The 226249-nt window shown below is 71.6% G+C and carries 210 protein-coding genes, 1 tRNA gene, 3 rRNA genes, 4 pseudogenes and 1 riboswitch (2 of these 219 running past the window's edge); of the genes and pseudogenes, 89 read left to right on the top strand and 129 right to left on the bottom strand.

The genetic code is table 11. From position 1 onward, the window contains the following. The 7 genes from AGRA3207_RS27290 to AGRA3207_RS27260 form a co-directional block, all read left to right on the top strand. Positions 1–1542: the 3' portion of an ABC-F family ATP-binding cassette domain-containing protein gene (locus AGRA3207_RS27290; protein ID WP_231329859.1), read on the top strand. It extends 102 nt beyond the left edge of the window; the window shows 1542 of its 1644 coding nt (coding positions 103–1644); the start codon falls outside the window, past its left edge; it ends in the stop codon at positions 1540–1542. Positions 1543–1654: 112 nt separating this feature from the next. After that, positions 1655–2572: an NAD-dependent epimerase/dehydratase family protein gene (locus tag AGRA3207_RS27285; protein ID WP_231329858.1), complete on the top strand. Its 918-nt coding sequence runs from the start codon at positions 1655–1657 to the stop codon at positions 2570–2572. Continuing rightward, positions 2569–3858: a glycosyltransferase family 4 protein gene (locus AGRA3207_RS27280; RefSeq protein ID WP_273699947.1), complete on the top strand. Its 1290-nt coding sequence runs from the start codon at positions 2569–2571 to the stop codon at positions 3856–3858. The genes AGRA3207_RS27285 and AGRA3207_RS27280 overlap by 4 nt, the downstream gene beginning before the upstream one ends. Before the next feature lie 11 nt (positions 3859–3869). Beyond that, entirely contained in the window at positions 3870–4607 is a 738-nt protein-coding gene (locus tag AGRA3207_RS27275; protein WP_231329857.1) for a hypothetical protein, read from the top strand. Further along, the gene (locus tag AGRA3207_RS27270; protein ID WP_231329856.1) at positions 4604–4963 is read left to right on the top strand and encodes a hypothetical protein; all 360 of its coding nucleotides are present in this window, start codon (positions 4604–4606) and stop codon (positions 4961–4963) included. Before AGRA3207_RS27275 ends, AGRA3207_RS27270 begins: the two co-directional genes overlap by 4 nt. Further along, positions 4963–6099 (top strand): glycosyltransferase family 4 protein, encoded by a 1137-nt coding sequence (locus tag AGRA3207_RS27265; protein WP_231329855.1) that lies wholly within the window; start codon positions 4963–4965, stop codon positions 6097–6099. The genes AGRA3207_RS27270 and AGRA3207_RS27265 overlap by 1 nt, the downstream gene beginning before the upstream one ends. Further along, positions 6096–6881, top strand: a complete 786-nt coding sequence (locus AGRA3207_RS27260; RefSeq protein WP_231329854.1) for a hypothetical protein — start codon at positions 6096–6098, stop codon at positions 6879–6881. Before AGRA3207_RS27265 ends, AGRA3207_RS27260 begins: the two co-directional genes overlap by 4 nt. On the opposite strand, the gene AGRA3207_RS27255 is transcribed toward AGRA3207_RS27260, so the two are convergent. The 3 genes from AGRA3207_RS27255 to AGRA3207_RS27245 all read right to left on the bottom strand — a co-directional run bounded on the left by AGRA3207_RS27255 (position 6878) and on the right by AGRA3207_RS27245 (position 9373). After that, positions 6878–7447, bottom strand: coding sequence for a YceI family protein (locus AGRA3207_RS27255; protein ID WP_231329853.1), 570 nt, complete (start codon positions 7445–7447; stop codon positions 6878–6880). The two genes, AGRA3207_RS27260 and AGRA3207_RS27255, sit on opposite strands and share 4 nt — an antisense overlap. Positions 7448–7503: 56 nt before the next feature. Beyond that, on the bottom strand, positions 7504–7725 hold the full coding sequence (locus AGRA3207_RS27250; RefSeq protein WP_231329852.1) for a DUF6158 family protein: 222 nt from the start codon (positions 7723–7725) through the stop codon (positions 7504–7506). A 67-nt stretch (positions 7726–7792) separates the two neighbouring features. Continuing rightward, entirely contained in the window at positions 7793–9373 is a 1581-nt protein-coding gene (locus AGRA3207_RS27245) for a bifunctional phosphatase PAP2/diacylglycerol kinase family protein (protein WP_231329851.1), read from the bottom strand. Positions 9374–9525: 152 nt separating this feature from the next. Between AGRA3207_RS27245 and AGRA3207_RS27240 the strand changes: the two genes are divergently transcribed. The 3 genes from AGRA3207_RS27240 (at position 9526) to AGRA3207_RS27230 (ending at position 11883) form a co-directional block, all read left to right on the top strand. Then, positions 9526–10497: an ABC transporter permease gene (locus AGRA3207_RS27240; RefSeq protein ID WP_231329850.1), complete on the top strand. Its 972-nt coding sequence runs from the start codon at positions 9526–9528 to the stop codon at positions 10495–10497. After that, positions 10490–11293 (top strand): ABC transporter ATP-binding protein, encoded by an 804-nt coding sequence (locus AGRA3207_RS27235; RefSeq protein ID WP_231329849.1) that lies wholly within the window; start codon positions 10490–10492, stop codon positions 11291–11293. The genes AGRA3207_RS27240 and AGRA3207_RS27235 overlap by 8 nt, the downstream gene beginning before the upstream one ends. 68 nt (positions 11294–11361) lie before the next feature. Further along, entirely contained in the window at positions 11362–11883 is a 522-nt protein-coding gene (locus AGRA3207_RS27230; protein WP_231329848.1) for a YbhB/YbcL family Raf kinase inhibitor-like protein, read from the top strand. Positions 11884–11968: 85 nt separating this feature from the next. Here AGRA3207_RS27230 and AGRA3207_RS27225 read toward each other — a convergent pair whose 3' ends face one another. Continuing rightward, positions 11969–12298 carry an SCO4225 family membrane protein gene (locus AGRA3207_RS27225; protein ID WP_231329847.1) on the bottom strand — a complete coding sequence of 110 codons (330 nt, stop codon included), beginning with the start codon at positions 12296–12298 and terminating at the stop codon, positions 11969–11971. A gap of 102 nt (positions 12299–12400) precedes the next feature. On the opposite strand from AGRA3207_RS27225, the gene AGRA3207_RS27220 reads away from it, so the two are divergent. Further along, positions 12401–12928, top strand: a complete 528-nt coding sequence (locus tag AGRA3207_RS27220; RefSeq protein ID WP_231329846.1) for an SUKH-4 family immunity protein — start codon at positions 12401–12403, stop codon at positions 12926–12928. 91 nt (positions 12929–13019) lie between these two features. Here AGRA3207_RS27220 and AGRA3207_RS27215 read toward each other — a convergent pair whose 3' ends face one another. Then, positions 13020–14336 carry a KamA family radical SAM protein gene (locus AGRA3207_RS27215; protein ID WP_231329845.1) on the bottom strand — a complete coding sequence of 439 codons (1317 nt, stop codon included), beginning with the start codon at positions 14334–14336 and terminating at the stop codon, positions 13020–13022. 343 nt (positions 14337–14679) lie between these two features. Between AGRA3207_RS27215 and AGRA3207_RS27210 the strand changes: the two genes are divergently transcribed. The 6 genes and pseudogenes from AGRA3207_RS27210 (at position 14680) to argS (ending at position 20365) form a co-directional block, all read left to right on the top strand. Beyond that, a complete protein-coding gene (locus AGRA3207_RS27210; protein ID WP_231329844.1) occupies positions 14680–15411 on the top strand; it encodes a DUF998 domain-containing protein in 732 nt (243 codons plus the stop codon). Next, positions 15408–16322, top strand: coding sequence for an alpha/beta fold hydrolase (locus tag AGRA3207_RS27205; RefSeq protein ID WP_231329843.1), 915 nt, complete (start codon positions 15408–15410; stop codon positions 16320–16322). The genes AGRA3207_RS27210 and AGRA3207_RS27205 overlap by 4 nt, the downstream gene beginning before the upstream one ends. Beyond that, on the top strand, positions 16319–16675 hold the full coding sequence (locus tag AGRA3207_RS27200) for a hypothetical protein (RefSeq protein ID WP_231329842.1): 357 nt from the start codon (positions 16319–16321) through the stop codon (positions 16673–16675). The genes AGRA3207_RS27205 and AGRA3207_RS27200 overlap by 4 nt, the downstream gene beginning before the upstream one ends. Before the next feature lie 111 nt (positions 16676–16786). Beyond that, on the top strand, positions 16787–17185 hold the full coding sequence (locus tag AGRA3207_RS27195; RefSeq protein ID WP_231329841.1) for a hypothetical protein: 399 nt from the start codon (positions 16787–16789) through the stop codon (positions 17183–17185). 133 nt (positions 17186–17318) lie between these two features. Beyond that, positions 17319–18395 (top strand): annotated as a pseudogene (gene plsX / locus AGRA3207_RS27190) (phosphate acyltransferase PlsX); the annotation flags it as partial. Between the two features lie 224 nt (positions 18396–18619). Beyond that, positions 18620–20365, top strand: coding sequence for an arginine--tRNA ligase (gene argS, locus AGRA3207_RS27185; protein WP_231329840.1), 1746 nt, complete (start codon positions 18620–18622; stop codon positions 20363–20365). 392 nt (positions 20366–20757) lie between these two features. On the opposite strand, the gene AGRA3207_RS27180 is transcribed toward argS, so the two are convergent. Continuing rightward, positions 20758–21717, bottom strand: a complete 960-nt coding sequence (locus AGRA3207_RS27180; RefSeq protein WP_231329839.1) for an LLM class flavin-dependent oxidoreductase — start codon at positions 21715–21717, stop codon at positions 20758–20760. Then, positions 21714–21959 (bottom strand): DUF2630 family protein, encoded by a 246-nt coding sequence (locus AGRA3207_RS27175; RefSeq protein WP_231329838.1) that lies wholly within the window; start codon positions 21957–21959, stop codon positions 21714–21716. Before AGRA3207_RS27175 ends, AGRA3207_RS27180 begins: the two co-directional genes overlap by 4 nt. Before the next feature lie 15 nt (positions 21960–21974). On the opposite strand from AGRA3207_RS27175, the gene AGRA3207_RS27170 reads away from it, so the two are divergent. After that, on the top strand, positions 21975–23357 hold the full coding sequence (locus AGRA3207_RS27170) for a hypothetical protein (protein WP_231329837.1): 1383 nt from the start codon (positions 21975–21977) through the stop codon (positions 23355–23357). Here AGRA3207_RS27170 and AGRA3207_RS27165 read toward each other — a convergent pair. From AGRA3207_RS27165 to AGRA3207_RS27150, 4 genes are all read right to left on the bottom strand, one after another. Next, entirely contained in the window at positions 23248–24123 is an 876-nt protein-coding gene (locus tag AGRA3207_RS27165; protein WP_420830784.1) for an aldehyde dehydrogenase family protein, read from the bottom strand. The two genes, AGRA3207_RS27170 and AGRA3207_RS27165, sit on opposite strands and share 110 nt — an antisense overlap. Beyond that, positions 24095–25525 carry an aldehyde dehydrogenase family protein gene (locus tag AGRA3207_RS27160; protein ID WP_231329835.1) on the bottom strand — a complete coding sequence of 477 codons (1431 nt, stop codon included), beginning with the start codon at positions 25523–25525 and terminating at the stop codon, positions 24095–24097. Before AGRA3207_RS27160 ends, AGRA3207_RS27165 begins: the two co-directional genes overlap by 29 nt. A gap of 2 nt (positions 25526–25527) precedes the next feature. Beyond that, positions 25528–26457 (bottom strand): deoxyribose-phosphate aldolase, encoded by a 930-nt coding sequence (deoC, locus tag AGRA3207_RS27155; RefSeq protein ID WP_231329834.1) that lies wholly within the window; start codon positions 26455–26457, stop codon positions 25528–25530. Between the two features lie 97 nt (positions 26458–26554). After that, the gene (locus AGRA3207_RS27150) at positions 26555–27118 is read right to left on the bottom strand and encodes a helix-turn-helix domain-containing protein (RefSeq protein ID WP_231329833.1); all 564 of its coding nucleotides are present in this window, start codon (positions 27116–27118) and stop codon (positions 26555–26557) included. Between the two features lie 77 nt (positions 27119–27195). On the opposite strand from AGRA3207_RS27150, the gene AGRA3207_RS27145 reads away from it, so the two are divergent. The 4 genes from AGRA3207_RS27145 to AGRA3207_RS39925 all read left to right on the top strand — a co-directional run bounded on the left by AGRA3207_RS27145 (position 27196) and on the right by AGRA3207_RS39925 (position 32554). Next, positions 27196–27588, top strand: coding sequence for a GntR family transcriptional regulator (locus AGRA3207_RS27145; protein WP_231329832.1), 393 nt, complete (start codon positions 27196–27198; stop codon positions 27586–27588). Then, on the top strand, positions 27585–28469 hold the full coding sequence (locus AGRA3207_RS27140; protein WP_231329831.1) for an ABC transporter ATP-binding protein: 885 nt from the start codon (positions 27585–27587) through the stop codon (positions 28467–28469). Before AGRA3207_RS27145 ends, AGRA3207_RS27140 begins: the two co-directional genes overlap by 4 nt. Continuing rightward, complete coding sequence (locus AGRA3207_RS27135) at positions 28466–29494, top strand: ABC transporter permease subunit (protein WP_231329830.1); 1029 nt, start codon at positions 28466–28468, stop codon at positions 29492–29494. Before AGRA3207_RS27140 ends, AGRA3207_RS27135 begins: the two co-directional genes overlap by 4 nt. A 90-nt stretch (positions 29495–29584) precedes the next feature. Further along, entirely contained in the window at positions 29585–32554 is a 2970-nt protein-coding gene (locus AGRA3207_RS39925; RefSeq protein ID WP_273699946.1) for a helix-turn-helix transcriptional regulator, read from the top strand. Between the two features lie 28 nt (positions 32555–32582). On the opposite strand, the gene AGRA3207_RS27120 is transcribed toward AGRA3207_RS39925, so the two are convergent. Next, positions 32583–33302: an IclR family transcriptional regulator gene (locus AGRA3207_RS27120; RefSeq protein WP_231329829.1), complete on the bottom strand. Its 720-nt coding sequence runs from the start codon at positions 33300–33302 to the stop codon at positions 32583–32585. A gap of 176 nt (positions 33303–33478) precedes the next feature. Next, complete coding sequence (locus tag AGRA3207_RS27115; RefSeq protein ID WP_231329828.1) at positions 33479–33673, bottom strand: hypothetical protein; 195 nt, start codon at positions 33671–33673, stop codon at positions 33479–33481. Between the two features lie 81 nt (positions 33674–33754). Here AGRA3207_RS27115 and AGRA3207_RS27110 point away from each other — a divergent pair, with 81 nt between their 5' ends. The 3 genes from AGRA3207_RS27110 (at position 33755) to AGRA3207_RS27100 (ending at position 37487) form a co-directional block, all read left to right on the top strand. Beyond that, entirely contained in the window at positions 33755–35497 is a 1743-nt protein-coding gene (locus AGRA3207_RS27110) for an acyl-CoA dehydrogenase family protein (protein WP_231329827.1), read from the top strand. 171 nt (positions 35498–35668) lie between these two features. Further along, entirely contained in the window at positions 35669–36529 is an 861-nt protein-coding gene (locus AGRA3207_RS27105; protein ID WP_231329826.1) for a lipoate--protein ligase family protein, read from the top strand. A gap of 139 nt (positions 36530–36668) precedes the next feature. Continuing rightward, positions 36669–37487 carry a class I SAM-dependent methyltransferase gene (locus AGRA3207_RS27100; protein ID WP_231329825.1) on the top strand — a complete coding sequence of 273 codons (819 nt, stop codon included), beginning with the start codon at positions 36669–36671 and terminating at the stop codon, positions 37485–37487. Positions 37488–37851: 364 nt separating this feature from the next. On the opposite strand, the gene AGRA3207_RS27095 is transcribed toward AGRA3207_RS27100, so the two are convergent. Further along, the gene (locus AGRA3207_RS27095) at positions 37852–39000 is read right to left on the bottom strand and encodes an acetyl-CoA C-acetyltransferase (protein ID WP_231336405.1); all 1149 of its coding nucleotides are present in this window, start codon (positions 38998–39000) and stop codon (positions 37852–37854) included. Between the two features lie 117 nt (positions 39001–39117). Beyond that, positions 39118–41154 (bottom strand): MFS transporter, encoded by a 2037-nt coding sequence (locus AGRA3207_RS27090; protein WP_231329824.1) that lies wholly within the window; start codon positions 41152–41154, stop codon positions 39118–39120. A gap of 142 nt (positions 41155–41296) precedes the next feature. Here AGRA3207_RS27090 and AGRA3207_RS27085 point away from each other — a divergent pair, with 142 nt between their 5' ends. Together AGRA3207_RS27085 and AGRA3207_RS27080 are read left to right on the top strand one after the other, a co-directional pair. Then, positions 41297–41458, top strand: a complete 162-nt coding sequence (locus tag AGRA3207_RS27085) for a hypothetical protein (protein ID WP_231329823.1) — start codon at positions 41297–41299, stop codon at positions 41456–41458. A gap of 153 nt (positions 41459–41611) precedes the next feature. After that, on the top strand, positions 41612–42475 hold the full coding sequence (locus tag AGRA3207_RS27080) for a class I SAM-dependent methyltransferase (protein WP_231329822.1): 864 nt from the start codon (positions 41612–41614) through the stop codon (positions 42473–42475). A 15-nt stretch (positions 42476–42490) separates the two neighbouring features. Here AGRA3207_RS27080 and AGRA3207_RS27075 read toward each other — a convergent pair whose 3' ends face one another. From AGRA3207_RS27075 to AGRA3207_RS27065, 3 genes are all read right to left on the bottom strand, one after another. Beyond that, on the bottom strand, positions 42491–43486 hold the full coding sequence (locus tag AGRA3207_RS27075; RefSeq protein WP_231329821.1) for a zinc-dependent alcohol dehydrogenase family protein: 996 nt from the start codon (positions 43484–43486) through the stop codon (positions 42491–42493). A 2-nt stretch (positions 43487–43488) separates the two neighbouring features. Next, positions 43489–45822: an ATP-binding SpoIIE family protein phosphatase gene (locus tag AGRA3207_RS27070; RefSeq protein WP_231329820.1), complete on the bottom strand. Its 2334-nt coding sequence runs from the start codon at positions 45820–45822 to the stop codon at positions 43489–43491. Between the two features lie 234 nt (positions 45823–46056). Next, positions 46057–46758: an iron-dependent transcriptional repressor DtxR gene (locus AGRA3207_RS27065; RefSeq protein WP_273699945.1), complete on the bottom strand. Its 702-nt coding sequence runs from the start codon at positions 46756–46758 to the stop codon at positions 46057–46059. 100 nt (positions 46759–46858) lie between these two features. Between AGRA3207_RS27065 and AGRA3207_RS27060 the strand changes: the two genes are divergently transcribed. After that, positions 46859–47614: a UdgX family uracil-DNA binding protein gene (locus tag AGRA3207_RS27060; RefSeq protein ID WP_231329819.1), complete on the top strand. Its 756-nt coding sequence runs from the start codon at positions 46859–46861 to the stop codon at positions 47612–47614. 30 nt (positions 47615–47644) lie between these two features. Here AGRA3207_RS27060 and AGRA3207_RS27055 read toward each other — a convergent pair whose 3' ends face one another. Together AGRA3207_RS27055 and pdxH are read right to left on the bottom strand one after the other, a co-directional pair. Beyond that, positions 47645–49078, bottom strand: coding sequence for an MFS transporter (locus tag AGRA3207_RS27055; RefSeq protein ID WP_231329818.1), 1434 nt, complete (start codon positions 49076–49078; stop codon positions 47645–47647). After that, positions 49075–49794 (bottom strand): pyridoxamine 5'-phosphate oxidase, encoded by a 720-nt coding sequence (gene pdxH, locus AGRA3207_RS27050; protein ID WP_420830783.1) that lies wholly within the window; start codon positions 49792–49794, stop codon positions 49075–49077. Before pdxH ends, AGRA3207_RS27055 begins: the two co-directional genes overlap by 4 nt. A gap of 92 nt (positions 49795–49886) precedes the next feature. On the opposite strand from pdxH, the gene AGRA3207_RS27045 reads away from it, so the two are divergent. Beyond that, positions 49887–50999: a citrate synthase 2 gene (locus AGRA3207_RS27045; RefSeq protein WP_231329816.1), complete on the top strand. Its 1113-nt coding sequence runs from the start codon at positions 49887–49889 to the stop codon at positions 50997–50999. A 117-nt stretch (positions 51000–51116) separates the two neighbouring features. Here AGRA3207_RS27045 and AGRA3207_RS27040 read toward each other — a convergent pair whose 3' ends face one another. After that, the gene (locus AGRA3207_RS27040) at positions 51117–53987 is read right to left on the bottom strand and encodes an ABC transporter substrate-binding protein (RefSeq protein WP_231329815.1); all 2871 of its coding nucleotides are present in this window, start codon (positions 53985–53987) and stop codon (positions 51117–51119) included. 339 nt (positions 53988–54326) lie between these two features. On the opposite strand from AGRA3207_RS27040, the gene serC reads away from it, so the two are divergent. The 3 genes from serC to AGRA3207_RS27025 all read left to right on the top strand — a co-directional run bounded on the left by serC (position 54327) and on the right by AGRA3207_RS27025 (position 59206). Then, complete coding sequence (gene serC / locus AGRA3207_RS27035) at positions 54327–55463, top strand: phosphoserine transaminase (RefSeq protein WP_231329814.1); 1137 nt, start codon at positions 54327–54329, stop codon at positions 55461–55463. 384 nt (positions 55464–55847) lie between these two features. After that, entirely contained in the window at positions 55848–56972 is a 1125-nt protein-coding gene (locus AGRA3207_RS27030) for a hypothetical protein (RefSeq protein WP_231329813.1), read from the top strand. A gap of 86 nt (positions 56973–57058) precedes the next feature. Then, positions 57059–59206 (top strand): hypothetical protein, encoded by a 2148-nt coding sequence (locus AGRA3207_RS27025; RefSeq protein WP_231329812.1) that lies wholly within the window; start codon positions 57059–57061, stop codon positions 59204–59206. Here the strand turns inward: AGRA3207_RS27025 and thpR are convergent. The 3 genes from thpR to AGRA3207_RS27010 all read right to left on the bottom strand — a co-directional run bounded on the left by thpR (position 59143) and on the right by AGRA3207_RS27010 (position 61885). Further along, complete coding sequence (thpR, locus tag AGRA3207_RS27020; RefSeq protein ID WP_231329811.1) at positions 59143–59874, bottom strand: RNA 2',3'-cyclic phosphodiesterase; 732 nt, start codon at positions 59872–59874, stop codon at positions 59143–59145. The genes AGRA3207_RS27025 and thpR overlap by 64 nt on opposite strands. A gap of 52 nt (positions 59875–59926) precedes the next feature. Beyond that, positions 59927–61159 (bottom strand): MFS transporter, encoded by a 1233-nt coding sequence (locus tag AGRA3207_RS27015; RefSeq protein WP_231336403.1) that lies wholly within the window; start codon positions 61157–61159, stop codon positions 59927–59929. A gap of 258 nt (positions 61160–61417) precedes the next feature. Then, the gene (locus AGRA3207_RS27010) at positions 61418–61885 is read right to left on the bottom strand and encodes a MarR family transcriptional regulator (protein WP_231336402.1); all 468 of its coding nucleotides are present in this window, start codon (positions 61883–61885) and stop codon (positions 61418–61420) included. A gap of 94 nt (positions 61886–61979) precedes the next feature. Here AGRA3207_RS27010 and AGRA3207_RS27005 point away from each other — a divergent pair, with 94 nt between their 5' ends. After that, a complete protein-coding gene (locus AGRA3207_RS27005; protein WP_231329810.1) occupies positions 61980–62570 on the top strand; it encodes a TetR/AcrR family transcriptional regulator in 591 nt (196 codons plus the stop codon). A gap of 9 nt (positions 62571–62579) precedes the next feature. Continuing rightward, on the top strand, positions 62580–62888 hold the full coding sequence (locus AGRA3207_RS27000; protein WP_231329809.1) for a DUF2530 domain-containing protein: 309 nt from the start codon (positions 62580–62582) through the stop codon (positions 62886–62888). On the opposite strand, the gene AGRA3207_RS26995 is transcribed toward AGRA3207_RS27000, so the two are convergent. Then, positions 62885–65950: a sacsin N-terminal ATP-binding-like domain-containing protein gene (locus tag AGRA3207_RS26995; protein WP_231329808.1), complete on the bottom strand. Its 3066-nt coding sequence runs from the start codon at positions 65948–65950 to the stop codon at positions 62885–62887. The genes AGRA3207_RS27000 and AGRA3207_RS26995 overlap by 4 nt on opposite strands. A gap of 85 nt (positions 65951–66035) precedes the next feature. Continuing rightward, complete coding sequence (locus tag AGRA3207_RS26990) at positions 66036–66911, bottom strand: DUF3027 domain-containing protein (RefSeq protein WP_338028224.1); 876 nt, start codon at positions 66909–66911, stop codon at positions 66036–66038. A gap of 235 nt (positions 66912–67146) precedes the next feature. Between AGRA3207_RS26990 and AGRA3207_RS26985 the strand changes: the two genes are divergently transcribed. Beyond that, positions 67147–68562: an MFS transporter gene (locus AGRA3207_RS26985; protein WP_231329807.1), complete on the top strand. Its 1416-nt coding sequence runs from the start codon at positions 67147–67149 to the stop codon at positions 68560–68562. Positions 68563–68663: 101 nt separating this feature from the next. Here the strand turns inward: AGRA3207_RS26985 and AGRA3207_RS26980 are convergent, their stop codons facing one another. From AGRA3207_RS26980 to AGRA3207_RS26970, 3 genes are all read right to left on the bottom strand, one after another. Then, positions 68664–69059 (bottom strand): cold-shock protein, encoded by a 396-nt coding sequence (locus AGRA3207_RS26980; RefSeq protein WP_231329806.1) that lies wholly within the window; start codon positions 69057–69059, stop codon positions 68664–68666. Between the two features lie 87 nt (positions 69060–69146). After that, positions 69147–69803 (bottom strand): HAD family hydrolase, encoded by a 657-nt coding sequence (locus AGRA3207_RS26975; protein WP_231329805.1) that lies wholly within the window; start codon positions 69801–69803, stop codon positions 69147–69149. Between the two features lie 590 nt (positions 69804–70393). After that, positions 70394–70882 (bottom strand): GNAT family N-acetyltransferase, encoded by a 489-nt coding sequence (locus AGRA3207_RS26970; protein WP_231329804.1) that lies wholly within the window; start codon positions 70880–70882, stop codon positions 70394–70396. Positions 70883–71052: 170 nt separating this feature from the next. On the opposite strand from AGRA3207_RS26970, the gene AGRA3207_RS26965 reads away from it, so the two are divergent. The 4 genes from AGRA3207_RS26965 to AGRA3207_RS26950 all read left to right on the top strand — a co-directional run bounded on the left by AGRA3207_RS26965 (position 71053) and on the right by AGRA3207_RS26950 (position 76928). Continuing rightward, the gene (locus tag AGRA3207_RS26965) at positions 71053–71670 is read left to right on the top strand and encodes a TetR/AcrR family transcriptional regulator (RefSeq protein ID WP_231329803.1); all 618 of its coding nucleotides are present in this window, start codon (positions 71053–71055) and stop codon (positions 71668–71670) included. 135 nt (positions 71671–71805) lie between these two features. Further along, on the top strand, positions 71806–74262 hold the full coding sequence (locus AGRA3207_RS26960) for a helicase-associated domain-containing protein (RefSeq protein ID WP_231329802.1): 2457 nt from the start codon (positions 71806–71808) through the stop codon (positions 74260–74262). Between the two features lie 126 nt (positions 74263–74388). Continuing rightward, positions 74389–74823, top strand: coding sequence for a hypothetical protein (locus tag AGRA3207_RS26955; RefSeq protein WP_231329801.1), 435 nt, complete (start codon positions 74389–74391; stop codon positions 74821–74823). A 452-nt stretch (positions 74824–75275) separates the two neighbouring features. Then, a complete protein-coding gene (locus AGRA3207_RS26950) occupies positions 75276–76928 on the top strand; it encodes a DNA repair helicase XPB (RefSeq protein WP_231329800.1) in 1653 nt (550 codons plus the stop codon). A gap of 73 nt (positions 76929–77001) precedes the next feature. Here AGRA3207_RS26950 and rrf read toward each other — a convergent pair. From rrf to AGRA3207_RS26890, 12 genes are all read right to left on the bottom strand, one after another. Then, positions 77002–77118: ribosomal RNA gene (gene rrf, locus AGRA3207_RS26945) — 5S ribosomal RNA — on the bottom strand. A gap of 177 nt (positions 77119–77295) precedes the next feature. Beyond that, positions 77296–80419, bottom strand: a 23S ribosomal RNA gene (locus tag AGRA3207_RS26940). Between the two features lie 449 nt (positions 80420–80868). Next, a 16S ribosomal RNA gene (locus AGRA3207_RS26935) occupies positions 80869–82384 on the bottom strand. The 16S, 23S and 5S rRNA genes sit together here, the layout of an rRNA operon. Before the next feature lie 732 nt (positions 82385–83116). Continuing rightward, positions 83117–83464 (bottom strand): hypothetical protein, encoded by a 348-nt coding sequence (locus AGRA3207_RS26930; RefSeq protein ID WP_231329799.1) that lies wholly within the window; start codon positions 83462–83464, stop codon positions 83117–83119. A gap of 84 nt (positions 83465–83548) precedes the next feature. After that, positions 83549–84139: a phospholipid scramblase-related protein gene (locus AGRA3207_RS26925; RefSeq protein WP_231329798.1), complete on the bottom strand. Its 591-nt coding sequence runs from the start codon at positions 84137–84139 to the stop codon at positions 83549–83551. Positions 84140–86140: 2001 nt separating this feature from the next. Then, positions 86141–87769, bottom strand: coding sequence for a chaperonin GroEL (gene groL / locus AGRA3207_RS26920; RefSeq protein WP_231329797.1), 1629 nt, complete (start codon positions 87767–87769; stop codon positions 86141–86143). 486 nt (positions 87770–88255) lie between these two features. Continuing rightward, positions 88256–88471 carry an RICIN domain-containing protein gene (locus AGRA3207_RS26915; protein ID WP_231329796.1) on the bottom strand — a complete coding sequence of 72 codons (216 nt, stop codon included), beginning with the start codon at positions 88469–88471 and terminating at the stop codon, positions 88256–88258. A 147-nt stretch (positions 88472–88618) separates the two neighbouring features. Next, positions 88619–88819 carry a cold-shock protein gene (locus tag AGRA3207_RS26910; RefSeq protein WP_231329795.1) on the bottom strand — a complete coding sequence of 67 codons (201 nt, stop codon included), beginning with the start codon at positions 88817–88819 and terminating at the stop codon, positions 88619–88621. A gap of 145 nt (positions 88820–88964) precedes the next feature. Then, positions 88965–89570 (bottom strand): nucleotidyltransferase domain-containing protein, encoded by a 606-nt coding sequence (locus tag AGRA3207_RS26905; RefSeq protein WP_231329794.1) that lies wholly within the window; start codon positions 89568–89570, stop codon positions 88965–88967. Positions 89571–89603: 33 nt separating this feature from the next. Beyond that, positions 89604–89882, bottom strand: coding sequence for a MoaD/ThiS family protein (locus tag AGRA3207_RS26900; protein WP_231329793.1), 279 nt, complete (start codon positions 89880–89882; stop codon positions 89604–89606). 18 nt (positions 89883–89900) lie between these two features. Beyond that, the gene (gene thrC, locus AGRA3207_RS26895; protein WP_231329792.1) at positions 89901–91145 is read right to left on the bottom strand and encodes a threonine synthase; all 1245 of its coding nucleotides are present in this window, start codon (positions 91143–91145) and stop codon (positions 89901–89903) included. 16 nt (positions 91146–91161) lie between these two features. Continuing rightward, positions 91162–91303, bottom strand: a riboswitch (SAM riboswitch). Between the two features lie 110 nt (positions 91304–91413). Beyond that, on the bottom strand, positions 91414–92436 hold the full coding sequence (locus AGRA3207_RS26890) for a cation diffusion facilitator family transporter (protein ID WP_231329791.1): 1023 nt from the start codon (positions 92434–92436) through the stop codon (positions 91414–91416). A gap of 121 nt (positions 92437–92557) precedes the next feature. Between AGRA3207_RS26890 and AGRA3207_RS26885 the strand changes: the two genes are divergently transcribed. After that, positions 92558–94099: an alpha,alpha-trehalose-phosphate synthase (UDP-forming) gene (locus AGRA3207_RS26885; protein ID WP_231329790.1), complete on the top strand. Its 1542-nt coding sequence runs from the start codon at positions 92558–92560 to the stop codon at positions 94097–94099. An 84-nt stretch (positions 94100–94183) separates the two neighbouring features. Here the strand turns inward: AGRA3207_RS26885 and AGRA3207_RS26880 are convergent, their stop codons facing one another. Further along, complete coding sequence (locus AGRA3207_RS26880; RefSeq protein ID WP_231329789.1) at positions 94184–95326, bottom strand: sulfotransferase family protein; 1143 nt, start codon at positions 95324–95326, stop codon at positions 94184–94186. A gap of 187 nt (positions 95327–95513) precedes the next feature. Next, positions 95514–96065, bottom strand: coding sequence for an RNA polymerase sigma factor (locus AGRA3207_RS26875; RefSeq protein WP_231329788.1), 552 nt, complete (start codon positions 96063–96065; stop codon positions 95514–95516). Positions 96066–96190: 125 nt separating this feature from the next. Between AGRA3207_RS26875 and AGRA3207_RS39920 the strand changes: the two genes are divergently transcribed. After that, positions 96191–98485, top strand: coding sequence for a serine/threonine-protein kinase (locus AGRA3207_RS39920; protein ID WP_273699944.1), 2295 nt, complete (start codon positions 96191–96193; stop codon positions 98483–98485). Between the two features lie 183 nt (positions 98486–98668). Next, entirely contained in the window at positions 98669–99250 is a 582-nt protein-coding gene (locus AGRA3207_RS26865) for a PadR family transcriptional regulator (RefSeq protein WP_231329787.1), read from the top strand. 63 nt (positions 99251–99313) lie between these two features. Here AGRA3207_RS26865 and AGRA3207_RS26860 read toward each other — a convergent pair whose 3' ends face one another. The 3 genes from AGRA3207_RS26860 to AGRA3207_RS26850 all read right to left on the bottom strand — a co-directional run bounded on the left by AGRA3207_RS26860 (position 99314) and on the right by AGRA3207_RS26850 (position 101440). Next, a complete protein-coding gene (locus tag AGRA3207_RS26860) occupies positions 99314–99946 on the bottom strand; it encodes a hypothetical protein (RefSeq protein WP_231329786.1) in 633 nt (210 codons plus the stop codon). 337 nt (positions 99947–100283) lie between these two features. Continuing rightward, positions 100284–101102: a trehalose-phosphatase gene (gene otsB / locus AGRA3207_RS26855; RefSeq protein WP_231329785.1), complete on the bottom strand. Its 819-nt coding sequence runs from the start codon at positions 101100–101102 to the stop codon at positions 100284–100286. Positions 101103–101122: 20 nt separating this feature from the next. Continuing rightward, positions 101123–101440 carry a DUF3263 domain-containing protein gene (locus tag AGRA3207_RS26850; protein ID WP_231329784.1) on the bottom strand — a complete coding sequence of 106 codons (318 nt, stop codon included), beginning with the start codon at positions 101438–101440 and terminating at the stop codon, positions 101123–101125. Between the two features lie 342 nt (positions 101441–101782). On the opposite strand from AGRA3207_RS26850, the gene AGRA3207_RS26845 reads away from it, so the two are divergent. Continuing rightward, positions 101783–102403, top strand: a complete 621-nt coding sequence (locus AGRA3207_RS26845) for a MarR family winged helix-turn-helix transcriptional regulator (RefSeq protein WP_231329783.1) — start codon at positions 101783–101785, stop codon at positions 102401–102403. 63 nt (positions 102404–102466) lie between these two features. Here the strand turns inward: AGRA3207_RS26845 and AGRA3207_RS26840 are convergent, their stop codons facing one another. The 13 genes from AGRA3207_RS26840 to paaZ all read right to left on the bottom strand — a co-directional run bounded on the left by AGRA3207_RS26840 (position 102467) and on the right by paaZ (position 115971). Next, on the bottom strand, positions 102467–102772 hold the full coding sequence (locus AGRA3207_RS26840) for an SHOCT domain-containing protein (protein ID WP_231329782.1): 306 nt from the start codon (positions 102770–102772) through the stop codon (positions 102467–102469). Positions 102773–102891: 119 nt separating this feature from the next. Next, the gene (locus AGRA3207_RS26835; RefSeq protein WP_231329781.1) at positions 102892–105195 is read right to left on the bottom strand and encodes a S8 family serine peptidase; all 2304 of its coding nucleotides are present in this window, start codon (positions 105193–105195) and stop codon (positions 102892–102894) included. Between the two features lie 169 nt (positions 105196–105364). Beyond that, positions 105365–107029: a solute symporter family protein gene (locus AGRA3207_RS26830; protein ID WP_231329780.1), complete on the bottom strand. Its 1665-nt coding sequence runs from the start codon at positions 107027–107029 to the stop codon at positions 105365–105367. Then, entirely contained in the window at positions 107029–107511 is a 483-nt protein-coding gene (locus tag AGRA3207_RS26825) for a DUF485 domain-containing protein (protein ID WP_231329779.1), read from the bottom strand. Before AGRA3207_RS26825 ends, AGRA3207_RS26830 begins: the two co-directional genes overlap by 1 nt. Positions 107512–107638: 127 nt before the next feature. Further along, positions 107639–109015: a hypothetical protein gene (locus AGRA3207_RS26820; protein ID WP_231329778.1), complete on the bottom strand. Its 1377-nt coding sequence runs from the start codon at positions 109013–109015 to the stop codon at positions 107639–107641. 144 nt (positions 109016–109159) lie between these two features. Continuing rightward, entirely contained in the window at positions 109160–109717 is a 558-nt protein-coding gene (locus AGRA3207_RS26815; RefSeq protein ID WP_231329777.1) for a TerD family protein, read from the bottom strand. A gap of 99 nt (positions 109718–109816) precedes the next feature. After that, complete coding sequence (locus AGRA3207_RS26810) at positions 109817–110095, bottom strand: GlsB/YeaQ/YmgE family stress response membrane protein (RefSeq protein ID WP_231329776.1); 279 nt, start codon at positions 110093–110095, stop codon at positions 109817–109819. A 69-nt stretch (positions 110096–110164) separates the two neighbouring features. Continuing rightward, a complete protein-coding gene (gene paaE / locus AGRA3207_RS26805) occupies positions 110165–111262 on the bottom strand; it encodes a 1,2-phenylacetyl-CoA epoxidase subunit PaaE (RefSeq protein ID WP_231329775.1) in 1098 nt (365 codons plus the stop codon). After that, on the bottom strand, positions 111263–111775 hold the full coding sequence (gene paaD / locus AGRA3207_RS26800) for a 1,2-phenylacetyl-CoA epoxidase subunit PaaD (protein WP_420830782.1): 513 nt from the start codon (positions 111773–111775) through the stop codon (positions 111263–111265). Next, positions 111769–112641 (bottom strand): 1,2-phenylacetyl-CoA epoxidase subunit PaaC, encoded by an 873-nt coding sequence (gene paaC / locus AGRA3207_RS26795; RefSeq protein WP_231329773.1) that lies wholly within the window; start codon positions 112639–112641, stop codon positions 111769–111771. Before paaC ends, paaD begins: the two co-directional genes overlap by 7 nt. A gap of 6 nt (positions 112642–112647) precedes the next feature. Further along, positions 112648–112953: a 1,2-phenylacetyl-CoA epoxidase subunit PaaB gene (paaB, locus tag AGRA3207_RS26790; protein WP_231329772.1), complete on the bottom strand. Its 306-nt coding sequence runs from the start codon at positions 112951–112953 to the stop codon at positions 112648–112650. After that, positions 112953–113930 (bottom strand): 1,2-phenylacetyl-CoA epoxidase subunit PaaA, encoded by a 978-nt coding sequence (gene paaA, locus AGRA3207_RS26785; RefSeq protein WP_231329771.1) that lies wholly within the window; start codon positions 113928–113930, stop codon positions 112953–112955. Before paaA ends, paaB begins: the two co-directional genes overlap by 1 nt. Before the next feature lies 1 nt (position 113931). Continuing rightward, positions 113932–115971: a phenylacetic acid degradation bifunctional protein PaaZ gene (paaZ, locus tag AGRA3207_RS26780; protein ID WP_231329770.1), complete on the bottom strand. Its 2040-nt coding sequence runs from the start codon at positions 115969–115971 to the stop codon at positions 113932–113934. A 119-nt stretch (positions 115972–116090) separates the two neighbouring features. Here paaZ and AGRA3207_RS26775 point away from each other — a divergent pair, with 119 nt between their 5' ends. Further along, complete coding sequence (locus tag AGRA3207_RS26775; protein WP_420830781.1) at positions 116091–116774, top strand: TetR/AcrR family transcriptional regulator; 684 nt, start codon at positions 116091–116093, stop codon at positions 116772–116774. Here the strand turns inward: AGRA3207_RS26775 and AGRA3207_RS26770 are convergent. From AGRA3207_RS26770 to pdhA, 3 genes are read right to left on the bottom strand one after another with little or no spacing between them, the layout of a single operon-like run. Further along, positions 116761–118074 (bottom strand): dihydrolipoamide acetyltransferase family protein, encoded by a 1314-nt coding sequence (locus AGRA3207_RS26770; RefSeq protein WP_231329769.1) that lies wholly within the window; start codon positions 118072–118074, stop codon positions 116761–116763. The genes AGRA3207_RS26775 and AGRA3207_RS26770 overlap by 14 nt on opposite strands. Continuing rightward, on the bottom strand, positions 118071–119081 hold the full coding sequence (locus AGRA3207_RS26765; protein ID WP_231329768.1) for an alpha-ketoacid dehydrogenase subunit beta: 1011 nt from the start codon (positions 119079–119081) through the stop codon (positions 118071–118073). The genes AGRA3207_RS26770 and AGRA3207_RS26765 overlap by 4 nt, the downstream gene beginning before the upstream one ends. After that, complete coding sequence (gene pdhA, locus AGRA3207_RS26760) at positions 119078–120178, bottom strand: pyruvate dehydrogenase (acetyl-transferring) E1 component subunit alpha (protein ID WP_231329767.1); 1101 nt, start codon at positions 120176–120178, stop codon at positions 119078–119080. The genes AGRA3207_RS26765 and pdhA overlap by 4 nt, the downstream gene beginning before the upstream one ends. Positions 120179–120287: 109 nt before the next feature. Here pdhA and AGRA3207_RS26755 point away from each other — a divergent pair, with 109 nt between their 5' ends. Then, positions 120288–120785: an Lrp/AsnC family transcriptional regulator gene (locus tag AGRA3207_RS26755; protein ID WP_231329766.1), complete on the top strand. Its 498-nt coding sequence runs from the start codon at positions 120288–120290 to the stop codon at positions 120783–120785. 589 nt (positions 120786–121374) lie between these two features. Then, positions 121375–121773 carry a hypothetical protein gene (locus tag AGRA3207_RS26750; protein WP_231329765.1) on the top strand — a complete coding sequence of 133 codons (399 nt, stop codon included), beginning with the start codon at positions 121375–121377 and terminating at the stop codon, positions 121771–121773. On the opposite strand, the gene AGRA3207_RS26745 is transcribed toward AGRA3207_RS26750, so the two are convergent. Continuing rightward, positions 121770–122390 carry a histidine phosphatase family protein gene (locus tag AGRA3207_RS26745; RefSeq protein WP_231329764.1) on the bottom strand — a complete coding sequence of 207 codons (621 nt, stop codon included), beginning with the start codon at positions 122388–122390 and terminating at the stop codon, positions 121770–121772. The genes AGRA3207_RS26750 and AGRA3207_RS26745 overlap by 4 nt on opposite strands. Positions 122391–122502: 112 nt before the next feature. On the opposite strand from AGRA3207_RS26745, the gene AGRA3207_RS26740 reads away from it, so the two are divergent. From AGRA3207_RS26740 to AGRA3207_RS26730, 3 genes are all read left to right on the top strand, one after another. Then, positions 122503–122913 carry an NUDIX hydrolase gene (locus AGRA3207_RS26740; protein WP_231329763.1) on the top strand — a complete coding sequence of 137 codons (411 nt, stop codon included), beginning with the start codon at positions 122503–122505 and terminating at the stop codon, positions 122911–122913. 138 nt (positions 122914–123051) lie between these two features. Then, complete coding sequence (locus AGRA3207_RS26735) at positions 123052–123759, top strand: integrase (RefSeq protein WP_231329762.1); 708 nt, start codon at positions 123052–123054, stop codon at positions 123757–123759. A gap of 204 nt (positions 123760–123963) precedes the next feature. Continuing rightward, positions 123964–124320, top strand: a complete 357-nt coding sequence (locus tag AGRA3207_RS26730) for an SH3 domain-containing protein (protein ID WP_231329761.1) — start codon at positions 123964–123966, stop codon at positions 124318–124320. A 474-nt stretch (positions 124321–124794) separates the two neighbouring features. Here AGRA3207_RS26730 and AGRA3207_RS26725 read toward each other — a convergent pair whose 3' ends face one another. From AGRA3207_RS26725 to AGRA3207_RS40355, 4 genes are all read right to left on the bottom strand, one after another. Then, entirely contained in the window at positions 124795–125802 is a 1008-nt protein-coding gene (locus AGRA3207_RS26725; RefSeq protein WP_231329760.1) for an HNH endonuclease, read from the bottom strand. 72 nt (positions 125803–125874) lie between these two features. Further along, complete coding sequence (locus AGRA3207_RS26720; protein WP_231329759.1) at positions 125875–126483, bottom strand: class I SAM-dependent methyltransferase; 609 nt, start codon at positions 126481–126483, stop codon at positions 125875–125877. Positions 126484–126737: 254 nt separating this feature from the next. Then, positions 126738–127172 (bottom strand): transposase family protein, encoded by a 435-nt coding sequence (locus tag AGRA3207_RS26715; protein WP_231329758.1) that lies wholly within the window; start codon positions 127170–127172, stop codon positions 126738–126740. Further along, entirely contained in the window at positions 127169–127249 is an 81-nt protein-coding gene (locus tag AGRA3207_RS40355) for a hypothetical protein (protein ID WP_420830920.1), read from the bottom strand. The genes AGRA3207_RS26715 and AGRA3207_RS40355 overlap by 4 nt, the downstream gene beginning before the upstream one ends. 198 nt (positions 127250–127447) lie before the next feature. Between AGRA3207_RS40355 and AGRA3207_RS26710 the strand changes: the two genes are divergently transcribed. Further along, positions 127448–128344 (top strand): TolB family protein, encoded by an 897-nt coding sequence (locus AGRA3207_RS26710; RefSeq protein WP_231329757.1) that lies wholly within the window; start codon positions 127448–127450, stop codon positions 128342–128344. Positions 128345–128359: 15 nt separating this feature from the next. Here AGRA3207_RS26710 and AGRA3207_RS26705 read toward each other — a convergent pair whose 3' ends face one another. The 6 genes from AGRA3207_RS26705 to AGRA3207_RS26680 form a co-directional block, all read right to left on the bottom strand. Then, on the bottom strand, positions 128360–129217 hold the full coding sequence (locus tag AGRA3207_RS26705; protein ID WP_231329756.1) for a hypothetical protein: 858 nt from the start codon (positions 129215–129217) through the stop codon (positions 128360–128362). Positions 129218–129219: 2 nt separating this feature from the next. Then, positions 129220–129600 carry a hypothetical protein gene (locus AGRA3207_RS26700; RefSeq protein ID WP_231329755.1) on the bottom strand — a complete coding sequence of 127 codons (381 nt, stop codon included), beginning with the start codon at positions 129598–129600 and terminating at the stop codon, positions 129220–129222. 785 nt (positions 129601–130385) lie between these two features. After that, entirely contained in the window at positions 130386–132776 is a 2391-nt protein-coding gene (gene fxsT, locus AGRA3207_RS26695; RefSeq protein WP_231329754.1) for an FxSxx-COOH system tetratricopeptide repeat protein, read from the bottom strand. Then, complete coding sequence (locus AGRA3207_RS26690) at positions 132773–133192, bottom strand: hypothetical protein (RefSeq protein WP_231329753.1); 420 nt, start codon at positions 133190–133192, stop codon at positions 132773–132775. Before AGRA3207_RS26690 ends, fxsT begins: the two co-directional genes overlap by 4 nt. A gap of 406 nt (positions 133193–133598) precedes the next feature. Beyond that, positions 133599–134954: an NsdA family TPR-like regulatory protein gene (locus AGRA3207_RS26685; RefSeq protein WP_231329752.1), complete on the bottom strand. Its 1356-nt coding sequence runs from the start codon at positions 134952–134954 to the stop codon at positions 133599–133601. A gap of 23 nt (positions 134955–134977) precedes the next feature. Next, a complete protein-coding gene (locus tag AGRA3207_RS26680) occupies positions 134978–135454 on the bottom strand; it encodes a DNA-processing protein DprA (RefSeq protein WP_273699943.1) in 477 nt (158 codons plus the stop codon). A 51-nt stretch (positions 135455–135505) separates the two neighbouring features. Between AGRA3207_RS26680 and AGRA3207_RS26675 the strand changes: the two genes are divergently transcribed. From AGRA3207_RS26675 to AGRA3207_RS26660, 4 genes are all read left to right on the top strand, one after another. Further along, positions 135506–135751, top strand: a complete 246-nt coding sequence (locus tag AGRA3207_RS26675; protein WP_231329750.1) for a hypothetical protein — start codon at positions 135506–135508, stop codon at positions 135749–135751. Beyond that, a complete protein-coding gene (locus AGRA3207_RS26670; protein WP_231329749.1) occupies positions 135748–136050 on the top strand; it encodes a hypothetical protein in 303 nt (100 codons plus the stop codon). Before AGRA3207_RS26675 ends, AGRA3207_RS26670 begins: the two co-directional genes overlap by 4 nt. A 250-nt stretch (positions 136051–136300) precedes the next feature. Then, positions 136301–136507 (top strand): hypothetical protein, encoded by a 207-nt coding sequence (locus AGRA3207_RS26665; protein ID WP_231329748.1) that lies wholly within the window; start codon positions 136301–136303, stop codon positions 136505–136507. A gap of 370 nt (positions 136508–136877) precedes the next feature. After that, positions 136878–137069 (top strand): hypothetical protein, encoded by a 192-nt coding sequence (locus tag AGRA3207_RS26660; protein WP_231329747.1) that lies wholly within the window; start codon positions 136878–136880, stop codon positions 137067–137069. A 912-nt stretch (positions 137070–137981) separates the two neighbouring features. Here the strand turns inward: AGRA3207_RS26660 and AGRA3207_RS26655 are convergent. From AGRA3207_RS26655 to AGRA3207_RS26645, 3 genes are all read right to left on the bottom strand, one after another. Beyond that, the gene (locus AGRA3207_RS26655) at positions 137982–138635 is read right to left on the bottom strand and encodes a hypothetical protein (RefSeq protein WP_231329746.1); all 654 of its coding nucleotides are present in this window, start codon (positions 138633–138635) and stop codon (positions 137982–137984) included. 63 nt (positions 138636–138698) lie between these two features. After that, entirely contained in the window at positions 138699–139349 is a 651-nt protein-coding gene (locus AGRA3207_RS26650; protein WP_231329745.1) for a hypothetical protein, read from the bottom strand. Positions 139350–140387: 1038 nt separating this feature from the next. Then, positions 140388–142409 (bottom strand): NACHT domain-containing protein, encoded by a 2022-nt coding sequence (locus tag AGRA3207_RS26645; protein ID WP_231329744.1) that lies wholly within the window; start codon positions 142407–142409, stop codon positions 140388–140390. Between the two features lie 80 nt (positions 142410–142489). On the opposite strand from AGRA3207_RS26645, the gene AGRA3207_RS26640 reads away from it, so the two are divergent. Then, positions 142490–143341 carry a hypothetical protein gene (locus AGRA3207_RS26640; RefSeq protein WP_231329743.1) on the top strand — a complete coding sequence of 284 codons (852 nt, stop codon included), beginning with the start codon at positions 142490–142492 and terminating at the stop codon, positions 143339–143341. 1171 nt (positions 143342–144512) lie between these two features. Here the strand turns inward: AGRA3207_RS26640 and AGRA3207_RS26635 are convergent. After that, positions 144513–144872 (bottom strand): DUF4145 domain-containing protein, encoded by a 360-nt coding sequence (locus AGRA3207_RS26635; RefSeq protein ID WP_231329742.1) that lies wholly within the window; start codon positions 144870–144872, stop codon positions 144513–144515. Between the two features lie 527 nt (positions 144873–145399). Here AGRA3207_RS26635 and AGRA3207_RS26630 point away from each other — a divergent pair. After that, positions 145400–146930 (top strand): annotated as a pseudogene (locus AGRA3207_RS26630) (ISL3 family transposase). Positions 146931–147250: 320 nt separating this feature from the next. On the opposite strand, the pseudogene AGRA3207_RS40350 reads toward AGRA3207_RS26630, so the two are convergent. Further along, positions 147251–147472, bottom strand: a pseudogene (locus AGRA3207_RS40350) (integrase core domain-containing protein); the annotation flags it as partial. Here AGRA3207_RS40350 and AGRA3207_RS26620 point away from each other — a divergent pair. The 3 genes and pseudogenes from AGRA3207_RS26620 to AGRA3207_RS26610 all read left to right on the top strand — a co-directional run bounded on the left by AGRA3207_RS26620 (position 147435) and on the right by AGRA3207_RS26610 (position 148870). After that, positions 147435–147812, top strand: coding sequence for a hypothetical protein (locus AGRA3207_RS26620; protein ID WP_231329740.1), 378 nt, complete (start codon positions 147435–147437; stop codon positions 147810–147812). The pseudogene AGRA3207_RS40350 and the gene AGRA3207_RS26620 overlap by 38 nt on opposite strands. Positions 147813–147944: 132 nt before the next feature. Beyond that, positions 147945–148001: pseudogene (locus AGRA3207_RS40345) on the top strand (hypothetical protein); the annotation flags it as partial. A 113-nt stretch (positions 148002–148114) separates the two neighbouring features. Then, positions 148115–148870 (top strand): tyrosine-type recombinase/integrase, encoded by a 756-nt coding sequence (locus tag AGRA3207_RS26610; RefSeq protein WP_420830780.1) that lies wholly within the window; start codon positions 148115–148117, stop codon positions 148868–148870. Between the two features lie 125 nt (positions 148871–148995). Here AGRA3207_RS26610 and AGRA3207_RS26605 read toward each other — a convergent pair. Beyond that, a tRNA-Thr gene (locus tag AGRA3207_RS26605) sits at positions 148996–149071 on the bottom strand. A gap of 163 nt (positions 149072–149234) precedes the next feature. On the opposite strand from AGRA3207_RS26605, the gene AGRA3207_RS26600 reads away from it, so the two are divergent. Continuing rightward, complete coding sequence (locus AGRA3207_RS26600) at positions 149235–149582, top strand: YciI family protein (protein WP_231329738.1); 348 nt, start codon at positions 149235–149237, stop codon at positions 149580–149582. Further along, positions 149583–150800 (top strand): RNA polymerase sigma factor, encoded by a 1218-nt coding sequence (locus tag AGRA3207_RS26595; RefSeq protein ID WP_231329737.1) that lies wholly within the window; start codon positions 149583–149585, stop codon positions 150798–150800. Here the strand turns inward: AGRA3207_RS26595 and AGRA3207_RS26590 are convergent. The 7 genes from AGRA3207_RS26590 to AGRA3207_RS26555 all read right to left on the bottom strand — a co-directional run bounded on the left by AGRA3207_RS26590 (position 150756) and on the right by AGRA3207_RS26555 (position 159062). Next, the gene (locus AGRA3207_RS26590) at positions 150756–151640 is read right to left on the bottom strand and encodes an EamA family transporter (RefSeq protein WP_231329736.1); all 885 of its coding nucleotides are present in this window, start codon (positions 151638–151640) and stop codon (positions 150756–150758) included. The two genes, AGRA3207_RS26595 and AGRA3207_RS26590, sit on opposite strands and share 45 nt — an antisense overlap. A 129-nt stretch (positions 151641–151769) precedes the next feature. Beyond that, complete coding sequence (gene rlmB / locus AGRA3207_RS26585) at positions 151770–152684, bottom strand: 23S rRNA (guanosine(2251)-2'-O)-methyltransferase RlmB (protein ID WP_231329735.1); 915 nt, start codon at positions 152682–152684, stop codon at positions 151770–151772. A 152-nt stretch (positions 152685–152836) separates the two neighbouring features. After that, positions 152837–154234 (bottom strand): cysteine--tRNA ligase, encoded by a 1398-nt coding sequence (gene cysS, locus AGRA3207_RS26580; protein WP_231329734.1) that lies wholly within the window; start codon positions 154232–154234, stop codon positions 152837–152839. Between the two features lie 42 nt (positions 154235–154276). Next, positions 154277–156400 carry an alpha/beta fold hydrolase gene (locus tag AGRA3207_RS40490; protein ID WP_338028223.1) on the bottom strand — a complete coding sequence of 708 codons (2124 nt, stop codon included), beginning with the start codon at positions 156398–156400 and terminating at the stop codon, positions 154277–154279. Then, on the bottom strand, positions 156397–156753 hold the full coding sequence (locus tag AGRA3207_RS26565) for a YciI family protein (protein WP_231336398.1): 357 nt from the start codon (positions 156751–156753) through the stop codon (positions 156397–156399). Before AGRA3207_RS26565 ends, AGRA3207_RS40490 begins: the two co-directional genes overlap by 4 nt. 102 nt (positions 156754–156855) lie before the next feature. Then, a complete protein-coding gene (locus tag AGRA3207_RS26560; RefSeq protein WP_231329733.1) occupies positions 156856–157851 on the bottom strand; it encodes a DUF6585 family protein in 996 nt (331 codons plus the stop codon). 26 nt (positions 157852–157877) lie between these two features. Then, on the bottom strand, positions 157878–159062 hold the full coding sequence (locus AGRA3207_RS26555) for a homogentisate 1,2-dioxygenase (protein ID WP_231329732.1): 1185 nt from the start codon (positions 159060–159062) through the stop codon (positions 157878–157880). Positions 159063–159266: 204 nt separating this feature from the next. Between AGRA3207_RS26555 and AGRA3207_RS26550 the strand changes: the two genes are divergently transcribed. Next, positions 159267–160403 (top strand): hypothetical protein, encoded by a 1137-nt coding sequence (locus AGRA3207_RS26550; protein WP_231329731.1) that lies wholly within the window; start codon positions 159267–159269, stop codon positions 160401–160403. A gap of 101 nt (positions 160404–160504) precedes the next feature. On the opposite strand, the gene ispF is transcribed toward AGRA3207_RS26550, so the two are convergent. Both ispF and AGRA3207_RS26540 read right to left on the bottom strand, forming a co-directional pair. Then, on the bottom strand, positions 160505–161014 hold the full coding sequence (gene ispF, locus AGRA3207_RS26545; RefSeq protein ID WP_231329730.1) for a 2-C-methyl-D-erythritol 2,4-cyclodiphosphate synthase: 510 nt from the start codon (positions 161012–161014) through the stop codon (positions 160505–160507). Between the two features lie 22 nt (positions 161015–161036). Next, positions 161037–161519 (bottom strand): CarD family transcriptional regulator, encoded by a 483-nt coding sequence (locus AGRA3207_RS26540; RefSeq protein WP_067459337.1) that lies wholly within the window; start codon positions 161517–161519, stop codon positions 161037–161039. A 342-nt stretch (positions 161520–161861) separates the two neighbouring features. Between AGRA3207_RS26540 and AGRA3207_RS26535 the strand changes: the two genes are divergently transcribed. After that, on the top strand, positions 161862–162731 hold the full coding sequence (locus AGRA3207_RS26535; protein WP_231329729.1) for a hypothetical protein: 870 nt from the start codon (positions 161862–161864) through the stop codon (positions 162729–162731). A gap of 135 nt (positions 162732–162866) precedes the next feature. Continuing rightward, positions 162867–163922 carry a hypothetical protein gene (locus tag AGRA3207_RS26530; protein ID WP_231329728.1) on the top strand — a complete coding sequence of 352 codons (1056 nt, stop codon included), beginning with the start codon at positions 162867–162869 and terminating at the stop codon, positions 163920–163922. A gap of 136 nt (positions 163923–164058) precedes the next feature. Here AGRA3207_RS26530 and AGRA3207_RS26525 read toward each other — a convergent pair whose 3' ends face one another. Both AGRA3207_RS26525 and AGRA3207_RS26520 read right to left on the bottom strand, forming a co-directional pair. Beyond that, the gene (locus AGRA3207_RS26525) at positions 164059–164730 is read right to left on the bottom strand and encodes a winged helix-turn-helix domain-containing protein (RefSeq protein WP_476692273.1); all 672 of its coding nucleotides are present in this window, start codon (positions 164728–164730) and stop codon (positions 164059–164061) included. A 109-nt stretch (positions 164731–164839) separates the two neighbouring features. After that, positions 164840–166093, bottom strand: a complete 1254-nt coding sequence (locus AGRA3207_RS26520; protein ID WP_231329726.1) for a sensor histidine kinase — start codon at positions 166091–166093, stop codon at positions 164840–164842. A gap of 211 nt (positions 166094–166304) precedes the next feature. Here AGRA3207_RS26520 and phoU point away from each other — a divergent pair, with 211 nt between their 5' ends. Further along, positions 166305–166967, top strand: a complete 663-nt coding sequence (phoU, locus tag AGRA3207_RS26515; protein ID WP_231329725.1) for a phosphate signaling complex protein PhoU — start codon at positions 166305–166307, stop codon at positions 166965–166967. 84 nt (positions 166968–167051) lie between these two features. Here phoU and AGRA3207_RS26510 read toward each other — a convergent pair whose 3' ends face one another. Continuing rightward, entirely contained in the window at positions 167052–167912 is an 861-nt protein-coding gene (locus AGRA3207_RS26510) for a helix-turn-helix domain-containing protein (protein ID WP_231329724.1), read from the bottom strand. Between the two features lie 177 nt (positions 167913–168089). Further along, the gene (locus tag AGRA3207_RS26505) at positions 168090–170054 is read right to left on the bottom strand and encodes a BTAD domain-containing putative transcriptional regulator (RefSeq protein ID WP_231329723.1); all 1965 of its coding nucleotides are present in this window, start codon (positions 170052–170054) and stop codon (positions 168090–168092) included. A gap of 70 nt (positions 170055–170124) precedes the next feature. Here AGRA3207_RS26505 and AGRA3207_RS26500 point away from each other — a divergent pair, with 70 nt between their 5' ends. Beyond that, entirely contained in the window at positions 170125–171003 is an 879-nt protein-coding gene (locus AGRA3207_RS26500) for an alpha/beta fold hydrolase (protein ID WP_231329722.1), read from the top strand. Between the two features lie 42 nt (positions 171004–171045). On the opposite strand, the gene AGRA3207_RS26495 is transcribed toward AGRA3207_RS26500, so the two are convergent. The 3 genes from AGRA3207_RS26495 to mshA are packed head-to-tail and all read right to left on the bottom strand — an operon-like array spanning position 171046 to position 173665. Next, entirely contained in the window at positions 171046–171801 is a 756-nt protein-coding gene (locus tag AGRA3207_RS26495; RefSeq protein WP_231329721.1) for a phosphoglyceromutase, read from the bottom strand. An 11-nt stretch (positions 171802–171812) separates the two neighbouring features. Next, complete coding sequence (locus AGRA3207_RS26490; protein WP_231329720.1) at positions 171813–172322, bottom strand: type III secretion system chaperone family protein; 510 nt, start codon at positions 172320–172322, stop codon at positions 171813–171815. Further along, entirely contained in the window at positions 172319–173665 is a 1347-nt protein-coding gene (gene mshA / locus AGRA3207_RS26485) for a D-inositol-3-phosphate glycosyltransferase (protein WP_231329719.1), read from the bottom strand. The genes AGRA3207_RS26490 and mshA overlap by 4 nt, the downstream gene beginning before the upstream one ends. A gap of 149 nt (positions 173666–173814) precedes the next feature. Here mshA and AGRA3207_RS26480 point away from each other — a divergent pair, with 149 nt between their 5' ends. Then, positions 173815–174576, top strand: coding sequence for an SDR family NAD(P)-dependent oxidoreductase (locus tag AGRA3207_RS26480; RefSeq protein ID WP_231329718.1), 762 nt, complete (start codon positions 173815–173817; stop codon positions 174574–174576). A 16-nt stretch (positions 174577–174592) separates the two neighbouring features. On the opposite strand, the gene AGRA3207_RS26475 is transcribed toward AGRA3207_RS26480, so the two are convergent. Beyond that, complete coding sequence (locus AGRA3207_RS26475) at positions 174593–175417, bottom strand: class I SAM-dependent methyltransferase (RefSeq protein ID WP_231329717.1); 825 nt, start codon at positions 175415–175417, stop codon at positions 174593–174595. Between the two features lie 86 nt (positions 175418–175503). Between AGRA3207_RS26475 and AGRA3207_RS26470 the strand changes: the two genes are divergently transcribed. Next, complete coding sequence (locus AGRA3207_RS26470) at positions 175504–175968, top strand: universal stress protein (protein WP_231329716.1); 465 nt, start codon at positions 175504–175506, stop codon at positions 175966–175968. Positions 175969–176040: 72 nt separating this feature from the next. Here AGRA3207_RS26470 and AGRA3207_RS26465 read toward each other — a convergent pair whose 3' ends face one another. Then, positions 176041–176553, bottom strand: coding sequence for an O-acetyl-ADP-ribose deacetylase (locus AGRA3207_RS26465; RefSeq protein WP_231329715.1), 513 nt, complete (start codon positions 176551–176553; stop codon positions 176041–176043). A 261-nt stretch (positions 176554–176814) separates the two neighbouring features. On the opposite strand from AGRA3207_RS26465, the gene AGRA3207_RS26460 reads away from it, so the two are divergent. Next, positions 176815–177648, top strand: a complete 834-nt coding sequence (locus AGRA3207_RS26460; protein WP_231329714.1) for an NAD-dependent epimerase/dehydratase family protein — start codon at positions 176815–176817, stop codon at positions 177646–177648. 40 nt (positions 177649–177688) lie between these two features. On the opposite strand, the gene AGRA3207_RS26455 is transcribed toward AGRA3207_RS26460, so the two are convergent. After that, positions 177689–178450, bottom strand: a complete 762-nt coding sequence (locus AGRA3207_RS26455) for a dioxygenase family protein (protein ID WP_338028222.1) — start codon at positions 178448–178450, stop codon at positions 177689–177691. A gap of 83 nt (positions 178451–178533) precedes the next feature. On the opposite strand from AGRA3207_RS26455, the gene AGRA3207_RS26450 reads away from it, so the two are divergent. After that, the gene (locus AGRA3207_RS26450; protein ID WP_231329713.1) at positions 178534–179022 is read left to right on the top strand and encodes a MarR family winged helix-turn-helix transcriptional regulator; all 489 of its coding nucleotides are present in this window, start codon (positions 178534–178536) and stop codon (positions 179020–179022) included. Positions 179023–179041: 19 nt separating this feature from the next. Here the strand turns inward: AGRA3207_RS26450 and AGRA3207_RS26445 are convergent, their stop codons facing one another. Further along, entirely contained in the window at positions 179042–180163 is a 1122-nt protein-coding gene (locus AGRA3207_RS26445) for a winged helix DNA-binding domain-containing protein (protein ID WP_231329712.1), read from the bottom strand. Continuing rightward, positions 180153–180791 (bottom strand): TetR/AcrR family transcriptional regulator, encoded by a 639-nt coding sequence (locus tag AGRA3207_RS26440; protein ID WP_231329711.1) that lies wholly within the window; start codon positions 180789–180791, stop codon positions 180153–180155. The genes AGRA3207_RS26445 and AGRA3207_RS26440 overlap by 11 nt, the downstream gene beginning before the upstream one ends. A 93-nt stretch (positions 180792–180884) precedes the next feature. Between AGRA3207_RS26440 and AGRA3207_RS26435 the strand changes: the two genes are divergently transcribed. Then, positions 180885–181403 carry a MarR family winged helix-turn-helix transcriptional regulator gene (locus AGRA3207_RS26435; protein WP_231329710.1) on the top strand — a complete coding sequence of 173 codons (519 nt, stop codon included), beginning with the start codon at positions 180885–180887 and terminating at the stop codon, positions 181401–181403. 62 nt (positions 181404–181465) lie between these two features. Here AGRA3207_RS26435 and trpS read toward each other — a convergent pair whose 3' ends face one another. Then, positions 181466–182527: a tryptophan--tRNA ligase gene (trpS, locus tag AGRA3207_RS26430; RefSeq protein ID WP_231329709.1), complete on the bottom strand. Its 1062-nt coding sequence runs from the start codon at positions 182525–182527 to the stop codon at positions 181466–181468. Positions 182528–182748: 221 nt separating this feature from the next. Between trpS and AGRA3207_RS26425 the strand changes: the two genes are divergently transcribed. Together AGRA3207_RS26425 and AGRA3207_RS26420 are read left to right on the top strand one after the other, a co-directional pair. Further along, complete coding sequence (locus AGRA3207_RS26425) at positions 182749–183237, top strand: MarR family winged helix-turn-helix transcriptional regulator (protein WP_231329708.1); 489 nt, start codon at positions 182749–182751, stop codon at positions 183235–183237. 72 nt (positions 183238–183309) lie between these two features. Continuing rightward, entirely contained in the window at positions 183310–184851 is a 1542-nt protein-coding gene (locus AGRA3207_RS26420) for an MFS transporter (protein WP_231329707.1), read from the top strand. A 33-nt stretch (positions 184852–184884) separates the two neighbouring features. Here AGRA3207_RS26420 and AGRA3207_RS26415 read toward each other — a convergent pair whose 3' ends face one another. Together AGRA3207_RS26415 and AGRA3207_RS26410 are read right to left on the bottom strand one after the other, a co-directional pair. Next, a complete protein-coding gene (locus AGRA3207_RS26415) occupies positions 184885–185793 on the bottom strand; it encodes a M56 family metallopeptidase (RefSeq protein WP_231329706.1) in 909 nt (302 codons plus the stop codon). Further along, positions 185790–186173 carry a BlaI/MecI/CopY family transcriptional regulator gene (locus tag AGRA3207_RS26410; RefSeq protein ID WP_273699942.1) on the bottom strand — a complete coding sequence of 128 codons (384 nt, stop codon included), beginning with the start codon at positions 186171–186173 and terminating at the stop codon, positions 185790–185792. The genes AGRA3207_RS26415 and AGRA3207_RS26410 overlap by 4 nt, the downstream gene beginning before the upstream one ends. Positions 186174–186265: 92 nt before the next feature. Here AGRA3207_RS26410 and AGRA3207_RS26405 point away from each other — a divergent pair, with 92 nt between their 5' ends. Both AGRA3207_RS26405 and AGRA3207_RS26400 read left to right on the top strand, forming a co-directional pair. After that, positions 186266–187624, top strand: coding sequence for a cytochrome ubiquinol oxidase subunit I (locus AGRA3207_RS26405; protein ID WP_231329705.1), 1359 nt, complete (start codon positions 186266–186268; stop codon positions 187622–187624). Then, on the top strand, positions 187621–188529 hold the full coding sequence (locus AGRA3207_RS26400; protein WP_231329704.1) for a cytochrome d ubiquinol oxidase subunit II: 909 nt from the start codon (positions 187621–187623) through the stop codon (positions 188527–188529). The genes AGRA3207_RS26405 and AGRA3207_RS26400 overlap by 4 nt, the downstream gene beginning before the upstream one ends. A 70-nt stretch (positions 188530–188599) precedes the next feature. On the opposite strand, the gene AGRA3207_RS26395 is transcribed toward AGRA3207_RS26400, so the two are convergent. The 4 genes from AGRA3207_RS26395 to AGRA3207_RS26380 form a co-directional block, all read right to left on the bottom strand. Continuing rightward, positions 188600–188965 carry a DUF2516 family protein gene (locus tag AGRA3207_RS26395; RefSeq protein ID WP_231329703.1) on the bottom strand — a complete coding sequence of 122 codons (366 nt, stop codon included), beginning with the start codon at positions 188963–188965 and terminating at the stop codon, positions 188600–188602. A gap of 227 nt (positions 188966–189192) precedes the next feature. After that, on the bottom strand, positions 189193–189627 hold the full coding sequence (locus AGRA3207_RS26390; RefSeq protein ID WP_231329702.1) for a hypothetical protein: 435 nt from the start codon (positions 189625–189627) through the stop codon (positions 189193–189195). After that, positions 189624–190058 (bottom strand): helix-turn-helix domain-containing protein, encoded by a 435-nt coding sequence (locus AGRA3207_RS26385; RefSeq protein WP_231329701.1) that lies wholly within the window; start codon positions 190056–190058, stop codon positions 189624–189626. The genes AGRA3207_RS26390 and AGRA3207_RS26385 overlap by 4 nt, the downstream gene beginning before the upstream one ends. Before the next feature lie 95 nt (positions 190059–190153). Continuing rightward, positions 190154–191098, bottom strand: coding sequence for a neutral zinc metallopeptidase (locus AGRA3207_RS26380; protein ID WP_231329700.1), 945 nt, complete (start codon positions 191096–191098; stop codon positions 190154–190156). Between the two features lie 42 nt (positions 191099–191140). Between AGRA3207_RS26380 and AGRA3207_RS26375 the strand changes: the two genes are divergently transcribed. The 5 genes from AGRA3207_RS26375 (at position 191141) to AGRA3207_RS26355 (ending at position 196124) form a co-directional block, all read left to right on the top strand. After that, positions 191141–192907 (top strand): DUF2207 domain-containing protein, encoded by a 1767-nt coding sequence (locus AGRA3207_RS26375; RefSeq protein WP_231329699.1) that lies wholly within the window; start codon positions 191141–191143, stop codon positions 192905–192907. Positions 192908–192989: 82 nt separating this feature from the next. Beyond that, on the top strand, positions 192990–193394 hold the full coding sequence (locus tag AGRA3207_RS26370) for a hypothetical protein (RefSeq protein WP_231329698.1): 405 nt from the start codon (positions 192990–192992) through the stop codon (positions 193392–193394). A gap of 291 nt (positions 193395–193685) precedes the next feature. Further along, the gene (locus AGRA3207_RS26365) at positions 193686–194471 is read left to right on the top strand and encodes a FadR/GntR family transcriptional regulator (RefSeq protein ID WP_273699941.1); all 786 of its coding nucleotides are present in this window, start codon (positions 193686–193688) and stop codon (positions 194469–194471) included. Further along, positions 194468–195718: a CynX/NimT family MFS transporter gene (locus AGRA3207_RS26360; RefSeq protein WP_231329696.1), complete on the top strand. Its 1251-nt coding sequence runs from the start codon at positions 194468–194470 to the stop codon at positions 195716–195718. Before AGRA3207_RS26365 ends, AGRA3207_RS26360 begins: the two co-directional genes overlap by 4 nt. Positions 195719–195842: 124 nt before the next feature. Then, positions 195843–196124, top strand: a complete 282-nt coding sequence (locus AGRA3207_RS26355; RefSeq protein WP_231329695.1) for a hypothetical protein — start codon at positions 195843–195845, stop codon at positions 196122–196124. A 788-nt stretch (positions 196125–196912) separates the two neighbouring features. Here AGRA3207_RS26355 and AGRA3207_RS26350 read toward each other — a convergent pair. Both AGRA3207_RS26350 and AGRA3207_RS26345 read right to left on the bottom strand, forming a co-directional pair. Next, positions 196913–197890, bottom strand: a complete 978-nt coding sequence (locus AGRA3207_RS26350) for an asparaginase (RefSeq protein ID WP_231329694.1) — start codon at positions 197888–197890, stop codon at positions 196913–196915. 93 nt (positions 197891–197983) lie between these two features. Continuing rightward, the gene (locus AGRA3207_RS26345; protein WP_231329693.1) at positions 197984–198811 is read right to left on the bottom strand and encodes a beta-keto acid cleavage family enzyme; all 828 of its coding nucleotides are present in this window, start codon (positions 198809–198811) and stop codon (positions 197984–197986) included. 19 nt (positions 198812–198830) lie between these two features. Between AGRA3207_RS26345 and dtd the strand changes: the two genes are divergently transcribed. Continuing rightward, positions 198831–199256: a D-aminoacyl-tRNA deacylase gene (dtd, locus tag AGRA3207_RS26340; protein WP_231329692.1), complete on the top strand. Its 426-nt coding sequence runs from the start codon at positions 198831–198833 to the stop codon at positions 199254–199256. A 1-nt stretch (position 199257) separates the two neighbouring features. On the opposite strand, the gene AGRA3207_RS26335 is transcribed toward dtd, so the two are convergent. The 4 genes from AGRA3207_RS26335 to AGRA3207_RS26320 form a co-directional block, all read right to left on the bottom strand. After that, positions 199258–199746 (bottom strand): hypothetical protein, encoded by a 489-nt coding sequence (locus tag AGRA3207_RS26335; protein ID WP_231329691.1) that lies wholly within the window; start codon positions 199744–199746, stop codon positions 199258–199260. Between the two features lie 136 nt (positions 199747–199882). Beyond that, positions 199883–200866, bottom strand: coding sequence for a CAF17-like 4Fe-4S cluster assembly/insertion protein YgfZ (gene ygfZ / locus AGRA3207_RS26330; RefSeq protein WP_231329690.1), 984 nt, complete (start codon positions 200864–200866; stop codon positions 199883–199885). A gap of 10 nt (positions 200867–200876) precedes the next feature. Further along, positions 200877–201293: a Fur family transcriptional regulator gene (locus AGRA3207_RS26325; protein WP_231329689.1), complete on the bottom strand. Its 417-nt coding sequence runs from the start codon at positions 201291–201293 to the stop codon at positions 200877–200879. Positions 201294–201641: 348 nt separating this feature from the next. After that, entirely contained in the window at positions 201642–202127 is a 486-nt protein-coding gene (locus tag AGRA3207_RS26320; RefSeq protein ID WP_231329688.1) for a heme-binding beta-barrel domain-containing protein, read from the bottom strand. A 205-nt stretch (positions 202128–202332) separates the two neighbouring features. Between AGRA3207_RS26320 and AGRA3207_RS26315 the strand changes: the two genes are divergently transcribed. The 3 genes from AGRA3207_RS26315 (at position 202333) to AGRA3207_RS26305 (ending at position 204316) form a co-directional block, all read left to right on the top strand. Continuing rightward, complete coding sequence (locus tag AGRA3207_RS26315; RefSeq protein WP_231329687.1) at positions 202333–202695, top strand: DsrE family protein; 363 nt, start codon at positions 202333–202335, stop codon at positions 202693–202695. Positions 202696–202831: 136 nt separating this feature from the next. Then, the gene (locus AGRA3207_RS26310) at positions 202832–203851 is read left to right on the top strand and encodes a TerC family protein (RefSeq protein ID WP_231329686.1); all 1020 of its coding nucleotides are present in this window, start codon (positions 202832–202834) and stop codon (positions 203849–203851) included. Between the two features lie 135 nt (positions 203852–203986). Then, the gene (locus AGRA3207_RS26305; protein ID WP_231329685.1) at positions 203987–204316 is read left to right on the top strand and encodes a hypothetical protein; all 330 of its coding nucleotides are present in this window, start codon (positions 203987–203989) and stop codon (positions 204314–204316) included. A 19-nt stretch (positions 204317–204335) separates the two neighbouring features. Here the strand turns inward: AGRA3207_RS26305 and AGRA3207_RS26300 are convergent, their stop codons facing one another. The 3 genes from AGRA3207_RS26300 to AGRA3207_RS26290 form a co-directional block, all read right to left on the bottom strand. Beyond that, complete coding sequence (locus AGRA3207_RS26300; protein ID WP_231336395.1) at positions 204336–204908, bottom strand: YdeI/OmpD-associated family protein; 573 nt, start codon at positions 204906–204908, stop codon at positions 204336–204338. Beyond that, positions 204908–205315, bottom strand: a complete 408-nt coding sequence (locus AGRA3207_RS26295) for a VOC family protein (protein ID WP_231329684.1) — start codon at positions 205313–205315, stop codon at positions 204908–204910. Before AGRA3207_RS26295 ends, AGRA3207_RS26300 begins: the two co-directional genes overlap by 1 nt. 90 nt (positions 205316–205405) lie before the next feature. After that, a complete protein-coding gene (locus tag AGRA3207_RS26290) occupies positions 205406–206827 on the bottom strand; it encodes a serine/threonine-protein kinase (RefSeq protein WP_231329683.1) in 1422 nt (473 codons plus the stop codon). A gap of 297 nt (positions 206828–207124) precedes the next feature. Here AGRA3207_RS26290 and AGRA3207_RS26285 point away from each other — a divergent pair, with 297 nt between their 5' ends. Further along, complete coding sequence (locus tag AGRA3207_RS26285; protein ID WP_231329682.1) at positions 207125–209068, top strand: ATP-binding protein; 1944 nt, start codon at positions 207125–207127, stop codon at positions 209066–209068. Between the two features lie 251 nt (positions 209069–209319). Here the strand turns inward: AGRA3207_RS26285 and AGRA3207_RS26280 are convergent, their stop codons facing one another. The 6 genes from AGRA3207_RS26280 to AGRA3207_RS26255 all read right to left on the bottom strand — a co-directional run bounded on the left by AGRA3207_RS26280 (position 209320) and on the right by AGRA3207_RS26255 (position 211159). Beyond that, entirely contained in the window at positions 209320–209427 is a 108-nt protein-coding gene (locus tag AGRA3207_RS26280) for a DUF397 domain-containing protein (RefSeq protein ID WP_338028221.1), read from the bottom strand. Between the two features lie 97 nt (positions 209428–209524). Next, entirely contained in the window at positions 209525–209704 is a 180-nt protein-coding gene (locus AGRA3207_RS26275) for a DUF397 domain-containing protein (RefSeq protein ID WP_231329681.1), read from the bottom strand. A 30-nt stretch (positions 209705–209734) separates the two neighbouring features. After that, a complete protein-coding gene (locus AGRA3207_RS26270) occupies positions 209735–209920 on the bottom strand; it encodes a DUF397 domain-containing protein (protein ID WP_231329680.1) in 186 nt (61 codons plus the stop codon). Between the two features lie 25 nt (positions 209921–209945). Continuing rightward, positions 209946–210131, bottom strand: a complete 186-nt coding sequence (locus AGRA3207_RS26265; RefSeq protein ID WP_231329679.1) for a DUF397 domain-containing protein — start codon at positions 210129–210131, stop codon at positions 209946–209948. 9 nt (positions 210132–210140) lie between these two features. Further along, positions 210141–210338 (bottom strand): DUF397 domain-containing protein, encoded by a 198-nt coding sequence (locus AGRA3207_RS26260; RefSeq protein WP_231329678.1) that lies wholly within the window; start codon positions 210336–210338, stop codon positions 210141–210143. Continuing rightward, on the bottom strand, positions 210329–211159 hold the full coding sequence (locus AGRA3207_RS26255) for a helix-turn-helix domain-containing protein (RefSeq protein WP_231329677.1): 831 nt from the start codon (positions 211157–211159) through the stop codon (positions 210329–210331). Before AGRA3207_RS26255 ends, AGRA3207_RS26260 begins: the two co-directional genes overlap by 10 nt. 145 nt (positions 211160–211304) lie before the next feature. On the opposite strand from AGRA3207_RS26255, the gene AGRA3207_RS40140 reads away from it, so the two are divergent. Together AGRA3207_RS40140 and AGRA3207_RS26245 are read left to right on the top strand one after the other, a co-directional pair. Next, entirely contained in the window at positions 211305–211703 is a 399-nt protein-coding gene (locus AGRA3207_RS40140) for an ATP-binding protein (protein WP_338028220.1), read from the top strand. Then, entirely contained in the window at positions 211682–212065 is a 384-nt protein-coding gene (locus tag AGRA3207_RS26245; RefSeq protein ID WP_231329675.1) for a hypothetical protein, read from the top strand. The genes AGRA3207_RS40140 and AGRA3207_RS26245 overlap by 22 nt, the downstream gene beginning before the upstream one ends. A gap of 60 nt (positions 212066–212125) precedes the next feature. Here the strand turns inward: AGRA3207_RS26245 and AGRA3207_RS26240 are convergent, their stop codons facing one another. The 3 genes from AGRA3207_RS26240 to AGRA3207_RS26230 all read right to left on the bottom strand — a co-directional run bounded on the left by AGRA3207_RS26240 (position 212126) and on the right by AGRA3207_RS26230 (position 214387). Beyond that, the gene (locus AGRA3207_RS26240; RefSeq protein ID WP_231329674.1) at positions 212126–212299 is read right to left on the bottom strand and encodes a DUF5670 family protein; all 174 of its coding nucleotides are present in this window, start codon (positions 212297–212299) and stop codon (positions 212126–212128) included. 131 nt (positions 212300–212430) lie between these two features. Beyond that, complete coding sequence (locus AGRA3207_RS26235; protein WP_231329673.1) at positions 212431–213147, bottom strand: type 1 glutamine amidotransferase; 717 nt, start codon at positions 213145–213147, stop codon at positions 212431–212433. After that, positions 213137–214387 carry a Mur ligase family protein gene (locus AGRA3207_RS26230; RefSeq protein WP_231329672.1) on the bottom strand — a complete coding sequence of 417 codons (1251 nt, stop codon included), beginning with the start codon at positions 214385–214387 and terminating at the stop codon, positions 213137–213139. Before AGRA3207_RS26230 ends, AGRA3207_RS26235 begins: the two co-directional genes overlap by 11 nt. Positions 214388–214864: 477 nt before the next feature. On the opposite strand from AGRA3207_RS26230, the gene AGRA3207_RS26225 reads away from it, so the two are divergent. Both AGRA3207_RS26225 and AGRA3207_RS26220 read left to right on the top strand, forming a co-directional pair. Then, positions 214865–216343 carry a hypothetical protein gene (locus tag AGRA3207_RS26225; protein ID WP_231329671.1) on the top strand — a complete coding sequence of 493 codons (1479 nt, stop codon included), beginning with the start codon at positions 214865–214867 and terminating at the stop codon, positions 216341–216343. Positions 216344–216979: 636 nt separating this feature from the next. Continuing rightward, positions 216980–217648 (top strand): hypothetical protein, encoded by a 669-nt coding sequence (locus tag AGRA3207_RS26220; RefSeq protein WP_231329670.1) that lies wholly within the window; start codon positions 216980–216982, stop codon positions 217646–217648. 55 nt (positions 217649–217703) lie between these two features. Here the strand turns inward: AGRA3207_RS26220 and AGRA3207_RS26215 are convergent, their stop codons facing one another. The 4 genes from AGRA3207_RS26215 to AGRA3207_RS26200 form a co-directional block, all read right to left on the bottom strand. Further along, positions 217704–220688, bottom strand: coding sequence for an ATP-binding protein (locus AGRA3207_RS26215; RefSeq protein WP_231329669.1), 2985 nt, complete (start codon positions 220686–220688; stop codon positions 217704–217706). A gap of 263 nt (positions 220689–220951) precedes the next feature. Further along, entirely contained in the window at positions 220952–222979 is a 2028-nt protein-coding gene (locus tag AGRA3207_RS26210; RefSeq protein WP_231329668.1) for a coiled-coil domain-containing protein, read from the bottom strand. Between the two features lie 255 nt (positions 222980–223234). After that, positions 223235–225100: a class I SAM-dependent methyltransferase gene (locus AGRA3207_RS26205; protein ID WP_231329667.1), complete on the bottom strand. Its 1866-nt coding sequence runs from the start codon at positions 225098–225100 to the stop codon at positions 223235–223237. Next, positions 225090–226249: the 3' portion of an HAD family hydrolase gene (locus AGRA3207_RS26200; RefSeq protein ID WP_231329666.1), read on the bottom strand. The gene runs 1516 nt beyond the window's last position; the window shows 1160 of its 2676 coding nt (coding positions 1517–2676); its start codon lies off the right edge, out of view; it ends in the stop codon at positions 225090–225092. The genes AGRA3207_RS26205 and AGRA3207_RS26200 overlap by 11 nt, the downstream gene beginning before the upstream one ends.

The following is a 226249-nucleotide window of genomic DNA, read 5'->3' as shown; positions in this document are numbered from 1 at the left end:
CTCATCGGCCCGAACGGCGCCGGGAAGACCACCCTCCTCAAGCTCATCGCCGGTGACCTCGCCCCCCAGGACGGGACGGTCGCGCACAGCGGCGGCCTCGGCGTGATGCGGCAGTTCGTGGGGAACGTCCGGGACGGGTCGTCCGTGCACGACCTGCTGCTGTCCACGGCGCCGCCGCGCGTGCGGGAGGCCGCCGCGGCCGTGGAGGCGGCGGAGCTGGTGATGATGGAGCGCGACGACGAACCGGCCCAGCTGCGGTACGCCACGGCCCTCGGCGCGTGGGGCGACGCGGGCGGCTACGACATCGAGGTGCTCTGGGACGCCTGCTGCGTCGCGGCGCTCGGCGTCCCCTACGACGGGTGCCGGTGGCGGGAGGTCGGGACGCTGTCGGGCGGCGAGCAGAAGCGGCTCGTCCTGGAGGCCCTGCTCCGCGGCCCGGACGAGGTCCTCCTGCTCGACGAGCCCGACAACTACCTGGACGTGCCCGGCAAGCGGTGGCTGGAGGAGCGGCTGCGCGAGACGCCCAAGACCGTCTTGCTGGTGTCGCACGACCGGGAGCTGCTGGACCGGGCCGCCGACCGGATCGTGACCGTCGAGGCGGGCAAGGTGTGGGTGCACGGCGGGCGGTTCGCGACCTACGCCGACGCGCGCCGCGACCGCAACGAGCGGCTTGAGGAGCTGCGCCGCCGCTGGGACGAGGAGCACGCCAAGCTCAAGCAGCTCGTCCTCATGCTCAAGAACAAGGCGACGTTCAACGACGGGCTCGCGTCGCGCTACCACGCCGCGCAGACCCGGCTCCGCAAGTTCGAGGAGGCCGGGCCGCCGGAGATCCCGCCCCGCGACCAGAGCATCGCGATGCGGCTGCGCGGCGGACGCACGGGCAAACGCGCGGTGATCTGCGAGGACCTGGAGCTGACCGGGCTCATGAGCCCGTTCGGCACCGAGGTCTGGTACGGCGAGCGCGTCGCCGTCCTCGGGTCCAACGGCTCGGGCAAGTCGCACTTCCTGCGGCTGCTGGCCGCCGTGGCGGAGACACTGCCGCGCGGCGCGACCCCGGTCGAGGCCGTCGCGCACACCGGCACGTGCCGACTCGGCGCCCGCGTCGTCCCGGGGCTGTTCGCGCAGACGCACGCGCGCCCCGACCTGGCCGGGCGCACGCCCTGCGAGATCGTCATGACCGAGCACGCGCGGCAGCGCAACGACGCGATGAGCGCCCTCGCCCGGTACGAGCTCCAGTTCTGCGCCGAGCAGCCGTTCGAGACGCTGTCGGGCGGGCAGCAGGCGCGCCTCCAGATCCTCCTGCTGGAGCTGGGCGGCGCCACGCTGCTGCTCCTGGACGAGCCGACCGACAACCTGGACCTGGCCAGCGCCGAGGCGCTCCAGGAGGGCCTGGAGTCCTACGAGGGTACGGTCCTGGCCGTCACCCACGACCGCTGGTTCGCCCGCTCCTTCGACCGTTTCCTGGTGTTCGGATCGGACGGTTCGGTCTACGAGTCGCCCGAACCGGTCTGGGACGAGACGCGCGTCGCCCGCCCACGCTGAGATCTCCAGGGGTTTGAGCTGATCAGCGGGCTACCCAACGGTTGCGAGGGATGGGTAGAGTGCCCGGGTGCGGGTGGTGGTGACGGGGGCGGCTGGGTTTGTCGGGAGCCATGTGGCGGACGCGTTCGCGCTCGCCGGGCATGAGGTGGTCGCCGTCGACGCCCCGGCGCGCTCGCTGGCCCCGGACGTCGCGCGGCGGACGTTCGACGAGGTGGCGGCGCGTCCCGGGGTCCGGGCCGTGCCCGCCGATCTGGCGATGGACGACCTGTCCGCGGTCGCGGCGGCCGACGTCGTCGTCCACCTGGCGGGACGGCCGGGCGTGCGCAGCTCGTGGGGGGCGGGGCGCGCGGCGGCCGAGCGCGACAACGTCCTCGCGACCAGGCGGCTGCTCGCGGCGTGCGCGGCGCGGCCCGCGCGGCTGCGGCCGCTGGTGATCATCGCGTCCAGCTCGTCGGTGTACGGGTCGGCCGGGCACCGCCCCAACCGGGAGGACGACCCGCTGAACCCGGCCAGCCCGTACGCGGCCAGCAAGGTGGAGGTCGAGCGGCTCGCGGCGCTGGCGGCGCGGGACGGGCTGCGGACCGTCCTGCTCCGGTACTTCTCGGTCTACGGCCCCCGGCAGCGGCCCGACATGGCGTTCCACCGGTTCGTGGAGGCGGCGCTGGACGGGCGGCCGCTGCCGGTGTTCGGGGACGGCCGCCGCTCCCGCTCGTTCACGCACGTCCGGGACGTGGTGGCGGCGACGCTGGCGGCGGCGGGCGCGGACCTGCCGGCCGGTATCGCCGTCAACGTCGGGCACCACGAGCCCGTGGCGGTGCGGTCGGCGATCGGGCTGCTGACGGGCGTGCTCGGCGTGCGGCCGGAGATCCAGCGGGAGGCGCCCGTGGCCGGTGACGCGGCGCGGACCTGGGCCGACACCGGCCGGGCCGCGCGGCTGCTCGGCTGGACGGCCCGCACCGGCCTGGCCGAGGGCCTCGCCGACCAGATCGCCTGGCACCGGGCGCTGCGGGCGCAGGAGGTGCCGGCATGACAGGAGGCGCCGGGGCGGGACACCGGGCGGCCTACTTCGCGTTCGACAGGTTCCCGTCGAGCAAGGGGTCGGCGGTGCACATCGCGCAGATGGCCGACGAGCTGTTCGCCTCCTTCGGCGGCGGGCTGCTCGGCGTGCTCGGCGGCGGTGGCCTGCCCCGCTACCAGCGGGAGGGGGACCGGGAGATCGCGCGGTTCGACGCGCAGATCCCGAACCTCATCGACCGTGCCGAGGCGTTCTCCGGCTGGGTCGCCGACCACCTGGAGCCGCACCGGGAGACCCTGGAGGTCTGCCACGTCCGGGACCCGTGGAGCGCGCTGCCCGTGGTCGCCCTGCCCGGGCGGCGCCGGGTGGTGTACGAGGTCAACGGGCTGCCGTCGATCGAGATGGCGCACACGTGGCCGTGGGCGTCGAAGGCGGCGCTCGGCAAGATCCGCGAGCTGGAGCGGTTCTGCCTGGAGCGCAGCGACGCCGTCGTGGTGCCGTCGCGGGTCATCGGCGCGGCCGTGCGCGGGCTGGGCGTCCCCGAGGAGCGGATCCGGCTCGTGCCCAACGGCGCCGACGTCCGCGAGCGCCCGGAACGCCCGTCCGGCGCGCCGGAACGGTACCTCGTCTACGTGGGCGCGTTGCAGCCGTGGCAGGGCCTGGACGTGCTGATGCGCGCGTTCGCGCGGCTCGCCGACCTGGAGGGGCTGCGGCTGGTGGTCTGCGCGTCCGTCCCGGAGCGGCGGGCGAAGCCGGTGCGGCGGATGGCGGAGCGGCTCGGCGTCGCCGGGCGGGTCGACTGGCGGTTCGCGCTGCCGCACCACGAGGTCGCGGCGTGGCTGGCGCACGCGGAGGTGTCGGTGGCGCCGCTGACGGGCTGCGCGCGCAACCTCGACCAGGGCTGCGCGCCGCTGAAGGTGATCGAGTCGATGGCGGCGGGCGTCCCCGTGGTCGCCTCGGACCTGCCGGCGGTGCGCGAGCTGATGGCCGACGGGGAGCACGGACGGCTCGTCCCCGCCGACCGTCCGGCGGAGCTGGCGCGGGCCGTGCGGATCCTCCTGGAGTACCCGGAGGAGGCCGCGGCGATGGGCGAGCGGGCCCGGCGCCGCATCGCGGACGGGCTGACCTGGGCGCACTCACGCGCCGAGCTGGCCTCGGTCTACCGCGCGGTCATGGCGGGCGGACGGGACGCCCGGAGCGCACGGGACGTCCCGGACACGCCGGGAGCAGGACGGGACGTGCCCGGGGCACGGGACGCGCGGAACGCGGGCGCCGGCGCGGCGCACCGAGCAGAACGGTAGGTGGTGTCGTCATGTTCTGGCGCAAGCAGCGCGCGGCGATCGAGCGGTTCCACCCGCTGCACAGGGCGCTCGTCCTGGAGCGCGGCTTCACCGTGTCGCTGTACCGGGACGACTGGGAGCCGGTGATCCAGAGCCTCGCCGGGCACGACCAGCACGTGCGCCGCCGCAAGTGGGCGCCGCCGGAGCGCGCCGCAGGGGTCGTGGTGCCGCTGCTGCGGGTGCTGGCCGCGGACATGCGCCCAGAGGGGGTGCTGTCGGTCGCCGCCGACCTGCGCGGCACGGACGTCGCTGAGAAGAACGGGCCCGCCCACGAGCTGCCCGTCCAGCGGCCGGTGCTGTCGGTGAAGCAGTGGTACGCCGTGGATCCGTGGCTGCGGGTGCGGGCGGAGCTGCGCGACGGCAGCGTCCTGGAACTGGCGGTCACCGAGCGGCTGCGCAAGCGGCAGATCCGCAAGCGCAACCCCCGGGGCAAGATCAAGGTCAAGGGGAAGTCGAAGTCGGTGCACCTGGTCCGGGTGACGCGGCGGCTGCCGAAGGGCGCGGCGATCAGCCGTCCCGGCGCGCCGCCGCCGGAATGGATCAAAGTGCAGGTCAGGCAGGGGAACCGGATGGTGATCCGCACGAACGCCAAGATCAACGGGTCGCGGCCCGACGCGCAGCTCACCGAGGGCATCCTGCTGGTGTCGGCGGAGCCGTTCCGGTGGACGCCACCGGGGACCGCCGCGCCGGGCGCGAGGAGGACGACATGACCCCCTGCATCGTGACCACCGGGTTCTTCGTGCTCGGCCGCTGCGGGAGACAGGCCGTCACGTCCTGCCCGCAGTGCGGGCGCGCCGTCTGCGCGCAGCACGCCGCGCCCCAGAGCGGGCACTGCCCCGAGTGCATGGCCGCCCACGGGTACGGGTCGCAGAACCCGTTCGACCCGTCCTGGACGGGCGGGTACAGGCGGCGCTTCTACGAGCGGAGCTCGCAGACCTACAGCGACACCTACTGGTACTCCTCGTTCGACGAGTTCGACCGCGGCGCGTTCAACCCCGGGGACGACTACTCCTACGGCGAGGGCGACTTCGGCCCGGACGACGGCACCGGGTTCGTGGACAGCTGATGGCGCCGGAACGTCCTTCGGTCCTGTGGGTCACCGAGCACTATCCGCCGAGCCAGGGCGGCATGGCCCAGTCGTGCGACCGGATCGTCCGGGGGTTGCGCTCCGCGGGCGCCGAGGTGGACATCGCCCATCTGACGCGGCGGGACCGGCCGTGGGCCGTGACCCGCGAGCACGGCGGGCGGCTGCTGACCGCGCCGCTCGGCGACGACCCCGAGCACGCGCTGCGCCGCCTCTGGACGACCCTGACCGCCGAGCCGCCCCCCACCGCCTACACCCACGTCGTCGCGTTCGGCGGCGTCTACCCGCTGCTGGCCTCGCCCGTCCTGGCGCGGCTGCTGGGCGCGCGGCTGATCACGCTGCTGCGCGGGAACGACATCGACGTCGGCGCGTTCTCGCTGCGGCGCCGGGGCGTGCTGACCGACGCGCTGCGGGCCTCCGCCCGCGTGTGCGTCGTCGCCCGCTCGCACGGGCCGCTGGTGTCGGCGCTCGCCCCGGACGCCCCTGTCACGTTCGTCGCGAACAGCGTCGACACGGCCCAGTGGCGCATCCTGCCGTCCGAACGGGCGCGCGGCGAAGCGTGGCGGGCCGGGAACGTCGCACCCGGCCGCCGGACGATCGGCGTCATCGGCCAGCTCAAGAACAAGAAGGGCGTCGGGTTCCTCCTGGACGCCCTGATCGCGTCCGGCCGCGCGGACGCGTTCCACCTGCTGCTCGTCGGCGAGGTCGAGGAGGGCGTCACGCGATGGCTGGCGGAGCGGGCGGAGACCGTGCCGCACTCGTTCCTGCCGTTCCTGGAGCGCTACGACCTGCCCGCCGTGTACGCGGGCTGCGACCTGGTGGCGCTGCCGTCCTTCTACGACGGCATGCCGAACGTGGCGCTGGAGGCGGCGGCGCTCGGCGTCCCGCTGCTCGCCTCGGACGCGGGCGGCCTCGCCGACGTCGCCGACGACAAGATCGGCTTCACCTTCCCCGCCGGGGACGCCGAGGCGTGCCGCGACGCCATCGGCCGGGCCGCGCGGGCGGACGCGCAACGGCTGGCCGCGCTCGGCGCCGCGGGCGCCGAGCGGATCCGGCAGGACTTCACCCCGGCCGCCGAGACCGCCGGGTACCTCGCCGTCCTCGACGAGACCCGTTGATCGTCTGCTACGCGCACGGCGACGGGCTCGGGCACCTGACGCGGCTGCGGGCCGTCCGGCACACCCTGGCCTGGGACGACGAGGTCACCGTGGTCACCCGCTCGCCGCACGCCCGCGACCCCCGGATCGCGGGCGGCTGGCGGATCGCCGCGTCGCTGGACGGCCTGGCCGCGGACGACCTCGTCGTCGACGCGTTCCCCGCCGGTCTCCAGGGCGAGCTGCGGCGCCTCCCGGACGGCGTCCGCGTCACGCACCTCGCCCGGCGGCTCCGCTGGGACGCCTACCGCCCGCTGCTCCCCGCCGCCCCGCCGCGCTTCGGCCGGACGTACGTCCTGGAGCCCCTCGAACCCGCGCACGAGGAGTACCTCCGCGCGGTGTCGGACGAGGTCGCGCCGCTGCGCCTGGCCGATCCCCCCGCGGAGCCGCTGGACGTGGACGGCTGGCTCATCGTCCACGGCGGGCCCGCCGCCGAGATCCTCGAACTGGTCGCCTACGCGCGGGACATGGCCGCCCTGGAGGGCGTCCGGCCGCCGATGGCCCTCGTCTCACCACGCCGTCCGGACGGTCTGCCCGCCGACGTCGCGCACCTGGACGCCTACCCGGCGTGCCCGCCCGGCCCGCGCGTGGAACGCATCGTCACGGCCGCCGGGTTCAACGCCGTCCGGCAGTTCGCGCCCTGGCGGGACCGGCACCGGATGCTGCCGTTCCCGCGCAGCCTGGACGACCAGTTCGCACGCGCCGCCCACGCCGCCCGCACCAAGGGCACCCCGCCGTCGCCCTAAGCACCGCCTGCCGGGAAACCGAGATCGAACGCGACCTCCACGTCGTCGGCGAGGCGGAGCGCGCCGAAGAACGCCGAGTACGGCTTGATCCCCCAGCGGCTCTGCCGGACGGCCGCGCCGCCGCGCACCCGGCCGCCGTCGAACACGGCCTGGACGCGCACCGGCTTCACCACGCCGAGGATCGCCAGATCGCCCTCCACGTCGTGCTCCCCGCCCGCGGCACGCCCGCCCCCGCCCACGGCGACCGCCGTCGAGCGGAACGTGATCCTGGGGTGCCGCCGGGCGTCCAGCACGGTGCGCAGGTTCCGGACGATGTCGGCGCGGTCCTGGTCGGTGAGCGGCTTCACGCCCCCGGTGCCCTCCCGCACCTCCAGGCCGTCGACCTCGACGTCCACCTCGACCGACGACTCCTCCGGCGGCTCGCGGACCGTGACCGCCGCCGTCCACCGGGTGGCCTCGATGGTCAGGTCGTGGCCCGCCCTCCGGCCGAGCCCGCTGCGGCCCGTCCTGATCAGCAGCCGCCCGTCGTCCGGGCCCAGCTCGTAGGTTCCCTCCGGTACTGCCATGCCCTCAGACTGCCATGCCGCCTGGACCGGCCCGCTTCCGCCGTCCGGCGGGCGGCTCAGCGCGTGCGCGCGCCCTCGCGCAGCCGCTCGGGATCGATCTCGCGGCCCGGCCACCGGCGCAGGTACTCGGCCTCAAGCTGGTTCATGCGCCGGGTGTGCTCCCCGAACGCCTGGTCGGAGGCGTGCCGGAGGGCGTCCAGCCGCGTCTCGTACAGGTGTCCCAGCTCGCGGAACAGATCGTCGTCGCTGAGCTCGCCGGGGTCGATTCCCGTCTCCATGTAATGGTTCCCTCCAGCAGCGCGGCTCTGGCCCGTGTCGGCGGCTCCGGTCGAAGCCGCCCCTTCCCTACCCGGTCGCCTCCGGGCAAACCGCGAAGACGCGCAGGGCCGTCGCGTGCTTGGCGAACCGGACGGCGGCGGGCAGGGAGGTGACCTCGCCGTCACGCGCCAGCCGCAGCCCGCCGTCCGGGCCGGTCAGCTCCAGGCCGCCCGTGCGCCACGCGCGGTAGCCGGGGATGATGCGCAGGTGCCCCGCCATGACCGCCGCGACGGCCCGGACGCGCGGGACGCGGCGCCCGGTCATGACCATGCGGACGTCCAGCCGCCCGTCGTCCATGCGCCTGCGCCAGGTCGGCGCGGGGCCGCGCGAGCCGTAGACGCAGTTGCCGACGAACGCCAGCCAGACGCGGCGCGGCCGTCCGTCCACGGTGACCTTCACGGGCTCGGAGTGCCGCAGGGTGCGGACGGCGGCGACGGCGAGCGCGGGCCACTTGCCGAGCCGCCGCTCCAGCCGCTCGCGGCGGTCGACCAGCTCGGTGTAGGCGCCGAAGCTGGCGGTGTTGAGGAAGAGGTGCTCCTCCTCCTGGCCGGGGGCACCGGAGACGGGGGCCACGTAGGCGACGTCGACACGCCCGAGGCACCCGCGGCGGTACGCGGTGATCGCCTGCATAGCGGTCTCCAAGCCGAGCGCCCTGGCGAAGTGGTCGAACGTGCCTCCGGGGACGACGAGGAGGGGGACGTCATGCTTGAGCGCAGCGCGCGCGCCCGCGTTCACGGTGCCGTCCCCGCCGATGACGGCGAGGACGTCCGCGCGTTCGGCCGCCTCCTCGAAGACCTTGTCGAGGTCCTGGTCGGGCTCCAGCTCGATGATCTCGGCCGCCGGCAGCTCCTGGCGGATCAGGCCGACCGCCAGTTCCGCGTTGCCGGGCAGGAAGCCCCGCCCGTTGCCGCCCGAGCCGCCGCCGGAGCAGGGGTTGAGGACCGCGACGACGCCGCGTCCGTCGGCGGTGACCCGCGCCTCCTCCCCCTCGGCCCGCACCACGAGGGCGACCGGAGGGCGGGCGGGCCAGACCAGCCTCGTCCCGAGCCCGGCCAGCGCGCCGATCCCGGCGCCCGCCAGCACGTCGCCCGGATAGTGCGCCCCGGTGTAGACGCGGGAGAAGGCGACCGCCGCGGCCGTCAGCGCGACCGGGCCCGCGAGGGCGGCCGGCGCCTCCAGCGCCACCCCCATCGCGAACGCCGCGGCGGACGCCGAATGACCGGACGGGAAGGCATGCGAGGTCGGCAGCTTCCAGCGGATCCGGATCGGCGGCACCAGGTCCACGACGGGCCTCTTGCGGCGGAACGCCTGCTTGCCGAGGAGGTTCACCACGGGGCTCGCCACCGCGACGGCGACGGACCCCCGCAGCGCGGCCCGGCGGAGCCTCGCCCGGCGGCTGAGCGCCAGGACGCCCGCGGTGGTGAACCACAACACTCCGTGATCGGCGGCCCGCGACACGCGCGGCAGGACGTACTCCAGGCCGGGGAGCCGGGCGGCGGCCACACGGTCGAAGGCCCAGCGGTCGACCCGTCCCAGGCGGGCGAGGACACCGGTGCGGGTCTCCCCGGAGGACGGCCGGCGCCGGCGGAACAGGGGGCCGGCCGGCACGGACAGTGACCGGGGCCTCGGCCCCCGATGGTTGACGCGCATGACGGGGGTATCCCCTGTGCCGACGACATGATTCCGTAAAGATCTCAAATCGGGGGTCACATGCGGGCGAACGTCACTCACACATCGTCGACTGCAATAGGCTTCCCGGCATGAGTCACCCGGAACGGCTCGGTTCCCCGGGTGGCGAGTCGGTCGGCACGATCGCGGAGCCTCCTCACGTGAACGAGACGCTGGCCGCCTACGCCGCACGGTACGGGCTGAAGCAGAGCGCCGCGCGCCCCCCGCTGCGCAGGTACCTGCACGATGTGTGGGCTCGGCGCAACTTCATCTGGGCGTTCGCGTCGGCCAAGAACATCTCGATGTACACCGAGTCCCGGCTCGGCCAGCTCTGGCAGCTTCTGACGCCGCTGCTGAACGTCGCGGTCTACTACCTGATCTTCGGCGTCCTGCTGAAGACCAGCCGCGGCGTCCCGGACTTCATGCCGTTCCTGGTGACCGGCGTCTTCATGTTCGGCTTCACGCAGCGGTCGATCACCGCGGGCTCCAAGTCGGTCGGCGACAACCTGTCGCTGATCCGCGCGCTGCACTTCCCGCGCGCCACGCTCCCCCTCGCCATCGCGGTCGTGGAGCTCCAGCAGCTCCTGCTGTCCCTGCTGGTGCTCGTGGCCATCGTGGTCGGTTTCGGCGAGCCGATCACCGTGCACATGGCGCTGTTCCTGCCGGTCCTGATCCTCCAGCTGATGTTCAACGTCGGCGCGAGCCTGATCGTCGCGCGGCTCGGCGCGTTCAACCGGGACATCACCCAGCTGCTCCCCTTCATCATGCGGACGTGGCTCTACATGTCCGGCGTGATCTTCAGCCTGCCGTCGCTGATGAAGGCCGGGTCCACGCTCGACAGGCACCCGTGGGCGGCCGAGCTGCTGAAGGCCAACCCCGGATACGTCTACGTCGAGCTGAGCCGGCACGTCCTGCTCGGCAAGTACCGCGACCACGTCCACAACGACCTGCACATCCACTCGACCACCCAGCTGTGGATCTACGCGCTCGCCTGGGCCGGGGTCGCGCTGGTGGGCGGGTTCGTCTTCTTCCACCGCGCCGAGGAGCGTTACGGACGTGGCTGACACAGTGGGCGCACCGCGGACCGGCGGGCCCGTCCGGATCGATCCGGACCGCGAGCCCATCGTCGTCGTGGACGATCTGCACATCATCTACCGGGTGTTCGGGGCGGGCGGCAAGGGCAACGCCGCCAGCGCGTTCTCACGCGTCCTGCGCCGCGAGGGCCGCCCGTCGATGACCGAGGTGCACGCCATCAAGGGCCTGTCGTTCGTGGTCTACCGCGGCGAGGCCGTCGGGATCATCGGCACCAACGGCTCCGGCAAGTCGACGCTGCTGAAGGCCATCGCCGGGCTGCTGCCCCCGCACAGCGGCGGCGTCTACACCGACGGCCAGCCGTCGCTGCTCGGCGTCAACGCCGCCCTGATGAAGGACCTCACCGGCGAGCGCAACATCGTGCTCGGCTGCCTGGCGATGGGCATGTCCCCGCAGGAGACGAAGGCCAAGTACAAGGAGATCGTCGACTTCGCCGGGCTCAAGGAGGGCTTCATCCAGTACCCCATGCGGACGTACTCGTCCGGCATGGGCGCCCGGCTCCGGTTCGCCATCGCCGCCGCCAAGACCCACGACGTGCTGCTCATCGACGAGGCGCTCGCCACCGGCGACGCCAAGTTCAAGGTCAAGAGCAAGCGCCGGATCGAGGAGCTGCGGCGCGAGGCCGGCGCCGTCTTCCTCGTCGCCCACCAGCTGGACGTGGTCAAGGAGACCTGCGACCGCGTCATCTGGATCGACGAGGGGCGCATGCACATGGACGGCGACCCCGCCGAGGTCATCGCCGCCTACACCGAGGCCAGCGGGAAGTAGCCGTCCCGGCCCCGCCCCGTCCCTGATAGAGATGGGGTGACACGCAGATCGCCGACGAGGAGGCCGCCATGCCCGGCAAAGCGCCGCTCCCCCACGAGCACCTGCCCGAGGTCCCGTCGTTCACCGTCACCAGCGAGGACGTCGCCGACGGCGAGCGCCTGCCCGACCGGCACGTCTTCGACGACTGGGGCTTCGGCGGCGGGAACGAGTCCCCGCACCTGAGCTGGTCCGGTTTCCCGGCCGGGACGAAGAGCTTCGCGGTGACCTGCTTCGACCCCGACGCGCCCACCGGAAGCGGCTTCTGGCACTGGGTGCTGTTCGACATCCCCGCCGACGTGACCGAGCTGCCCTCGGGAGCGGGCTCCGCCGGCTCCACTGCCGGAGTGCACGCCCGCAACGACTACGGCACCAAGGCGTTCGGCGGCGCCGCGCCGCCCCCGGGCGACCCCCACCGCTACGTCTTCACCGTCCACGCGCTGGACGTGGAGTCGCTCGGCATCGACTCCGACGTCTCCCCCGCCGTCGCGGGCTTCAACATCACCGCGCACACCCTCGCGCGCGCGTCCGTGATCCCCGAGTACGGCACCTGACGCCACGATCACGCGAGGCGGTCCGGACCGTCAGCGGCGCCCCGGATTGTCGCGATCGCCGGGATCGTCGCGTTCGCCGGGGATCTCATCCGTCGGTACGGCGGCCCCGGACGAGCAGCCGGAGCAGCCACGCCTGCGCGAGCCCGGCGCCCGTCGTGCTCAGGAAGAACAGCGCCTGGTCCACCGGCTGCGAGACCTCTCCCAGCAGGTCGGTGAGCCACAGCGCCGGGATCGACAGGGGCGCCGACACGAGGGCGAGCCAGATGCCGACGAACCCCGGGTCGTCGGAGAACAGCCCGACGGCGGCGACGACCAGGGTCACCGCGATCACGAGCGCGGCGTAGCCGCCGGGGAGGACGATTCCGAGCCGGCCGGACCGGCGGCGCGCCGCGGCGGCCGAGAGGTGGGTGAACATGGCTCGATCGTGACCCGGGCCGTGGAACATCGCCTGAGTACTCCTACTCAGTCTGGGCGAGCAGTCAGCGAGAGGGATCGGAGTACCGAGCGGAGGACGATCGTGCCGAGCGCCGCCGAGTACCTGGACGCCTGGGGACGGGACAACACCGTCACCTACCCCCGCCAGCAGTGGATGGAGGTGCTGCCGGCCCCGGCGCGGGCCTATCCGGACGTCGGGTTCCTCCCGGTGGACCTGTCGGACGTCTTCACCGCGTTCATCGAGGGTGAGGTGCAGTTGTACGACGAGGTCCGCGTCCGGGAGCCGGGCGGCGGGCCGCTGCGCCTGCTGCTCATCGGCGTCGTGCCCGGGGACCCGGCGGCGTGGTACCTGTTCGACACCGAGACCGGCCGGGTGGTGATGCTGGACACGCGGGAGCGGGCGATGAAGGCGGTCAACGCCGCCCTCGCGCACTTCATCGGCTTCCTCTACGAGTTCGCCCGGTTCGTCGACGCCGATCCCGGACGCCGGGGGCGCGGCAAGCGCGCGGAGCGGCTGCGGGAGCGGTTCATGGAGATCGACCCGGCCGCGTTCACCGATCCGGGGGCGTGGTGGCCGTCGGTGCTCCTCCGGCTCGGCGCCAAGGAATGACCGGCGTCCAAGGATGACCGGCTTCAGGGAATGACCGGCGCCAGGTGGTGAGTGGCGTGCCCGCCTGCCCGCGGCGGACACGCCACGGCCGTCACCGCTCGAAGGGGAAGCGGTCGGCGAACGCGGGTTTCAGGTCGTCCAGCCAGACCGCGTCGGGGTCGTACTGGGCGTAGAAGGGCTTGCCCACCAGCTCGGCGTCACGGCACTGGATGAAGTGGAGGGCGAACGCCCTCTCCCCGAACAGGTCGACGATCCCGTCCACGCAGACCTTGCCGGGGGTGGCGGACATGGACGGGCCCCGGACGGTGCGGGCCAAGCCGGAGACGTTCTTGTAGGCGTCCCGGAAGATCTCGTACGCGCGGACGAGGGGCACCGCGAAGTAGTCCTGGGGCCCGGTGTCGCGCTCGACGAACAGGTAGTACGGGATCAGGCCCATCCGGGTCTGCGTCCGCCACATGTCCTCCCAGACCGCGGCGTCGTCGTTGATCGTCCGGATGAGCGGGGCCTGCGTGCGGATGATCGCGCCGGTGTCGCGGATGCGGCGGCACGCCTCGGCGACCATGAGGGGCTCCAGCTCGCGCGGGTGCGTGAAGTGGGCCATGAAGGCGAGGTTCTTGCCGGACTCGACGACCTGCTCGAACAGCCGCAGCATGTCGTCGGCGTCCGGGTCGGTGACGAACTTCTGCGGCCAGTACGCGAGGGATTTCGTGCCGATCCGGATGGATTCGAGCTGCTCCAGGTCCAGGAGGGGCTCGATGTAGCGGCGCAGGACGGGCTCGCCCATGATCATGGCGTCGCCGCCGGTGAACAGGACGCTGGTCACCTCGGGGTGTGAGACGAGGTAGTCGCGCAGGGCCCCGACGTCGTCGCCCGCCATCTTCAGGTCCGCCTCGCCGACGAACTGCGCCCAGCGGAAGCAGTACGTGCAGTACGCGTGGCAGGTCTGCCCCTGCTTGGGGAAGTACAGCACTGTCTCGTCGTACTTGTGCTGCATACCAGGGATCTTCCCGTCGCCGAAGCTCGGGATGTTGAGCTCCATCTGGCCGGCGGGGTGCGGGTTGAGCTTCATCCGCACCGCGTGCGCGGCGGCCTCCACCTCGGCCTTCGGGGCCTCGCGGCGCAGCAGGTCCGACAGGTGCGCGACGTCCTCGGCCGGGAGCATGTCCTCCTGGGGAAAGACCAGCCGGTACATCGGATCGTCGGGGGCGGCCGACCAGTCGATGAGCTCCTCGATGACGTACGCGTTGGTCCTGAACGGCAGGACCGTCGCCACTGCCCGGGTCGCGAGCCGCTGCGCGGGCGAGAGCCCCGCGCGAGCGGTCAGCTCGTCGAGGTGCTTCGCCGTGAAGGCGCGGAACTTGCGACCAGTGGATCGCACCGCGGGAGCCGCGTCGTTCACCAGTGTCACGTGTCGGTACTCCTTGAAGTCAGCGGGGAGACGCACCCCGGGGCGTTTCGTCACAGGCCGTGATCACAGAGCCGCCGGATACCTCCTTCGAATGGTTTAGAGCTGATTCGTCCCGAATTGATACCCCTTCCAGGGTACGAAGAAGCTGGTCAAGACAATGCAGACAAAGCGCCTCGTCATCATCGTGGACCGCCGCCCGGTTGTACAACGACTACGGGACGTCAACCTCTCCGTCGAGGCCGCGTCCTGGGGATTCTCGGAAAACCCCGCCTCACGTACCGGGCACCGCGAGGGTCGTCGATACTGGCAGAGGGCAGGCCGGCCGGTGGGAGGGGGCCTTCGAGTGGACGCGGACGAGGCGGACGGCGCCGGGCCGGGCACCGTCCCGGCCTGGGTGATCTCCCTGGCCGTCATCGCGGCGGTCTCCTACGGGACGTTCCTGCTGGAACACGCGCTCAGCCCCGAGCTGGACCGCGTGAACGGCTACGTCAGCGAGCTGTCGGCCTCCGACCAGCCCTATCACCTGATCTACAGCGGCGGTGACCTGGTCACCGGCGTCCTGACGATCGTCGTGTCGCTCGGATCGCTGCGCAGGCTGCGGCGGCGGCCCCTGGCCACGACCGGCTGGGCCTTCCTCGGGCTGTTCGGGGTGTGCGCCATAGGCGACGCGACGTTCCCGCTGGACTGCGCCCCCAGCCTGGAGACGTGGTGCGCCCTCCGCGAACGCTCGGAGAACGTCTCCTTCTCGCACGAGTTCCACTCGGTCACCAGCAGCGCGGTGATCGTCTGCGGGGTGATCGCGCTGTTCACGCTGTCGATGGCCGCCCGCCGGTACGGCTGGTGGCCCGCGCTGGCCCGCTGGGGCTGGCTGCTCGCGCTGGCCGAGACGGTCTTCGCGCTGAGCACACTGCTGGCGATGTACATGGGCCAGTGGCTCGGCATCATCCAGCGCGTCCAGATCACCATCCTGTGCCTGGGCCTGCTGACCATCGCCTGGTCCCTGCACGCCGACCGGCGGGACGCGGCCCGCGCCGCGCGGGGCGTCCCGTCCGCACGAGAGAAGACGCCGCTATGACCGGGACCGTCCCCTCCGGCACGCCCGCGGAGATCCTCAACATCGGCCGCGAGCAGGTGCACGCCGTCGAGACGGGCCCGCGCGACGGGCCCGTCCTGCTGCTCAGCTCCGGGCTCGGCGGCGCGTGGTTCGACTGGCGGCCGAGCGTGGAGCTGCTCCGGGAACGGCACCGGGTGATCGTCTTCGACCGTCCCGGCCTCGGGCTCAGCCCGGCCGCGGTGGCCGCGCCGTCCCTGCGCCGCGACACCGCGATCCTCGCCGCGCTCGCCGGGCGGGCCGGGCGCCCGGTGGTCGTCCTCGCCCACTCGATGGCGGCGTTCCACGCCGAGGCGCTGGCCAGGCGGCACCCGGACCTCGTCCGAGCACTGGTGCTGATCGACCCGAGCACCGAGCGCGACCCGCGCGCCCCCGTCCGGCTCGCGCGGCCCCTGCACCCCCTCACCAAGGCGGCGGGCGCCGTCCTCGGCGCCACCCGGCTGGCGCGGGTCCTCGGGCCGCTCGGCCGCCGGATGGTCCTCAAGCGGACCAGCCGCCGGGACGAGCCCGTCCCGGCCTCCGTCGTCCGGTCCGTCTACGGGCGCGGGACGGTGCTCGGCACGGTCATGGCGGAGGAGATCGCCTACCGGGAGATGGCCGCCGACCTGGAGTCGCTGCGCGAGCGGCGGCCGTTCCCGCCCGTCCCGCTGGCCGTCATCACCGCCCTCGGCGACGTCAAGGACCCGGAGAAGGCCCGCGAGTGGTCGGACGGGCACCGCCTGCTCGCCGCCATGAGCCCGCACGGTAGCCAGGTCGAGCTGCCCGACGCGCTGCACATGGTCCACCTCGACCGTCCCGACGCGGTCGCCGACGCGGTCGCCGCCGTGCTGGCCCGCCGGGCGGAGGAGACGGCGAGGCCCGGGGAGACGGCGTGAGGCGGCTGCTCACGGCGGCGGCGCTGGCGCTGCTCGTGCCCGCGCTGCCCGGCTGCAAGGTCATGCAGCGCATCTCGGACGGCTCGTACAACAACGCCGTCACCGACGGCGTCGTGGCGGAGCTGCACGACCGGGGCGTCCGGCTCGACGGCCGTCCCTCGTGCACGACGCAGGACTCGGGCACGTCGGTGGTCCACGTCCAGTGCACCGCCAGGACCAGCACCGGCGAGCCCGTCGAGGTGACGGGCGTGGCCGACGACGCCGACACCCGGCGCCCGCGCGAGACCTACGTCGTCACCGTCGGCGGGCGCGAGGTGCTGCGCAAGGACTGCCTCGGCCTCGGCTGCCGCTGACCGCCTCCGGGACGCCCTCAACGGCGGCCAACGAATCGGCATGATCACGGAAAACCCCCACTACTCCATGCATGTGCGACCCTACGGTCGGTGATGTCACCTCTTATGGAGATGACTCGCAAGAAGGCACTGATCGTGGGACCGGCCGCGCTGCTCGTCCTCGCCCTGGCGGGGGCGGCCATCGCGTACCTGATGCTCTCCGGTGACGAGCTGCGGTACAAGACGCAGAACGCGCTGCGCAAGGCGCTGCCGACGACCGCGGCGGCCGAGCTGCACTCGCGCGGCGTGCAGCTGACGTCACCGCTGAAGTGCAAGGACCTGCCCGGCTGGACGAAGAGCAAGCTGCGCGCGTCCTGCACGGGCACCACCACCGACAGGCAGGACGTGCAGGTGCTCGGCAGCGGCGAGGAGAAGAGCGGCAAGGCGTACTACACCATCCTCGTGGGCGGCCGCCCGGTGGTGCAGAACGCGCCGTGCCTCGGCGCCGACTGCCGCCACGAGGACGGCTGACACCGCGCCTGCCACGGGGTGACGATCGCCACCAACGGCCCGGGCTTAGTCAAGGCAGGGGAAGGAAGGTCCTACGATGCGGTGAGCTGCGTTCTTGCGGCCCACCACGTCCTTCCACCCTCCTGGAGCGGCCATGACCGGCAAAGGCGAGCCGCCCCGAACGGCGGCCCGCCGCCCGGCGGCGGTCCGGCCGCTGCCGATCGCCGTCGACACGATGGGCGGCGACCACGCCCCCGGCGAGGTCATCGCGGGCGCCGTCGAGGCCGTCCGCGAGCACGGCGTCCGGGTCGTGCTCGTCGGCCGGGCGCCGCTGATCCGCCGGGAGCTCGACCGGCACGGGACCGTCGGCCAGATCCCCATCGTGCACGCCGACGAGGCCCTCGACATGGGCGAGGGCGCGCTCGCCTCCCGGCGCAAGCCCCGCTCGTCCGTCGCCATCGCCTGCCACCTGATCAAGCAGGGACGGGCCTCGGCGCTGGTGTCGGCGGGCAGCACCGCCGGGGTCGTCGCGACGTCCCGGCTGCGGCTGAAGGGCCAGCAGGGCGTCATGCGGCCCGCCATCGCGGTGACGCTGCCCACCCGCCCCCGCCCGACGATCCTGCTGGACGCGGGCGCCACCGTGGACGTCAAGCCCGAGGGCCTGGTGCAGTTCGCCGCGCTCGGCACCGCGTACGCGCAGATCCTGACCGACCTCGAACGGCCCCGCGTCGGGCTGCTCACCATCGGCTCCGAGCCCGGCAAGGGCGACAAGGTCACCAAGCGCGCCCACGAGCTGCTCGCGGGCGGCAGCCACGGCATCGAGTTCGCCGGGAACGTGGAGGGCCACGACCTGCTGAGCGGCGCCGTCGAGGTGATCGTGACCGACGGCTTCACCGGGAACGTCGCCCTCAAGACGATGGAGGGCGCCATCCGGACGGCGTTCTCGGAGATCCGCACCGCCATGACGTCCAGCCCGCCGGCGAGGATGGGCGCGCTGCTCCAGCGCCGCCGCCTCCAGGAACTGCGCGACCGCCTCGACCCCGACAGCTACGGCGGCGGCGTCCTGCTCGGGCTGAACGGGACCGTCGTGATCGCCCACGGCGCCTCCCACGCCCGCGCGATCACCTCGGCGTGCGAGCTGGCCCACCGGCTCGCCGCCGGACGCATCGTCGAGCGGATCCGCGAGCAGGTCGCCGCGACGCGCACGTCCCGCTTCGGGCGCTGGACGCACGGCGAGCGGGACGGCGCCGACAAGACGCCCGACAAGCCGTCCGACAGGACGCCCGACAAGCCCGCCGCGCCCCCGGCCGCCGACACGCCGCGCGAGGGCGAGCCCCCCTGGCCGCTCAACGGGGACACGTCCCCGGAGCGATCCGAGCCCCGGCCCCCGCGGACCGAGTAGCGGACCGGGCAATGCGTTCGAGGACGGCGCCTCCGCGCCGATAGCCTTGGGGCATGCCCGCTCCGCAACTCGTACTCGCCGCCCGGGTCCAGGCCGCGCTCGCCGCCGCCTTCGGACCGTCGTACGCGGACGCCGACCCGGTCATCCGGCCGTCGCAGTTCGCCGACCTTCAGGCCAACGTGGCGCTGCCGCTGGCCAAGAAGCTGGGCCGCCGGCCGCGAGAAGTGGCGGACGAGATCGCCGCGCACCTCGACACCACCGGTGTCATCGCCGACGCGCAGGTCAGCGGGCCCGGATTCCTCAACCTGACGCTCAGCGACGACTGGATCGCCATGCAGGCGCAGCGGGCGCTGGAGGACGCGCGGCTCGCCGTCCCGGTCGTCGACAGGCCGCGGAAGGTCGTCGTCGAGTACTCCTCGCCCAACGTGGCCAAGGAGATGCACGTCGGGCACCTGCGCACCACGATCGTCGGTGACGCCATCGCCAGGATCCTGGAGTTCCTCGGCCACGACGTCATGCGCGACAACCACGTCGGCGACTGGGGCACCCCCTTCGGGATGCTGATCGAGCACCTCCTCGACCTCGGCGAGGAGGCCGCCGCGCGCGACGACGCGTCCGTCCGGGACCTGACGTCCTTCTACCGGGTCGCGAGGGAGAAGTTCGACGGGGACGCCGAGTTCGCCGACCGGGCGCGCAAGCGGGTGGTCGCGCTCCAGGCGGGCGACCCCGAGACGCTGCGGCTCTGGCGGATCCTGGTGGAGGTCTCCCAGCGCTACTTCGACTCGGTCTACAGGCGGCTCGGCGTCACGCTGTCCGACGACCACATCCGGGGCGAGAGCTTCTACAACGACCTGCTCGCCCCGACCGTCCGGGAGCTGGAGGACAAGGGCATCGCCGTGGTCAGCGACGGTGCGCTGTGCGCCTTCCCGCCCGGGTTCACCGGACGCGAGGGCGAGCCCCTGCCGGTGATCATCCGCAAGAGCGACGGCGGCTACAACTACTCCACCACCGACCTCGCCACCATCCGGTACCGGGTCGACAACGACCACGTCGACCGGATGGTCTACGTGGTCGGCGCGCCGCAGTCGCTGCACTTCCAGATGGTGTTCGCCGTCGCCCGGATGGCCGGCTGGCTCGGCGACGAGGTCGAGGCCGAGCACGCGCAGATCGGCAACGTCCTCGGCACCGACGGCAAGATCCTGCGGACCCGGGCCGGTGGCACCGTCAAGCTGTCGGAGCTGGTGGACGAGGCCGTCGAGCGGGCCGCCACCGAGTTCGACAAGATCCCGCACGACGAGTCGTTCGACGACGCCACCCGCGCGGCGATCGTCGAGGCCGTCGGCGTCGGCGCGGTCAAGTACGCCGACCTGTCGGTGGCGCTCGACAGCGAGTACGTCTTCGACCTCGACCGGATGATCAAGTTTCACGGCAAGACCGGCCCCTACCTCCAGTACGCGACGGTGCGGATCCGGTCGATCTTCCGCAAGGGCGGCGTGGACCCCGAGTCGGCGACGGGCCCCATCGTGATCGGCAACGAGGCCGAGCGGGCGCTGGCGCTGAAGCTGCTGGACTTCGGCTCCATCGTGGCCCAGTCGGGCGAGACCAGCGAACCGCACCGCCTCGCGGGCTACCTGTTCGAGCTGGCGCAGGCGTACACGGGCTTCTTCGAGACCTGCCCCGTCCTGAAGGCACCGGACGAGCCGACCAGGGCGTCCCGGCTCGCCCTGTGCGCCATCACGCTCCGCACGCTGGTCACCGGCCTCGACCTCCTCGGAGTCCCCACCCCCGAACGCATGTAGGGGCGTCGTGCTTGTTTTTTTCAATCCCGGCCCGACCGGGCTCGCCTGGCGGCTCGCCCGCTCGACCGTGCTTGTGCGAGCGCGTCATCGCTTCGCGATCAGCCCGTGTGAGGCTCGCCTTCGGCATCGCCTCACGCGGGCTGGTAGCGCGCTCGCGTGACGGCTCGGGCTTCTCGCCAGGCCGGAAAGCACCGCGCTCGCGTAAAGGCTCGGGCCCCCTGCCGCCACGCCGGGAGCCCCGCGCTCGCGTAGAGGCTCGGGCCCCCTGCCGCCAGGCCGGGAGTCCCGCGCTCGCGTAGAGGCTCGGGCTCCTTGCCGCCACGCCGGAAAGCACCGCGCTCGCGTGACGGCTCGGGCTCCTTGCCGCATCGCGTTCGTGCGGCGGCTCGGGTCTACTTTTGGGGGTGGGCGGGGGCGCCTGCGGGGGTGGTTCCTTGGGTGGCGGGCGCGTTGGGCGGGGTCACTCTTGGTCTGGACTGCCGGGCGCACAGTTCCCGAACCGCCGGGATGACCTCCAGGGCGAAGGAGGTCAGGTGGTCGGGGTCTCCGGCGTACAGGAACGAGTCGATGCCGTGCCCGACGGCCAGCTCCGTCAGCTCGTACACCCACTGGCGGGGCGGGCCGTGGAGGAAGCCGCGGGAACCGCGTACGTCGAGGGCGCCTTCGAGGAGGTAGACGCGCCGGATGTCGGCGGGGTCGCGGCCCGCGCGGGCGGCGGCCTCGTCCAGCCGCCGCTGCCCCTCGGCCAGCCGCTTGGGCGGGACGAGCGACGACGGGGCGATCCACCCGTCGGCGACACGGCCGGCGAGGTCCAGGCCGCGCGGGCCGGTGACGCCGAGCCAGATGGGGATCGGCGTCTCGGGCGCCGGGCCCGGCCGTCCGGCGGCGAACCGGTAGTGCTCGCCCTGGAAGCGCAGCCCCTGCTGGTCGCTCCAGTGCAGCCGGATGACCTGCACGGCCTCCTCCAGCGCGCGGCGCGCCTCGGCGGCGCCGAGCCGCGTGCCCCCGTACGCCTCGATGCCGTCCCAGGACGTCCCGGCGCCGAGACCGAGCAGCACACGGCCGCCGCTCGACCGGTCCAGGGTGGCGATGGCCTTGGCCAGCGCGGCGGGCGGCCGCAGCGGCAGGCACGCCACGGCGGGCAGCACCCGGATCCGTGTCGTGACGGCCAGGACCGTCGCCATCAGCGCGTGCGTGTCGGCGGTGCCCCGCCGGTACGGGTGGTCGCCGATGCCGAGGAGGTCGAGACCGTAGCGGTCCGCGTCCTGCGCGATACGGACCAGGGGCCTCGCCGACTCGGGTGCGAGGGAGAGGCCGAAGCGCAGCGGACGCCGCCGGCCCGCCCCGATCACTGCAGGTAGCCTTCGACCTCGTCCGGCGGTCGGACACCGGTGTCGTCCGGGTCCTCGCCCGCCTCCAGCCGGGCCCGGCGGCGGCGCAGCAGGTCCCAGCACTGGTCCAGCGCCACCTCAAGGTCCTCCAGCCGCCGGTGCTCCTCGTCCCGTCCGAGATCGCCGCGCTGGTAGCGCTCGCGCAGGCGCTGCTCCTCGCCGACGTAGGCGTCGATGCGCTTGAGGATCTCCTTCTCGTCCATCGGCTCCCCCTGTCCGTGGCTGGACTCCGGCAGAGCCCCGTCCCGCGGGCGGGCAGGGGCTCCGCACCCGGCACCGGCGGTCAGCGGCTCCGCTCGGCGGCGCCCGTCAGGCCGGACAGGAAGCCGCCGTCCGAGCTGGTCGAGTGCTGGAGCGAGCCTCCGTTGGTCTTCGGCTCGACCATCGGCCCCGGCGGTGTCGCGGCGGCGGTGTCGCGGCGGGCCGGTGCCTTGCGCGCCGTGGTCTTGCGGGTCGTCGCGGACTTGGACGCCGTGGCGCGCGGCCTGGCCGCGGTGGTCCGCGACGAGGTCGACGTGCGGGCCGCGGACGTCTTCGGCTTGGCCGCCGACGACCTCGACGTGGACGCCTTGGCCCTGGACGTGGCCGTCTTGCGGGCCGGGGACGACTTGGCCGCCCCCACCCGCGCCGATGCCGTCGACCTCGACCGGCCCGTGGCCGCCGTGGACGACTTGCGCGCCGTGGACGTGCCGGACGTCGTGCTCCTGCGCGCCGTCGACGCCCGTGTGCCCGAACGCGAGCCGGTGCTCCGCGCCGCCGTGCTGCGTGAGCCCGTGCTCCGCGAGCCGGTGCTGCGTGAGCCGGTGCTGCGTGAGCCGGTGCTGCGCGAGGCGGTGCTCCGCGAGCCCGTGCTACGTGAACCCGTGCTGCGCGAAGCGGTGCTGCGCGAGCCGGTGCTCCGCGCGGCGGTGGACCGCGAGCCCGCGCGGGCGGTGGTCGACTTCGCCGTGATCGTGATGACCTTGGCCGCCGAGTCCATCGCCTTGGCGGCGTCGGTCATCGCCTTGGTCGCGGTCGTCATCGCCTTGGTCATGGCCGTCATGGCCTTCGCCGACGTGGACGCCTTGGTCGCGACCGACTTCATCTGCGTCGCGGCGGCCTTGGCCTGGCTCGCGGCCTTGGTCACGCGGGTGGCCGCCGCCGAGGACGTCCGGCCCGACGCGGCGCTCGTGCGCCTGGCGGTGGTCCTCCCCGAGGTGCCGGTCTTGCGCGCCGTCGTGGACGAGCGCGCCGTCGAGCGGCTCGACGCCGTCCTCGCGGTGGTCCGGGACGCCGACGACCTCGCGGCGGACGACGTCCTCCTGGTGGCCGGCTTCTTGGCGGCCGTGGACTTGTTCGCTGATGTGCTCTTCGTACGACTGGCCGTACCTCGGCTCGACGTCGTACGCGATGCGGTGTTGGTAGGCACTGATCTCCCCCCAGTGATGATCAGTTACGGGGAGATCTATTCCACACTTGGTGACGCTCTACACTCACTCCGTCATTTCCGCGTCAGATCCCGGCAGGATGCCAGACGGTCTTGGTCTCCAGGAACGCCGTCATGCGACCCGTGCCGGGCGCGTCCGTCCAGTCTCCGGGGGTGGAGCGCAGGACGCGCTTGAGGTTGCCCGCGGCGGCCTGCTGGAGCGCCCGGACGTCGCCGTCCGCGGCGCCGGTGAGGTCGATGGCGTTGACGTCCATGTGCGAGGCGAGCCAGGGCGCCAGCTCGGCGCGGCGGCCGGTGAGGATGTTGACGACGCCGCCGGGCAGGTCGGAGGTGGCGAGGACCTCGGCGAGCGTGACCGCCGGGAGCGGCGCGGGCTCGGAGGCGACCACGACGGCGGTGTTGCCGGACACGATCGCCGGGGCGACCGTCGAGACGAGGCCGAGCAGCGGCGAGTCGGGCGCGACGACCGCGACGACCCCGGCCGGTTCGGGGGTGGAGAAGTTGAAGAACGGCCCGGAGACGGGATTGGAGGAGCCGGTGACGGCGGCGAGCTTGTCGGCCCACCCCGCGTACCACACCCACCGGTCGATCGCCGCGTCCGTCTCCGCGGCGGCCTGGGACTTGCCGAGGCCCGCCTGGCGCAGCTCGTCGACGAACTGCGCGCGGCGTCCCTCCAGCATCTCGGCGACGCGGTAGAGGATCTGGCCGCGGTTGTAGGCCGTGCGGGACGACCAGCCGCCGAACGCCTTGCGGGCGGCGACGACCGCGTCCCTGGCGTCCTTGCGGGACGCCTGCGAGGCGTTGGCCACGAAGTTCCCCTTGGCGTCGCTCACCGGGTACGACCTCCCGGACTCCGAGCGCGGGAACGCGCCGCCGATGTACAGCTTGTAGGTCTTGCGGACGCTCAGCCGGTCAGGCATCGAGGTAGCCCTCCAGTCCATGGCGTCCGCCCTCGCGGCCGAACCCCGATTCCTTGTAGCCGCCGAACGGGGAGGCCGGGTCGAACTTGTTGAAGGTGTTGGCCCACACCACTCCGGCGCGCAGCCGCTGCGCCGTCCACAGGATCCGGGAGCCCTTCTCGGTCCAGATCCCGGCGGACAGCCCGTACGGGGTGTTGTTGGCCTTGGCGACGGCCTCGTCGGGCGTGCGGAACGTCAGCACCGACAGCACCGGCCCGAAGATCTCCTCCTGGGCGATGCGGTGCGACTGCGCGACGTTCGTGAAGACCGTCGGCGCGAACCAGAACCCCTGCGCGGGCAGCTCACAGGGGGGCGACCAGCGTTCGGCGCCCTCCTCCTCCCCCGCGCGGGCCAGTTCCTCGATCCGCTGGAGCTGGGCCGCGGAGTTGACGGCGCCGACGTCGGTGTTCTTGTCCAGCGGGTCGCCGACCCGCAGGGTGGCCATGCGGGCCTTGAGCCGGTCCATGACCTCGGCGGCGGCCGGCTCCTGCACGAGCAGCCGGGATCCGGCGCAGCACACGTGGCCCTGGTTGAAGAAGATGCCGTTGACGATGCCCTCGACGGCCTGGTCCAGGGCCGCGTCGGCGTACACGATGTTGGCCGCCTTGCCGCCGAGCTCCAGTGTGAGCCGCTTGCCGGTGCCCGCGGCCGACCGCGCTATCTGGCGTCCGACCTCGGTGGAGCCGGTGAAGGCGACCTTGTCCACGCCGGGGTGCTCCACCAGCGCCCGCCCGGTCTCGCCGGCGCCGGTGACGATGTTGACGACGCCGGGCGGCAGGTCGGCCTGCCGGCAGATGTCGGCGAACAGCAGCGCGGTGAGCGGGGTCGTCTCGGCGGGCTTGAGCACGACCGTGTTCCCGCACGCCAGCGCGGGGGCGATCTTCCAGGCGAGCATGAGCAGCGGGAAGTTCCACGGGATCACCTGGCCCGCCACCCCCACCGGGCGCGGGTCGGGCCCGAACCCGGCGTGCGCGAGCTTGTCGGCCCATCCGGCGTGGTAGAAGAAGTGCGCCGCCGCGAGCGGCACGTCGACGTCCCGCGACTCGCGGATCGGCTTGCCGTTGTCGATCGACTCCAGCACCGCGAGCTCGCGGGACCGTTCCTGGACGATCCGCGCGATCCGGTACAGGTACTTGGCGCGCTCGGCGCCCGGCATCGGCGCCCACACGGTGTCGAACGCGGTGCGGGCCGCCTTCACCGCGCGGTCCACGTCCTGCTCGTCGGCGCGGGCGATGTCGGCGAGGACGGTCTCGTCGGACGGGTTGACGGACTTGAACGGCTCACCGTGCCCGTCGGTGAACTCCCCGCCGATGAACAGCCCGTAGGACGGGCGGATGTCGACGATCGCCGCGGACTCGGGGGCGGGCGCGTACTCGAAGACCATGGTCAGTCCAGGGTGAAGTAGTCGGGACCGGCGTACACCCCGGTGGAGAGCTTGCGGCGCTGCATCAGCAGGTCGTTCAGGACGCTGGACGCCCCGAGCCGGAACCAGCGCGGGGTCAGCCAGTCCGGCCCGGCGGTCTCGTTCACCAGCACCAGGTACCGGACGGCGTCCTTGGTGGTCTTGATGCCACCGGCCGGTTTGACGCCGACCTGCCGCCCGGTCTCGGCGCGGTGGTCGCGGACGGCCTCCAGCATGACCAGGGTGACCGGCAGCGTCGCGGCGGGCGCGACCTTGCCGGTGGAGGTCTTGATGAAGTCGGCGCCCGCGCGCATCGCCAGCCACGACGCGCGCCGCACGTTGTCCAGCGTGGCGAGCTCCCCGGTCTCCAGGATCACCTTCAGGTGGGCGCCGCCGCAGGCGTCCTTCACCGCGACGATCTCCTCGAACACCTTCGCCAGGTCACCGGCCAGGAACGCGCCCCGGTCGATGACCATGTCGATCTCGCTCGCGCCCGCCTCGACGGCGGCCCGGGTGTCGGCGAGCTTGGCCGCCAGCGGCGCCCGGCCGGACGGGAACGCGGTCGCGACGCTCGCGACGCCGATGCCCGTCCCGGCGAGCGCCGTCACCGCCACCTCGACCATGTCGGGGTACACGCACACCGCCGCGACCTTCGGGACGGACGGGTCGGACGGGTCGGGGCGGGCGGCCTTGGCGCACAGGGCGCGCACCTTCCCGGGCGTGTCCGCGCCCTCCAGGGTGGTCAGGTCGACCATCGACACGGCGAGGTCGATGGCCTCGGCCTTCGCCGTGGTCTTGATCGAGCGCGACGCGAGCCGCGCCGCCCGCTCCTCCGCGCCGACCTGGTCGACGCCGGGGAGCCCGTCCAGGAACGCGCGCAGTCCGGCGGCGCCGGTGAGGGTCTCCGTTGACACGTCCCCAGCATCGCCGATGTCCGGCGGCCGCACAAAACGGGCCCGCTCCGGCTCCGCACAGGGACGGCCCTTCGCCGCCTCCGGAGCGGGCCGGGTGTCACGTCTCGTCGGCGGGAAGCGAGAAGAGGCGGATGTGGAGGGGGCGGGCGCCGGGCGGCGCGTCCTCGGGCCCGTGCGCGTGCCGGTGCAGCAGGGCGACGTAGTCCTCGAAGAACGCGGCGAGGCCCTCCTCGGTCATGTGGGCGAAACCGCGCGAGAGCCGCGCCCAGGCGGGCTCGCGCTCGTATCCGGCGGGGAGCCGGGCGAGGATCTCCATGTCCTCGGCGTGCCCGGCGCGCAGCAGCTCGGCGAGGACGGGACGGTCCTGCGGGGCGAGCGCCTCCGGCGGGGGCATCCGCAGGTCGCGCTGCCCGGCCGGGCGCCACCAGCGCTCCCGGCCGCCCGAGCGCTCGGGGACCTCCTCGATGAAGCCGTGCTTCTCCAGCTGGCGCAGGTGATAGCTGGTCGTCCCGGTGTTGGCGCCGAGCACCTCGCCGATGGTCGTGGACGTGGCCGGGCCGTGCACGCGCAGCCGGTGCAGGATCCGGCGCCGCAGGGGGTGGCTCAGGGCCTTGATCCGCCCCGGGTCGTCGAGGATGACGGGCTCGGCATCGTCCTTCATGGCCGCAGTCTAGTTGTTGACAGACCACCAGATTAGAGTCTTAAAGTACTAGGAGAATAGATGAATGGAGGTGGCCGATGATCGAGTTCCATCTGGACGCCGGCTCGGGGGTCTCCCCGTATCTGCAGCTCGTCCGCCAGGTGCGGCACGCGCTCCGGCTCGACCTGCTGCGGGAGGGCGACCAGCTCCCGACCGTCAAGGACGTGGTCGCGCAGCTGGCGATCAACCCGAACACCGTCCTGAAGGCGTACCGGGAGCTGGAGCACGAGGGCCTCGTCGCGGCGCGGCCCGGCGTCGGCACGTTCGTCACGCGGACGCTCGCCGACGCCTCGCTCGCCGCGCACGGGCCCCTGCGCCAGGACCTGCGGCGCTGGCTGGCCAAGGCGCGCCTCGCCGGGCTGGACGACGAGAGCATCGAGGCGCTGTTCATGACGACCTTTCGGTCCGGCGCTCAGGAGGACATAGCGTGAGCGCCGTCCTGAAGGCCCAGGGGCTGGGCAAGAGGTACGGCAGGCGCTGGGCGCTGTCGGACTGCACGCTGGAGATCCCGCCCGGCCGGGTCGTGGGCCTGGTCGGCCCGAACGGCGCGGGCAAGACGACGCTGCTGAACCTGGCGGTCGGGCAGCTCGCCCCGTCCGCGGGCGCCATCGAGGTGCTCGGCGGACGGCCCGCGAGCGGCCCCCGCCAGCTCGCCAAGGTCGGGTTCGTCGCGCAGGACACCCCCACCTACGCCGGGCTGAGCGTCGACGACCACCTCAGGCTCGGCGCCCGCCTCAACCCCGGGTGGGACGGCGCGCTCGCCCGCGAGCGGATCGGGCGCCTCGGCCTCGACCCGTCCCGCAAGGCCGGGAGGCTGTCGGGCGGCCAGCGCGCGCAGCTCGCGCTCACCCTCGGCGTCGCCAAACGGCCCGAGCTGCTGATCCTGGACGAGCCCGTCGCCGCCCTCGACCCGCTCGCCCGCCGCGAGTTCCTCTCCGGGCTCATGGAGGCCGCCACCGAGCACTCCCTGAGCGTGATCCTGTCCTCGCACCTGGTGTCGGACCTGGAACGGGTCTGCGACCACCTCATCGTGCTCGTGGACTCCCGCGTCCGCGTCGCCGGAGACGTGGACGACCTGCTGGCCTCCCACCACCGGCTCAGCGGGCCCCGCCGCGACCCCGCGCGGCTCCCGGCGGGCCAGGAGGTCGTCACCGCCAGCCACACCGACCGCCAGAGCACACTGCTCGTCCGCTCCGAGGGCGCGATCCACGACCCCGCCTGGACGGTCGGGCAGGTCGGCCTGGAAGACCTCGTCCTCGCCTACATGACCCCGAAGACCCCCGACCGCCCCGCCCTGGAGGCCCTCCGATGATCTGGCTGACACTGCGCCAGTTCCGCGTCCAGGCCCTGATCGCCGCGGGCGGCCTGGCGGTCCTCGCCGCCGTCCTCACGGCCACCGGCCCGGGCCTGTCCGACGACTACGCGAACGGGCTCGCCGCCTGCACCGCCCAGGGCGACTGCACCCGGTTCAGCACGCGGTTCTTCGACGAGCGCCGCGCCTACTTCTTCGGCCTGGCCTCGCTCGTGATCGTCGTCCCGGGGCTGATCGGCGCCTTCTGGGGCGCGCCGATCATCACCCGCGAGCTGGAGTCGGGCACCCACCGGCTGGTGTGGAACCAGAGCGTCAGCCGCACCCGCTGGCTGTCGGTCAAGCTCGGCCTGGTCGCCGCCGTCGCCATGGCCGCCGCCGGCCTCGCCTGCCTCGCCGTCGCCCTGTGGTCGGATCCCCTGGACGAGGCCGCCGGCAAGCGCCTGCCGCGCCTGTCACCGCTGATGTTCGACGCGCGCGGCATCGCGCCCATCGGGTACGCGGCGTTCGCGTTCGCGCTCGGCGTCACCGTGGGCGTCCTCGTCCGCCGGACGCTGCCCGCCATGGCGATCACCCTCGCCGTCTTCGCCCTCGTCCAGATCGCCGTCCCGCAGCTGGTCCGCCCGGACCTCATCCCGCCGAAGCGGGCCACGATCACGATCACGCCCGAGAACGTCAACGACCTGTCGCTGACCCCCGACGGCATGTCGGTGTCGGCGGGCCTCGCGGACCCCGAGGCATGGACGCTCTCCAGCCACACCGTCGACGCGTCCGGCCGGCAGGTCAGGTGGCTGCCCCGCGCGGCGGCCTGCCAGCCCCCGGCGGTCAGGCCGGCCGACGGGAAGCCGCCCGGCCCCGACCCGCGCTGCTTCGCCGAGATCGCCCGCCTCGGCTACCGGCAGCAGATCACCTACCACCCGGGCAGCCGCTTCTGGGCCCTCCAGTGGAGGGAGACCGGGCTGTTCGCCCTGATCGCCGCGGGCCTGTCGGGTTTCTGCTTCTTCTGGGTCCGCCGCCGTCTGTCCTGACCCGCGGGGCCGTCGCGGCGGATGTTCCGGCACGATCCCCGGGGACGAAATTCGAGTGGGAATGTCCGATCTTTTTGGCATGCTTGTGACGTGAGCGCGCACGCGATGAGTCCCCTGCTGGTCGGAAGGTCGGCCGAGCTCGGGGAACTGGAGGACGCCCTCGCCGCCGCCCCCGGCGCCGTCCTGGTCGGGGGCGAGGCGGGCCTGGGCAAGACGCGCCTGATCCGCGAGTTCGCCGCCCGGCTGGAGGGGCCCGGCGGCCCGCGGGCCCGGCTGCTGGTCGGCGGCTGCCTGGAGCTCGGCTCGGACGGCCTGCCGTTCGCCCCCTTCACGACCGTGCTGCGCGGGCTCGTCCGCGACATCGGGATCGACGGCGTCGCCGGTCTCGTCCCCCGCGGTGACACCGGCGGCCTGGCGCGGCTGCTGCCGGAGTTCGGGGAGCCGGAGAGCGACGCCGCGTCCGGCGAGGAACGGGCCCGGCTGTTCGAGGTGGTCCTGGCCCTGCTGGAGAGGCTCGCCGAGCGCGGCCCGGTGGTGCTGGTCATCGAGGACGCGCACTGGGCCGACCGCTCCACCCGCGACCTGCTGGCGTTCCTCGTCCGCAACGTGGGCGCCGTCCCCCTGCTGATCGTCGCCACCTACCGGACGGACGAGCTGCACCGCACGCATCCCCTGCGGCCCCTGCTGGGGGCGCTGGAGCGGACCGACCGCGTCCGGAGGCTGGAGCTGAGCCGGCTGTCGCGCGCGGAGGTCGCGGCGTTCGTCGCCCAGACCCTCGGTGACACGCCGCCGCCCGGCCTGGTCGAGCGGATCGAGGCGCGCAGCGAGGGCAACCCCCTGTTCGTCGAGGCGCTGCTGGACGACGACGGGACGCTGGCGTGCGAGCTGCCCGAGTCGCTGCGCGACCTGCTGCTCGCGGGCGTCCAGCGGCTGCCCGACGAGACGCAGGACGTCCTGCGCGACGCCAGCGGCGGCGGCACCCGCATCGAGCACGCGCTGCTCGCCGCGGTGTCCGGGCTCGACGACACCGCGCTGACCCGGGTGCTGCGGCCCGCCGTCGCCGCGAACGTGCTGGTCGTCGACGGCGACGGCTACGCCTTCCGGCACGCGCTGATCCGCGAGGCCGTCCACGACGACCTGCTGCCCGGCGAGTACACGCGCCTGCACACCCGGTACGCCGAGGCCCTGGAGAACGCCCCCGGGCTCGTCCCGTCCGGGCGGCTCTGGGTGGAGCTGAGCCACCACTGGCTGGCCGCCCACGACGCTACGTGGGCGCTGGTCGCGTCGTGGCGCGCCGCCGCCGACGCCCGCAAGGCGCTCGCGTACGCCGAGTGCCTGGCGATGCTTTCGCGCGTCCTCGAACTGTGGGACCGGGTGCCCGACGCCGCAGAGCGCATCGGCGCCGACCACTGCCGCGTCCTGGAGGACGCCACGGCCGCCGCGGACATGGCGGGTGAGTACGACCGCGGCATCAAGCTCGCCACGGCCGGGCTGCGCGAGATCGGGGCCGGGGACACGGCCGCCGACGGCGCGGACGCACGCGCCCGCACGGCCGCGCTCCTGGAGCGCCGCGCCCGGATGTGCTACCAGGTGGCACGCCCCGGCTTCGTCGAGGACCTCCAGGCCGCGGTCACGGCGCTGGAGGGCACCCCGCCGACCGCGCTGCACGCCCGGGTGCTGGCCACGCTCGCCACCTACGTCCGGCTGACCACCGACATCGGGCAGGCGCGCACCGCGGCGAAGGAGTCGCTGGAGATCGCCCGCAAGCTCGACGACCCGGTCACCGAGGCCGAGGCGCTCATGACGCTGTTCTGCGCCGACCTCGACTACGGCTCCCAGCCCCTGGAGCTCTCCGAGGTGGAGGAGGCCGCGCTGAGCAGCGGCAACCACCGGGTCACGCTGCGCTACGCCGTGATCAAATCCCATTTCCTGGAGGGCGCCGGACGGCACGAGGAGGCCGCCGAGGTCGCCCGGATCGGCAAGGAGCAGGCCCGCGAGTACGGTGTCAGCCGCACCCAGGGCACGTTCCTCTGCATCAACCAGGCCGAGCCGCTGGTGTCGCTCGGCCGCTGGGACGAGGCCCTCTCCGTCCTCTCCCACGCCGTCGAGCAGGAACCCGCCATCACGACCCGCACGTCCCTGCTCGTCCTCGCCGGGGAGATCGCGCTGGCCCGCGGCGACATCTGCGGCGCCCGCGAGCAGCTCGCCGGGGCGCGCGAGGTCATGAACCTCAAGATGAAGTGGCTGAAGACGCAGGACTACTTCGCCACCCTGCGGCTCGACGCGCGGCTGGCGCTCGCGGAGGGCCGTCACGACGACGCCCTGGACGCCGTGCGCGAGGTGATCGGGCACGCCGGGCTGCCGGACGAGGCCCGCTACACCTGGCCGGTGCTCATCCTCGGCGCGCGGATCTGCGCCGGGCTGGGCGACGCCGCGTCCGCCGACCTGGACGCGATCGTGGAGCGCGCCGCGACGCTGCGGACGGGCGGCCCGCTGCTGCACGCGCTGCGCCTGACGTTCGACGCCACCGCCGCCCGCGCCCGCGGCGTCCTGGACCTCGCCGCCTGGGACGCGGCGGCCGCCGCGTGGGAGGCCCTCGGCAACCCCTTCAACCGGGCCGAGGCGCTGACGGGCGCCGCGGAGGCCGCGCTCGCGGGCGGCGACCACGACGGGGCCTCCGACCGGCTGCAGACCGCCGCGGACCTCGCGGCGGGCCTCGGCGCCGGCCCGCTCGCCGAGCGCGTCGACGACCTGCGCCGCCGCACCCGCGGGCCGCGCCGCACCGGCGCGGACGCCGCGGCCCCGCTCGGCCTCACCCCCCGCGAGTACGAGGTGCTGCGCCTGGTCGCCGACGGCCGCAGCAACCGCGACATCGCCGAGACGCTGTTCATCTCCGTCAAGACGGCCAGCGTCCACGTCTCCAACATCCTCGGCAAGCTGGACGTCGCCACCCGCGGCGAGGCCGCCGCCACCGCCCACCGGCTCGCGCTGTTCGCCGCGATCGCGAGCCGGGAGGGCCCGTCCGTCACGCGCCGGCCGTCACGCGAGCGCGCCACCTGACCGGCGGGGCGGCGCCGGAGGCGTCGTCTCAGGTGGCCAGCGTCAGGGTGCGCTGGATCTGGGCGGCGGTGGCGCGCATCCGCTGCGCGGCCGCCTCGATCTTCGGGAGGCGGCCGGGACGGCAGGAGACGGCCAGCGCGCCGACGGGCCCGGTGCCGTCGGCGACCGGGACGGCGGCGCATCCGGTGCCGAGGGCGTACTCCTCGCGGTCGAGCGACAGGCCGTCGGACGTGCACAGCGATTCCAGCAGCCGCCGGGGCTCGGTGATGGTGTGCGGGGTCAGGTCGACGAGCGGGTGCCGGGCCAGGTAGTCGCGGCGGCGGTCCTCGTCGAGCTGGTTCAGCACGCACTTGCCGATCGCGGTCGCGTGCGCGGCGTCGGCGAACCCGACCCACAGGTCGACGCGCGGGGTGCGGGGGCCGTCGGCGACGTCGATCAGCTGGATCTCGTCGTCCACGTGGAGGCTGAAGTAGGCCGCGACGTTCAGCTCGTCGCGCAGGCCCGTGAGGACGGGGCGGACGGCCGCGAGCACCTGCTGCATCCGGCTCCGCCCGTGCAGGGACTGGACGCGGTCGCCGAGCACCCACACGCCGTCCGACAGCCGCGTCGCGTAGCCCTCGTGGGCGAGCGTGCGCAGCAGGTGGTAGGTCGTGGCGAGGGGCAGCCGGGCCTCGCGGGCGAGCTGCTTGGCGGGCGCCCCGCTCGGATGCGACGCCACCGCCTCCATGAGATGCAGGGCACGCTGCACGGAGGCGATCAGAGTGGGCCTGCGTGGCTCATCCATCACGCACAGCGAACCCTTCAGGCACGGGCGGGTCAAGGACTTTGGCGGTACACGTCCATTGCATCACTTCTGATGGTCGTTAGGAATGGTTTCGTGAATCGCACGCGACACGCCAGTCCCCCACCACGACTACTCCGAGGTCAACCGGGGAGTAGCTTCGGGACGGAGGAAGTCGCTTCAAAGGAGCCGGCATGAGCCAGCCGCGTCACAGCGCCGATCCCGTGGACGAACGGACCGCCCGTAAGGTCGCCGAGGAGGCGCGCGAAACCGAATGGCGGTCCCCCAGCTTTGGGAAACAGCTCTTTCTGGGTGATTTCCGTCTTGATCTTGTTCATCCGCATCCGCGGCCCGATGACGAGGCACGACGCCGGGGTGAGGATTTCCTGGCCCGGCTCACCGAATTCTGCGCGACGAAGGTGGATCCGGTACTGATCGAGCGCGAGTCACGCATTCCGGACGATGTGGTCGCGGGATTGCGGTCGCTCGGCGCACTCGGCATGAAGGTCCCCGAACGTCACGGCGGCCTCGGGCTCAGCCAGCTCTACTACGGCCGCGCCCTGATGGTCGTCGGATCGGTCAGCCCCGCGCTCGGCGCGCTGCTGTCGGCGCACCAGTCCATCGGCGTTCCCCAGCCGGTCAAGATGTTCGGCACGCCGGAACAGAAGGACACCTGGCTGCCGCGCTGCGCCCGCGAGATCAGCGCGTTCCTGCTCACCGAGCCCGACGTGGGCTCCGACCCGGCGCGGCTGCGCGCCACCGCCGTCCCGGACGGCGACTCCTACGTCCTCAACGGCGTCAAGCTGTGGACGACCAACGGCGTCGTCGCCGACCTCGTCGTCGTGATGGCGCGCGTCCCGAAGTCCGACGGGCACCGCGGCGGGATCTCGGCGTTCATCGTGGACATGGCCTCGCCCGGCATCACCGTCGAGAACCGCAACGCGTTCATGGGGCTGCGCGGCATCGAGAACGGCGTCACGCGCCTGCACGACGTGCGCGTCCCGGCGGCCAACCTGATCGGCGAGGAGGGCGCCGGCCTGAAGATCGCGCTGACCACGCTCAACACCGGGCGGCTGTCACTGCCCGCGATCTGCGCGGCGGGCGCCAAGTGGGCCGCGAGGATCGCGCGGGAGTGGTGCGGGGAACGCGTCCAGTGGGGCCGCCCGGTCGGCGAGCACGAGGCGGTGTCCCGGAAGATCGCGTTCATCGCCGCGACCGCGTACGCGCTGGAGGCGATGCTCGACCTGTCCGGCCAGCTCGCGGACGACGAGCGCAACGACATCAGGATCGAGGCGGCGCTGGCCAAGCTGTGGTCGTCGGAGATGGCCTGCCGCGTGGCCGACGAGCTCGTCCAGCTGCGCGGCGGCCGCGGCTACGAGACCGCCGAGTCGCTCGCCGCCCGCGGCGAGCGCGGCGTGCCCGCCGAGCAGCTGCTCCGGGACCTGCGGATCAACCGGATCTTCGAGGGCTCCACCGAGATCATGCACCTGCTGATCGCCCGCGAGGCGGTGGACGCGCACCTGGCGGCGGCGGGCGGCGTCATCGACCCCGGCGCGTCCCCCGGGGAGCGGGCGCGGGCGGCGGCCAAGGCGGGCGGGTTCTACGCGCGGTGGCTTCCGACGCTGGTCACCGGCCCCGGGCTGCGGCCCGGCTCCTACGGCGAGTTCGGCCCGCTGGCGCGGCACCTGCGCTACGTCGAGCGCGCGTCCCGCAAGCTCGCCCGGTCGATCTTCTACGCGGCCGGGCGCTGGCAGGGCGGCCTGGAGTACCGGCAGGGATTCCTCGGCCGCATGGTCGACATCGGCGCCGAGCTGTACGCGATGAGCGCCGTGTGCGTGCGCGCCCACGCCGACGCGTCGCCGGACGGCCCCGTCACCGGCGCGGGCCGGGGCGGCACCGGGCCCGCGGCGGCTCCCGGCGAGTCCGCCCCGCTGCTCGCGGACGCGTTCTGCCGGCAGGCGCGCGTCCGCGTGGAGGAACTGTTCGAGGGGCTGTGGCGCAACACCGACGCCATGGACGTCAGGCTGGCACGCGCCGTCCTCGACGGCCGGTTCGCCTGGGTGGAGGAGGGCGTGCTGGATCCGTCCATTCCCGGGCCGTGGATCGCCCCGTCCGACCCCGGCCCGAGCGGGAAGGGGACCGTTCACCGGACCATGGGATGACTCTCCGTCGCCAAAAGAAAACTATCCGCATGCAATCGGAGCGCAAAGGAGATAGTTTTCTCACCGGTGACCGACCGCGGCGTACCGCCCGTTCCCGGATCGGGCGGTGCGCTGCGGTTTTCGCTGCGGTTTTCACCGCGGAGGGCGCGACGGGAGAGGAGCGGCGGCGCCATGCTCAGCGTCATCCTCGACGACACGCGCGACGCGGCGCGCAACCTCGCCTTGGACGAGGCCCTGGCCCGCGCCGCCGCGCTGCGCGCCCGCGCCTCGCGCGTGCCCGCCCGGCGCGTGCCCGATCCGCTGCGGTCCGTCCCGCATGTCCCGGGTCCGCGCACCGCCGTGCGGCGCGGCGAGGACCCGCCCGACGCGGCCGAGGACCGGCCCGCACGCCCCCAGCCGCCCGTGCTGCGCGTCTGGCAGAGCTCGCCGAGCGTCGTGGTGGGCCGCTTCCAGGACGTCGCGCGCGCGGTAGACCTGGTCGCCTGCGCCGGAGACGGCATCGACGTCGTCCGCCGCGCGACCGGCGGCGGCGCGGTCTGGTTCGACTCCGGGACGCTCGCGTTCAGCCTCGTCCAGCGGCCGGGCCACCGCGTCTCGCTGGACGCCCTGGTGGTCGCGGCCCTCGAAGGGCTCGGCGTGGCGGGCGAGGCGCTGCGCGACGGCCGGGTGGTGCAGGGCGCGCGGCTGCACACCAGGGGCGCCTGCCTCTCCCACGTCGCCGTCCAGGTGCGCCCGGCCCCCCGCCACGCCGGGGGCCGCGCCGCCCACCGCTGCACCGCGTCCGGCGGACGCGCGGGCGGGGCGGCCCGGCCCGCGCTCGCCGACCTCGGGCCGGGCATGACGGTGGACGCGGTCCGCGCCGCGGTGCTCGGCGCGGTCATGGACGAGTTCGGCGCCGTCCGCACCCGCCGCCCGGACGCGGTCGAGCGTGCGGTCCGTGACCATCTCCACGCGGTGCGCTACGGTGATCTGGCCTGGCATCTCACCGGTCCCCGTGCGGCGGCGGCGAGGCAGTTCAGCGGACGAACGTGACCGTCGCGCCTCAACCCACCCGTACGGATGGGTAGACTGTCCCGACCTTGCGCCAGAGATCGGACCATTCCGGGGGGATCCGGTCCCTCGATCCGGCGAACGAGAAGCCGAACGCCAACGCACCCAGCGAGCGGGAAGTATGCAGCCACCTGGTCAGAAGAAGTCCATCGCAGGCACCCTCCTCAACCTCGTCGGCACCCGGGAGAAGCCCGGACCGGCCGGCTCCCCGGCGGGTGAGGGCGATCTCGTCCAGCCCGCCGCCGGTGAGGGGGCCCTGGAGAACCACCTCGGCGGTGACGAGGCCCGCAACTACCGCAGGTACGAGTACGAGACGGTCGCCCCGCACGTGGGACGCTCGCTGCTGGAGATCGGATCCGGGCTCGGGCACTTCTCCGAGCAGTTCGCCGGGCGGCTCGACTACCTCGTCGTCAGCGACAACGACCCGTACTGCGTGGGCGAGCTGCGCAAGAGGTACGAGGGCAACGACGACGTCGAGGTCATCGACCTGGAGCTGCCGGCCGAGGTGAACATCCGGCAGAAGGTCGACACGGTCGTCATGATGAACGTCCTGGAGCACATCAAGGACGACACGCAGGCCCTGCGCGACCTCGCGGCCGTGACGCTGCCGGGCGGCCGGATCGTCATCTGGGTCCCCGGCTACATGCAGCTCTACGGGGACTTCGACCGTAAGGTCGGGCACGTCACCCGCTACACCCCGGCGACGCTGGAGGCCAGCGTCCGCGCGGCCGGGCTCGTCCCCGAGGTGCTCAAGCCGATCAACTTCCTGGGCGGCATCGCCTGGTGGTTCGCCGTCCGCCGCGGCGGCGCCGGCTACCCCGACCCGAGGCTCGTCAAGATCTACGACCGCACGGTGGTGCCGCTGACGCGCGGCATCGAGCGGCTGATCCGGCCGCCGTTCGGCCAGACGGTCTTCTGCGTCGCGCGCGTCCCGCGCTGACCGGCCTCCCCAGAACGTCCCGGAAGGGCGGACCCGTGGAAGGGTCCGCCCTTCCGTGCTTTTCGGGGCCGCCGCAGGGGGCCGCTATGTCCGTCATCTGACTGACCTCGGACGATGACGGTTCTCGGTATACCGATTCGGGGGCGGTCCTGATGCGGGGACGGCGCCGCGCCACCAGACTGGGCAGTGGCCGGACGGGTCACGGGTCGCCTCTCCAGGCGGAGAAGCACCGTCTTGCTTCCGCGGACCGTGACCACGAAGGCCAGCCACTGAAGTTCCCGTGTGGTCCGACGGTCCGGTGGCGGGAGCCCGGGAGGGGAGGCTCCCGCCATCGGACCCCCCAGGGGCCGTCCGGTGCACCCCGTCAGGACAGCCGCTCGATGATCGTCGCGTTGGCCTGGCCGCCGCCCTCGCACATGGCCTGGAGGCCGTAGCGGCCGCCGGTGCGCTCCAGCTCGTGGAGGAGCTTGGTCATCAGGACGCCGCCGGTGGCGCCCAGCGGGTGGCCGAGGGCGATCGCGCCGCCGTTGGGGTTGGTCTTCTCCAGCGACGCGCCGGTGTCCCTGGCCCATGCCATCGGCACCGGGGCGAACGCCTCGTTGACCTCGAACACGTCGATGTCGCCTATCTTGAGCCCGGCGCGGGCGAGGGCCTTCTCGGTCGCCGGGATCGGGCCGGTCAGCATGTAGACCGGGTCGGAGCCGCACACCGCGAGGGTGTGGACGCGCGCCCGCGGCGTCAGGTGGTGCCGCCTGACGGCCTCCTCCGAGGCGATCATCAGCGCGGACGCCCCCACGGAGATCTGCGAGGCGACGGCGGCGGTGAGGTCCCAGCCCTCGCGCAGCGGCTGGAGCCCGGCCATCTTCTCCAGCGAGGTGTCGGGCCGCGGGCCCTCGTCCTTGGCGAGGCCGGCGAAGGGCGCGGTCTCCCGGTCGAAGTAGCCGGCCTCGATGGCCTTGCCGGCCCGCCGGTGGCTCTCCAGCGCGTACTCCTCCATGTCCCGGCGGCCGAACCCCCACTTCTCGGCCATCAGCTGCGCGCCGCGGAACTGGGAGACCTCCTGCATGCCGTACCGCTCGGCCCATCCCTCGCCGTAGGGGAAGGGCATGCCCTTCTCCATCGCCAACGTGACCGAGGAGCCCATCGGGACCATGGCCATCTGCTCGACGCCGGCCGCGACGACCAGGTCCTGGGTGCCCGACAGCACGCCCTGCGCGGCGAAGTGGATCGCCTGCTGGGAGGAGCCGCACTGGCGGTCGATGGTCACGCCGGGCACGCCCTCCGGCAGCCCCGCCGACAGCCACGCGGTGCGCGCGATGTCGAGGGACTGCGGCCCGACCTGCATGACACAGCCCATGATCACGTCTTCGACCGCGGAGGGGTCGGCGCCGGTGCGGTCGATGAGTTCCTTGAGCACGTGCGCGCCGAGGTCGGCGGGGTGCACGTCCTTCAGGGCGCCCTTCTTCGTACCGACGGGGGTACGGACCGCACCGACGATGTACGCCTCGGCCACTACGCCTCCCATGCAAAGAGTTGGGGTTCCGTCCCGAAACCGAGTGGGATTCGGTTGTCAGTACGAGATTACATCGCGGACGCCGCGACGCCATGTGAGCTGGATCTCGGAGCCATATCACCTGCGCGTGGCGCCGGGCCGCGTGTAGATCTCACGGCCGTCCGCGTCGTCGCCGAGGCACGCGTGCGACAGCCGCGTCAGCAGCTCCGCCAGCTCGGGATGCTCCTCGGGCGACCAGCCGTCCAGATGCCGGGCGAGCCCGTCGCGGCGCGCGGCGAAGAGCCGCTCGGCGGTGGCGCGCCCGGACGGGGTGACGGCGAGCACGCCGTCCTGCCGCACCACGTGCCCGGCCTCGACGAGCCGGTCGACATACGGCCTGCCGTGCTCGACCGAGACGCCCGCGCGCTCGGCGAGTTCCGCGCCGGTGACCGTCCCGTCCTTGGCGATCCTGCACAGCGCCCACACGCTCCCGGCGGGCAGGCCGACGCCCGCGTGGCCGCCCAGCCGGTCGTAGAGCTCCAGTGCCCGCGGGTCCCTGCGCATCAGCCCGCTCAGCGCGCGCTCGATCTCGTGCCGGGACGACCGGACGGTGGGCGCCGCGCCGAACCCCTCGCCATAGTCGGGGGCCTGCGACGTCGCCCGCAGGGGGACCTCGCGCAGGAACAGCGTGAGCAGGAACGCGGCCCCCGCCACGGGGACGGCCCAGAGGAACACGGTGTCGATCGACTGCGCGTACGCGTGCAGCACGCCGTCCTTCACCTGCTCCGGATACCGGTCCAGCAGCTTGGGGTTCCCCTGAACCGCCGCGGGGTCGAACCCCGGCGGCAGAAGCCGGTCCTTGGCGAGGTCCTCGACGTGCGCGGCGAGCCGGTTGCTGAACACCGACCCGAACACCGCGACACCGAACGAGCCGCCGATCTGCCGGAAGAACGTCACCCCGGACGTCGCCGCGCCCAGGTCCTCGTACGACACGGCGTTCTGGACGGCGATGACGAGCACCTGCATGACCAGCCCCAGCCCGAACCCGAGCAGGGCGAACCGCAGGCTCATGGACAGCGTCGAGGAGTCCTCGTCCAGCCGCGAGCACAGGTACAGCGCCACCGCGATGATCGGCGTCCCGGCGACCGGGAAGACCTTGTACCGGCCGAACCTCGTGATCAGCTGCCCGGATCCGATCGAGCTGCACAGCATCCCGAGCATCATCGGCAGCAGGTGCACGCCCGACAGCGTCGGCGAGACCCCGTGCACCACCTGCAGGAAGATCGGCAGGAACGTCAGCGCGCCGAACATCGCGAACCCGACCGCGAAGCTGATCGCCGATCCGAGCGAGAACACCGGGTCGCCGAGCAGCCGCGGCGGCATGATCGGCTCGACGGCCCGCCGCTCGACCAGCAGCCACACCCCGATCAGCGCGACGGCGGCGGCCCCCAGGCCGATGATCTGCGGCGAGATCCAGTCGTAGCGGGTGCCGCCCCAGGTGGTCATCAGCACGAGGCCGACCGACCAGCCGACGATCAGCAGGATGCCCGGATAGTCGATGCGGTGCCGCTCCCGCCGTTCCGCCGCGTGCAGCACGGCCGCGATCACCAGCAGCGCCACGATCCCGATCGGCACGTTGATGTAGAACACCCAGCGCCACGACAGGTTGTCCACGAACCACCCGCCCAGCAGCGGACCGCACACGCTCGCCACGCCGAAGACGGCGCCGAACAGCCCCTGGTACCGACCCCGCTCACGCGGCGGCACCACGTCCCCGACGATCGCGACGACGAGCACCATCAGCCCCCCGCCGCCCAGCCCCTGCAGCGCGCGGAACCCGATCAGCTCCGTCATGTCCTGCGCGATCCCGCACAGCGCCGAACCGGCCAGGAAGATCACGATGGACGTCTGGAACAGCCGCTTGCGCCCGTACTGGTCGCCGAGCTTGCCCCACAGCGGCGTTGACGCCGTGGCGGACAGCAGGTACGCCGTGACCACCCACGACAGGTGGTTGAGCCCCCCGAGGTCGCTGACGATCGTCGGCAGGGCCGTGGACACGATCGTCTGGTCCAGCGCGGCGAGCAGCATCGCCAGCATGAGCGCGCCCAGGATGACGTACAGGTCCCTGCCCCGCGGCATCTCCCGCTCGTCCCGCGCCGCCGTCTCCGCCGTCATAGAAGGCCCCCTCCGCCGGATGACCTACCCACCCGGCACCGGAGATCCCCCGCCGATCCACGACGCCCGCGCAAGGCCACCCGGCGGCCGAACACCTCTATGGTTCTAGGAGGCGGCACGTCCCTCCGGAACGAAGGTGGCCATGGAAGGCATCCTGAGCCTCGTCGTCATTTCCCTCCTCGCCGCGTTCTGCGTGCGGTGGGCGGCGGTGCGGCTGCGCGTCCCCGCGCCGACGAGGGTCGCGGTGATCATCGTGTTCGTGCTGGTCGTGGGTGCGCTGTACGGCGAGCATCTCAACGGCTGACCGGATCGGGCCCGCATTTTCCGGCGCCGCGGGCCGAACTTCCCGCCCGGTCCGGGAGTCATACGTGGCGAAACCGGCTTCACGTCCGTTCGTCCCGGGCGGGGCGGGCGGCACCCGTCCGGTGAGGCCGGCCCGAGCCGAGGGAGGGCACCCGTGCCGCATCCGGCGACCGCGATCCAGGACAGCGGCCGCGCGCTCGCCCCGCATCTGAGGCGACTGCTGGACTTCGCCGAGCCCGGCCGCGACGACGTCTGCCTGGACGTCTCGCGCGGCGACGGGCCGATGCCCGCCGCGCTCGGGCCGAGGGTCCGCCATGTGACCGCCGTGAACGCGATGCCGGCCGCCGCGCCCGCGGGACGGGGCGGCCGGATGACGACCGTCACCTTCGGGACCGGTCCGGTCTCTTGTGGGGGGACGCCCCCCCGCACCCCCCGCAACAGCCCGGTGCGGATCACCGACGGGGACCTGCGCCCCACCCCGCCGGCGCCCATGGAACGTCCCAGAGGCGCCGGGGGGCCGGACGGCACGACCGTCCGCGCGGACGCCACCGCGCTGCCCTACAGGGACGACACCTTCTCACTCGTCACGGCCCGGTTCTCGCTCTACAACCTCGGCGAGCCCGAGGCGGTGCTGCGGGAGCTGCTGCGGGTGTGCCGGCCCGGGGGACGGCTGGTCGTCGCCGACCTCGTCCGGGGGAACCTGGCCGGGCCCGACCGCGACCGGATCGAGCGGCTGCGCGACCCCCGCCATCCGGGCACGCCGTCCATCGCCCGGCTGACCGAGATGGTCACCTCGGCGGGCGGCAGCATCCGCCGGCTGGACGTGTTCACCGTCGAGCGGCCCGTCGAGCCGTGGCTGGACGGCGCGCACGACGACGCCGCCGCCGACCGCATCCGCGAGGCCCTCACCGACGAGGTGGACGGCGGCCCCCGCACCGGCGCGAAGCCCAGGATCATCGGCGGGGAGCTGTGGTTCACCCAGTCCTGGGCGCACCTGGCCGCCGAGCCCATCCCCTGACGCGGGGAGGGCCGTTCAGGGGACGAGGACGGCGGCGCCGGTGAAGCGGTCCGCCGCGAGGTCGGCGAGGGCGCGGTCCGCCTCGTCCAGCGGGTAGGGCCGGGTGGTGACCGACACGTCCAGGCGGGCGGCCAGCGTCAGGAACTCCTCGCCGTCCGCCCGGGTGTTGGCGGTGACCGAGCGGACCTCGCGTTCCTGGAAGAGGTGGCGCCCGTAGTCCAGGGACGGGACGTCGGACAGGTGGATCCCGGCGATGGCGAGGACGCCGCCGCGGTCCAGGCGCTCCAGCGCGGCGGGGACGAGCCCCCCGGCCGGAGCGAAGATCACCGCCGAGTCCAGGGGCGCGGGGCCGGTGTCGAAGGAGTCGCCCGCCCAGGAAGCGCCGAGGTCACGGGCGAGGTCGCGGGCGGCGGGGCTGCGGGTGAACACGTGCACCTCGGCGCCCTCGGCGAGCGCGATCTGCGCGGCGAGGTGCGCGGAGCCGCCGAAGCCCCAGATCCCGAGCCTGCCGCCCGGGGGCGGAGCGGCGCGGCGCAGGGCGCGGTAGCCGATGATTCCCGCGCACAGCAGCGGAGCGGCGCGGACGTCGTCCAGGCCGTCCGGGAGGGGGTAGGCGTAGGCGTCCGCCGCGAGCGCGAACTCGGCGTACCCGCCGTGGGCGTCCCAGCCGGTGTAGACCGAGCGGGGGCAGAGGTTCTCGGCGCCGCGGCGGCAGAAGCGGCACGCGCCGCACGTCCCGCGCAGCCAGGCCACCCCGACCCGGTCGCCCGCCGCGCGCAGCGTCCCCGGGCCCGCGTCCACGACCTCGCCGACGATCTCGTGTCCCGGTGTCACGCCCGGCAGGTGGACGGGCAGGTCGCCCTCGGCGACGTGCAGGTCCGTCCGGCAGACGCCGCAGGCGAGGACGCGGACCAGCAGCTCGCCGGGTCCCGGTGACGGGACGTCGCGGTCGGCGCGGCGCAGCGGCCGCGCGGCGATCGGCGCCGGTGTCCCGACCGACCAGGCGCGCACGGCTACGGGGTGAGGGGGAGCTCGAACCAGACGGCCTTGCCCGCCGACGTGGGCCGGGCGCCCCAGCGTGTCGCGAGCTGGTCGACCAGGTAGAGGCCGCGGCCGCCCTCGTCGGTCTCACCGGCGCTGCGGATGCGCGGCAGCCGCATGTCGGAGTCGAACACCTCGACCCAGATGGCGTCGGCGCCGCGGCGCAGCCGGAGCCGGAACTCCTTGGTGGGCGGCTCCCGCCGGCCGAGGTCGGCGCCGAGGTCCCAGTCGTCCTCGTCGAAGGCGCCGCCGTCGAAGGCACCGGCCTCGAAGGCGCCGGGGGTGAACTCGGTGGCGTTGAACTGGACGGGCGGGGGCGCGCTCAGCGGCTCGCCGCCGCGCCCGGGGGACCCGGCGGGCACCGGGACGACCATCTCGCGGCGCGGGGCGGGCGTCGCGGTCGCGTGCAGGACGACGTTCGTGACGACCTCGGACACCAGCAGGCAGGCCAGCTCGGCCTGCTCGTCCAGCATTCCCCAGGACGCGAACGCGTCGGCGGCCATCCGCCGCGCCTCCGACACCATGATCGGCTCGGCGGGGAAGGTGCGCTCCTCGACGGCCAGCTCGTCGGGGGCGGTGCGGATCACCACGATGGCGACGTCGTCGTCGATATCGCCCGGCACGGCCTCGTAGGCGGCGTTGGCGATCGCCTCGACCCCGCCGCGCGCGACCGCCTCGACGGCCGCGCGGACCATCTCGCGGGACTCCTCGCGCGTGTAGTAGTCGCCGTCGTCCTTGGGGCGCCGGTCGATGAGCCCGTCGGTGTAGAGGACGAGCGTCGCGCCCGGCTTGAGCACGGACGTCTCCTCGTTGTAGAGGATCTCGCCGCCCATGCCCGGCCCGCGGACGCCGAGCATCGCGCCCTCGCTCTCGAACGACAGCTCCTCGACGCGGCCGTCCACCACCAGCAGCGGCGGGTCGTGCCCGGCGTTGGCGAACTCCAGGACGCGCGACCACGCGTCGTACACGAAGTAGGTGCACGACACCAGCGGCGGGCGGACGAGGTCGTCGCTGTTCCAGCCGGACCGCATCCGCTCGGGACGGGTCATCGTGCGGACCCATTCGTCCAGCTTGCGGAGGATGTCGGCGGGCGGCTTGTCGTCCTGGGCGAAGGCGCGCAGGGCGGCGCGGAGCTGGCCCATCACCGCGGCGGCGCGGGCGCCCCGGCCCTCGACGTCGCCGATGACGAGGCCGACGCGGCCCGCCGACAGCGGGATCACGTCGTACCAGTCGCCGCCGACCTGGGTCTGGATGCCGTGCCCGTGCGACTCCAGCGGCCGGGCGGGCTCGTACCGCCAGGCGATCTGGAGGCCGTCCAGGTGGGGCGGGCGGTCGCCGGGCAGCAGGTGCTTCTGGAAGGCGAGGGCGGTCTCGCGCTCCTCCTCGAACAGCAGCGCGTTGTCGACGGCGAGCGCGACGCGGCTGGCGATCGCGCCGAGCAGGTCGCGGTCGAAGCTGTCGTAGTGCGGGTCGGGCCGCTTGGACAGGTTCGACAGGGCCAGGCTCATCACGCCGAGCAGCTCGCCCCGCACCAGCAGCGGCGCCGAGATCACCGAGGTGATGCCCATCGCGTCGCCGAGCCGCCGGGACTCCTCGCTCGGGGCCGCGAACCGGTGCTGGATCATGTCCTCGACGAGGACGGCGTCGCGGCGCGCCATCGCCTTGGCGCTGAAGTGCCCGGGCGGGTAGGAGACGGGCTCGCCGACCTCGGCCCAGGTGCCGGGCGGCGGCTCCCAGCCGCCCGCGTGCCGGGACACCCGCCGGTAGAGCCGGTCGCCGCTGAACAGGTCGATGAAACAGTGGTCGGCGAACTGCGGGACGAGGGTGTCGGCGACGCTCCGCAGCGTGCTCTCCACCTCCAGGGATCCGGCGAGCCGCTCGCCGATCCGCTCCATCAGCCCGTACCGCTCCTGGTCGCGCTGGTTGGAGCGCAGGGCCTCCCGCGCGAAGATGACGACCCCGTCCACGGCGCCGGACGGGTGCCGCAAGGGGACGGCGTGCGCGCGCGTGTACACGGTGGTGCCGTCACCGCGCAGGTTGCAGAACGTCCCCTCCCAGACACCGCCCTTGAGGACGTGCTTGGCCAGCTCGGTGGCCTGCTCGTGGTCCTCCTCGGCGATGCCCAGCGACAGGATCGAGTGGCCGATGACCTCGTCGCCGCCGAAGCCGAAGAGCTGCCGTGCGAACGCGTTGCCGTAGATGACGTTGCTGAAGCGGTCGCAGACGATGACCGCCATCTCCATCTGGTTCAGGACGGTCTCGGGTGGCAGATGCGCCTCGAAAGAGGCGTCCCCCCAACGATTCATCTCCCCATCCCGGTAGCAGTTGCGGCCCCGCCGGTGACCACTCCATCTCCGTGCGGCCACCTGACGACGCCCGGCCCATGGATCACCGGGCGTCGCGGCGCGGGTGCCGCGCGTACCTCTTCCGTCGTATTGAACGACGAACCCGCCGCCGGGATACGCCCGCAAGGCGCGAACGTATGGAGATCTTCGGTATAGACCGGCGAAGGGGAGGCGGGGGACGGCACGCTTGCCGGGTCAGCGCCTGCTGACGAACACGTGCTCGGCGATGCCGCGCGGCAGTTCCGTGTCCGAACTGTCGGCCTCGTCGTCACAGGTCACCCGCACCCCGTCATCGGTCGCCCGAAGAGTCACCTCTCGTCCCGGTTGTATCCCTATCTGCTTGAGTCTAAGCATCAGGTCACTGTCACTCTGCACCTGCTCGCTGATCCGCCGGACCACGGCGGCCGCGCCGCCGGGGCTCGCCACCGCGGTCATCACCGACAGCGGCGCGGAGACGCTGTCGTCCCCGTGTCCGCCCAGTTCGTCCAAGCCGGGGATGGGATTGCCGTGCGGGCACGTGGTGGGGTTGTCGAGCAGCGCGACCAGGCGGCGCTCGACCTCCTCCGACATCACATGCTCCCAGCGGCACGCCTCGATGTGGACGTCCTCCCAGGGCAGGCCGATCACGTTGACCAGCAGGCACTCCGCGAGGCGGTGCTTGCGCATGACGCGGGTCGCGAGGCCGCGGCCGCTATCGGTCAGTTCGAGGTGCCGGTCACCCTCGACCCGCAGCAGCCCGTCGCGCTCCATGCGCGCGACCGTCTGGCTCACCGTCGGGCCACTCTGGGAGAGCCGCTCGGCGATGCGCGCGCGAAGGGGGATGATTCCCTCCTCTTCGAGCTCGAAAACCGTCCGGAGGTACATCTCCGTGGTATCGATCAGGCCGTGTGAGGTCACAGCTCCCTCCAGTCATTATGCGCAGGAGTCTACTTGCTCGACCCCCTCGGCGCCCGGGCCGGTGAATATCCCATGTACGGCGGGTAGAAGGGAACACACGATGACCGCGAAATCTTCCCAGGACGCCCGATTCTTCCTTCCCGCCGATGCGGAAGATCGCTCCAATCTGTCCACATTGCGCCACGCCGCCGCCGGCTGCCGCGGGTGCGATCTCTACCGGAACGCCACCCAGACCGTCTTCGGGGAGGGCTCGCCGGGCGCCCGTGTCGTGCTCGTCGGCGAGCAACCCGGCGATCAGGAGGACCGCCAGGGCGCCCCGTTCGTCGGCCCGGCCGGACGTCTCCTCGACCGGGCCCTGGAGGAGGCGGGCATCGAGCGCGGCGAGGCGTACGTGACCAACGCCGTCAAGCATTTCAAGTTCAAGCGCCAGGAGGGCGGCGGCAAGCGGCGCATCCACGAGACGCCGAACGCGGGCGAGATGCGCGCCTGCCGTCCGTGGCTGCTGGCGGAACTGCGGATCCTGGAGCCTGAGGTGGTCGTCGTCCTCGGCGCGACGGCGGGCAAGGCTCTGCTGGGTTCCTCGTTCCGGGTGACCAAGCAGCGCGGGCGGCTGCTGCCCCTCCCCCACCTGGACGCGCTCGGCACCCCTGCCGCCGCCCGGGAGATCGACAACGCCCTGGACGGCGGCCAGGACGACGGCGGCGCGGGCGACAGCGCGGACGAGGGCGGCCGGGACGAGTCCCGCGCGCGGCTCCTCGCGACGATCCATCCGTCCGCCGTCCTGCGCGCCGAAGATCGCGACGCCATGTACGCGGGTCTCGTCGACGACCTCACGACGGTCGCCCGCGCGCTCTGAGGCGCCCCGCCCCGGGACGGGCGGGCCGGTTCAGGCGGACGTGGCCGTCCTGGTGTCGTAGCGGAGGAACGCCGGGACGGCCAGCGACGCGATCACGACCAGGACGGCGCAGGCGATGCCCCCTCCCACCCAGGACGCGGTGGCGCCGACCACGCTGGCGGTCGCCCCGGCGCGCAGGTCGCCGAGCCTCGGGCCGCCCGCCACGACGACGGTGAACACGCCCTGGAGGCGACCGCGCATCTCGTCCGGCGCGTAGGTCTGGAGCATGGTCTGGCGGAAGACGGCCGAGACCAGGTCGGCGCCGCCGCCGAGGGCCAGCAGCGCGACGGCGAGCCAGAGCTGGTGGGCCAGGCCGGCGGCCGCCACCGCGAGGCCCCACACGACGATCGAGACCATCAGCGCGACGCCCTGGCGGCGCACCCGTCCGATCCAGCCGGAGATGAGCCCGCCGATGACCGCGCCGATCGCGATGGAGGCGAACAGCCAGCCGACGGCGCCGCCCCCGCCGAACCGGGTGTCGGCCAGCTCGGGGAACAGCGCGCGGGGCATCGCCACGCCCATCGCGATGATGTCCACGAGGAAGGACATCATCAGCACCGGCTGGGTGCCGAGGTAGCGCAGGCCGTCGAGCACCGCGCGCACGCCGGGCGCCCCGGCGACGTCGCCGAGCGGAGGGATCGCGGGCAGGCGCATCGCCGCGTACAGCCCGACGGTGAACAGCAGCGCGTCCAGCCCGTAGGCGGCGGCGTAGCCGCCGTGGGCGAGGATCACCCCGGCGAACAGGGGCCCGGCCAGCCCCCCGACCATGCTGACGGTGAAGTTCAGCGTGTTGGCGGCCGAGACCAATGGCCGGTCGATCAGCCGGGGGATGATCGCGCTGCGGGTCGGCGAGGACACCGCGAACCCGACCGCCTGGAGCGCGACCACCGCCATGATCAGCCCGAGGCTGTCCAGGCCGGCGAGCGCCTGGACGAGGAGGATCAGCGTGGACGCCCAGGTGACGCAGGACGAGACGAGCAGCAGCCGGCGGCGGTCCATGTGGTCGGCCACGGCGCCGCCCCACAGCCCGAACACGATCAGCGGGACGAGGTTGACCAGCCCGAGCACGCCGACCCAGAACGACGACCCGGTCATGTCGTACACCTGGACGGGCACGGCCACGGAGGTGACCTGGAACCCGATGAACGACACGCCCTGCCCGAGCCAGAGCCGCCGGAAGGAGGCATGGCGGAGCGGCCGGGTGTCGATGGCCATGCGGCGCAGCATTCCGCCGCCGGTGGGCGACGGCTTCCCGGCGGCGTCGGGGCCGTCGGTGTCGTCGGTGTCGTCGCGGCCGTCGATGGCGCCGGTGTCGTCGCGGCCGTCGATGGCGGTGGGGTCGTCGATGGCGGTGGGGTCGTCGGTGGGGGGCGAGCCGTCGCTGTCAGGACCGTGGGTGGGGGTTGGCTGCTGTTCCGACGTCACGGAGACAGTCTGACAATGTCCCATTCACCGGATGCGTCCGGGGTTGCCGGGCGGTGGTAGCGGATGCGGTCGTGCAGCCGGTCCCGCCGTCCCTGCCAGAACTCGATCGTCTCGGGGACGACGCGGAAGCCGCCCCAGAAGTCCGGCAGCGGCACCTCGTCGTGGCCCTCCCCCGGCGCCTCGGGCCAGCGTCCGGCCAGCTCCGCGTAGCGGCGCTCCAGCGGCTCGCGCCCCTCGATGACGCCCGACTGGTGCTCGCTGGCCCACGCCCCGATCCGCGAACCGTACGGACGCGTCCGGAAGTAGGCCGCCGACTCCTCCCGCGGAAGTTCCAGGACGGGCCCGGCGACACGCACCTGCCGGTACATGGCGTGCCAAGGGAACACGAGGGCCGCGCGGGGGTTCCCGGCGAGGTCGCGGCCCTTGTCGGACGTCAGGTTGGTGAAGAACCGGAACCCCCGTGGGCCGTATCCCTTCAGCAGGACGGTCCGGGCGCTGGGGACCCCGTCGGCGGACGCGGTCGCGAGGACCATCGCGTTCGGCTCGGCCAGGCCGGAGGCGTGCACGTCGGCGAACCATGCGGCGAACAGCGCGAGGGGATCGGCGGGGAGCGCCGGTTCGGCCAGCTCGCCCCCCTCGTAGGATCTGCGGAGCCGTGCAGGATCGGGCGTTGGGGAATCCACAGCGTCTGAGCCTCTCACCTGGGCTTTGTGCATCTCACAGGGACCTGGGTACTGCTCGGTAAGGCGGACAGGGTTCAATGGCACGGCACCGCCTTATCACTCCTGGGGACGAAAGGCAGGACGACATGTCCGACTTCAAACCCGGCCTCGAGGGGGTCGTGGCCTTCGAGACCGAGATCGCCGAACCGGACAAGGAGGGCGGCGCCCTCCGCTACCGCGGCGTGGACATCGAGGAGCTCGTCGGCCAGGTCTCCTTCGGCGACGCCTGGGGCCTCCTCGTGGACGACAGCTTCGACCCGGGACTCGCCCCGGCCGACCCCCACGTCCTGCCGGTCACCTCCGGCGACGTGCGGGTGGACGTCCAGAGCGCCCTTCCCACGCTGGCCCCCGCGTACGGGATGCGCCCCCTTCTCGACATCTCCGACGACCAGGCCCGCTCCGACCTCGCCCGGGTGTCGGCGACGGCGCTGTCGTTCGTCGCCCAGTCGGCCCGCGGCATCGGCGTGCCGATGGTGCCGCAGGAGCGCATCAACGAGGCCAGGACCATCACCGAGCGGTTCATGATCCGATGGCGCGGTGAGCCGGACCCGAAACACGTCCAGGCCATCGACGCGTACTGGGTCTCCGCCGCCGAGCACGGCCTGAACGCCTCCACCTTCACCGCCCGGGTGATCGCCTCCACGGGGGCGGACGTCGCGGCCAGCGTCTCCGGCGCGATCGGCGCCATGTCGGGGCCGCTGCACGGCGGCGCCCCGGCCCGCGTCCTGCCGATGATCGAGAAGGTCGAGCGGATCGGCGACGCGCGCAAGGTCGTCACCGACATCCTCGACTCCGGCGACCGGCTGATGGGCTTCGGCCACCGCGTCTACCGGGCCGAGGACCCGCGCGCCCGCGTGCTGCGCCGCACCGCGCAGGAGCTGCACGCGCCGCGCTTCGAGGCCGCCAAGGCCCTGGAGGACGCCGCGCTCGCCGAGCTGCGCGAGCGCCGCCCGGACCGCCCGATCGAGACCAACGTCGAGTTCTGGGCCGCGGTCATCCTGGACTTCGCCGAGGTCCCGACCGCGATGATGCCCGCGATGTTCACCTGCGGCCGCACCGCCGGATGGGCCGCGCACATCCTGGAGCAGAAGCGCACCGGCCGCCTCGTCCGGCCGAGCGCGCGGTACACCGGCCCCGGCAGCCGCTCCATCGAGGACGTCGACGGTGCCGCGGAGGTCCTCAAGCGGCACGCCGGCTGACCCCTCCGCCCCTCCACCCTCCAGCCCTCCACCCTCCGCCCCTCCGATCGCGCGACCGCGCCGAAGGCCCCCGGCACCACCTGCCGGGGGCCTTGCCCGTCCCCCCTCCGGCCGCCCTCATTTCAGGCGCCCCCACGCGCCCGGCGGGCAGTGCCCTCTCGCCTGCCCGGTCTGGACGAGCGTGCCGCAGACCTCCTCGACATGGACCCTCCCGTCCGCGCCCACGGTCGCCAGCAGCACGGGCTTGTCGATCACCTGATGGCCCTGGGCCCGGCCGGTGAACCGCAGGACACCGCTCGCCCCCTTCCACAGCGCGCCCTTGCCGGGGTCGTCGAGCGCGGCGAAGACGCCGCCCGCCGTCGGCGCCGCGGCCTGCTCGGTGAAGACCTGGTTCGCCACGTAGGCGATCATCGAGGCGGCGTCGTAGCTGACGGCGGCCCTGACCTCGGACGGGCGGTGGTCCCGCGAGGGGCTCTTGCCGAACATCGACTCGACGGCCCCGGGATAGCTGTTGAAGAACACGTTCCTGGCGCTGCCCACCCACGGCGGCGTCCACGCCTCACGGGCCGCCAGGGGCATGTAGTAGAGCCGGAAGGTGGCGACGTGCCCGATCTCCGGGGCGTTGTCGGCGACGTACTTGGCGATCTCGTCGTCGGCGAGGATGACCTGCCCGCTGGGGCAGGTGTGCTGGAGGACGTAGGCGAAGGAGCGGAACTCGTCGGACCGTCCCGCGTAGTAGAAGAGGTCGGGCGGCTTCTGGCACAGCTCGTGGACGGTCCTGTCGAGATCTCCCGGGCTGTCGTACTTGCGGACGAGGACGTCGCCGCGGCCGAACTCCCGTGCGAACGACTCGGCCAGGTCGGCGCTGTAGAGGTCGTGGGAATCGGCGCTGTAGATGACGTCCACCGTCCGGCCGGGCCTGCCCCCGACACGTCCCTCCCGCGCCCAGTAGGCGGCGTGCTGGGCGAGACGCGAGTTGGGCGGCGCCAGCCGGAAGTAGTACGGCGAGTAGCCCGCCCCCCGGTCGAGCAGCCCCGTCCCGTTGTAGCTGTTGGCCGTGCCGACCATGGGCAGCGCCGACTTCGACAGCACCTTGATGGCGTCCTGCGTCTCCAGCCTGCTCTGCTCGAACCCGACGACCGCGACGATCGAGCGGTCCTTCAGCGCCAGCCTCCGGATCCGCTCGGCGATCTCGTGGCCGTGCTGGAACTTGGCGCCCGCGTTCGCCACCAGGACCCTCAGCCGCAGGTTCTGGCTGCCGCCGTTGAACTCCGCCTGCGCCATCGCGAGCCCGAGCAGCTCGCCCTGCGCGCCGGCGAGCAGGTCCAGCTGCCGGTTCTTGATGGCGGGGTCGGCGGTGACGGGACCGATGTAGACGATCGTCGCGTGCGGCTTGCCCGAGCGCGCGACCGCGTCGTTCTGGTCCTTCAGCCGCGCGAGGACGGGCGAGAGCCGGTTGGGCCCGTGCTCGCCGGCGCCCGCCTCGTCGAACCTGAAGGACCCGTCGGTGATGCCGACGCACTCGCCGGACCCGGTGCGCCTGATCTGGAAGGCCGAGCAGTACCGGAGGGAGGCGACGCTCACCGCCGTGACCGACGACGCCGCCACCACGATCATCGCGATCCAGGGCAGCGCGGGGTGCGCCAGCCACGGACGGCCGCGGCCCGCCCGTACCGGCGGCAGGTCCCCTCCGGGGTCGCGGGTGATGTCCACGCGCAGTTCGCGCCGCGCGCCGAGGGCGCTGACGCGGGCCTGCTCGCGCCGGTACCGGTCCCACAGCCCGCGGGCGGCGACGGCGTTCTCGGCGGCGCCCTGCGACAGGTCGACGCGGAACTCCCGGGCGAGCCGGTCCACGAGGCGGGCGCCGGGCGGCGCGGACGGGCCGTCCCCGGCGGGCGCGGCCGGGTCCACCCCGACGGTGACGACCAGCGGGTCCACGTCGGGCAGGCCGCTCTCGTCCTGGTTGTCGCGCCGCACGCGTTCGAGCAGTTCCAGGAACCGGACGCCGACGTGCCCGGCGGTGACGTGCTCGAAGATCAGCACCGGGTGGCGGACCCGCGCCCACGCGGCCCTGCGCACGTCCCGGTGGTAGTTGCGGCGCAGGTCCTCCAGGAACGCGGCGATGAGCAGCAGGTCGAGCTGCTCCCGGTGGTCGTCGGCCTCGACGGGGCGGGCGTCGAAGACGCCGAGCGCGAACCCGAGGAAGCCGGTGGAGTCGCGTCCGAGGTAGGGCTGGCGCAGGAACCAGCCGAACCGGCGGACGCCGTACCAGCCGCGGGTCCGCGCGAGGATCTGCACGGTCACGAACGCCAGCCCGATGACCGCCGCGAACACCGCCCACACCAGGTCCACGGCCGCCGCCGTCCCGGCGCTGACCAGGGCGACCACCGCGACGCCGATCGGGGCGATCTGCTCCAGGAAGGCCAGGAAGGTCGCGGCCCTGCCGCGCGGACCGTCCTCCAGGTCCCGCAGGACGTCGCGGCCGCGGCGCCGGATGACCCGGTTCAGCTCGCGGCGGCGGGCGTTCTCGTTGTCGCCGACCGGCGGGTGGGTGACCCGGCGCACGAGCTGGTGGTTCTCGCGCTCGGCGGGCGAGGCGCCCTGCGGCGGCGGCCGCCCGTCCCCGGCGAGCCGGATCTCGCGCAGGTCGCGCAGCCATAACGCCATCTCCAGCAGCGGGAACCGCGGCGACGGCTCGCCGCGGGGGTGGCTGCTCGGCTGGGACAGCTCCCGCTTCGCCTCGCGCAGGACGCCGGAGACGTCGGTGGCGAGGGTGTCGGCGGCGATGTGGGAGACCGGCGCCCGCTCGGCCTCGCAGCGCTTCTGGAACAGCCCGGCCACATGGGAGGTGTGGTCGGCCGGCCCGAGGAGCATGAGCAGCGGCCGCAGCCGCTGCCGCCGCCTGCGGGGCGGGCGCTCCCGCAGGCGTTCGAACAGGTCGAGCACTCCGCGCAGCCGATCCTCGCTCAGGACCCTGTCGCCGGTCATGCGAAACGCCTCACCTTCGCTCTCGTCTCCCCGGGCTCACCGCTTTCTGGGCCTCACACCCTCGCGGACGTTGGACGCGGCCAAACCGTAAAAGGATCGAAACCGTCCGGGATTCACCGGCGGCCGGACGGAAATCGGCCACTTTGTCATCATTGGCCGTGATCGCGGGTGTCTGCACGGCCGCGCTCGCGGCGATGGCCGTCCGGGCGTCCGGGGCGTCCGGCGGCGCCGATAGAGGGCGGGTGAGGGACCCGCGCCCGCGGCACCGACCGGACCGGGGCGTCTCGGGATGTGAACCCCGCCCACGATCTTCCCCGCAGGTCAAGTAGCCTACTGCGAGTGACCGACAGCGCGAATCCAGCCATTGACATTCCCGCCGACATCAAGCCCGCCGACGGCCGCTTCGGGTGCGGTCCGTCCAAGGTGCGTCCCGAACAGCTCGCCGCGCTCGCGGAGTCCGGCTCGGCCTACATGGGCACCTCGCACCGGCAGAAGCCGGTGAAATCCGTGGTCGGCCGCGTCCGCGAAGGGCTGGCCCAGCTGTTCTCGCTCCCCGAGGGGTACGAGGTCCTGCTCAGCAACGGCGGCACGACCGCGTTCTGGGACGCCGCGGCCTTCGGCCTCGTCCGGCAGCGGTCGCAGCACCTGACGTTCGGCGAGTTCTCCAGCAAGTTCGCGAAGGTCACCACGGGCGCGCCGTGGCTGGGGAACCCGACCGTCATCGACAGCCCGCCCGGCACGCACCCCGAGGCGTCCGCCGAGGAGGACGTCGACGTGTACGCCCTCACCCACAACGAGACCTCGACCGGCGTCGCGATGCCGATCCGGCGCCCGGCCGGCACGACCGCCGCCGAGGGGCTCGTGCTCGTGGACGCCACGTCCGGCGCGGGCGGCCTGCCCGTGGACATCGCCGAGACCGACGTGTACTACTTCGCGCCGCAGAAGTGCTTCGCCGCGGACGGCGGCCTCTGGGTCGCGCTCGCCTCGCCGGCCGCACTCGCGCGGATCGACGAGATCGCCTCGTCCGACCGGTACGTCCCGGAGTTCTTCAACCTCAAGACGGTCGTCGACAACTCCGCCAAGGACCAGACGTACAACACCCCGGCCGTGGCCACGCTGCTGCTGCTCGCCGAGCAGATCGACTGGATGAACGGGCAGGGCGGGCTCGCCTGGACGACGTCGCGCACCACCGACTCGTCCCAGCGGCTCTACACCTGGGCGGAGAAGACCTCCTACACGACGCCGTTCGTGACCGACCCGGCGCAGCGGTCCCAGGTCGTCGGCACCATCGACTTCGCCGACGAGGTGGACGCGTCGGCGGTGGCGAAGGTGCTGCGCGCCAACGGCATCGTCGACACCGAGCCCTACCGCAAGCTGGGCCGCAACCAGCTGCGCATCGGCATGTTCCCGGCGATCGACCCGTCCGACGTCGAGGCCCTCACCGCCTGCGTCGACCACGTAGTGGAACGCCTCTAGCACGGCACCGCGCGCCCCGGGGAACGCGCTCCCCGGGGCGTCGGCGCACCAGGGCCCACGGGCGCACGGCGGGCCGGAGCCGGCATCACCGACATGCCGGATGACGTGCAGATCATGGAGGCACGGTCCCGGCCGTGCGGCGAGCCGCATAAGCTCGATGCGTGAACCGTGCGCCCCAATGGCTGCTTCCCACCGTGCTGACCGCGCTCGTCCTGGCCGTGGTCGTCGGTGCGCTGCTGAGTTGAACGGCGCCGCTGACGTGGACGGCATCGCCGAGCCCCGCCCCGGGCCCGCGTGATCGCCGGGTCCGCCCCCGGCCGGCCTCCGCGGCACGGTGCGGGGCCACGGACGCCCATCGGGGCACGGAACGGGGAAGGGCAGGACATGTCAATGCGTCCGTTCCGGCGGGGACGCGCCGTCCGGGCCACTGCCGCGCTCGCCCTCCTCGGCGCCGCCGCGGCCCTCCCGGCGACCGGGACCGCGACCGCGACCGCCTCGGCCTCGGTACCGGCCTCGGTACCGGCATCGGCATCGGCATCGGCATCACGGTCCGCTCCGGAGGCGGCGTCGGCGGGCGCAGGCGCCCCCAAGGTCGCCTTCACGATCGCCGACCCGCGGATCACCGAGTCCAGCGGGCTCGCCGCCAGCCGGCGGCACCCCGGCATCGTCTACACCCACAACGACTCCGGGGGCGTCCCGAAGGTCTACGCGCTCGGCCCGAACGGCGGGGTCCGCGCCGTCCTCACGCTGGCCGGCGCGGGCGCGCGCGACTGGGAGGGCATGGCGCTCGGCAAGGACGAGCAGGGCCGTCCCGCGATCTTCGTGGCCGACATCGGCGACAACCTCGGCGGCGCCTGGCCCTACGTCACCCTCTACCGGATCCCCGAGCCCGCGCAGCTGCGCACGCAGAGCATCGAGGCGACGCGGTTCCGGCTGAAGTACGCCGACGGCCCCCGCAACGCCGAGACCGTGATGATCAACCCGCGGACGAACCGGCTCTACATCGCCAGCAAGCTGTTCTCCGGCGCGCTCTACGAGGGACCCGCGCGGCTGAGCCCCGACGGCACCAACAAGCTGCGCAAGATCGGCGGGGCGCCCGCGATGGCGACGGACGGCGCGTTCGCCCCCGATGGGCGGACCTGCGTCATCCGCACCTACTTCGGCGCCCGTCTCTACTCGGTCGACGAAGAAGGCAGACCCGGCAAGTCGATCCGGTCGGTGTCGGTGCCCTTCCAGGGCCAGGGCGAGTCCATCACCTACACCGCCGACGGCCGGTCGTTCCTGGCCGGTTCGGAGGGGCGGAACCAGCCGGTGTACGAGATCCCGGTGCCCGCCCAGGCGAGGCCGTCGCAGGCGGCCTCACCAGGGGCCGAGGCCGCGGGCAAGGACGGCGCGGAGAGGGAGCACCCCGCCTCGGGCACCGTCCGGACGGGGCTGTTCCTCGCCCTCGCCATCGCCGGCGCGGTCTGCTTCGGGCTCGTCCGCGGCCGACGGGGCAGGGGGACCTGACCGGCGCGCTGCAAGAGCGTTCCGAGTGCTGACAGATCGCGAAACGAGGGGACGGTCCCGAGGGGACACATGTGAGGATGCGGACTGTGGAGCATGAGCTGGTGGGCCTCGCGGGTCCCGGCGGGCGGTGGCGTCCGGTCGCCGCCGGGCCGTTCGCCCTCCTGGCGGTGGCGCTCGCGCTGCTGCCGATCCGGCCGGTCTGGCTCTGGGCGACGCTGATCGGCGCGGTCGCGGCGATCCCGTGGCTGCTGGGCGCGGCCCCGGAGGCGCGGCGGCGGCGTCCCCGCCCGTACTGGCGGCTGTCGGCCGACGGGCTCGAACGGATCGGGCCGGGCGGGTCCGGCATGGTCCGCTACGAGCGGTCCCGGATCGACGGGCTGGCGCTCACCACCGGCGACGGGACGCTGACGGTGTTCCACCGGTTCGGGCGCACCGCCGTGGGCGGGACGACGTCGATGGGGCTGGAGCCGCTCGCGCTGTTCGTGACGGCGCGCCGGCTCGGCATCCCGATGCACGTGCTGGACGGCGAGGCGTCCGACCTGCTCGACCCGGCGCTGGACGAGGCGCTGCGCGGCGGCGGCCTGGACGCCGACGTCCCGGCGGGCGGGCCGCTGCCCCGCGACCACGCGGCCGAGAAACGCCTGCTCGACCAGGAGGCGGCGCTCCTCGCCGCCGCCCACGAGCCGCCCCGGCCGCCCGTCCCCGGCGGGGGGCGCGAGCCGGGGACCGGCCAGGGCCGGGACGGGAACGGGCAGCGGCTCGACACGCCGGCGCCGCTGCCGAGCCGGCGGCGGATCGCCGTCCTCGGGACGCTCGTCGCGTTGCTCGGGGCGTTCATGGTCGCCCGCATCGCCGCGGAGGGCGCGGGCGGGTTCGGGGCGAGGCTCGCCGCGGGCTGCTGGGCGCTGGCCGCCATCGCCGGGGTCCTCGGGGCGCGGCGGCGGCTGCTGCGCGCCGCGCAGGTACGCTGGACGATCACCGTGGACCGCCTGCTCGTGCGGGGCCGTCCCGGACGCGGCGGGCTCCAGGTCCTGCCGGCCGCGGACGTGGCCGCCGTCGTCGTCGGGCCGGGGCTGCGGCTGGACCCGCTGAGCGGCGAGCCGCGCGGCGCCGACCTCGCCGCGCTGGCGTTCGGGCACCGGCTGGAGCTGCTGGCGCGGCTGCCCGCGCACGGCCTGGACGGCTTCCAGCTCGCGCACGCCCTCGACGACCACGGCTACCGCGTGGTCACTCCCGGCGCCCGTCCGCCGCGGCGGCCGGAGTACGGACTGGAGGGCCTGCCGGAGATCTTCGCGCAGGTGCCCGGCGGGCGGCTGGTCGTCGCGGACGGCGGTCTCGGCTGGGCGGACGCGGCGGGCGACGTCGTGCTGAAGATGCCCGAGGACCGCATCGGCGGCATCGAGCTGCTGACCATCGGCGGGCACGCGTGGGTGCGGCTCTACGACTCCGACGGCGACGAGTTCTTCGCCGCGCCGCTGTCGGCGCTGCGGATCTCGCGGACCGACCTGCGGGAGGCGGCCCGGCGTGCGGGGCTGCCGGTGAACGACGCCGAGTACGACGCCTACCTCAGCGCCGCGTTCCACTCGGCCGTGTCGCCGCTCGCCGTCCCGGCGCCGGAGGCCGAGGTCCCGGCGGGAGAGCCGGAGACGGCCGCCGTGCTGCCCGCCGCGCGTGACGGCGCGCCCACGCCCATCGGCGAGCGCCCCACCGACGAGTTCGCGGTCGCCATGCCCGCGCCGCCCGGGCCGGTCACCGCGCCGGGAACGCTCCTGGACGCCACGCGTCGGTCCCGGATCGGGACGTACGGGATGAGCGTCCTGCTCTGCCAGGCGGTCGCCCTGATCGGCGCGGTGTGGCTGGGTCCCGAGCTGGGCGGTTTCAGCGCCACCGCGAGCTGGTCGGTGCCCGCCGGGCTGCTGATCGGGCTCGGCGGCTACTGGCTGTACGACCGCAACCGCGCGCAGCTCCGCGTGTCGTCGGCGGGGCTGGCCGTCGTCACCAGGCGCGGCCGGGTCGAGTGGGACCTGGGGCGCGACCGCATCGGCGGCGTCGGCATCGACGAGGCCGCCGAGCGGATGCCCCGCCTGGTGGTGTGGAACCCGTCCGGGCGGGTGCTGCGGCAGGTGACGTTCCCGCCCGATCTGGACGAGCTGCGGCGCGCGTGCGAGCGCTACGGGGTCCCCTGGGGGCCGCCGGACGCCGACCGTCCCGCGCCTCCGCCCCCCGAACTCTGACCGCCCCCCGGACTCTGACCGCCCTGCGGATCCTGAGCGTTTTCCGGATCCTGCGCGTCCCCCGGGCCCTGGCCGGGCCCCGGCCCCCGCGTGCCCGGCCCGGAGCCGCGCAGCGACCAGGTCTTCAGCGGCTCGTACGTCACCTGGCTGTACTGCTTGCCGGGCAGGTGGCTGCGCACGAGGTGGACGGCGTCGGCCGTCCACGGGGTGGAGGCGAAGGCCGACAGCGACTCGGTGAGCGACCGGACGTCCACGGGACGCCGGGACCGCGCGAGCGTCAGGTGCGGCCGGAACGCGCGGTGCTTGTCGGGCGGCGTGCCCGCCCTGCGCCCGGCGGCGGCGGTGGACGCGGCGAGCCGGGCCAGGGCGCGCCGGTCCCCGTACAGGCCCGTCCAGAGCACGCGGGCATGGGCGCCGCTCCCGGGGAACGCGCCCGCCCCGGCCAGGGACAGCGACATCCGCTCATGCCGTCCGGCGGCCCGCTCCAGCCGCGGCAGCAACCGGTCGAGGGTGCGGTCGTCGACGTCGCCGAGGAACGACAGCGTGACGTGGATCAGCTCGCGCCGGACCCATCTCAGCTCGGGTATCAGGTCCTGGTGCGGGCGGACGGCCTCCTCGACCTCGTCCAGGACGCCCGGTGGCGGAATGAGCGCCACAAAAAGCCTCATCGGAATGTCCGCAGATCCACGCGGCCAGCTTTTCAGCAGCGGGCACCCGTTGTCACGCGGATGGACGGCGTACCGGGGCCAGGACCGTCCGTACCGACTCCCGGGGGGCGGCCAGCGCCCCCACCGCGAGGGTCGTCAGCACGGCGACCAGCCCGCCGAGGACGATGCTGGGCCGCGGCCCGAACTGCTCGGCCATCCAGCCGACCGCCGGGGCGCCGAGCGGGTTCGTCCCGAGGAAGACGAACATGTACAGGCCCATGACCCGGCCGCGCATCTCCGGCGCCACGCTGAGCTGCATGGTCGCGTTGGCGGCGGTGGTGAACGTCATCAGCGCGATGCCGGTCGGGACGAGCAGCGCCAGGAACGACCAGTACGTCGGCATCAGCCCGGTCACGACCTCCAGCACGCCGAACGTCAGCGCGGCCCCCAGCAGCAGCCGCAGCCGCGGCCGGGACGCGCGCCGCGCGGCCAGCAGCGCGCCGGTGAGCGCGCCGAGCGCGAGCATGCTGGAGGCGAGGCCGAACGACGACGCGCCGGTGTGGAAGACCTCCCGCGCGACCAGGGCGGTCGTCATCTGGAAGTTCATGCCGAACGTCGCGACGAAGCCGACGAGCACCAGCACCATGATCAGGTCCCGGCGGCCGCGGACGTAGCGGAGGCCCTCGCGGAGCTGCCCCCGCGCGCGCTTGACGGGGGCGGCGGGGTGCAGCTCGTCCGTCCGCATCGCGTAGAGGCCGAACAGGACGGCGCCGAACGACGCCGCGTTGACCAGGAAGACGGGCGCCGTGCCGAGGACGGCGATCAGCACGCCGGCGACCGCCGGGCCGAGCAGCCGGGCGCCGTTGAAGCTGGCGCTGTTCAGCGCGATGGCGTTGGGCAGGTCACGGCGTCCCACCATCTCGATGGCGAACGCCTGCCGCGTGGGGTTGTCCACGACGGTGGCCAGGCCGAGACCGAACGCCAGCACGTACACGTGCCACACCCGGGCCTCGCCGGTGAGCGCCAGCACGCCGAGGACCAGCGCGAGGGCGCCCATCGTCAGCTGCGTCAGCATGAGGACGCGGCGCTTGGGGTAGCGGTCGGCGATCACCCCGCCCCACAGGCCGAAAAGCAGCAGCGGGAGGAACTGGAGCCCGGTGGTGATGCCAAGGGCGGTGCCGCTGCCGTGGGCGAGGTCGAGGACGAGCCAGTCCTGCGCGACGCGCTGCATCCAGGTGCCGGTGTTGGACACGACCTGCCCGGCGGTGAACAGCCGGTAGTTGCGGTTGCGGAGCGAGCGGAACATCCCGCCGCTTTCGGCGGCTTCGTCCTCGACGTCGGCCCCGGCCCCGGCCTCGGCCTCGGCCTCCTGGACCGTTCCGCCCCGCACCGGCGCGCCGTCCGGTTCCGGATTCTGGAGTGCCACGCCGACGGGCCCGCGCGGCGCGGGCCCGTCCGTTACCCCAGGTCCATCGTTAGCAGAAGTCATTACCAAGGCTAACGATAATCTCCAGTCTGCTATTCCGGCAACAGCGACATGTCGCCGCCTGGACGCGGCCAGGAGTCAGGAACGGCTGAGCTTGTCGATGATCGGGGCGGCCCGGCGGAGGATCTCCCGCTCGTCCTCGGTCAGCTCCCCGAGCCGGCGCGAGAGCCACGCCTCCTTGCGGCGACGCTCGTCCCGCAGCAGGGTCGCGCCCGCCTCCGTCACGCTGAGGACGACCTGCCGCCCGTCGGTGGGGTGCGGGCTGCGCGCGAGCAGGCCGCGCTCCTCCAGGAAGGCGATGACGCGGGTCATCGAGGGCGGCTGCACCTTCTCGTGGTCGGCCAGCTCGCGCGGGGTCATGGAGCCGTGCCGCTCGATGGCCGTGAGCGCGGCGAACTGGGTGAGCGGAAGCGGGTCCGGGACGCCGTCGCCCGCCGAGGGCCGCAGCGTGCGCAGCCGGCGGGACAGCCGCGCGATCGAGATGCGCAGCTGCTCGGCCAGCCCCGGGGCGGCCGCGGCGCGGCCTCCGTCCGGTGGCGGTGTCATCGTCATCGTTCTCCCAGGTCCAGCACTCGCACGCTTCTTGACAGAAGAGGCTAAGTTTATTAGCTTGATGGCTATCTCTATTAAGGAGGCTGGTGTGCCGCGCGCGGGACTGTCGCCGGACGCGGTCGTGGACGCCGCCATCGCCATCGTGGACGCGGAGGGCCCCGGTGCCCTCACGCTGGCCGCGGTGGCGGGACGGGCCGGGGTCGCGACGCCCTCCCTCTATAAGCATGTCCGTAACCTCGCCGAGTTGCGACTTCTGATGACCGTCCGGGTGATGGAAGAGCTCACCGCACGGCTCGGAGAGGCCGCTCTGGGACGCTCCGGAGACGACGCCGTGCGCGCCGTAATGCGCGCCTACCGGTCCTACGTCGTCGAGCACCCGGCCCGGTACGCCGCCATGGAGCAGTCGGCCGAGCCCCTGGGGCGGGTCGACGCCGCCGGGGAACGGCTCCTCGGCATCATCCTCGCGGTACTGCGCGGCTACGACCTGGAGGGGCCGGCGCTGATCCACGCGGCCCGCTGCCTGCGCTCGGCCGTCCACGGCTTCGCCGTCCTGGAGGCGGCGGGGGGGTTCGGGCTGCCGGAGGACCTGGAGACCAGCTACGAGCTGCTGATCACCATGGTCATCGGCGGGCTCCCCCGCGCCAGGGCGCACTCCGCCGCCGCGGGCGGCGCCGCGTAACCTGATCCCATGAGCCGGCCGCGCCTCCCCGACCCGCCCCCGATGCGGACCGACGACGTCCGCATCGCCGCCGCGGGCACCGCCGCCTGGGCGGTGGCGCTGGTCGTGCTGCTGATCGTCGGCCTGCCGTCCGGGGAACGCTGGTGGCTGTGGGTGTGCGTCGCGGGGATCGTGATCGGCCTGTTCGGCATGTGGTACATCCCGCGCTTGCAGGCCGGGCGCGCCCGGCTGGAGGAGACGCATTCCGCCGGGACCGGCCCGAAGGCCGAGGCCGATGCCGGTGACGTCGACGATCCGGTCAGGCCCGAGGCGCGCTAAGACTCCAGGTCGGACTCCGCCTGCAAATCGGGCAGTGATCCGGGATCGCGCAGGACGGCCTCCAGGAGGAGGCGGTCCGGCCAGTTCCCGGTCGTCCAGGCGAGGGCCCGGGCGAGACCGGCGGGGCCGCTCGCGTGAACCTCGCCGTCACCGGCCCACCAGGACAGCTCCTGCCCGTCCACGATCAGGCGCTCGTGCGCCAGGTAGGTCGCCGGGGCGCCGGGCAGGACGGCCCGCGCCGCCTGCGGAACGGGCCGCTTCTCCCCCGCCGACCCGACGACGCCGGGCACCTCGTCGCTCGCGAGGGGCAGGTCGAGCAGTTCGGCGAGCCGGGCGTCGCGTCCTCGCGCGGCGATGACCAGGGGCTGGCCCGCGAGGAGCGGGAGGAGGTCGGGGCCGTCCAGGACGAGGGCGTCCGCCGCGTCCACGACCTCGACCTCGCCGTCGACGACCGCCCGCACGCGGTCGGGGGGCTGCACGGCCGCGTCCGGGGCGTCGGCCAGGGCCGTCCACAGCCCGCCCAGCTGGGCGCGGGCCACGGTCCGCGCGGGGTCGCCGAGACGGTCGAGGAGCTCCTGCGCGCCGCCGGGCTCGTCGAGGAGGTCGAGCAGGGACGTGCGGACGCCCAGGGCCAGCAGGAAGTGCTCGTCGAGCCCGTCAGGGGCGGCGTCGTAGAGGCCGTCCAGCGCGTCGTCGCCGTCACCGGGGAGGCGGAACTCCCCGGGTCTCCGGCCGTCCAGCACGGGATGGCGTCCCAGCCACCACGCCGTGTACGAGGGGACGGCGACGCGGCGGCCATCGTGCAGGGCCACGTGGGCGGGCTCGACGACCGCGGCCCGCCACGGCGGGCCGGCGAGGAGGCGCAGGGCCGCCGTCCAGTCCTCGACGAGCTCCAGGTCGCGGACGGCCTGGAACTCGGGCACGAGCGGCGGGAGGTCCTGCGGGCCGATCCGGGCGAGCGCCTCGTCGGCCCAGCGGTCCTCGTCGTCGAGTTCGAGGGTCTCGGCGTCGTCGGCCACGCCCGTCAGGTTCACGTCCTCGGCCCGTGCGAGGGCGAAGCCGTCCAGGACGCCCGCCGCGGCGAGCGGCCCGGGGCCCCACCGCTCCAGCGTCGCGCCGTCCACGACACCGAACGGCGCGTCGTCGGCCATGAGGCCGCGCAAAGGGCTTCCGGGCAGGAGCAGCTCCCCGGCCGGGTAGAGGTCGCCGTCCTCCGCCGGAAGCGCCAGGTCGGCGAGCCAGGGCTCCTCGCCCGGTTCGATCCGCGCCTCGGAGACGAGCCCGAGGACGGCCTCGGCGACCGCGCCCGGATCCTCGTCCTGGAACGAGCCCTCCACCGCGGCCCGCACGGCGGGATCGGCGAGGACGGCGCGCGGGCCCGCCTCGACCGCGCCGAGCCTGACCAGCAGCGGATGCACGGCCCCGGGGTGGACGAACCGCAGGCCGAGCGCGTCCAGTCCCGCCGGGTCGACCTCGTCGGCGATGAGCAGCCCGCGCGGCCCGCGGACGACACGACCGGCATGACCGACGCGACCGGCATGACCGACACGGTCGTCGTCGCCCCCTCCGTCCGCCAACGGCACCGGGAGGGCGCCCAGATCGTCTGTGGCGGCCCCGGCGAGCGTCCCGTACACCCGGTGCCACCACGCCGGTTCCCGGTCCACAGCGGCCAGCTCGTCGATCACGTCCGCGAGCTCGACGCGGCGGACGCCGAGGGCGGCCAGTGCCGGGCTCCGGGCGGGCCATCCGGGCGGCAGCAGGCCGGGGAGCACGCCGTCTTCGGCGAGCAGGTCCACGAATGCGGGCGGCGCGTCCAGCGCCACCGCGTCGCGGCCCCGCGTCCGGTGCGGCAGGAGCGGCGCCTCGGGCAGGCGCTCCAGGACGGCGCGCCTCAGCCGCGCGTCCAGCTCGCCCGCACCGACCGGCCCCGGGACCAGGTCGAGCAGGGGCGGCGTGCCGGATCGGACCCGCAGCAGTGTCTCGTAGGCCGCCGCAGCCTGGTCCACGAGGAAGTCGGTCAGCGGCCCGGGCGCCACGTGCCGCCGGTCCGGCGCGAGCGGGAACGAGGCGACGAGCAGGGCGGGCAGGTCGAGGGGCTCGTCGCTCGGTGTCGGCGCGTGCACGACCGCGGGCGTCCCGTCCGGCAGCCCGCCCTCGGGCAGCGCCCACCGCACCTGCCACACCGGCCGCGAGCGCTCCTCGGTGGGACGGTCGGCGAGGAGCTCCGGCGGGACCGCGCCGTGCGCCTCGGCCGTGTGCCACACGACCCCGTCGATCGTGACGGCGTCCGGGGCGCCGCGCTCGGCGGTGATCGTCCGCACGGTCCCGCCGTCGTCGATCTCGACGGCCTCCAGCGCGGGCAGCGCGAGCATCAGCGCGGGACCGGCCTGGGCGAGCTGCCGCCGCACCCCGTTCACGGCGGCGTCCCGCAGCGGCAGCCGGACGACGGTGTCGAACCCGTCGGGCACGCCGGGAGGGTCGGCCGAGGCGAACGGCAGCCGCAGCAGCGGGACCTGCCCGGCGCGCCGCTCCAGCTCGTCCGCGAGGCCCGGCATGCCCCGGACCAGCTCGCGGGCACGCGCGAGCGACCACTCCACCCCCACGACGCCGCCGCCTGGCCCGTCGGCAGAGCCGTCGCCAACCCCTTCGCCCGGTCGGTCGGCGGGTCGGCGCGAGGCGATGGCGGGGGCGTCGGTCACCGCGACCACGGCGGCGAAACCGACGCCGAACCGGCCCACGGCGTCCGTCTCGTCCCGCTTCGCGGACGCGCGGAGGGTGGACAGCGCCTCCACCCCGGAGGCGTCCAGCGGCGCCCCGGTGTTGGCCGCGGTCAGCACCCCGTCCCGCAGCGTCAGCCGCAGGCGGCCGGGGACACCCGCGCGGGTCGCGGCGTCGGCGGCGTTCTGGGCCAGCTCGATCACGACGCGGTCCCGGTAGCCGCCGAGGGCGTGGTCCTCCTCGGTGTTGGCGTCCTCGCGGAACCGCGCCGGGGACTCGGCCCAGGCGCGCAGCACACGGTCGCGGAGCTCGCGCGTGCCGAACGGGTCGGGCGTCTCATTCACCGGGTGTCACCCTTCGCCGTGTGCGCTGTCCGTTCCGGGGGGTGTGTGGGGTCGTTCCCAGCGAGAGACCGGGCCCGTGCGCCGGTCAGCTGTGGCCGAGGGCCTCTTCGTCCTGGGCCTCGGCGTCCTCCGCGGCGGCGCCCGCCGGGACGACGTCGTAGCCCAGCTCGTCGATGATCGGCGGGCCGTGCTCGGACACGGCCGGGAGCGACACCGCCTCGGAGTGGGCGCCGCAGCCGTGATCGGCCGACACCACGCGGCCGTCGTCGGGGGCGTACTCGTTGGCGCACACGCCGAAGACCTGCCGGAGCTCACCGGCCAGCGTCACGAAGAAACCGCAGGTGGAACACTGTGCCGGGGCGGACGCCGCGATCGAGGCGCGGGGGCCGGCGACGCCCTCGTACCAGCGCGCGGCGGCCTCGTCCCGCCCCTCCCGGGACAGCACCCGGACGCGCCCGAGGCCGAGCTCCCACGCCGCCTCGTGCTCGACGGAGTCGTCCACCTCGGTGTAGCCGGGGACGAGCCGGACGTCGTCGGGCGCGGTCGGCAGCAGGTCGCCGGGGCCGAGGTCACCGGGGCGCAGCCGCTCCAGCCACGGCACCCACGGCGGCGCGAGGAGCGCGTCGTCCCCGGGCAGCAGCACGCACTCGCTGACCGTCACGTTCTTCGCGCGGGACGCGCGGGTGACGGTGACCGCCCAGCGCCAGCCCGTGTAGGCGGGATCCCGGGACGCGAAGTAGTGCGTGACCACGCGGTCGCCCTCGGGGCGCAGGCCCAGGGCCTCGCCCACCGGCAGCGGGCGGGCCATCTCCTCGGCGGCCTCGCGGGCGAGGTCCACCGCCTCGGCGCAGGCGGCGTCGACGACGGGGGTCCGGGTACGGCGGGCGCTCCCGCCGGCGCGCGGGGCGGTGGTGCGCGCGGCGGCGGAGCGCGCGGGGCTGGACTGGCGCAGTGGACTCACACCACAATTCTCGCCCATCCGGGGATGTGACCGGGCACACCGCCACCCTCGATCACCCCTCGATCGTCCTCTACCGGCCCCGATCAGGGCCGAACAACGGGCGCGGCAGGCGCGTCCACCCCGTTGGCGGAGGTGAGCCGGGCACGAAGAAGGGAACGTACCCTCAATTGAGCCACTCCGGCGGCCGTACCTCAACGAAGACCGCGGACGACCACAAATAGGGGGATCAAGCGGCATGGGAGACGGGCCCCACCCGATCGGGCACTCCGTGCGCGCCGGGGCCTCGGGCGCGGCGCGGACGTTCCGCCGCGTCTGCCGTCCGGCATGCGGGGCGCTGCTGGGGACGGGCCGGCTGACCCGCCGCGTCACGCACGCGCACGGCGCCGGGCGCAGCGGCCTCGGCAGCCTCGTCGAGGCGTCGGCGGTCAACGCCGCCGGTGACGCGCTGGTGGCGGTGGCGCTGGCCGGGACCCTGTTCTTCGGCCTGGACGTCCACCAGGCGCGCGGCCAGGTCGCGCTCTACCTGCTGGTCACAATGGCGCCGTTCGCGCTGGTCGCCCCCCTGATCGGCCCGGCCCTGGACCGGACGCGGCACGTCCGCCGGTACGCCATCGCCAGCTCGTTCGTGATCCGCGGCCTGCTGTGCTGGGCGATGGCGGGCGCGGTGCTGAACGGCGACCAGGTGACGTTCCTGCCCGCCGCGTTCGGGGTGCTGGTGCTGTCCAAGGCGTTCGGGGTGCTGCGGGCGGCGGTGACGCCGCGCGTCCTGCCCGACCAGATCACGCTGGTGACGGCGAACGCGCGGGCCTCGTTCGCGGGGCTGATCGCGGCGTCGGTCACCGCGCCGCTCGGCGCGGGTCTCGCCGCGTTCGCGGGCGCCGACTGGGCGCTGCGCGTCGCGACGGTCGTGTTCCTGCTCGGCGTCGTGTTCACCATGCGGCTGCCCGGCCACGCCGACACCCCCGAGAGTGAGCGGCCGCCGGACGCCACCAAGCCGCGGAGCCACTGGCGGACGCTCCCCCGGGTCGGCCCGGTCGTCGCCGAGGCGATGCTGGCGAACGCCGTCCTGCGGGCGTTCTCGGGGTTCCTGATCCTCTACCTGGCGTTCCTGTTGCGGCAGGAACGGTTCGACCCGGTGTCGCACAACGTCGCGCTGGGCCTGCTGGCGGCGTTCGCCGGGGCGGGCGGGCTGATCGGCACGACGCTCGGCGCCTACATGAAGGCGCGGGCGCCCCGGCTGATCGTCTCGGCGACGCTGGGCGCGGTCACGGCCGTCACGGCGGTCAGCGCCGCGTTCTTCGGGCTGTGGGCGGCGCTGGCGGTGGCGCTGGCGGCCGGTCTCGGCCAGGTCCTCGGCAAGCTGTCGATGGACGCGGTCGTCCAGCGGGAGATCGGCGAGGAGATGCGCTCGTCCACGTTCGCGGTCTCCGAGACGCTGCACCAGCTCGTCTGGGTGATCGGCGGCCTGCTCGGGCTCGGCATGTCCATCGTCGCGGACGGCCGTGTCGCGATGGCGGCCGTCGCGGGCGTGCTGGCGCTGGCGTCCGCGCTGCTGCTGTCGCGCAAGGCACGCGGCCGCCCCCATCGCGAGCAGAAGCAGCGGCCGTCCACCGCGATCGGCGACGCGGCGCACTCCGAGATGCGCACCTGACCGCGCGACACCGCCGCTCGACCGCCGCTCGACACAGCCCACGCCCCGGACGGGCCGCCCGCGGCCGGGGCGGCCCGGGGGCGTCCGCGGCCCGGGGCGTGTCAGGCGTGCAGGTCGTCCGCAACCGCCCGGAGCACGGTGGCGATCTTCTTCGCCTCGGCCGGGGACGGGTGCTTGCCCCGCCGGTAGGTCGTGGAGATCCCGTCCAGCAGCTTGATGAGGTCCTCGGTGATGAGGACCATCTCGTCGGGTTTCTTCCGGCGCTGCTTGGCGATGGTCTTCTCGACCGACGGCAGCGTGTCGAGGATCCGCACCGACAGCGCCTGCTGGCCGCGGCGTCCCTCGACCACCCCGAACTCGATGCGCTGGCCCGGCTTGAGCGTCGTCACCCCTCCCGGCAGGGCCGAGGAGTGCACGAAGACCTCACCCCCGTCGTCGCGGGTGAGGAAGCCGAACCCCTTGTCGGAGTCGTACCACTTGACCTTGCCAGTCGGCACGGGAGACCTCGTCTGGTAATCGTCCTGAATTGGCCCCAAGATTAGTGCCTCGCCGCGACGCGGTGAACACGATTATTGCCCGGCCGATCAGGCCGCGGCGAAGTCCCCCAGCCACCCGGGGAAGGGGTGCAGGTCGGGCAGGACCACGTCGGCCCCGTACGCCGTCAGGGCGGCCGAGTCGAACGAGCCGGTGGCGACCGCCACGGCGACGGCGGAGGCGGCCCGCGCGGCGTCCACGTCGCCCGTGTGGTCGCCGATGTAGGCGTGCGCGCCGTGCTCGCGCAGCGCGGCTCCCTTGTCGGAACCGAACAGCCCGCCGACGACGGCGTCCACCTCCAGCCCCAGATAGCGGACGGTGCGCTCGGTGTCGGCCTGGTTCTTGCCGGAGACGACGATGACCCGCCCCCCGCGCGCCCGGACGGCCTCCAGCGCGGCGGTGGCCCCCGGCATGAGCACGGTCGCGGGGATGGCGATATCGGCGTACATGGCCCGGTAGCGGGCCGCCATCTCGGGGACCTCGCCAGGCTGGAACCAGTACCCGAGCTCCACTTCGAGCGGCGGCCCGATGCGCCGGACGACCTGCCCCGTGTCGATGGGCACGCCGGTCTCGGCGGCGAGCGCCGCGTAGACGGCCCCGATCCCGGCGCGGGTGTCGGCCAGGGTCAGGTCGAGGTCGAAGCCGACGGCGAGGGGGACGGCGGCACCGCGTCCGGCGGTGTCGTCCGAAAAAGGAAGATCCGGCACGCCACACAGGGTAGAGGCCGAAAATGCCGGAAAGGCCAGGCACCCCCGGCCGGGGTCCGCGCACGCGAGAACCCGCGCTCCCCTGGTAGTGGCGATGCGACGGGATCCGAGTAGGAGAGCGCGGGAACCTTCTCGCACGGCGGCCGCCGTTTTTGTCATCGACCGGAACTGGTGTGTCCGGTCGACCGGAACGGCCGCCCGTGCTGCGGGTATACCCGGGCCCCTGCCCACGAACCACGTGACCAGGGAAAACGCAGGGCCCGAACGGGCCACCGGGAGCAAAAGGACGACCAGAAGACCGCCACGACCGGCCCCTCGTCCAGCCGGGCGGCGCGTCCGGTGACGCACCCGGCGGCAAAGGCGACGAGACGGCGATGGCGGCGGCGGGCGCCCACCGGTTGATCATCACCGGTTCGATCATCACCCCGCGGGCCGGTGATCGCCAGGCGGGTGATCGCCCGGGTACGTGATCACCGACGCATCGTCCTGACGGCGGCCGAGGCGGGCGGCCGAGGCGGGCGGCCGGCGGTGTCCTCGGCCGTCCCGGCTAACGGATCGGTCAGAAAATTGTCACCGAGTCACGCCACCCGTTACTTACCTTCGCGTCCCGGGAATCGGACGGTGTCGAACGGCCACGCGGTCGTGACCCATTCGCGGACGAACTCCTCCAGCTCCTTCTCCAGAGCCGAGTCCTCCTCGTCGGCCCGCACCCAGAACACCACCACGGCGTCGGCGTCCGGGCCGTCGCACGGGGCGACGTGGATGCGGCCGAGCTGACGCTCCCCGTCCGGCGTGATCACCACGTAGCTGAAAGAGCGCCTGAGCTGGCCTTCCTTCTGCAACCAGGCGACGTCGATCAGGGCCTGCTCGAACGTGAACTCCTGGTCGGGCCAGCCCCACTCGGGGCCGAAGCGCCCGGCCAGCCGGTCCAGGCTGCCGATCACCGCGCCGTAGTCCTTGACCACGTCCGACACCGTGATCGGGCGGATCTGGAAGCGGGGTCCGGCGACCAGCGTGGGGACCACGAACTCCTCGGGGAGGAAGGCCCCCTGGCCCGCCTTCCGCGGAGAAACGAACATCCGTCGACCCTTCCGGCGACGCCCCCTCCGGCGACAGGGGCGCGAAGCACAGAACTCTAGTCGCACCTGGCCGGGTGCGAGACAGATCACGAATTCGGGCGCGCCGACCCCGGGCCGGGGGGCTCCCAGGTCGAGGATGCCTTACTGTTCTCGCGGAGGATCCCAACACCATGACGCCATCCACCCGCGATCGGATCGTGGCCGAGTCGCTCCGGCTGTTCGCCGACCGCGGCTACGCCGCGACGTCGGTCGCCGAGATCGAGGCCGCCGCCGGGCTCTCCCCGGGCGCGGGCGGCCTGTACCGGCACTTCCGCTCCAAGGAGGAGGTGCTCGCCTCGGCCATCCGGGAGCACATCGAGCGGACGCGGCGGCAGATCAGCGACGTGCTGAAGCTGGCCACCGCGTTCGCCGACCGCCCGCTGGAGACCCGGCTGCGGATGACCTGCCAGGCCGGGCTGGCGAAGATGCGCGAGGAGCAGGACCTCATCCGCGTGCTGTTCCGCGACCTCGACCAGTTCCCCCACCTCGTCGCCGAGATGCGCGAGGGCATCGTCAACCCCCTGTACGACGGCATCGCCACCTGGCTGTCCCAGCAGCCGGAGCTCGTGGACTCCGACGAGGACTGGCCGGCCGTCGCCGCCATCCTGGGCGGCGCGGTCGTCAACTACTGGCTCGCCAACGAGGCGATGTACGAGCCGCCCACCCGCATCGACGAGAAGCGGTTCGTCCAGAGCTGGGCGCGGCTCGGGCTCGGCCTCGTCCACCTGGAGCGCGCGCCCGCCTCCTGACCTCCCGGCCGGACCCGACCGCCCGCGCCGTCCGCACTCCCATGCCGCTCACCTACGCAGTGCGCCTACTCTGAGTTCCTGCTCTATGGGTCCCGGGCACCGCACGGCGCGCGGCACCTAAGGTTGGGGAACGGCATGGAAACGTACGCGGACTGGTTGCGCGCGCGCGGAGACGACGAGCTGCGCGCGCTCCTGGCAGCGCGCCCGGAACTCCTCGCGCCCGTCCCCGCCGACCTGACCGCGCTCGCCGCCCGCGCGGCGACGCCCGCCGCGATCTCCCGGGCCCTGGACCGGCTCGACCGCTTCACGCTCGCTCTGCTGGAGTCCCTGCTCGTCCTGCCGCCGGTGGACACGGCCGCGCTCGCCGCCGCGCTGGACGCCACCCCCGCCGAGGTCGGCGACGCCGCCCGCACGCTCCTGCGGTTCGGGCTGGCCTGGGGTGACGGGACGCTGGCGACGGCCCCCGGCGTCCGGCAGGTGATCCCGCATCCGGCGGGGCTCGGCCCGCCCGTCCAGGAGGTGTTCGCCGGCTACTCCGCCGAGCGGCTCACCGTGCTGATCACCGACCTGGAGGGGGAGGCGCCGCGCGGGTTCGCCGACACCGGACGGCTCCTGCGCCGCCTCGCCGACCTCCTGGACGACCCCGCGGCACTCCTCGACGACGCCGGCCCGGAGGCGCGCGCCGCCCTCGAACAGCTCATGTGGGGCCCGCCCGTCGGCCGCGTCGCCGACGCCCGCCGTCCCGTCCGGATCGCCACCGCGACCACCCCGATCGAGCGGCTCCTCGCCCGCGGCCTCCTCGCCGCCGAGGACGACCGGACGGTCACCCTCCCCCGCGAGATCGCCCTGCACCTGCGCCGCGGCCGCCTCTTCCAGGACCTCACCGCGCAACCGCCCCCGCTCACGGCGACGGACGGCGCCCGCATGGCGGGACCGGCGGGCGGGCCGATCGGACCGGCCGGACCGGCGGGCGGCGCCGCGGACGTGGTCGCCGCGCAGCGCCGGGAGGACCTCGTGGTACGGGCCGCGGCGGGTGAGGCGTTCAACGCCGTCCGGCTCACCGAGGAGCTGCTGGAGCGCTGGGGGCTGGACCCGCCGCCGGTGCTGCGCAGCGGCGGCCTCGCCGTCCGCGACCTGCGGGCCGCGGCGACGCTGCTGGACGTCCCGGAGTGGAAGGCGGCGCTGCTCGCCGAGATCGCGTACGCGGCGGGCCTGCTCACCCGCAGCGGCGACCTCGACGGCGAGTGGCTGCCCACCCCCGCCTACGACCTGTGGCTGATGCGCGACACCGCCGGCCGGTGGACGGAACTGGCGCGCGGCTGGCTGAAGTCCGACCGGGCCGCCGGGCTCGCCGGGGAGCGCGACGACCGCGACCGGCTGATCAACGCGCTGAGCGAGGGCATGGTGCGCGGAAGCGCCCCGTCCGTGCGCCGGACGACCCTGGACGTGCTCGCGAGCGCCGGCCGCGGCGTGGTCGTCGACGCCGACGCGCTCCGCACCCGGGTGGCGTGGCTGCGCCCGCGCCGCGGCGGCCCGTCCCGCGACCGGCTGCTCGGCTGGACGCTGCGGGAGGCGGCCGTGCTCGGGCTCACCGGCTTCGGCGAGCTGGCCCCGTTCGCCCGCGACCTGGTCGCCGGCGACGACCCCGAGCCCGTCCTGGAGAAGTACCTGCCCGAGCCCGTCGACGAGATCGTCATCCAGGCCGACCTGACCGCGATCGCCCCCGGCCCGCTGGTGACGGAGCTGGCGCGGGAGCTGGCCCTCGCCGCGGACGTGGAGTCCACGGGCGGCGCGACCGTCTACCGGTTCACGCCCGGCTCCGTCCGCCGGGCACTGGACGCGGGCCGCACCGCCGCCGACGTGACCGCCCTCCTCGCCCGTCACTCGGCGACGCCGCTGCCGCAGCCCCTCACCTACCTCATCGAGGACGTGGCGCGCCGGCACGGGCACCTGCGGGTCGGGTCCCTCGCGTCCTACGTCCGGACGGACTCGCCCGCCACGCTCGACGAGATCCTCGCAGACCGGCGCGCCGACCCGCTGCACCTGTACCGGCTCGCCCCGACCGTCCTCGCGTCCGGGCTGCACCGGGCGGAGCTGCTCGACGGGCTCCGCGCGATGGGCCTCGCGCCCGTCGCCGAGACCCCGGGCGGCGGGGTGATCGTGACCCGGCCGGACGCGCAGCGCGCCGAGCCGCCGCCGACCGCCGAGATCGTCCGGCTCCGGCCGGACGAGTCGGCCGACGACTCGATGATCTCCGCGGCCGTGCGGGCCCTGCGCGCCGGGGACGAGGCGTCCGCGCACGGCGCCGAGCAGGCCCGGCTGCGCGCGGAGGCCCCCGCGGGCGAACCGCCCCGCTCCCCGGCGATGGCCACCGTCGAGCGGCTGCGCGCCGCCGTGGAGCGCGGCGGCCGCGTCTGGATCGGCTACCTCGACCAGCAGGGCCAGTCGTCCAGCCGGATCGTGGAGCCCGTGCGGGTGGAGGGCGGCTTCCTCACCGGCTTCGACGCGACCCGCGCGGCGGTGCACCGGTTCGCGCTGCACCGCATCACCGGCGTCTCCGAGCTGGACGACGATCCCCGCGCCGGAACCTGAGCGGAACCGGCGAAGCACCCGAACTGTCCAACGGGGTGAAGACGGCACGTTCCGGACCGGTAACGTGCCACCCTCGACCCGGGACCGGGCGGACGGCCCGGCGGGACGGCGAGAAGGAGGGTGCCTGTGAGCGGGTACGGAGGGAGTCCGCCGCCCGGCTGGGAGGACCCTTACGGCGGGTCGCAGGGCTGGGGCGGCGGTGGGTACGGCCCGCCGCCCGCAGACCCCTACGGCCAGGGCCCGCCCCCCGGGTACGGCTACGGCTACGGGCCGCCCGGAGTGCCGTACGCCCCCGCCGGCAACGGCTCCACGATCGCGGCGCTGATCTGCAACATCGTCGCGATCGTGCTCTGCTGCAACATCGTCGCGATTCCCGGTGTGATCCTCGCCGCCATCGCGATGGGCCGGGCCCAAAGCGACCCCTACTCGGCGCGGCGGCTGACGATGTGGAGCTGGGTCCTGTTCGGCGCGTCCATCGTCGTCGCGATCATCGTCATGGTCGCCTGGATCGTCCTCGCCGCGAACTCCGAACCGGATTACGGCTCCTCGTCCGGGATCTGACCCTCGGCTCCATCGCGGAGCGGCCCCGCGACGCAGAGTGAGCGCGACGCACGGCACGCCCCAGCGGCACGGCCGTCCGTCCGTCGGCGGCGCCGCGACGAGCAAAGCGGGCGGGACGTTCACGAAGAAGCGCGCTTACCGTCAGGCGCCTGGCACCGGCGCCGCCCCAGACGGCGAGCGCCCGGTAGCGGCACGGCCCCTCCCCGAAGAGCGTGCCGATCAGCGACAGCGTCCCTCCTGTCCGCCGTCCGGACCTGACTCCTCCGGCCCGGGGCACCCGCCGACGGCCACCCGCCCGCGGGTGTCAAGGACGTCCGACCAGGCCGGGGACGGGAAGAGATGTCCGTCCCCGGCCGTTGCTTGAGAAGGTGCCGCGCACGGCCGGGCCTCGGGTACGGTGCACCCGCGGGGCAAGGCATCCATCACCGATTCCCGACGGGGGCTGCTGTTACGTGTCCGATGGTCCGCTGATCGTCCAGTCCGACAAGACCCTCCTGCTCGAGGTCGACCACGAGCTCGCCGACGCGTGCCGTAAGGAGATCGCCCCGTTCGCCGAGCTCGAACGGGCGCCCGAGCACGTCCACACCTACCGGGTGACGCCGCTCGCCCTGTGGAACGCCCGCGCCGCCGGACACGACGCCGAGCAGGTCGTCGACACCCTCCTCAGGTACTCCCGCTACGCCGTCCCCCATGCCCTGCTCGTCGACGTCGCCGACACGATGGCCCGGTACGGGCGGCTGCGCCTGGAGAAGGACCCCGCGTCCGGTCTCATCCTGTCCTCCTCCGACCGCGCCGTCCTCGAAGAGGTGCTGCGCGCCAAGAAGATCAAGGGCATGCTCGGCGAGCGGATCGGGGAGGACGCCGTCGCCGTCCACCCGAGCGAGCGCGGCGCCCTCAAGCAGGCCCTGCTCAAGCTCGGCTGGCCCGCCGAGGACCTCGCCGGTTACGTGGACGGGGAGGCCCACCCGATCTCCCTCTCCGAGGACGGCTGGGAGCTGCGCTCCTACCAGCGGGACGCCGCCGAGGCGTTCTGGCACGGCGGCTCCGGCGTCGTCGTCCTGCCCTGCGGCGCGGGCAAGACCATCGTCGGCGCGACCGCCATGGCCCGCGCCGAGGCGACCACGCTGATCCTCGTCACCAACACCGTCTCCGCACACCAGTGGAAGCAGGAGCTCCTCCGGCGCACGACGCTGACCGAGGACGAGATCGGCGAGTACACCGGCGCGAAGAAGGAGATCCGCCCGGTCACCATCGCCACCTACCAGATCATGACCACGCGCCGGAAGGGCGTCTACACCCACCTGGAGCTGTTCGACGCCCGCGACTGGGGTCTCGTCGTCTACGACGAGGTCCACCTGCTCCCGGCGCCCATCTTCCGCATGACCGCCGACCTCCAGGCCCGCCGCCGCCTCGGCCTCACCGCCACGCTCGTCCGCGAGGACGGCCGCGAGGGCGACGTGTTCTCCCTCATCGGCCCCAAGCGCTACGACGCCCCCTGGAAGGACATGGAGACGCAGGGCTGGATCGCCCCCGCCGACTGCGTCGAGGTCCGCGTCACCCTCACCGACTCCGAGCGGCTCGCCTACGCGACCGCCGAGCCCGAGGAGCGCTACCGCTTCTGCGCCACCACCGACACCAAGACGAAGCTCGTCCAGGCCCTGGTGGACCGTCACCGCGGCGAGCAGACCCTCGTCATCGGCCAGTACATCGACCAGCTCGACGAGCTGGGCGCGCTTCTGGACGCCCCCGTCATCAAGGGCGAGACCCGCGTCCGTGAACGCGAGCGCCTCTTCGACGCCTTCCGCAGCGGCGAAATCGACGTCCTGGTGGTCTCCAAGGTCGCGAACTTCTCCATCGACCTCCCCGAGGCGTCCGTGGCCGTCCAGGTGTCGGGTGCGTACGGGTCCCGTCAGGAAGAGGCCCAGCGCCTGGGTCGCCTCCTCCGCCCCAAGGCGTCGGGCCAGGGCGCCCGCTTCTACGCCGTGGTCGCCCGCGACACCCTCGACCAGGACTACGCCGCCCACCGCCAGCGCTTCCTGGCCGAACAGGGCTACGCCTACCGCATCGTCGACGCCGGCGCCGTTCTCTCCGGCGACGACATCTGACGGCCGATCACACATTCGTACCCGGAAATGAGAAAGGGCCCCGCCGTATGGCGGGGCCCTTCCTGCAAAAAATGTCCGGCGGTGTCCTACTCTCCCACACAGTCTCCCGTGCAGTACCATCGGCGCTGAGAGGCTTAACTTCCGGGTTCGGGATGGGACCGGGTGTTTCCCCCTCGCCATAACCACCGAACGCCCAACGCACCACCCCAACCGGGGCAGGCAAACCCAAGGCGTCCGAGCCAGGCTCGAACATATATGCACTTGTCAAACGGGTTCCCGTTTGTTTTCCGGGAACCACACAGGGACGCGAACACGCAGACCCACCACACACAAGCGTGTGGTGTGCGATGTGGATTGAACGTCAAGTGTGTTCAAGCCACTCGGCCTATTAGTACCGGTCGACTCCACACGTTACCGCGCTTCCATCTCCGGCCTATCAACCCGGTCGTCTACCGGGAGCCTTACCCCACCCGAAAGCGGGAGGGAGAACTCATCTCGAGGAAGGCTTCCCGCTTAGATGCTTTCAGCGGTTATCCCTGCCGAACGTAGCCAACCAGCCGTGCCCCTGGCGGGACAACTGGCACACCAGAGGTTCGTCCGTCCCGGTCCTCTCGTACTAGGGACAGACCCTCTCAATTCTCCTGCGCGCGCAGCGGATAGGGACCGAACTGTCTCGCGACGTTCTAAACCCAGCTCGCGTGCCGCTTTAATGGGCGAACAGCCCAACCCTTGGGACCTACTCCAGCCCCAGGATGCGACGAGCCGACATCGAGGTGCCAAACCATCCCGTCGATATGGACTCTTGGGGAAGATCAGCCTGTTATCCCCGGGGTACCTTTTAGCCGTTGAGCGACACCACTTCCACACGTCGGTGCCGGATCACTAGGCCCTGCTTTCGCACCTGCTCGACACGTCCGTCTCACAGTCAAGCTCCCTTGTGCCCTTGCACTCGCCACCTGATTGCCAACCAGGCTGAGGGAACCTTTGGGCGCCTCCGTTACACTTTAGGAGGCAACCGCCCCAGTTAAACTACCCACCAGGCACTGTCCCCCACCCGGATCCACGGGTGCGGGTTAGACGCTCAAAACGACCAGAGTGGTATTTCACCAGCGACTCCACCCAAACTGGCGTCTGGGCTTCACAGTCTCCCACCTATCCTACACAAGACGCTTCAGGCGCCAATGCCAAGCTATAGTGAAGGTCCCGGGGTCTTTCCGTCCTGCTGCGCGAAACGAGCATCTTTACTCGTACTGCAATTTCGCCGGGCCTGTGGTTGAGACAGCGGGGAAGTCGTTACGCCATTCGTGCAGGTCGGAACTTACCCGACAAGGAATTTCGCTACCTTAGGATGGTTATAGTTACCACCGCCGTTTACCGGCGCTTAGATTCTCAGCCTCGACCCCCGAAAAGGGGTCTCACCGGTCCTCTTAACGTTCCGGCACCGGGCAGGCGTCAGTCCGTATACAGCGTCTTACGACTTCGCACGGACCTGTGTTTTTAGTAAACAGTCGCTTCCCCCTGGCCTCTGCGACCCCGCCCAGCTCAGGAAGTAAATCCCTTCACCAGGCCAGGTCCCCCTTCTCCCAAAGTTACGGGGGCAATTTGCCGAGTTCCTTAACCACAGTTCACCCGATCGCCTTGGTATTCTCTACCTGACCACCTGAGTCGGTTTAGGGTACGGGCCGCCGGTACACTCGCTAGAGGCTTTTCTCGGCAGCATGGGATCACTCACTTCACCTAAAACGGCTCGGCATCACATCTCACCCTTGATGCGCCACGGATTTACCTATGGCACGGGCTACATGCTTACCCCAGGACAACCATCGCCTGGGCTGAGCTACCCTCCTGCGTCACCCCATCACTCACCTACTACCCCCTCGGGCCCCACGCTCCCCACCACCGCAGCCCGAAGGCCCCGGCAACGGTTCGGGTGGTTAGCATCAGAGGGTTCGGCGTTGGCGCATACCAGCGGGTACGGGAATATCAACCCGTTGTCCATCGACTACGCCTGTCGGCCTCGCCTTAGGTCCCGACTTACCCTGGGCGGATTAGCCTGCCCCAGGAACCCTTGGTCATCCGGCGCACACGTTTCCCACGTGTGATTCGCTACTCATGCCTGCATTCTCACTCCCGCAGCCTCCACCACTCGGTCACCCGGCGGCTTCACCGGCTGCAGGACGCTCCCCTACCCACCACACCCCACACAGGGGTGCAGTGCCACGGCTTCGGCGGTGTGCTTGAGCCCCGCTACATTGTCGGCGCGGAATCACTTGACCAGTGAGCTATTACGCACTCTTTCAAGGATGGCTGCTTCTAAGCCAACCTCCTGGTTGTCACGGCAACTCCACATCCTTTCCCACTTAGCACACGCTTAGGGGCCTTAACCGATGATCTGGGCTGTTTCCCTCTCGACTACGAAGCTTATCCCCCGCAGTCTCACTGCCACGCTCTCACTTACCGGCATTCGGAGTTTGGCTGACGTCAGTAACCTTGTAGGGCCCCTCAGCCATCCAGTAGCTCTACCTCCGGCAAGAAACACGCAACGCTGCACCTAAATGCATTTCGGGGAGAACCAGCTATCACGGAGTTTGATTGGCCTTTCACCCCTAACCACAGGTCATCCCCCAGGTTTTCAACCCTGGTGGGTTCGGGCCTCCACACCGTCTTACCGGCGCTTCACCCTGCCCATGGCTAGATCACCCCGCTTCGGGTCTACAGCATGCGACTAAAAACGCCCTCTTCAGACTCGCTTTCGCTACGGCTACCCGCCACCGGTTAACCTCGCCACACACCATAACTCGCAGGCTCATTCTTCAAAAGGCACGCCATCACGAACAACACCCCCGCAAGCGGGACGTTGAGGACGCTCTGACGGCTTGTAGGCACACGGTTTCAGGTACTATTTCACGACCCCTCACCGGGGCACTTTTCACCTTTCCCTCACGGTACTGGTCCGCTATCGGTCATCAGGAAGTATTCAGCCTTACCACGTGGTCGTGGCAGATTCACACGGGATTTCACGGGCCCCGTGCTACTCGGGAACACACCCAAGAGACATCATGATTTCGCCTACCGGACTCTCACCGTCTATGGCCGGCCTTCCCATGCCGTTCGACTATCACGATGTTTTGTAACTCTTTGCCAGCGCGGCAGCACTGACCGGATGGTCCCACAACCCCGCACACGCAACACCTGCCGGTTATCACACGCGCACGGTTTAGGCTCCTCCGCTTTCGCTCACCACTACTCACGGAATCACAATTGTTTTCTCTTCCTGCGGGTACTGAGATGTTTCACTTCCCCGCGTTCCCACCAGCCGCCCTATACATTCAGGCGGCGGCGACACCCCATGACGGGTGCCAGGTTTCCCCATTCGGAAATCCCCGGATCACAATCTGGTTGCCGACTCCCCGAGGCATATCGCAGGCTCCCACGTCCTTCATCGGCTCCTGATGCCAAGGCATCCACCGTATGCCCTAAAAAACTTGAACACACAAAACGATCAAAACAAATCGCAGATAAACAACAACACCCGGCACGAACCCGCAAAGGCCCGACCAGATGCCGTCATCTACCAGAGATGCTCGCGTCCACTGTGCAGTTCTCAAAAAACAACCGGGCCCACCACGCCACACCATCGGAGAGACGGAGTGAACGTGGTCCCGCGATCCAGAGGCACCCAGGCGCGTACGCCCGTTCCCTCAGGACCCAACAGCGTGCCCAGCCCCCAAGACGCCCAGCTCCGGTACTCCCACTCCCCCGGAAACCGGGGGCGGTACTGACCGGGCCGCACGGCCCGCAGACTGAATAACCAGTGCTCCACATCTATGAGCAGCCACCTGACGGACATGCGCCGTCAACGGCGGCCACCGACCCGCACACCACCAACCCCCTTGAGAGGGGCCGGGTGGGCTGCGCGGGCCAGCTGGTTGCTCCTTAGAAAGGAGGTGATCCAGCCGCACCTTCCGGTACGGCTACCTTGTTACGACTTCGTCCCAATCGCCGGCCCCACCTTCGACCGCTCCCCCCACAAGGGTTGGGCCACGGGCTTCGGGTGTTGCCGACTTTCGTGACGTGACGGGCGGTGTGTACAAGGCCCGGGAACGTATTCACCGCAGCGTTGCTGATCTGCGATTACTAGCGACTCCGACTTCACGAAGTCGAGTTGCAGACTTCGATCCGAACTGAGACCGGCTTTAAGGGATTCGCTCCACCTCACGGTATCGCAGCCCTCTGTACCGGCCATTGTAGCATGTTTGCAGCCCAAGACATAAGGGGCATGATGACTTGACGTCATCCCCACCTTCCTCCGAGTTGACCCCGGCGGTCTCCCATGAGTCCCCACCCGAAGTGCTGGCAACATGGAACGAGGGTTGCGCTCGTTGCGGGACTTAACCCAACATCTCACGACACGAGCTGACGACAGCCATGCACCACCTGTCACCGGCCCCAAAAGGACCCAGCATCTCTGCTGGTTTTCCGGCGATGTCAAGCCTTGGTAAGGTTCTTCGCGTTGCGTCGAATTAAGCAACATGCTCCGCCGCTTGTGCGGGCCCCCGTCAATTCCTTTGAGTTTTAGCCTTGCGGCCGTACTCCCCAGGCGGGGCGCTTAATGCGTTAGCTACGGCGCGGAATCCGTGGAAGAACCCCACACCTAGCGCCCAACGTTTACGGCGTGGACTACCAGGGTATCTAATCCTGTTCGCTCCCCACGCTTTCGCTCCTCAGCGTCAGTACAGGCCCAGAGAACCGCCTTCGCCACCGGTGTTCCTCCCGATATCTGCGCATTTCACCGCTACACCGGGAATTCCATTCTCCCCTACCTGCCTCTAGTCTGCCCGTATCCACCGCAGACCCACGGTTAAGCCGTGGGCTTTCACGACAGACGCGACAAACCGCCTACGAGCTCTTTACGCCCAATAATTCCGGACAACGCTTGCGCCCTACGTATTACCGCGGCTGCTGGCACGTAGTTAGCCGGCGCTTCTTCTGCAGGTACCGTCACGTTGGCTTCGTCCCTGCTGAAAGAGGTTTACAACCCGAAGGCCGTCATCCCTCACGCGGCGTCGCTGCGTCAGGCTTCCGCCCATTGCGCAATATTCCCCACTGCTGCCTCCCGTAGGAGTCTGGGCCGTGTCTCAGTCCCAGTGTGACCGGTCGCCCTCTCAGGCCGGTTACCCGTCGTCGCCTTGGTAGGCCATCACCCCACCAACAAGCTGATAGGCCGCGAGCCCATCCCCAACCGAAAAACTTTCCACCACACCACATGCGCGGCATGGTCATATCCGGTATTAGACCCGGTTTCCCAGGCTTATCCCAAAGTCAGGGGCAGGTTGCTCACGTGTTACTCACCCGTTCGCCGCTCGAGTACCCCCGAAGGGGCCTTTCCGCTCGACTTGCATGTGTTAAGCACGCCGCCAGCGTTCGTCCTGAGCCAGGATCAAACTCTCCATCAAGGCCACACGACCACCCAGGGGGCGAACCCCAGGCAGCCAAACCTCCGAAGAAAATCCCAGCAAACAACCCCCCACGGATGGAGGATCGCATTGCCTCAAAGAAATCCCCGCCACCGAACACCAAAGAACGATGGCACGGGGCGACCCGGCCTGCCGGCCGAGCCGATAAAGGCACTGGCTTTTAACACGCTGTTGAGTTCTCAAGAAACGGACACCCACCGCGCTTGACCCGCTTTCACGAGCCTCGCTCCGGGGCGACTCTTTTACTTTATCGGATCCGTCCGGCTTGTCAATTTCCGGTCTTTTCCGATAACGCCTTCCAGTTCCGCTTGCGCGGCCCCTTCAGGCGGTGACGCTATTTCACCAGACCCGGCGCGATTCTCAAAATCGAGCCGTCCCGGCCCACCACCGGACAGCAGACACGACGAAGCCGCGTCGGCTGATTCGATAGTTGGGTTCCCCATCAAGGCCGCCCGCCGTCCGGCGTGCTGCTCCCTGTGGGGCGAAGTGAACAGTATGCCCCCGAGAGGACGACGTCAAACCACCTCGCGCGCTTCAGCGTGGCGGACTCGGCCGCTCCGCGGGAGCTCCGGCGGGGCGCCCGACCGTCCGACCTTGGGGTTTGCCCCGGATCGTCCCGGTCATACGCCCCATTCATCACGCTTCAGGACATCAAAAAAATTCTTGCCACGATCGTTCGGGAGTTGCGTCGAAGGCCGCACCCGGTGCCGCTCACGGTTGCGCCAGGTACCCGCCTACGAAGAGGACCCCTTCGGCCAGCACCCAGACGATCGCCGCCACGGTGAGGAACGCGTCCAACCGTCCCGCGTTCTGCCGGAGGGCGGGCATCACCCAGGCGGCGACGGCGAGCCCGGTCGCGAGCAAGGCGACCGGGACCGAGAAGAGGACGGCGTCTTCGAAAGCGGCTCCGCAGCGGGGGTCGTGCGCGTCATCGTCTCCGCAGAAGGCGGCGTCACCCCAGCCCCCCAGTGCCGAGAAGATCCAGAGCAGGGCGAGGACGCAGTTCGCGATGCTCGGAATGGCCGGTGAGATCCACCAGCCGTTCGGTCGTCCTGGCATGGCCTGCACGATCGGAACGTACCTCCGCGCTCGCGGCACGGGAAGCCCTACGCGTGATCGTCCGCCGATACCCGCGATTCGCGGTCAGGTGATCTCCTTGGACTCGTGCAGGTTCAGGTCCATGACGATCGCCGTCACGGCCGCCATCGTCCGCAGCGGTTCCCGGACCGGATCGAAGATCTCCGCGCTGTACTTGTCCGCGGTCGTCAGCAGGTGGGTGGCGAGGCCCGCCCACTTCTTACGCACGTGGGCGACCTTGCCGCCGTCGGCGTCCGTCACCGCGAAGTTGTTGCGCGGCACGTCCACGGAGACCGTGCCGATCGTCTTGTTCTCACCGTCGCGGATCGCGTAGCGCCGGCCGACGCGCTCCGTCACGAAAGAGCCGACGGCTTCGCCGTCAGGCAGGCGCACCTCGGTGAGCTCGCGCCCGGACTGCTTGTCGATGACGAGGAATGGCTCGCCGTCCGGGATGGTCAGGACGACGGCGCGCGCATCGAGGTCGGACTTGCCCGGGAACACCGTGCGCAGCGACTCCCCCCGGTTCTTCTCGCTCGCCTCCCCCGCGACGGCGAGGACGGTGCCGTCCCCGTCGAGCACTCTGTACCGCGACTTGGCGAACGGCCCCCTGCGCGGCTGTTCGATCTTGAGCACCGGTGAGCTGAACACGTCACGCACTCGTTCTCCTGTCCTCTCGATCGCCCCATGGATCGTCACGATGCTCGCGCAGTGCGACGTCCACCCAAGCTGCGATCCTGCCAAGCACAGCCCCCTGGGGGAAGCACTTGCGAGGGCAGCCCGATCCGCGCGATGAGCGCTCCCAGTCCGGCATCCACGTGACCTGGCGGTACCCAGGCGGCCTCACGTTCGGGCAAGCACCTTCTGGCGTCGAGGTTCTACACAAATCGAAGGAAGCCGTGCGGGGGCTTCACGCAAGGTGACGTGAGCGCACTCGACGTCGGCTTCCACTCTCCAAACCACCGAACTCAGAGAACCCGTCGAACCGCGATTGCCACAGACCGCAGGCGCGTCAGGTCTGGTTCGAGACCTCCGCCGAGATCGGGGCATTGGGTGGCAGCATGGCCTGACCAGCGCTTACATCTCCGATGTCGCCTCGCTACGACTGCACGAGCGTGACCGGTGGCCCGCCACTTCCGGCGGTCGGCGGGTCAACCGCGATGCGCGACACAAACCGCTTGTGGAAGACGCCGTGCCAGGCCGAGGCCGCGCACTCGCATGAACGATCTGTGGCACGAGAGGATCTGGAGCGGTGACCCCGATGCCATCCCGGTGCGCAGAACCACCGCGCTGCCGCCCGGCACCGCCCTGGACCTCGGCCGCGGCGAGGGCGCCGCTGCCGGACGCGGGAGCGGCGGACGTTCACTGGCAGAGGCCACTCGCCGTCCGGGATCGACATGGACGGACGCGCGGTCGGCGACACCGCGCTCGGGCGGCGATCCGAACGCATGCGAGGGACGAACGCGCGAAGACGGTGACGGCGGATCACATGGCGACGCCGGAATCAAGCGGCTTGGCGCAGGGCGGCGAACAGCGCCATGGCCGTCGGCGGATCGGGCAGTTCGCCGTGGGTTGCCGCGTATGCCGGGTAGGACCTCCCGGGCACCTCGGTGGCCTCGCAACGGTGTCTAGGTAGGACCCGAAGTGCCAGGCCCGAACGGCGGTGACACCGAGTCGTGCCGCCCCCAGGGCCTGCATCACCGCCAGGTCGTCGGTGCTGTACGCGATGTCCGGCGTGAACGTTGCAAAGCGCGCGGCTCCAGCGGCTGCCCGCGGCAGCGGTCACAACCGGCGATCCAGCGCGCGTCGCGGTTCTCGGACAGCGTCCGCAGCGCGGACGGTCCGGGGTGCCAGGTGGGTGGTGGGGGTCATCGAGTACGTGGCGCAGGCGGACGCCCGGCTCCCCGACGGGATCTGTCGTAATCGGCCTGGCCTATGCGCAGCAGCCACAGCGTCTCGGATGGGTGGGTATCGATTTATCGAATTCGAGACGGCGCTGCCGAGCACGGTCAAGGAACTGATCCGGCGGCGGTACGAGCGATCGCGCGAGACCACCGTCGCGCGTCCCCGGACGAATGACGGGCGCCCGAAGAAGCTGAAAGGCGTAGGGAATCTGCCATGTAAATCAGGATGCTGTTCGGGTGAACCGTGCGTGACCTGCGGCGCAGGGACGACGTGGGTACCGGTGGTGAGGCAAAGGGGAGCGCTAGTCGAGTACCGTTTGGCAGACATTGTCACCCGGCTGGAGGACGTTCTTGCCGACGGCGAGAGGCTGCGAACTCAGACGGCCACAGGCGGTTTCGGCTGATGGGATTTCGCAGGTTCGGCGGCGGTGGTGTCGAAGCGGAGAGCGCACCGGCGAATGCGTTCGCTACGTCGTCTCGCGTTTCCCGTCGTAAGGCTTAAAGGCGTCCTCGACCGCCTGCGCTCCCACGGTGCCCGGACGGTTACCGGCCTGCTACGTCCGCGCGGACCCGAGGCATGATCTCCGCGGTGGGCAGGCAGCGCGACTGAAGGCGGCGCAGGAGCCTTGTAGACAAGTCGGACGAAGGACAGTCGGCGGACAGCGGAAGGGCGGTGGGGCCGCCGGGACGCCAAGAGGGGCGGTTCCCAGGGAACCGCCCCTCTATACGCACGGAGGCGTACGGCTTACCGACCCGCTCAGAAGTCCATGCCGCCGGCGTCGGGCATGCCGCCCGCCGGGGCCGGGTTCTTCTCGGGCTTCTCGGCGATGACGGCCTCGGTGGTCAGGAACAGCGCGGCGATCGACGAGGCGTTCTGCAGCGCGGACCGGGTCACCTTGGCCGGGTCGAGGATCCCCGACTCGAACATGTTGACGTAGTCGCCGCTGGCGGCGTTGAGGCCCTCGCCCGGGGTGAGCGAGCGGACCTTCTCCACCACGACGCCGCCCTCGAGGCCGGCGTTCACGGCGATCTGCTTCAGCGGCTCCTCCAGAGCGCGCTTGACGATGTTGGCACCGGTGGCCTCGTCGCCCGCGAGCTCCAGCTTGTCGAACGCCTTGGTGCCGGCCTGCAGCAGCGCGACGCCACCACCGGGGACGATGCCCTCCTCGACCGCGGCCTTGGCGTTGCGGACGGCGTCCTCGATGCGGTGCTTGCGCTCCTTGAGCTCCACCTCGGTCGCGGCACCGGCCTTGATCACCGCGACGCCGCCCGCGAGCTTGGCCAGGCGCTCCTGGAGCTTCTCGCGGTCGTAGTCGGAGTCGGTGTTGTCGATCTCGGTGCGGATCTGGTTGACCCGGCCCGCGATCTCGTTGGCGTCGCCGGCACCGTCGACGATCGTGGTCTCGTCCTTGGCGATGACGATCTTGCGCGCCCGGCCGAGCATGTCGAGCGTGGTGTTCTCGAGCTTGAGGCCGACGTCCTCGCTGATGACCTGGCCGCCGGTGAGGACGGCGATGTCGTTCAGCATGGCCTTGCGGCGGTCGCCGAAGCCCGGGGCCTTGACGGCCACGGACTTGAAGATGCCGCGGATCTTGTTGACGATCAGCGTGGCCAGGGCCTCCGCCTCGACGTCCTCCGCGATGATCAGCAGCGGCTTGCCGGACTGCATGACGCCCTCGAGGACGGGCAACAGGTCCTTGTTGGCCGACACCTTGCCCTGAACGATCAGGATGTACGGGTCCTCGAGGACCGCCTCCATCCGCTCGGGGTCGGTCACGAAGTAGTGCGAGATGTAGCCCTTGTCGAAGCGCATGCCCTCGGTCAGCTCAAGCTCCAGACCGAAGGTCTGGCTCTCCTCGACCGTGATGACGCCTTCCTTGCCGACCTTGTCCATCGCCTCGGCGATCATCTCGCCGATCTGCGCGTCACCGGCGGAGATGGAGGCCGTCGAAGCGATCTGCTCCTTGGTCTCCACGTCCTTGGCGAGCTTGGACAGTTCCTCGCTCACCCGCTCGACCGCGGCCTCGATGCCCCGCTTGAGGGACATCGGGTTCGCCCCGGCGGCCACGTTCCGCAGGCCCTCGCGCACCAGCGCCTGGGCCAGGACGGTCGCGGTGGTGGTTCCGTCACCGGCGACGTCGTCGGTCTTCTTGGCTACTTCCTTGACGAGCTCCGCGCCGATCTTCTCCCACGGGTCCTCGAGCTCGATCTCCTTGGCGATCGACACACCGTCGTTGGTGATCGTGGGAGCGCCCCACTTCTTCTCCAGCACGACGTTGCGGCCCTTGGGACCAAGGGTCACCTTCACGGCGTCGGCGAGCTGGTTCATGCCGCGCTCGAGACCGCGACGGGCCTCCTCGTCGAACGCGATCATCTTTGCAGCCATAGGCTCCAGTCCTCCCGGAACAAGGTGGCTAAAAGGATCGAGCCGACGCCCGCGACGGACGGCCACCGGGCCGACGGCTGCCATTCCGCCGCCGGACCGGGACCTCATCGCCCCGACCCACACTGTGTGAAGCTGTCACTCTCCACATTGGAGTGCCAACCGTTTTTTAGCACTCTACCCTGTCGAGTGCAAGCGGCGCATGCCCGTGCCGGGGGAAGGTTCACCTGGCTGACCGAACGCGTTCTCACCTGCGTCGGAGCCGCGCGTGGGAGGGGCGCCGTCTGTCCGCGTGTTCTACGGCAGGGGCTTGAGGGGCACCGAGCGCCGGTCTCGGCGCCGGTTCATGATCTCTTCACTGTCGATGCAGCGCGCGTACGTCCCGTGCAGCATGGTCACGGAGTGTCCAGCACGAGCTGCGACATTCGGGGCGAGACCCTGCACCAGACTCCGCCGGCACTGGGAGTCACGCGCGACTGCCGATCGAGACTACTGCTGAGCCCACTGCTGGTAGCTGCTGCCCGTACAGCCCACCGCGTAGACGTCTCCCCTGTCGTTGCCCGCAAGGCACAGCCCCGTCCCGACGTTCCGGAAAGCGGTGGGGGCGTCGACCGAGACCGCTTCGGCCGCTGGAGATGCTGCGAGCTGGACCAGCAGCGTGGCGAGGATGGTTCCGGTGGCCGAGAGGCGGGTGAAACGGGACATGACCGCCCTTCCAGTTGGAGTCCTTGAGGCGATCCCATCCGACTACTCAGCGCTAGTTCAGTCAACTATCTGTGACGATTGAACAACCCGCCTGATGGGGGCCTCGTCGGGCGGGGGCGCGCTTGCCGCGGGAGCGGGCGGGGTGGCTTAGAGGACCTTCACCGCCTCGGCCTGGAAGCCCCTGTCGCTCTTGGCGATCTCGAACTCGACCCGCTGGCCCTGCTCCAGGCTGCGGTAGCCCTCCATCTGGATCGCCGAGTAGTGGACGAAGACGTCCTGACCGCCGTCGACGGAGATGAAGCCGTACCCCTTGTCGGCGTTGAACCACTTCACCGTGCCCTGCGCCATATCGAACCTGCCGCTCGTCCTCGTGATGTCTCGGACCTCGCCCCTTCTTCGCGGGTCCGTGAACACCCGTGTCTCCGTGGCCTCGCGGGCCGCGGCGGGGTCGACTCGGCGTGATCGGGGACGACCTTAGCGAACAGGTCCGACGTCAGGACGCCAGGCCGGACGGCCGGTAGTGGACGAGCGGGAGGACCTCCTGTTCGAGCCGCCGGGAAAGATGCAGGCCGTAGCGGGTCTCCAGGCGGTCGCGGGCGCGGATGTAGCGGGCCGCCGCGTCTTCGAGGCTGGGCGGGACGGAGCGGATGCCCAGCGGTTCGAGGATGTGCCGGCTCATGCCCAGCAGTTCGCCGCGGACCCGGTCCGTCATACCGCGGCGGCGCTTACTCACCAGCCATAGAGTCCAGTCCCAAAAGTGAGCGTTTATGGCCGCGAGGGTGTCGGGGCCGACGCGCCAGGGCGGGTTCGAGCGACGGGGGACGTCCGGGAAGAGCAGGTCGACCTTGGTGGGGCCGGAGAAGATCAGCAGGTAGCTCGCGACCTCTCCGAGCGGGTCCCACTGGGCGGCCAGGGGGTTCCGCGGGCGGGCGAGTTCCGGCAGGTCGGAGGCCACGTGGGCGAAGTCGTCGACGTAGACGTGGAAGTCCCAGTCCGAGAGTTCGGTGGCGGTTCCGCGCGCCCGGGAGCCGGCGAGCTCGACCTGGCGCACCGCGGGGTGCGCCAGGACCGAGCCGGCCATGAAGTTCGCAATGCCCATGATGAGGCTTTACCCGAAAAGCCCCGGTGGGCGTCAGCCTCCCGCGACGGCGGGGATGATCGACACCTGGGCGCCGTCGGGGGTGGCGGTGTCCAGGCCGTCGACGAAGCGGACGTCCTCGTCCCCCACGTAGACGTTGACGAACCGGCGGATCTTGCCCGCGTCGTCGAGGATGCGGCCGGAGATGCCCGTGTAGCTGGACTCCAGGTCGGCGACGACCGCGCGGAGAGTGGCGCCCTCGGCCTTCACCTCCGCCTCGCCGCCGGTGTAGGTCCGCAGGATGGTCGGGATGCGGACGGACACGCTGCTCATGTGGTTGCTCCTTCGTTGTCAGGCGAGGCCGGCGGCGCGGAACGCCTCCAGGGACGGGGCGATGTTCGCGGACGGGGCGACGACGGGCGCCACCGCGTCCAGGGTCTTCAGCCCGTCCCCGGAGTTGATGATCACGGTCTCGGCGGACGGGTCGAGCGCCCCGGAGGCGACCAGCTTGCGCAGGGTCGCGACCGTGACGCCGCCGGCGGTCTCGCCGAACACCCCCTCGGTGCGGGCGAGGAGCCGGATCCCCTCGACGACCTGCTCGTCGGTGACGTCCTCGACCGTACCGCCGGTGCGGCGCACCACGTCCAGGACGTAGGGGCCGTCGGCGGGGTTGCCGATCGCGAGGGACTTGGCGATCGTGTCCGGCTTGACCGGGCGGACGACGTCGTGCCCGGCCTTGAACGCCGCGGCCACCGGGGCGCAGCCCGTGGCCTGCGCGCCGAACACGCGGTACGGCCTGTCCTCGACCAGGCCCAGCTTGATCAGCTCGCCGAACGCCTTGTCGATCTTCGTGAGCTGGGAGCCGGAGGCGACCGGGACCACGATCTGGTCGGGCAGCCGCCAGCCGAGCTGCTCGGCGATCTCGTAGCCGAGCGTCTTGGAGCCCTCGGCGTAGTAGGGCCGGACGTTGACGTTGACGAACGCCCAGTCCTCCTGCTCGCCCGCGATCTCGGACGCGAGCCGGTTGACGTCGTCGTAGTTGCCGTCCACCGTGACGAACGTCCCGCCGTAGACCGCCGTCGTGATGATCTTCTGGGACTCCAGGTCGGACGGGACGAACACCGCGCTGCGGATCCCGGCGCGGGACGCGGCGGCGGCCACGGCGTTGGCGAGGTTCCCGGTGGACGGGCAGGCCAGCACCTTGAAGCCCAGCTCGCGGGCGGCGGCGAGCGCGACGGCGACGACGCGGTCCTTGAAGGAGTGGGTCGGGTTGCCGCTGTCGTCCTTCACCCACAGGCTCTGGAGGCCCAGGGCCTCGGCGAGGTTGTCGGCGCGGACGAGGCGGGTGAGGCCGGGCTCGGTGTTCGGGGTGTCCACGACACCGGCGGGGACGGGCAGCAGCCCGCGGTAGCGCCAGATGTTGCGGGGCCCGGACTCGATGTCCGCGCGGGTGATCCCGCCGAAGTCGTAGGCGATCTCCAGCGGGCCGAAACACTCCTCGCACGCGTAGTGCGGGCCGAGATCGCGTGTGGTGCCGCATTCGCGGCAGACGAGGGCGGTAGCGGGTCCGAGATCGACGGCAGGCGTGAGTGCCATGTGGGCGAGGCCTTTCTCCCCATCTTCCCTGCGCCACCTTGGTCGCAGGCCGGAGTTGGCACCATCTCCCGGCCGGCCTCGCAGGATCGCGAGCGCGCACTAGCCGGGTGGTTGCCGGGGCTTCGCAGGGCCGGTCCCTCCACCCCTCTGGATGAGCGGTATTCAGTTGTCGGCGAGGACGGTGCCCCCGCTTGAGCGCTATCGGCTCGTATGCGAACTTTACATGATCCGACCCGATGCCAGACAGGTGGGCGGCCCGATCCAGACGTTACCCTGGTGCGTCCTTGATCACGCCGGCTCCTCCGTCACCCTGGGGTTCGGCGGCCACGCCCGCGGGGTCGCCCGGGGGGCCCGCGTCCCGGGCGCGGTCCTCGGACGGGCTCTGGGTGGGGTCGAGGAAGACGTGGCGGACGATCGGGACCCGCTCGCGGAGCCGCCGGTCGATCGCGCCCGCGACGTCCTCGGCCTCGTCGGCGCTGATGTCGTCCGAGAAGTGGACCTTGGCGGCGACGAGCAGCTCCTCGGGGCCGAAGTGCATGGTGAGGAGCTCGTCCACACCGGTGACGCCGGGCGCGCCGACGATCTCGGCGCGGATCACGCGCAGGTCGGCGGGGTCGGCGGCCCGGCCGATGAGCAGGCCCATGCTGTCGCGGCCGAGGACGAACGCGACGACGACGAGCAGCAGCCCGATGAGGACGGAGGCGAGCCCGTCCCAGAACGCGGACCCGGTGATCTCCCGGAGGGTGAGCCCGGCCGCGGCGAACGCGAGGCCGATCATGGCCGCGGAGTCCTCGAACAGCGCGGCCTTGAACGTGACGTCGGGCGTCCGGCGGACGTGCTCGACGAGGTCGCGGCCGTTGTCGCGGGTCTCGCGGCGCGCCTGCGTGTATGCCCGCACCCAGGACGCGCCCTCCAGCACGGCGGCGAGGGCCAGGACGGCGTAGGCCAGCCACACCTTTGTCCCCTCGCCGCCATGGCCGGTCATCGTGAGGATGCCCTCGAAGATGGAGAACCCGGCGCCCGCGACGAAGATCCCGAACGCGGCGAGCAGTGACCAGAAATAGCGCTCGTTGCCGTATCCGAACGGGTGGCGCCGGTCGGGAGGGCGGGCGCTGCGCTGCAGGGACGCGAACAGAAAGCCCTGGTTGAGGGTGTCGGCCACGGAGTGGGCGCTCTCGGCGAGCATCGCGCTCGACCCGGCGAGCACCCCGGCGACCAGTTTCGTGACCGCGAGGATGAGGTTCGCCGCACCGGCGACAAGGACGGTCTTGCGCGTCTCGGACCTGCTCATCCCGATCGGTTACCCAGGGCGGATCACCCTAATCCGGTAGATCGGGGACGTCCCCGTTTACGGTCGTCCTATCCCGCGGGCCACTTTGAAGCCGTCCGGCCCCAGCTGAGACCCTGCCGGTATGAGCCAAGTGCTGGTGGCGTCGAACCGGGGCCCGGTGTCGTTCTCGCTCTCGGAGAACGGGTCGCTGACCATGCGGCGCGGGGGCGGCGGGCTGGTGTCGGGTCTCGCCGGTGTCACGGGCGCGCTCCGGGATCCGGGGCCGCCGCGCTTCGCCGAACGGCCCGGCGCGGCGTCGCGTCCTCCCGGCGGGGCCCACGCGGCGGGCCCCTCGCCGGAGACGTCGGTGCCGCCCGAGGTGCTGTGGGTGTGCGCGGCCCTCGGCGAGGCCGACCGCGCCGCGGCGCGCCAGGCCCCGGACGGGCGGCTCGACCGGGCGGGCCACGACACCGGCGGCGCGGCCGTCCGGATGCTGGACATTCCGGCCGCCACCTTCCACCGCGCGTACAACGCCGTCGCCAACTCGACGCTGTGGTTCGTGCACCACCTGCTGTACGACACCCCGCGCAGCCCTCATTTCGATGGACGCGCGCGCCGGGACTGGCAGTCGTACGAGGCGTACAACGCGGCCTTCGCGGACGCCCTGGCCCGCGACGCCGCGCCCGGCGCGAAGGCGGCGATCCAGGACTACCACCTGTCGCTCACGCCGCGTATGCTCCGCGACCGCCGCCCGGACCTGAGGATCGCGCATTTCTCGCACACGCCGTGGGCGCCGCCGGAGTACTACGGCCTCCTCCCGGACGACATCGGCGAGCGGATCCTGCACGGCGTCCTCGGCGCCGACCACGCCGGATTCCTCACCGACCGGTGGGCGGAGGCGTTCCTCGACTGCTGCGCGCGGTTCCTGCCGGGCGCGCGCGTCGACCGGACGGCGCGGACGGTCGCCCTCGCCGGGCACGTGACGCGCATCGGCGTCCACGGCCTCGGCGTCGACGCGTGGGCGCTGCGCCGGCGCGCCGCCGAACAGGATGTCGCCGAGCGGGCGCGCGCGCTGCGCGAGCAGGTGGGCGACCGGCAGCTCATCGTGCGCGTCGACCGTACGGAACTGTCGAAGAACATCGTGCGGGGCCTGGCCGCATACCGGGAGCTGCTCGCCAACCACCCCGAGTGGCGCGGACGCGTCGTGCACCTGGCGTTCGCCTACCCGTCGCGTTACGACCTGCCCGAGTACCGCGAGTACACGGCGGCGGTGCAGCGGACGGCGAAACAGATCGCCGACGAGTTCGGCACGCCGACCTGGGATCCGCTGGTCCTCCAGGTCAACGACGACTATCCGCGTTCCCTCGCCGCGTACCGGCTCGCCGACGTGCTGCTGGTCAACCCGATCCGGGACGGCATGAACCTGGTCGCCAAGGAGGGTCCCGTCCTGGCGGAGCGCGGATGCGTGCTCGTGCTCTCCCGCGAGGCGGGGGCCGCGGCCGAGCTGTCCGACGACGCCCTCATGGTCAATCCCTACGACGTGTCACAGACGTCGGAGGCGTTGCACCGGGCCCTCCTCATGCCCCGCGCGCAGCGCGCGGAACGCTGCGCGCGCCTGGCCGCCGCAGCGACCGCGCTCCCCCCGCAACGCTGGTTCGCCGACCAGCTGAGCGCCCTCGACTAGCAGCTCCCCGAATCACAGCCCCTCGCCTAGCGACCCTCTCTCTCGCCCAACAGCCCCCTCGGCTGACCCGCTCCGGCGCGCCCCTCAGGAGGCGGAGGGCTCCGGGACGGATGTTTCGAGGATCAGAAGCGATTCGACCGGTCCCGGTTCGTGGTGGCGCTGCCAGCGTTCGCGCAGGTCGGCCTTGCGCTGAGCCACACGGCGGTGGGCGCTCGTCCTGCCGAAGCGGGCGAGCTGCGCCGCGGGCGGGCGGGGCAGGCCGCTCGGCTCGTAGCCGTATTCGGCCAGCCGCCCGCCGAACGCGGCCTCGGCGAGGCTGATCTCCCAAGGGTCGAGGCGCTGCGCCCACGCGCCTACACGGCTGGACGTGATGGGGCCGTCCGCCGTCCGTGCGTGGTCTCCCGCCGTCCGTGCGTGGTCTCCTGCGGGCCGTGCGTGGTCTCCTGCGGGCCGTGCGTGGTCTCCTGCGGGCCGTACGCGGTCGTCCAAAACCCGTCGGTGGTCGTCCGCCCGGTCCGGGACGGTCTGCCCGGCGAGATCCTCGGGCCGCGTCATCGCCGGGTCGAACTCCTCGCCGAGGAACCCGCAGAGGCGGATCAGTTCATCGGCCGGGTCTGCGACGAGCCGCTCGTACTGGATCTCGTAGTAGGCGTCGTAGTCCAGACGCGCCGCGAGCCGCCGCCCGGTGTCGATGGCCTCGCGCCACGCCGCGATCGCGTGGTGGACGTCCTGCCGGTACCAGGGCGCCTCCTCCAGGGACGCGACGCAGTCCCGCCCGTCGCGGATGAGGTGGACGAACTGCGCGTCGGGGAACATCCGCAGCAGCGGCCCGACATGCCGCGAGTAGCTCGGCCGCGCGTCCCCCCAGCGCGGCTTGCCGTGCCGGCGCGCGTGGGCACGGAAGACGAGGGCGAGCGCCGACCCGAGGGTCGGCGGCCCGGCGACGATCTCCTCGATGACCTCGGCGGGGTCGAGGCCGAGCGTCCGGAACCGGGTCTCCCGCCGCCCGATGATCCACTCCGCCAGCGCATGTCTGTTCTCCCTGACGCGCAGGTCACCGAACTCGCACCTGGCCGTGTAGGCGGGCAGGAGGAACCTGGTGTCGGCGGGCATCGCGATGCGGTGGTGCGCGTCCAGCATCAGCCGCAGCAGGGCCATCCCGGATCGGGGGCAGCCGAGGACGAAGATGGGACGGTCGGGACGGGCACCGAGCTGGCCTGGAGACATGCACGGCATCGTGGCGGACGCGCGCGTGCCCGGGACGGCCTCTTGGAGCATGGTTGCCGAGCGATGACCGACCTCTGACCGCCCGCCACCGGATGATCTACCCCGCATGGACGGGGCGCGGCGGCGGGCCGGGCGGCGGACGGAGGAAAGGGGGGTGCGGATCGGAGGAAGGGGGGACGGGACCGGATCAGGTGTAGGAGTCGCCCAGGGTCTGGCGGACCTGCTTGCGCGCCTCGTGGATGCGGGACTTCACCGTGCCGAGGGGGAGCTTGAGCTGCTCTGCGATCTCGGCGTACTCCAGCTGGGAGACGTCGCGCAGGACGAGGGCCTGGATGAGGTCCGGCTTGCGGGCCTCCAGGTCCTCCATGGCGTCCAGGATGTCGACGCGCGAGCCGGCGATGACGCTGGTGCGGCGCGGGTCGGGACGCTGCTGCGGAAGCTCGCCGGCCTGTTCGACGGACCGGCGCTTCAGCGAACGGTAGGTCGAGCGCGCGGAGTTGGCGACGACGACGTGCAGCCACGTGCTGAACCGCGACCGGCCTTCGAAGCGGTGGATGTTCCGCGCGACCTGGAGGAGCGCGTCCTGGCACGCCTCCTCGGCGTCCTGCCGGCAGGGCAGGAACCGGGAGCTGTGCCGCAGCACGTCCGGTTCGATCTTGCGGAGGAGCTCGTTGAGGGCGGTCTGATCGCCCTGGGCGGCCTTGACCGCCAGCTCCTCGGTCCTTTCATCGAATGCCATGCGGCGCCTCAATGCTCGTTCGCACACTCACCCCGTTTGTTGGGCATGATACGGGAGTGTCCTTCCCACCATCAGTCGGCCGTTACCGAATCGATCGCGTCCTGGGTTCCGGGGCGTTCGCGTCTGTGTGGCTCGGGCACGACGACGCACTTGAGTCGCAGGTCGCCATAAAAGTGCTGTCCGGAAGCCTCATCGACGACCTGGACGTGCGGAATCGTTTCCTGGAGGAGGCCCGGATCCTGCGCCGCGCCGACTCTGAGCGGCTGGTGCGGGTCCACGACATCGGTGACCTGCCCGATGGGCGTCCCTATTTCGTCATGTCCTACGCCGACCGCGGGACACTCGCGGATCGCATGCGCGAACGGCCACTTCCGGTCAACGAGGCCCTTGCCCTCGCCGAGGAGATCGCCTACGGCGTCGAGGTGATCAATACGCTGGGCGTCATCCACCGCGACCTCAAGCCGTCCAACGTGCTGTTCCAGTCGACGGCGGACGGCGGCGAGAAGCTGCTCATCGCCGACCTCGGCCTGGCCAAGGCCCTCGCGCACGCGTCCGGCGCCTTCACGCTGCCGGTCGGCACGCCGGGCTACATGTCGCCGGAGCAGGCGCGGTTCGGCGGCGGCCTCGACGTCCGCGCGGACGTGTACGGGCTGGGCGCGCTGACCTACCACATGCTCACCGGGAGGGCCCCGGGCCCGGCGCCGGTGAAGTCCCCGCCGAGCGAGCTGCGCGAAGGACTGCCGCCCGCGGCCGACCAGGTCATCCTGCGCGCGCTGGAGGTCGAGCGGGAGAAGCGGTGGCCGACCGCGGAGGCGTTCGCGGAAGCGCTGTCGACGCTGCGGCCGACGTCGATGCCGGGGACCGCCCCGCCCTCGCGCGGGCCCGCGGGCCGTCCGCAGGGGCGGCCGCGGGCACAGGCGCCCGTCATCGAGGCGGACGCGACGATCCAGGACTTCTACCAGGACGGCTCGGCCGCGCAGGCGCGGGGAGCCGCTCCCGCGCCGCCCGGCCCGGCGGGACACGCTCAGCAGCCGGGCCAGGGCTGGGACCAGCCGCCAGGCCAGGGACGGACACCCGCGGCCGCGCAGGGGCAACCCGGCGGCCGGGCTCCGTCGACCCAGTTCGACCAGCCGGGGGGCTTCGACCGGCCCGGTCGTTTCGACCAGTCCGGTAGCGAGGACGACGTGCACACGTCCGAGATGCGTGTGCCGCCGAGACCGCCCGTCCGGGGGGAGCCCGCGACGGTCGTGGACCAGCCCGGCGGCGGCGTGCCGTTCGGCGGGAGCGTCCAGCAGCCGGCCGACCCCGACGACGACCGCACGGTGGCCCTCCAGCAGCAGCCCTATGCCGGCCCTCCGGGGCCGCAGGGCGGAGCGGGCCCCGCGGACGCCGACAGCAGGACGGCCGCGTTCCCGGTCCCGCACGAGGGCGGTTCTCCACAGAACGCCCCGGTCCCCCACGGACCGGCCGGTCCAGGCGGCCCGGCAGGCGCCGGCGGTCCCGGCGGTCCCGGCGGTCCCGCAGGTCAAGGTGGTCCGGGTGGGCCAGGTGGTCCGGGTGGGCCAGGTGGTCCGGCGGGTCTTGGGCAGGGCCCAGGTCAGGGGGGCCAGTACCCCCCGCCGCCGACCGGTTTCCAGCCGCCTCCTTCCGGCCCTGGGCAGCAGCACGGCCAGGGTCCGCAGCCGGGCGGCGGGGGCAAGGGCGGGCTGCTCGGCAAGCTCAAAGGCATCGGCGGAGGCAAGTCGGGCGGCCCGGGTGGTCCCGGCGGGCCCACGCCGCAGGGCGGAGGCCGCGGCGGCGCCCCCAAGAAGTTCGCCACGCCGCTGATCATCACCGCGGTCGTGCTGACGCTCGCGCTGGTCGGCGGGCTGGCCCTCGGCACCCTGTTCTCCGGCGACGACAAGGGCGGGGGCGGCGAAGCGAAGAAGGGCTCGAAGATCCCGAAGGACTTCGTCCAGGTCACCGACGCCTCCGGCAAGATCAAGGCGGCCGTCCCCAAGGCGTGGCCGAAGCAGCCCGAGCCGGCCTGGACGCCGTCCACCGTCCGGCTGAGCGACACGCAGCCGCGGCCGGTGCTGCGCGCGACGCCGAACATGGCCGCGTTCCTGGGCGACGGGGCGGGCCCCGGCGTCTTCATCGGCCTGACCACCGACGTCCAGGACGGACGGTTGCCGCCGCAGGGCGCCGCCGCCCACGCGCAGTGCACCAAGGCCGCACCGGAGAACTACACCTCCCCCGACAAGGCGCTGAGCGGGACGGTCACGCGGTTCACCGCCTGCAAGTCCGGGACGCCGTCGGTGACCGAGGTCGGGCTCAGGGACAAGTCGGGGAAGTTCGGCCTGTGGATCCGGGTCAAGGAGACCGACGGCCGTAACGCGACCACGGACATTCTCGACCACCTGACGGTCACCGGCCCCTGACCCCTCGGCGCCCTGGCGCCCGTCCTCATCCGTGCCCCCGAGCGGTGCACACCCCCTCGCCGAGGGGGACACCACCGCTCGGGGGCTTTTTCATGCCGTCCCTGCGTCGTCGTTGTTGCATCGCGAGCGATCTCGATATATCGTTAATGCATCGCAACCGATCACGACATGAAGGAGAACGCGATGCGTGAGCACACGAGAAGGCGCGGAGGGTTCCGGGACTCCGAGGAGCGCGGACGCCGAGGCGATCCGTTCGGCCCCTGGGGCGGGGGCTTCGGTCCCGGTCCCGGTCACCGCGGGAGGGGCGGCCGTGGCCGCCGCACCCGGCGGGGCAACGTCCGGGCGGCGCTGCTCGCCCTGCTCGCCGAGCGGGCGATGCACGGCTACGAGATGATCCAGGAGCTCGACAACCGCACCGGCGGCGTCTGGCGCCCGAGCCCCGGCTCGGTCTACCCGACCCTCCAGATGCTGGAGGACGAGGGCCTGGTCAGCAGCGAGGAGCAGAGCGGCAAGCGGCTGTTCTCCCTCACCGACGCGGGCCGTGAGGAGGCGTCGGCGCAGACCTCCACCCCCTGGGACGAGGTCACCGAGGCCGCCGGCGAGAACGTCATGCGCGGCCGCGAGGCCATCGGCCAGCTCCTCGGAGCACTCCAGCAGGTGATGGCCGTCGGCAGCGAAGCCCAGAAGGCGCGCGCGCTGGACGTCGTCAACGACGCCCGCCGCCGCCTCTACGGCATCCTCGCCGACGACCCGGAAGCCGAGTGAACACCGACCGCCGTGGCCACCGGACCTACCGGACCGGCCACGGCGGTTCCGTCCCCGCCCGCGTCAGCGCGGAAAAGGGGCCTGTTCCGCGAGCCGGTCGGCCATATAGAGCTGTCTCCACACGTACAGCCTCATGTCCTTGCGGGTCAGCGCCCGCGCGACCGGCACATCGACCGTCGCGCGCACCAGGTAGGACGCGCCGGGCGGCATGTACCTGGCGCCCCCGTTCCCTGGGATCAGCTCTCCGCCCGCGAGGCGCCGGACCACCTCGCTCGTGGTCGGCGGCGTGCACAGGTTCTCGGGGACACCGGCCTGCGGCATGCACCGTCCCCGGGCGCGCGGCGTGACGAGGGCGCGCCTGACGAACACGTCACCGGGGAAGTCGAGCAGCACCCGCCCCTTCGTCGGGTTGGTGAGGATGTACTCGACGTAGGCGAACGCCGTCCTGGACGGCGGCGACTGGGAGGACGTCTCGGGTGGGCCGCCCACGCCTCCCGTCACCGCCGCGATGCGGTACCGGGCCCCGTCCGCCGTCCCGACCTCGATGCCCGTCCCGCTGCGCGGCAGCGGCGCGTCGGCCGCGCGGACCGTTCCGCCGCCCTTGCCGCCATCGGAACGGCGCGACGGCAGCAGCCCGGCCACGGCGAGCGAGGCGAGGACGATCGCGACGACCGCGAGCACAGCGAGGGCGAGCATCCCCGCCGCCACGGGCCCGCCACGGCGATCGGCCCGCCTCCGCGTCCCGCGCGCCCTCCGGGAGCCGCGCCGCCGGCGCCCCGCCTGTGGCGGAGCGCCGAGGCGCACCTCGACGCCGCTGGTCTCCCGGGCGCCCAACGGGCCCGTCGTGAACGGGTCCGGGTCCATCCGCCTCGCCCTCCGCTTCCCCACGCGGCCCACAACCGCAATTCACCAAATTTCGCGCAATTAGGTAATACGTCACAGGCGGCACCGGAGGCTCAGCAGACCCGATGATCACGAAGGTGACCCTGGTCACGCCCGCCAGGACGGTCTCACCGCCGTCACCCCGGCGCGGTCACTCGCGCCGGGCGAGGGCATCGAGCAGCGCCACCACGCCGGGCGGGCCGTCCACGATCACGTCGGCGCGGTCGGCCAGGGCGGTGACCTCGGTGGAACCGCTGCACACCTTCACGCCCGGCACGCCCTCGGCGCGCAGTTCCTCGACGGCGCCGAACGCGGCGAGGTCGCCGAGGTCGTCCCCGGCGAACAGGACGGCGGACGGCCGCGCGCCGCGGTCGTCGATGAACGAGCGGAGCGCCACGCCCTTGTCCATGCCGGGCGGGCGCAGTTCGAGGACGAACCGCCCGGGCTCCACGACGAGGCCGGTCCGCTCGGCGAGCGCGGCGAGGATGCTCCGCAGCCGTTCGAGCGCGACCTCGGGCTCGGCGCACCGCCGCGTGTGGACGGCGAGCGCCTGGCCCTTGTCCTCCACGTAGGTCTCGGGCGGGGCGCCCGCCGCGCCGAGCACGCCGGGCAGCTTCGCCCGTGCCTCGGCGACGCCCGCCGGGGGCTCGGGCACGGTCAGCGTGCCCGACTCCCAGCGTTCGCGCCCGTACTGGCCGAGCACGACGAGCCCGTCGATGCCCGCGAAGCCGCCGTACTCCACCGCGACGGCGGCGGGACGGCCGGTCACGATGACCAGCGAGCCCACGAGCGGGGCGAGGCGTGCCAGGGCCGGGGCCGCGCCCGGGTGGGCCCGGGCAGCGGACGGATCGTCCACGATCGGCGCCAGCGTGCCGTCGAAGTCGAAGCCGAGCACGGCCCCTGCGGGAGTGTCACGGATGGCGTCCAGGCCGTCAGAGCCGGCGGCCGTCAGAGAGCGGGGAGAGTTCACACCATCCAGTGTTGGCCATGTCAGGGCCTGATGCCGAGTCGGCTCGCGGCGCGGCGTCGCTGCCGCTGCGTCCTGACCCGGCGCAGCCGCTTGACCAGCATCGGGTCGCACTCCAGCGCCTCGGGCCGGTCGATGAGGATGTTCAGGAGCTGGTAGTACCGCGTAGCCGACATGTCGAACAGCTCACGGATGGCCTGCTCCTTGGCTCCGGCGTACTTCCACCACTGCCGTTCGAAGGCGAGGATCTGGCGGTCGCGCTCGGAGAGGAGGTCGGCGGGAAAGGCGTGGTCGTCTTCCCTGTCGTCGGTCACGGGTTGGAGGGCTGACCCATCGTCCATGCTTCCGTCCTGTTGAGGGTCATCACCGGGGGCGTCCGCCGCGCGCATGAGGTCCCCTCTGTGGTTACTGATCCCGGGTCGTCCGGGTTCGGCAGGGTGCCATGCTACGCGTCCGCGCCGACAAGTTCCGGCGGTTCGCGCGGAACGGCCGGGGCCCTTTCAGTGCACCACATCCCCCTTCACCTGCGGCTCTGCGTCGCCTTGTGTCCCGTTCCGATCATGAGTCACAGGAGCCGCCCGGCGTTTCGCGGCCCGCGTATAAGGAGCGTGTAAAGAAAATATGCACACTACATCCGTTAGGGTGGACGGCAGGCGACGACAGGCCGGGACAGGAGACCTTGCATGGCGACGGAGACCTCCGCCACCGGACGGCCCACCGGGCAGGACCCGGATCCCGTCCTCGCCGACATCGGCGTCGCGCTGTTCCACCTCCGCCGCGTCTGGGCCAAACCCGACCTGATGAAGCGCATCCGCGCCCAGACGTCCGGCGGCCCCGGCGGACGGCCGCTCCAGATCTCCAACCTGATGGTCGTGAACGCCGTCGCCGCGCTCACGGCGGGGCCGCCCGCGCGTCCGGACACCGCCCCGGGCGGCGACGCCGAGCCGGGCGGCGCCGACCCCTGCGAGGTGACCGTGGGCGCCGTCGCCGAGCGGCTGGAGGTCGACCCGTCCACCGCGAGCCGCCTCGTCGGGCACGCGATCGACGCGGGCCTCGTGTCCCGGCGCCCCTCACCCGTGGACGCGCGGCGCGCCAACCTCGGGCTCACCGAGGCGGGACGGCGCGTCAAGGCCGTCTCCGACCGGTTCCGCCGCGCCTACCTCGACGAGCTCATGACCGGCTGGACGGGCCCGGAGCGCGCCGAGTTCGCCCGGCTGCTCACCCGCTTCGCCGACGCGGCCGCCCGGGCGCCGATGTACCCGGACGGCATCGACCGGATCTTCGAGGAGGCCGGGGCCGACTGACCCCGGGCAGGCCCTGCTGCGCGCCACCGCGCCGCCGGTCGCCGCCGGTCGCCGCGGCCGCCGTCAGCCGCCGTTGCGCAGGGCGGACATGCGCATCAGGTACTCGTCCTCGTCGATCTCGCCTCGGGCGAAGCGCTCCGCGAGGATCGACTGCGCCTGAGCCGACGGGTCCGCCGCGGCCGCCGAGGTCGCCGTCCCGCCCCCGCCCGCCGTCCACCGGCGGCGGATCAGGTAGAACGCCGTGCCCAGCACGGCCAGCCAGAACAGCCCGAACGTGATCGGGAAGACCGGCCAGAACGCGGGCGGGTCCCCGCCGTCGTGCCAGCCCCCCGGGTGCGCCGTGATCTGTGTCGCCAATGTCGTCAGCATGGTCCTTCGACCCTTCCTGTGTGCGGATGGGTCGATGCTCCGCGACGGGTCCGCGGGACGTCATCGTCCGGCCGGAGACTCCCCCGCTACGCCCGCCGGAGTAGCGGCGGCGTCCCCGTTCACCACCAGGGAGGCCGGTAGTCCTCGTCGTCGGAGGGCGGTGGGGGCGGCGGCGCGGGCGGGCGCGGGTCGTCCGGCGGCTCGGGGGGCACCGCGGGGAACGGGGAGGTGGTCCCGGTGTCCGGCGGTGGCGAGGGCGGGCCGCCGAATTCGGCGCCGTTGAGGTCGTGACCGTCCGGGGGGCGCTCGGCCGACGGGGGCGGAGGGCCGTGGTGCCTGCCGTTGGGGACGCCGTCGTTCCCGTTGGCGTGCTTTCCCTGCGACCCGTTGGTGCCGTTGAGCCCCTGCGACCCGTTGGTGCCGTTCGATCCGTTCGATCCGTTCGATCCGTTCGATCCGTTCGCGCCATTCGACCCGTTAGACCCGTTCAGGCCGCTGGATCCGTTCAGGCCGTTGGCGCCGGTCAGGCCCGGCGGGAAGAGCGGAGGGAACTCGCTCGGGACGAACGGACGCAGCTCCGACGTCAAGATCCGCGGCTGCGTCGACGGCCGCGCGGGTGGCTCGGGAGGCGTCTCCCCGGCCCCGTCCGGCGTGGGCGGGGTCAGCGGCATGGGCGACAGTGGGTGCGGCTCGGCGAACATGTCCGGCTCAGGATGCTCCACAGGCTCCCTGTAGACGCCAGGCTCGCCGTACACACCGGGCTCGGCATACGCGCCAGGCTCCCCGTAGACGCCAGGCTCGGCATACGCGCCCGGCTCGCCGTACACGCCGGGTTCTGCGTACGCGCCCGGTTCGGAGTACTCGCCCAGATCGCCGTACTCCCGGGACACTCCGTACGTCCCCGATTCGGCGTACTCCCCGGCCTCCGCGTACTCCTCCTGCGCGGAGTACATCGGCGGACCCGTGTACGCCTCGGCGCTCTGCCACACCGGCGTGCTGAGCGGCGCGGCCGGGGACGGCGGCGGCGCGCCGAGCGGCATCACGGGCTCGGCGGCGGACGCGGCGGCCCCGCCGATCTCCTCGCGCGGCACGCTCGACGACGGCAGCCCGTACTCGGGGACGACGCCGCCGGGCTCGTCGTCCTCGTCGGGGCGGCGCCGCTGCCGCCAGCCGAGGACGAGCCCCAGCACGATCAGCACGATGCCGCCGCCGAGGACGGCCGGGAGCAGCACGTCGCGGTCCTCCTCGGGGGACGCGGCGGCCGGTGCGGGCGCGGCGGCCGGCGTCGGCGCCGTGACCAGGCCCCGGGAGGTCTTGTTGAGCGCGGCCGCGGCCATCAGCGTCCGGACGGCGTCGACGGGGCCGCGGCAGGCGGCGAAGCCCGTCGGGCGTCCGCGGCGCGAGGGCGATCCCTGGACGAGCGCCTGGCGGACCTCCTCCGGGCTCAGCCTGGGGTACCGCGCGCGGACGAGCGCGGCGACGCCCGCGACCATCGCCGAGGACGCGCTGGTGCCCGTCCCGACGACGTAGCCGTTGCTGGAGTCGGCGCTGACGATGTCGACGCCCGGCGCGCACACCGAGGCGTGCGAGCGGCGGTTGCTGTCCTTCCACAGGCGGAGCCGCCGGTCGAGCGCGCCGACCGCGATCACCCCCGGGTACGCGGCGGGGAAGTTCTTGCGGTTGGCGCCGGACCCGTCGTTGCCCGCGGAGGCGATCAAGACCACGCCGCGGCCGAGCGCGTACTTGATCGCGGCCTCCTGCGAGGGGGCGCCGTTGTAGTGCAGCTGGCCGCCGCCGAGCGACATGTTGATGATGTCGGCGCCGTGGTCGACGGCGTATCGGATGCCGCGGGCGATGGCGTCGCGGTCACCGCCGGCCTGCGGGTTCTGCCGCAGCGGGTCGTCGTTCTCCAGCGTGACCCGCACCGACAGCACACGGCTCTGCGGGGCGACGCCCATCATGCCCTCGGCGAGGCCGGGGCCGTGACCGTGCCCGGCGATGATGCTCGCCATGGACGTCCCGTGCACGCCCCAGTAGCGGCCGCCGGGACGGCGCCCGCCGCCGGTCAGGTCGGGGCCGCCGAGGACGCGGCCGGTGAGGTCGGGGTGCCGCCGGTCGACGCCGGTGTCGAGGACGGCGACGGTCACGCCGGTGCCCCGCGACCACCGCCAGGCCCGGGGGGCGCGCAGGACGCCGAGGTGCCATTCGCGGGCGCGGATCTGGTCCGTCCGCGAGGCGTAGGGGGCGCCCGCCGCGGTGCCGCGGGCGGAACGCTCGTCCGGGAGGGCGCCCTCGGAGGTGAGGAACGCGGGCACCGCCGCCGCGGAGGCGAGCGTCAGGACGGCGAGCGCCGCCGTGGTCCTCGCTCCGGGACGGCCTGCCGGACGGCCGTGCCGTGCAGGGCCTCGACCGGCATGGGACACGCCGCCGCACCTCCTCCCGGCAGTTGGCCGTGGTCCGCCCCTGGGGCGCGATCCAACATTGTGCCACGCGAACCCACCGCGGCCCGGGCACTCGTCGCATTAGGGCACGGTCCAGGACAGCGCGGATCTTCCTGCCGGGGTCGCGTGCCCGCCCGCTTCGGCACCGCCGTCAGTGCGAGCCCGCGCCGGTCAGCGCACGCACCGCCAGGTCGTCGTAGGGGGCGGGGTCGGTCTCGCGCCGGGCGGCGAACGTCCCCACGACCGCGCACAGGAATCCGATCGGGATCGAGACGAGGCCCGGATTCTCCAGTGGGAACAGGTGGAAGTCGACGCCCTTCGGGAACAGCGACAGGCTCCTGCCTGTCACCGGGTCGACCTTCCCGGACACGACCGGTGACAGCAGCACGAGCGCCAGCGAGGCGGCGAGGCCCCCGTAGACGCCCGCCACGACACCGCCCGCGTTGAACCGCCGCCAGAACAGCGACAGCACGATCGCCGGGAGGTTCGCCGACGCGGCCATCGCGAACGCCAGCGCCACCAGGAACGCCACATTCAGGTTCTGCGCGACGACCGCGAGGACCACGGCGACCGAGCCGACGAGGAACGAGGCGACCCTGGCCACCGCCACCTCCTGCGACTCGCGCGGGCGGCCGAGCATCAGCACCTGGCCGAAGCCGTCGTGCGCCAGGGACGTCGCGGACGCCAGCACCAGCCCGGACACCACGGCGAGGATCGTCGCGAACGCCACCGCGCCGATGAACGCGAGCAGGATCTGGCCGCCCGCCCGTCCGGCGACGTGCTCGCCGACGGCCCGCGCGAGCTGCGGCGCGGCGGTGTTGCCGGACGGGTCCTGCGCGACGATCGCCTGCCGTCCGACCAGCGCGGCCGCGCCGAACCCGAGGACCAGCGTCATCAGGTAGAAGGCGCCGATCAGGCCGATCGCCCAGGACACCGATGTCCGGGCGGCCCGCGAATCGGGCACGGTGAAGAACCGGTTGACGATGTGGGGCAGGCCCGCGGTGCCGAGCACCAGCGCGAGCGCGAGGCTGATGAAGTCGAGCTTGTTCACGATCGTCCGGTAGGAGTCGCCGGGGACGTCCTGGCCGTACCGCTGGCCGGGCCTGAGGAAGTCGGCGCCCTTCCCGCTCGCGTCGGCGGCCGACCCGAGCATCGCGCCGACGTCGAAGCCGAACCGCCCGAGCACCAGCGCCGTCAGCACCACCCCGCCGGCCATCAGCAGCACGGACTTGATGATCTGCACCCACGTGGTGGCCTTCATCCCGCCGACCATCACGTAACAGATCATCAGCACCCCGACCGCGACGATCGTGGCCGTCCGCGCGGTGCCCGTGGACATCCCGAGGAACCGCCGCCCCTCGTGGATGCCGAGCAGCAGCGACACCAGCGCGCCCGCCCCGACCATCTGCGCGAGCAGGTAGAACACCGACACGGTGACGGTGGAGACGACCGCCGCCGCCCGCACCCCCGCCTGACCGCGGGCCCCCCGCGTCAGGACGTCGCCCATCGTGAACCGGCCGGTGTTGCGCATCAGCTCGACCAGCGGCAGCGTGACCACCCACGCCACCAGGAAGCCGATCGAGTACAGCAGCCCGTCGTAGCCGGACAGCGCGATGATCCCGGCGATGCCGAGGAACGAGGCCGCCGACATGTAGTCCCCGGCGAGCGCGACCCCGTTGCGCGGGCCGGACAGCATCCGCCCGCCCGCGTAGAAGTCGTCCGCGCCCTTGCCGCCGGCCCGCGCCCGCACGGTGATCCCGAGCGTGACCAGCACGAATCCGACGAACAGCCCGAACGTCAGCATCCGCTCGTCCATCAACCCACTTCCCCCAGGTCAGGACGGACGGCCTTGTTCCACTCACCCCGCGGCTCGGGCACGACCACACCGCCGGCTGGCCGCGGCACCCGCACCTCGGCGACCGGCCGCGGCACCCGCACGCCGCCGGGCGGCCCGGCGCGCAGCTCGGCGGCCAGCGGATCGAGGCGCCGCCGCGCGTAGGCGACGTACGCCCCGGTCAGCGCGAAGGTCACGACGAACTGCAGCAGGCCCAGCAGCAGCGCGACGTTGAGGTCGCCGACCACCGTCCGCGCCATGAACCCCCGGGCGAACCCGGACAGCGCGACGTAGGCGAAATACCACCCTAAAGACCCACAAAGAACCCAGAGCGCCAGGTGCGCGAACCTCCTCCTGAGCAGCCGAAACCTCTCATCGCACGCCACAGACGCGTAATGCCCGGGAGGAACCGTGACGCCCCGTCCGATCCCCTGGCACCGCGCGGGCTGCGAGTCCCCGACCATACGGTCCCCCTCCAGACCCGATCATGACTCCGCGTAGTCGTTCGATGCCTCTATGAGATCAAAGATTCGCGCGCCGCAAGGCCCTCTTGCCGATACGCGAGGCAATCCCTTGCCCGCCAGGAATCCCTCACCCCCCGGCGTCCACCTTCAGCACCCGGATGACCTCCTGATGCAACCGGTCCACGGCGATGTCCACGCTCCGCACGAACCCCGCTTCGTCCGTTCCCCGCTTGGCGCCCATACCGGTCGGGAGAGTCAAGCGGAACGAGGCGATCTCCCCTCCGGCGGGAACGAGGAGCCCCGGTTCGCTCCTGAGGTTCTTCAGCACCTCGCACGGCCCATCGGGACGTCCGTCCGCCAGCGCCTCCACGCGAAGCTCCGGTGGCGCGTCCGCCAGCTGCCGCAGAAGCCACTGGACCCGCGTCAGAGCGCGCGCCCGGGCCGCCGCCGGGATCTCGACGGACGTCTCGATCCGTCCCGTCCGCAGATCGGCCTCGATCCGCACCGGCCCGCCCGCGCCCGGCAGCCGCACCTCGGCGCTCATCCGCCCGGACCCGATGAGGGACGCCACGATGGCCGCCCGGCGCTCCCCCGCGTCACCGCCGCGCCTTCGCCGGGTGACCGGCGCGACGTTCAGCCCCGTCTCCCCGCTCAGCCGCAGGCACAGCTGCCGGACGAGCCTTTCCCAGCTCTCGGCCACGCGCGGCGCGTATCTGTCGCCGGGCCGCAGCGTGCCCGCCGCGATGGCGTTGCGCACCGGGACCCACGCCTGTCCCATGTCCTGGAAGCCCTGGCACCCGGCGTTGTCGTGGCGCAGGTAGTGCAGCAGCTCTCCGAGCAGCCAAGCATGCGCCGGACCTGCCAGCCCGTGATGATGGCAGAGCATGTGCGCCTCGTGGGCGACCTCGGCCCACGACAGGTGCCGCAGGGCCACCTTGCGCAGCTTCCGCTTGTCGACGGTCAGCGGATGCTCACCGTCCAGTGCCAGGTCGTTCGACAGCGTGATGACGGTCTCGTACCCGTTCCGGGCGGCGACGTCCAGGTACGCCTCTACCTGCTCCGCCTTCAGCGGGCTCCCGCCGGTCTTGGTCTCGAGCAGCGCCGTCCAGATCCGCCCGGCCCGCGCCACGCGGATCACCCCGTCCGGCCGGACCTTGCCGTCGCCGTGCTTGAAGGGCGCCTCGACGAACGTCTGGACCGTCCCGGCCGGGGCGTTGAACCTGGCCGTCAGCCGCCGCCCGAACTCCGGGACCTGCGTCATCACCGCCAGCAAGGTGGAGGTGGCCCGCGCCTCCCGCTCGTGGTCATTGCGGAGGCCCGCTACCGGGAACAACCGCGCGCCCTGCCACGCGGGGTGATCGGCGAGGTCGGCCTTCGGCGCCTTCGGCAGCGTGCTCCGCTTCTTCGCGGTCCGCACCCGTCCGCTCTTCGCGGGGACTGCCTGCCGCGCCGCGTCCGCCCGCTCCGCCGCGGCCGAGGCGGGGACGGGAGCCGGGTCGGGCACGGCATCGCCCTCGCCCTGGACGCCCCCGCCCTCGTCTTGGATGCCGTCCTCATCCTGGGCGCCGTCCTCGCGTCCCTCCTCGTCGCCGTCGTCGACGCTGATGCCGAAGTCGGCGGCCAGGCCCGCGAGCCCCGACTCGTACCCCTACCCCACCGCCCGGAACTTCCAGGTATCGCCCCGCCGGTACAGCTCACCGAACACGAAGGCGGTCTCCGCCGCAGCGTCACCGATGTCGAATCCGAGCAAGGCCGCACCGGAGCTGTCGTAGAGGGTCAGGCCGAGGTCGGAAAGGGCGCCGAACGTCGCGCCCGCGTATCGGCTCGCCGTCACGACGACCCGCTCCACCTCTAACGGCAGGGCCGCGAGGTCCAAGAGGATCCGGTCCTCGCTCCCTCCGGCGGTCGGTGACTTGCCGAGGAGCTGGACGGAGCCGTCGGGGGTGGCGGGCTGGTTGTAGAAGACGAAGTCCTCGTCCCCCCGGACCTTGCCGGACGCCGCGGCCAGCAGCGCCGCGACATCCGCCTCGCCCGTCCCGGACGGGTCGGACCAGCGCAGCGCCACGGTCACCGGGCCCGCCGCCTCGGTCAGGGCCGCCAGGCCGACGTTGGATCCCTTGAGCATCTGCTGCATGTGCCACTCCCGTTCGGCCGGAGGCTGGGCGGCCACCGTGACCACGTGATCACGGTCGGGAGCGGCCTCCACCGAGGATGGCACCTCGTGAGCAGCCGGTGACCGGCACGATGCGAACTGGCATGGACCGGCCACTGCCGGTGGTGGGAGTGGTCCGGAATTTGCGGGTGGTCAGTGGTGTCTGGTGTCGCGGCGCCGTTTCAGCGAGGCGACCACGGCGACGCCGATGACGGCGAGCCCGATCTGGAAGACCAGTTCGATCCAGTCGACGCCGTCGGTGGTGTCCACGCCGACCTTCTGCGCTATGGCGGTGCCGATCAGGGCGGCCACGATGCCGATGCCGATGGTGAGCAGGATCCCGATCGGCTGGCGGCCCGGCAGTATCAGCCGTCCCAGCGCTCCGATGATCGCTCCGATGATGATCGCTGTGATGATCCCTGAGATGGTCACGAGCCCGCCTCCTCGAGGTGCGTCGTAGAGCCCTTGTGCCCACCCAGGCGCGGTTGTCACCTCTCCAGGTCAGCCGTCGTAGTCGATCTTGAGCCGGTCGGTCGCGGGCGTGGACTGGCAGGTCAGGACGTAGCCGGCGGCGACCTCCGCGGGATCGAGCGCGAAGTTGCGGCGCATGTCGGCCGCTCCTTCGACGACCTTGGCCCGGCAGGTCCCGCAGACGCCGCCCTTGCAGGCGAACGGCAGGTCCGGGCGGACCCGCTGGGCGGCGTCCAGGACGGTCGCGTCCCGCGGCTGCGTCGTGGTCGTGGACCGTCCGTCCAGGACGATCGTGACGTCGCTGGCAGGGCCCGTGATCACCGGGGCGGGACGGTCCGGCCCGGGCGGCGGCTCGTCAACGTGGAACAGCTCCTGGTGGACGCGGTCGCGCGGCACGCCCAGGCCGGCGAGGACGTCCCGCGCCCCCGTCACCATCCCGAACGGGCCGCACAGCCACCAGTGGCCGACATCCCGGACGGGGACCAGCCGCGGCAACAGTGTCCGAAGCCTGGGGGCGTCCAGGCGCCCGGTGAACAGCTCCGCCTCGCGCGGCTCCTGGGACAGCACGTGCACGAGGTCGAACCGGTCCGGGTGGGCGTCCTTGAGGTCGGCCAGGTCGTCGGCGAACATGACCGTGCCGCTGCGCCGGTTGCCGTACAGGACCGTCACCCGGCAGGACGGGTCGGCCAGCGCGGACGCGGCGATCGACAGCACGGGCGTGATCCCCGACCCGGCGGCGATCAGCACGTGGTGCGCGCCCGTCCCGGAGCGGAGCGTGAAGGTCCCCGACGGCGGCAGCACGTCGATCACGTCGCCCGGCCGCACCTCGCGGACCAGCCAGGACGAGAACATCCCGAACGGGATCTCGCGGACGCCGATGCGCGGCGCGGCGCCCGCCGGGGAGCAGATCGAGTAGGACCGCCGCTCCTCCCGTCCGCGGACGCGGCGGCGGAGGGTGAGGAACTGGCCGGGCGTGAAGGCGTACTCGGCGGCCAGCGCGGCGGGCACGTCGAAGGTGACCGCGACCGCGTCGTCGCACAGCCGCTCGACGGACACGACGCGCAGCGCGTGGAAGCCGCCGCGCGCGCGGGCGGCGGGGATGGTGCCCTGCTCGTCCACGGCCGTCATTCAGATCTCCTTGACGTGCTCGAACGGCTCCCCGCAGCCGCCGCAGCGGTGCAGGGACTTGCAGGCGGTCGCGCCGAACCGGGACAGCCGCACGGTGTCCGCGGAACCGCAGCGGGGGCAGGGGATCCGGCGTGGCGGGCCCAGGGTGAGCGGGATCGGCCCGGTGGCCCGGCGCGGCGCGGGGCCGGGGGGCGACACCCCGGCCGCGGCGAGCTTCCCGCGCCCGCGCTCGGTGATCCAGTCGGTCGTCCACGGCGGGTCGAGGACGGTGCGGACGCGGACGTCGCGGTACCCGGCGTCGGCGAGCCGGGCCCGCAGGTCGGCGCGCATCGCGTCCAGGGCAGGGCAGCCGGTGTAGGTGGGGGTGATGGTGATCTCCACGTGCCCGCCGTCCACGCGCACGTCCCGCAGGACGCCGAGGTCGGCGAGGGTCAGCATCGGCAGCTCGGGGTCGGTGACCGTCTCGGCGGCCGCGCGCGCGCCCTCGGCGCCGGGCGTCGGGCCGCTCACCACGTCGCCCCGGGATGCGCGCGGGCCAGGCCCTGGAGTTCGGCGAGCAGGTCGTCCAGCGCCCCGGTGTGCGACCCGGCGCGCCCGGACACCGACGGCGGCACGGGGTCCGGACGCGGCAGCGTCGCGGTCCGCAGCACCTGGTCGAGGACGTCGCCGAACTCCGCGCGCGCGCCGGACGGGTCCGCGCCCACGCCCGCGTCGGCCATCCGGTGCTCGACCCCGTGCACGCCGAACAGCTCGCCGGTCTCCGGCCAGAGCGCCTCCAGCGCCCGCCGCGTCCGGTCGTGGGACGTCGCGGTGCCGTCGCCGAGGCGGATCGTCCACAGCGCGGCGTGGTCGCGGTGGTAGGCGACCTCCTTCACGCCCTTGGCGGCGACCGCGGCGAGGACGGGGTCGCGGGACGCGGTGAGGCGGTCCAGCAGCGCGAGCCGCCAGGTCGAGAACATCAGCAGGCGGACGATGGAGTGCGCGAAGTCGCCGTTCGGCGCCTCCACGAACCGGACGTTGCGGAACTCCGCCGCGTCCCGGAAGTAGGCGAGGTCGTCCTCGTCGCGTCCGGCGCCCTCGGCCGCCCCGGCGCGTGTGAGCAGGAGCCGCGCCTGGCCGAGCAGGTCGAGGGCGATGTTGGCCAGTGCGACCTCCTCCTCCAGCTCGGGGGCGTGCGTGCACCACTCCTGGAGCCGGTGCGACATGACCAGCGCGTCGTCGCCGAGCATCAGGCAGTAGGTGGCCAGGTCGGCGCGTCCGACCCCGTCCGGGACGGACGTGTCGACCCCCGCGAGCGGGTCGTGGAAGCCGGTGCCGAACGCCCAGCGCGCCTCGTCGTTCTCCTCGGTGATCGCTCCGAGTGCGTTGTCGAAGGACATCGGGCCTCACATGTGCGGGACGTCGTCGGGAATGTCGTAGAAAGTCGGGTGCCGGTAGACCTTGTCGCCGCTTGGGGCGAAGAACGGGTCCTTCTCGTCCGGGCTGGACGCGGTGATGTCGCGTGCCCGCACCACCCAGATGCTGACGCCCTCGTTGCGCCTGGTGTACAGGTCGCGGGCGCTCCGCAGCGCCATCTCGCCGTCGGCGGCGCGCAGCGACCCGACGTGCACGTGGTTCAGGCCCCGCTTCCCCCGGACGAACACCTCGTAGAGCGGCCAGCCCGCGTCGACGGTGGTCTCGCCGTCCTCCATCACGCCTCCATCCCCTCGCGTCCCGCGGTGTCGGCCTGTTTCGCCGCGTGGGCGGCGGCGGCCTCGCGGACCCAGGCGCCGTCCTCGTGCGCGGCGCGGCGCACCTCGATCCGCTCGGCGTTGCACGGGCCGTCACCGCTGATGACGCGCTTGAGCTCCGACCAGTCGATCTCGCCGAAGTCGTGGTGCCCGCGCTCCTCGTTCCACCGCAGGTCGGGATCGGGCAGCGTCACCCCCAGCGCGCGCGCCTGCGGGACGGTCATGTCCACGAACCGCTGCCGCAGCTCGTCGTTGGTGTGCCGCTTGATCTTCCAGGCCATGGACTGCGCGGTGTGCGTGGAGTCGGCGTCCGGGGGGCCGAACATCATCAGCGACGGCCACCACCAGCGGTCCACCGCGTCCTGCACCATCTCCCGCTGGGCGGGCGTGCCGCGCATCAGGCACATCAGCATCTCGTAGCCCTGCCGCTGGTGGAACGACTCCTCCTTGCAGATCCTGACCATCGCCCGCGCGTACGGGCCGTAGGAGCTGCGGCACAGCGGCACCTGGTTGCAGATGGCGGCGCCGTCCACCAGCCAGCCGATCACGCCGACGTCCGCGAACGTCGTCGTCGGGTAGTTGAAGATCGACGAGTACTTCTGGCGGCCGGAGATGAGCCTGCGGGTCAGGTCCGCGCGGTCGGCGCCGAGCGTCTCGGCGGCCGAGTACAGGTACAGCCCGTGGCCCGCCTCGTCCTGCACCTTGGCCAGCAGGATCGCCTTGCGCCGCAGGGACGGCGCGCGGGTGATCCAGGCGCCCTCCGGCTGCATCCCGATGATCTCCGAGTGGGCGTGCTGGGCGATCTGCCGGACCATGGTCGTCCGGTACCTGCCGGGCATCCAGTCGCGCGGCTCGACGCGCTGGTCGCGCTCGATGGTCCGCTCGAAGTGGGCCTCCACGCCGTCCGCCGGCGGCGCCTGGGTGTCGGGAACGGTCATGTCACTCCCCTTCCGGGCGTTTTGCGACCAGGGTCAGCACGTCGTACGCGGCGACGGTCTCGCCGTCCCCCCGGGTGACCCGGGTGTCCCAGCGCACCTCGCCGTAGGCGGCGTCCTCGCGCGGGGTGATCTGCTTGGCGGTGAGCGTCACCGTCAGCTCGTCGCCGGGGAAGGTCGGCGCAAGGAACCGGAGCTTTTCCAGCCCGTAGTTCGCTAGGACGGGACCGGGTTCGGGCGAGACGAACAGCCCTGCCGCGAACGACACCACGAGGTAGCCGTGCGCGACCCGGCCGCCGAAGAACGGGTTGGCCTTGGCGGCGTCCTCGTCCATGTGGGCGTAGAAGGTGTCACCGGTGAACTCGGCGAAGTGCTCGATGTCGTCGAGCGTGACCGTCCGGGGACCCGCGACGACCGTGTCGCCTATGCGCAGTTCCTCCAGGTGCTTGCGGAACGGGTGGACGTCGGTGCGCGTGTGCGGCGCGCCCGGTGTCCAGCGTCCGGTGATGGCGGTGAGCATCGCCGGCCCTGCCTGCACGGCGGTGCGCCGCATGTGGTGTGCGACGCCGCGGATCCCGCCCATCTCCTCGCCGCCGCCCGCCCGACCGGGGCCGCCGTGGACGAGGGCCGGGAGCGGCGACCCGTGCCCGGTGGACTCCTTCGCGTCCTCCTCGTTCAGCACGAGCAGCCGCCCGTGCCAGGGCGCGGCGCCGAGGACGACGCGGCGCGCGAAGGCCGGGTCGGCGGTGACGACGGAGCCGACCAGGCTGCCCCGCCCGCGCGCCGCCAGCGCGACGGCCTCGTCCACCGAGGAGTAGGGCAGCAGGGTGCTGACCGGGCCGAACGCCTCGACCTCGTGCGGCTCGGGGCGCCCGGCGTCGTCGGCGCGCAGCAGGATCGGCGACATGAACGCGCCGCGCTCGGGGTCGGCGCCGACGACGTCCACGGTCACGGGGTCGCCGAACACGATCCGGCCGGCGTCCAGCAGCGGCTTCAGCCCGCGGCGGACCTCCTCGCGCTGCTCCAGCCCGGCGAGCGCGCCCATCCGGACGTCCGGGTCGCGCGGGTCGCCGACCGTCACGCGCGCGAGCCGCTCCGCCGCCGCCTCCGCCACCTCGTCCAGCAGGCGGGCAGGGACGAGCGCGCGGCGGATGGCCGTGCACTTCTGCCCCGCCTTCACCGTCATCTCGGTGACGAGCTGGCGGACGAACAGGTCGAATTCGGCCGTCCCCGGACGGGCGTCCGGGCCGAGGATCGAGCAGTTCAGCGAGTCGGCCTCGGCGTTGAACCGGACGGAGCGCCCGACGACGACCGGGTGCGTGCGCAGCGTGCGCGCGGTCGCGGCAGAACCGGTGAACGCCACCGCGTCCTGCTCGGTCAGGTGGTCGAGGAGGTCACCGGCGTCACCGCAGAGCAACTGGAGTGTCCCCTCGGGGAGGATGCCGGACGCGATGATCAGCTCCACCAGGCGCGCGGTCAGGTACGCGGTCTGCGCCGCGGGCTTGACCAGGGTCGGCATCCCGGCGAGGAACGCGGGCGCGAGCTTCTCCAGCGGCCCCCAGACCGGGAAGTTGAAGGCGTTGATCTGCACGGCGACGCCCTGGAGCGGCACGAGGAGGTGCCGTCCGGCGAACGTGCCGCCCTTGCCGAGCGGCTCCACGTCCCCCTCGATCAGGACGGTGTCGTTCGGCAGCTCGCGCTTGCCCTTGCTCGCGTACGACAACAGGACGCCGATGCCGCCGTCCACGTCGATCCGCGAATCGGTGAGCGTCGCGCCGGTGCGGGCGGAGAGCGCGTACAGCTCGTCCCGGTGCTCGCGCAGGTGCAGCGCCAGTGCCTTGAGCAGCGCCGCACGCTGGTGGAACGTCAGCTCACGCAGCGCCGGGCCGCCCACCCGCCGCCCGTGTTCCAGCACCGCGCCGCGGTCGATGCCGGACGCGGAGATCCGGCCGATCTCCTCGCCGGTCACCGCGTCCGCGAGCGGCGCGCCCTCGTCCTTCGGACGATGCCAGCCGCCGGACACGTAACTGGGCAGCGGAGCCATGCGCGGGCCCTCCCGTCTCGGAACCACCGAATTACCGACCGTCCGTTCAGTCGGATATTACCTCGCGGGAGGCGCCCCCGAGAAGCCCTGAGGCCCGGCCTGCTGCGATAATGACCGCCGTGGGAGACGTGGACGACGGCCGCGCGACGCGGCAGGGGCGGCCGGGACGTCCGGGACGTCCGGGACGTCCCGGCTACGACAGGGAATCCCTGCTCCGGGTCGCCGTCACGGTGTTCAACGAGCGCGGCTACGACGGCACGAGCATGGACGAGCTGTCCAAACGGCTCGGCATCAGCAAGTCGGCGATCTACCACCACGTCACCGGCAAGGACGAGCTCCTCCAGCTCGCCGTCGACCGCGCGCTGGACGGCCTGTTCGCCGCCGCCGACGAGGCAGCCGCCGTGGACGGGCGCGCGATCGACCGGCTGGAGCATCTCGTCCGCGCCAGCGTCGCCGTCCTCGTCGAGCGGCTCCCGTTCGTCACGCTCCTGCTGCGGGTGCGCGGCAACACCGCCGTCGAGAAGCGCGCGCTCGCCCGCCGCCGCGAGTTCGACCGCATGGTGTCCGGGCTGGTCGCCGAGGCGGGGGCCGAGGGCGACATCCGCCCCGACATCGACCCGGCGATCGTCGCCCGCCTGCTGTTCGGCCTGGTCAACTCGCTGTCCGAGTGGTACCGCCCGCGCGGCGGCTCCGGCGGCGCCGAGATCGCCGACGCCGTGTGCGCGATGGCCTTCGACGGGCTGCGCCGACCCCCGCCGCGGACGGCGCCCGCCGGCCGCCCCGTGCCCGCTACAGGTGCGTGACCAGCACCCCAGGACGCTCCACGCAGTCGGCGACGAACCGCAGGAAACCGCCCGCGACGCCTCCGTCGCAGATCCGGTGGTCGAAGGTGAACGACAGCTGCGCGACCTTCCTCAGCCGCACCTCGCCGCCGTACGCCCAGGGCCTGTCGGCGATCCGCCCGACGCCGAGCATGGCGGCCTCGGGATGGTTGATGATCGGCGTCGAGCCGTCCACGCCGAACACGCCGTAGTTGTTGAGCGTGAACGTCCCGCCGGTGAGGTCGCCCGGGGCGAGGCGGTTCGCGCGCGCGTCGTCCGTCCGCCGCCGCAGCTCCGCGGCCAGCTCGGCGAGCGTGAGCCGGTGCGCGTCGCGGACGACCGGCACCACGAGGCCCCGATCGGTCTGCGCCGCGAACCCCAGGTGCACCCACGGCACCTGGACGATCTCTCCCCGCTCGGTGTCGAGATGGGCGTTGAGCTGCGGGAACCGCCGGAGCCCCGCAACGCAGATCCGCGCGAGTAGCGCCAGTATCCCGACGCGCGCCCCCGGGTCGGCCCGGCCGATCTCCTCCTTGAGCTCCAGCAGCGGCGTGGCGTCGACGTCCACCCACGTGCTCGCGTCGGGGATCTCCCGGCGGCTGCGCGCCACCTTGTCGGCGACCGCCCGCCGCGTCCCCGTGAGGGGTATCCGCAGCACATCGGACGTCTCGTCCGGCCGGGGCGCGGCCGCGCCGGCGATGGCGGCGTCCACATCGCGCCTGAGCACCACGCCTCCGGGTCCGCTCGGGGCCAGCGCCGCGACGTCCACACCGTGGTCCTTGGCCAGCCGCCGGACGACGGGCGAGATGACGCGCGGAGCCTCCCGTCCCGCGTCCGTGGCACCCGTCGCGTTCGCGCCCGTTGCCTTCGCACCTGCGGAGGGTGCGGCTTTGGCGGCGCGGCGGCGGGATCGTTGGGCGGCACCCGTCCCGTAGCCGACGAGGACGTTCCCCGACCCGGCGCGCTCCTCCTCCCGGTGCGACTCGCGGTGCTGCTCGCGGTGCGACTCGCGGGGCAGATCGCGCCGCCCGGACGCGGCGTCCTCGGCGGTGATCTCGATGAGCGGGGAGCCCACGCCCACGACGGCCCCGGCGTCGGCGCACAGCCTCGCCACGGTGCCCGCGATCGGGATCGGGACGTCGACGGCCGCCTTGGCCGTCTCCACCACCACAACGTCCTGGTCGACGGCGACGGAGTCCCCCACGGACACCTTCCACTCCAGGATCTCGGCCTCCGTCAGGCCCTCGCCCAGGTCAGGGAGGCGGAACACGGTCGCGTTCACGCGGCGCCGCCCAGGCCGAGGAACCGGGTATCGGGCCGGTCGTCGCGCTGGAGGCGGTCGAGCGCGTCGAGGATCCGGTCCGCGCTCGGCAGGTGATGCCGCTCCAGCATCGGCGGCGGGTAGGGGATGTCGAACCCCGTCACCCGCAGCACCGGCGCCTGCAGGCTGTGGAAGCAGCGCTCCTGGACGCGCGCCGCGATCTCCGCGCCGACGCCCGCGAAACCGGCGGCCTCGCTGACGACGACGCACCGTCCCGTCCGGCGGACGGACGCGACGACCGCCGCGTCGTCGAACGGGACGATCGTCCGCAGGTCGACGACCTCCAGGTCCCAGCCCTCGGCCTCGGCCGCGCGGGCGGCCTCCAGGGCCACCGGCACGCTCGGCCCGTACGCGACGACCGTGACGTCCCCGCCGGGACGCCGGACGGCGGCGCGGCCGAAAGGCTCCGCCCGCACCGGAAGCACGACATCGGATTTCGACCAGTAGAGCTTCTTCGGCTCCAGGAAAACGACGGGATCGGGGTCTTCGACGGCCTCCCGCAGCAGCGAGTAGGCGTCCTCGACCGTCGCAGGAGTGACGACCTTCAATCCCGGCGTGTGGGCGTAATACGCCTCACTGGAATCGCAGTGGTGCTCGACGCCGCCGATCCCGCCCGCATACGGAATGCGGATGACGAGCGGCAGCCCGATCCGCCCGCGCGTGCGGTTGCGCGTCTTCGCCACATGGGAGGCGATCTGCTCGAAGGCCGGATACGCGAACGCGTCGAACTGCATCTCGACCACCGGCCGGAAACCGCCCATGGCCATTCCGACCGCGAAGCCGACGATCCCCGCCTCCGCGAGGGGCGTGTCGAAGCAGCGGTCGTCGCCGAACTTCTGCGCCAGCCCGTCGGTGATCCGGAAGACCCCGCCGAGCGCGCCGACGTCCTCGCCGAAGACCACGACCCGCTCATCGTCGTCCATCGCGTCGCGGAGCGCGGTGTTCAGCGCCTGGGCCATGGTCGTCATGACAGCGCCTCCTCGGCCTCGATCTCGGTGCGCAGCATCGCCCGCTGCTCGTCCAGCTGCGCGGTCGGCGCGCTGTAGACGTGGTCGAACAGCCCCATCGGGACCAGTTCGGGATCGGCGTTCATCCGCTCCCGCAGCCGCGCGGCGTACTCCTCGGCCTCCGCGGCGGCGGCTGCGACGTCCTCGTCCGTCAATTCGCCGCGCCCGCGCAGGAACACCTCCAGCCGCGCGACCGGATCGCGCCGCCGCCATTCCTCCGCCTCCGCCTCGCTCCGGTAACGGGACGCGTCGTCGGCGTTCGTGTGCGCCTCAAGCCGGTAGGTGTGCGCCTCGACGAGAAAGGGCCCGGCACCCGACCGCGCGTGCTCGACCGCCGCGGACAGCACCGCGAGCACCGCCACCGGGTCGTTTCCGTCCACCCTTTCGGAACGCACCCCGTAACCCACGCCCTTGTACGCCAGCGAAGGCGCCGCGGTCTGGCGATCCAGCGGCACGGAAATGGCGTAGTGGTTGTTCTGGACCAGGAACACGACCGGTGCCTTGAAGACGGCGGCGAAATTGAGGGCCTCGTGGAAGTCGCCCTCGCTCGTCCCGCCGTCGCCCACGCAGGCGAGCGCGACCCGTCCCGTCCCCTTGCGCCGTTCGGCATACGCCAGCCCCGCCGCGTGGACGGTCTGCGTCGCGAGCGGCGTGCACTGGGGCGCCGTGTGGTGCCGGCCGGGGTCGTATCCGCAGTGCGCGTCGCCCCGGAGCAGCGACAGCACCTCCACCGGATCGATCCCGCGCGCCACCAGTGCGACCGACTCCCGGTACGTCGGGAACAGCCAGTCGCCGTCCGACAGCACGAGGGCCGCCCCGACCTGGCAGGCCTCCTGCCCGTGGCTCGACGGGTAGACGGCCAGCCGGCCCTGCTTGGTCAGCGCCGTGGCCTGGGCGTCGAACCGCCGCCCGATGACCATGCCGCGGTACGCCCGGCGCAGCAGCTCCGGGCCGGGCCGCTCGTAGGCGGACCGTCCTCGCGCCTCCGCGCCGGTGTCGGTCAGGAACCGCACGGGCTCCTTCGAGGGAAGCAGTGTCTCCGGCTGCGGACCCGTCATGGACGCCCCACCTCCTGATTCCATCGATGGTAGGAATATGAATCAGGACGGCCATAAGTCTCAACACCCGGCCTCAATCGAGGACGACTTGCCAGCAGACGGAGCATCGATGGACCATCTGTCCCCGGGGACCCTGCCACCCCCGGCCCCCGCCGGACGTTCGGCCGCGCCCCTCGACGACGTCGACCGCGCCATCCTGCGCGAGCTCGGCGCCGACGGCCGCCTGTCGATGCGCGCCCTCGCCGGGCGCGTCAGCGTCTCCCGCTCCAACGTCTACGCGCGCGTCGAACGCCTGATCGACGAAGGCGTCATCGCCGGGTTCACCACCCGCCTCGACCCCGTCCGCGCGGGCCTCGGCACCGCCGCCTACGTGCTGGTCAACATCGAGCAGAACTCGTGGCGCAAGGTGTCCGCGCAACTCCGCGAGGTGCCCTACATCCAGCACCTGGCCTTCGTGGGCGGCGACGTCGACCTCGTCATGCTGGTCCGCACCCCCGACAACACGTCCCTGCGCGACGTGGTCCTGGGCCGCGTCCACGCGGTCGAGGGCGTCCGCTCCACCCGCACCTGGCTGATCTTCGACGAGACCCCGACCCCGCACCACTGACGCGCGCCGGCTGACACACCGCACGACCACCGGACGACACGCCGGACGAACGACCGCCGGACGACGGCCGGGGGCGACACGCCGAGGGCCGTCCACCGACATCTGGTGGACGGCCCGGGAACGGTCAGGCGCCGCAATTCTTCAACACATTGACGCCGGGTCCGTCGTCGCATGCATACGCCCCTCGCGGTCCGCCTCCGTCGAGCCAGTCGTCGCCGTCCCCTCCGGACAGCTTGCTGAATTCACCGCCGTACAGGGCGTCGTGGCCCTCTTCGACGAACAGGTACCCGTTGAAGCCCTTCCGGACGTCCAGGAAGTCGTTTCCGGGCCCCTCCTCTCACCCGCGCATCCGGACACCACTGCGGAAACTTCGCCGACCAGCGCAGGAGTCACCTCAAGCACGTGACCGGCACCGGCAAGCGTCCGGAACCGGCACTTCACCACGCCCTATGCCGCGGCAGAACAAAATGGAATCGAAACCAATGCCGCAACGGTTGAGGAATCAACAGCCCGGAAGGCCGAAACCGGCCATCGGCACCACATCCGCGATACGGTCGAAAGAGAATCGTCACCAACGAAAGGAGCTCCCATGGCCACTCCTCAGCGAACCAGGCTGACCGTCCGCTACCGCACGTCCGTGCCCTGGTTATTCCTCGTGATCGGCATGCTGAACCTGCCGGCCGGTTTACTCCTCCACCGCTTATCGAGCATCACGACCGGCGTCCTGATGATCTCGCTCGCCGCCATCGCCTTCAGCCGCGAGTACTTCACCTACACGACCCGCACCCGGACACTCGAGGTGGCGCCCCCGCTCGGCCGGCGGCGCCTCTTCCAGGACACCGGCAAAGACACCCTCGTCGTCGAGGGAAACCGGATCGTCCTGGTGCGGGAATGCGGCACGCGCAAGAAGGTGCCCGTCACACGATGGATGTCCTGCACCTCGGATTGGGACGCCGTCGCCGAGGCGATCGGCCAGAAGGCCGCCTAGTCCAGGATCCGCTGGACGGTGGACGCCTCCCCCAGGTGCGCCGTCCCGCCCCCGACGACCCGGAACCCCCTTGACCCGTCCAGGCGCCGCAGTTCCGTGATGACGCCGTTGGGCATCTCGCACACCTCGCCGAATTGCCGGAATCCCCGCATCGCCGCGGCATCCGGCTCGCCGACCCCGGACAACAGCGACCAGATGACGGCCTTCATGAAAATGCCATGGGTGAACACCGCCACCAGACCCTCCTCACGAAGGCCCGCGAGACGGTCCAGGAAGACGTGGACACGGGCGATCAGCGCCTGGAAGGACTCGCCGTCTCCCCCGCACACGTAGGCCGGGTCGAGCCGCTCCCAGTAGGCCTCCGCGTGCGGCCGACGCTGCTCCGACGTCGTCCGCGGCCCGTGCAGCGCCCCCAGATAGGTGAACTCCCCGACAGGCCATTCCTCATACGGCGTCTCGGGGAACCGCTTCACCGCCGGCTCGGCGGTCTGCCGCGCCCGCACGAACGAGGAACTGACGATCAGGGCCGGCGGGGCGGCGAAGGCGTCGGCGACCCGCGCAGCCTGCTGCTCCCCGAGCGCCGTGAGCGGGGACGCGTACGGCCCGTCCGTCGGCAACCCGGCGTTCGACTCACTCTGCCCATGCCGAACAAGCCACACCCGTCGCTCGCTGATCACAATGACAGGCTTCCACGGCCGCGCGCCGGCACGGAAGCCCGGAAAGGCCCCCATGACCAGAATCCGCGTCGCCGCCTACGTCATCCGCCACCGCGCCGTCCCCGAACTGCTGGTCTTCGACCACGTCGGGATGCCAGAGGCCGGCACCCAGATCCCCGCGGGCGGCGTCCACCCCGGTGAGCGCCTGGAGCACGCCGTCCTCCGGGAACTCGCCGAGGAGACCGGCATGCGCTCCGCCTCCGTGATCCGGCAGGTCGCCGCGGAGGACACGACCACCTACTTCCATCTCCACGCACTCCCCACCACACCGGACGCCTGGACCCACACCGTCCAGGGACAAGGCGACGACGCGGGCCTGACCTTCTCCTGCCGTTTCGTCCCGCTACCACTGGAACACCCCCTTACCGGCGGCCAGGACGCCTGGCTGGACCGCATCGACGCCCGCTGGACGGCGGAACGGTGATGCTTCGCCGTATCCACCCTGAGGCTTCATCCGGTGTGGTTCACTTGCTCACGGCTTGTGGGGGCAAGTCGGCTGCGACCGATTCCTGGTCATCGTCGATCGACCCGCCCGACGAGGCGCAAAGCTGACGAGGGACACATGCGCGTACAGATCGCCAGCGAACCCGGCCGTCCGGACAAGGAGAACGAGGACTTCGCCGCAGCCGCGCCCGGCCTCCTGGCCCTGGTCGCCGGCACCGAGGCCCCCGCGGACACCGGATGCGAGCACTCCGTCGCCTGGTACGCCCGCCACCTGGGCGGCCTCCTCCTCGCCGCCGCGGCCGACACCTCCGTCGGCCTCGGCGAGGCCCTCGCGGTCGCCATCGAGCGCGTCAACGCCCTGCACGCCTGGACGTGCGACCTCTCGCACCCGGACTCCCCCTCGGCGGCCGTCGCCCTGGCCCGCGTCACCGGCGACCGCCTCGAACACCTGCTGCTCTCGGACGCCACCCTCGTCCTCGACCGCACGGACCAGGCCCCCGAGATCGTCACAGACGACCGCCGCGCCGAGCTCGCCAACCGGATCGACGAACCCCCGGGCAGCCTCGCGTCCTACCGCAACCAGCCCGACGGCTTCTGGGTCGCGAGCACGAAACCAGAAGCCGCCAGCGAGGCGTTCACAGGCTCGACGCCCCTCACCAAGCTGGACGGCGTGGCCCTCCTCAGCAACGACAGCCGCAACTCGCTGACCTGGCCGGAGCTGCTCGCGGCACTCCGCAAGGGCGGACCGGCTGAACTCATAGCCCGTATTCGCGAAACAGAAGCGTCCACCGACGCAAGCGCCCTCTGGTGGACGACCTCGGACTGACCACCGATCCGCTCGCACGCGTGCACCGCTGATCGCATATCCCGTGCCGTTCGTCGCGGACCGGGCCCGCTCAGCGTGTCGGAGGTGCCCGCACTGGGCATCGCCAAAGCCGAGCAGTCGGGCCTTTAGTACCTGTTAATCGACAGACCAAACCAAGGCCCAGGTCCATTCGGGGGAAGATTAGTGAAACTCAATCGCACAGCTGTGATCGTCGTCATGGCGGGAGCCGTCGGCGTCGGGACCGTCGGCGCGTCGACCGCACTGGCAGAATCGGCCGACCTCACGTCCGCGCACGCGACGGCGGTGGTCGCGCCCGTCACCGACGCCTACCCCAAAGGCAAGGTGATCTCCCGCAGCCGGCTCGTGATCCGAGCCAAGCCCACCACCCACTCCAAGCGCCTCGGCTCGCTGCGGCCGGGCCAGATCGTCGACATCAAATGCTGGGTCAACGGACAGCCCGTCAAGGGGGTCCGCAAGTGGTACCGGCTGGGCATCAGCACTCCCGAGTGGGTCTCGGGCCGCTACATCAAAATCATCAAGGGCAAGGTGTCGCACTGCTAGCCGATCGGCCACGACCCAGCGTCAAGTAGGCCGCACCTCCGGCCCCAACCTCCACCACGACGTCTCCGCTCAGGGCCCTCTTCCACACCGGAAGAGGGCCCTGACCCAAAAGGCTCACCCCACCTCAAGCCCCATTGAAGCGGGGTGTGATCCGGAGCGCCACACCATGCTGGGACCATAGGCATAGGCAGTAAAATATGAGCCGCCTTGCCCTTCGAACCCAGCGAGTTCCTGCAACATCGACGCGAATAACTGTGCCCGCACCCGTGGAGCAGACTGGAGATCTTCCCAAGACTCCCGGCAAACGAGCCCCGCCCGGCATCGAGTGCAGCGGATATCAGGCCAGCAAATTCTTCGACGGACTCGGCGCCACCGTAGACATCCCCGGCTCCCATGAAATCAGAATCCGTTGTTGGTCGACCAAAGCAACCTCACCTTGATCCTCAAGTGCCGCCGACACCGGCGACCCCTGCGTCAAGTGGTGATCAAGGCCAGTACCGAGCGGATGAAGTAGGGCCACCCTCCCGGGACGATCCGCCGGTTGGTGCCATTCTGCAGCGTCAACTGAAGGGTCTTTCTCAGCGGATGCGGCGAGTGCATGATCGCCTCGTTGCGTTGGGCGAGCCGACTCAGTTCGACCTCGTACGGCAGCCGGTTGCTCTTGGCGAGATTGCAAGGGACATGGGCGGGGGCGAGGTTCCAGACAGAGTCCAAGTCCGGCCCCTGCCAGCCCATACGGTCCATGAGCGACCATGGGAACACGTGATCGATGGCGTACTCATCGTTCGGCCCGAGCACGTGTCCGCAGATCAGGCAAAGACCGTGCTGGAAGCCGATCACCGCCTCCTTGACTCCGGTGATCGCACGTCGGCGGCGCTTATCCAGCACCTTCATGGCCTGCAGGTCGACCGCGACGCCCTCCTGCAGCAAGGTCCTGTTGATATCAGTGGCGAAAGAGGATTCCACGATGTTCCATCGGGCTTCCAGCTCACCTTGCAGCAGTCCGGTCTGCTCCGACAGCGCGACCTGCCGCAATTCGGGGCTGAACCGTACGATGCGCTCCCGCGCGCTGCCTTCCAGTTCGTAGAACCGATGCGGGACCTGCGAGCCCTTGCCCAGGTTGTGGAACTTCTGCATCACCATGCCGGGCATGTTCTTCGCCGCCGCCCGCACCAGGGCCTCGGTCGGCCGGCCAAGCCGCCGCGACTCGGCCGCCTCGCGTTCGGCGATCTTCAGGAAGTCGGTCTTCGCGGTCGCCGAGGACTGTGCCGCTTGCGGTGCCTGTTCCATGTGCCGCAGGAGACTCATGGCGTAGGGCACTGTCAGCTCATCGAGAAGCACTTCTGTACGCCCTGATGCTGCGACCTGCAACAACGCATCACCAAGTGCGAACTTGTACGTCCGGGAGTTGGCGCCCATAAGGACCGCCAAGCGCCATGAAGACCGCGGGGTCGGATCCACTTTGTAGAATTCTTCGCTCATTGTGATCTCCCAGCGTATCCATGACACCGTCACGCTAGGGGTCGCCGCCGACAACCGCGGCGAATCGAGCCCTCAGCCACGTTGGCATGACGCCTGAAACCCGAGACTGCTCCACGTCAACTCCGGGCGACCAAGCACATCCTCCCGTCGCTCGCAGTGGACAAGAGTCAAACCAACACCGGCCGCGACAGCGACGGTCTCTTCTACCGAGACGTCGAACATGCGCCGACCCGGCGACGACGGGCCGTGCCGAAGCGTGATCACGACCCGGCCACCCAGCGTCACCAACTCAGCGAGTCGCCCCATCGCCCCACACCGCTCACGCTCGTCCAAGTGCATCCACACCGCAGACAGAAGAATCACATCGAACTCAGGAGATCCAGCCAGGCTCGACAGACCGGGAAGCGCATCGTCGACCCAGACGATGGCCGCAGAGGCGTGCAGGCGCTGACCATGGCCCCTGAGCTCCGCCGTCGGTTCAACAGCGACCACCCGGTGTCCCTCCCGGGCCAACGCCGCAGCGTCACGTCCGGACCCCGCACCCACGTCCAAGACGCGGCTTGGCACGCGAGGAAATAGGTGCAGGACGTCCTTGTGAACATCCGTAAACGCCAGTCCCTCGTACTGCCGGACGAGTGCCCCTGCCTCCTCGGCGTAACCAAGGGTGCCAGCGATCACCATCCAACCCCCATGCCCAGCGCTCAGTACGGTCCACCGCGACACTACCGGCGCCATCCGACCGGCGCGGCCCAAGCCGTCGAGCACCTCTAGCGAACTACGTCCACTCAGATGCTCACCACGGAGCTGATTCCATCCTCATCCGGGCTGGTGGTGAAGGGTGTGAACAACTTGAACAACGGTGGTAAGGCGGCTGGGTGAGCACCGGGCCTTCCGCAGGATGTGCCACTGCTTGAGGGTGGCGGCGCCGCGCTCACCTAAGGCGCGGACTCTTGCGTGGTGTCGGTTGAACAGCTTCTTGCGTTGCCAGCCCGCGGCGCTTCTTGCGCTTGTAGGGTGTGCCGATCGCGCCACCCGCACCGACATACCCCTTGTCGGCGTAGCAGGCGAACCGCCCGCGCGGTCAGCCCGGCGACCATGCCGTGGTCGCGGGCCACGGTCAGGTCGTGGGTCGAGCCCGGCAGCGCGGGTGACGCCCAGATCAACTCGCCATGCGGATCGGTGAGAAACTGGATGTTCACGCCGTGGCGGCGATGCTTGCCCGAGGGATACAGCCGGTCGTTTGCACCCGGTAGCCGGTCGGTGGTCACCAGCGTGCCGTCCATGATGACGTAAGCCTTGCGTGCGGCGATCCGTAGCGCTTGGCGCAGGTCAGATGTTAGTTCGGCGAGCAGCGCCACGACCTCGGTCACATAGCGGTGCGCGTCGCGGCACCGACCCCGAACGCCGCCGCCAGGCCGGCGAAAGTCTCGTTGCGGCGCAGGTGCACCAGCACCAGCAGCGCTTGACGGCCAGGCGCCAACGCTCGCCAGCGCGAACCGATCTCGAAGCCGCCCTGGCCCCTTCGACAGGGTGAGCGTGGGGCGCGAGTCGAGCTAGAACAAACCGGTTAGCAACACCGTCCTTGTGATGTGTGTAGGTTAAATTGTGGCAGTCAGGCAATATGCGGCAGCGATCTGGAGCACCCATGAAGATCTTCCGCGGTCTAGTGTGCCCGATGTCGATCATTCTGGCGGCGGCATGCTCTGGATCTCCCCAGCCGAGCAGCCCCCAAAAATCGCAGCCGCCCCTGCCGCCGTTGTTGTTCGTGAGAGGGAATGACAACCTGCTCGCTTTGATGCCGAACGGATCAATCCGGCAGGTGACCAAGGGCGACGCGGCTGTGTGGACGCCAGATCACCAGAAGATCGTGGTACGGCGGTCCGACTACAACAGCACCCCGGAAGTTGCGGTGGACTTCTGGTTGGTGGGAGCCGATGGATCAGAGAAGGGCCGGTTGACGACCCTAGGCCCCGAGCAACCTCTGTCGTTCGCAATAGACAGGAAGCAGCCGCCATCTGTGGCCTTCACCACCGACCATGAGATTCGGGAGATGAAAGCAGACGGCTCGGGCGCTCATGTGGTGAGCGAAGTCGATGCCGGGGCCTTGGCGATCTCGCCGGATGGCAGACAGTTGGCCTACGCCATTCCTGGCGTGACGACGGCCGCGCCAACGTTGGTCACGGTCGGTATCAATGGTTCACAGCGGAAAGTCGTCTACAAGGGTGCGGTGAACACCTGCAATATCGGAGCGGTGAAATGGTCGCCAGACGGTCAGTTTCTGGCCTTCACTCTGTGTGTGAACAAGGGAGGCAATGACTCCGAGTCGGTGGATGAGGAGATGTCGGTCTGGGTCATGCGCACTGACGGGTCGAGCAGGCGGCTCGTCGCCAAATCCGTCGACCTCGAAGATCTTGCATGGTCACCGGACGGGCAATGGCTGGTTTTCTCCCGCCCATCAGGGCGGGGCCTGTTCAAAGCGCACATAGACGGAACCGGAGAAGTACGCATTACAACCGGAGATGACGGCAGCCCGGCCTGGTAGGCGGTAGCCGACAGACTACGTCCAAGTTCGTCGGGCCTGATCCCAGTCCTGTGCCGGTGGCGGGGGTCCGAACCAGTTGCGCAATGGCCGGCCAGCCGAGCCGTAGTTCACGACCTGTTCTTTCTGGTCGATGACCATCGTTATCCGTACTGACCATTCCACCATCTTCGCGGCGGCCGCTCGCGGGGTGACCGCAACGTACTCGGTGTGCCCAGCGTTGATGGCAATGGTGGCGTTCGGCATCCGCAGAGGCTTTTCGCTGCCGTCGTCGGCGACGACTGTGGGCGGAGCAACCGGGTGATCCAGGTCAATGCGCAGCAAAGTTCCCGGCTTCGGTCCAGCTCCCTGGCATCTGACCAGGGTCAGCCGCGCAGGCTTATAGGACCTGTAGACCGTTGGTTTCGCGCTGACGACTTCCACGTTGGCGTGGGCCGGTGCCGAGATTCGGATAGGTCGTGACTTTGTGATGGGCGCTCCCGCCAATCGGTCGAACCAGGACTTCCATTCCTGGCAGTGACCGTTCTCGTCGGCGGGTGGATAGTCGGGCGGGCTGGGAAGATGTCCGGGCGCCATGGGAACCACCGAGTTATCACCCACCTCGTCGAAGGTCACGACCGCCTTGGGCGGAACGGTCACCGACGTATGCGCATCCGTGTGCGCGTCGCTCCGGCGCAGCACCATGAAACCACCGATGACCGTCACAGCAAGAACCGTGGACACCACACTGAGCACCATTAAGATCCGCGGACTGCCGATGTGGAAAGTGTGGCCCTTCCCGGTGATGATGGTCCCGGAAGTTTGATTGAGATCGCGGCCGACTTCACTCTTGGTGACGGACTGACGGGTGCCGCGTCGACGCGGCCGTCCTCCCATGGTTAACCCTGATCTTGTGTCAGATCGGAACCAACACCGGTATTCGTGACGTTCTGCTCACCCGGTTTGCTCATCCTCTGCGAGACGTCGCCGTCAACAACGGAGTCCGAGGCTGTTTGCTCACCCGACTCGGTCATGGATTGTCTGACACTCCCACCGACCTTGACCTGGTGAGCCTTCTGGCGGCTTCGCCCCGCAGGCGCCGAGCCACCGGACCATTTCAGCCAAGCCTCCACGGCCCCGCCAACTACGACCAGGGCCACGAGAGTGATCACCCAGACCAGGCTGGCCCTCTGAGTCAGCATGCCAGTTACCAGATTCACCGCGGCCGCGACCACGAAGGTGGCGGCCGCCGCCACTGCGTGCTTCACTTTTGGATTCACAGCTGGCCCCCTCACCCAAGCGCTGACACGCCGTCAGAAGATTGCTGTTCAGTAGCTGCTGAACAGTAGTATGTCGCCACCTGGCGACTCCTCACCGGGGTACCGCTGATGTCGGCCACATCGCGCCAGCGGCCCGGCGGAGGCGAAAACGGACTGACCGGCGTGGAACAGATCCCTTCGGCGCCACCTGCGCCCCAACCGGGTTCCATCTCGTAACTCCAGGTCCCTTATTGGGCCGAGGAGCCCTCCGGCTCGATCCCGATCCGATGGCGGTGATCATGCCCTGCGGCGTCCAGCAAGCCGGACAGGCCACGGCATCATGTCCGCGGAGCAAGGAACTGCAGCCTAAAGAAGCAGTGTGGGGGTAGTTCAGATTGTGGGCGGTCTTACGCGTCCCTTGAGCTGATTTTATCCTGATCTTGCTGGGGCCGCGCCGCCCACCAATGCGTCGCGCAGCCCGGTTCGACAGGGCGGTGCCCTTGTTCTCCTCCGCCTCACGCGGCTGCGTCCCGCCGCCCGAGGAGGTGCGCGACCTGGTCTCCTACCTGCACGAGCAGCGTGGCGCACTGCATGACCGGCCCGCCGGCCACCCCTTAGAAATCGTCATCGGTGGCGTCAGCCCAACAGAGCCGAACCAGGCGTCCAACGCCATCGGGCCCTTGTTCTCCGCCGGGGGCAACCTGATGGGACGAGCGGCAACGCATGGACAGCGACGACCTAGACCACCCCCCGCCAGTGCTAGGCCGCATGGAACGGCCGCTGCATTTGTGCTGCACGGCTCAGGTTCAATCCGGCACTCCGTACCGATCTTTCAGATGGTCGGCGTACTTCTGCAGCGACCGTGTAGTGGGATGCTGCCTCCCAAGCGCTGCCGACGCGCATTGTTCGGCCTGAGTGATCGCTGCCAGCGCTTCGACGGCCCGGTCCAGCGCGCGGTACGTGGCGGCCAGGTTTCCCCACCGAGTGGCGACGTCGGGGTGATGAGGACCCAGAGCGGCCTCGGCGATGGCCAACGCCCGCTGCTCCAACGGCAGCGCCTCGACGGCTTGCCCCAGCGCACGGTGTGTGGCGGCCAGGTGCCCTAACCGGGTCGCCACGTCGGGATGATCAGGACCCAGCGAAGTCTCGGCGATGGCCAACGCCCGCTCGAACAACGGCATTGCCTCTGCCACCCGTCCCAGCGCACGAAGCGTGGCGGCCAAGCTCCCCAACCGCGTTGCGACGTCAGGGTGATTCGGACCCAGCACGGCCTCGGCGATAGCCAACGCCCGCTCTTCCAACGGCAGCGTCTCAGCGACCCGCCCCAACGCCCGAAGCGTGACGGCCAAGTTCCCCAGCCCAACGGCGACGTCAGGGTGATTCGGGCCGAGCGCAGCCTCGGCGATAGCCAACGCCCGCTGCTCCAACGGCAGCGTCTCAGCGACCCGCCCCAACGCCCGAAGCGTGACAGCCAAGTTCCCCAGCCCGAGCGCAACGCTGGGATGGTCAGGGCCCAGCGCGGCCTCGGCGATGGCAACCGCCCGTTGGTCCAAAGGCAGGGCTTCGGCGGCCCGCCCTAGTGCGCGATACGTGGCGGCCAGGTGCCCCAGCCCGATGGCGACGTGATGGTGATCAGGACCCAGCGCAGCCTCGGCGATGGCCAACGCCCGTTCTTCCAAAGGCAGGGCTTCGGCGGCCCGGCCCAGTGCGCGATGCGTGGCGGCCAGGTGCCTCAGCCGGGTGGCGACGTCGGGATGATCAGGACCCAGGGCAGCCTCGGCGTTAGTGGCTGCAATGGTGAGCATGGCGTTGGCGCGTTGATACTCGCCCTGCGCGATCAGGAACAGCCCTGTCTGGTTAAGCACGTGACTGAGCTGCTGAGATGGCCGGGATGAGGCAGAGGCGGTGATCGCTTCCACATGGACGACCAGAGATCGCCAGACGGGCCAGCCGGACACATCGGAGTCGGGGGCGTCGGGCATGCTCGCTTGTAACCAGTCGAGGGCGAGGTCACGGGACGTATCGTCCGCGTGATCTCCGCTGATGTCGCGGGCGTGAGATAGGACAGCGGCACGGGTGAGACGGTGCATCGCCACCGTCTCATCGGTCAGGTCGATCATGCTGTGGGAGGCCAGGACTCCTAGCGCTGCGTCGGCCGCTTCGGTGGCCTCCTCGTCCCCGCCACCCAGTATCGACCGAGGAACGTCCGCAGGCGCGTACTGCGCTAGCACCGAAACAAGTTCAGCCGCCTCCGGGTCCTGCTCTTGGAGGGTATGCAGGGTGATGTCCCACAGGCGCGCGATAGTGGCCTGGGCCTTGTCACCATCGGCGGCCTTGGCGTGGTAGCGAGCCGGATGTTGTCGCAGCAGCCCCAGATAGCGGCCCAACGTAATGCGGGTCTGACGAATATAGGCGGCGGCCTGATCCAGTGCCAACGGCAGGTAGCCCAGTTCCCGGGCGATCACAGCAGCCGTCCTTCGGTCTTCTGGGGTGGTGCGCCCGGTGATAGTGGTGATCAGTTCGGCGGCTGGTCCCGGGTCGAGCAACCCTAGCTGCAAGGTGCGCGTGGTGCCGGGCCAACGCACATCCCGGCGGCTGGTTATCAGCACATGCCCACCCTCCAAGCGCCCTAATAGCCCGGCGACATGGGTTGGGTCGGTGACGTTGTCCAGCAGCAGCAGCCAGCTTGGATGGGCCCGCAGCCAACCGACCGCCCACGCGGCGGCATCCTCGGTGGTCGCCGCCCTCGCGGCGTCCTGGACCAGGTGATGGGTCAACCCTGCCAACCCGGCCTCGACCTGTTGAGGGCTCTCGGCGGTCACCCACCACACCGCCTCATATCGCGTCCGGGCTCGGTGGGCGTACTGCAGCGCCATCTCCGACTTGCCCACCCCGCCCATGCCATACACGGCCTGAGTCACCACCACCGTCTCATCAGCGGCGGCCAGCACCTGTTCTAGCCGCTGGTAGTCGTCGTGGCGTCCGAGGAACACCGATGTGGCCGGGCGCGGCAATGCGACTAGTCGCGCGGCGGACCGCACTGTCTCCGGTGCCGGAAGCGACACCGCAGCCTGGGTGATCTCATCGCCGGACTTGACCGTGCCGAAGTTGACGCCGACCCCTGGCGACCGGGGCCCTGAAGTCTGCGGGCCGACGGAACTGACCCGCTCCTCGACTCGCGTGTTGTCGTCGGTCACAGCAGAAAGGTGTTGCCGTCGCCAGTGGCGATGATGCCTTGGTTGGTTTGCACTGCTGGGGACCGCTCCCCAGACGTGCTGACCTGACCTCCGGCACTCTGCGCATCCCGGACCCACTGCTGTACCTGCGCGGCCAGCTCGGTGTTAGCGGCCAGGGCCTTATGGATCGCCTCGCGCAACGCGGCCTGGTTGTCACTGTCGTCGGGATCGTCGATCACATCGGCCAGCGGCTCGGGAAGTTCCTCGCCCTCCGCGCGGGCACCGAGGATCCTCTGCGCCAGCCGCTGCCCGAGCCCCACCATGGCCTCGGCCGCTTGGTCCCGCGTGCGTACTAACACTGCGACTCCGTAGGCGCCCGCCGCCGTGGTCACGTGCTGTGTCACGTGGCTGGCCAACTGCCCCAGATCCCCAGACATCCCCGTGCCTTCCTAGCGATGATCACCAGTGACCGCAAGGCCACTGACCGTTAACCGGGAGGCTAGACGCACCACCTCGCCTCCCGAATGCGAACACCCTCCACGACCGAAACCGGCCCACCAATCACATCCCCGGGTTAGCTCGACAATCCATCCAGAACCTGCACCGGCCGACAACGCGGTTGTCTCGGCGCCTCCCGGCCCGCCGTTCCCTGCCCTCGCGGAGTGGCTGTAGCGCCGACATCTCGCGCGCCGGAGAGTCCGGCTCGCCGCTGGCGGCGACCATGCACGCTTCCGGAACTCATGATGGATTGGCGGAAAATCGGCGCACCGCGGCGCGCGAAAAGCCTCAGCAGGTGCTGATCTGACATAGCACAGGCGGGCGACGAGGCTGGCTATTTCACGTTCAAACGCCGATCAATCTCTCGTGGATGTGGTCGTCCAGAGCCGCAACGAAGCTTTCGGTTCGCCAGCGGCTCAGCTCCATTCGGGCTTGCCGCAGACGTTGAGCCGGAACTCGCCCTCGTGTGGCGGCGGTGATGTCCACGCACTCGTGGAGCTGCCCAGCCGCCGCCTCCGGCGCGCCGGGCTCACCCGTGTGCAATTGGGCGACCGCGCGGTCCGTCAACACGATGCATCGCTGAACAACCTCACGCGAGCGCGCGAGTGCCTCGGCGGCCTTCGCCAACTGCTGCTCAGCGGCGGCCGCTTCGCCGATGTATATCCCGCAAATGCCCTCGAACCCGTGGAGGCGCCCTTTGCTGAACGCGCCCTCCATCGGGTCGCCGGTGGTGTCGGCGTCCAGGTCATGCCAGGCCAGATGCAGCGCAGCCTGTGCGTGGCGTCTCTGCGAAGGATGTCCGCGAACCGCCATCTCGGCCTGGAGCGCGTGCGCTCTGGCCCGCATGAGCACGCTCTCGCCCCGACGAGCATCCTGCACGGCCTCAGCAGAAATCCGGCGCGCCCGACCAATGTCCCCGGTGGAGTAGAAGACCACCATGGTCTGGCTCGAACGGATCAGCGCCCGATGCGACGGCGCTTCCCCGCCAACCGCCGCGACCGCCTCTTCATACAGCGCGAGCGCGGCGACATCGTCCCGGGTCTCGAACGCCAAACGGGCGGCGAGCGCGAACGCTCGCCCGGCAACCACCTGTAACCCGGTCCGCACCGGGTCGGCCTGTTCGCCTAGAAGGAGTTGCCGGCACGCATCTACGACCGCTGCGTGGGCCAAGTGCAGGCGAACAAACGGCACGCTCCCAATCTGCTCGTCCACCGCGGCGGTCGCGGCCACCAAACCGTCCACCACATCAAGATCGAGATCGTCGGGTCGCGAAAGAGCCCCGGCCAGCTCGTTGCGCAGAGGCGGGGCGAGGAACGCCAGCAGGCTCGTTCCGGTGTCGGTGACCGATACGGCGACCGTCGTGCGCAAATCCTCTAGACGCTCCCGGCCAATGCCGAAGAGAGCAAGCGTTTCCAACAGGAATTCGAAATCTGAGCCCGGCCCCAGGGCGACCACACCCAGTGGCGAGCGCGCGTAAACGTGCGCGAGCAGCAGCTGATACCGCTCGTCCGGTGGACTGACGCCAGCCTCCCAGCGAGCGATAGCACGGCGGACACTATCCAGCTGGGCTGTGGCGATCCGAGCGATGCGAAGCCTGCAGGCGTGTGTGCGCAACTCCTTCGCGAGGTCGCCCCAGGACAAACCCCGCGAGTCCCGCAAGCGGCGAAGCCCCTGCGCACCGGCCCTGCGTGCGGCGTCCACCCTCGCAGTACATCACTCCTACGTCACACAGGTACGACGAGCTGCGGTTTGCCCTGCTTCGCGGCATAGCCGAGGGTGTACCAGGTACCACTGGTCTCCGTGCCTCGCCGTGGAAATCCGATGACGGCGTCGGCTCGGTCGACCATCCAGCGATTCCGGGCGTGATATCCCGGTGTGCGAGTTTCGCCACCCAGTTCCACGACCTCGGTGAGACGTCCGGCCTCTTGCATCGCCTCGACAGCATGCCGAGCATCGGCCGGCTGGTCGCGGAGTGTGGCCGGCACGACGACCGTGAGATCGACGGCGGTCTCACTCCCGAGCCACAGCAGCGAAAGCGAGTCGATCCCGGAAGCGCCACCGATAAGGAAGCGCACGCCCTCCCGGGCGAAGGGGGCGATGTACTCCTCGAACAGCGCCCTGTACTCGATCAGGGGACGGTGTGCCGTCGATCGGGTACCGGTGATCGTCACAGCTTGCGGCATGGTCGTGTGTCCTCGCATCACCAAATGTCATCTGCCCTCGCACCGACGAGACCGCTTCACTCGGTACGTATGAGCGAGGAACTCACCCAGCTTGCCAGGCTTTTCCGGGAACACGGGCTTGCGGCCGGGGAATGCCCAGGGCCGAGCCAGGCCGTGACGAATCCCGTCTCGTCCTCACTGCGCGAGGTCGTGAGCTGTCCGACCGACCGTTATCTCACCAACTGGGGATACGAGGTCGGTGAACGCGGTCAGGTACGAGCGATGGCCGACCGCCTGGCATTGCTGCTCGGTGGTCCGGGCGGAGAAGCCCGGTGATCTACCCCGACGACCGGATGTTCAGCTGGGTGGAGCAGCCAACCGGGCACGAGCCACTTGTCAGGTACGCGTGGGACATCCGCACCGCGAGCGCTGACCAGTGCGGTGTAACGCGCGACCCGAACGAAGCCATTGAGTACGTCGATGCGGCTCTTCGTGCCGAGCCAGCGGGCGCGACCGGAACGGTCCGCCGCGTGGCCCTCAGTCCCTCGGGAGGCGCCGAGTACTCCGTCCGTGACGTGATCGGTAAGGCGCGGCTGGATCCGGCCACTGGAATCGTCGTCTGGACAGAGCCGTGAAACGAATCCAAATAGAACGAAATACAGCAACCACGCACGCGTGGACATCGCAGCTCGTATGGGCTCAAGGGCGCGGCGTCCATCACGGCGGCGTGGGACAACTCAGATCTCTGAGGCTCCGCGCCGCCATGCTTTACCACCGTGTGGCCAACGCCGCGGTTCAAGGCGCCCGCGGGCAGCCACACGGCCGCGCGGCGGCGGGACATTCCGCCCCGTCCCGCCGCCGCGCACACACCACAAGGACCATCCGGTGACCCCCGCGTACGAGGTCATCGGCGATAACAACACCCTGATCATCGTGGACGTCGAGACCCGCGAAGTCATCGGCGCCGCCTGCGCCGAGGACGACGACCCGCGGTGGTGGAACACCACCCTGCACGGCAAGGCCCGCCGCCTGTTCGTCCCCGCCAACACCCCGGACCCGCGCCTCGACGTCGCCCGTCGGCTCCGTACCTAGCTCCCAGGAGAATCTGTGCTGTTCACCGACCCGCCCTACGGCACTCTGGACGCCCTCCGCGACACCCTCCGTGGCCGCGCCCCAAAGATCGAAACCCGCTGCCGACACACCCCCGACAGCCCGCCCGAAATGCGAGCGCTCGGCGAACCCGGCACCTACCTCCACGTCACCTAAAACGCCCCGACTACTTGGCCTCGACGGCGAAGAGGACGGATCAGCGTCCCCCGCGCGGGTCACCGCCCGTCCGGCACGGCCTCTATCTCATGACCCGGAAGGGCCGCGAAGGCGCACCCATCTTCGACCGTGACAGAGTCGACGTCGCGAAACACTGACGACCGGACCACGTTTTCGCAGGTCATACCATGCACACATGAGGTGGGTGGCACCCGGCGGCTGGGACGTAGAGCTGATCCGACTTGACGGGCGGCCCACCTTGCGCGCCCGTCGGCACCTCATCCTCATCCGGTACTGCTTCGGCGTCCGCGACCTTGAGACCGTCCTCGCCGCCGCGGACCTCACCACCGCCGACCTCGTCCGAGTCCTCCCGACCACCGCGCGCTGACTCCCAGCCGAGACCCGCCCACGTGACCGCGACTATCGACAAGTGTTCGATCAGGACGCGGGCTGATAGGTCGCGGCGAGATGGTCCTGCAACTCAGCGTGGCGGACCTGGTAGATCGGTCCGACCGCGCGCAGCAGACCGAGGCGGTGACGGTCGTCCAGGAAAGGCATCAGTCGGCAGGGCAAAGGTTCGGCCTTCGCCAGCCGCCATGAGACGACCAGATGGCGGCGGCCAGGCCCGGTGGTCACCCAAAGTGAGCCCGAACACGAGGCCGGCCGCAAGGCCGCCCGTCGGCCCGAACGCCACGCCGGCAGTGAGACCGTCCAGGGTCTGGACGGTGGGATCGACTGCCGGACCGGCCCCGCATCCGACAGCCAGCCCGATCGCGGGCGCGTAATTGCTGACGCGGAACAAGTTCAGAGCCCGGTCGGAGCGCCAACTGCTGACCGGTGTCTGGGGATGGCGTACTCGCGCTGGTGTCTCCGCCAATCTGGCGAGCCCACCGGCGATTCCGAATGCGAACCCGAATGCGAGCCCGGCCGCGATTCCGTGGGCGAGGCCGCCCGCGAGATTGTAGAGGATCCCATAGGGCAGCCCGAACGCCAGGCCGGCCATGAGGCCACCTGTGAGACCGGCCGTAAGGCTGGATTTCGTGTTCTGAAAAAGAAATGCGCCACGCTGGCGGACGCGCAAGTCGGCATATCCAGGCGGGTCGTCCGCCCAAGATCTGGCGGTGGGCCCGAGGGCGAGCCCGACTACGAGCCCGAAGACGAGTCCTCCCTTGAGCCCGATCAGAAGCCCGATCGTGAGGCCGCTCGTCAGCCCGTCCGCAACCCCGGCAGCAAGGGCGAGGAGGGCAAGGCGGAGCCGAGTGATGAGGGTGATGGCGTGGGTGGTGGTGGCCAGGCGCCACTACGCCAGGTCGCGGGTGGGGGTGGCCTGACGGGTGAGGTGGTGGGCCAGGTAGCCCAGCCAGCGACGGACCTGTTCGGGATCGTGGCGGCGACGGGGACGGAATGGTTCGGCGGGGTTGTCACCAGGTGGGCGGGCGGTGATCAGCGCGGGGATGAGCCGGTCGAACAGGTGCGCCCGCAGGGCGCTTGCGGTGGGAAACCGAGCCAGGTCGATGAGCCGGGAGGGATCGGCGCCGGGGGTGATGTAGACGGTGCGCAACAGCCACAGGCCCAGCGGAGTCTCCGCGACATCTGCCACGGCAGCGGCCGGGTAGCCGGGTGGCCGCCGACCGGGAAGCGGTGCGTGGCGCAGGGTGGTCAGAGTGTGCTGCCAGTGCGGACCGGGTTCGGGAGGTAGGCAGGATGCCAAGTAGTCCGCGGCCACCATGGAATCGAGCGGACGGGACTCCAGCACGACTGCGGAGGTGATGACGTCCCCGGCCCCGGTGACCGCGTCGGTGAACTCGGCTGTGCGGCTGGTGAGGATGAGCTGGTCGTCGCCGCCCAGCGACCGGTTCAGCGCGCCGATCACTTCGGTCTGGGCGGGTTCGGGGAGTTCGTCCAAGCCGTCCAGGACGGGCAGCAGATGCCCGCGCGCGGCCAGCGCCCGCACGAACTTCCCATCGAGCGCGGGGGCCCGCAGAGCCGGGTAGTCACCGAGAAGCTGGTCGGGGAGTCAGTCCTGCAGCCGGGGAAACCGTCCGGTGTCCCACCCGGCGATCGGGAACAGGACTGGGACCGGCTCATCGGGGTGCTGTGGGCGGGTGGCCAGCAGATGCAGCAGCAGTTGCACCGCCGGGGTGGTCTTGCCTGCCCCTGGTCCGCCCAGGATCACCAGACGACGACGCCGGGTGCCGCGAAACCGGGTGCCGAGCGCAGCGATGTCGGCACTGGACGCGGTCCACCACAACCTCTGTTCCGCTCCGGATTGGATGTTGGCCGGATGGTCCATCAGTGCGGCCTGCTCGGGCGTCCGCCAGCACACCGGGATCGAATCGGGGTCGTCCAGCAACCGAAGCCGTGCCTCCTCCCGCCACTGCTCGGCGACCATCTCGGCCAGTAACTCCTTGGCGCGCGCCACCGCGTCGGGTGCTGGGACGGTCGGTGTGGCCAACTCGCTGGAGCGTCGCCGCGCCCACCGTACCGCCAGGATCAGCGGCACCGCGCCGGCCAGCACGAACCCTCCGGTGAACTGGGCGCGGTTCGCCGAGACCTGTAACCCGTCCTCGCCCGCCAGCGGAGCGAACGTCACTACCCCCAGCACCAGCACTCCAACCACCGCCGCCAGGACCGCCAGCCACGGCCACCACGCCCTCCCGTTACCCATGGCCGTCATCCTGGAGTTGTGGGCCCCACCACATGGACGAAGACCACAAGCGGCCTCACCAGGGGTTACTGTCCCGACGTCGACGGTGTTCCAAGCAGTGACGAACCGCTTGCCTCTGCGGTCCCCTGCCGAGCAGGCGTCCACCCAGAGTCGTCGAACACCATCCGCTCGATGGTGGTCATCACGAACGAACCGGCCCTGACCTGGCCGCGCAGAAAGCCGGTTCGTCCGCCTCAAAGCAAGCCGCCTCGACCACGACACCCCAAAGTCCGACCACTACCGACGCCGCGCCCGAAACCGCCCACAAGCTAAACAGCTCGGCCACTGGCCGATAGCGCGGGGCAGTAGACCGGTTCGTGTACAAGACGGAGGACGACGCGGAGCCCTCGGACAACAAGATCGAAGTCGCGCAGCGGCAAGTGGTCGCACGAGCCCCGATTCCGGGGTTGAGGTTGCTTTCCCAAGATCGCAATCCGGGGGTGACCTGCTGGAGCCGGCGAGGGGATTTGAACCCCTAACCTTCTGTTTACGAGCAAGATTAGCAAAGTCCAGGCTTGCCCACTGCCGTCCCCTGACCTGCCCGAACCCCTCCCGCGCGTCCGCAATTGTCTAGAGTGATCCAGCGCTGTTGTTAGCACTGGCGTTAGCGCGGACCGTCTCGAGTGCCCGCGCGAACGGCGAGACGGTGTGACAGACAGCTTCGAGCGGGCGTACCCCCCAGGCTGGGGCTGCGAAGCGTCCGCTCCGCTCGTCGAACCGTCGCCTCACCGCGCCCCACCACCTCGATGCGAATTACCGGCGTTCCTTGCCCGTCACGGCCTCACCCAACTTGCAACGTGTGCATCCGGACGTTCACGTGGACCTTCGTTTGCCGCCGTTACTGTCCATCTTTGCCGCACAGCTCGCCGCGAACTGCACAATAGCCGTCCTCAGATACCACCCCAGAGTTACAACCCGCCAGCTTCGACCCCTTCCTAAGTTGCTTCTTTCTGGCTACAGGGAAGCTGCAACGTCAATAGGGGCAATCCATCGTAACCGTTAGCTAGAGGAGCGTTCCTGTCGGTCTGGGAAGTTGCGGTAAAGGTCAGACACGGCATCGTGGAGGGTTCGGGCCATCCGCGCTGGTTCGCCGGGCTTCGGCGATCTGGCAAGCTTGATGTCGCTGATTTGATCCTCGGTCAGAATCCCAAAGGCCTCGGCCATGAGGAGGATGTCGAAAGCAGTGAACCTGTGCTCAATTTCGGGCACGAAAGAGCGCGGGAAAGCCTTCAAAAGACGGTCCGCAAGGAGTTCTTGCAGACCGTTCTCCAGTATGTGCCAGCCTATGGCGAGGGCAGGGCGGTGAAGGCCACTCGTCAATAGAGAGCGCATAGTGCGCAACTCTTCGACGATGGTGGGCGGCACTGCTGGGTCGACCGGCCATGCATCGACATTGACGATCACAGAGTCCGCGGGCTGAGTGAGGACGGGAGTCTCCATAATCGAGGACAGGAAGTCGAGCACGTCAGCCTGCTGGTGCTTGTCCAGAGATTCCGTTGCTTGTACGAGCGAACTGATCAAGCGGTCGGCGCCGTGAGTCCAATAATTGTCTGCCATCTGCGCGGCGAGCGCAATAGTAGGTCGCCATTGGTCGGTTGGGGGCGGGAGAGCACGCCCTGCTTCTTCTGGGGTGTCCCATCGGCTAACGATATGCTTGGCGGCCGCGTATTCCATGAAAGCCCTGTGCATAAACCCGTAGCTAGCCTCGTCACCAATGAGAATCCCCTGGTTGGTCAGGTTTTCGATCAGCTCGCGGGATATCTTCTCAGCCGCATTGCGATCATATTTTTTAATCAAAGTGTCGCTGGCCAACCGCTGGAATGCGGCGGCGGAGATTTCCGAGTCAGAGTTGCGCAGCATGGTGAGCGCAAGCTCGCCGAGGACAACGATACTGTCCTCACTTCGCACGCCCGATCTATCGATGCCCCGTGCGGCATCCCACTTATGGGTCATGACCTCCCAGAACGACGTAAAGAGGTCGGCCCTATTGCGGGGGATGTAACCCATCCCATCGTAATGGATGCAAGTGTAGGTGAGCATAAGAGGGTTTAGCATCATGTCACCAAGGGCCCGGCTCTCATTCTGGAAGGCGGCGGCCATCTCGGATCCTTCGAACCACCGTTCCGCGAACTGGCCCACCTGCTCATCATCAAACTCGGCGATTGTGTAGGTCTGAAAGATCTGGGGATCGAGACTCGCCACCTCGTACGTGCCTGCGCGTGAGGTCACGATGACCTGGGCATTCGGATATTCGGCAGCGAATGACTCGATGGCCGAAGCTGTGTCGATGCGCTCAGTGATCGTCGAAAGTTCGTCCAAGCCGTCGAAGATAACGAGGGTCGGACTGTCAACCATGAGCCTCCGGACCAACCCCTCTGGAGGAGGGGTCTGCAACGAGACTTCCACCAGCCGCTCGATCGTACGAAGAGCCAGCAGGGGGACGGAAGTCTCACGCAACCTCACGAAGAAGGGGACCCTGTTCGCAGCCTTCGCGTACTGGAGGGCGAGGAACCTGCCGAGGGTGCTCTTGCCGCTGCCAGGGGCGCCAAGGACCACGGTTCGATCGATACGGCTTTCGAACTGGTCGAAACTGATCCTTCGCGGGTGGCCTGCAACCAGAGCATGGAACCTCGGAGGCACGTAGAGCCTTTCGAGCGGCCTCGTTTCGCGTCGGCGCGGATCAGAAATCTGAACCAAGCCGTGGTGGCTGAGGATGAAGCGACAGTACCGGTGGACGAAGTCCGCCTCCTCCCGTTCGCGCTCAGTTTGCTGGGCGTCGGTGCGGGTTGCCGCCTCCCAGAGAGGTCGAACCTTCCTTGGATCGCCGCCGAGAACCTGCGTGACATCGGCAACGGTGGCCCAGGATGGTATGCGCCTACCACCGAAGAGTTCGGCAAGAGTGGTGTGACTGGTCGTGCCGATCTCGCCCGCGAGCTTGCGGAACGAAGGATCACCCGCCCGCGTGCGCAGCTTACGGAGTGCCGAGACCAGCTCAAGGTGGGACTTCTCGATTGAGATCACCTCGACGGGCTCCCCTTCAGACAGCACAGCATGTATCGTCACCTTCCATCGACTTGTCATCAACACTCAAAGGCTATCGCATGAAGCGAACCTCCGACATGATCGAACTCACTCGTGACCAGCGTACTGCGGTGGACGCACTTGGCTTTTTCCTCGACAACAACCGACAGTGGCCTTCTGTCGCTGCGTTCGACCGCATGATCTATCGCAGACATGGTCTGCAGTGTGAGATTCTCCTCGACCTCCCTCCAGGCTTGGTTGAGATCCAGCCTGCTCCGGAGGACGGGATCCTTGATCCGTCAGCGCGGGTCGCGCTGACGGTGCCTGGTTACTACGCCTGGGGACAGGGCGGCTTGGTCTTGGACACCCTGGTGACGGTAGTACGGCAGGCTGCCGATCTGGAGTACTACGCGGAAGGGCATCCGAACGAGCACCCCGTGCTAAAGGCAACGGATTTCACCCGGTACAACCAGGTGGGAGAGGCGGGCTGGGATACGCATCTCGCAAAGGTGGGCGCTCTGCTGGACGTTGAGCCCTGGGGCGGCCGCGCGCTACCAGACAGCGCCAGAAGTGGTTGGGCGTACGAAGTGGGTCGCGAGGCGCGTAGGTTCCGCGGCGTTCGAGACGTTCGCGACTACCTCGCACTGCGGCCGTCCGCCAAGGAGTCGGGCCACCTCAATCGCACGGCGGAACCTGCTACGTCACCGTGGCCCGTGCTCTCCGCTCTCACCGGACTGCTCATCCTGGTGTTCGGCGCCTACCGTGACTGGGGCGCGACCCCGGCACTCGCTCTTCTAGTGTGCCTCCCCGCCGCCATCATGACGTGGCGGACGTACCACCTTCGCGGCAGTTGGAAAGATAGCCGGGTCCGCATCTATAGTTTCGTGACCGTAGCGTCCGCTACTTGCTTTGTATTGTCTCTCCTGCCATAAGCAGCAAAGACAGCCCCTAGCCAGGGAAGTGGATTCCGTCCAATTGATCACGATGCTGCGATCGTGCGGTCTACGTGATGTGCCTGTCGAAATCAAACAACGACCTACTCATTACGAGACTAATGAACAAGATCCACACCCGTCCGCAACCGTCCTCCGACCTGCTAGCAACCCTCTCCACCCGCCCACCGGTTCCACCCACGTCCAGCCCCGTCCAGACCCGCCGCTAGCACCCGCGTTAGCAATCCCGCCCCAAGCACATTCGCCCATCCGAGGACAGTTGATCCAGTAGATCGAGCCGACCACGACCGACACACCAGAGGCCGTTGCAGTGATCGCCCTCAACCATATTGCCAAAGCTTAACTTAAACTTGACAGATTCAACACATTGTGCAACCTATCATTGAAATACTATTATGACCGATTCATTCAAAGGAATTGGCGGCGTCTTCGCTCCAAATCTCTACAGGAACGGCATGACTTCAGCGGAGTTGCTAGGCGCAATCATTGGCCCGCTTCTCACAGCCTTGTTGGCGGCCTGCGGGTTCCTATGCAGAGAATACTTGGTGTGGCGCAGCCAGCAGCGAAGGCCATCCGAGGCGCGAGAACGTGGGCAAGAACATCTGCTGATACCCAAAATCAAACAACGCAAGCGATTCCCTCTTAGGTCTTCCCTAGAAGCAATGAAGGCTTTCCTGCTTCTTGGACGGGTGCGCTCACGCACCGGAAGCATCCTTAGGGTCGCATACTACGCGGTACTCCTTTGGGCGTTCAGTGGAGCGGCGGCCTTGTGGACAATAACCTTCGAGCAAGGATTGAATCTCTCGAACATTGTGACCTCAATCCTTACTCTGCTCCTTGCGGGAATCTTTCCAGCGTGGGCTTTTTATACTTTGACACTCCGAGTCGATCGGGCTTTAACGCGACGAAAAGGCGGTATCGAATCTAAAAGGTGATTCCGAGCGGCCGGCTTTCGATCTACCTTCTGATCCGTAGCAAGTGGCAGACCCGTGCCCGGTCGCTCCAGCCCAGCTAGGACTTTGTGTCGCTGATCGTGCGTGTGAGCCGTTGTGTGCCTGTGTTGCTGTACTTTCCTGCTGTACAGCCGCCCCGTTGACCTGCAACAGCACCACAAGCGCACCCGGAGCGCGGGGCCGGTCACCTTCCCTCGCTAGTTCTTGTTGGTCTTCACGGCGTCCCGTCGCGCCTTCCGAGCATGCCGCATCCTCCGTCGTTCCTCTGGCTGCACATACAGCGTGATGGTGGCTTCTTCGATCAGGTTGGCGATGTCGGCTACCTCTTCGGCGGAGTAGATGAGGCCTGCGTGAATGGAGTCGTTGCCGAGCATTCGCGCCTCGTGCAGGTCGTCTACCAAATCGCCGTCAAGACCCTTCACCTTCAGGTTCTCGATCTTGGCGTACAGGTCCTTGCCGGTTCCGCCGCGCTCCTTCACCAACTCCTCGACCACTGCCCGGTACATCACCCCGGCGGCCCGAAGCGCGCCTGCTGCTCGCACTGAAAGCTTCCCCATACAGGGACCGGACGCCGTCCGGCATCGTCTCGTGCAACTTTCGTGGTGAGGGCTTGGGGTAAACCATCTCGCGATGGATGAGCCGCACCTCTCGCGCTGAGTCGGCGTCCTCGCCGGGCAGCGAGACCCGTTTTTCGCGGTACGTCGTGGTCTTGTCGCAGTGCAGGCAACGGTAGACAAGAAGGTCGACCCACGCGTGCGCCTCGGGCGGCCCGACGTAGCTGCTCTGCCCGTACTGGTGGGACGTCGGCCAGATCCGCAGCTTCTCCGACCTGCGGAACGCGGTGCCGTAGTGGCAGTTCGGACAGTCGCCCCTGAGGTTCTCAAAGTCCACAAGACCACAGTAAAGTTGAGAACCGACAACGTCTGGCAGATCACCCCAACGGGGTACACGGGCACCCGATACTGTCCACGTAAGAGCTTGGGCAGCCGTCGCGAGAGGGGAAGCTCACAGCTGGGTCTGTCCAGTCAACGGCTCTGTCGCACTTTCGGTGGTAGCGAAGGGTGGCAGCCCGTCACGCTGAGGGGTGATCGAGGGCGACAGGCTTGTTGATGTGGTGTTTTCGGGCTTGTCCGGCCTGGTCATCGACGATGTGACGGACGAGGGCAAGCTGATCCCGGTGCGGGCCCGCAGCCGGAAGGCACGAGTGCCGTGCCCGGAATGCGCTGTCAAGACCGGCCATGTTCATGGGTGGTGCGAGCGGACCGTGGCCGATGTCCCCGTCGATGGACGGCCGGTAGTGCTGTATGTGCGGGTGCGTCGGCTCGCGTGCCGAGACTGGCGGTGCCCCCGGCGAACATTCCGAGGGCAGTTCCCTGGGCTGCTGGAGCGTTACCAGCGACGAAATGCCCGGCTCACCGCCCAGGTCGGGGCGGTGGTGCGGGAGTTGGCCGGCCGGGCCAGCGCTCGGATACTGGCCGCGCTGGCAGCGCCGATCTCCCCTCACACCGCACTGCGAGCCCTGCTGCGGATCCCGTTACCGATGGTCGCGGCGCCACGGGTGCTGGGCGTGGACGACTTCTCCCTGCGACGCTCCAGGACCTACGCCACCGTTTTGATCGACGCCAAGACCCGCCGGCGTATCGATGTCCTGGCCGACCACAGGTCCGACACCCTCGCAGTGTGGTTGCGCGAGCATCCGGGCGTGCAGGTCGTCTGCCGGGACGGTGCCGCAGGCTACGCCGACGCCATGCACCAGGCCCTGCCCGACGCCCTGCAGGCCGGGAACCGGTGACACATCTGGCACAACCTCGCCCAAGCCGCCGGCAAGAAGGTCACGGTCCACAGCGGCTGCTGGGCCAGCGCCTCCCGGGTGCGCAACCTCAACGGCGCAAAGACCACCACCCTCGCCCGGTGGCAGCAGGTCCATGACCTGCTCGATGCGGGCGTTGGCCTGCTGGAATGCGCCCGGCGGCTGAACCTGGCCCTGAACACCCTCAAACGCCACGCACGGGCCGACAAGCCCCAGCAGATGCGGCGGGCGCCCCACTACCGTCCCACGCCTGTCGATCCCCACCGCAAATACCCGCGCAAACGCCGGGATGAAGACCCCGCGGTTTCCGTCCCGCAACTCCAGCGCGAGATCCGCGAACGCGGCTACACCGGCAACCAGATCCTCCTCTACCGCTACATCACCCAGGGCCGTGTCGAGGACGACCGCCCCGCCCTGTCACCCCGCAGGCTCGCCCGGCTCCTACTCACACGCCCCGAGGCCCTCAGACCCGACCAGCAGGAACTCCTCGCCAAGACCACCAGCGCCTGCCCGGAGATGAACAACCTGGCCCCGCTGGTTCGCAGCTTCGCCCGGCTCCTGATCCCCGCCGTCGACAACGCCGACCGGCTACAAGAGTGGATAACCACCGCCGACGAGGCGAACTCGCCTGCACTCGTTCACCCGCGGTCTGCGACTCGACCAAGCCGCTGCCCACGCCGCCATGACCAGCGAATATCACAACGGCGGCACCGAGGGCGTCAATACCAAGACCAAACTGATCAAGAGACAGATGTACGGCCGAGCAGGCTTCCACCTACTACGCCACCGCATCCTCCTCCGATAGCCTCACCCTCCGCCACCACCGAAAGTGCGACAGAGCCGAAAACCGCACAGTCCCGCTCGGCCATGGCGGTGAGGTGTTGTTCGATCGGATCTGCCGTGACAACGGCATCGTGCACCGGTTGACGGCGCCGCGATCGCCGACCACGACGGGCAAGGTGCGGCTTCGCCCAGCGAGTTTGGATCGGTCGGTTCGGCGACCGGCCGGGGGTCGCGGGCGGGCGGAACGGTGGCCAGGCGGACCGCGGCGGGCAATCGCAGCGGCAGCAACTCCTGTTCGTCTTGAGCGGTGCGGGTGTCGAACCGGTCGGCCGGATACGCCATGCTCAGCGACTGGTGAGGACGGCGGGTGTTGTAGTCGACCACCCAGCCCGCCACCGCGGCCCGGGCCGCGTCCAGGTCATCGAACGGCACCACGTCATCCAGCAGTTCCCGCCGCAGACTGTGGTGGAACCGCTCGTCGATCCCTGACAGCAGCGCTGGAAGCAGCGTCTGGGATGGCGGGGCGGTGGAGTTCGAGCGGACCGCGCCGGCCAGCGGGAACATGTTCGTGGCCGGTCGCCAGTTCTGGCTCGGCCCCGCCCAAGCGGGAGTCACCGTGACGTTTTGGGCCGACGCCGACGTCATCCACCTGCTCAACGCCGGGACCCAGATCAAGTCGGTGCGCTCGCACCTCTCGACCGCGGGCCTGACCGCGCTGGCCGCCCGCGGGGCACGCAAGGCCGGACCGCCGCTGCTGCCGCCGCCTGAGAACGGGGACGCCGTCGAGGTCGACCGGACCGTGAACAAGGACGGCAACGTCGGTTTGGGTCGAGTTCACGCCCTACGCGCCGCGTCTGTCGGCGCTGGCCACCAACCGGAAAGAGTCGGTCGACCTGCTGTGTGATCTTGTTGGGGAGGTAGAGAACCGCATGGCGCTGTGCCGTGCGCAGGGTGTCCGCAACGTCTGACACTGCCGGAAGACCTGTGGCCGCTGCCGGTGGTGGTCCTGGTGGACGAGGTCGCGGAGCTATTCCTGATGGCCGACAAATTTGAGAAGGACGAGGTGTCGCGGACGGCTACCGCGCTGCTGCGGGTGGCTCAGCTCGATCGGGCGTTCGCGGTCTACCTGATCGTGTGCGGGCAGCGCATCGGTTCCGACCTCGGCCCCGGCGTCACCGCCCTACGCACACAGCTCTCCGGCCGGGTATGCCACCGGGTCAACGACCCCGAGACGGCGAACATGACCCTCGGCGACCTGGACCCGGCCGCCCTGGACGCCGCCCGTGCCATCCCCGCCCAGACGCCCGGCGTGTGCATCGTCGCCGGCCAGGACGGCGCCTGGCACCATGCTCGCTCGGTCTATGTCCCCGAACACGAGGCCGAACAGGCAGCTTGCAACTCCGGGCCTTCCTCGTCACTGCTGAGGCGCATCGGCTGTCGGCGTTCTTCCACCTCGCCGCGTACACCGGTGCTCGTCGCGGTGAGTTGCTCAACCTGCGATGGCCAGACGTCGACCTGGACGGCGCTTCCGTCCACATCCGGGGCTCGGTCGGGTTCGTCGCCGGTGAGCGGATCGAGGGAACGACGAAGAGCGGACGGTCCCGCGTCGTGAGCATCGACCCCGGCACGGTCGACGTCCTCAAGGCGCATCGCAAGCGCCAGTTCGCCGACAAGCTCAAGGCGGGTGAGTTCTGGAAGGGCAAGGAGGACGGCCACGTATTCACCACGGGATGGGGCGAGCCAATCCATCCGGACACGGTCTCGTCGCTTATGGCGACGCTGATCAAAGAGCACAACGCGGCGGGCGGCGTCGTCCCTCTCCCCCACGCGCGGCTTCACGATCTCCGCCACGTCCACGCGACGACGTTGCTTCTGGCGGGCGTCGCCGTCCACGTCGTCGCCGCGAGGCTCGGGGGCATGCCGATCCGGCGATCACGCTGCGGGTCTACGCGCACGTGGTGAACGAGCAGCTCGCGGAAGCCGCCTCGATCTTCGCCCAGCGGATCGACGGGGCGGCGTAAGGGGGCGCTGTTAGCAAGACTGTTAGCAAAGAGCCCCCTTCCTTGGGTGGAAGGGGGCTCTGAGCTTGGAGCCGGCGAGGGGACTTGAACCCCTAACCTTCTGTTTACAAGACAGATGCTCTGCCAATTGAGCTACGCCGGCGGGCTCGTCCCGCATCGTAGTCGACGGGGTGGGGGGCTTGCTCGGGGGTTGGCCGGGGTGGGCCTTGGTGAGGATTTTGGTGTGGGGTGTCGATGTGGGGGGTTGGCGTTCGTGTAGGGGGTGAGGGGCCCGGACGGGCCCGGCGCGGACGCGAGGAGGAAGCATGAGGTTGTATGCGCTGAACATGTTCCAGCCGGAGGGGCCGATCCCGCCGCCGGAGGTCATGGAGAAGGTGATGGCGGAGATCGCCGAGGTGCGGCGGGAGCTGGAGGAGGCGGAGGCTTGGGTGTTCGGGGCCGGGCTGCAGTCACCGGACGCCAGCACCGTCGTCCGGCTTCAGGGGGACGAGGTGATCGCCACGGACGGGCCGTTCGCCGAGGGGAAGGAGTACCTCGGCGGGATCACGGTCATCAAGGTCGAGGATCTGGACACGGCGCTGGAGTGGGCTGGGCGGTATGCCCGGATCACGGGGTTGCCGATCGAGGTGCGGCCGTTCTGGAGCGGGGTCTGATTGGAGGTCGAACGGGTCTTCCGTGAGGAGCACGGACGGGCCGTGGCCGTGCTCATCGGGGCGTTCGGTGATGTGGACGTCGCCGAGGAGGCCGTGCAGGACGCGTTCGCCGAGGCGGTCCGGCGGTGGCCCGTGGACGGGCCGCCGCCGAGCCCCGCGGGGTGGATCATCACGACGGCGCGGAACCGGGCGATCGACCGGCTGCGGCGGGAGGCGGCGCGGGACGGCAAGCAGGCGCAGGCCGCGCTGCTGAACGTGGCCGACCCGGTGGAGGAGGGGGCGGTGAAGGACGAGCGGCTCCGGCTGATCTTCACGTGCTGCCATCCGGCGCTGGCGCCCGCGGCGCGGGTGGCGCTGACGTTGCGGCTGCTGGGCGGGCTGTCGACGGCGGAGATCGCGCGGGCGTTCCTGGTGCCGGAGGCGACGATGGCGCAGCGGCTCGTCCGGGCCAAGGCCAAGATCCGGGACGCGGGGATCCCGTACCGGGTTCCGCGGGAGGAGGACCTTCCGGGGCGGCTGCGGGCGGTGCTGGCGGTCGTCTACCTCGTCTTCAACGAGGGGTATGTGGCCAGTTCGGGGGAGCTGGTGCGCGGTGAGCTGTGCGCGGAGGCGATCCGGCTGGGGCGGGTGCTGGCGGAGCTGATGCCGGACGAGCCGGAGGTGTGGGGGCTGCTCGCGCTCATGCTGCTCATCGAGGCGCGGAGGGGGGCGCGGACGCGGGACGGGGAGATGGTGCTCCTCGCCGACCAGGACCGGGGGCTGTGGGACCGGGCGCTGATCGAGGAGGGGCAGGGGATCGTCCGGCGGTGCCTGCGGCGGAACCTGCCGGGTCCGTACCAGATCCAGGCGGCGATCAACGCGGTGCACAGTGACGGGCCGACGGACTGGCGGCAGGTGCTGCGGCTGTACGACCAGCTGATGGTGGTGGCGCCGGGGCCGGTGGTGGAGCTCAACCGGGCGGTCGCGGTGGCCGAGGTCGAGGGGCCGGACGCGGCGCTGGCCGTGGTCGACGCCCTGGACCTCGGCCGGTTCCACCTGTTCCACGCGATCCGGGCCGATCTGCTGCGGCGGCTGGGGCGGATCGAGGAGGCGGCGGACGCCTACGACGCGGCCATCGGGCTGGTGGGGAACGACGCGGAGCGGGCCTTCCTGGTGCGGCGGCGGGACGGTCTGTCAGGTCCCGCGGTTCAGGGCCTGCCCGGCGACGAGGGCGCCTAGCGCGATGGTGAAGCCGAGGATCTGGAGGCCGGTGAGGGTCTGGCCGAGGATCGCCAGGCCCGCGATGGTGGCGACCATGGGGTTGGTGAGGCCGAGCAGGGAGACGGACGTGGGGGCCAGCCGCTCGATGCCGCGGAACCACAGCGCGTACGCGGCGGCGGTGCCGACGATGCCGAGGTAGGCGAAGCCCGCGAGGTTCTCGCCGGTGACGGACGAGGGGACGCCCTCGAAGGCGAGGGTGAAGGGGGCCAGGGCGAGGCCGCCGACCGTGAGCTGCCAGCCGGTCATGACCAGCGGCGATTCGGGTGGGGCCCACTTCTTGGCGAGCACGATCGCGACGGCCATCAGGGACGTCGCGGTGAGCATGGCGGCGATGCCGAGGGGGTCCAGCCGGGCCTCGGCGGACAGGGTCAGCAACGCGACGCCGCCCGTGCCGACGAAGGCGGCGTACAGGACGGCGCGGGCCGGGCGGGCCCGCAGGACGAGCAGCGACCCCATCGCCACGAGCAGCGGCTGGACGGAGCCGATCGTGGCCGCGACGCCGCCGGGGAGCCGGTAGGCGGCGAAGAAGATCAGCGGGAAGAAGGCGCCGAAGTTGAGCATGCCGAGCACCGCGGACTTCCACCACCAGTGGCCCTTGGGCAGGCGGCGGTTCACCGCGAGCAGGACGAGCCCGGCGGGCAGGGCCCGCATCGTGGCGGCGAGCAGGGGGCGGTCGGCGGGCAGGAGTGTGGTGGTGACGACGTAGGTGGTGCCCCAGCTCGCCGGGGCGAGGGCCGCGAGCGCGAGGTCCCCCAGGGGGCGGGTCCGCACCATCGGCGGTGCCGCGACGGCGGTCATCCGGCATCACTCCTCATGCTTGATAATCTCAACATAAAGATAAATGCTGACTGTACGAACGTCAACTATGTGAGCATTGAGATTATTTCGGCCCGGCGCCCGAGGACGCCGGGCGGGAGGAGGACGGGGTCAGGCGCGGAGCCGGCTGATCTCGTAGAGGGCGATGCCGGCGGCGACACCGGCGTTGAGGGACTCGGCGGTGCCGGGCATCGGGATCGTGACGAGCATGTCGCAGGTGTCGGCGACGAGCCGTCCGAGGCCCTTGCCCTCCGAGCCGACGACCAGCACGAACGGGCCGGACGCGACCTCCAGGCCCGCGACCGTGACGCCGCCCCGGGCATCGAGGCCCGCGACGAAACAGCCGGCCTTCTGGTACGCCTTGAGCTGGCGGGCGAGGTTGGTGGCCTGGGCGACCTTGACGGTGGCGAGCGTCCCGGCGGAGGACTTCCAGGCGCCCGCGTTTACCCCGGCCGCGCGCCGCTCGGGCACGACGACGCCGGTGGCGCCGAACGCCGCGGCCGACCGGACGATCGCGCCGAGGTTGCGGGGGTCGGTGATCCCGTCCACCGCGACGACCAGCGGCGCGGGGCCGGTGAGCAGGTCGTCGGGGTGGGCGTAGCGGTACGGCCTGACCTGGAGCGCGATGCCCTGGTGGACGGCCCCGTCGGTGAGCCGGTCGAGTTCGTTCCTGCCCGTCTCCAGCAGCGGGATGCGGCGGTCGGCGGCGAGCTGGATCGACTCGCGGACGCGCTCGTCGGTGCCGGACGCCACGTACAGCGCGCTGCCCGGGACGCCCGCGCGCAGGGCCTCGACGACCGGGTTGCGGCCGGTGACCAGCTCGGGGACCTCGCCGTTCGCGCGGCGGGCGCCGGCGGGACGTCCTCCGGCGGGCTGGCGGGGGTCGGATCCGGCGCGGGCGCCGGGGCCGACCGTCGGGGTCCCGGTCCGCTTGGCGCTCTTGATGGCGCGGGCCTTCTGGCGCTTGCCGTGCCAGTGCCTGTCCTCGGCCTTGGGGGTGGGTCCCTTGCCCTTGCGCTTGGCCATGATCGGTACGCCCCTCGCGATGGTTGCGGCTCGCTCGCCCTCGCGGCTGTCGGGCGGCTCAGATCTTCCCAGGGCGGCACATCGGCGAACGCCCGTGAACGTCCGATTTTATCCGCTGGACGAGGTGGCGGATGCACGAAGCGCGCCGCGGGTCAGTCGCGCTTCAGTTCCCAGCGGGCGCCGTGGGGCGTGTCCTCCACGACGATCCCGGCCTCGGACAGGCCGTCGCGGATGGCGTCGGCGGCAGCGTAGTCCTTGCGGGCGCGGGCGGCCTGACGCTGCTCCAGCGCCACGGCGACGAGCGCGTCCACGACGGGGCGCAGGTCGTCGCCGCCGGTCTGGTGCCACTGGGCGGAGAGGGGGTCGAGCCCCAGCACGTCCGCCATGGCCCGGACGGACGCCAGCCGCTCGCGGACCGCGTCGTCGTCACCGGAAGCGAGGGCGCTGTTGCCCTCCCGGACGGCCTCGTGCAGCGCGGCGAGGGCCTGCGGGACGCCGAGGTCGTCGTCCAGCGCGGCGGAGAACGCGTCGGGGAGATCGGCGGCCGGGGACCCGGCGCCGACCACCTCGGCGGCCCGCGTGACGAAGCCCTCGATGCGCTGGTAGGCGGAGACGGCCTCGGCGAGGGCCGCGTCGGTGTAGTCCATCAGCGACCGGTAGTGCGCCGAGGCGAGGTAGTAGCGGATCTCGGCGGGACGGGCCTTCCCGAGCAGGTCGGGCAGCAGGACGACGTTGCCGACGGACTTGCTCATCTTCTCGCCGTCCACCGTCAGCAGGCCGTTGTGCAGCCAGTAGCGGGCGAAGCCGTCACCGGCGGCGCGGGACTGCGCGATCTCGTTCTCGTGGTGCGGGAAGATCAGGTCGACGCCGCCGCCGTGGATGTCGAAGACGGGCCCGAGGTACCGGGTCGCCATCGCCGAGCATTCGAGGTGCCAGCCGGGGCGGCCCTCGCCCCAGGGGGTGTCCCAGAACGGCTCGCCGGGCTTGGCGCCCTTCCAGAGCGCGAAGTCGCGGAAGTCGCGCTTGCAGTCGCCGTCGGGGGTGTCGCCGGTGGAGCGCATGTTCTCCAGCCGCTGGTTGGACAGCGCGCCGTACTCGTCGGCCCAGGACTTCACGTCGAAGTACACGTCGCCGCCGGCGGCGTAGGCGTGCCCCTTGTCGATCAGCCGGCGCATCAGGACGATCATCTCCGGGACGTGCCCGGTGGCGCGGGGCTCGATCGTCGGGGGCAGGCAGCCGAGCAGGTCGTAGCCCTGGGTGAAGACACGCTGGTTGCCCTCGGCGACCGCGAACCACGGCACGCCCTGCTCGGCCGCCACCGCGATGATCTTGTCGTCGACGTCGGTGACGTTGCGGACGAACGTCACCTCGTGGCCGGTCGCGCGCAGCCAGCGCAGCAGCACGTCGTAGATGACACCCGAACGCAGATGGCCGATATGTGGTGATGCCTGCGGAGTCGCACCACACACGTACATCCCCACGCGGCCCTCTTCCAGGGGCTCGAACGCGCGGACGCTACGGGTACCGGTGTCGTAAAGGCGCAGGCTCACGGAGCCAGGTTATTGGATCCGCGTGCAATCGCGCGGCGACGTTCAGGATCCCGCGAACAGGGCGTCCAGCCGGGCGGCGAACGCACCGGGCTCGGAGCCGAAACCGCCGTGGTCACCGGGCCAGGTCTCGGCCTTGGTCCCGAGCCGCCCGGCGGCGGCGTGGGTGGCCTCGTGGGCCGGCTGCCCGGCCGACGCCTCCCCCGCCACCAGGACGATCCGCACCCCGGACGAGCGCAGCGCGTCGGCGTCGAGGCGGTGGCGGGCGAACGGGGGCACCTCGTAGCCGACGAAGAAGTCGGTGTTCTTCTGGAAACGCGCGAGCATCGCCTGCGTCTCCGCGTCCGGCTCCTCCTGGGGCTCCTCGCCGCCTTCGCCGCCGTCATCGCCGCCGACCCCCATCTCGGCGCCGAACACCGCCATGGCGGGGCCGGCGCCGCCCTCGGCGTAGGCGTCCGCGACCCTGGCGATGACGTCGTCCCAGTGCCCGGCGTCCGGCAGGAGGCCGAGGAACGGCGGCTCGTGGGCGACGACCGTCCGCACCTGTTCGGGGTGCCGCGCGGCCAGCTCCAGCCCGATGATCGCGCCGGAGCTGTTGCCGAACACGTGCGCCGGACCGGTGTGGAGGGTCGTCCCCCTAGTGGCCGGACCGTTCCCGATCTCGGCCAGCAGGCGGGACGCGTCGTCGGCGTGCACTTCGACGCGCTGGGGCTCCGGCGGGCCGTCCAGCGGGCTCCGCGAGTTGCCGCGGCGGTCGTAGGTCACGACCGTGTACCGGTCGGCGAGCAGCCCGGCGAGCCCGGCGTAACCCGCCGCGTCGTAGATCCCGCCGCAGATCAGCAGCAGGACGGGCCCGGATCCGCGGACCTCGTAGTACAACGTCGCCCCGGGGACCTTGAGCGTCCTCGTTTCCATGGTCTCTCCGTTCAGGCCCGCGGCGCGGGCCTCCAGGTAGCGTTTCTCGGGAAGGCTCGTGGTGGCGCGCGCGGCCGCACGGTACGCCTCCCGGGCGGCGCCGGTGTCCCCGGCCCGCTCCAGGAGGTGCGCGCGGACGGCGGCGAGCCGGTGGTGGCCGGACATCCGCTCGTCGGCGTCCAGGGTGGCGAGCAGGTCGAGCCCGGCGCGCGGGCCGTCCACCATCGCCAGCGCCACCGCCTCGTTCAGCGTGACCATGGGGTTCGGCGCGAGGTGGGCGAGCAGCCGGTAGAGCGAGAGGATCTGCGGCCAGTCGGTGTCCTCGGTGCGCGGCGCCTCGGCGTGCACGGCGGCGATGGCGGCCTGGAGCTGGTAGGGGCCGGGGGGCGACCAGGTGAGGGCGTCGGTGATCAGCGCGGTGCCCTCCTCGACGGACTCCCGGCTCCACAGCGTCCTGTCCTGCTCGGTCAGCGGGATCAGCAGGCCGCCGCGGCCGGTCCTCGCCGGGCGGCGCGCGTCGGTCAGCAGCATCAGCGCGAGCAGGCCCGTGACCTCGCCGTCGCCGGGCAGCAGCCCGTGCAGCGCCCGCGCCAGCCGGATCGCCTCGGCGGTGAGGTCGGCGCGCTGGAGGTCGGGCCCGCTGGAGGCGGTGTACCCCTCGTTGAAGATCAGGTAGAGGACGTGCAGGACGGCCCGGAGCCGCTCGGCGCGCTCGTCCCCCGGCGGCATGCCGAAGCGCGCGCCGGTGGCCTTGATCCGCTGCTTGGCCCGGCTGATCCGCTGCCCCATCGTCGCCTCGGGGACGAGGAACGCGCGGGCGATCTGCCCGGTGGTGAGGCCGCCGACGGCCCGCAGGGTCAGCGCGATCTGCGAGGACGGCGACAGCGCCGGATGGCAGCACAGGAACAGCAGCGTGAGCGTGTCGTCCCGGTCGCCGGGCTGGTCCTCGTCCGGCGCGGGCACCGAGCCCCCCGGCCCGCCGGACGGGTCCCGCGCGGCGACGGCCGCCTCCCGGTCGCGGCGGGCGCTCTCGCTGCGCCACTGGTCGGTGAGGCGCCGGGTCGCGACGGTCAGCAGCCAGCCGCGCGGGTTGTCCGGGACGCCCTCGTCCGGCCACTGGACGGCCGCGGCCAGCAGCGCCTCCTGGACGGCGTCCTCGCAGGCGTCGAACGCGCCGTGCCGCCGGACGAGCGTGCCGAGGACCTGCGGCGCGAGCGTGCGCAGCAGGTCCTCGACGGCCGCGGGGGTCGTCACATCTCCGCCCCGCCGCCGCCCAGGACGGCCCGCACCTCCATGCGCCCGCCGTACCGGACGTCCGGCCAGCGCGAGGCTATCTCCACGGCCCGCTCGACGGTCTCGCAGTCCACGGTGATGTAGCCGGCGAGATGCTCCTTGGCCTCCAGGAACGGCCCGTCGGTCACGGCGGGCAGCCCGTCCCTCTCGCGGACGACCTTCGTCTGGGACGGGTCGGCCAGCGCCTCCCCGCCGGCCAGCTCGCCCCGCTCGGTCAGCTCCTTCATGATCGAGTCGACCTCGCCGAACAGCCGGTCGCGCTCCTGCTCGTCCAGCTCCTCGACGAAACCGGGCCGGTTGAAGATCAGCAGCATGTACTTCACGGGTGTCTCCCTCGTCTCCGGGCGCCCCTGGCGGCGCGCCTCACGCATGGATCGGAGCCGCCGGGACGTTCTCGACATCCTCCGGGAAGAAAGTTAGCGGGGACCTTCGTCCAGTGCCTTGACCTGCGAACACAACGCGACGAACGCAAGCGCGTCCGGCATGTGCCCGGCGATGGCGGCCAGGGCCGTCCGGTCGCCGGGAGCGCGCACCAGCACCACCCCGCCGTCGATCACGACGTCGCGGACGGCGTGCCACGGGACCCGCTCGCCCTCCTTCTCCAGGCCGTCCAGGTCCACGGTGAACGGCCCGAGCCGCACCGGCTCCCCCGCCCGGACCACCGCCAGGTAGCGGGGGACCTGGCGTGCCGTCACCTCACCGGCGACGGCCTCGCCGAGGATCTCGACGTCCGGCAGCTCGTCGCCGAACCGCAGGACGCGCCCGTCGCGGGCGACGACCGTGACGCTCCACCGCGTCCGCCTGCGCCGCCGGACCCCGGACACGGTCACGGAGACGAGGTCGTCCCAGGCGTAGGCCGCGTTCCGGTCGTCGCGCACATCGTCCACGTCGCCGGTGTCCCGCGCGCCGCCGCCGGGCTCCCGCACGACCAGGCCGCCCTTGAACAGGCGCACCACCCGGTCTCGGCCGCGCAGGCCGCCGCTCCCGACGATCCAGGCGGTGCCGCTCGCGTAGGCGGCGGCCAGCAGCGCCGCCGGGACCCCCAGCCACCACTCGCCCTCACCCAGGTAGATGATCGCCGCCGGGACGAGCATCGCCGCGGCCACCCCCAGCAGCGCCAGCCATCCGACGACGCGGCGGCGGGCCGTCCTCCCGTCGAAGACGCGGCCCGGCTCGCCCAGCCACCCGGCGAGCCCGGCGGCGGCCTCCGCCGGGGCCGCCGTGTCCCCCGCGGTCCCGGGGCCGTCGGGGACGTCCGCACCGCCGCGCTCCTCGGGGCCGGGCCCTCCCAGGCCGGACCCGTCCGGACGGGAGTCGTTCGGGCCGGTCCCGTCGTCCATCTCCGCCGTCGCGGCGTCGGGCTCCGCTTCGTCGGGCTCGGGCTCGTCCCGCCCCGGTTCCTCTTGTCGCACCCCTCGTGGCTCCCCGTCGTCTCGGATCATCCGGCCGCGCGGGCCCACGTCCACGCGTAGCCGGGATCCTCGCACCGCCGCGCCGCCGCGCCCAGCCGCAGCGGGCGGAAGGTATCGATCATGACAGCCTTCTCGGTCGCGGCGCGATGGCCCTGCTCGGCGGCCTCGATCGCCGCCTCCACCGCGCCCGGCTGCGGACCGTGGGTGAAGCCGGACGGATGCAGCGTCACCGACCCGATGCCGATCCCCGAGCCCTTGCGCGCCGAGTAGTCGCCGCCCACGTAGAACATCATCTCGTCACTGTCGACATTGTGATGGTTGTACGGAATCGGCACGGCCTCCTCGTGGAAATCCAGGGGCCTCGGGCAGAACGAGCAGATCACGAACCCCGGGCCCTCGAACGTCTGGTGGACGGGCGGCGGCGCGTGCGTCCGCTTCACGACGGGCTCGAAGTCGTCGATGTCGAACACGTACGGGTACAGGCAGCCGTCCCAGCCGACCACGTCGAAGGGGTGGCGCAGGTAGGTCAGCCGCGACAGCCCGGCGCGGGTCCGGACGATCACCGGGACGTCCCCGCCGTCCGCCAGCAGCGGCTCCGCCGGACCGCGCAGGTCGCGCTCGCTGTAGGGGGCGTGCTCCAGGAACTGCCCGAACTGCGACAGATAGCGGCGCGGCGGCCGGATGTGCCCCTTGGCCTCGATCACCAGGGCCCGCACCGGGCCGTCCGGGATCCAGCGGTGGATCGTCCCCGTGGGGATGACCACATAGTCACCTTCGTGCGCGTCCAGAGCGCCGTAGGTCGTCTCCACCCGCGCGCGCCCCACCTGGACGTACACGACCTGCGCGCCGACCGAGTCGCGGTACAGCCCGCTCGCCTCCCGGGCCACGGCGAACGACACCCGGACGTCCTCGTTCCCGAACAGGACCCGGCGTCCGAGGACCAGGTCGCCTTCCTCGGGCAGCTCCTGGGTGCGGTAGGCGCGCGGCCGGAGCGGATGGTTCAGGGTCAGGTCCGCGCCGTCCGCGGACACGTCCTCCACGTTCTCGCTCCCGGTGATCGCCGTCGGCGCGTGCCGGTGGTAGAGGAGGCTGGAATCGGACGAGAACCCCTCCTCGCCCATCAGCTCCTCGGCGTACAGTCCGCCGTCCGGCCGGCGGAACCGCACATGACGCTTGCGGGGGATCTCCCCCACGACCCGGTAGTACGGCATCTCTGCCTCCCTCCGGGACCCCGTCGCCCTCGGGACACGGCTCGCGCCGCACTCCCACCCTCGTCCATACCGTACGTCTCCCCCCTTAACGCACACGCGCGGGCAGTGATCGCGTTGAAGTTGGGTTAAGGGACCTTGGTGCTGGCTAACCTCCCTCTGGGAACGTCCGAGCGATCCCCCCGCGTCCCTCCCGGAACGAGAGCCATGCCATCTGATCCCACCCGTCCCGGCGCCCCCCGCTACTCCCCGGTCCAGCGCCGGCTGCTCACCGCGACCGCCGGTCTCGTCGTCGCCGCGCTGGCGGGCGGCGCCTACGCACTGACCTTCGACCTGCTGCGGGACCTCGCCGTGGCCGGACGGGTGAGCCGCCGCTGGGCGCCGGTCTACCCGGCGATGGCGGACACGCTGACCGCGATGACGATCCTGTCCCTGGTCATCACGCGCCACGCCCGCTGGTGGACCCGTTTGCTGCGCTGGACGCTCCTGGTCGTCCTGGTCGCCGGGGTGGCCGCGATCTCCGTCCAGCACTCGCTGCGGGGCTTCCAGGCCCTGCCGGGCGACGCGCTGCGGGTGGGCGTCGCGGTGGCCCCCCACGCGATGCTGGTGACCGCGGTCTGGCTGTGGCTGACCATGTTCAAGCAGATCCGCACGGCCCGTCCCGCCGCCGACGAGCCCGAGCCCCAGGAGACGCAGCGCGGCCACGTCAAGGTGCTCGGCCCCCGGCAGCCCGAGATCGAGGCGCCGCGCCCCGAGCTGGAGGCGGCCCCCCGGCACGAGGACCCCGAGGCCAGCCGGGAGACGCCCGCGCCCCGCAGCGAAGAGCCCTACCGGGATGAGCCCGAGATCCGCCCCGAGCTCGACTCCCTCCCCGGGCCCCTGGCCATCGCCCCTCCCCCGCGGCTGCCCACGGATGTGGAACTGGTCAGGAGCCGTGAGCAGGACGACTCCCCTGGCAAGGAGCACATGCCCGCCGCGACGACGCGTCCGGACCTCGTGATGCCTCCCGCCCCGGGCGCGCGCGGATCCGCGTCCGGCGCGCAGGACACCGTCCCGGACGCCGACGACATCCCCTCGGGAGGCGAGGGCGACGAGTACGACGCGCCGCCCACCGACCGTCCCGAGGACGCGGACGCCGAGGAGGAGGGCCGGGGCCGCCACCGCCGCGCCCCCGCGCCCGCACCCATCCCTGACCAGGACCAGGACCAGGACCCGGCTCCGGAGGCGGACCCGGAAACGGACGCGGGCCCCAGGCCGCGGGACTCCGGCGAGTTCCCGATCTTCGACTGGAACCCGCCGCCGTCCGGCAGCTTCCGCAGCTCGCCGCTACCCCCCGCCGAGTAGACCTGGGAGGGGACGACGGGACGAGCCGCTCGTTCCTGGAGGACGGCGACACGGTCACGAACGGCGCCACGGCCCTGGACGGCTCCGCGCCACCCGGCCGGTCAGGAGGCCGGGCCGCCTGGCGAGGCGTCGTCGTCCGGGAGTGCGGCGGGCACGGTCAAGGCCGTGGCGATGGCCGCCAGCCCCTCGGAGCGGCCGGTCAGCCCGAGGCCGTCGGTGGTGGTGGCCGAGACGGTGACGGGGGCGCCGCCCAGGGCCTCGGTCAGGACCTTCTCGGCCTCGGCACGGCGCTTGCCGATCTTCGGGCGGTTGCCGATGACCTGGACGGAGACGTTGCCGATCGTGTGCCCGGCCTCGTGGACGAGGCGGGCGACCTCCCGCAGCAGGGCGGTGCCGGACGCGCCGGACCAGCGGGGGTCGGCGGTGCCGAAGACGGCACCGAGATCGCCCAGCCCGCACGCCGACAGGAGGGCGTCGCAGGCCGCGTGGGCCACCACGTCACCATCGGAGTGACCGGACAGGCCGGGGCCCTCACCGGGCCATTCGAGCCCGGCCACCCAGAGCGGTCTCGGCTCCGACGAGAACGGGTGGACGTCGGTACCGACGCCCACCCGTGGAAGCCGTGCGCTCAACTCAGCTGGCCAGGACCTCGTCGAGCAGGGCCTCGGCCTTGTCCTCGTTGGTCTTCTCAGCGAGCGCGAGCTCGCTGACGAGGATCTGCCGGGCCTTGGCGAGCATGCGCTTCTCGCCCGCCGACAGGCCGCGTTCCTTGTCGCGGCGCCACAGGTCGCGGACGACCTCGGCGACCTTGTTGACGTCACCGGAGGCGAGCTTCTCCAAGTTCGCCTTGTACCGGCGCGACCAGTTGGTGGGTTCTTCGGTGTAGGGTGCGCGCAGCACCTCGAACACCTTCTCCAGACCCTCCTGGCCGACGACGTCCCGGACACCCACGTCCTCGACGTTCTCGACCGGGACCTGCACTGTCAGGTCGCCCTTGTCGACCTTCAAGACCAGATAGGTCTTTTCCTCACCTTTGATGGTGCGAGTCTCGATGGCCTCGATCCGAGCAGCCCCATGGTGGGGGTAGACGACGGTGTCGCCGACCTGGAAAGTCATGTGACAAGTACCCCTTCCGCTAGAACCAGGGTAGCACGGAAACGAGCGTGGCTGAACCGGGCTTAGGTGCATATGCGCAGGTCAACCCCGTTATTGGGGTATTGACAAAGCACTTTAATGGTGCATCTCACCTGTGTCTCCTGCACTCAGCGTGACCATGACGGCACCTGTCCCCCCGCGAACCGCCCTTACCGGTAACGGGGTCCCCGTTACAAGCGTCCCGCTGCCGAACGCGCGGAAGCGTCCCATACTGGAGGTGAACATGCCGGGCTGCGCGGGTACGAAGCGCCCGGAAGGGTCCGAAAGGGGCGCAGCGGGCATCGAAGGACGGTGAGGTGCGGCGTGAGGCCAGACGGCGACCCGGAACCCGATGACTACGGGCTCCCCCGTGTGGACGTCGTGGTGCCCGATGACGCCCGTGAGCTGGAACGCGACATGGTCGCCTACCGCCGCGAGGAGCGCCGCCGGCGGCGCCGGGAGCGGCGCCGCCGGATCCTGCGCCCCGTCACCCGGTTCGGGGTGGCCATCCCGATCATTGCGGGCGCGCTGCTGATCGCCCTGCTCAGCGGGGCGCTGATGACGGCGTTCGGCCCGCGTCCCGCGCCGCGCCCGACCGCCGCGCAGCTCGCGCCCCGGCCTTCGGCCTCGCCCGGGCGGATCGGCGGGCTGCTGCCCGCGGGGCAGGTCGACCTGGTGGCCCGCGAGCACGCTCCGCAACCGCTGGAGGACGTGCGGCCCGGCGTGATCGGGATCGTCCCGCCCGGGTACCGCTGCGAGCCGGTGGTGGCGGAGCTGGCGGGGAAGACCGAGGCGTACGACCTCAACTTCTGGCTCGTCGCCGACCCCCGGGCGGCCGCGGGCCGCCGGGGGCTCTCGATCAAGGACCTGAAGGCGTGCGCGGGGACGGCGCACAACGGGACGCCCCTGATCCTTGAGGACCGCAAGGCGATCCTGGCGACCGCCTACGTCCCAGCCGTCACCGCCCCGCCGCTGCCGCCCCCCTCCGGGACCACCGCCCCGGCGACGTCGCCGGGCGCCTCCCCTCCGGCGTCCCCTGGCGGGACGCCCGCCCCGCCCGCCGAGCCCGGCCCGCGCCTTGCCGGGCTCACCGCCGTGTTCGTCCAGCCGGACGGCGTCGTCAACGACGTGGTCCACGCGCCCCAGGCGGGAGCGGAACTCACCGAGAAGGTCAAGGCACTACGGTCCGGCTGACATTTTCCGTCCGTCTTCCCAGCCGTGCGACGACCCCGAAGAGGGGTATAGGCCAAGGCGCCGCTACGCTTCCCCTGGCGTGTTCCACGCCGTCCCCACCACGTCAACGCCATTCTCGCGAGGAGACCCGACGCCGTGATCCGAAACAGCCGTCGAGTGGCAGCGCTCGCCGTCGCGGGCACCGTCGCCATCGCCCCGGTGATCTCCGGCTGCGGCGCCGGCAGCGAACCTCAGACCGCCGCCCCGACGCAGCTGACCGAGGGCGTGAACGTCACGGTGCCCACGGACAGGCCGGAGGCCGCGGAGATCGACATCCGCAACATGTTCCTGCTGGGCCCGAAGGCCGACATGGTGTTCGGGCAGGGCAGCTCGCTGCCGCTGTACGCCACGGTCATCAACCAGGTGCAGGGACGGCCGGACAAGCTCGTCTCGGTCGCCTCGCCGGCCTTCTCCCAGGCACGGATCACGGGCGGCTCCGTCGCGCTGCCGCCGGCGCAGCCGTCGGGCCAGGGCAGCGCCGTCCAGCTGGTGGGGCAGGCCGCCCCGCCGTCCGCGAGCCCCGGCGCCTCGAAGACGCCGAAGCCCGACAAGAACAAGAAGAAGACCCAGGAACCGGGCGCCACCGGCGAGCCCACGCCCGGCGCGTCGACGGAGCCCGGCGGGGGCGGCTCTCCCGCGGAGCCCGGCGCCTCGTCCCGGCCGTCCGGCACGCCCGAGACGCCCGCGCCGACCGGGGCCGGCGAGACGCCGAACCCGGGGACGTCCGCCACGTCGAGCAACACGCCGTCACCGCCGGCCACCGAGCCGAGCCTGCCGGTCCCGCCCGGAGGCAAGGCGCCGCTCGTGGTGCTGACGGGGCTGAACCGGCAGCTGCTGGGCGGTGAGCGGGTGACGCTGCGCCTGCGGTTCGAGCAGGCCGGGAGCGTGGACGTGTCGGTGCCGGTGATCCCGCAGCAGGGCGAGTACACCTCCTACACCGCGGTGTCCGCGGGCAGCCCGGCGCCGGGGGTGACCCCGGGCCAGCCGTCCGAGGGCGCCCCGCACGGCGCGTCCCCGGGCACGTCCCCGGGCGCGCACGAGGGCACGGAGCCCGCTCCGCCCGGGAGCGGCGCGCCCGCCACGGGCGCGACCCCCGGTGAGGGCGCCGAGCCGAGCGCCCCGGCCTCGCCCGAGGGCGGCACCGGCCACTGAGCACGTGAGGCGCCGGACACCCCGGACGCCGGACAACGGGAAACGGCCCGCACGGTAGAGGTACCGTGCGGGCCGTTCTCCGTTCTGTCAGCGCGCGAGTCTCCGCCGGGGCCCTCTGTCAGGGCTCGCGTCTCTGTCAGGGCTCGAACTTGTAGCCCAGGCCGCGGACGGTGACGATGTACCGCGGCGTGGACGGCGTCGACTCGATCTTGGCGCGGAGCCGCTTGATGTGGACGTCGAGGGTCTTGGTGTCGCCCACGTAGTCGGCGCCCCAGACCCGGTCGATCAGCTGCATACGGGTCAGGACGCGGCCCGCGTTGCGCAGCAGCACCTCCAGCAGCTCGAACTCCTTGAGGGGCAGCTGGACGGCGTCGCCGCCGACGCTGACCACGTGCCGCTCCACGTCCATGCGGACCGGTCCAGCCTCCAGCGTCGCCGGTGCCAGCTCCTCGACCTCGCCCTGGCGGCGCAGGACGGCCCGCATCCGGGCGATCAGCTCACGGGTCGAGAACGGCTTGGTGACGTAGTCGTCGGCGCCGAGCTCCAGGCCGACGACCTTGTCCACCTCGCTGTCCTTGGCCGTCAGCATGATCACGGGGACGCTGGACTTGGCGCGCAGCTCCCGGCACACCTCGGTGCCGGGGAGCCCGGGGAGCATCAGGTCGAGCAGCACGAGGTCGGCACCGTTGCGCTCGAAGATGTCCAGCGCGTCGGGGCCGGTGGCGGCGACCGCCACCTCGAAGCCCTCCTTGCGCAGGTTGTACGACAATGCGTCGCTGAACGACTCCTCGTCTTCCACGACGAGCACGCGGGTCACGGTGTTGCCTCCCGGGCGGTTTCCAACAAAGCGGCCCCTTCGGCGGGGCGGCGCGGGCCCCTCTGAACAGTGCCGGTCACAGTGTTCATCACGCCGTTCCTCAGGGGTTGTGCGGGGTTGGGCGGGCGACGGACGCACCGCCTTCGGGGCGGGGCGATGCGGCCGGTCCGGTGGCGCCGGCCGCGGGGGACACACCGGGGGCGGACGACCTGAGCAGCGGGAGCCTGATGGTGAAGGTCGATCCGGACCCCTCCTTGCTCCACACCGTCACCTCGCCGCCGTGCTTGGTGGTGACATGCTTGACGATCGCCAGGCCGAGGCCGGTGCCGCCGGTCTGGCGGGACCGGGCCGGGTCGACCCGGTAGAAACGCTCGAAGATCCGTTCCACCTCGCCGTCCGGGATGCCGATGCCCTGGTCGGTCACGTTGATCTCGACGTGCCCCTCGTCGCACCTGCGCGTCGAGACGACGACGCGGGTGTGCTCGGGGCTGTAGGCGACGGCGTTGTCGATCAGGTTGCGGAGCGCGGTGATCAGCAGTTCCTCGTCGCCGCGCACCTTGAGGCCGTCCTGGCCTCCGGTGGTGAGCTCGATGTCCTTGGCGGACGCCTTGATCTGGCAGCGGTCGAGGGCCTCCACGGTGATCTCGTCGAGCCCGACCGGGTGCAGTTCCGGCAGCGGCTCGTCGCCCTGGATCCGCGACAGCGTCATGAGGTCCTGGACGAGGTTGGTGAGGCGCACCGACTCGTGCTGCATCCGCGCGGCGAAGCGCCGGACGGCCTCGGGGTCGTCGGCCGCCCCCTCGACCGTCTCGGCCAGCAGGGACAGCGCGCCCACCGGGGTCTTCAGCTCGTGACTGACATTGGCCACGAAATCCCGCCGGATCGCCTCCGTCCGCCGCAGTTCGGTGAGATCCTCGGCGAGGACGAGGACGAGGCCATGCGACCCGAGCGGAGCGACGCGGACGGCGAACCAGCGGCCGTCGGCACGCCCGCGTCCGCGGCCGCGTCCGCGCGCCGGGCCGACCTGGATCTCGGTCTCGCGGATCTCGCCGTCCCGGCGGACGAGGCGGGCCATCGCGAGCAGCTCGTCCAGGACGAGCCGGTCGCCGCTGACCATGCCGAACGCGCGCGCCGCCGAGCTGGCGCGCAGCACCCGGTCCTCGCCGTCCACCACGACGGCCGAGGACCTCAGGACACTGAGCACCGAGGCGACGCCGGGGGGCAGCGCGCCGACGGGCGCCGCCGGTACCACCGCACGCTGGGCTCGCTCGGACACGCGCACCGCCAATCCAGTAGCGAGCCCGATCGCGAGCCCGGCAAGCCCGGTCAGGCTCGCGACAATCTCGACCTCCACACCACGGATCGTAAGCGGCGATCCGGCCCGGACTGCCCCACCCGGCCAGGACCAACGCCCTCGTTCGCCGAAAGTTCACCTTCTTCTATGGGTTGGTTCACGCTGGTCAGGCAGGCTGTGGCGTGGGCGAGTCCGCCCGCCGACCAGGTGGGGCACCCCCTTTCGTCCCTTTCACCCCACATACGAACCCCCATCACCCAGGGATGCTGAATTGCGCGACGCCTACCATGAGGAGCTCGACTCCCTCTCCGACAAGCTGGTGGAGATGACCCGGCTCGTCCGGTCCGCGATGGCCCGCGCGGTGACCGCGCTGCTGGACGCCGACCTCCGCCTGTCCGAAGAGGTCATCAGCGGGGACGAGCTGGTGAACAAGATCTACTCCGAGATCGAGGAGACCGTCTTCGACCTCATGGCGCGGCAGCAGCCGGTCGCGGGCGACCTGCGCACGCTGATCACGGCGCTGCGGATGAGCGGTGACCTGGAGCGCATGGGCGACCTGGCGGTGCACATCGCCCGGACGGCCCGCCGCCGCCACCCCGAGTCGGCCGTCCCGCCGGAGCTCCAGGCGACCGTCCTGGAGATGGGCCAGATCGCCGAACGCATGATCGCCAAGACCGGCAGCGTGATCGCGTCCCAGGACGTCGAGATGGGCCTGGAGCTCGACGCGGACGACGACCAGATGGACCGGCTCCACCGGCGCCTCTTCGACATGCTGCTGTCCCCCAAGTGGCGGCACGGCGTCGAGCCCGCCATCGACATCACGCTCGCCGGCCGCTACTTCGAGCGGTTCGCCGACCACGCGGTCCACGTCGCGGAGAACGTCGTCTACCTGGTGACGGGGCAGCGCCCCGAAGAGATCATCGATTCCCCCTGAGCCGCCTGACAGCCCGGAGAAGAACCCGTCGTGGCCGCTCGGGGGGCCACGACGGGTTCTTTCACGCCGGGGCGGGGATGATTCCTACGTCAGTGCCGCGGCCACCTCGCGCAGCATCGCGAGGGTCTGCTCGGGGCCCAGGGCCTGCACGCGCAAGTGGTCGAACATCAGCGTGTACCGGCCGACCTCATGCGGTTTCTGCGTCGAGAGACTGCCGATGTGCTGTTCGATGTACACCTTGTCGGCGTCGTCTCCTCCGGAGAACCGCAGCAGCTTGAACGCGCCGTGCATCGCGCCGTGTTCTCCGGCGGCGAAAGGCAGGATCTGCAAGGTGACGTTGGGCAGTTCAGCGAGCCTGATCAGATGCTCGATCTGCTCGCGCATGATCTCCCGCCCGCCCACGGTGCGCCGGACGACCGCCTCGTTCAGGATGAAACGCACATCGAGCGGCTCGTCCGCGGTCAGCCGCGCCTGGCGCGTCACCCGGACGATGATCCTCTCCTCGACCTTCTCGTCGGCCTCGGGCACCGGCGTGGTGGTGAGGACGGCCCGCGCGTACCCCCTGGTCTGCATGATGCCGGGCACCAATTCCGATTCGTAGCCGACGATGTGGGACGCGGTGGCCTCCGAGACGACATAGACCTGGAACCACTTCGGAATCGACCCGGAGTACCGGTGCCACCAGTCGGGTTCACGGGCCAGGCGCGCCAATTCCACGAGCGAGTCGGCCTCCTGGCCGTCGACGCCGTACATGGCGAGCAGCCGCTTCACGTCCCGTTGCAGGACGCGGCTCTTGTCGTTCTCGATGCGGTAGAGCTTGCTTTCGGCCCACCCCATCTCCTCGGCCACGATTTCCTGGTTGAACCCGGCCCTCTCCCGCCGGGCGCGCAGTTCCCGCGCCAGCCGTGCGCTCGCGACTGTGGGGATGTGCCTTCCTGTGGCCATGGTCCGGCTCCATCGGTCATCGAGTTCTGGAGGGGGGGGTGAGGAGGCCCTCACCTGGGCCTCTCGGGGGTCGATGCTAGTTGTCATCAACTGAATGCGCAGCGTAATCATGAAGGATCGCGGGTCACGCCGGACACCGGTTCCGGCGTTCCCGGCCGGCGCGCTATCGGAGGGCTATCAGAGGGCCCGGACGAGGTCGGCCAGATGGGTCTTCACGGGCCCCAGCGTGAGCAGGCCGCTGGCGGCTCCCGCCAGCTCGCGCTTCGCGGGGGTCAGCGCGGCGCGGGCGCGCAGCATCGTGGTCCGGTCGCCCACGGCGATGGCGGCGCGGGCGGCCAGGCACCAGAGGGCTTCTTGCAGGAGGTCCCTGGGTGGGTCCGGTACCCGGCGGACGGCGGCCGCCGCCTCGGCGGGACGGTTCCGTGCCAGAAGCACCAGCGGACGGGCCCAGGGTTCGTACGGTCCCCAGTCCAGGGGCTCGATCGGGGCGGGCCGGTCGTCCAGTACGCGCAACGAGAGCAGGGCCAGCGGGAGGAGGCCGTTCTCCAGTCCGGGCATGCCCGCTCCGTCCAGGAGTGCCGCGGCGTCCCGGTAGGCGGACTCGGACGCCTGCCCGGTGGCGGCCTGGCGCATCGCCCGGTACCACTCCGTGAAGACGGTGACGAGCGGCCGTTCGTGGCGCGCGGCGAGGGCGTCGGCGGCGGACGCGTGCCGGTCGGCGGCGGAGAAGTCCGCCAGGGCGCTTCTGGCCTGGAGCCGGACGAGATGGCCCAGGATCTCGGCGTTGACGAGGCCGTGGCGCCCGGCGAGGGCGACCAGCTCGGCGCCGATCCGGTCGCGTTCGGGGGCCAGGCCCGTCCGGGTGAACGTCTGCATGAACACGGCGTTGAGCGCGAAGGCCAGCAGGGCGGGATCGTCCAGGCGCCGGGCGATGGCCTCGGCCTGGCGGGCGGCCTCCATGCCGCGCGTGGAGCGGGTGCCGCGCGACTCCAGGGCGATGGTGGCCAGCAGGCGCGCGCGGATCGCGGCGCGGCCCTCGGCGCCGGGCCCATCCACGGCGTGTCCGTCCAGTGGCCGTCCATCCGCGGCGCGGGCGGGCGGGAGGGCGGTCAGGGCCCGCTCGGCGGCGGCCACGACCTGGGCGGCCTGGTGCGGGTCGTCGGAGCGGGTCCAGATCGCCGGGACGTCGTAGGCGCCGATCATGCGGGCCGTCAGCTCGGCGTCGCCCAGCTCCTCGGCCGCCGCGATGGCGGCCATCCGGTGCTCGCGGGCCGCCTCCAGGCCGCCGCCCCCGGTCACCGCGAGGTCGCGCAGGAGCCCGGCCGCCGACTCCAGGCGGGAGCGGGCGCCGGACGCGACGGTGCGGTCGTAGGCGGCGGCCGTCCGGCTCCACACCCGGGCCGCCGCGTCACCGCCGAGATGGTCGTCCTGGCGGAGGATGTCCGCTTCGAGACGCTGGAGGGACGGGCCGGGATCCACGCCCAGTTCCTCGACCAGGAGGGCCCGCGCGCGGCGCAGGACGGCGAGGGCGTCGCCCTGCCTGCCGGAGCGGTAGAGGGCCAGGGCCAGCAGGCGCCAGGCGTCCTCGCGCCAGGGGTGGTCGGAGGTGTGCGCGTCCAGGTCCGGTACCGCCTCGGCCGCCAGCCCCCGGGACAGGCGGGCCTCGCCCAGCCGCTCGACGGTGCGCAGGCGGAGTTCGGCCAGGCGGGAGCGTTCGGCCTGGGTCCAGGGCTCGTCCGCGAAGTCGGCGTAGGCGGGGCCGCGCCACCGGGCGAGGGCCTCCTCCAGGCGGGCCGGTGACGTCGCGGACGCGGCGTCCTCGAACCACCAGGCGTCCACGTCGCTGGTGCGCAGGGCGTATCCGGGGCCCTCGGTCACCAGTAGCCGGGGGCGCGCGCGGGGCGGACGCTCGGGTTCGAGGGCGCGGCGCAGGGCGGCGACGAAGGTGCGGACGGCGGCGACAGCGCCCTCGGGCGGGGCCGTCCACAGGTCGTCGACGAGGCGGCCGACGGGGACGACGCGGCCGCGGGCGATGATCAGGCGGGCCAGGACGGCGCGGTGCCGCGGGCCCTTCAGGTCGATCGCGTTACCGGCGCCGTCCCAGGCCGTCACGGGTCCCAGCACACCGAACACGTCCCCCACGCTATCCAGCGCTCATCCGTTGCTCATCCGCGGCGGCGAGGCTGGGGGCCTCGACGAGAGGAGCGAGATCATGGCACCTGCCATCACCGGTTTCGACCGGCGGCGCGTCCCGGTCGCGGAGGGCGTGTCGCTGAACGCGGCCGTCGGCGGCTCGGGGAGCCCCGTCGTGCTGCTGCACGGCTTCCCGCAGACCCACCTGATGTGGCGGCACGTGGCCGCCGACCTCGCGGCCGACCACACCGTGATCTGCCCGGACCTGCGCGGCTACGGCGACAGCGACAAGCCCGGCGAGACCGGTCCCGATGTGTACTCCAAGCGGACCATGGCCGCCGACATAGTCGCGCTGGCGCGCGCGCTGGGCCACGACCGGTTCGCGCTGGCCGGGCACGACCGCGGGGCCCTGGTCGCCTTCCGCGCAGGGCTCGACCACCCGGAGACCATTACGCACCTGGCATGCCTCGACGTCCTGCCGACCCTGGACATGTGGGACGCGATGCGCGGCGCGTCCGCGACGGTCGGCTTCCACCTGTTCCTGATGGCGCAGCCGCCCGGCCTGCCCGAGACGATGATCGAGGCGAGCGCGGACGCGTTCTTCGGCCATTTCCTCGACGTCTGGGCGAACGACCCCGCCGCGATCCCGGCCGACGTGCGCGGCGCTTACCTGGAGGCGAGCCGACCGGCGGTGCCGTCGATCGTGGCCGACTACCGCGCGTCCGCCGGGATCGACATCGAGCACGACCGGGCCGGCCTCGACGCGGGCGTCCGGCTGCGCATGCCGGTGAGCGTGCTCCAGCAGGACTGGGGCGCGGCGCTCGGGTTCGACGCGGCGGCCCTCTGGCGCCGGTGGGCGCCCGACCTGCGGCACACGACCGTCACGTGCGGGCACTTCATGGCCGAGGAGGCGCCGCAGGTCGTCGCGAAGGCCCTGCGGGACCTGCTGGAACGCTGAGCCCGGCCGCTCCCGCCGAGGCGGCCGCTCCCGCCGAGGCGGCTACTTCTTCTTGGCGGCGCCCTGGTTCTTGACGGCCTCGATCGCGGCCTTGGCGGCGGCCGGGTCGAGGTACTCGCCCCCGCGCTTGAGCGGGGCGAAGTCGTCGTCCAGCTCGTAGACGAGGGGGATGCCGGTGGGGATGTTCAGGCCGACGATCTGCTCGTCGGTGACGTCGTCCAGGTGCTTGACGAGGGCGCGGAGGGAGTTGCCGTGCGCGGCGACCAGGACGGTCCTCCCGGCGGCGAGGTCGGGGACGATCGCGTCGTACCAGTAGGGCAGGAGGCGGTCGACGACGTCGGCGAGGCACTCGGTGCGCGGGATCAGCTCGGACGGGAGCTCGGCGTAGCGCAGGTCGTTCACCTGCGAGAGCGGGTCGTCGTCCTTGATCGGGGGCGGCGGGGTGTCGTAGGAGCGGCGCCAGGTCATGAACTGCTGCTCGCCGAACTCCTCACGGGTCTGCGCCTTGTTCTTGCCCTGGAGCGCCCCGTAGTGGCGCTCGTTGAGCCGCCAGGAGCGGCGGACGGGGATCCAGAGGAGGTCCGCGACGTCCAGCGCGATGTTGGCGGTGCGGATGGCCCGCTTCAGCAGGGAGGTGTGCACCACGTCCGGGGTGATGTCGGCGTCCAGGAGCAGGTCGCCGCCCCGGGTCGCCTCGCTCTCGCCCTTCGCGGACAGGTCCACGTCCACCCAGCCGGTGAACAGCCCTTCGGCGTTCCACACGCTTTCGCCATGCCGGAGCAATACCAACGTCGCCATGACACCAAAGCCTAGCGGCCCGCCGGGGGCTCCTCGCGGTTGGCCGGGTCGGCGAACGACGCGAACGCCCGCAGGTTGGCCAGGCTCTCGCCCCGTTTGACCCGCCAGTCCCACTCCCGCCGGATGGACGATGTGAACCCGAGTTCGAGGGCCTTGTCGAAGTTCTCGTCGGAGTAGGTGAGGACGCAGCCGAGGAGCCGGTCGACCTCGTCCGGGGTGACGGAGCCGAGGGAGACCCTGCCGACCAGGTGGACGTCGCCGACGTCGTCCAGCGCGAAGGACACCCCGTACATGCGGCCGTTCTTCTCCAGCAGGAAGCGGTAGAAGCCGGCGTGGTTCTCGTCGGGACGGCGGCAGAAGAACGCCTCCACGTGCAGGCTGTGGTCGCCGACGATCAGCCAGGTCATGGTGGCCAGCTTGTGCTGTCCGGGGAGCTTGACGAAGAACGCGTTCCCGCGCGGCTCGTCGTACTCCAGCCCGGCGTCGTCCAGGGTCCGCCGGATGGTCTCGGCGGGGGTCACGCGGTGACCTCGGCGGCGGTGAGCGGCGGCGTCAGCAGGGGCGGGGCGGGGCGGGCGGCCGGCAGGGACATGGCACCGGTATACACCTCGACGAGCCGGTCCACGGTGGCGTCCCAGCCGAAGCCCTGGGCGTGGCGGACGGCGCCGCGGGCCAGCCGGGCGTGCAGGCCGGGCTCGGCGTGCAGGCGGCGCAGGACGGCGGCGTACGCGGCGGGGTCGTGGCCGGGGACCAGCATCCCGGACTCGCCGTCGGCGACGGCCGTGCGCAGGCCGCCGACGCGGGCGGCGACGACCGGGGTGCCGCACGCCTGCGACTCGACGGCGACGAGGCCGAACGACTCGCTGTGGGAGGGCACGACGGTGACGTCCGCCGCCCGGTACCAGTCGGCGAGGACGGGCTGCGGGCTCGGCGGCTCGAACCGGACGACGTCGGCGATGCCCAGCTCGGCCGCCAGCGCCTGGAGCCCCTCGGGGCGGCACCGGCCGCTGCCGCTCGGCCCGCCGACCACCGCGACGACCAGGCGGGAGCCCAGGGACGGGTCGTCGGCGATCATCCGTGCGGCGGCGCGCAGCAGCACGTCGGGGGCCTTCAGAGGCTGGATCCGGCCGACGAACAGCAGGACGTACGCCTCGCGCGGCAGGCCGAGGCGGCGGCGCGCGGGGCCGGTCCGGTGCGGGAGCAGGCCGGTGCTGCGGGCGAGCAGCGGCGACTCGGGGCGGAACCGGGACAGATCGACGCCGGGGCTGGCGGTCGCGACCCGCGCCGGGTCGGCCCCGTACAGCCCGATCAGGTCGCGGGCCTCCTCGGCGGTGTTGGCGACGAGCTGGTCGGCGGACGCGACGACCTGCTCCTCGCCGAGCACGCGCTCGTCCGGCTCGGGCTTGTCGCCGTCGGCGAGCGCGGAGTTCTTGACCTTGGCCATCGTGTGCATGGAGTGGACGAGCGGGACGCCCCAGCGCCGCTTCGCCGCCCATCCGGCCTGCCCGGAGAGCCAGTAATGGGTGTGCAGGACGTCGTAGTGGCCGGGCTCGTGGGCCGCCTCGGCGCGCAGCACGCCGGAGGTGAAGCCGCACAGGTGCCGGGGCAGCTCGCCCTTGTCCAGCTCCTCGAAGGGGCCGGACACGACGTGCCGGACGAGGACGCCGGGGGCCAGCTCGGCGACCGGCGGGAGCGCGCGCGAGGTGGCACGGGTGAAGATGTCGACCTCGATCCCCCGGGCGGCGAGACGCCGGGCGACCTCGACGATGTAGACGTTCATGCCTCCCGCGTCGCCGGTCCCCGGCTGGTCAAGAGGGGAAGTATGGACACTGACTGTCGCAACCCGGTTGATACGACGCGACACCGGACACCACCTCCGGTAGTGCAACCTATCGACCGCGTTAGCTGTTCCCATCGCGCGGGTGGCAACCGTGCGAACGGATTTCGGTGATCGATCTCACTGCGGGCATGACGGACCGGATCGCCCGCGGGTCCGTCTGGAAGGCTGGGCCCATGCGTAAGACCGCGGTGGTGACAGGAGCGAGCAGCGGAATCGGGGCGGCCACGGCCAGGCGCCTGGCGGCGGAGGGCTTCCACGTCGTCCTGGCGGCACGGCGCAAGGACCGCCTCGACGCGCTGGCCAAGGAGATCGGCGAGAACGTGCCGGGCGCGGGCAGGATCGCCGCGATCGGGCTGGACGTGACGTCGCAGGCGTCGGTGGACGCGCTGGCGGCGGCGGTCGGCGGCTGCCACGTCCTGGTCAACAACGCCGGGGGCGCCATCGGCCTCGACAGCGTCGCCACGGCCGACCTCGCCGACTGGCGGGCGATGTTCGAGACCAACGTCCTCGGGCTGGCGCGGGTCACGAAGGCGCTGCTCCCCGCGCTGATCGAGAGCGGCGACGGGCATGTGGTGAACATCACCTCGCTCGCGGGGCACGTCCCGTACGAGGGCGGGGGCGGCTACAACGCGGCCAAGCACGCCGCGTACGCGGTCAACGAGGTGCTGCGCCTGGAACTGGTGGCCCAGCCGGTCCGCGTCACCGAGGTCGCCCCGGGCCTGGTGAAGACGGAGGAGTTCTCCCTGGTGCGGTTCCGCGGGGACGAGGAGAAGGCCGCCAAGCCGTACGTGGGCGTGCCCGAGCCGCTGGTCGCCGACGACGTCGCCGACTGCGTGGCGTGGGCCGTCACCCGCCCGCCGCACGTCAACATCGACCGGATCGACGTCCAGCCGCGCGTCCAGGCCGCCCCGCACCGGCTGCACCGCGAACCCTGACGGCCGGGGAAGGCGGTCAGGGGCCTTCGGCGGGCGACACGGCCGTCCAGGGCAGGGTCACCTCGCCCAGGCGCCACCTGCGGCGCCCGCCGTACGGCGGGGCCGTCACGACGGGCCAGGTCCGGGCCAGGAGCGCCACCGCCTCGGTCCAGCGGGCGCGGGGGCCGAACGCCGAGTGCGGCGCCGCCGTCGCCCAGCAGCGGTCGAACGCGGTGAGCAGGTCGTGGACGGGCTCCCCCGGGACGTTCCGGTGGATCAGCGTCTTCGGCAGCCGCTCCGCCAGGGCCGAGGGGCGGTCCAGCGTGCGGAGGTGGGCGGCGAAGGTGATCGTCCGCGGCCCCTCCGCGCCGAGCGCGACCCAGACGGCGCGGCGTCCGACCTCGTCGCACGTCCCCTCGACGAGGACGCCGCCGGGCGCGAGCCGGGCGCGCAGGCCGTCCCAGGCGCGCCAGGCCGCGGCCTCGTCGTACTGGCGGAGCACGTTGAAAGCCCTGACCAGCGCGGGCGGGCGCGGGACGGGCAGCTCGAACCCGCCGCGCCGGAACGACAGCCCCTCGTGGGGGCCGGTGACGTCGAGGAAGGCGGTCCCGGCCGCGACCCGGCCGGGCTCGATCTCGACGCCGACGACCTCCAGCCGCGGCGCGACCGCGCGGAGCCGGGTGTACAGCTCGAACGTCGTCACCGGCGACGCGCCGTACCCGAGGTCGACCGCCAGGGGGGACGCGCCGGAGCGCAGCGCCGCGGCCTGGGTGGCGGCGATCCAGCGGTCCACGCGGCGCAGGCGGTTGGGCGCGGTCGTGCCGCGCGTCACCTCCCCCTGCGGCTTGGGCGTCCGGGCCATCCGTCGATTCTCCCGCCCCGTGAGAGGTTGGCCACTGCCGGGGCGCGGGGGTGTTCGACGAGGCCGCCGCGTGGAATGTCACCGGTATGACGGTTCTCATCGCCTACGACGGCTCCGACGACGCCCGGACCGCCGTCGAGTACGCGGCGCGCCACGTCCGGCCGGAGCCCACCGTGATCCTGACGGTCTGGGAGCCACTGCTGATGCAGCTCTCCTGGGCGCCCCTGGCCGCCGCCGCCCCCGTGACCACCGACCTCCAGGACGACCAGTACGAGGAGGAGAAGCAGGCCGAGGCACTCGCGCGGCAGGGCGCCGATCTCGCGCTCGCCGCCGGGCTGACCGAGGTGACGCCGCGCGCCGAGCGCGGGACCGGACCCGTCTGGGCCACGATCGTGGACGTCGCGGACGAGCTGAACGCGTCCCTCATCGTGACGGGGTCCCGCGGGCTCGCGGGGGCGCGCTCGGTCCTGCTGGGCAGCGTGTCGACGCGGGTGCTGCACCACGTCCACCGGCCGACGCTCGTCGTCCCGCCGCCCAAGACCGACGAGTAAGGGCCACGCCGGGGGCGCTCCAAAGGCGCGGACGGGTCGGGGCAGGGCGGGCGGTCAGGGCAGGGCGGCGGGTCAGGGCAGGGCGGTGGCGCGTTCGAAGGCGTCGTAGGCCTCCGGGGTGAACAATACGAAACGGGCGTCCGAAACCTGGGTAGGGGTCGATCGGACGGTGGTGACGGCGATCCGGGCGGCGTCGTTGACCGGCCAGCCGTAGATCCCGGCGGACACGGCGGGGAACGCGATCGAGTCGACGCCCAGCTCGTCGGCCACCCGCAGGGACTCGCGATAGCAGGAGGCGAGCTGGTCAGAGCGGTCTTCGGACGGCGAGTAGACGGGGCCGACGGTGTGGATCACCCACTGCGCGGGCAGCTCGCCCGCCGTCGTCGCGACCGCCTGGCCGGTCGGCAGCCCCCCGCCGTACTGCGCCGCGCGCAGCCTGCGGCATTCGTCGAGGATCGCCGGACCGCCCCTGCGGTGGATCGCGCCGTCCACTCCGCCGCCGCCCAGCAGGGAGGAGTTCGCGGCGTTGACCACCGCGCCGACCTGCTGTTGTGTGATGTCGCCCCGGACCAGGCTGATCTTCATCTCGCCGCCCCCCGATCTGCCGTGCCACGCACCAGAGGGGAGAATTATCCCCGGAGGAAGGCACGAAACGCATGGTGCCGCCCACCGGCGGTACCCTCATGGCGGGCGGCGCTCCGGGGGCGGTGCGCGCCGTCCGCCCCCCGTCCGGCCACAGCCGTGGGACGTCCAACCCCAGGGTCGGGCGTGACCTGGAGAGAAGTCACTGCCTATCCTGCCGTTCGAGACGACCACAAAGGCGTGAAAGTCGTGGAGGTTACCCCCTTGAAGATCCTTCTCGCCGGTGCGACCGGAGTCGTCGGCCGCCGGCTGATACCCCTGCTCGTCCAGGCGGGCCACGAGGTCGCCGGGACGACGCGCCGGGAGGCGCGCGCCGCGGCCGTCCGCGGGTACGGGGCGTCGCCGGTCGTCGTGGACGTCCTGGACGCCGCCGCTGTCCGCGAGGCCGTCGAGGCCGAGCGCCCGGACGCGATCATCCACCAGCTCACCGACCTCAGCGGGGAGGATTTCGAGGCCAACTCGCACCTGCGGATCGAGGGCACCCGCAACCTGGTGGACGCCGCGCGGGCCGCGGGCGTGGAGACCATGATCGCGCAGAGCATCGCCTGGCTGTACGTGGCGGGCGACGAGATGGCCGTCGAGACCGACCCGCTGGACCCGACGCTGCCGCCCTACGAGGGCGTCGCGGCGCTGGAGGAGGCCGTCGCCGAGATGCCGCGCGGCGTCGTCCTGCGGTACGGCGCGCTCTACGGCCCCGGCACCTGGTACGCGCCGGGCGGCGCGATCGCCAAGCGGGTCCGGGCCGGGAACATGAGCCTGAGCCCCGCGTGGACGTCGTTCGTGCACGCCGACGACGCCGCGACCGCCGCGCTGGCCGCCCTCGACTGGCCCGCCGGGGCGGTCAACATCGTCGACGACGAGCCCGCCGCGGCGGCCGACTGGCTGCCGGTCTACAGCGCCGCCCTGGGCGCGCCGACACCGCCGACCGCGCGGCACGCGGCCGTCACGGGCCGTCCGGTCTCCAACGCCAAGGCGCTCGGCCTCGGCTGGAAGCCGCAGATCCCGTCGTGGCGCACCGGCTTCGCCGAGATGGGCTGACACCGCGACTTGACGGGAACGTGACAAGACCCATCCGACCTCATCCGAACTGGAACGACCGCTTCGCCAGCCCGAACCAGTAGCCGTCGACGACGGACCGGCGCCCGGACGGCGCGTCCGCGTCGGCGCCGAGGGCCACGAAGAGCGGGGCGAAGTGCTCGGCGCGGGGGTGGGCGATGCGCGCGGCGGGGGCCTTGGCGCGGAAGTCCAGCAGGGCGTCGATGTCGCCGCCCCGGACCGCGCGGTCCGTCCAGTCGTCGAACTCGGCCGACCACGCGGGCGGCGACGCGTCGGCGCCGGGGGACAGCTCCCGCAGGTTGTGCGTGGTGAAGCCGCTCCCCACGATGAGGACGCCCTGGTCGCGCAGCGGCGCCAGGCTCCGGCCGACCTCGAAGAGCCGCGCGGGCTCCAGCGACGGCATGGACATCTGGAGCACCGGGATGTCGGCGTCCGGGAACATCTCCACCAGCGGCACGTAGGCGCCGTGGTCCAGCCCGCGCTCCTCGTCCTGGTGGACGCCGGGCACGAGCCTCCGCACGTCCTCGGCGAGGCCGGGTGCGCCGGGCGCCTCGTACCGGACGCGGTAGTAGTGCTCGGGGAAGCCCCAGAAGTCGTAGACCAGCGGCACCGTGCGGGTGGCGCCCACGGTGAGCGGCGCCTCCTCCCAGTGCGCCGACACCATCAGGATCGCCTCCGGGCGGGGCAGATCCGCCGACCAGCGGGCCAGCTCGGCGGTCCAGACTGCGTCGTCGGCCAGCGGCGGGGCGCCGTGGCTGAGGTAGAGCACCGGCATCCGGGTCATGTCATCCCCCAGGTCAAGTATTTGAGAGTTCAACAATAACCAAGGATGCTTGAAGTTTCAAGTAACAAGGTAGTCTGGTGCGCATGACCGGACCGCAGTGGCTCGACGCCGACGAACAGGACACCTGGCGCGCCTTCCTGTGGACTTCGCGGCTGCTGAACGAGGCCCTCGACCGGCAGCTGCAACGCGACTCGGGGATGCCGCACACCTACTACATGATCCTGGCGATGCTGTCGGAGGCCCCCGGGCGGGCCCTGACCATGACCGACCTGGCCGAGATCGTCCACTCGTCCCCCAGCAGGCTCTCCCACGCCGTCAACCGGCTGGAGGGATACGGCTGGGTCCGGCGCGTCAAGCACGAGACCGACCGCCGCACCACGATCGCCGAGCTGACCGACGAGGGCTTCGACGTCCTCGCCGAGGCCGCCCCCGGGCACGTCGCCGAGGTCAGGCGGCACCTGTTCGCGCCGCTGGACCGCGAGCAGATGCTCCGCTTCCGCGAGACGCTCCACACCCTCCTCGAATCCCTGGACCCCGACCACGAAGCCCCCTGCGCACCCACGCCGCCCTGAGGCGCCAAGGCCGCGCGTCTCAGCCGGAGAAGGCGACGGCGCGTTCGCCCGCGTCCGGATGGGCGGCGGCGAGAAGGCGGCCTCCCTCCTCCGCCAGGGCGGTCCGTTCCGCGTCCGGGACGGGGCCGAAGGGGTCGATGTGCAGCGTCGCCGTCCCGCGCTTCCTCTCGATCCGCCACATGCCGTGGACGAACCCGTCGACCAGGAACGTGGCGCGGATGATGCCGTTGATGGTGAAGACCCGCTTGCGGTGCTCCTCGGTGATGATCCGCGCCCGGTCGGCATGGGACAGCAGCAGGTTGTCGAAGTCGGGGACGAACCGCACCGGCGCCGGGGTGCCAGGATCCGGACGCGGCGCGCCGGGCAGGTCGTAGAGCGTCCGACCGTCCTCGTCGCGGAAGACGCGCAGCTCCGGCAGGAGCCGCTCGACGACCTCGCCCAGCCGCGTGAGACCCGACCACTGCTGCACGTCCAGGACGGACGCGGGCCCGAACGCCCCCAGGTAGCGCCGCACCATCGCGTCCACCGACGGCTCGACGGCCGCGCCACCGGCGTCCGCCGGGCCCAGCCAGTTCTCCAGGGTCGTGTGCCGGGCGAGGCCGGAGGCGCCCCAGATGCCGCGCGGCGGGACCTGCACGAGCGGCAGGGCCGTCCGGACCGCCCATCCCAGGAGCTCGGCGTCCTCATCCGGCCACCGCTCGGCCAGCAGCGCCCGCAGCTCCTTGTCGGAGAGGGGCTCCCGCTCCAGCCGCGTCCGGGCCCACGCCGCGACGGCGGCGAGGTCCACGTCCTGGAGCCGCCTGCCGCGCGGGCTGCGCAGATAGTTGTCGAGCACCACCTGGGTCAGGGGACGCAGCGCGCGGGCGTCGCGGGCGCTGACCAGGTGCAGCGTGCCGCGCATCAGCACGATCCGCAGGGCGTGCCGGTCGCGCATCAGCCCGGCCAGCTCGTCGAACACGAAGCCCTCCAGCCTGCTCCACAGGCCGATGTAGGGCGGGTTCGGCGCCTGGGACTGCATCCCGACGAGGTGCTCGATCGCGTCGAGCGCGGGCATCTCCCGGCGGGCGAGCAGCATCTGGCGCGCGAGCAGGGCGCGGTTGAGGTCCCGCCGCCCGAGGACGGGCGCGGGATCAGTCGTCATACCGGCCCCGGAGCTCCTGCCAGGTCGGAGGAGGACCCGGCAGCTCCCCGGCGTCCGTCAGGCGCAGGGCGTCCAGCATCAGGGCGAGGTAGCGGTGCTGGAGCCGGTTCATGCGCTCGTCGTCGCCGATCCTGATCGTGTGCAGGTGCTCCAGCAGGACGGAGACGTCCCCGACCTCGATCCCGGGACGCAGCACACCCGCCTCCTTCGACCGGTCGAGCAGGCGCTGGGTGGCGGCGTGGATCCGCCGGCCCTTCTCGCTCATCGCCTCGGTGACCTCGAAGGTCCCAGCGAGCCGCATGGTGAGGGAGCCGGCGCCGATGTCCAGGCAGCGGCGCATGAAGCCGGCGAAGGCCGCCCACGGGTCGCCCTCGTCGGCGAGGGCCGCCTCCACCTCGGCGAGATAGCGGTCCATCCCGTCGTCGGCGAGGCGCTGGAGCAGGTCCTCCTTGCTCTTGTACCGGCGGTAGAGGGCGCTGATGCCGACCCCGGCGTGCTCGGCGACGGCGGAGATCGGCGCGCCCGGATCGGCGGTGAACACCGCCCGCGCCGCCTCGCGGATCAGCTCGTCGTTGCGCGCCGCCTGCGCCTTGCGCCCGCTCATGGGCGCCTGCGTGGTGCTGTCCATGCCTCCATAATATGGGAACGAAGAATTCCGTTCTACTCTTTGGCGGGACACGCCCGGCGGGCGCCGTGCGCGCCCTCGCATAGCATCGCGGCCATGACCGACGTCGAGCCGCCCCCCGGGTCGCCGGACGGGACGCCGGACGGGACGCCCCCGCCGCCCGGCCCGTCCGGGGCGCCTCACGCGGCGCTGCCGGGGACGCTGACGTTCCAGCTGGTGACGCTCGGCGCGCTCGCGACGGACCGGTTCGCCGAGGCGCTCGCGCCGCTCGGCCTCAAACCGAAGCACGCGGGGCTGCTGGCGGTCGTCAGCCGGGGCCTCGCCGCGTCCCAGCTCGACGTGGCCGCGACGATGGGCGTCGTGCCGAGCCTCGTGGTCTCCCTGGCCGACCACCTGGTGCGGCTCGGGGCGATCGAGCGCGTCCGCGATCCGCGCGACCGGCGGCGCCAGGTGCTGACCCTCACCGGCGAGGGACGGCGGCTCCTCGCCCAGTGCGCCGCCGCGGCCCGGTCCGTCGACGACCAGATCGCGGCGGCCCTCCCGCCGGGTGAGCGCGCCGTCGTCGCGCGCACGCTGGGCACCCTCGCGGACGGGAGCGGCCTCACCGCGGGCTGATCCGCCGCCCGCCGCCTGCCGCCCGCCGCCCGCCGCCTGCCGCCGCCGACCACCCGCCGCCTTCAGCGTCCGCCCCGGCCCGGACCGGACATCGCCTCCCTGACCTCGGCGAGCGTGCGGTCCGCCATCGCGTTGGCGCGGGCGTCGCCGTCGGCGAGCACCCCGCGCAGGTAGGCGCGGTCGGCGGCGAGCTCGGCGCGGCGGGCGCGGAGGGGGCGCAGGAACTCGTTCACCGCCTCGGTCACGGTCCGCTTGAGCGCCGCGGCGCCACCGGACCCGATCTCGCCGGCGACCTCGTGCGGGTCGCGGCCCTGGCAGAGCGCGGCGATCAGGACGAGGTTGGACACCCCCGGGCGGGTCTCGGGCGCGTAGGCGATGTGCCGGTCGTCGTCGGTGACCGCGCGCCTGATCAGCCGGGCCGTCTCGTCCGCGGTCGCCGACAGCGCGACGGCGTTGCCGCGGCTCTTGCCCATCTTCCGCCCGTCCGTGCCGAGCAGCAGCGGCGCGTCCGACAGCAGGGCGTCCGGCACCGGGAAGACGGGCCCGTACCGCTCGTTGAAGCGGCGCGCGATCGTCCGGGTGATCTCCTGGTGCGGGAGCTGGTCCCTGCCGACCGGGACGAGGTTCGCCTTGCAGAACAGGATGTCGGCGGCCTGGTGGACGGGATAGGTGAACATGAGCCCGCTGACCGACGTCTGCCGGGACGCGGAGATCTCGTCCTTCACGGTCGGGTTGCGGCGCAGCTCCGCGATCGACACCAGCGACAGGAACGGGAGCATCAGCTGGTTGAGCGCGGGCACGGCGCTGTGCCGGAACACCGTCGCGGCGGACGGGTCGACCCCGGCGGCCAGGTAGTCGGCGACCAGACCCTCCACGTGCTCGTCCAGGTGGTCGGCCACGTCCCGGTCGGTGAGCACCTGGTAGTCGGCGACCAGGACGAACAGCTCGACGCCCGCCCGCTGGAGGCGGACGCGGTTGGCGAGCGTGCCGAAGTAGTGGCCGAGGTGGAGCGGGCCGGTGGGCCGGTCGCCGGTCAGGACGCGGAACGCGGCCGGGTCTGCGGCGACGCGTTCCTCCAGCTCACGGCGCTGGACGTCGGTCTCGTCGGGGGTGGTGGTCTGCACGGGTCTCTCCTCCGGTTCGGGGGGCGCGTCCGGCGGGACGGCCTCCGGGTCACGGAGAAGGAAGAGGGCCGTCCAGCGGACGGCCCGGGGCGTGGGGCATCGGCCGTCCTAGGACGGCCACCAGCCCTGACACGCGGTGCGGTTCACGCGCCCAGGATAGCCGACCGGATACGGCGGCAAGCAGATAATCCAGAACGGAACCATGTGGGTACGCTGGGCGGATGACCGCCCTCGCCCCCGCGAACGCCGAACCGGACCTGTCGTTCTTCCTCGACCACACCTCGCACGTCCTGAAGACCCAGATGACGGCGGCCCTCGCAGAGATCGGCCTCACGCCGCGGATGCACTGCGTCCTGGTGCACGCCCTGGAGGCGGAGCGCACCCAGATCGAGCTCGCCGAGATCGGCGACATGGACAAGACCACCATGGTCGTGACCGTCGACGCCCTGGAGAAGGACGGCCTCGCCGAGCGCCGCCCGTCCACGGCCGACCGCCGCGCCCGCGTCATCGCGGTCACCGAGGCGGGCGAGCGGGCCGCCGCCCGGAGCCGGGAGGTCGTCGACCGCGTGCACCGCGCGGCCCTCGACGCGCTGCCGGACGAGACGCGCGCGGCCTTCCTGAGCGCCCTGCGGATCCTGGCCGAAGGCCATCTGAGCACCCCCGCCGAGAACCCGCGGCCGGTGCGGCGGGCCAGGCAGCGGACGAAGTAGGTCTGCAAGGGATCGTCTGTTACGAAACTATCTGCTACGGTCTCTCCTGTGTCCCCGGAACAGGAGCCGACCATGTCCTCCTCACACCCCTCCCCGCGGCCCGCATCGCAGCCGCCCGCCTCCCCCGCCGCACAGGCGCAGACGCAGGCGCAGGCGCAGGTGCCGCCGTCGCCGTCGCCGGAAAGCGTCTCCCTGCCGCGGTCCCGCTGGGCCGCGCTGGGCGTGCTGTCCGCGACGATGCTCATGACGATCCTGGACGGCAGCATCGTCACCGTGGCGATGCCCGCCATCCAGCAGGACCTCGGCTTCTCCTCCGCCGGGCTGAGCTGGATCGTCAACGCCTACCTGATCCCCCTGGGCGGCCTGCTGCTCCTCGCCGGGCGGCTCGGCGACCTGCTCGGCCGCAAGGCGCTGTTCCTGGCCGGGAACGCCCTGTTCACGGCCGCGTCCCTGCTGGCGGGCGCCGCGACCGGCCCGGCCCTGCTGATCGCCGCCCGGTTCCTCCAGGGCGTCGGGAGCGCCCTGGCCTCCGCCGTCGTCCTCGGCATCCTCGTGACGCTGTTCACCGGCGCCCGCGAACGCGCCCGCGCGATCGGGATCCTCAGCTTCACCGGCGCCGCCGGGGCGTCCATCGGGCAGGTGCTCGGCGGGGTGCTCACCGACACCCTGAGCTGGCACTGGATCTTCCTCGTCAACCTGCCGATCGGCGCCGCCACGATCCTTCTGGCGCTCCCCGCGCTGCCGCGCGACCGCGGCGCCGGGATAGCGGCCGGAGCCGACGCCCTGGGCGCCGTACTCGTCACCTCCGGCCTGATGCTGGGGATCTACACCGTGGTCAAGGTGGAGCGGCACGGCTGGCTCGCCGCGCACACCCTCGTCCTCGGCGCCGTTTCCCTGGTCCTCCTCGCGGCCTTCGCCTTCCGGCAGGCGACCGCCGCGACGCCGCTGATGCCGCTGCGGTTCCTGCGCTCGCGCAACGTCTCCGGCGCCTATCTCGTCCAGCTGCTGACCCTGTCGGCGATGTTCGCGTTCCAGGTCATCGTCGCCCTCTACATGCAGAAGGTCCTCGGCTATGGGGCGCTCGACACGGGTCTGGCGATGCTCCCGGCGGCCGTCGCGATCGGCGCGGTGTCGCTGCTGGTCTCCGCGCGCCTGTCCGGGCGGTTCGGCGAGCGTCTCGTCCTGGTGGCCGGGCTGGTCCTGCTCGCCGGCGCGATGGCCCGGCTCGCCACCGTCCCGGCGGACGCCGCGTACGTCCCCGATCTGCTCCCGGTGTTCGTGCTGGTCGCCGGGGCCGGGCTCGTCCTGCCGGCGCTGACCGGGCTCGGCATGTCCGGCGCCGGACCGCAGGACGCGGGCCTCGCCTCGGGGCTGTTCACCACCGTCCAGCAGGTGGGCATGGCCCTCGGCGTCGCGGTCCTGACCACGCTCGCCGCCTCCCGCACCGCGGGCCTGCGGGCGGACGGCCGGGACGAGGCCACCGCGCTGACCTCCGGCTACCACCTGGCCTTCGCCGTCTCGGCGGGCCTGCTCGTGGCGGCGCTCGCCGTCGCCCTCCTCGTCCTGCGCCGCCCGGACCCCGGCCCGCACGGATCAGCAGGGCAGGCCGATTGAGCAAGGCAGGCGGCGCAAGCAGGGCAGGGCGTTTCAGTGGGGCAGGGCGATCAGCAGCAGCGGCAGGCCCGCGATGACCGGCACGGCGACGGTGGCGGCGACGCGGGTCGCCCGCGGCAGCGCCTGCGGCTCCAGGAGCCGGTTCACGCGCGCCATCACCGGGATGTCACCGGCGGAGGCGACCCCGAGCGTCCCGGACGGCGCGGCGGCGGGACGCGCCGCGGCGAACCGCAGCAGCGCGGTCGCCAGCTCGCGCGGCGGCCGTCCCGAGCGGGCTCGGTCGTCGGCGGCCATCTCGATCAGCAGCTCCACCGCGTCCAGGCACCGTCCGACCAGCCGGAACTGCGGGAACACCTGCCGCAGCGACGCGAACGGCAGCAGCACCAGGTCGTGGCGCTCGCGGGCGTGGGCGCGCTCGTGCGCGAGCACGGCGGCCAGCTCCGCACGGTCGAGCAGCTCCATCGTCCCGGCGCTGACCACGACCTTCGACGACCGGACGCCCGGCACGCAGTAGGCGGCGGCCCCCGGGTGGTCCAGGACCAGCGTCCCGGGCACGGCCGAGTCCCGCCGCGACACCAGGGCCAGCAAGGCCCGGTGCCGCGCGCGCGCCCGCACGACACGCACCACCGCGTACATCAGCATCACCAGCAGCACGCAGGTGAGGCTGACCGCAGCCAGCAGCGCCGCCAGGTGCGGCGCGTCCAGCCGGGCCGCCTGGTCGTCGAACAGGCCCGGCACCCCGCCCGCGATGCCCCTGCCGTAGGGCAGCAGCGCGAGTCCGAGGAGCGCGCCGATGGTGGCGACGCCCCAGCACAGCCCGAGGGCCTGCCAGAGCGCGATCCCGGTGCGCGGCGTCCGCCACGTCCAATGGGCCCGGGACAGCAGGTGCGCCCCGCCGATCGTCGCCAGGGAGATCAATGCGAGCAGGGCGGTGCCGGTCATGCCGGTGGTTCCTTACTCGTGAGGCTGGCCAGGGCCTGGCGGATCACGTCGATCTCGTCGCTGGAGACCGAGCGGACGAAATGGGCCAGGGCGGCATCGCGGTCGCCGGTCTCGTTGAGGGCACCGAGCATCAGCTCGGTGACATAGCCCTCACGGCTGGCCACCGGCTGGTAGCGCCAGGCCCGCCCGTCGCGCTCGCGTTCGAGGAAGCCCTTCTTGGCGAGCCTGTCGAGGACGGTCATGACCGTGGTGTGCGCGAGATCGCGGTCCCCGGCGAGCGCGCGGCTCACGTCCCGGGCCGTGGCGGCCTCGATGCCGGCGTCCTCACGCGCCCACAGGATCTCCATGACCGTGCGTTCAAGCTCTCCCAGACCCTTCACGCGAGCCAGGCTATCCGATGGAGAGCCATGTCACCACGTCAGGTAGTACTACGGGCTTTAGTACTACGACTTGTAGTACTACATTGGGTCGTATGAGCACCGTCGCGCTCCTCACCGGGCAGGGCGCCGCGTCCCCGGCCGACTTCATGGCCGCGCGCCAGCAGATGGCCTTCACCCTGGGCTTCCACATCGTGCTGGCCTCGATCGGCATCGGCCTGCCCGCCCTCACCCTGCTCGCCGAATGGCGCGCGCTGCGCACCGGCGACGCCGTCTACGCCGAGCTCGCCCGGCGCTGGATGAAGGCCGCGGGCGTGCTGTTCGCCGTCGGCGCCGTGTCCGGCACCGTCCTGTCCTTCGAGATGGGCACGCTCTGGCCGGGCTTCATGGACAAGTACGGGCAGGTGTTCGGCACCGCGTTCGCGCTGGAGGGCATCGCCTTCTTCATCGAGGCGATCTTCATGGGCGTCTACCTGTACGGCTGGGACCGCCTCTCCCCCCGCGCCCACTTCCTCACGGGGATCCCCGTCGTGGTCGCGGGGCTGCTGTCGGCGTCGTTCGTCCTCACGGTCAACTCCTGGATGAACCAGCCGCGGGGCTTCAAGCTGGTCGACGGCAAGGTCACCGACGTCGATCCGCTGGCCGCGATGTTCAACCCCGCCACGCCCGTCCAGGCCGTCCACCTGATCCTCGCGTCGCTCATGGTCTGCGGGTTCATCGTGGCGTCGGTGTATGCGGTCGGGCTCCTGCGCGACCGCAAGGCCGGGCGCGACGACCGCTACAACCGGATCGGCTTCGCCATCCCGTTCTCGCTCGGCGCGGTCTGCGCCCCGCTCCAGGTGATCGTGGGCGACTGGGCGGTGCGGTTCGTCGCCGACAACCAGCCCGCCAAGTTCGCCGCCATGGAGGGCATCGAGCACACCGAGGCCGGGCAGCCGTTCCGCTTCGCGGTCTTCGAGATCCCGAACGCCCTCTCCCTGATGCTGCGGTTCGACGCCCACGCCACCCTGCGCGGCATGGACGCGATCCCGGCGGGCGACCGCCCGCCCGCCGAGGTCGTCAAGACCTCCTTCGAGATCATGATCGCGCTCGGTATGGTCCTGCTGGCCCTCGCCGCCTGGTGGGCCCTCGCCTGGTGGCTGCGCCGCCGCGGCCACCGCGATCTGCCCTGGAGGCCGTGGTTCCTCCGCGCCGCCGCCCTCACCGGCCTGATGGCCGCCGTCGCCATGGAGGCGGGCTGGACGACCACCGAGGTCGGGCGGCAGCCCTGGATCGTCTACGGGGTGATGCGCACCGAGGAGGCGATCAACCCGAACCCGGGCCTGCGCTACGGCCTGTACATCGTCCTCGCCGTCTACACCGTCCTCGCCGCCGCGACGATCAGCGTCCTGCGCAGGATGCGCCACACGCCCCCCGCCCCGGTCGCCGAACCCGAACTGGAGACCGTCCGATGACCCAGACCGCCATGGCCCTCATCCTCGCCGGGCTCTCGGCCTACCTGCTGTTCGGCGGCGCGGACTTCGGCGCCGGGCTCTGGCACCTGGTCTCCCGCCCGTCCGACCGGACGGTCATCGAACACGCCATGGGCCCGCTGTGGGAGGCCAACCACGTCTGGCTGATCTTCGTGATGGTGATGACCTGGACGGCCTTCCCGCCGATCTTCGCGGACGTGATGTCCGTGCACTGGATCCCGCTGTCCCTGGCCGCCCTCGGCATCGTGGCCCGCGGCAGCACCTTCGTGTTCGGCAAGGCCGACTCCGGTCCCGGCGGCGGGACGCCCCACGGCGGCCCGGACCAGCGCTGGTACCGCCGGGTGTTCGGCGCCTCGTCGATGATCACCCCGTACTGCCTCGGTGCGGTCGCGACGGCCGTCGCCACGGGCGGGTCGTCGTGGCTGAGCCTCGCGGGCGTGTACGGCGGCATCCTCACCACCGCCCTGTGCGCCTACCTCGCCGCCGTCTACCTGATCTGGGACGCGCGGCGCCTCGCCGACGACGACGCCTCGCTGCGCTTCCGCGGCTACGCCTTCCTGTCCGGCACCGCCGTCGGCCTGCTGGCCCTCCCCGGCGCCGCCGCCCTCGGCGTGCGCTCCCCGCTGATCCTGCTGTCGGCCGCGGCGGGCGCTGCGTCACTCGTCCTGCTGCTGCGCCGCGCCTACCTGTCGGTACGCGTGACGGCCGGGCTGGCCGTGGTGGCGGTCCTGTGGGGCGCGGCGGAGATGTCCGGCCTGGACCTGGCCGGGGCCGCCGCCGAGGACGCCGTCCTGAAGGCGGTCTTCGTGGCGCTGGGCGCCGGCGCGCTGATCCTCGTCCCGTCCATGACCTGGCTGTACGTCCTCTTCCAGCGGCAGCCACGCTGAGCGAGCGGTGTGCCGCGGCCCCACGGTCGGCAACCACGGCCCGGCACACCGCTCCCTTGCCGGACGGCGGTCACCAGGGGCCGTACGGGCCCATGTTCGAGCCGCCGCGGCCGCCGTTCTTCTTCTTGTAGGGCGCGACCGCGGGACGGACGTCCGCCAGGTACACGGCGGCCGCGATGAACGCGGCGACCGGCAGGATGCCGAGCAGCAGGCCGATCGGCCGGATCCCGAGCGCGCCCGGCGCAACCGCGTGCGCGACGCCGAGCACCGCCGCCACGATCAGGATGATCAGCCACAGCTTCTTGCTGAGCTTCCCGGCCGCGGAGAACGCCCCGTCCGGCACGGTGAGCGCGTCGAACAGCGCCCACGCCTCCATCACGAACGCGATGATGAGGAGAAGCCAGAAGAAGTAGTCCAGCACATTGAAGTCCGCCACCGGCGATCAGCGCTCCTGCCTGTCTCGGACGGCGACTCCGTGTCGCTCATTCGGGATCACCGTTCAACCCTATGCGGCTTGTCCAGCCCGGGCCCCGGGGAAGCGCCGTCACCAGGAAGACGACAAGGCCCGGCCGGGTGTTCCCGGCCGGGCCGCCCGGTCTCGGGCTCCGGTCCCTCGTGCCCGCCACGGGCGCCGTGCTTCACGGCACGCGGGGGCGCGTGTGCCTAGGCGGGCTTCCTCGGCGTGGGCCTGCCCACGGTGATCTCGGCGACCTCGTCGTCCTCACGGTGCACGACCTTCTTGCCGCGTTCGGCGAGCTCGTCGATGAACCCGGCCGTCCTGGCGCCGACCTGGGTCACGTAGGCGACGGCGGCGCCGGGCAGGTCCTTGACCTCCACCCGCTCCTGCACCTTGATGACCTCGCCGCGGTAGCGGTCCACGGCCTCGCGGACCTGCTCGCGGGCCCGGCCGACCGTCCCCCGGACGTCGCCCTGGTACCGCGTCGCCGCCTCACGGGCCCGGTCCTGGTACCTCGTCGCGGCCTCCCGCGCCCTGGTCACCTGCTCGGGGACCTCGCGGAGCTTCTCCACCGCGAGATCACCGGCGCCGGCCACGGTGTGGACCGCCTTGTTCTCTCGGAGGTTGCTGGCCAGCGTCATCCGACTTCTTCCTTCCCGGTTCGCGTTGTCTGCCGTTGCTGTGCAGGCTCGTCCTCAGGCGCGGCGCGCTCGTCGGCGGGCACGCCGACGGCCTCGTTCTCCTTGAGGAACGAGGCGTAGATGTCGAGCAGCACCTGCTTCTGCCGCTCCGTCAGGGCGGGATCCGCCCGGACGGCGGCCATCACATCGGTGTCGGCCTCGCGGTCCTCAAGGATCCCGGCCTGCACGTACAGCACCTCGGCGGAGATCCGCAGACCCTTGGCGATCTGCTGGAGGATCTCCGCGCTCGGCTTGCGCAGCCCGCGCTCGATCTGGCTCAGGTACGGGTTGGAAATGCCCGAGACGTCCGCGAGCTGCCGCAGCGAGATCTTCGCCCGCGTGCGCTGCTCGCGGATGTACTCCCCGATGGAGCCGACCTTGGAACCCGCCATACCCCCAGACTGCGCGACCGCGCTTGCAATTGCAAGCGCTCCAGCTAGCACTTTTCCGTGACGACCCTCACACGCCGGGACGGGAACCGGGCAGGTCAGCCGACCTTCGCGGCGGGGGCCGTCCAGGTGTTGCAGACCTCAAGCCGCTGCCCGCGGTAGCCGATGACCACCCAGCCGGAGTAGTTGCGCCCCGATCCGTGGTCGCGCTGGTCGGGCGGCAGCCGCTCGTCGCCGCGCCCGCGGACGTCCTGGATCATCGCGAGGTACTGCTCGCGCGTCATCGGCAGCGTGCCGCGCTCCGCGCCCAGGAACGCGCCCGCGAAGCACTGCGCCTGGAGTTCGATGCGGCGGCTGGCCTCGGCCCGGACCGCGGCGTCGCCCCTGTCCATCTCCTGATGCCCGTAGATCAGGATCCCGGCGCGGTCCTGGACGTGGTGGCCGTACTCGTGCGCGATCACCCGGGCGAACACCGCGAAATGCGACAGCGGCTCCCCGCCCGACGTCTCGACGATGTGCCGCAGCCCCACGTACATCGTGTTGTTGGCCGGGCAGTAGAAGGCGGACGCCCCCGGGCTCGGATACGTCCCGCAGGGGCTGCGTCCCGCCTGATCCCAGAAGACCCGCTTCGGCGGGTCGAACGAGATGTCGGCCTTGGCGAACTGCCTCGTCCACGACGCGTCCAGGCAGTCGCTCAGGACGTCCATGAACCGCCGCATCGACGCGGCGTCCGCGTCGATCCGCGGCAGCGTGCACCGCACCGGGGTCAGCGCGCCCGTCCCGTACAGCTTGTTGTCGGTCGCGGTCGTGCGCGCGACGGTCCCGCGCGACGCCGGTCCCGCCCTGGCCCCGAGGCCGCCGTTGCCCCCCAGCACCGACATTCCGAGGATCGCCAGAACGACGAGGGACGTGAGCCCGCCGACGATGCCCGCGATCGTCCCCCCGGCGCTCCGGCGCGGCGGCCTCCGCGGCGGCGCGTACCTGTACTGGGGCGGACCGTGGGCAGGCGTGCCGTACGGCGGCGGGGGGTGGTGACCTGCCATAGCGAAGAATCATCGCACGCATTCCCGATACCATTTGCGCCCATGTCTGCTCTTGCGGCGTTGTGTCGCTTGCGACCGTCGGCCCTGGTCGTCGCGACGGCCGCCCTCCTGCCCCTCACGGTCGGCGCGGCCACGGAGGCGAGCGCGACCACGCCGGACGATCGGACCGCGACGGCGCCCGGTGCGGCGGCCGCGACGGAACGCGTGCTCAAGGACGACGTGACCCTCACCGCAGGCCAGGGCGGTGTGACACGCGTGCGGGAGACGATCGTCTACCAGTTCGCCGGGAACAAGGGCTTCCGGCGGACGTTCGTGACGCGGGCCCATGACAGCGTCACCGAGGACCGCGTCTACAAGCTCGGCAACCTGCGGGCCAGCAGCCCTGACGGCGGCCCGACGAAGGTCTCCTCGTCCGGCGAGGGCACCCGCACCGTCGTCCGGGTCACCGGACGCGGGAACCTCACGGGCGCGCGGACGGTCGTCCTGGAGTACGACCTGCGCGGCGCCATCGCCCTGCTCGGCTCGCTGGAGGAACTGCGCTGGCCCGCGGTCGGCGGGTGGAGCGTCCCGGTGACCGAGGCGCGGGCGACGGTCAGCGGCGGCGCGCCGATCCGCAACGTGAACTGCTTCGCGGGACCGTTGCAGAGCACCATCGGATGCACGCAGTTCTACACGAACCACACGCACACGGAGGGCATCTACAGCCAGCAGCAGATGCTGCCCGGCGAGTACCTGACCGTGGTGGCGGGCTTCCCGCCCGGGACCACCGGCGGCAAGGCGCTCTACGAGCGGCGGCGCAACGTCGCGACGGCGTTCTCGGTCAACGCGGTCACGGGCACCGCCCTGCTCGGCCTGCTGGTGCTGCTCGGCGGCGGGCTCGCCGCGCTCTACCTGCTGCGCGGACGCGACGCCCGCGTCGTCGGCAAGAAGGCCGCCGAGGGGGACCACGCCCCGGTGTCGGGCAGCGAGTTCGAGCCGCCGGACGGCGTCCGCCCCGGCCAGATCGGCACGCTGATCGACGAGCAGGCCGACGTGATCGACGTCACCGCCACCATCGTCGACCTCGCCGTCCGCGGCTACCTGCTGATCGAGGAGGAGGACCGCGCCGTCACCGGGCGCCTCGACTGGACGCTCCGCCGCCTCGACCGTCCGCAGGTCGATCTGCTCCCCTACGAGCGAATCCTCCTGGACGCGCTGCTGAGCAACCCCGACGGCAGCGCCCGCGACGCGGTCAAGCTGTCCGCGCTGGGCGGCACGTTCGCCACGCGGCTCGCCCAGGTCCGTTCGGCGATGTACGACGACGTGGTGAAGCAGGGCTGGTTCGCGCGCCGTCCCGACACCGTCCGGTCCCGGTGGACGATCGCCGGGATCGCGCTGACCCTGCTCGGCATCGCCGGAACCGTCGCCCTCGCGCTCACCACCGAATGGGCGCTCGCCGGCCTCGCCGTGATCATCGCGGGCGCCGCGCTGGCCTACGGCGGCCAGTACATGCCCGCGAAGACCGCGCGCGGCGCGACCGTCCTGGCGCACACCATCGGCTTCCGCGCCTTCCTGGAACGCGGCGTCCTCCCGGAGGGCGACGCCTCCCGTCAGCGCATCGCGCTCTACTCCCGGTTCCTCCCGTACGCGGTCGTCTTCGACGTCGTCGCTAAGTGGTCCGAGACCGTCAAGGACGCGGGCCAGCAAGGCGCCGACAACCTTTACTGGTACGAGGGCCCAGCGGAATGGGACCTCTCGAAGTTCGCCGAGTCCATGCGGACGTTCACACTGACGACGTCGGGTTCCATATCCCAGTACCGCGGCATGTGACCCCGGAGAACGGCGGAATCGCAAGGCCGGATGGTTGAAACCCTGACATCGGGTAGAGGCGGTGGCGAGGAGGTGTCGCCACATGCTCGCCGAAGCGAACAAGGTCGGGGACCCATATCTGTGGGTCGCCGGGCCGATCATCGTCTTCCTGGCACTCGCCCTCTGGCTGACCCTGACGCTCACCGCTTCACGCAAGCTCCGGCGGCCCCGCAAGAAGGACTCCGGGCTCCCCAACCGCGGCGCGGTGACCGGCGGGATCATCGAGGGCAGCCCGTCCCAGCGCAACCGCCGTGACGCCGCCCCCACCGCCGCCGAATGGGAGGCGGCACGCCGCGAAGCCGAACGGCTCGAAGCCGCCGCGCTCGACCCCGCGCACCACGAACCAGCGGACGACGAGCACGACCACGCCGACGACGAGCACCGACAGGACACGTCGGAGAGGTCTCACTCGCCGAAACGCCACCATTCACTCCCGCGCCGCCGTTAACGGCGTCTGAACGCGGCGCTTGCTGGGCCGGTCGCATCCCGCCACCCCGCACCCGACCGGCCCGGCGGGCGTTGTTCGAGCCCGCGGTGATCGCCGAGACCCCTCCCGGCCGACCACCGCGGGTCCGCGCCGTCCGCCGGGGCGTTCGTGACGTGCCAGCCGAGCGGCGTGCACACCTGGTCCCAAGCAACGACCACCCGAACGACAGGCGACGTTCGTCTTCGAGGTGACCGAGCCCGTCCGGAGGGGAATCTCTTCAGTAAGATGTCTGACGTCTTACGAGGAGGTCCTGTGGCACTGCGCCCCGTTCCCGGCGGATCGACCGTCGACGCCGTTCTCGATCAGCTCCAGGCCCAGGTCAGCGGCGGCGCGTGGCCGGTGGGCGGCCGCATCCCGGCGGAGACGGAGCTGGCGGCGCGGCTCGGCGTGAGCCGTCCGGCCGTCAGGGAGGCGATCCGGGCCCTCTCGCATGTCGGCATGCTGGAGGTGCGGCGCGGCGACGGCACCTACGTGCGCAGCAGCGCCGACCCGCGCCCGCTGCTCCGCCGCGTGACCCGCGCGACGGCCCGGGACGTCTTCGAGGTCCAGCTCGCCTACGACGTCCAGGCCGCGCGCCTGGCCGCGCGCCGCCGGACGGACGCCGACCTCGCACGCCTGGAGGAGCTGCTCCGCGCCCGGGACGAGGCGACCGAGGCCGACGAGTTCGGCGCCGCCGACGGGCGCTTCCACCTCGGCATCGCCGAGGCCACGCGGAACCCCGTCCTCATCGAGGCGATGCGCTTCTTCATCGGCCGGCTGCAGGAGACGATGCGGACGATCCGCCTCGACCACGAGGTCCCCGAGGCCGGCCCGGCGCGCCACCGGGCCGTCCTCGACGCCATCGCGGCGGGCGATCCCATCGCCGCCGGAGAGGCCGCCGCCGCCGTGGTCGAGCCGTCCCTGGCCATCCTGGAGACCCTCGTCGCCCGCGCGTCCGCCCCCGGGTCCCCGGAACAAGAGGCGCCCTCCGAGTCGCCCCTGGGCGAATGGCCGGTCGACGGGCCCGCCCCGGCGCACGGTGAAGAGGCAGGACGATGACGCGCGCTCGGCCCGAGGCAGGCCGGAGCACGGCCCGGCGCGCGGTGTTCGTGCAGATCGCGCTGATCGTCGTCGTGGCGGTCAACCTGCGCCCGGCGCTGGCGGCGGTGGGACCGGTGCTGACGGAGATCCGCGAGGGCTTCCACCTGTCCGGGACCGCGGCGGGGGCGCTCACCACGCTCCCGCTGGTCTTCTTCGGCTCGTACGGGCTGCTCGCGCCGTTCCTGCGCCGCGCGCCCCGCAGCGAGACGCTGCTGGTGACCGCGATGGCGCTGCTCGTCGCGGGCCTGCTCCTGCGCCTGGTGGACGCGCCGTTCCCGCTGTTCGCCGGGTCGCTGGTCGCCGGGATCGCGATCAGCATCGGCAACATCGCCATGCCGGCGATCATCAAGCGGGACCACCCGGGGTCGATCACCACGGTCACGTCCATCTACACGGTGGCCATCACGGTCGGCGCGTGCCTGGCGTCCGGGCTGGCGGTGCCCGTCGAAGACGCCTTCGACGCCTCATGGCGGCTCCCTCTCGGACTGCTGGCGATCCCCGCGTCGATCGCGGGGGCCATCTGGCTTCCGCGGGCGCTGCGGGCGGCCCGCGCCGCGCGCTCCGCCCCGTCCGCCCCGTCGGCGCGCGGGGTCGCCGCCCTCGTGTGGCGCTCGGGCCTGGCCTGGCAGGTCACGATCTTCATGGGCGTCCAGTCGCTGCTGGCGTACGTGGTGCTCGGCTGGCTCCCGACGATCTGCCAGGACCGCGGCATGGACGAGGCGCCCGCCGGATACGCCCTGGCGCTGTCCGCGGCGACACAGGCGTTCGGCTCGCTGGCCGTCCCGGTGATCGAACGCCGCACCCGCGACCAGCGTCCCCTCGTGTTCGCGACGGCGGCGCTCAGCATGGTGGGCTTCACCGGGGTCGCCTGGGCGCCGATCGGTTCCATCTGGTGCTGGACGGTCGTCCTCGGCCTCGGGCAGGGCCTCGGCTTCGCCACGGCGCTGTCCTTCATCGGCCTGCGGGCGCACGACGCGCAGGTCGCGACGCAGCTGTCCGGTATGGCCCAGGGCGTCGGCTACGTCATCGCGGCACTCGGCCCGCTGGCCGTGGGCGCGCTGCACGACGTCACCGGCAATTGGAGCGTTCCGATCGCCGGGGTCCTGGTGGTCGCCGCACTCATGACCATCCCCGGCGCCGCCGCCGGCCGGAACCGCTCGATCGTCTCCCGCCCCGCGCCCGACACGGTGCCCGCGCTCAAGTGAGGTCAAGCGACCACCAAGGCGACTCCTCGGAACGCTCCGCATCACGATGATGTCGGGCGAATGCCTCCCCGCCCCCCATATCGACCCTCGAAGCGGGCACATACCAGGTCAGGAGGTGGACCGCATGCTCGCGACCGTCTTGGCCGGCTCGCAGGACCTGGCCAACACCGCCCCCCGGGGCGCGCTGATCTGGGCATGGCTCATCCCCGTTCTGGCCACCGTGGCATTGCTGAGCTGGCTGGCGCTGACCGTCGAGGCGTCGTCCAGGAAGGTCAACCCCGACCGCCGGAACGACCAGGACAACCACCGCGGCGGCGAGCAGGGCGGCTACTACGTCTACACCCCCGGGATCTACTCCCACAGCTACGCCCCAGGCGAGACCAAGTACAACGACAACGCCCAATAGCGCCAAGCAGAGCCCCGAAGCCCCAGCCCTCTCGCCTGGCCAAGGCTCACGACCACCGCGCACCAAAGCCCGCAGCACGCACTTCGACCGCTCCGCACCGAAACCAGCCACCCGACACGCGGAGCCAGCGCGCACAGCCACCCGGCACGCAGAACCAGCAGGCATACCGCCGTCCCGCCCGCGAAACCAAGCAACCGCACCGCCACCCAGCGCGCACGGCCTCCCTGACGCGCGGAACCAACAGGCACACCGCCACCCGGCGCGCAGAGCCAGCAGACATACCGCCCCCGACGCACAGAGCCAGCAGGCAAAGGCATACGGCCACCCAGTAAGCGGAGCCTACGGGCGCACCGTCACCCAGCACGCGGAGCCAGCAGGCACCTAGACGCCCGAAGCCCAGAGTTAGCAGGCATACGGCAACCCGCGCGCAGACCCAACGGACGTACGGCCACCTGGCACGCGGACCCAACAGGCACACCGCCAACCGACGCGCGTACGGGCGCCCGGAGTCGACAGGCATACGGCCACCCGACACGCGGAGCCAACGCATACGGCCACCGGCGCACCCACCCAGCAGCCGCACCGCTACCCGGCGCGCAGAACCAGCAGGCATAGCGGCCACCCGGCACACGAGCCCACCAGGCGCTCCGCCACCGACGCGCGGAGCCAGCGCGTACGGCCACCCGGCACGCGGAACCAGCAGTCCCGGCGCGCGGAACCAACGGACGTACGGCCACACAGCGCGCGGGGCCAGCAGGGGCACCGCTGCGCGGTGGGCGGGGTGGGGGTTAGGGGGGTGGGTCGCGGGTGAAGGCGTTGGGGGCTGGGCGGATGGTGCCGACGGTGGCGTCGCCGCCGTGGAGGGGGACCTCTGACAGGGCGGCCAGGGCCGCCTCGTCGACGCCGTCGGCCTTGTGGATCTCCAGGGCGCGCAGGAGGGCCACGGTGACCGGGGTGCGGGCGCGCATGGCGCCGTCGTCGATTTTGACGGCGCCCGCGCGGCCGTCGGCGTAGGCGAAGGCGTCCACGCCTTCGGCGCCGCATTTGACGAGGAGGCCCGGCGCGGCGTCCATCAGGCGGCGTTCTTCGCGGCGCGTGCCGGACGTCCAGTGCGGGTGGGCGCGCATGGCGTCGGCGACGCGGCGTTCGTGGGAGCCGGGCTCGGCCAGGACGAGGGCGCGGAAGGCGCGTGCGACCCCGGTGGTGGACACCGCGAACAGGGGCGCGCCGCAGCCGTCCACGCCGACGGCGACGGGACGTTCGCCGGTGAGGTCCGCGACGACCTTGCGGACGGCGAGTTGCAGTGGGTGGTTCGGGTCCAGGTAGGTCGCGGTGGGCCAGCCGGCCGCCACGCAGGTGGCGAGCATGGCGGCGTGCTTGCCGGAGCAGTTCATGCGCAGCCGGGACTTGCCGCCAACGGTCCGCGCGACCTCGAGGTCGAGCGGCCACTGCTCGGGGCAGCGCAGGTCGGCGGCGCCGAGGCCGGCCCCGGCGAGGATCTTCTCCGCGCCTTCGACGTGGAAGTCCTCGCCGGAGTGGCTGCCCGCGGCCAGCGCGAGCAGCTCACCCTCCAAAGCGAGACCCGAGCGGAGCATGGCGACGGCCTGCATCGGCTTGTTGGCCGATCTCGGGAAGATCGGCGCCTCCGGGGCCCCGGCGCGGACGGCGACCGACCCGTCGCCCGCGAGCCCGATCGCGGCCCCGCGATGCCAGGACTCCACAAATCCTGAGCGCTCCACCTCGACCAGCACCGGGTTTCCGTCCACTGTCGCCCCCTCGGCTCGATCCGTCGCGTCCATGGTCGAATACCCGCCCCCGAGAACGGAACCCGAACGACGTTCTGTGGATAAGGCCGGGGCTCAGCGGGGCTTGACGGCTAGGAGGGATCTTGCGGCGGCGGGGGTCATGGGGGGACGTTGCGCCAGGTGGGACGCGGCGGCGGCGCGTTCGACCAGCTGGGCGTTCGCCGTCACCGGGCGGCCCTTCGCGAACGTGAGCGTGTCCTCCATGCCGACGCGCAGGTGCCCGCCCGCCGAGAGCGCGGCGAGCATGACGGGCAGGGTCGTCCGGCCCACGCCCGTGGCGGACCAGGTGGCGCCCTCTGGGAGGGCCTCTACGGCGGCGACCAGTGTGCGGGTGTCCCCTGGCATCCCACCCGGGACGCCCATCACCAGGTCGCAGTGGACGTGGCCGCCATAGGGCGGGCCGTGCTTGTCCAAGAGGCGGTGCAGGGCCGTCACTTGCCCTAGGTCGAACAACTCGAACTCTGGGACGACCTCCATGTCCTGGGTGCGCTTGTAGAGCTCCACCATGAACGGCCAGGGGTTCATGAACACGTCGTCGCCGAAGTTGACCGTCCCGCAGGTGAGCGAGCACATGTCGGGTGCGGCGTCCAGGACGCGGAGACGGTCCGCGTACGGGTCGGTGACCGCGCCCCCAGTGGACAGCTGGACGACCAGTCCCGTGCCCTCCCGCAGCGCCTGCACCGTGTCCTGCAGCAAGGACAGGTCGAGCGTCGGCTGCGCGTCGTCGTCGCGGATGTGCACGTGGATGACGGCCGCGCCCGCCGCCTCGCACTCCTTGGCCGTCTGGACCAGTTCATCGAGGGTGACGGGCAGGGCGGGGACGTCCGCCTTGGCGGACTCCGCGCCCGTGGGCGCCACCGTGATGAGCGTCGTAGCTCCCATAGGGGCAGAATGCATGGTCATGCGTGCTGTAGTCCAACGGGTGAGCCAGGCGAGCGTGTCGGTCGGCGGACGCGTCGTCGGGGAGATCGGCGGGCCGGGCCTGATGGTCCTGGTCGGCGTGACGCACGGCGACGATGGTGGGAAGGCCCGCAGGATGGCCTCGAAGCTGTGGGGGCTGCGGATCCTGGACGGGGAGAAGTCCTGCTCGGACGTGGACGCGCCCCTGCTCGTGGTGAGCCAGTTCACACTCTACGGGGACGCGCGCAAGGGGCGCCGGCCCACCTGGACAGCCGCCGCCCCAGGCCCGGTGGCCGAGCCCCTGGTGGACGCCGTCGTGGCCGAACTGCGGGCACTGGGCGCCAAGGTCGAGACGGGGGTGTTCGGGGCCGACATGAAGGTCTCACTCGTCAACGACGGCCCTATCACGCTCGTCGTGGACCTGTGAGTCAGCCGAGGCCGTAGACCGTCCCCACGAGGGAGACGATGGTCCCGACTGCCGCAAGCATGATGAGCGTGCGGTCGGCGGGTGCGAGCCGTCCACGGACGGCCGGTGAGAAGACCACGACACCGGTGTCACCGTGTTCTTCCCTGGCCTTGCGGCCGCGTGGGTTCCGGAGCCCGACCATGCGCCACAGCGCGTCCGTCTTCACACGCTGGTGACTCTGTTTGCAAGCGAAAAGCCTGCCCCGGGCACGTTCTGTGCACGAATAGCCCTGGCGCGTCATGACCCGGCAGAAGGTGGGGACGAGAACGAACTGGTACAGGCACCACGCCACCAGGCCGAGCAGGGCGACGCGCCACGAGTGCAGCATCCAGGCGGCCACACCGAAGGCGGCGAACAGCGCCCACCACACCAGCGCCGACTCTCGTCGGCGGCGACGCCGGGTCCCCCGTCTGGCGGCCGGTGGCTCCGCCTTGCCCAGATTCGCGACCATCGTAGGAATCCACCTTCCCCGGACGGCGGCCGGGCAGAAATCGTCTACATCAGACGATATTGCCCCCACAGTCGCGCTTTTACCCGTGGTTTGCCCCGTCTCCACCTGAAACAGGCATCCCAGCGGTGTCGCGGGATCAGGCGCGACCTGCGGGACGTCGACGGAGGGTGATCTGGGCGTTCGCGCCCGTGTCCGGCGACACCACGACCTCCTGCGCGGCGGCGATCCCGGACGCGAGCAACTCGCCTTCCACCGGCACGTTCCGCTTGACGAGCGCCAGGGCGATGGGACCCAGCTCGTGGTGCCGCGCCGACGAGCCGACCACGCCGACCGTCCGGCCGCCGGGGATCTCGACCGGGTCCCCCTGGGCGGGCAGCCGGTCGACGCTGCCGTCCAGATGCAGGAACACGAGCCGGCGCGGTGGCCTGCCGAGGTTGTGGACGCGCGCGACGGTCTCCTGCCCCCGGTAGCAGCCCTTGTTCAGGTGGACGGCGGTCTCGACCAGGCCGACCTCGTGGGGAATCGTCCGGTGGTCGGTGTCGCGGCCGAATCGGGGGCGGTACGCCGCGATCCGCAGCGCCTCGTATGCCCAGATGCCTGCGGGACGGACATCCGCCGGGAAACCGTCCGCGCGGGGGACGATGCGGGTCTCGGTACCGGCTACGTCCGGCCACGCCAGGCCCCCGTCTTGGGGCGGCCCTGTGATGACGGCGTAGTCGGCGGACACGTCGGCGACCTCGACCCGCAGCATGAACCGCATCCGGTCCAGGAAGTCCACGAGGGACGGGGCCGTGCCGGGCTCCACGTGCGCCCAGACGGCCTCACCGTCGTCGATCAGGTACAGGTGGTGCTCGATGTGCCCGTTCGGGCTGAGCAGGAGGGCCTCGGTGGGCTCGAACGGCTTCAGCACGTCCAGCCGCTGGCTCAGAAGGCTGTGCAGCCAGCTCAGCCGGTCCGGCCCGGAGACGCGGACGACACCGCGGTTGCTCCGGTCGACGAACGCGGTACCGGCTTCGAGCGCCCGCTGCTCCTGCGTCGGCTCCCCGTAGTGCGCGGCGACCTCCTGGTCGGGCGCATCGGCGGCGACGGCTCCGGGCGACTGCAGAAGCGGGCTCTCCATGAAGCCCAGACTATGCGCCCCGGCAGTCCTTGCACCGCCCGTAGACGGTGAGGTGGTGCACGTCGGTCTCGAACCCGAAATCGCGCTCCAGCCCGTTGGCCAACTCCGCCGCCGCACGCGGATCGACGTCCTCGACCGTGTGGCAGCCACGGCAGACGAGGTGGATGTGCTCGGCGTTCGCGGCCAGGTGGTAGTTGGGCGGGCCGTGCCCGAGATGGGCGTGCTTGACCAGTCCCAGCTCCTCCAGGAGCTCCAGCGTCCGGTAGACGGTGGAGATGTTCACACCGCGGGCGGTGCGCTGCACCTCGGTGCAGATCTCCTCAGGAGTCCCGTGCTCGAGGTTGGTGACGGCCTCCAGCACAAGCTGACGCTGCGGCGTGACCCGGTACCCCTTGGCGCGCAGCTCCTCCTGCCACGACTCGACCATGCAACGAGTGTATGCCGGATGAGATCGCCGGAAACTCGCTTGCCTCGTCCGGAGGGGCTCACATAACGTGCGGGTACGCGCGAAAGGAGGTGGTCCAAGAAATGGTTGATTTCAGGACTCGCGAGGTGGCTGTCCGCTAGTCGCCGTTCCGCCTCGGCGCCGCCGCCCCAGGCGGCGGCAACCGGTCGCGACGGTGACCGGCGAATCCCAGGCAGTTACCCGGTCCCCGGACTGATGGACCCGTCCTGTCCATCCCCCGCCCCATGCGGGAAGGTCCGGGGATCGCTCATTTCCGGGGACGGATCGTCCCCGCGGCGGAGACGGGTCGGCGCCACGGCCCGTCCGGGTTCAGGCGACGCGCTTGAGCTGGGCCGAGAGGTGGGACTGGAGCTTCTGGCCCATCGCCGCCATGTCGTAGGCCCAGCCCAGATCCTCGCCGATGAGGCCGTAGAGGCGCGTCCCGGCGGTGACCTCCTTGGCCGACTCGGTGCGGGCCACGACGTCGGTCTGCAGCTCGACCCGGTTGAAGGCGACGTTGCCGACGTAGATCTCGACGATCCCGGTGGGGTGGGCCAGGGTCATCTCGACCTGGTGGTCCGGACGCGGCCTCCAGTAGCCCGTCTCGGTGGCGAGCGGCCGCCCGAGCGTCCCGTCCTTCTCGATCATCCAGGTGCGGCTCGCGTAGATCAGGAAGGGCTTCCCGATGTGGGTGAAGGACATCTCCTGCCCGAAGTTGAAGTCCTCGATCGTGGGATAGCCGCCGACGCCGGCGCCCTCCCACGTGCCCAGCAGGAACTTCAGAGGCTCAAGGTCCGGGTGCAGCTCAGGCTCCATGGGGACCGAGCGTAGCGGCGCAGGGCGCCTTCCCGCGCGAAGGGAATCGGGGCCCGTGGGCGGCGTCCGCTACTTCAGCCGCCCGAGCCGGATCACGAGCAGGACGGCCGCCACCGCCACCAGTCCGAGAACGAGGACCAGAACACCCGCGTTCACCATTCCGCTCACGCCACGGGATGGTACCGCCCCGGCTAGAGTTCCCTGTATGGCGAGACCTCTGGTGATCAAGGTGACCGCGGGGGCGGACGCCCCGGAACGGTGCAACCAGGCGTTCACGGTGGCCGCCGCCGCGGTGGCGAGCGGCGTGCCCGTCTCGCTCTGGCTGACCGGTGAGTCGTCCTGGTTCTCCCTGCCGGGCCGTGCCGAGGGGTTCTCACTCCCGCACGCGACCCCCTTGGAGGATCTGCTCTCGGTCATCCTCTCAGCCGGGCAGGTGACCTTGTGCACGCAATGCGCGGCCCGGCGGGACATCGGCCCGGACGACGTGCTGCCCGGCGTCCGCATCGCCGGCGCGCCGACGTTCGTTGAGGAGATCTCCTCCGAGGACGTGCAGGCGCTCGTCTACTGAGCCCGGGCCGGCTGAGCCCGGGCTCCCGGGCCAGGACTGTCACCCGGATCCGGCGGTGCCCGCCGCTCCCCCGGGTTGATCTGGTCCAGAACGGAAATGAGTCCGCCGAAGTCCCGTCCTCTGGGGAGCCGCCGGCATGGTCGACATATCCGCGTGGGCCTGGGCCGCGACGATCGGGCTGATCGTCGTCCTGTTCGTCTTCGACCTGCTGGTGGCCGTGCGGCGGCCGCACGCGGTCGGCCTCGGCGAGGCCACCTTCTGGTCGGTCTTCTACGTCGCCGTCGCCGTCCTCTTCGGGCTGGCGGTGTGGGGTCTCGGCGGTTCGACCGCGGGGACGGAGTACTTCTCCGGCTGGATCGTCGAGAAGAGCCTGTCTATCGACAACCTGTTCGTCTTCGTCATCATCTTCTCGCGCTTCGGGGTACCCGAGCAGTACCAGCAGAAGGCGCTGCTGTTCGGAATCGCGGCGGCGCTGGTGCTGCGGACGATCCTCATCGCGGTGGGCGCCGCGGCGATCAGCCTTTTCTCCTTCACGTTCCTGTTCTTCGGGCTGGTGCTGATCTGGACGGCCGTACAGCTCGTCCGCCACCGCAAGGAGGAACCCGACGTCGAGGACACCTGGCTCGTCCGCCGGGCCCGGCGGATCCTGCCGGTGAGCACGGACTTCCACGGCGGGCGGATGCTCGCCCACGAGGACGGCCAGCGCGTGATGACGCCGCTGCTGCTGGTGTTCATCGCGATCGGGAGCACCGACCTGCTGTTCGCCCTGGACTCCATTCCGGCGGTGTTCGGCGTGACGGAGGAGCCGTTCATCGTCTTCTCCGCGAACGCCTTCGCGCTGCTCGGCCTGCGCGCCCTCTTCTTCCTCATCGAAGGGCTCCTGGAACGGCTCGTCTACCTCTCGATCGGCCTTTCGCTGATCCTGGCGTTCATCGGGGTGAAACTGATCCTGCTGTTCCTCCACGAGGACGTCAGCCACTCCATCCCCGAGATCCCGACGCCCCTCTCCCTGTGCGTGATCCTGCTGATCCTGGTGGTCACGACGATCGCGAGCCTCCTCCGCGTCCGCACGCACCCGGACGAGCGGGCGCAAGCAGGCTCCCTCCGCAAACCCCGCAAAAAGTCACGCTCCGAAGAGGAGTCCAAGGCTCCGTGAGAGGAGCCGTCAGGGAGGGGCGACCCGCCGCACCCGCTCTGGCACGACGCCACATTCGGCCATGCGCGCCGTGGTCGCCTCGGCATCCCTAGGGCCGGGCATAACGACGCCGTCACCTCGAAGCGGGAGGAAGTCATGTTCTTAGGCACCCTGGGCGGGCTCGCGATCTCCGTCTTAGCCATCACACTCCCCTACCAGACGGACCTGGTCGCCGAGTTTCCGCCGGAATTGCTCTTGGGCATCTCGCCCGGGATTTCGATGACGCTGCTGGTCGGGGCCTTCATCAAGATCCGGGGCACCTTCGCCTTGAGCGTGACGGCCATGTTCGGCTCGCTCGCCGGGGCCGTGGGCGCCCTGTTCAGCGATCACATCGTCTACAGCCCGATCTTTCTCCTCTGGGCCGTGCTCTTCTTCGTCGGCCAGTACGTCGCTTTCCATCGCAACCTACGCCGTGACGCCCTGTAAGGCGTGGACCGCCGTCCTTTCACCGAGTGCTGCCGGGCCGGTCGCGCTTCTGATCATCTTCGCGGAGCGCGCGGATCGTCCTCTGGAGCCGGGCTTCGCGTCCGGATGTGGTTCTGGCTTTGAGCAGCGGGAGGATCAGCTGGTAGCGGCCGGTCTTGCCCAGCGCGTCGAAGCGCGCGGCGGCGTCCGGGTGGGCGGCCAGTGCCGCGGCCAGGTCGGGAGGGACGGTGGCCTCGCGCTGGGCGGTGTAGGCCGCCGCCCACCGTCCGTCCGCCTGGGCGGCGGCGACCTCCGCGAGGCCGGGCGGCCTCATCCGTCCGGCGGCGGTCAGCGCCTCCACCTTCTCGACGTTCACCCGCGACCACGGGCTGCCCTTGCGGCGGCGCGAGTAGCGCTGGAGGTACCCGTGCTCGTCCAGGGACTTGCGCTGGCTGTCGATCCAGCCGTAGCAGAGCGCCACGTCCAGGGCCTGCGCGATCGTCACCGAGGTCTCCTCCGCGCCCTTCTTGGCGATCCTCAGCCACACCCCGCCCTCGTCCTCGTGGTGCTCGGCCAGCCACGACTCCCATTCGGCGGCGTCCGCGAAGCGCATCACCGGCCCCGCACCTCCAGGTAGTGCCGGTTGTGCATGATGCCGAGGACGTTGCCGAACGGATCGACCACGGACGCGGTGACGAACCCCGGGCCGTGCTCGGTGAGCGGCTGGTACTGCTCGGCGCCCATGGACAGCAGCGTGTCCAAGGTGCCCTGGAGATCGTCCACGTGCCAGTGCATGACCGCCCCGCCCGGACCGGACGCCGCGCCGGGCGCCCGGAACCGGCCGTCGATCAGGCCGAGCTCGTGCTCCTCGTCCCCGACGCGGAACTCGTAGTAGGCGGTCCGCCCGTCCGGCCCGGCGCGGTCGAAGTAGGGCTCGATGCCCAGGAACTCGGTGTACCAGCGCTTGGCGGCCTCCAGATCGTGCGCCCAGAAGCTGGTGGTGGCAGGTCCTCGCAACATCGCGTGCTCCCTCTCGTCGTGCTGACATCCACAACGCTAGGGGCCCAATAGGTCAGTGAACGTCCTAGTAGGACGCCGATTTCTGATCCTTCAGCCGGCCGTGACGTCCTTCAGGGTCTCCTGGCACTGCTTGGTGCGCGGGTCGTCGGGGCCGAAGAGGCGCAGCAGCGGGCCGACGATCTCCAGCAGGAGCTGCCGCGCGTGCTCGCTCCGTCCGAGCAGGTGAAGGCAGGTGGCCGCGAGGCAGCGGCTGTCGACGGCGTCCTCGTGGTAGGGGCCGAGGACGCGCGAGCGGCCGTCCGTCACGTACAGGAGGCCGGGCAGCGCCTCCGCCGTGCGCCCGAGGCCGACACGGACGGCGGCGATCAGATGGTGGACGTTCAGCGTGGTCGGGTGCTCGGGCCCGAGCAGGCCGATGCGCGCGGCGAGGACCTGCTCCGCCAGCGGCAGCGCCTCGACCTCGCGGTCCAGGTAGTACAGGGTCGCCGCGACCAGGTAACAGCTGGTCAGCGTCTCCTCGTGGTCCGTCCCGAGACGCCGCGTCCTCTCCGCGAGGACGCTCTGGAAGAACGGCAGAGCCCCGGCGTAGTCCTTCGCGCCGAAGAGTTCGAGGCCCGTGCGGTGCCATTCCTCGACGGGGGCCTCGGACGTGCTCGAAGCCCGGCCCGCACCGGACGGCCGAAGGCGCAGCAGGACCGTCTCGGCGTCCGGGACGCGGTCCGCGGGACGTTTGGCCAGCAGGTTCAGGACGAGCTCGCAGAGTTCCGCGGGCAGGTCGGGGCGGATCATGCGCGGGTCGTCAGGGGTCTTGTGCAGGTGGTGGTAGAGCAGCGCGCTGAGGCCCTTGCCGCTGGGGAACGGCGGGCGCCCGGTCAGCAGCTCGTAGAGGACGCAACCCAGCGAGTAGAGGTCCGTCCGCCCGTCGACGGCGTGGCCTTCGAACTGCTCGGGGGCCATGTACGCGGGTGTTCCGAGCGAGCTGCCGCCGGTGAGGTTCGTCGAGGTCTCGGCGAACCGCGCGATACCGAAATCGCAGATCTTGGTCCAGCCGCCGTCCGCCTCGATGAGGTTGGACGGCTTGACGTCGCGGTGGACCACACCGCGCGCGTGCGCCGCGCCGAGCGCCGACGCGACCTGCGCGGTGATGTGCACAGCCCGCGCGAGGGGCAGCCCACCCGGGTGCTCGCTGAGGACCCGCCGCAGGTCACGCCCGTTGAGGAGCTCCATGACCAGGAACAGCAGCGGGCCGTCCTGGTCGATGTCGTGCACGACGGTGATGCCAGGGTGTTGTAGCCCGGCGGCAAGCTGCGCCTCCCGGCGGAACCTCGCGACCAGCGCGGGGTCGGTGTCGTCGCTCAGCGGCAGCAGCTTCACGGCGACGGGCCGATCGAGCCGCAGGTCGACGGCCCGCCACACCTCGCCCATCCCGCCGCGGCCGAGCGGGCCGTCCAGCCGGTACCGCCTGCCCAGCTCCCGGCCCTGCCGCACCATGAACGCCTCGACCACGCCCATACCCACCGATCACGCTGTCGCCCGCCTGCGGCGCGTCCGCCACCAATGCCCCGAAGGTATCGACCCGGAGACGCGCCGTGGGCAAGAAGGCCCGACCGGTTCTACCGGGCCAGGGGAACCCGCGAGGACGACGGTGAGCTTACGGTCGCGCAGCCGTCTCCGCACTGCCAGAAATCCCCCACAACTGTCACCTGTCAGGAAGGCTTTGACCCGACCCTCCAGTCGCCGTGTCGATCGGCGCCGCTGGAGAATCTTCCGAGAGCCAAGGAGCCTTGGCCGATCTGCGATAGTGACCTGATGCGCACGGTGCACATTGAGGCTCGACCTGATCACCTGCTGCGACTCGCCAGGCTGAAGGACCCGCTGGGGGCGGTCGCAGAGATGATCTGGAACGCCCTTGACGCCGAGGCTTGCAACATCGTGGTGGACGTCGAGGTCAACGAGCTCGGCGGGGTCGAGTACGTGAGCGTCGACGACGACGGCCACGGGATGCCCCACGCCTCGTGCGGTGACTACTTCGGGCGACTGGGCGGGTCGTGGAAGAGCACTGCGAAGGTGTCCCCCAAGCTCCGGCGTGGCCTGCATGGACGCAGCGGACAGGGTCGGCTGCAGGCTTTCGCGTTGGGCGAGCAGATCCGCTGGGTGACGACCGCACTCAACGCGGTCGGACGACGGGAACGCACAACGATCAGCGGCACCATCGACTCGCCCGCGGACTTCACCGTGTCCGAACCCGAGACCGTCGACGACGGTGTTCCGACCGGCACGAAAGTGGAGGCTTCGGCGCCCGCCGGATTCGCCGGACGTCTGACTGAGTCCGGGACACGTGACCAACTGACGTCGGTGTTCGCTCCGTTCCTGACAGCGGCTCCCGACGTGACCATCACCTACATGGGTCAGGCCCTCGACCCGTCGACCGTCTGGGTGCATACAGCCGAATACCAGGTGGCGTGTCCGAACGGAAAGGTCGAGGGCCCACCTGGTCCGGTGCTGCGGATCATCGAGTGGCCGCAGGACGTGGGACGGGCGCTGGCACTGTGCGATTCTCACGGGGTGGTGCTGGCCGAGCTGCCGGCGGGCATCCAGGCCCCGGGTTACCACTTCACCGCTTATCTGATGTGGGACGGGTTCAGCGACCGGCGCGACACGCTGGAAATCGCGGAGATGGACGACGATCTCGCCGGTCTCGTGAACGCGGCCCGTGATGCGCTGAAGAAGCATTTCCGCGAGCGGGACCGGGAGCGGCGGGCCCGCTTGATCCAGGAGTGGAAGAACGAGGACGTCTACCCCTACCGGCGCGAGCCGTCCGAACCGGCCGAGGCAGTCGAAAGGCAGCTCTTCGACGAGGTCGCCACGACGGTCGCGCGGCGGCTGCCCAAGGCCGTCCAGAACCGCCGGACCACGCTACGGCTGCTACGCGAGATCGTGGCACATGATCCCAGTGGCCTTTACCCCGTGCTGGACGAGCTGTTCCGGCTTCCGCAATCGGAGCAGGACGACCTCCGGCGGCTGCTCCAACGCACCAGCCTTTCCGACATCATCCGGGCGACGACCGAGGTCTCCGCGCGCCTGGACTTCATCGCCGCGCTCAAGCAGATGGTCTTCGATCCGAAGACCAGTAGGACCGTCAAGGAGCGGAGCGAACTGCACAAGATCCTCGAACGGGAGACGTGGGTGTTCGGCGACGCCTACGCGCTCATGGTCAGCGATCGGAGTCTCGATACCGTCCTCCAGCGTCATCTCCAGGCGCTGGGACGGCACCCGGTGCCCGAGCAGGTGTCCCCCGTCCTCCGGGAGGACGGCAGGAAGGGCATCGTCGATCTGCTGCTCGGCCGTGCAGTTCGCGGCAGCTCTGGTAGAGAGCACCTGGTGGTGGAGCTGAAGGCGCCGACTGTGAAGGTAGGCCAGGCTGAGGTAGGGCAGATCAAGAGTTACGCCGAGGCCGTCGTCAGCGACCACCAGTTCGCCGACACTGGGGTGAAGTGGGATTTCTGGGTCATCTCGACGGCGATGGACAACGTGGTACGCCGCGATGCCACCGCCCCCAACCGTCCGCCGGGCTGCATCGCCGAGTGGGAGGGTGGCGTGCGGATCTGGGCACGCACGTGGGGAGAGATCATCGACGATTGCGAAGAGCGCCTGTACTTCTACCGTGAACGCCTCAACCACGACCCTGCCACTGACCATGCCGTGGACTACCTGCGCCGCGTCCACCACTACGCCCCCAAGGCGCTGACCTAGTACGGCAGCCGGGGGTCGTCATGACTTCGGTTGGGCCTGGTTCGTCATCACACCACCCCGAGACGAGCCGACGGGCATCACACCTGCTGATCCGACGCCGCGCTAGCGTCGGCGAGCTGGCCTTCCACCGCTGCTGCTCGCCGCGACCGGTGTGGGGTTGCCCGCCCTCGTACGCGTCCCCGGGATCCGCTGGTCAATCGAAGCCTGCTTCCAGACTGGCAAGCAGCGGTGCAATTATTGAAAGGTACCGGTCAGCGGCCCCTGAGTACCTGGACGAGCCGTCCGAACCCGTCACGGCTCACCACCAGCACACCACCACCAGGATCCTTGCTGTCGCGAAATGCCACGACATCCGACATCGCGGCGACCTCAACACAGTTGTCTCCTGACTCATTACTCCGCGAGGACTTCCGCCACCCCGTCTACTCGGATCCATCAGAACCCCTTGTGAACGACCTATAAAGACTTGAGGATTCCTGTGAAAACGAGGAAGTCGCCGCGGCTGATATGGATTTTGGGGCCGTCGGGATTCCTGCTGTCACGAATCGCAATGACACCACGAACAGACGCCAACTCCACGCACGCACCGCCGTTCTCGCCGCTCCATGCCGACTTGCGCCACACCACCTTGCCCACGCCCATCAGAGTGCCGCCCTTCGAAACCGGCTAGAGAGATCTAATGATCTCTGCAAATTGCCGAAAGTCATGGTGACCGATGAAGAGCTTGGGGCCCTCGGGATCTTGGCTGTCGCGAACGGCGATCAAGTGGGTGACACGGGCGAGCTCAACGCAGTTGGAGCCGTCTTCCTTGCTCCGAGAAGCCCTGCGCCATGCGGCCTTACCTCGGTCCATCCGAGTGCGTCCTCTCCGGAGGCTGCTAAAGATCCTTGAGGGTGTCTGTGAGATCGAGGAAAGCGTTACGGCTGATGGGGATCTTGAGACCGTTGGGATCTTTACTGTCCCGGAAGACGACGACGCTCGCAATGGCGGCGAGCTCAACACAGTTGTCGTTCTGAACCGTGCTTCGCGAAGCCTTGCGCCAGACTGCCTTGCTCAGGTCCATCGGTGACCCTTAGGAACCTAGTTGGAGAGACTTAAGGATTCCGGCGAAGTGACGGAAATCGTTGTGATTGATGAGGAGCTTGGGGCCGTCGGGATCTTTGCTGTCCCGGACCACTACGACGCTCGCCACACCGGCGACCTCAACACAGTTGTCGTTCTCCACCGTGCTGTGCGATGCCCTGCGCCACCGCGCCTGAGTCAGGTCCATTTCTCCTCGATCACCTTTCTGATCAGCGCCCGCGTGTCCCTCACGTTGAGCGCCTCTGCCTGGAGGCTGGCGAACCGTTCGTGCAGATTGGCCGCGTCCGCAGGATCTGCGCTGGTGACACCACCTGTCGCGCTGACTATGTATGCGGCCTCGCTGTGATCTGCCTGGGTTGCGATGGCGAAGGCGGCCCTCGCCTCCTCTACGTAGACGGTCGGGAGGATCTGTAGTCGGATGCCGTCAACGTACGACAGTTCGAGCAGGAATTCCAGTTGCTCGCGCATGACGTCCGTCGAGCCGACCTGCCTGAACAGAACGTTCTCCTCCAGCACGACGAAGATCTTCGGCGCCGGGTCGCTCATGACCTGCTTCTGCCTGCTCATACGACTGGCGACGTCGTCCGGATTCTTGAGGATGACGGTCGCGTACGCCTCGGTCTGGAACAGGCCGTTCACGATGTGCGTCTCGTAGACGCGGATCAGGTTCGCCGTCAATTCGACCTTTGGGAAGACAACGAAGTAGGCGGCGTACCGGATCGACTTGATCGCTTCTAGCAGCTCGTTCCACGCTTGGATGATCTCCCCATTCGCGCGGAGCGCGCCGTCCAGGCGGTTGGCGAAGTCAAGGCGACACCGGGTCTTGCCCCGTTCAACGTGGCTGATGTAAGCGCGTGAGACGTGTACCAGTGCGGCCAGCCCTGTCTGGTTGAGTCCCGCCGCCTCGCGTAACCGCCTGACCTCCGCACCGAAGGTCCGCAGCTCAGGACTGTTCTTGCTCTTGCTACCCGTCTCCGCCATTTCGATCACCCTCTCGGGCGTAACCATCGAGCTAACAGCCGCTAGCGCAATACGAGTGGTTTCGCGGTCACCAGCTAACCTACGCCCTCTGATGGCTTCATGGTGACCGTTCGATGACAGAGGGTGATCGCTCTTGGATCACCGGCCATCCGATGCTGGAGAGGGTCTGCCGATGGCAGTAGTGGGTCTCGTGCCGGAGCCGACGGCTCTTGTGCTTGCGTCTTCTGAGCGGGCGCCTGGGTGTGCGCGTCGCTTCCTGTGTGCGCGGTTCCGGGAGTTGGGGGTCGCCGACGACTACGTCGGGCGACTCGTGGTTACCGAGTTGGTTACCAACTCCTACAAGCACGTGGGGCTCGGGCACATCGTTGTGCGGGTCGTCTGTGAGGAGCGGGGCGGGGTGGTCCGGATCGAGGTGTGGGACGAGGGGGGTGGGCTGCCCGTGGTGCGGCCTGCGGACGACCAGGCCGTCAGCGGGCGCGGGCTGCCGCTGGTGATCGCGCTCGTCCAGGAGTGGGGTGTGCGCCCGTTGCTTGAGGAGGGGAAGGTCGTATGGGTTCGCTACGCGCCTTGAGCGGCTTGGGTGGGCGCCGCCAGCGATTCGTGTCGTGGTGGGGGCGTGCTGCTGCCATCGGGCACCTGGATCTGCTCGCGTCCGCGCTCACGGCCAAGGGGTACCGGTGTGTGAAGCTGTACCGGGCCGAGGAGTTCGCCGGTCGGCCGTTGTTGCTGTGGGTCTTCGGAGTGAGCCGGGCCGACGGGGTCAGGGTCGCTGTGATCGTCCACGCCGCGCGTCGCGGGATCTGGGCCTACTACCAGGCCGGACACCATTCCTACGAGCAGCACGGCTATCTGGCTTCCTGCGACGATCCCAGGGCTGCCGCTGAGAAGGTCGATGCCATCTTCAGGTATCGGATGCTTCCCGCCGCTTTCTGAGCTGGTCGGGAAAGCTGTTGGCCCCGTCCCGCAGGGGCGGGACGGGGCCGGGTGGAGGGTCTACCAGCGGTACCAGCGGCCGCGTCGGCCCGAGGGGCCCGTGCTGCGGGCGACGAAGCCCACCAGCCAGAGGACCAGGACGACCGCTGCAACGATCCACAGGACCTTCAGCGCGAAGCCGATTCCGAAAAGGAGCAGCGCCAGCACCAGAACAAGAATCATCAACCAGGGCATGAGGTCCCCTCCTCGCATTTCGTCTCGGCGCCGAAAGTCCCCACAAGGCGTCGATTGATGCACGGCAAAGGTCACGGTTGCGAATCATTGCGTTCCGCGCCCTTGGCGATACTCTGCGTGAGGGGTTTCGGTCAGCTCAGGACGGCGTTGAGGCGTTCCTCCCGGAGGCGGCCGGCCCACGAGTCGTCGATGGGCTGGAGCTGGTGCCCGACGGCCCAGGTGAGCAGCAGGTCGGCGAGGCCGGGGTTGCGGACGAGCGCCGGGCCGTGCATGTACGTGCCGAGGACGCGGCCGCTGTAGGCGCCCTCGAATCCGCTGCCGTCACCGTTGCCGATGCCGGAGACCACCTTGGCGAGGGGCTTGGCGCCGGGGCCGATGCTGGTGGCGCCCTGGTGGTTCTCGAAGCCGGTGATGCGGGGGACGTTCAGCTCCGCCGACACGTCGCCGACCACCTCGCCCACGGCGCGGTTCTGGCCACGGCCCGAGTGGATGTCGAGGATGCCGAGGCCGGGCACCGGCTGGCCCTCCTCGCCGCCGAACTCGTGGCCGAGGATCTGGAACCCGGCGCAGACGGCGAAGACCACGGCGCCGCGCTGGGCGGCGGTGTTGAGGCCGCCGTCGGCGCGCAGCCGCTGCGCGGCGAGGATCTGCGGGCGGTCCTCGCCGCCGCCGAGGAGGTAGATGTCGCCGTCGGTGGGGACGGGCTCGTCCGAGCGCATGTTGACCGTCTCGGTCGTGATGCCGCGCAGCGCGGCGCGGCGCTCCAGGACGATGGTGTTGCCCTGGTCACCGTAGGTGCTGAGGAGGTCGGGGTAGATCCAGACGATCTTGATTCGGTCAGACGACACGGCCGTACCTCGTTCGGATGTTCTGGAAGGCGGTGTAGTTGGCGATCACGTCGAGGTGGCCGGGCGGGACCGCCATGACCGCCTGGTCGATGTCGTCCACGAGGGTGAAGGCGACCTCGGCGGCCTCCAGGCGGGCGGCGAGGTCGATGCGGCGTTCGCCCGCCACCCAGACGGGGCGGCCGCGCAGGATGCGGTAGTCGACGTCCCACAGCCAGGACGTGTCGCGGCCGTCGGGGCCCTGGGCGTTGATCGACAGGGCGACGGGGCCGGGCGCGGGCTGCAGGACGTCGAACGCCTCCAGCCAGCCGGCCGGGTTCTTCGACAGCAGCAGCCGGATGCGGCGTCCCTCGTGCTCGACCGTGGTGTAGCGGCCCGCGACGGACTTGACCTCGGCGAGCAGCGGCAGCGCCTGCTCGGGCGGGACGCCGAACCGGGCGACGACCGCGAGCGCGACCAGGGCGTTCGAGCGGTTCGCGCGGCCCGGCAGGGACAGCCCGGAGAGCGGGAGGACGCGTCCGTCCGGGGTCGTGATGTGGTCGCCCTTCAGCGTCCAGTCGGGACGCGGGCGGGCGAAGTGGCACTGGCGGCAGCGCCAGTCGCTGTCCTCGTCGGTGTCCTGGCGGTCGAGGGGACCGCCGCACTCGGGGCAGCACCAGGAGTCCTCGCGCCAGTGCTGGCCCGCGGCGACCCACGTGACGCTCTTGGCGGTGGACGCGCCCCAGGTGACGAGCGGGTCGTCGCAGTTGGCGATGACGTGGCTCTGCGGGGACGCCTCCAGCGCGCGCCGCCACTTGCCCGCGAGCAGCCAGATCTCGGCGGCACGGTCCATCTGGTCGCGGCTGAGGTTCATCAGCGCGACGACGTTCGCGCCCGTCTCAGCGAGGACCATCGGGACGTACTTCTCGTCGCACTCCAGCACGCCGTAGCGGGCCGTGGGCGCGGACGCGAGCGCGGACACGTGCCCGGTCGGCATGTTCGCGCCGAACGCGTTGGTGGCGACCTCTCCCAGCGGCGTCATCGCCGAGGTGATCAGCCGGGTCGTCGTCGTCTTGCCGTTGGTGGCGCTGACGAGGACGAGCTTGCGGTCCTTCGCGAGCCTGGTCAGCAGTTCGGGGTCGAGCCGCAGGCCGATCCGCCCGCCGATCACCGAACCGTCCCCGCGGCCCGCGATACGGGACATCCTGGCGGCCGTACGACCGAGCGCGACGGCCAGCTGCGAACGCAGCGGAAGATCGCTCATTGACTCCGTCTTCTCTCAATGCACCGGGGCTTCGAGCCTAGAGTCTGTCTCAAAGTGGCCTCCGCCGTCACCGCGAGCCCGTCGCCCGGCCGGTGGGACGAAGCCGGAGGCGAGCCCCGCCGGGCCGACCGCGAAGCGATGCCGCGCTCGCGCGTTCCGGGAATGGAGTACGCACAGCCTAGCCGCTGGACGGGGCGCTCGCGCGCGGGCGGGCGTGCGGGCGACACGGCCTGAAATGCGACGAGCGTCACAGGCGATCGTGTAAACCGGCTGTGGCGATGTTGACCGGTACCGATGTGTCGTGATTCGGTGCGACCCCCGGTGCGGTGAGGGCAGATTCCCATCCACGCGTCCTAGAACGACGTCACCCACTACTTTTGTCGGGAGCCCTGCGGTTTGCGGGGGAAGAGGCGCCCGTCCGGAGGCGGGCCGGAATCGCTGGCGTGGGCGAAGCGGCGACAAGGCGAGGTCTGAGCGATGCAGTGTCCGACGTGCGGTTCCAACACGCCCGGGACGCTCGGCAAGTGTTCGAACTGCGAGGCGCCGATCGACGTGTACTCGGTCGGGCCGGCCGCTCCGCTGGGGGCGCCGCTCGGCGCGCCGGCGCGCGAGGCGGCCGCCGACGCCCTGGGCGACCGGACGATGATGGTGCCGCCGCCGTCGTCGTGGTCTCCCGAACCGGCGTCCGTGAGCACGCCGCCGCTGGGCGCCCCGCCCGTGCCGCCCGTACCGCCCGCTCCCGCGGTCCCCGCGCCGGGGACGCTCGCGCCCGCCGACTCCGAGTCGACCGCCGCGTGGACGTTCGACCCCGGCGCCGACTCCGGTGGTTACGACGCCCTCCAGTCCGGTGGTTACGACAGCCTCCAGTCCGGTGGCTACGACACCCTCCAGCCGTCGCAGCCGTCCTGGATGGGCGGTGTGACCCCGCCCCCGACGCCGATCCCGGCCGCGCCCGCGGTCCCGGCCGCGCCGGAGCCCGCGCCGGAACCGGAGTCGATCGTCCCGGAGTCGTGGTTCGCGCAGCCGCGCAAGCCGCAGGAGCCCGAGGCCGAGGCGACGCAGGTGTGGACGCCGCAGCCCGCGCCGTCCGACCAGGCGTGGGGCGCGCCGCCCCCCGTCCAGGCGCCGGCCACGATGGCGGACGCGACCGCGCTGGACGGCGCCACCCAGTTCGCCCCAGGCCCGATGGGCGCCCCGCCCCTGGACGCCCCGATGGGCGCCGTCCCCCTCGGCGGCGTCCCCGACCAGGGGACGGCGATGCTGCCCGCCGGGTCGGCCGGGCAGGGCGGCCCCCCGTACGCGGGCTACCCGGGCCAGGGCCCGGCGCGCTCGGGCGGCGGGACGAGCAAACCGCTCCTCGTCGTGGTGTCCGCGCTGGTCACCGTCGCCATCGCGGCGGTGGCGTTCGTGATGTGGCCGTCGGGCGGTGACGGCAAGGGGACGGCCAAGTCCTCGCCTACGGCGCACTCCAACACCAAGGTCGCGCAGACGAACAAGATCCCGAACGCGGCGCGGCAGCAGGCGGGCGCGATGAACGCGGTGCTGAACGCGAGCGTCGACACGCGCCGCGTCCTCGCCGGGGCGCTCGGGCAGGCCCGCACCTGCAAGGACCTGCCGCAGGCGATCCAGGGCTTCCAGACGGTCGCGCAGCGCCGCCAGAACCAGATCCGCCGGACCAAGAACCTCAAGCTCGACAAGCTGTCGAACGGGGAGCGGCTGCGCGCCTCGCTGAACCAGGCGCTGGCCGCCTCCCTCCAGGTCGACCAGGTGCTGCTCCAGTGGGCGCAGCGCAACCAGGCCAAGTGCAAGGGCAAGCCCCGCCCGGACGCGGCGCACGTGCCCGGCCGCGCGGCCGCCGAGAGGCGCGCGACGCTCTCCAAGCGGCAGTTCGTCGTCCTGTGGAATCCCGTGGCCAGGAGCACCGGCCAGCCGCAGCGGAGCTGGCAGCGCGTCTGATCGGGCCGATCACGGACGCGTTGCGACCTGGGCGCGGGCAGTCCGCGCGCGGGGACGGCGCGTTATCCTCGCACCGGTGATTCTCAGGGGTTAGGGGACGGTATGCGGTGCCCGGGCTGTGGTAGCGACACCACTCCGGCGTTGCCTCGGTGCACCCGGTGCAACGCCCCGCTGGACCAGGCGTCCGGCGGAGGGGACACGACCGCCCGCGACCCGTCCGAGGAGGGCGGCGCACCCGCCTCCTTCGGCCAGGACCCGACCGCCCGCGGGCCTTTCGGCGAGGAGGCGACGACCCGCGACGTCGAGCCGTCGAGCTTCCCGCCGCCGAAACCGCCCACTCCGCAACCCGCGACACCGCCGCGGCCGGCCCCTCCGCAGCAGGCGCCACCGGGTCCCGGATCCGAGGGCCCGGGCTCCACGTCTCCGGCCCCGGGGCCGACGGGACGCCTTCCGTTCGGGCAGGGGAACACGCTCGGCGCGGGCCCCGTCCCACCGGCCGGGCCGCCCGCCGGGCCGCACGGTCCGGGGGCGGGACCGGCGCCGGGGCCCATGCCGGGTCCGGTGCCGCCGCCCTGGGCGCCGTCGCCTCAAGAACCCATTCCGTGGCCGCCCGCCCCGGCCGACCACACGACGCCGATGCCGCCGTCCGGGGAGACCTCGATCCCGCTGTCGCCGGAGCCCTGGGCGGAACCGGCCATGTGGCAGCCCCCGGCGCCCGCCAGGAAGAGCAAGCGGCCGTACCTGCTGGTCGCGGCCGGGATCATCCTGCTCGCGGGGATCGCGCTCGGGATCGTGCTGTGGCCGGGCGGGTCGGGGCCGGCCACGAACAACGCGGGCGCGCAGCAGACCCCGGGGCTCACCGGCGAGACCGCGAGCGACTCCCCCAGTGACCCGCCCACCGGCTCCGGCGACGAGCTCTCCGAGCAGGCGGGGGCGGTGGACGGGCTGCTCAAGGAGATGTCGGGCACCCGCTCCGACCTCGGCTCGGTGGTGGAGGCGGGATGCGGGACGACCGGGCTCCAGCGCATCCGCGACCAGCGCCAGGAGCAGCTCGGCAAGGCGCGCGCGCTGGAGGTCGGCGCGTTCGACGACGGCGAGGCGCTCAAGGACGCGCTCGTCCGTGCCCTGGAGGCATCCGTTCGCTCCAACCAGCGCTACCTGGACGCCTCCCCGGGATGCCCGTCCGACGACGAGGTCCAGAGCATCAACCAGGAGGCCAGCGACGCCAAGACCGAGTTCATCCGGCTCTGGACGCCCATCGCCGAGCAGGCCGGCCTGGATCCCCGCAGCGAGGGGCAGATCTGACCGGGGCCGGTCACTTGTGGGGGGACGACCCCCCACACCCCCCGGAACGGGCCGGTCAGCCGGTCTCCGGTTCCGGGGCGGTGAGGAAGGGCAGGGCGGCCGACGGGTCCTCGAAGGGGTCGATGAAGCGGTCCGCCCAGCACAGCACCGGTTCCAGCCACGGGCGGACGCTCATCGTCCCGGCGACGTGGTCGATCCGCTCGTCCTCGTCGAGGCCGAGCGCGACGACCGGCAGGTCGCGGAAGAAGCCCGCGTGGTCGTCGTCGCCGTACAGGGCGGTGAGGGCGAGGGGCCGGTTGCGTTCCAGCTCCATCGACAGCGGGTGGCGGCGCAGCGCGCGGAGGCGGTGGCCGAGCCGGGCGTCCGGCGGCTGCTTGAGGCCGGGCAGCTGGTAGTCCAGCGGCGGCGCCGGGGCGTGCTTGTCAGGGGCGCCCTCGCCGTGGGGGAAGAGGCGGTCCAGCTCGTGCAGCCACCGCACCTGCGGGATGACCCACGCCGGGCCGGGCGCCGTGCCGGAGGCGCCGCCGCCGAGGAGCCGCTGCGCGACCTCCGCGGCCGTGCCGGTGAGCTCGGACGGCGGGTAGGCGGTGCGCAGCGCCCGCGAGCGGCGGGACACGGCGCGTTCCAGGACGGTCGCGAGCGCGCACTCGCGGAGCCTCGGCGACAGCCGTGACCAGCCCCGGGCCAGGTCGGGCGGGACGGCGGGCAGCGGGCGGTTGACGACGTGGGCGAGGACGAGCGTGTCCGCCCACAGCCGCAGCCAGCTCCAGTCGGGGCTCACCGCGACGAGGTCGGCCTCGCGCAGCTCGTAGAGGGTGCAGGCGCGGCCGGAGCGGCACTCGCAGCCGCAGGCGGCCGAGCGGCGGCCGTCCACCGGGGGCGGCGGGCCGGGCAGCTCGGCCTCGCGGCCCTCGCCGAGCGGGACGCGGACGCGCAGCGGGCGGTCCATGCCGTCGGCGAACACGGCGGCGACGCCCGGGCGCAGCGACACGACCTCGCGGGACTGGTCGTCGTCCAGGTTCATGGCCGCGCCGACCTGGTGCCGGTCGTCGTGCGCGGGCAGCCGGTGCACGACCTTCAGCGCCGTGTTCTTGATCACGTCGGGGACGAGCTTGGTCGGGATCTGCTCGGCGACGATGATGCCCTCGCCGTACGCGCGGATCTCGGCGAGCATCCCGGCGAACAGCTCCACGGCGTGCGAGCTGGTGCGCTCGGGGCCGCGGTTGCGCAGCAGCCGGTGCGCCTCCTCGATGACGATGACGTGCCGGAGCGCGGGGCCGCCGGAGCGGTCGCGGCGCCGCTCCCGCATCCGCAGGTGCTCGACGATGCGGATGATCAGCGTGCCCATGAGGAACGCCTTGTCCTCGTCGTTGGCGACGTCCTCGATCGCGAGGACGATGTTGTCGCGGAGCATCCCGCCGATGTCGGCGGGATGGCCGCCCTCGAAGAACCGCCCGGCCGAGCCGATGCGCAGGGAGCGCAGCCGCACGTCCACGAAGCCCTGGACGTCGGCCATCAGCTCCCGGCCGTAGCCGACGTCGGAGATGACCTGGAGCGCCGCGTTCTGGAGCTGCTCCAGCGTCGGGACGGCGGGCTCGATCAGCGACCCGGGCACGCCCGCGCCGGTCACCACGTCCCAGCCGTTGGTCTCGTACACGCGCTGGAGGGCCTGCGCCATGATCTGCGGGAACGGCTCCTCGGCGTCGAACGCGGCCTGGAACAGCGCCCGGACCATGTCGATGTGCGCCTGCACCGGGTAGCCGGGCTCGGGCGCGAGCGGGTTCACCGACAGCGGCACCGACGCCGGGTCGGACGGGTTGACGACCGTCACCGGCCCGCCGAGGTCGGCGATGCGTCCGGCCATCGCCGCGTACTCCGACTTGGCGGGCTCGATCGCCAGCCACGGGATCCCGGCGCGGGTGAGCTGCTCCAGCAGGTGCCGGACGGTCTGCGACTTGCCCGCGCCGGTCGCGCCGGTGACGAACACGTGCCGGTTGATCGTGGAGCGGGGGACGGTGAGCCGCCCGACCTGCCGGTCCTGGCCGTCCAGGATCGCGCCGAGCTCGATGCGCGCCTCGTCCGCCCGCGCGGGCGGGCCGCCGGCCGCGGCGCCTCCGGCGACGGCGCCGGCGGGCGCGTCGGTCTCGGACGTCACGTCGAAGTACCCGGCGTCCAGGACGCGCAGCCCCGGCACCTCGCGGCGGGGCAGGCCCGCGAGCGCGGCGAGCGCCCCGGCGGTCGCGATGAACGGGAAGCGCTGCTCCGACTCGGCCGCCGGGCGCAGCGGGGCGGGCTCGGCGCCGGGCCGCAGCATCTCGCCGAACGAGCCGCTGCCGTGCCCGGACCGGAGCCGGTACGGGTGGTGGCCGAGCTCCATGGACCCGACGAGCACCGGCGCGATCTGCCCGAGCTCCTCCTGGGTGGCGGCGCCCGCGACGACCCGGACCCGCCAGAGCCCGGCCTCGCGGAACGCGTCCAGCTCGGTGAGGCGCTGGTCGGCGCGCGTCACCGACAGCCGCGCCTGCTCGTCCTCGCCGCGGCGCAGCATCCGCAGCTCGTGGTGCAGCTCGCGCATCTCGGCGTCGATCAGCCGCTCGTCGCACGGGTCGGCGACGACGAACCAGCCGAACGGCCGCTCCATCAGCGTGACGAGCGTCGACTCGAACAGGCCGGGCCCGGCGTCGGCGGCGCCGACCTGCGGGGCGAGACGGCCGGGGCAGCGCGTCCACGCCATCCGCGCGGCCTGCCGCAGCCACCGGTCCCCGGCCGGAACGCCGCGGGCGCCGCTCGGGAACAGCAGCCCGTGCGCCTCGCCCGGCGCGACCCCGGCCGCCGCCTCGGGGCCGCCGATCGGCCCGGCGTTGGTGATCAGCTCCAGCGGCGCGCCGCCTCCGGCCGACAGCCAGCCGACCACGAACGGGCGGCCGAGCCGAGCCGCCGACAGCGCGGCGGGGAGCACGCTGACGAAGTCCCATTCGGCGGACGCGGCGCGCTGCGGTGCCGGGATCGCCTGGATCCGGTACCAGGGGCCGGGCAGCACGGGCGGCTCCCCAGGGCCGGCGTGCCCGTCCGACGGCGCCCTCGGCGGGACGTCCGGCACACGGCCGCCGGAGGCCCTCATTCCCGGGGGAGGCGTCCCGGGAGGCATCCCCGGGGCCCGTCCGAACGGCATCCCTGGGGGCGGAGAACCTGGGGGCATCACCCCAGCATCCTTACGCGCCGGGCGGTGCCGCGCCACCGCTCCGGCAAGGCGGGTCCATCGGGATGTGACCCGCTACGGCCGGACGGTCACGGAGGCGCGCGCTAGGGAGGTCCGGCCTTGTGGCGGCCGTTGGGCTTCAGCGGCGGGACGATGCGCGGCCCGCGGGTGCCCGCGCCGCGGGGCAGGGCGTGCCGGGGACGCGGGGCCTCGGTGAACGGCGGCCGCGCGGGCGGCGGGGCGGAGTCCGGGCCTGGCGAGGGCGGGGCGTCCGGGTCCGGCGCGGGGGTCTCGTCCTGGAGCTGCTGTTCGCGGATGTACTCCTCGAACTCCATCGAGTGCGCGGTCGGCAGCGTGATGATCCCCGGGTTGGCGTCCACGAGGAGGATGCGGCGGCCGGTGGCGCCGGAGTGGGTGAAGACCATGGCGGTCGGCGGCAGCTCCTGGAGCTGCGGCGGCTCGACGAGCAGCTCGCGGAAGCGCTGCCGCTCGGCGTGCCGCGCGCTGACGGTGCGGCCCCAGGCCGTCGCGGAGCTGATGCCCTCGACCAGCGCGGTGTCGTCGGCGGCGGGGGCGGGCAGCGGCGACCAGGCGGGGTCGGTGAGGCCGTCGCCGCGCTGCCGCGCGTAGGCGACGGTGCTGGCGTAGGTCTCCCCCGCGACGTCGAAGAGGGTCTCGCCCGCGGAGTCGGTGATCTCGGCGACGAGCAGGCGCTGGTCGGCGCCGATGTGCTCGGCGGCGACGCGGGCGTCCTCGGGGTTGCCGAGGCGCATGAAGCCGACGGCGGCGTGGCCGCGCCGGCCGAGCCGCTCGCGGACGTGCTGCGGGATGGACCGGTACATCAGGACCAGGCCGGTCCTGGCGGCCTCGCAGGCGTCGATGAGCCGGTCCAGGACGTCGCCGCGCAGCTTCTCGGCGCCGCAGAGGAACAGGGTGTGGTCCCAGTGGCCGCCGGGCGGCGCCTCGCGGATGCGGTGGGTCAGCGCCGTGGTGACGTACGTGCCGAGGACCCGGTTGGTCAGGACGCCCGCGCGGCGGTCCATGGAGACGACGTGCAGCCGGGACGGCGGGAGCCGCACCTGCTCGGTGGCGAGCTTCTCCAGCTTGCGGAGCTGCGCCTCCAGCGCCCAGGCGCGGCGGACCACGATGCGGTCGGTGGCGTCGCGGCCGAACAGGGTGGTGATGCGCTCGTGCTGCTCGTCGGTGAGCAGGCCCTTGCGCAGGTCGTCGCGGGGGTCGCCGACCTGGGCGAGGACGCGCAGCGCCGCGGTGATGCGCGGGATCGTCGCGTCCGGGCCGAGCACCTCGATGAGCCGTTCCAGGATCGAATTGTCGAACGACAGGTCGCGGGTGCCGCCGTGCTCCTCGCCCGCGCTGACCACCAGGGACAGCACGTCCGCGAGGGCCTCGGTGTTCAGGCCGCGGGTGACGTCCAGGCGGGGCAGGTCGGCGGGCAGCACCCACACCAGGGGGTCGTCGCCGCGGTCGGCGGCGAGGCGGAGCAGGTCGTGCGCGACCGCGCCCTCGGACAGGTCGATGACGGTGAGCCGGGCGCCCACGGCGAGGCGCGCGGCGCCCATGGTGGTGACGGCGGCCGACCATCCGGCGAGCGTGCCGCCGACGACGTCGACGCGGTCGACGCCGGGCGGGACGGCGACGGGGTACCACTCGCGCTGGCTCTCGTAGGCGGCGTGGCGGCGCTCCCACTCGGCGCGGGCCTCGTCGTAGGCCCGCTCGGCCTCCGCGCGCTCGCGGTCGCGGGCGGCGCGGTCCCGCTCGGTGCGCTCGCGCTCGGCGGCCAGCCGCTCGCGGACGCCCCGCTCGTCGCGCCAGAGGGCGCCGCCGGTGATGCCGAGGATGACGGCGCAGGCCAGGAGCGCGACGCCGGCGAACGCCCACGGCAGGACGCCGGCCAGGCCGCAGACGAGGAACAGCACGACCCCGACGACCGTGCCGCCGGCGGCGATGCGCAGCGGGCGGGCCGCCATGTGCTCGCCCGGCCGCCGGGAGGGCGGCGGCGCCGCCGTCCGCTCGGCCTGCTCGGGCAGGCCGGGCGGCGGTCCCGGATCCGGGTGCACCTGCGCGTAGCGCCAGCCCACGTAGACGCGGTCGGCCTGTGTGAGCCTCGCCATCGCGGACCCGCTCGCCCTGTCCTTCACGTCGAGAGACCCCTGGGTGTTACGGGATGAGGGGGAACGCCTGGGGGTTGGTTGCCTGGGTTGGTTTCTTACCAGACACAGAGTAAAGAGATTGATGGGTTTCCGCGTCCGGTTCGCCTAACAGGGACGATGATGACCAAGACGCCCCGTGAATCCGGTCACCACGTCAACCTGCGGGAAAGATCGGGCACGGGCGTCCGGAGGCGTGGCCGGATCCGGCCATCTCGTTCAGCGTGCCGGGGCCGCTTTCACCGGCAGGAACGCCTCGATCTTCATCGTCGGGTGGGGATATCCCCACTCCACGCTGTCGAACGGGATGTACATACCCTCCGGTGTGTCGGCGAGGAAGTAGTTGCCGTCCCACTGGTTGGGCCGCGTCACCGGCGTGCCCGCGGGGTAGCGGGCGCCGAGAGGCTCGTACTTCACGTCCACGCCGAACATCGCGTGCACGGCGGCGTCCACGAAGTTGCAGTGCTCGATGTTGCCGCGCAGGTGGGTGTCCTGGAGCGCGACGCCGTGCACCCGGTCCCGGGCGAAGTACAGCGAGCTGAGGTCCTTGACGACCTGGGGGAAGTCGTGGGCGCCATCGTGGTGGACCAGCGCGCGGGTGCCCTCCTCGGCCAGCAGGACCGTACGGACGTACGTCGGCAGGTCCCCGAAGAACATCCGCACGCGCGGCATCGCGCCCGGGAAGATGCGCCGGACCCGCTCGCGGGCGAACTGGAGGTAGGCGGGGTTGGCGTCGACGAGGTCGAGCTCCAGGCCCATCGGCTCGACGCAGCCGGCGAGCACGGCGGACGAGCCGCCCATGAAGACGCCGACGTCGACGACGCGGGTCAGCTCCCGGTGCTCGCGCTCGACGCAGCAGAAGACGTCGAAGTAGTGCTGGGCGCTGCACTGGTCCTCATAGGCGAGGCCCACGCCCTCGGTCCGGGCGGCGATGCGGTCGAACACCGCGTTCCGCCCGGCGAAGGCTCCCAGGTCGGCGTGGTGCCCGCCGAGGATCTGGATGCCGAGGACGTCGTGCGGGTTCTCGACGCCGGGCAGGCCGGGGTCGGGTTCGAGGAAGGTGCCCCACCTCTCGTCGTGCATGGCGACGCTCTCGATGAAGCCGGTCACTGCGGGACTCCTTGCCGGTTCGTCGCGTGTGCCGTCGGCGCGGTCCGCGCGGAGGCGCTCGATCTCCTCCTGCTGCGCCCTGACGGTCTCGGCCAGCCGGTTCGCGTCCTCGGCGCGGGCGAGCGCCTCGTACTGGAGTTGCAGGACGCGGGTGTACAGCGCGATCCGGTTGTTCTCCAGGGTCGCGAGCAGGCCGGACGAGGTGTGGGGACGCAGCGCCTCGAACATCCCGACGGTGCCGGGCACGTCCGTCCGGGCCAGGACGCCGAACCCGAAGACGGCCGGGACGATCTCGAACCGCCAGCCGCCGCCGTCCGCCTCCGCGAGGGCGTCCTCGATCGCGGTGAGGACACCGTTGCGCTCGCCGCCCGCGTGCCGTGCGGCGGTGAACGCGCCGCCGCCGACGAACCCGGCGGGGGTGAGGTCGTCGTGCCAGACGGTGGGGCCGTCCTCGGGCGCGTCGGGGTGGGTGTCCCCGGGCGGCAGGGGGGACGGCTGGTAGTAGAAGTCGCGGCGCCCGCAGGGCCACAGCACGTCGTGCAGGACGACCACGGCGTCCGGCGCGTTCTCCATGATCCAGGCGAGTTCCGCGCGGACGACCGCGTAGTTGTGGTCGCCGTCGAGGACGTACAGGTCGGCGGCCGGGAGGTCGCCGAGCACGTCCGGGGAGCGGCCCTCGACGAGGTTCAGCCGGGGGTCGGCGGCGAGGACGGCGCGCAGGTCCTCGTCCGGGTCAGGCTCGACGCAGTGCACGGTGGCACCGAGGTCGGCGTACAGCGAGCTGACCTGCCCGGACTCGACGCCGACCTCGACGACCACGCGGATCTCGCGGGACCGGGCGATCGTCTCGAACAGTTCCCGGAACGCCGACATCGAGTGCACCAGCAGCGGCAGCCCGCGCGCCGCCCGCGCCTGCGCGTGCGGATCCTCGCGCGTCCCGGTCATGCGGGTGCGGTCCTGACGTTCACGAGCCATCGCCGAGCTTCCTCCTGGCCACTCGTCCGGCGCCGGCGGCGACGCCCTTGACGCCCGCGGTCCGGTACTCCTGGCGGAGCCGTTCGGTGAGGCGCGCCGCGCGTGCGGACCGCTCGGCGCGCCTGTCGACCGGCATCCGCGGCGCCATCCCGGTCATCGTCTGCGGCAGCATCGCGAACGCGACGGTGACCTGCGCGGACGAGACGACCGGCACCCCGGCGCGGCGGGCGAGCGGCAGCCACACCGCCGCGTAGGGGGTGTCGAACTCCATCAGGTTGCCGCCGAGGTAGCGGCAGTCGGCGTAGTGCAGGCCGACGAAGTCCTCGGGCTTGTCCCAGCGCAGCGGCTCGGTGCGGCGGCGGCCCCCGGCGATGACCTCGGCCTCGATCCAGTCGACGCGGACGATCGCGGGGCGCCCGGGGATCGCGATGGAGATGTCGATCGTGTCGTGGTGCTCGAACCGGAAGCGGGCGAACGACAGGCCGTTGTGGTTGATGCGGACGCGGCGCCGGAGGGGCTCGTGCCACCGGTCGTCCGACGTCCGGTACCGCAGCCTGCTGTCATAGGGCTCGCCGGCCGGGTCGAACGCCTCGGCGTCGATGGCGCCCGCGGTGATCGCCCGCGCCATGGCGCCGAGCCCGGTGTCGGACGCGGCGATCAGCCCCGGCCAGAACGAGTCGCGCATGTGCAGGTCGCCGAGGTCGCCCGGCGACAGGTACGGGACGGCGGGCTTGAGGTCCCCCGGCAGCAGCGTGGTGACCATCGCGGAGCCGTAGTTGTCCTCGTGCACCCAGTTGCCGAAGACGGCGGCCTCGTCGGGGGTCGGCGACTCCAGCGCCGCGACGAGGATCCTGGCCAGCCGGTCCCGCGCGGGACCGGGCGCGGCGAGGCTCGGCCAGGGGCCCTCCGGGGCCCCTTCCGCGGCGGTCACGTACCGGTTCCAGAGGCGCTGGAAGGCGAGGACGCCGTCCTGGACGGTCCGGCGCTCGGCGTTCTGCGACGGGGTGTCGGCGGTGTCGCCGAGGATCGGCGCGGCCTCCTCGGTGAAGCCGATCAGGGATCCGCACAGCGCGTTGACGCACTGCTCGACGATCTCGGGGCTGCGGGTGACGGTCGCGGCGACGTGCGCGGGATGCCCGGCCTGCGCGA

Source organism: Actinomadura graeca (assembly GCF_019175365.1).
Lineage (GTDB): Bacteria > Actinomycetota > Actinomycetes > Streptosporangiales > Streptosporangiaceae > Spirillospora > Spirillospora graeca.
This window is presented reverse-complemented; position numbering and strand designations above follow the sequence as displayed.

Coding starts and splice junctions, on each gene's coding strand:
- pdhA (WP_231329767.1), bottom strand. CDS start 120,178: ATGACGGGTCCGCAGCCGGAGACACTGCTTCCCTCGAAGGAGCCCGTG.
- AGRA3207_RS27160 (WP_231329835.1), bottom strand. CDS start 25,525: ATGGTCTTCGAGTACGCGCCCGCCCCCGAGTCCGCGGCGATCGTCGAC.
- paaE (WP_231329775.1), bottom strand. CDS start 111,262: ATGACGGCCGTGGACGAGCAGGGCACCATCCCCGCCGCCCGCGCGCGC.
- paaA (WP_231329771.1), bottom strand. CDS start 113,930: ATGACCGTTCCCGACACCCAGGCGCCGCCGGCGGACGGCGTGGAGGCC.
- AGRA3207_RS26875 (WP_231329788.1), bottom strand. CDS start 96,065: ATGGCATTCGATGAAAGGACCGAGGAGCTGGCGGTCAAGGCCGCCCAG.
- AGRA3207_RS26370 (WP_231329698.1), top strand. CDS start 192,990: ATGCTCGCCGAAGCGAACAAGGTCGGGGACCCATATCTGTGGGTCGCC.
- AGRA3207_RS27165 (WP_420830784.1), bottom strand. CDS start 24,123: ATGGACTGGAGGGCTACCTCGATGCCTGACCGGCTGAGCGTCCGCAAG.
- AGRA3207_RS26290 (WP_231329683.1), bottom strand. CDS start 206,827: ATGGGCGTGGTCGAGGCGTTCATGGTGCGGCAGGGCCGGGAGCTGGGC.
- AGRA3207_RS26400 (WP_231329704.1), top strand. CDS start 187,621: ATGACCCAGACCGCCATGGCCCTCATCCTCGCCGGGCTCTCGGCCTAC.
- AGRA3207_RS26750 (WP_231329765.1), top strand. CDS start 121,375: ATGGCCACTCCTCAGCGAACCAGGCTGACCGTCCGCTACCGCACGTCC.
- AGRA3207_RS26720 (WP_231329759.1), bottom strand. CDS start 126,483: ATGGTGATCGCTGGCACCCTTGGTTACGCCGAGGAGGCAGGGGCACTC.
- AGRA3207_RS26590 (WP_231329736.1), bottom strand. CDS start 151,640: ATGACCGCCGTCGCGGCACCGCCGATGGTGCGGACCCGCCCCCTGGGG.
- AGRA3207_RS26455 (WP_338028222.1), bottom strand. CDS start 178,450: ATGACCCGGATGCCGGTGCTCTACCTCAGCCACGGCGCCCCGCCGCTG.
- AGRA3207_RS27135 (WP_231329830.1), top strand. CDS start 28,466: ATGATCTGGCTGACACTGCGCCAGTTCCGCGTCCAGGCCCTGATCGCC.
- AGRA3207_RS26915 (WP_231329796.1), bottom strand. CDS start 88,471: ATGTCCCGTTTCACCCGCCTCTCGGCCACCGGAACCATCCTCGCCACG.
- AGRA3207_RS26710 (WP_231329757.1), top strand. CDS start 127,448: ATGAAGATCTTCCGCGGTCTAGTGTGCCCGATGTCGATCATTCTGGCG.
- AGRA3207_RS26660 (WP_231329747.1), top strand. CDS start 136,878: ATGAGGTGGGTGGCACCCGGCGGCTGGGACGTAGAGCTGATCCGACTT.
- AGRA3207_RS27100 (WP_231329825.1), top strand. CDS start 36,669: ATGCAGCCACCTGGTCAGAAGAAGTCCATCGCAGGCACCCTCCTCAAC.
- AGRA3207_RS26830 (WP_231329780.1), bottom strand. CDS start 107,029: ATGGACGAGCGGATGCTGACGTTCGGGCTGTTCGTCGGATTCGTGCTG.
- thrC (WP_231329792.1), bottom strand. CDS start 91,145: ATGGCACTCACGCCTGCCGTCGATCTCGGACCCGCTACCGCCCTCGTC.
- AGRA3207_RS26905 (WP_231329794.1), bottom strand. CDS start 89,570: ATGGGCATTGCGAACTTCATGGCCGGCTCGGTCCTGGCGCACCCCGCG.
- AGRA3207_RS26540 (WP_067459337.1), bottom strand. CDS start 161,519: ATGACTTTCCAGGTCGGCGACACCGTCGTCTACCCCCACCATGGGGCT.
- AGRA3207_RS26270 (WP_231329680.1), bottom strand. CDS start 209,920: ATGGACCGAGGTAAGGCCGCATGGCGCAGGGCTTCTCGGAGCAAGGAA.
- paaZ (WP_231329770.1), bottom strand. CDS start 115,971: ATGGCTCCGCTGCCCAGTTACGTGTCCGGCGGCTGGCATCGTCCGAAG.
- AGRA3207_RS26675 (WP_231329750.1), top strand. CDS start 135,506: ATGAGCGAGGAACTCACCCAGCTTGCCAGGCTTTTCCGGGAACACGGG.
- AGRA3207_RS27015 (WP_231336403.1), bottom strand. CDS start 61,159: ATGTTCCGCTCGCTCCGCAACCGCAACTACCGGCTGTTCACCGCCGGG.
- AGRA3207_RS26960 (WP_231329802.1), top strand. CDS start 71,806: ATGGAAACGTACGCGGACTGGTTGCGCGCGCGCGGAGACGACGAGCTG.
- AGRA3207_RS26725 (WP_231329760.1), bottom strand. CDS start 125,802: ATGAGCGAAGAATTCTACAAAGTGGATCCGACCCCGCGGTCTTCATGG.
- AGRA3207_RS26500 (WP_231329722.1), top strand. CDS start 170,125: ATGGCACCTGCCATCACCGGTTTCGACCGGCGGCGCGTCCCGGTCGCG.
- AGRA3207_RS26735 (WP_231329762.1), top strand. CDS start 123,052: ATGCGCGTACAGATCGCCAGCGAACCCGGCCGTCCGGACAAGGAGAAC.
- AGRA3207_RS27000 (WP_231329809.1), top strand. CDS start 62,580: ATGAGCCGGCCGCGCCTCCCCGACCCGCCCCCGATGCGGACCGACGAC.
- AGRA3207_RS27270 (WP_231329856.1), top strand. CDS start 4,604: ATGACCCCCTGCATCGTGACCACCGGGTTCTTCGTGCTCGGCCGCTGC.
- AGRA3207_RS26210 (WP_231329668.1), bottom strand. CDS start 222,979: ATGGCGAGGCTCACACAGGCCGACCGCGTCTACGTGGGCTGGCGCTAC.
- AGRA3207_RS26465 (WP_231329715.1), bottom strand. CDS start 176,553: ATGAAGATCAGCCTGGTCCGGGGCGACATCACACAACAGCAGGTCGGC.
- AGRA3207_RS26900 (WP_231329793.1), bottom strand. CDS start 89,882: ATGAGCAGCGTGTCCGTCCGCATCCCGACCATCCTGCGGACCTACACC.
- AGRA3207_RS26640 (WP_231329743.1), top strand. CDS start 142,490: ATGAAGCGAACCTCCGACATGATCGAACTCACTCGTGACCAGCGTACT.
- AGRA3207_RS26985 (WP_231329807.1), top strand. CDS start 67,147: ATGGGAGACGGGCCCCACCCGATCGGGCACTCCGTGCGCGCCGGGGCC.
- rlmB (WP_231329735.1), bottom strand. CDS start 152,684: ATGGCCAAGCGCAAGGGCAAGGGACCCACCCCCAAGGCCGAGGACAGG.
- AGRA3207_RS26885 (WP_231329790.1), top strand. CDS start 92,558: ATGAGCCAAGTGCTGGTGGCGTCGAACCGGGGCCCGGTGTCGTTCTCG.
- AGRA3207_RS26890 (WP_231329791.1), bottom strand. CDS start 92,436: ATGAGCAGGTCCGAGACGCGCAAGACCGTCCTTGTCGCCGGTGCGGCG.
- AGRA3207_RS26650 (WP_231329745.1), bottom strand. CDS start 139,349: ATGGGTAACGGGAGGGCGTGGTGGCCGTGGCTGGCGGTCCTGGCGGCG.
- AGRA3207_RS26480 (WP_231329718.1), top strand. CDS start 173,815: ATGCGTAAGACCGCGGTGGTGACAGGAGCGAGCAGCGGAATCGGGGCG.
- paaB (WP_231329772.1), bottom strand. CDS start 112,953: ATGGAGGACGGCGAGACCACCGTCGACGCGGGCTGGCCGCTCTACGAG.
- AGRA3207_RS27175 (WP_231329838.1), bottom strand. CDS start 21,959: ATGGACGAGAAGGAGATCCTCAAGCGCATCGACGCCTACGTCGGCGAG.
- AGRA3207_RS26280 (WP_338028221.1), bottom strand. CDS start 209,427: ATGTCGGATGTCGTGGCATTTCGCGACAGCAAGGATCCTGGTGGTGGT.
- AGRA3207_RS27250 (WP_231329852.1), bottom strand. CDS start 7,725: ATGGAGACGGGAATCGACCCCGGCGAGCTCAGCGACGACGATCTGTTC.
- AGRA3207_RS26380 (WP_231329700.1), bottom strand. CDS start 191,098: ATGGCAGGTCACCACCCCCCGCCGCCGTACGGCACGCCTGCCCACGGT.
- AGRA3207_RS26300 (WP_231336395.1), bottom strand. CDS start 204,908: ATGCGCTTCGCGGACGCCGCCGAATGGGAGTCGTGGCTGGCCGAGCAC.
- AGRA3207_RS26445 (WP_231329712.1), bottom strand. CDS start 180,163: ATGACGACTGATCCCGCGCCCGTCCTCGGGCGGCGGGACCTCAACCGC.
- AGRA3207_RS26360 (WP_231329696.1), top strand. CDS start 194,468: ATGACGCGCGCTCGGCCCGAGGCAGGCCGGAGCACGGCCCGGCGCGCG.
- AGRA3207_RS26825 (WP_231329779.1), bottom strand. CDS start 107,511: ATGGTCGGGGACTCGCAGCCCGCGCGGTGCCAGGGGATCGGACGGGGC.
- AGRA3207_RS26205 (WP_231329667.1), bottom strand. CDS start 225,100: ATGGCTCGTGAACGTCAGGACCGCACCCGCATGACCGGGACGCGCGAG.
- AGRA3207_RS27045 (WP_231329816.1), top strand. CDS start 49,887: ATGTCCGACTTCAAACCCGGCCTCGAGGGGGTCGTGGCCTTCGAGACC.
- AGRA3207_RS26510 (WP_231329724.1), bottom strand. CDS start 167,912: ATGGCCACAGGAAGGCACATCCCCACAGTCGCGAGCGCACGGCTGGCG.
- AGRA3207_RS27255 (WP_231329853.1), bottom strand. CDS start 7,447: ATGGCAGTACCGGAGGGAACCTACGAGCTGGGCCCGGACGACGGGCGG.
- AGRA3207_RS27010 (WP_231336402.1), bottom strand. CDS start 61,885: ATGACACCGCCACCGGACGGAGGCCGCGCCGCGGCCGCCCCGGGGCTG.
- AGRA3207_RS26690 (WP_231329753.1), bottom strand. CDS start 133,192: ATGTCTGGGGATCTGGGGCAGTTGGCCAGCCACGTGACACAGCACGTG.
- AGRA3207_RS26680 (WP_273699943.1), bottom strand. CDS start 135,454: ATGCGAGGACACACGACCATGCCGCAAGCTGTGACGATCACCGGTACC.
- AGRA3207_RS26230 (WP_231329672.1), bottom strand. CDS start 214,387: ATGAGCGATCTTCCGCTGCGTTCGCAGCTGGCCGTCGCGCTCGGTCGT.
- AGRA3207_RS27115 (WP_231329828.1), bottom strand. CDS start 33,673: ATGAACAAGATCAAGACGGAAATCACCCAGAAAGAGCTGTTTCCCAAA.
- AGRA3207_RS27090 (WP_231329824.1), bottom strand. CDS start 41,154: ATGACGGCGGAGACGGCGGCGCGGGACGAGCGGGAGATGCCGCGGGGC.
- AGRA3207_RS27195 (WP_231329841.1), top strand. CDS start 16,787: ATGACTCGCAAGAAGGCACTGATCGTGGGACCGGCCGCGCTGCTCGTC.
- paaC (WP_231329773.1), bottom strand. CDS start 112,641: ATGTCCTTCGACAACGCACTCGGAGCGATCACCGAGGAGAACGACGAG.
- AGRA3207_RS26840 (WP_231329782.1), bottom strand. CDS start 102,772: ATGCTGACGACATTGGCGACACAGATCACGGCGCACCCGGGGGGCTGG.
- AGRA3207_RS26550 (WP_231329731.1), top strand. CDS start 159,267: ATGCCATCTGATCCCACCCGTCCCGGCGCCCCCCGCTACTCCCCGGTC.
- AGRA3207_RS26335 (WP_231329691.1), bottom strand. CDS start 199,746: ATGGTCGCGAATCTGGGCAAGGCGGAGCCACCGGCCGCCAGACGGGGG.
- AGRA3207_RS26245 (WP_231329675.1), top strand. CDS start 211,682: ATGGGTTCGCTACGCGCCTTGAGCGGCTTGGGTGGGCGCCGCCAGCGA.
- AGRA3207_RS26880 (WP_231329789.1), bottom strand. CDS start 95,326: ATGTCTCCAGGCCAGCTCGGTGCCCGTCCCGACCGTCCCATCTTCGTC.
- AGRA3207_RS27230 (WP_231329848.1), top strand. CDS start 11,362: ATGCCCGGCAAAGCGCCGCTCCCCCACGAGCACCTGCCCGAGGTCCCG.
- AGRA3207_RS26315 (WP_231329687.1), top strand. CDS start 202,333: ATGGCGAGACCTCTGGTGATCAAGGTGACCGCGGGGGCGGACGCCCCG.
- ygfZ (WP_231329690.1), bottom strand. CDS start 200,866: ATGGAGAGCCCGCTTCTGCAGTCGCCCGGAGCCGTCGCCGCCGATGCG.
- AGRA3207_RS27070 (WP_231329820.1), bottom strand. CDS start 45,822: ATGAATCGTTGGGGGGACGCCTCTTTCGAGGCGCATCTGCCACCCGAG.
- AGRA3207_RS27275 (WP_231329857.1), top strand. CDS start 3,870: ATGTTCTGGCGCAAGCAGCGCGCGGCGATCGAGCGGTTCCACCCGCTG.
- AGRA3207_RS26555 (WP_231329732.1), bottom strand. CDS start 159,062: ATGCCGTACTACCGGGTCGTGGGGGAGATCCCCCGCAAGCGTCATGTG.
- AGRA3207_RS26415 (WP_231329706.1), bottom strand. CDS start 185,793: ATGACCGGCACCGCCCTGCTCGCATTGATCTCCCTGGCGACGATCGGC.
- AGRA3207_RS27150 (WP_231329833.1), bottom strand. CDS start 27,118: ATGAAGGACGATGCCGAGCCCGTCATCCTCGACGACCCGGGGCGGATC.
- AGRA3207_RS26425 (WP_231329708.1), top strand. CDS start 182,749: ATGACCGCCCTCGCCCCCGCGAACGCCGAACCGGACCTGTCGTTCTTC.
- dtd (WP_231329692.1), top strand. CDS start 198,831: ATGCGTGCTGTAGTCCAACGGGTGAGCCAGGCGAGCGTGTCGGTCGGC.
- AGRA3207_RS26765 (WP_231329768.1), bottom strand. CDS start 119,081: ATGACGACCATGGCCCAGGCGCTGAACACCGCGCTCCGCGACGCGATG.
- pdxH (WP_420830783.1), bottom strand. CDS start 49,794: ATGCACAAAGCCCAGGTGAGAGGCTCAGACGCTGTGGATTCCCCAACG.
- thpR (WP_231329811.1), bottom strand. CDS start 59,874: ATGAGGCTTTTTGTGGCGCTCATTCCGCCACCGGGCGTCCTGGACGAG.
- AGRA3207_RS27060 (WP_231329819.1), top strand. CDS start 46,859: ATGACCGCGAAATCTTCCCAGGACGCCCGATTCTTCCTTCCCGCCGAT.
- AGRA3207_RS26610 (WP_420830780.1), top strand. CDS start 148,115: ATGCCACCGGGTCAACGACCCCGAGACGGCGAACATGACCCTCGGCGA.
- AGRA3207_RS26285 (WP_231329682.1), top strand. CDS start 207,125: ATGCGCACGGTGCACATTGAGGCTCGACCTGATCACCTGCTGCGACTC.
- AGRA3207_RS26635 (WP_231329742.1), bottom strand. CDS start 144,872: ATGGGGAAGCTTTCAGTGCGAGCAGCAGGCGCGCTTCGGGCCGCCGGG.
- AGRA3207_RS26420 (WP_231329707.1), top strand. CDS start 183,310: ATGTCCTCCTCACACCCCTCCCCGCGGCCCGCATCGCAGCCGCCCGCC.
- AGRA3207_RS26255 (WP_231329677.1), bottom strand. CDS start 211,159: ATGGTTACGCCCGAGAGGGTGATCGAAATGGCGGAGACGGGTAGCAAG.
- AGRA3207_RS26295 (WP_231329684.1), bottom strand. CDS start 205,315: ATGTTGCGAGGACCTGCCACCACCAGCTTCTGGGCGCACGATCTGGAG.
- AGRA3207_RS27265 (WP_231329855.1), top strand. CDS start 4,963: ATGGCGCCGGAACGTCCTTCGGTCCTGTGGGTCACCGAGCACTATCCG.
- argS (WP_231329840.1), top strand. CDS start 18,620: ATGCCCGCTCCGCAACTCGTACTCGCCGCCCGGGTCCAGGCCGCGCTC.
- AGRA3207_RS26355 (WP_231329695.1), top strand. CDS start 195,843: ATGCTCGCGACCGTCTTGGCCGGCTCGCAGGACCTGGCCAACACCGCC.
- AGRA3207_RS26850 (WP_231329784.1), bottom strand. CDS start 101,440: ATGGACGATGGGTCAGCCCTCCAACCCGTGACCGACGACAGGGAAGAC.
- AGRA3207_RS26435 (WP_231329710.1), top strand. CDS start 180,885: ATGACCGACGTCGAGCCGCCCCCCGGGTCGCCGGACGGGACGCCGGAC.
- AGRA3207_RS27040 (WP_231329815.1), bottom strand. CDS start 53,987: ATGACCGGCGACAGGGTCCTGAGCGAGGATCGGCTGCGCGGAGTGCTC.
- AGRA3207_RS26440 (WP_231329711.1), bottom strand. CDS start 180,791: ATGGACAGCACCACGCAGGCGCCCATGAGCGGGCGCAAGGCGCAGGCG.
- AGRA3207_RS27030 (WP_231329813.1), top strand. CDS start 55,848: ATGTCAATGCGTCCGTTCCGGCGGGGACGCGCCGTCCGGGCCACTGCC.
- AGRA3207_RS26600 (WP_231329738.1), top strand. CDS start 149,235: ATGAGGTTGTATGCGCTGAACATGTTCCAGCCGGAGGGGCCGATCCCG.
- AGRA3207_RS26345 (WP_231329693.1), bottom strand. CDS start 198,811: ATGGGAGCTACGACGCTCATCACGGTGGCGCCCACGGGCGCGGAGTCC.
- AGRA3207_RS26305 (WP_231329685.1), top strand. CDS start 203,987: ATGTTCTTAGGCACCCTGGGCGGGCTCGCGATCTCCGTCTTAGCCATC.
- groL (WP_231329797.1), bottom strand. CDS start 87,769: ATGGCTGCAAAGATGATCGCGTTCGACGAGGAGGCCCGTCGCGGTCTC.
- AGRA3207_RS27205 (WP_231329843.1), top strand. CDS start 15,408: ATGACCGGGACCGTCCCCTCCGGCACGCCCGCGGAGATCCTCAACATC.
- AGRA3207_RS26225 (WP_231329671.1), top strand. CDS start 214,865: ATGCAGTGTCCGACGTGCGGTTCCAACACGCCCGGGACGCTCGGCAAG.
- AGRA3207_RS26930 (WP_231329799.1), bottom strand. CDS start 83,464: ATGCCAGGACGACCGAACGGCTGGTGGATCTCACCGGCCATTCCGAGC.
- AGRA3207_RS27085 (WP_231329823.1), top strand. CDS start 41,297: ATGGAAGGCATCCTGAGCCTCGTCGTCATTTCCCTCCTCGCCGCGTTC.
- AGRA3207_RS26860 (WP_231329786.1), bottom strand. CDS start 99,946: ATGCTCGCCCTCGCTGTGCTCGCGGTCGTCGCGATCGTCCTCGCCTCG.
- AGRA3207_RS26220 (WP_231329670.1), top strand. CDS start 216,980: ATGCCGCCGTCCGGGGAGACCTCGATCCCGCTGTCGCCGGAGCCCTGG.
- AGRA3207_RS26910 (WP_231329795.1), bottom strand. CDS start 88,819: ATGGCGCAGGGCACGGTGAAGTGGTTCAACGCCGACAAGGGGTACGGC.
- AGRA3207_RS26265 (WP_231329679.1), bottom strand. CDS start 210,131: ATGGACCTGAGCAAGGCAGTCTGGCGCAAGGCTTCGCGAAGCACGGTT.
- AGRA3207_RS26475 (WP_231329717.1), bottom strand. CDS start 175,417: ATGGCCCGGACGCCCAAGCCGCAGGGGGAGGTGACGCGCGGCACGACC.
- AGRA3207_RS26965 (WP_231329803.1), top strand. CDS start 71,053: ATGACGCCATCCACCCGCGATCGGATCGTGGCCGAGTCGCTCCGGCTG.
- AGRA3207_RS26470 (WP_231329716.1), top strand. CDS start 175,504: ATGACGGTTCTCATCGCCTACGACGGCTCCGACGACGCCCGGACCGCC.
- AGRA3207_RS26405 (WP_231329705.1), top strand. CDS start 186,266: ATGAGCACCGTCGCGCTCCTCACCGGGCAGGGCGCCGCGTCCCCGGCC.
- AGRA3207_RS26385 (WP_231329701.1), bottom strand. CDS start 190,058: ATGGCGGGTTCCAAGGTCGGCTCCATCGGGGAGTACATCCGCGAGCAG.
- AGRA3207_RS26755 (WP_231329766.1), top strand. CDS start 120,288: ATGGACCATCTGTCCCCGGGGACCCTGCCACCCCCGGCCCCCGCCGGA.
- AGRA3207_RS26390 (WP_231329702.1), bottom strand. CDS start 189,627: ATGACGCTGGCCAGCAACCTCCGAGAGAACAAGGCGGTCCACACCGTG.
- AGRA3207_RS26705 (WP_231329756.1), bottom strand. CDS start 129,217: ATGGGAGGACGGCCGCGTCGACGCGGCACCCGTCAGTCCGTCACCAAG.
- AGRA3207_RS40140 (WP_338028220.1), top strand. CDS start 211,305: ATGGCAGTAGTGGGTCTCGTGCCGGAGCCGACGGCTCTTGTGCTTGCG.
- AGRA3207_RS27240 (WP_231329850.1), top strand. CDS start 9,526: ATGAGTCACCCGGAACGGCTCGGTTCCCCGGGTGGCGAGTCGGTCGGC.
- AGRA3207_RS26495 (WP_231329721.1), bottom strand. CDS start 171,801: ATGGCGACGTTGGTATTGCTCCGGCATGGCGAAAGCGTGTGGAACGCC.
- AGRA3207_RS26565 (WP_231336398.1), bottom strand. CDS start 156,753: ATGCTGCTGATCTTCAACCGGCCCGGTTTCGTCGAGGAGCTGGACGAG.
- AGRA3207_RS26240 (WP_231329674.1), bottom strand. CDS start 212,299: ATGCCCTGGTTGATGATTCTTGTTCTGGTGCTGGCGCTGCTCCTTTTC.
- AGRA3207_RS27225 (WP_231329847.1), bottom strand. CDS start 12,298: ATGTTCACCCACCTCTCGGCCGCCGCGGCGCGCCGCCGGTCCGGCCGG.
- AGRA3207_RS26740 (WP_231329763.1), top strand. CDS start 122,503: ATGACCAGAATCCGCGTCGCCGCCTACGTCATCCGCCACCGCGCCGTC.
- AGRA3207_RS26970 (WP_231329804.1), bottom strand. CDS start 70,882: ATGTTCGTTTCTCCGCGGAAGGCGGGCCAGGGGGCCTTCCTCCCCGAG.
- AGRA3207_RS26450 (WP_231329713.1), top strand. CDS start 178,534: ATGACCGGACCGCAGTGGCTCGACGCCGACGAACAGGACACCTGGCGC.
- AGRA3207_RS26260 (WP_231329678.1), bottom strand. CDS start 210,338: ATGGACCTGACTCAGGCGCGGTGGCGCAGGGCATCGCACAGCACGGTG.
- AGRA3207_RS26320 (WP_231329688.1), bottom strand. CDS start 202,127: ATGGAGCCTGAGCTGCACCCGGACCTTGAGCCTCTGAAGTTCCTGCTG.
- AGRA3207_RS27280 (WP_273699947.1), top strand. CDS start 2,569: ATGACAGGAGGCGCCGGGGCGGGACACCGGGCGGCCTACTTCGCGTTC.
- AGRA3207_RS26845 (WP_231329783.1), top strand. CDS start 101,783: ATGGCGACGGAGACCTCCGCCACCGGACGGCCCACCGGGCAGGACCCG.
- AGRA3207_RS27145 (WP_231329832.1), top strand. CDS start 27,196: ATGATCGAGTTCCATCTGGACGCCGGCTCGGGGGTCTCCCCGTATCTG.
- AGRA3207_RS26375 (WP_231329699.1), top strand. CDS start 191,141: ATGTCTGCTCTTGCGGCGTTGTGTCGCTTGCGACCGTCGGCCCTGGTC.
- AGRA3207_RS26325 (WP_231329689.1), bottom strand. CDS start 201,293: ATGGTCGAGTCGTGGCAGGAGGAGCTGCGCGCCAAGGGGTACCGGGTC.
- AGRA3207_RS26310 (WP_231329686.1), top strand. CDS start 202,832: ATGGTCGACATATCCGCGTGGGCCTGGGCCGCGACGATCGGGCTGATC.
- AGRA3207_RS26865 (WP_231329787.1), top strand. CDS start 98,669: ATGCGTGAGCACACGAGAAGGCGCGGAGGGTTCCGGGACTCCGAGGAG.
- AGRA3207_RS27105 (WP_231329826.1), top strand. CDS start 35,669: ATGCTCAGCGTCATCCTCGACGACACGCGCGACGCGGCGCGCAACCTC.